This is a genomic window from Nocardiopsis alborubida (assembly GCF_012396365.1).
Lineage (GTDB): Bacteria > Actinomycetota > Actinomycetes > Streptosporangiales > Streptosporangiaceae > Nocardiopsis > Nocardiopsis alborubida.
This window is the reverse complement of the sequence record NZ_JAAXPG010000005.1, coordinates 1-229,899: the sequence shown is the minus strand read 5'-3', so window position 1 is coordinate 229,899 and position 229,899 is coordinate 1. Positions and strand designations below refer to the sequence as shown.

Genomic DNA, 229,899 nt, shown 5'->3' with positions numbered 1-229,899 from the left:
GACCTGTCCGTCGGCGTCCTCCACCACGCGGCCCACCTGGAGCGATCGGCGCCCGTCCACCTCGGTCACCACCGCGGCGCGGGTGCCGTCCCGGGAGATCTGGAACTGCACCAGCGGCCTGTCGCGCAGGCCGGACACGTCCACGCGGACCACCTCGTGGCCCTCGCGCAGCAGCCACAGGTCCGTCGGACCCGGCGACGGCGGCGGGCCGTTGAGGTTCGGGCTCTCGGTGTCGGAGTCCTCCCGCGGCTCCTCGCCGTCCTCGCCGTCCTCCCCGCGGACCTCCTCGACCACCCACAGGTCGCCGTTGACGTCCCAGGACAGCTCGGTGAAGACTCCGTCGGCCAGGACCTCCCGAACGGCGGCGCCCGGGGCGGCCTCGCTCGTGACGACCTCGCGGCCGCCCGTGGTGACCCCGGCGATGGTCTGCTCGTCCAGCGACACCGCGAACCTCTCCAGGGGGACCTCGCCGGCCCCCAGGGGGCCGGGCACCGGCTCGCCGCTGCCGAAGGTGTCGGTGTCCCAGTCCGAGGCCGACCACAGCTGGCCCTCGTGGGAGTAGTAGACGTGGACGCCGGGCGAGGTCGCGCCGGGGCTGACCTCCGACCAGTAGGTGCTGCCCGGGCGCGGCCGGTCGGCGCTCTCGCCCTCGGCCCCGGGGAAGTCCACCTCGTTGCCGTTCACCCGCAGCGTGAACTCCTGGATCTCCGGCAGCTGGCGCAGGGTCCAGGCGATCTGGGCGCCCATGCCGAACTCGTCGGCCTGGCCGGGGTCGGTCACGCTGACGACCACGCGCTCGTCCTCCACCTCCAGGGTGGGCGCGACCTCCTCGGGGAAGGAGGAGTGCACGGAGGGGTCCAGCCAGGTGCTGGGGCCTCGGATGAGCCTGAGCAGCAGGCGCTCGGTGAGTTCGTCGTTGCTGACCGGCAGGTAGACCGGGTCCGGGACCAGGGCGTTCTCGTCGGGGTTGAAGTAGTACAGGTTGAACGGGCGGTGGGTGCGCTCCACGTCGAGCTGGCTGAGGATGAGCTCGTCGGGCAGGCTCTGGATGCGCCACTCGCCCTCGGGGTCGCCGTCCTCCCTCGCCAGGACGAAGGTCTCGTCGAGCAGGCGGCCGGAGTCGCCGGAGACGTACCTGCCGTCCTCGTCGATCGTGGCCACCAGTGAGCTGCGCATCCGCACGGTGGCGGTGAGTCCGTCGCCGCTGATCTCGGTGTCGAGGTCGACGGTGTCGTGGCCGGGGAAGACCTTGACCGTCCCGTCCGGGTTCCACGACTCGTCCGTGCTCGACAGCATGAAGCTGCGGGCGGCCTCGTAGTCCTGCTCGAAGCTGCCCATGTCCTTGAGGAAGTCGCTGACCAGACCCTCCGGGGCCACGCCCTCCTGGGGTCCGGCGGGCAGCAGGCGCACGTAGCCGCCGTAGGGGTCGCCCTCGGACTCGTTGCCGTCGCTGGCCACGACCGGGCCGGTGGTGGGAACGGTCGCGCAGGCGGCCATGGACACGGCCGCCACGGCCGCGGCCATGCAGGCGCGCGCGGCGCGGCCGAACCGGTGCGGTGTCCTCACAGCTTCTCCTCGCCCTCGCGCTGCTCGGCGCGGACGGCCGCCGCGCCCTCCTCCGTGGCGTCCGCGCCGTTCCTGGCGGGAATCCTCTCGGCGCGGACGGCGCCGCTGCCGTTCTCACCCTTGTCGGCCCTGTCGGCCTTGTCGGTGAACGCGGCGTAGGTGCGGCCCAGCGCGAACTCCGGCGGCACCAGCGGCAGGGGGGAACCGCGCAGCTCGCTGCCGGAGCGGCGCGGCAGGGACAGGCGGAACTGGGAGCCCTGGCCGGGCTGGCCCCACGCCTGGAGCCAGCCGCCGTGCAGGGTGGCGTCCTCCTTGGCGATGGAGAGACCGAGTCCGGTGCCGCCGGTGGTGCGCACCCGGGCCGGGTCGGCACGCCAGAAGCGGTCGAAGCACAGGTGCTCCTCCCCCTCCTTGAGGCCCACCCCGTAGTCGCGCACGGCCACGGCGACCGCGTCGCGGTCGCACGCGGCGGTGACCACCACGTCGCGGCCCTCGCTGTGCTCGATGGCGTTGACCACCAGGTTGCGCAGGATGCGGTTGATGCGGCGGCCGTCGTACTCGGCGGTGCAGGGCTCGGTGGGCAGGCGCAGCACGACCTTGATGCCGCGCCGCTCGGCGATCTGCTCGGCGTCGCCGACGGCCTTCATGACGGCGTCGCGGATGTCGAGCGACTCGGTGCCCAGGGTGGCGGCCCCGGCGTCGTGGCGGCTGATCTCCAGCAGGTCGGAGAGCAGTTCCTCGAACCGCTCCACCTGGCTCTGCAGCAGCTCCACCGAGCGGCGCATGGTGGGGTCGAGCTCCTCGCGCTCGTCGAAGAGCACGTCCCCGGCCATCTTGATGGTGGTCAGGGGGGTGCGCAGCTCGTGGGAGACGTCGGAGACGAACTGGCGCTGGAGCTTGGACAGCTCCTCCAGCTCCTGGATCTTCTCCTGGAGGTTGCCCGCCATGTCGTTGAAGGACAGGGCCAGCCGGGCGAGGTCGTCCTCGCCGTGGACGGCCATGCGCTCGGTGAGGTCGCCCGAGGAGAGGCGTTCGGCGGACTGGGCGGCCGAGCGGACCGGGCTGACCACCTGTCGGGTGATGACGAAGGCGATCAGGCCCAGGAGGATGACCAGCAGCACGCCCACCAGGCCGACCGTGCCCTGGACGAGGTCGAGGATCTGCTGCTCGTGCTGGAGCGGGAAGATGTAGTACAGCTCGTAGGCGCGCGTGAGCTGCGCGCCGACCACCAGCGCGGGCTCCTCGCCCTGGTCGGTGGTGATGCGCGTGTACGTGTGGTACTGCTGTTCGTCCACCTCGGACTCGTGGACCTGGTTGATGAGCCGCTGCGGGACGCTGCCCTCGCCGGTGGCCCAGCCGACCTCGCCGCCCACCGAGGGCAGGATGACCACGCTGTACAGCCCGGTGTCGCCGCTGCGGCTGGTGAGCTCGTTGGCGAGGTTGTACATGAGCCGGTTGCGGTCGCCCGACTCGTTCTCCTGGAGCTCGGCCGACGCGTAGTTGAGCCCGGCGCGGTGGTCGGTGACGGCCGTGGAGATCTTGGCGTCGAGCAGACCGCCGCGCACCTGCGAGATGAGCACGTACCCCAGGCCCACCATCACCACCAGGGACAACACCAGGGTGGTGGAGATGACCCGCAGGTGCAGCGAGCGGCGCCAGTTGCTGTGGACGCCGCGCACCAGGGCGCGGGCGGCCCGCTGGGCGAGCGCGTAGGAGCGGGTGAGCCCCGCGCCGCCGTCGCGCCAGCGCCCCCCGGTCGCGGGCGGCCCGGAGGGCGGGGTCTGCGTGTCGGAGGCGGTCCCCCGCTCCTCCTCTGGTGTGGCTGCGGTCATGTGCGGCTCGGGGGGATCAGGCGGTTCCGGCCTTGTAGCCGACGCCGCGGACGGTCACGACGACCTCGGGGTGCTCCGGGTCCTTCTCGATCTTGGCGCGCAGGCGCTGCACGTGGACGTTGACCAGGCGGGTGTCGGCGGCGTGCCGGTAGCCCCAGACCTGCTCCAGCAGCACCTCGCGGGTGAAGACCTGGCGCGGCTTGCGGGCCAGGGCGACCAGGAGGTCGAACTCCAGCGGGGTCAGGCTGATCTGCTCGCCGTCGCGGCGCACGGCGTGCCCGGCGACGTCGATGGTGATGTCCCCGATCTGGAGCACCTCGGGCGCGGGCTCCTCGGTGCGGCGCAGGCGCACGCGGACGCGGGCCACGAGCTCCTTGGGCTTGAAGGGCTTGACGATGTAGTCGTCGGCACCCGACTCCAGCCCGAGGACGATGTCGATGGTGTCGCTCTTGGCGGTGAGCATCACGATGGGCACGCCGGACTCGGCGCGGATCTGACGGCAGACGTCGATCCCGTCGGCGCCGGGGAGCATCAGGTCGAGGAGGACCAGGTCGGGCTTGGTCTCGCGGAAGGCCTCCAGGGCCTTGTCCCCGTCATGCACGAACGAGGGCTCGAACCCCTCGCCACGCAGAACGATGCCCAGCATCTCGGCGAGGGCGAGGTCGTCGTCGACAACCAGTACACGTCCCTTCATCGGTGCGTCCGGCGCCGGGCGTCGGACCCGCGCGAAAGCGGGTACGGCGGCGCCTACTCCTCTCTCTGGAAACACTCAAGCGGCATAAACGTTCGGTGCGCCCGAGACGCAAGAAACTGCTTCGTCCTCCCCCACCTTGCCACCTTCGGGCGGGATCGGGAGAGTGGTCGGTGTTTTTCGGTCCGTGGGAACCGTTTCGGCCTGCGGCGCGTCGACCCTGGTGACCTGGCACGCGAACCTTCGCGACTTGGCCTGTTGGTAACAGAAAGCATACAAAAGGAATGAAGTGGGTCGGTTGCGCCCGCATACGCCCGAACATCGCGGGCAGCGGTGGAACCGGCGGGTAGGTTGGTTTCCCAGAGGCCGAAAACCGCGGAAGTGTGCTCGCGCAGCGTAACCGAACCCCATGGAGGGCGGGGCAGATGACCCAGGAGGACGACCACCGGGACACGTCGGGGAACCCCCCGGACGGACCGGACGGCGGCGGGGCTTCCGAGGCCGTTCCCCCGCCCGCGTCCGGCGGTTGGGCCGCCCCGGGCCAGGAGGGTCCGCCCTCCGCCTCCTCCACGCCCTCCGGTGGGCAGCCGGGCTCCGCGTCCGCCGGGCAGGCGCCCCCGGGACAGCCGGGCTTCGCCCCTCCCGAGCAGGCGTCCGGGTACGGGCAGCGGGGGTCCGACGGCGGTCAGGCGCCCTCGGGACAGCAGATCGGATACGGACAGTACGGTCAGCACGCCTCCGGTCAGCAGCCGGCCCAGAGCGGCGGGTACGGACAGCCGCCCGCGTACGGACAGCCGCCGGGCTACGGACAGCACGGCCAGCAGGCGCAGTGGCAGCAGTCCGGCTACGGCCAGCAGTCAGGTTACGGACAGCCCGGATACGGAGCACAGGCCGGATACGGCCACCAGCCCCCGTACGGGCAGCCGCGCGCTCCCAAACCCGGTGTGGTCGCGCTGCGGCCGATGACGCTCGGGGACATCTACAACGGGGCCTTCAGCCTAATCCGCAACAACCCCAAGACCACCGTCGGGCTCACGCTCGTCGTCATGGCGGTCGCGAGCATCATCAGCTCGGTCGGCTTCAGCGGCTACATGTCCGACTACGGGGCCTTCGTCGACCAGGTGATGTCCGACCCCGCGTCGGTCGACCCCGACGACCCGTTCCCGTTCAGCGGCTGGTCCCTCGCCGCCGCGTACGGCGGCGGCCTGCTGACCCAGGCCGGGATCATCCTCGTCACCGGCCTGCTCACGGCCGTGGTCGGCATGGCGGTCCTGGGCCGCAAGCTCGGCCCGCAGGAGGCCTGGGCCGCCGTGAGGGGCCGGATCGGGGCCGTCGTCGGACTGGCTCTGCTCCAACTGCTGATCTTCTTCGCCCTCTCCCTGGTCATCATCGTGGTGGGGTTCGTCGGCCTGTTCCTGGGCGTCTTCGTGGCCGTCTCGGGCAGTCAGGGCATCGGAATCACCATCGTCATCGCCTCGGTCGTGCTGGGCCTCGGCGGCGGCGTCGCACTGGCGGCCTGGATCTACATCCGCATCTACTTCGCCATGCCGATCGTGGTGCTCGAACGCGTCGGGGTGGGCGCGGCCCTCGCCCGCTCCTGGCGTCTCACCCAGGGCAGATGGTGGCGGACCTTCGGCATCTGGCTGCTGGCCTTCGTCCTGATGGCTTTCGTCAGCAGCATGCTGAGCACGCCCTTCGCCATCCTCTCGGCGGTCTTCATCCTCGTCGCCCCCGGCGCGGCCTGGGCCGCGGTCGCCTCGGGAGCGGTCATCTACGTGGGGAGCGTCATCGCCTCCGCGATCACCACGCCCTTCACCGTGGGCGTGAACACCCTGCTCTACGTGGACGCGCGGATGCGCAGCGAGGGCCTGGACCTGAAGCTGCACCAGGTCACTCAGGCCGGCTACGAGGCGGGCCCGGAGATCTACCTGCCGGAGCCGCGGACGTGAGGGCACCCGCCGCCGGGGAGGTGACCCGCGAGGAGGGGCAGCGGCGCGCCGTCGAGGAACTGAGCGACCCCCTGTACGGGGAGCAGGAGCCCTCCCTGTGGGACCGCTTCCTCTCCTGGCTGGAGGAGCTCCTCTCGGGTCTGGTCTCCGACGCGCCGGGCGTCCTCAGCGGCTGGACGATCCTGGGGCCGCTGCTGGTGGTCGTAGCGGTCCTGGTGGTCTGGCTGGTCTTCTGGCTGCGCCCGACCCGGAGCCGTCGCGCGGGCGCGCCCGTGCACGAGGGCACTCCGATGTCGGCGACCGACCACCGGGCCGCCGCCGACCGGCACGAGAGCGCCGGTGAGTTCGCCGCCGCCGTCACGGAGAGGCTGAGGGCCATCAGCGTGGACCTGGAGGAGCGGGCGATCATCACTCCGCGCGCGGGGCGCACCGCGACCGAGCTGGCCGCGGAGGCCTCCGCCGTGCTGACCGCGGAGGCCGAGGGGCTGAGCGAGGGCGCGCGGATCTTCAACGACGTGGCCTACGGCGACCGCCCGGCGACCGCCGACTCCGCGCGCCTCCTGCGCGAGCTGGACACGCGGCTCGGGGCCGCCCGGCCCGCCGGGAAGGTGAGCCGATGACGGCCACCATTCCCCCCGCCGCCCCCCCGCGCGGCGCCGGCCGCGCGCCGTCCGGGGAGGGCTCGCGCGCCCTGCGGGTGTGGCGCTCGGTCCGGGTCCCGGCCGCCGTGGTGGCCGCGCTCGTCACGGTCTCGGTGCTGCTGTCGCTGGGCAGCGAACAGTTCCCCACGGGCCACCTGGAGCCCGGTTCCATCGCCCCGGACGGCACGCGGGCCCTGGTGAACGTGCTGGAGGAGGACCGCGACGTGCACGTGGTGCGCTCGTCCTCCGCCGCCGAGGAGGCCGTGGCCGACGCCGGGGACGACACCGTGCTCGCGGTCTTCATGGACCACAGGCTGCTCCCCGAGGAGCTGGAGTCCCTGGCCGCGCTCGACGTGGACACCGTCCTGGTGCAGCCGTCCACGCAGTCCCTGGAGGCGTTCGCCCCCGGGGTGACGATGACCGGCCGGGAGGAGCCCGAGGGGTTCCCCACGCCGGAGACCCCCTACGCCCCCGAGTGCGGGCTGTCGGCCGCCGAGGCCGCGGGCGGGGCCTACGTCGCCGGTGAGCTGTACACGGCCGGGTCCGGCACGGACGCCGTGGGCTGCTACCCGGGCGGGAGCGGCGACGCCCTGGTCCAGGTGGGACGGGGCGGGGCCACCACGACCGTGCTGGGCACCGGCAGGCCGCTGACCAACACCGCGCTCTCCAGCGGAGGCAACGCCGCGCTGGCGATGAACCTCCTGGCCGCCGAGGACGTGGTGTGGCTGCGTCCCGACCCGCCCCAGCAGGAGGGCGGCTCCAGCCTGTGGCAGCTGCTGCCGCTGGGCCTGCGCTGGTCCCTGGTCCCGCTGGTGGCCGCGCTGGCACTGCTCGCCCTGTGGCGGGGGCGCCGGATGGGCGCCCTGGTGCCCGAGTCGCTGCCCGTGGTGGTGCGCGCCTCGGAGACCACCGAGGGGCGTGCGGGGCTGTACCGGTCGCGCAGGGCCCGGGACCGGGCCGCGGCCGCGCTGCGGTCGGGGTTCCTGGACCGGGTCGCGCCCAAGCTCGGGCTGGGCGCGGACGCCGCGCCCGACGCGGTCGTGGCGGCGGTCGCCTCGCGGACCGGTGACGACCCCGCCCACCTGCGGGCACTGCTCCACCCCGAGTCCCCCGACCCGTACGCGGGCGACGACGACATGCTGGTCAGGCTCGCCGACGAACTCGACGAGCGCGCCCGGAGGCTCCGGTGACCCTGAGCCGCGGGGACCAGCGACCGACCACTGAGGTATCGAGAGAGGTAGACGGCACGTGAGCGCCTTCACACCCGAGGCACTGCCATCAGCCGACGAGGCGCGCGCGGCCCTGGTCGCCCTGCGCCGCGAGGTGGCCAAGGCGGTCGTGGGCCAGGACGAGACGGTGACCGCGATGGTCGTGGCGCTGCTGTGCCGCGGCCACGTGCTGATGGAGGGTGTGCCCGGCGTCGCCAAGACGCTGCTGGTGCGCACCCTCGCGGCGGCGCTGTCCCTGGACCACAAGCGGGTGCAGTTCACCCCGGACCTGATGCCGGGCGACGTGACGGGCTCGCTGGTCTACGACCAGCACACCGCGAAGTTCGAGTTCATGGAGGGGCCGGTCTTCACCAACCTGCTGCTCGCGGACGAGATCAACCGGACCCCGCCCAAGACCCAGGCGTCGCTGCTGGAGGCGATGGAGGAGCGCCAGGTGACCGTGGAGGGCAGGCCGTCCGCGCTGCCCGACCCGTTCATGGTGGCCGCCACCCAGAACCCGGTGGAGTACGAGGGCACCTACCCGCTGCCCGAGGCCCAGCTGGACCGGTTCCTGCTCAAGGTGACCGTCCCGCTGCCCGAGCGGGCGGCCGAGGTGGAGATGCTGGGCCGCCACGCGGCCGGTTTCGACCCGGGCGACCTGGTCGCGGCCGGGGTGACCGCGGTGGCGGGCGCGGCGGAGCTGCGCGCGGCCCGGCTGGCCGTGGAGCGGGTGCGGGTGGCGCCCGAGGTGCTGGGCTACATCGTGGACCTGTGCCGGGCCACCCGGCAGTCGCCGTCGCTCCAGCTGGGCGCGTCCCCGCGCGGTGCCACGGCGCTGCTGCGCACCAGCCGTGCGTGGTCGTGGCTGTCGGGCCGCGACTACGTCACCCCCGACGACGTGAAGGCGCTGGCCAAGGGCACGCTGCGGCACCGGATCGCGCTGCGCCCGGAGGCCGAGCTGGAGGGGGCGACCACCGACGGAATCCTGGACGGTGTGCTCGCCTCCGTCCCGGTGCCGCGCTGATGGTGGTCACCGGCCGGGCGGTGCTGCTGGCGCTGGCGGCCACGGTCGCGGTGGCGCTGTCCGGTCTGATCGGCGCCGCGGCCGCGGCCGCGGCCCTGGGCGTGCTGGTGGTGCTGCTCGCCTTGGACGTCGTGCTGGCGGCGAGCCCCAAGGCGGTGCTGCTGTCCCGGGAGGGAGACACGTCGCTGCGCCTGGGCGACTCGGCGACGGTGTACGTGACCGTCGCCAACCCCACGCGGCGGGGGCTGCGGGGGTCGGTGCGCGACGCCTGGCCGCCGAGCGCGCACGCCGCGCCGCGCAGCCAGCCGCTGCGCGTGCCCTCCGGGGAGCGGCGCCGGGTGAGGACCGTCCTGACCCCGACGCGGCGCGGCGACGCCCGGGCCGCGGGCGTGACCGTGCGCAGCCTGGGGCCGCTGGGACTGGCGGGTAGGCAGCGGACGCTGTCCGCGCCGTGGACCGTGCGCACGCTGCCGCCCTTCCACAGCAGGCGCCACCTGCCGGGCAAGCTGTCCCGGCTGCGCGAGCTGGAGGGGCAGCACACGGCGATGGTGCGCGGGCAGGGCAGCGAGTTCGACTCCCTGCGCGACTACGTGCCCGGCGACGACGTGCGGTCGATCGACTGGCGGGCCACGGCCCGCGGCGACGGCGTGGTGGTGCGCACGTGGCGGCCCGAGAGGGACCGGCGCATCCTCATCGTGCTGGACACCGGGCGCACGTCGGCGGGTCGGGTGGGCGACACCCCGCGCCTGGACCACGCCATGGACGCGGCGCTGCTGCTGGCGGCGCTGGCGGGCAGGGCGGGCGACCGGGTGGACTTCCTGGCCTACGACCGGCGCACGCGCGCGCAGGTGCGCTCGTCGGGCAAGGGCGGCCAGCAGGTGGGCCGGATCGTGGAGGCCATGGCGCCGCTGGAGGCGGAGCTGGTGGAGTCCGACCCGGCGGGCCTGGTGGGGACCGTCCTGGGCACCCAGGGCCGGGCCCGGCGGCTGGTGGTGCTGCTGACCGACCTGAACGCGGCGTCGCTGGAGGAGGGGCTGCTGCCGAGGCTGCCCGTGCTCACCTCCCGGCACCTGCTGCTGGTCGCCGCGGTCAACGATCCGGCGGTGGAGCTGATGGCCGCCGAGCGGGGCAGCGCGGACGCGCTGTACCGGGCGGCCGCGGCCGAGCGGACGCTGGGCGAGCGGCGCCGGGTGACCGCCGAGCTGCGCCGCATGGGGGTGGAGGTGGTCGACGCCGACCCCGAGCACATCGCGCCCGCGTTGGCCGACGCCTACATCAACCTCAAGGCCCAGGGCAGGTTGTAGGACCGGGGCTTCCTGCGTCACCGTCCGGGTGCCGTCCCTCCCCGGGGCGGCGCCCGGACGTGCAGTATGGAGGGCATGACCTCTCCCCCCGGGGCCCACGGCAACGCCTCCTCCGGTGCCGTCCACGGCCAACTGCTCCAGGTACGCGACATCCACGGCGGTGTGACCCTCCAGGCGCCCGCTCCCGCTCCGCCGCCGCCCGCCGACGTGTCCCTGGACCCGCCGCGGCCGGCGACGGCCGTACGGGGACGTGAGGGGCTCCTGGAGGCCCTGGGCGGGGCGATGACGGCCGGGGCGCCGGTTCCGCACGTGCTGACCGGACCGGGCGGGTTCGGCAAGACCACGGTGGCGGCGGCGCTGGCCGAGCGCGCGCGGCGCGACGGGTGGACGGTGTTCTGGGTGCGGCCCGGGAGCGTGGCGGCGAGCATGGTCGAGGCCGCCGTGGAGGTGGGCGGCTCCCGGCAGGAGGCCGAGCAGGTGAAGGGGGCGCGGCGCCAGGCGGCCCGGTGGGTGTGGCGGCACCTGGACGCGGCGGCGCGGCCGTGGCTGCTGGTGATCGACAACGCCGACCGGCCCGAGGAGCTGGACCCGGAGAACCGGCCCGGGGACCAGCTGGGGTGGATGCGGGCGAGCCCGGGCGGGTTCGTGCTGGTGACCAGCCGGGTGGACGACCCCGCGCAGTGGGCGCCCGCGCGGGTGCACCGGATCGGGGAGCTGGAGGGGTCGGCGGCGTCCGAGGCCCTGGCCGACCACGCGGGGGCGGGCGGTGCGGCGGAGCTCGCGGGCGCGGAGGAACTGGCCCGACGGTTGGGCGGGGTGCCGCTGGCGCTGTCGCTGGCGGGGCGGATCCTGGCCACGCACCGGGTGCTGTTCCCGGACGCGCACGCGCTGCTGGCGCGGCTCGGGGAGGGCGTCGGGGCCCTGGACGAGCTGGCGGCGCCCCTCGTCACCGGTGGCGATGTCGAGCGCAGGCTGTTGTCGGGGGTGTGGGAGCTGTCCCTGCGGCTGGTGGAGGAGCGTGAGCCCAAGGCCGTGCCGCTGCTGAAGTTGCTGTCGATCTTCTGCGGGGAGGGCCGGGAGCTCCCCCTGCGTCGGCTACCCGTGTCCAGGATGAGTGGTGATCCCCTCGGTTTCCTGGACGAAGCGGAGCTGGCGCGCGCCGTGAACTCCCTCGTCGTGCAGGGCCTGGTCACGGTGGTGACAGCCCACGGAGAGACCGCGCTGCGCCTCCACCCGCTGGTTTCGGAGACGGTACGCGCCGGGTTCACCACCTCCGACCTCGCGCTGTTGGAGCAGGCGGAGGAGCTGCTCACCTGGCAACAGGATCACGACCCCTTGGTCGAGCTGACCGCCTATACCAACCTCTTGGGGTTGCGCACACAGCTCCGCGCGGTTGACCTGCCAACGTTCAACGCCAATGCTGGATCCTTCGTGCGATTGCTCATGGAGAACTCCACACAGATCAATCGCAAGCTCATCCATCTGGGGCTCACGGAGTGGGCCTACGAACAGGCCATGCAACTGTGGAGCATCGCTGAGGAGAACTACGGTCCCACGCACCAACTCACGCTCAGAGCGAGGCACCACCTCGCCGAGGCCCAGATGAACCAGGGACTCGTCGAGGAGGCTGAGATCGAGTACCGTGCTCTGTTCGAGCTCAACGGACTCCACCACGGCCCCGACCACGAGAACACCCTGGACGCGCGCTTCCAACTCGCCCTCATAGCGATCAGACGTGAGGAGTGGGGAACCGCGATGGAGGAGTTCCGTGCCGTGCTCGACGCCTGGCGCCGCGTATCCGGGCCGGAGGACGCCAGGGCCCTGGCCGCGTGGGAGAACCTGGCCTACGCCGTGATGCGCGAGGGGGACCCGGTCAGCGCCGGACAAGAGTTCCGCGAGGTCCGGTTGATCCGGGCACGCACCATGGGAGAACGACATCCCTTGACCGCCCAGGCCGACTACTACCTGGGCCGCGCCGCCTTCGAGAACGGTGACCTCAACGCCGCCCAGAGCTGGTTCGAGGCCTGCCTGAAGGTACGTGAGCAGGCGCTGGGCAAGGACCATCCCGACACCGAACGAGCCCGGGAGTGGCGGGACCGGGCCGCACGGGGTGAGCAGCCGGATCACTGACGGGCCCGCGTTTTCCACAGGCAGCGGCGCGAGCCGCCGTCGACGGCTCCCTCGGCTTACTGTGGAAACAGGGGGGTCCCACGCGACCGCCGACCTCGTGCTGCCCCGGAAACCATCCCGAGGTGGTCAGTCCGCCGCCGCACCCAGTGAACGGACCAGGACGGACCATTCCCCCCGGCTGACCGCCAGGTTCCCGGCCCGGCGCGCCGAGGAGTCACGCACCCGCACGGAGTTCCCCGTGCGTTCGAACGTCACCTCCACACAGTTGCAGCTCTCCGCTGAACTGTGGGAGCTCTTGAACCAGCGGGGCGTGTCGGGTTCCATACCCCGGATGATGCCACGGCGAAGCGCCGGGCGGGGTGGAAACCTCAGGCCACCGGGACGGCCGCGGGGGCGTTCTCCAGGTCGCCGGTCTCGCCCTCCTGGTAGGCCTTCCTGCCCACCGTGAACACGTAGACCACGAACAGCAGCTCCGCCAGCGCGCCGATGCCCAGCGCCACCGGGATCGGGATGACCCCGGCCGCGGCGTTACCGGTCACCACGCCCTCGATGAGCCCGGAGATGAGCAGCACCACCACCAGTCCCAGGGCCACCGCGATGGCGGCGCGCCCCTCCTCGCCCAGGGCCCGCATGCGGGTGCGGTCGCCGGGCGCGATGATCGTCCACCCCAGCTTGAGGCCCACTCCGCCCGCGACGAAGACGGCGGTCAGCTCCAGCATCCCGTGCGGCAGGAGCAGCCCGAAGAACACGTCGCCCTGGCCGTGGGCGAGCATGATCCCCGCGGCGACGCCCACGTTCACCGCGTTCATCAGCAGCACCGCCAGGGTCGGCAGCCCCAGGGCCACGCCGTAGATGATCGCCTGCGCCGACACCCACGCGTTGTTGGTCCACACCTGGGCGGCGAACGAGCCCCGGGGGTTCTCCATGTAGTAGTTCGCGAAATCGTGGTCGACGTACTGCGCCATGAAGTCCGGCGTGCCCAGGGCGTGCAGCACGTCGGGTTCGGACACGATCCACAGGGCGGTGACCGCCGCGATCGCGACCATGCCCGCGCTGGTGCCGATCCACCACCACCGCAGCCGGTACAGCACCGCCGGGAACACGCGGGTGAAGAACCCGCCGACGTCGCGCCACGCGGAGGCGTGCGCGCCGGTCACCGCGGAGCGGGCCCGGGCCACCAGCGCGGACAGCCTGCCCACCAGTGCCGGGTCCTGCCCGGAGGAGCGCACCACCGACAGGTGGGTGGACACGCGCTGGTAGAGCTCGACGAGTTCGTCGATCTCCTCACCGTCCAGCGAGCGGCGCCTGCGCACCAGTCGGTCCAGCCGTTCCCACTCCGGGGCGTGTGCCGCGGCGAACACGTCGATATCCACGCAAGGGACCTTATCCGTTTCGCGCGCGGTCCGGTTCGGGCGCCGGTCGCCGGGGCCCTTCCGATCCGCCCCCTCGGAGCACGCTCCCGACTCCGCTGCGAACAGCCGTCCCGCGTGCCGGGTAATGTCGGGACGACGGTTTCAGACAGCCCTGAGGGAGCGAGTGCTGGTGTCCTATCCCGGCAACGGCGACGCCCGCGCCGACGTGTACGGCGTGACACCTCTGGTCACGGGTGACGCCGTGGTCCTGGACCTGCGTCCGGCCGGTTTCGCCACCAGGGCCGCGGCCCTGGCCATCGACGCCCTGGTCCAGGTCATCGCCCTGATCGCGTTGAGCGTCCTGGTCACCTGGATCGGCAGGGACCTGGACCCCGCGATCACCGCGGCCGTGTCCCTGTCGAGCACGATCCTGATCCTGGTCGGCTACCCGGCCGTCTTCGAGACCGTCTCCCGGGGGCGCTCCCTCGGCAAGATGGCCCTGGGCCTGCGCGTCGTCGGCACCGACGGCTCCCCCGAGCGGTTCCGGCAGGCGCTGGGCCGGGCTCTGGCCGCGTTCGTGGAGATCTGGCTGACGAGTGGCGTGGTCGCGCTGGTCACGTCCATGATCAACCGCGACGGCCGCCGCGTGGGGGACTTCGTGGCCGGGACGATGGTGGTGGAGGAGCGCGGCGGCAGGCCGCGCGAGGAGGTCGTCCCGATGCCCCCGCACCTGGCGGCCTGGGCGGCGAACACCGAGTTGTCGCGGCTGTCCCCGGAGACCGCGGCGGCGGCGCGCCAGTACGTGCTCCGGTACGGGGAGCTGGCCGAGCACACCCGCCACGAGATGGGCGTCCGGCTGGCCGACACGGTGGCCGCGCAGATCAGCCCGCCCCCGCCGCCGGGGACCACCCCGCCCTACTTCCTGGCCGCCGTGCTCGCCGAGCGCCGGCGCCGCCACGAGATCGCCGCCCGCCGCTCCCAGCCCGACCACCCGCAGGGCGGCCCCCAGCAGCAGTGGCACGGCCCGTACTCCTCCCGCTGAGGCCGGGCGCCTGGAGGCAGCGGTCGCCGCGCCCGCGCTGAGCGCGAGGCGACCGGTCGGGCGCGGGTCCGCCCGTCAGGCGTGCCAGGAGCGCAGGTAGGCCTCCTGCCCCGGGGTGAGCGCGTCGATGCGCACCCCCAGCGCGGCCAGTTCGAGCCGGGCCACCTCGGTGTCGGTCTCGGCGGGCACCTCCACCACTCCCGGCTCCAGGTCGGAGGCGTTGCGGGCCAGCCAGGCCGTGGTCAGGGCCTGCACCGCGAAGGACAGGTCCATCACGGCGGCCGGGTGCCCCTCGGCGGCGCCGAGGTTGACCAGACGCCCCTCGGACAGCAGGAGCAGTCGGCGCCCGTCGGCCAGCACGTACTCGTCGGCCTGCTCGCGCACGCCCCGGTTGACCTCCACGGACCGGCCCTCCAGGGCGTTCAGGTCGATCTCCAGGTCGAAGTGGCCGGAGTTGGCGAGGATCGCGCCGTCCTTCATCAGGTCCAGGTGCTCGGCGCGGACGACGTCGCGGTTGCCGGTGACGGTGACGAACACGTCCCCGGCGGGGGCCGCCTCCTCCATGGTGGTGACGGTGTAGCCCTGCATGACCGCGTCCAGGGCCTTGACCGGGTCGACCTCGGTGACGACCACGCGGGCGCCCATGCCGCGGGCGCGCTCGGCCAGGCCCCGACCGCAGTAGCCGAATCCGGCGACCACGACCGTGCGCCCGGCGAGCAGGGCGTTGGTGGCCCGCAGGATGCCGTCGATGGTGGACTGGCCGGTGCCGTACCGGTTGTCGAACATGCGCTTGGTGGCGGTGTCGTTGACCGCCACCATCGGCAGCCGCAGTTCGCCCTCGGCGCTCATCCGGCGCAGCCGGATCACGCCGGTGGTGGTCTGCTCGCAGCCGCCCAGCACTCCGTCGAGGAGGTCGGGGCGGGCCAGGTGAGCCGTGTTGACCAGGTCGCATCCGTCGTCGAGCAGCAGGTGCGGCCGCGACTCCAGGACCGTGACCAGGTTCCGGTCATAGGAGGCCGGGTCCATTCCGGCCCAGGCGTGGACCGAAACCCCGTACTCGGTGACCAGGGCGGCGGCGGTGTCGTCCTGTGTGGACAGCGGGTTGGACGCCGCCAGCCACACGCTCGCGCCGCCCGCGCGCAGGGCCCGCAGCAGGTTGGCGGTCTCGGCGGTCACGTGCAGGCACGCGGCCACGCGCAGGCCGTCCAGGGGGCGTTCGGCGGCGAAGCGCTCGCGCACGCTGCGCAGCACCGGCATGGAGCGCTCGGCCCAGTCCACGCGGCGGACCCCGGCCCCGGAGAGGCCGAGGTCCGCCACCTGGTGGGAGGGGAGTGTCATGTGATGCCCGGCTCCTGCTTCCTTGGTCGGCTCAACCCCTGGGGGTTGCGTTCGGGCGCCCACGGGGTTCTGGAGGATCCGTAGGTGGGGCCGCGAGGAACGAGCCGTCGCACCGGAGGATCCGGAGGTTCCCGTGCCCGGGGCGCCCGAACACCGGGCGAAGCGGAGCGGAGCCCTCAGGGAGACGCTGTCTAGTAGCGGTAGTGGTCGGGCTTGTAGGGGCCCGCGACGTCCACGCCGATGTAGGCGGCCTGCTCCTTGGTGAGCTGGGTCAGCTTGACGCCGAGCGCGTCCAGGTGCAGCCGGGCGACCTTCTCGTCGAGGATCTTGGGCAGCGTGTACACGTCGGTCGGGTACTCGTCGGGCTTGGTGAACAGCTCGATCTGCGCGATGACCTGGTTGGTGAAGCTGTTGGACATCACGAAGCTGGGGTGGCCGGTGGCGTTGCCCAGGTTGAGCAGGCGGCCCTCGGAGAGCACCAGGACGGACTTGCCGTCGGAGAAGGTCCACTCGTGGACCTGCGGCTTGATCTCCTTCTTGACGACGCCGGGGACCCTGGCCAGACCGGCCATGTCGATCTCGTTGTCGAAGTGGCCGACGTTGCCGACGATCGCCTGGTGCTTCATGCGGGTGATCTGGTCGGCCATGATCACGTTGAAGTTGCCGGTGGTGGTGATGAAGATGTCACCGGTCTCCAGTACGTCCTCCAGGAGCGTGACCTGGTAGCCGTCCATGGCCGCCTGGAGGGCGTTGATCGGGTCGACCTCGGTGACGACCACACGGGCGCCCTGGCCGCGCAGGGCCTCGGCCGCGCCCTTGCCGACGTCGCCGTAACCGCACACCACGGCGACCTTGCCGCCGATGAGCACGTCGGTGGCGCGCATGATGCCGTCCGGCAGCGAGTGGCGGATGCCGTACTTGTTGTCGAACTTGCTCTTGGTGACCGAGTCGTTGACGTTGATCGCGGGGAAGGCCAGGGTGCCCTCGCGGCGCATCTCGTACAGGCGCAGGACACCGGTGGTGGTCTCCTCGGTGACGCCCTTGATGCGCTTGGCGATCTCGGTCCACTTGGTGGCGTCGCGCTCCAGGCTGGCGCTGAGCAGGCGCAGCACGACGCCCATCTCCTCGCTGTCGGCGCTCTCGGGGTCGGGGACCGCGCCCGCCTTCTCGTACTCGGCTCCCTTGTGGACGAGCATGGTGGCGTCGCCGCCGTCGTCCAGGATCATGTTGGGGCCCTCGGCGCCCGGCCAGGTCAGCGCCTGCTCCGTGCACCACCAGTACTCCTCCAGGGTCTCGCCCTTCCAGGCGAAGACCGGGACGCCCTTGGGGTCCTCGGCGGTGCCGTCGGGGCCGACGACGACCGCCGCGGCGGCGTGGTCCTGGGTGGAGAAGATGTTGCAGCTGACCCAGCGCACCTCGGCGCCCAGGGCGACCAGGGTCTCGATGAGGACCGCGGTCTGGACGGTCATGTGCAGCGAGCCCATGATGCGGGCGCCCTGGAGCGGCTTGCTGTCCCCGTACTCGGCGCGGGTGGCCATGAGGCCGGGCATCTCGTGCTCGGCGAGGCGGATCTCGTCGCGTCCGAAGGCGGCCAGGGAGAGATCGGCGACCTTGAAGTCGAAAGCCATGCGTTCCTCACTCGTGATGGTCGTGGCGCACCCGATTCTAGGGCCGCACCCCGGACGGCCGGGCGAAGTTGACATTTGACTGTCAGGTTCGCGCTCTTTGGTGGGGGACCTCGGTTAGGGTCGCGTCCATGGCCGCCCTCGACGACGCCCCGACCCCGTCCGACCTCCAGCCGCTCGGCCCCGTGCCGATCTCCGCGGCCGCCGACCGGGTGGGCACCACCGCGCGGATGCTGCGCTACCGCGAGGGCCTGGGCCTGCTGCCCCGCACCCAGGAGCAGCCCACCGGGCGCGGGCACCGGCACCGCCGGTTCACGGAGGAGGACCTGCGCACGATCGCGGTGGGCCTGGAACTGGAGCGCGAGTTCGACATCCCGCCCGCCGCGCTGGCCTTCGCCCTGCGCGTCCTGGCCGAGCCCGAGGTCCTGGCGCGGGTGCGCTCGCACGGGGAGCGGCTGGGCAGGCTCGCCGCGGCGCCCGCCCGCGCGCTGGACTTCGAGAAGCAGAAGGCGATGCGGCTGCTGCACGGCCGCCGCCCCTGACCACCCCCGGTTTACACGCCGACGCGTCCGGTAGCGGCCACAGGTCGGAGCCCGTGACAGGTTTTGGCCAACTGCCCACTGGCTACGGAAGACACGTGGATACCCTACGTTGCGGTGCGGACCTGGACCGGATTCCGGCCCTGGTACGCGAGGACCTCATGGACGTCGACCGGCTGCGGGCCATCTGGGCCCAGCACCGGCAGAGCCAGCCCCGGGAGGCGCGGGCCGCGGCGCGGCGCGAGCTGACCGGCCGCCGTGTGCGGGCGCTGGGCGGCGGACCCGCCCTGGAGGAGCTGGTGGTGTCCGCCGCGGCGGACGGGGCCTCCGGGCGGCAGTTCACCGCCGCGTTCGTCTCGGAGCTGGCCGAGCGCACCAGGAACCTGCCCGAGGACTGTCCCGCGCGCTCCCCCCGGCGCCCCGTGGACTCCGAGCAGGCGCTGCGGCTGGCGCGGGCCGCCTCGGTGCCCGCCCACCCGGTGGTGCGCGCCGCGCACACCTACGCCGAGTGCGTGGCGGTGCTGGCCGAACTGGACCCCGAACACCCCGAGGGCACGCACGCGTGGGCACTGCCGTGGCTGCTGGCGTCCCTGGTGCTGCGGCGGGCGGACTTCCCGCCGCTGCTGCCCGACCCCCTGGCGCCGCCGTGGAGCGGGCGCGACGCCGACGAGCGCCTGGCCGGGATGGTCCGCCACTTCGCGCGCCTGGTGACCGGCACCCTGCTCGGCGAACTGAGCTGGACCCCCGAGCACGTCCCCGAACCCCGCTCCCCCGTGTCGCCGCTGGCGGCGGTGACGCGCCGCCGCGTCCTGGACTACGTGCGCTCGCGCCGGGAGTCGCTGGCCATGATCCTGCGGGCGCTGGACCCCGCGGCGCGCACGTCGGTGTACTCGGGCGGGTCGGACGACTCCGAGCCCGGGACCGCCTCGGAGGTCGTGGCCCGCAACCTGCTCACCCCGGGGGCCGCGCACTGGTGGACGGCGCTGGAGCTGGCGGTGGGCGGCGCTTCCCTGTCGCTGTTCGTGGTGGTCCAGGAGGTGGGCCGCCCCCGGACGGGGGTGCTCGCGGTCACCGCGGACGCGCGTCTGACCACCGCGGAGGGTGCGCGCGACGCGCTGGGCATGTCCGGCACCGACAGCGTGACCGTGATGCCCACGGACTGCGTGGACGACCGCTGGCCCCAGGTGCGCGACCTCGTGGACGAGGCCGTGTCCCGGGCCATGAACGAGCTCACCCGGGTCTGAGCGGTCAGCCTCCGCTGACGGCGATCAGGAGCAGCACGAGCAGCAGGATCACGATGGTGATGAGCACCGCCGGGATCACCCAGCTCTGCTGGAGCACCGAGTTCTGCTCGACGGGGCGCGGCATGGGCTGCTGCGCCCCGGGGCGGGCGTAGGTCTGGTTGGGGTTCATGCCCGTGGCCATGGGGTTGCCGGCGCCGTGCAGGCCGTGGGGCATGCCGGGCGGCGGGGGCGGGTAGGCGGGGGCGCCCGGACGGGGGTTGGACGTCCCCGGGTGGCCGGGGACGCCGGGCCTGGGGTTGGAGGTGCCGGGGTGGGCGAAGCCGTGGCGGGGGTCGGAGCCCATCGGGTGCCCCGGCATGCCCGGGCGGGGGTTGGAGGTGCCGGGCTGCATGTACCCGGCGGCGGCACCCGCCTGCGGACCGCTGTGCGGCTGCTGGGGACCCGTGTGCGGCTGCTGCGGCCCGGTGTGCGGCCGGTAGGGCATCTGGGCGCCGGTGAACAGGCCGGTCTGGGCGATCTTCTCGCCCTGCTTGACGACGTCGTCGGTGGACGGAGCGGAGGCCTCGGGTCCGTCGTGGCCCAGCAGGCGCATGAGGAGCGTCTGGGCGTTGGGCCGGTTGTCCGGGTTCTTGTCCAGGCAGGACTCGACGATCGGGCGCAGGGCCTCGTCCATGTCGGTCAGGTCCGGGGGCGCGCTGACCACGCGGTGGACGACCGCCGGAACGGTGTCGGAGCCGAACGGCGCCCGCCCGGTGGAGGCGAAGGCGATGACGCAGCCCCAGGCGAAGATGTCGCACTTGTCGGTGATGCCGCGGCCCTCGATCTGCTCGGGCGCCATGTAGGAGGGCGTGCCGACGATCGAGTTGGTCATGGTGGCCGTGCCGTCGTCGATCCGGGCGATGCCGAAGTCGATGACGCGGGGGCCGTCCGGGCCCAGCAGCACGTTGCCGGGCTTGAAGTCGCGGTGGACGATACCCGCCTTGTGGATGGCGACCAGGGCGGTGGCGGTGGTGATGGCGAGCCGCTGGAGGGTGGAGCCCTTCTGGGTGGCGCCCTTGGCGATGGTCTCCTGGAGGTCCTTGCCCGGCACGAACTCGCTGACCACGTAGGGCGGGTCGCCGTCGAGCTGGGCGTCGATGATCGCGGCGGTGCAGAAGGAGGCGACCTTCTGTGCCGCCCGGACCTCCTTCTCGAACCGCTTGCGCAGGTCGCTGTCGCGCGACCACTGGTCGTTGAGGACCTTGACCGCGTACTGCTCGCCGCCGGCGTCCTCGGCGAGGTAGACGATCCCCTGGCCGCCCTTGCCCAGCCGTCCTGTCACGCTGTACTCGCCGAACGAGGAGGGGTCGCTCGGCAGTAGCGATTCGGGACCGGGCATCGGTGTCCTCCGGGAGATAGGGGTGAGAGGGCGCGCAGCACCAGGGTACGGGTTGCGGGGAACGCGGTGGTGCGTCCCGTCGTGCCCCGTTACCCCGGCGCAACCGTTATGACTGCTGGAACGCCCGGGGCGTTCCCGGTCTCACCCGATTTTTCGCGCCTCGTCGACCAGCAGGACCGGGATGCCGTCCCGGATGGGGTAGGCCAGGCCGCTCTCGTCGCAGACCAGCTCGTCGGTCTCGGGGTCGTGGCGCAGCGGGGCCTGGCTCTGCGGGCAGGCCAGGATCTCCAGCAGCCAGCCGTCGATCTTCGTGCTCATGTCCTCGTTCCTCTGCGATGGGGTGTCCCTCTGCCCCCAATGATGCCTGGTCAGGCGCGGACGATGGCCAGGACCTCGTCGCGCAGACCGGCCATGGACGCCTCGTCGGGGGCCTCGACGTTGAGCCGCAGGAGCGGCTCGGTGTTGGAGGCGCGCACGTTGAACCACGATCCGTCGGGGAGGGAGACGGTCAGGCCGTCGAGTTCGTCGACGGTGACGCCGTCCCGCCCGGCGAAGGCCTCGCGTACCGCGGCCATCCGCCCGGGGGCGTCGGCGACCTTGGAGTTGACCTCGCCGGACCCGGCGTAGCGCGAGTAGGCCTCGGCGATCCGGGAGAGGGGGCGGTCGTCGTTGCCCAGCACCCGTAGGACGTGCATCGCGGCGAGCATACCGGTGTCGGCGCGCCAGAAGTCGCGGAAGTAGTAGTGGGCGGAGTGCTCCCCTCCGAAGATCGCGCCCGTCTCGGCCATGGTCGCCTTGATGAAGGAGTGCCCGACCCGGGTGCGGACGGGCTCGCCGCCCTTCTCGCGGACGATCTCGGGGACGGCCTTGGAGGTGATGAGGTTGTGGATGACCGTGGCGCCCGGCTCGCGCTCCAGCTCCTGGGCGGCCACCAGAGCGGTGACGGCCGAGGGCGGCACGGCGTCGCCGTTCTCGTCCACGACGAAGCAGCGGTCGGCGTCGCCGTCGAAGGCCAGGCCGATGTCGGCGCCGGTCTCGCGGACCTTCGCCTGGAGGTCCACCAGGTTGTCGGGGTCCAGGGGGTTGGCCGGGTGGTTGGGGAAGGTGCCGTCCAGCTCGAAGTAGAGGGGGACGACCTCCAGCGGCAGACCCTCCAGGACGGCGGGAACGGTGTGGCCGCCCATGCCGTTGCCCGCGTCCACCGCCACTCTGAGCGGCCGGATGCCCGAGAGGTCGACCAGTTCGCGCAGGTAGTCCGCGTACCCCGCCAGCAGGTCGCGGTGCGTGACCGTCCCGGTGGGACCGTCGTGGGCGGGCTCCTTCCCGGCCAGAATCTCCTCGGCCAGGCCGCGGATCTCGTCCAGACCCGTCTCGCCGCTGATGGGCGCGGCCCCGGCCCGGCACATCTTGATGCCGTTGTACTCGGCGGGGTTGTGGCTGGCGGTGAACATGGCGCCGGGCAGGTCCAGCTGTCCCGAGCCGTAGTAGAGCAGGTCGGTGGAGCCCAGGCCGGCGAACACCACGTCCAGGCCCTGGCCGGTGACGCCGTCGGCGAAGGCTGCGGCCAGGTCGGGCGAGGACGGGCGCATGTCGTGGGCGACCACGACGGCCTCCCCGCCGACCACACGGGCGAAGGCGGCGCCGATCGCCCGGGCGATGTCGGCGTTGAAGGTGTCGGGGATCACGCCCCGCACGTCGTATGCCTTGAAGATGCTTGCGAGGTCAGCCACGTCTTCTCCGGCCAGGTCGGTCCTGCTTGGGTTCGGTCCCGCGCGGCCGGGCCGCGCGCGGTACAAAACTAGCAAGGCGCCCACGCGAACCCCCGCACCGCCGCCGGTTCGGCCCCGGGCCCCCTCTCCGCCGCGGCGGGGCCGGGCGGGTCCGTCTACCCGCCGGAGTGCCGGGGGGGCTGCTGTTCGCCGCGCCCCGGATCGGATCTGACCACGCGCAGGTGCCCCCGGCGCAGCGTCTCGGTCCCCTCGCCGATCTCGGCGGAGGGGTCCTTGCGGGCAGGCGGGCGGGCCGCCTCACGTACGGCGTCGGCGAGGGCCTCCAGGTCGTCGCTGCCCGGGCCGCCGCCCGACGTCTCGACCGGGAGCCGGACGACCTCCCAGCCGCGCGGTGCCGTCAGCCGGTCGGCGTGCACGGCGCAGAGGTCGTAGCAGTGCGGTTCCACGTAGGCGGCGAGCGGGCCGAGGACGGCCGTCGAGTCGGCGTAGACGTACGTGAGCGTGAAGACGGCAGGCTGTCGGCAAGCGGTACGGGAGCAGCGTCGAACAGGGCTCACAGCGTTCGACTGTATGCCTTTACTGAGGGACACGCCAGCATCGTTCCATGAGCTGGTCCGTTCGCGCTCGTCCGCGGCCTCCGCGCGCCGCCCTCCGGCCGCCTCCCGGGGGTCGGCGCACCGCCTCCGGCCCGTCCCCCGCCACCGTCCGGCGGCCCGCTCCTCGGGTGCGTGAGCGCTTTCGCCGCGGCAGGGACTACGCGCGGGGCCCGTGATGGCTTAGTCTCGAAGTGTGCGACGAGTGCGCCTTTCCAGTGGCCAACCAGACCGAGTGCGGCGCCGGGACCGCCGAGGCCGAGGCATCCGCGGTCCTCTCGTGCCCTCTGACCTGCCGGTTTTCCGGAGCCGAGCGCAGGCCTTCGACGATCTTGTCCTGGACGCCGTCGAACGCCTCGAACGCCTGTGGGCACGCGAGCTGGCCAATGTCGACTTCCTCGTGGAGGACGTCCCCCCGGTTCCGCCCCACGGCCCCCTGACCGAGGCGATCCCGTTCTCCCGCCTGGAGACAGATCCCTCCGGCCGGGCCCGGATCGTGGTGTACCGGCGTCCGGTGGAGATCCGGACGAAGGATCCGGAGGAGATGGCCCTCCTCGTCCACGAGACGGTCGTCGAGGAGGTCGCCAACCTGCTCGGCGTGGAACCGGAGTCGGTGGACCCCGAGGGCTGACCGCCTTCGTCCGGGGTCCGTCAACGCTGCCCAGGGGCGCTGACCCCCTCCGCGCCGTGGTCTTGTGCCTGTGGCCGGGTCCGAACACCTGACCGCACCACGGGTACAGGATCAGCGCAGGTCAAAGCCCCGTGCGTCACACCGGCGGCAGTCCCGGCCCGCGCGCCTAGTGGGCTGGCCGAAAATGTCGCCGGTGTGGCGCCGGGGACCCTCCTCCCCGGTGATCTTGCTACTGGTGCCACTGTGGACCGTCGACAGTGCCTCTGGAAGCAAGATCATCCTCGGTATGCACGCCCCGGTGAACCTTTCCGGTCACCGCGCTAGGGGACCACTCCCACCATGCTGTCGCGCACCACCGGGAGTTCGATCCGCACCGGCGCGGGAGTCACCGGCAGCACGCCCAGACCGTCTCCGCCGCCGCGCAGCACGCGGGCGACGTGGACGGGCTCGGAGCCGTCCAGGACCTCCAGGCGGACCGCGTAGCCGTCCTCGGGCCGGGTGCCCGGAGGCGCCTGCCAGCCGTCGTCCCCGCCGAACGCGGTGGTGGTCCCGGCTGCGACCTGCACGCGCACGGCGTCCCCCTGGGTCGCGTCGGCTCCGATCGGGGTGGCCATGAGCGTGGCGTCTCCCCCGACCGCGGTCAGGAGCAGCTCGCTGTCGGCGCCCTCGGGGACGTCGGGCAGGACCGCGGTGGTGTCCAGCGGGAAGCCGAGCGGCGGCACGGCGGAGGTGTAGGCGGCCTCGACCACCTCCACGTCGTCCCCCTCGCCGGTGACCGCCTCCGCGGCGACACCGGCGACCACGGGCGCGTCCGCCTCCACCACGACCGCGCCGGGCTCCCCGGCCAGGACGGTCTCCAGGCTGAGCCAGGCGGAGGCCGCCGGGGGCACGCTGAAGGTCAGCGGGTCGTCGGCGGTCCCGGTGCCCTGTCTCTCCTCGCCCTGCCCGTCTTCCTCCTCCGCCTCGTCCGCCTCACCCTCCGGGGCCGGGGTGACGGTGTGCACGCGCACCTGGACGGGCTCGTCACCCGGCGCGGCCACGTGCAGGCGCCGGCGGCCCTCGCCGCCGGGAACACCGGGGATCACGTGCTCCCGCGCGGGCGCGGCCGTGGGCGGAACCCAGTCGGCGGTACCGGAGGAGTGCTCGGCGAGCAGGGAGGCCGCCACCCGTCCCGTGCTGGTGCGCACGTGGACGCCGACGGCGCTGGTGCCACCGACCAGCTCGGTCAGGTCCAGTTCGGTCGACGCCCCGGCGGGCAGGGCGATGCCCCTGCTCTCCTCGGAGTAGGAGGGCCCGCCCTCGGTGTAGACGTCCACGCTCACCGTGGCCCGGGAGCCCTCGGGGTTGGCCAGGTGGACGGTGAGCGCGTCAAGTCGCATGCCCTCGGTGTCGTCACCGCCGGGGAGGGCGAACCAGGCCCCCACGGAGGGTTCGGGGCAGCGGACCTCGGTGGCCGATCCGTCGGAGAGGGTGGTCTGGGCGGCGTCGAGGCCCGAGGCCAGGGCCCCCTCGGCGCGGACGGCGGTGGGGGCGTCGATCCCGGAGGTGTCGGTGTTCCACACGCGGCCGGGTTCGGTCAGCTCCTCGCCGACCGTGTCGCCCCGGGTGCCGTCCGCGCTCCCCGCGTTTTCGCCGTTCCCGTCGGTTGCGCTGCCCTCACCGTTCCCGGTGCCATCGCCGCTCCCACCGTTCCCGCCGTCACTGCTGTTCTCGCCGTCACTACCGCCCTCGGTGTCACTGTCGTCCCCGTCCTCCTCAGGAGCCTCGGGAACCGACTCGGCCCACAGTTCGCCCTCGTCGTCGCGGCTCACCCTCGGAGCGAACGCGCCCACGGAACTCTCCCCCTCCTCGTGCGGGGCGGGGCACACCCGCACCGTGTGGTCGGGCCGCACGGTCCCGGGTGCGGTGACGCCCAGTTCGGCGGTGATCGGCCCGGTCGCGAACGCGACGCCGAACAGCGCGGCCAGGGCCAGCGCGACCAGCCCGAACAGAGCGAACCGGTTCTCCACGATCAGTCGCACGGCCTGGTCCTCCCGCTCGGTGCCGGACGTCCGGCGGGCCCGGTCGGCCCGGCCGTCCCGGTCTCCTCGTCTGCTGCTCCCTGGCGCGGCGCCTCCACCGGGCACACCCTCGGTCCCGGGTGCGCCATCCGCCCGCCGACGTCAGGGTTCCCCGGACGCGTCCGCCTCCCCCGGTCACCGACCACCGCGCTGCTCCCCCCTGCGCACGCCGCGGGTGCCCCGGCGACGACCCCTGCCCCGGACCGCGGGCAGGGCGCCGGTGTCCTCCCCGGGAGCCGGGGGAGCGGCCGGGCCGCCCTCCGGCGCGTCCGGTTCGGCGTCCCCGCCCGCGCGCACGCCGGAGCCCTCACCGTCGGCTCCGGAGCGGCCGGACCTGGCGCGTGAGCCCCGACGCGAGGACCCGCGCGACCTCCCCGAACGCCGCAGCCGCTCCGGCCGCCGCGGACGGGGCGTGGGCGTGGCCTCGATCAGCCGGACGTCCTCCTCGGTCCGCACACCCGGTGCGGCGAGGACCGCGACCACCGTGAGCAGGAGTCCCTGCGTGAGCAGCCAGGCCGCGCGGACGTAGTCGGTGTGCCAGACGCGCAGCTCGCCGCCCTCCACGGGCAGCGCCCAGGACTGGGTTCCGCTCCGGGTGGGGACGGGGTCCAGTTCGACGCCGTCCAGGCTGGCGCGCCAGCCGCTGTCGGCGGCCTCCGCCAGAGCGAGCCGCCGCCCCGTGCTGCCCCGCGGGACCGGGGCGCTCACCTCGTCCGAGGCCCCCCGAACCGCGAGGACCTCGGCGTCGACGCCGTCCTCGGAGACCACCCGCAGCGCGCCGGTGGGGACGGCCAGCCGCCAGAGCGCGTAGTGCTGCGACAGCGACTGGCGCTCCAGTCCCGGTGTGCCGTCCAGGGTGTCGACCATAGTGACGTCGGCGGGTCCGCTGATCTCCGGGCGCGGGTAGAGCACGTACTGGATGCCGAAGTCGGCCAGGGTGTACATCTGGCCGCCGCCCTGGCCCACGGCGAGTTCGGCCACCGCACGGTCCATCGCCTCGCGGACCCCGCTCTCGGGCACGAGCTGCTCCTCACCCAGACGCGGCTCGCGCCCGCGCACGACCAGGTAGTCCACGCCGCCCCCTCCGTCGGAGGTGACGACGAGGGTGCGCGGCCGGGCCCCCGCCCCGTCGTCGGAGTCACCGCCCCCGACCAGCACGCCGGGAACGACGGGGTCGGCGCGCGCGGTGACCGGTCCCCCCGCGCCCTCCCACATCCACACGCCCGCGGCGCAGACGGGGGTCGCCAGGGCGAGCAGTCCCACGGCGAGCGCGAAGACCCGCCGCGGCCCGCCCAGGCGCACCATGTCACCGAAGGAGCGCGCGGCGGTCGCCGCCGACAGCAGCACCGCCGTGGCGGCGAAGGTCAGGGCCACCCCGGGCCAGACCGGCGCCGGGGGGCCGCCGTAGTAGGGCTCGACGACCACCCGGCTGATCAGGATGGCCACGAGGATCCCGAACAGGGCGAGCGACCACCCCGCCGCGGCCAGCATCCGGTTGCGGAGCAGCAGCAGGGAGCACAGCGCGGCCACGGCGAACCCGGCCGTGACCCAGAACGGCGGCGTCCCGGGGCCGCCCGGCGAGAGCATGAGCAGCTCCTGCGGGGTGGCGCCCGGCGCCGACAGCTCGGGGCGGTGCAGCCCGGCCTCCAGCAGCCACAGGCTGGGGTGCAGGAGCAGTTCGAGCGTCCACGGCATCAGCAGCACGAGCGGGACGGACAGCCCCAGCGCGACGCTGACGTAGATCCGGCGGCCCAGGTGGCCGAAGGCGACGGCCACCAGCAGGCCCGTGACCAGTGACAACAGCCACACCATCGGGACGGACGCGGTGGCGACCGTCAGGACCAGGCCCACCCCCCAGGCCGCGCGGCGCGAGGGCTTGGGCGGCATCGACACCAGCCGCACCAGCAGCAGTCCCAGCACCGGCAGCAGGACGTGGACCAGGGCGGTGCCCAGGCGGCCCTGGGCTACCGCGCCGGTGGCCGCCGGCAGCAGCGCGTAGGCCGCGGCCATCCACAGGCGGGCGGGGCCGAAGCCCAGCACCTCGCGGGCGAGCAGGTAGGCGGTCAGCCCGGACAGGGGTACGCAGCCCAGCAGGACGATCGTGACGGCCAGCCAGGGCTTGCCCAGGGTGAGCGTGGACAGCAGGGCGAGCAGGCCGACATAGGGCGGGACCGGGTCGTTCACGCCGAGTCCGCTGTCGGGACTTCCGGAGAGGTAGAGGTTCCACAGGTCGCCCGCGCCACCCGCGACCGGGGGCAGGGCGCCGCCCGCGAGGAGGTCGCCCAGGAGCAGGGAGCGCTCGGCGACGAGGGCGACCGCGGTCAGGGCGAGGACCAGCAGAACCCCGGGGCGCAGGAGCACGCTGCGCACGAAGCCGGCGGTGTCGGTGGGAACCTCGTCCTCTTCCTCGGCGACGGGTGGCGCGGTGACGGCCTGGTGGCGGCCGGGGGTGTTGCGCACGGGCTCGCCGGACAGGATTCCGGTGACCACGTCGTGCACCTGGCGCATGGCCACGCCGCGCGCGAGGAAGGGCCGGATGGCGCTGTAGGTGCGGCGGCGGTCGCGGCGGCGCTGGAAGCGGGCGCGCACCAGCCGGAGCGGCCGCATGTAGACCAGGGTGATCGCGGCGGCCTCGTCCAGGGCGTTGGCGGGCTGCTTGATGAGCAGGTACCCCACCACGCGCAGCAGCGAGGCCACGGAGTTGCGCAGCAGCGCTGCCACCATCCCGCCCGGGGGCAGGTTGGCCAGCAGCACGAAGACGGCGTGGCGGCGGTCCACCCGGCGCGGATGGTTGCGGGTGGCGGAGATGGGGCGGCGGCGCCGGGCGGAGGCCTCGGCGTGGTAGGCGACCGCGTCGGTGACGAGCAGGGCGCGCAGCCCGGCACCGCCCACCCGCCAGCAGAAGTCGATGTCGTCACGGAACAGCGGCAGGGAGGGGTCGAAGCCGCCGAGGCGGTCCCACACGTCGCGGCGGACGAGCATGCCCGCGCTGGAGACCGCGAGGACCTGGCGCGTGCCGTCGTGCTGGCCGTGGTCGAACTCGCGCTGTTCCAGCCCGGTCTCGCGGCGGCCGGCGCCGTCGATGGTCACGCCCGCCTCCACCAGGAGACGGCGGTCGAACCAGTCGCGCAGCTTGGGGCCCAGGACGGCGGCGCGGGGGTCCTGGTCGGCGGCGTCCAGCAGGTGGGCGAGGGCGTCCCGGTCCGGGGTGAGGTCGTCGTGGATCAGCCAGATCCACTCGGTGGCGTCCTCGTCGAAGCCGCGTACGGCGCTGGTGGAGCGCGGCAGTTCCAGGGCGGCACGGACGGCGTCGCCGTACCCTGTGCTGGCGGGCAGGCCCACGACGGCGTCGGCGGGCAGGAACCGGGCCAGGACGTCGGCGCTGTCGTCGGCGCTGCCGGTGTCGGCGGCGACGGCCCGCTGCACGGGCCAGGACTGGTCGCGCAGCGCCTGCATCGTCTCGGGCAGCCAGCGGGCGCCGTCGTGGGACACGATGACCGCGGTGACGACGTGTCGGGCGAAATCCTGGTCAGGCACGGCTGTGGTGGGTTCTCTCCGGGAGGGGGCGCGGCCCCGATCGGGTCCGCGGGTCCGGCCGGGCCGGACCGACGGGCGCGACCGCGCTCCGGACGCGGTCCGCGCGCGGGACGTCACGGCCGGCCGCGGCCCTCATGACCTCGTCGGGGCCGGACACGGCCCGCGCGGGACATCACCCTACGCCACTCGGCACCATTACGGGCCTATTCGTCACACGCCGCTGCGGCCCGGCCATATCGGAGCATTCCCCCCACGGCGGCAACACCGAATCCGAACACACGTCCGAATGTCATTCGCCATATCGGAGCATTACCGCCTCCCGCCGCGTCACGGACGCAATCGCCGCGCCCCTGGGAAGGGGGCGGATATGAGAAACGCGCGCCCGGGCTCGTGACCCGGACGCGCGTCCCAGCACGCGGCCCTAGAGCATCTCCGCCAGGAAATCGAAATCTCCCCCGGCGGCTTTCTTCAGCCTGCGGCGCTCGCGTTCGGAGAGTCCCCCCCAGATGCCGAAGCGCTCATCGTGCTCCAGCGCGTATTCCAGGCACTCCGCACGTACCTCGCACGACTGGCAGACCTTCTTGGCTTCCCGCGTCGAGCCGCCCTTCTCGGGGAAGAACGCCTCCGGGTCGGTCTGCGCGCACAGGGCACGTTCCTGCCAGCCCAGATCCTCGTCTGAGCCGTGCGCCAGCGGGATGACCTCGCTCATGCGCACCTCCTGTTGCCCCCCATAGATGTCCCCGGCCCTTTTCGTCCCCCGGGCCGGGTGGAATCCCACCTTGAAATTACACGCGGGTCGCTTGCTGAGAGTCAAGCGCCCTGCGTGGTAATCCACTGAATATCATGCAACGAACCGCCAGCGGCAGTCCGGTGATGTCCGTTCTGCGAATTACCACGCAATTCACGACCTTCCGAGGCGGTGGGGAGCGCGGGCCTCCGGAGCCGGGTCAGCGCTTCTCCTCGCCGCCGTACCACCCCTGCTGGCCACCGGTGCCGCCCTGTCCCTGCTGGTCAGAGCCGTATCCGGCGCCCGGTCCGTACTGGCCTCCGTACGATCCCCCACCCTGTCCGGGCGTCTGGTTACCGTTGTTCTCACCGGAGTTAAAGAAAGGATCAAGATTGCTGTCGGCCGGGGTGTCCTGCGCCTGCTGTCCCTGGTCAGCGCCCTGGTACCAGCCGTACTGGATCGCGTCCTGGGCGGCCTGCTCACCGGAGGCGGGCTGCTGCTCGGTGCCCTGCGGGGCGTACTGGGACGGGTCGTAGGCGTACTCGCCAGGCTGGCCGTAGGCGGCCTGCTGCCCGGAGGCGTCGGTGCCGTACTGCTGACCGTAGGCCTGCTGCGCGCCCGTGCCGTACTGCTGCTGCGCCGGGTCGACCCCGTACTGCTGGACGGCCGGGTCGGTTCCGTACTGCTGACCGTAGGCCTGCTGCTGCGCCGGGTCCGCGCCGTACTGCTGGGCGGGGTCGGCGCCGTACTGCTGCGAGGCGTCCGCGCCGTACTGCTGGGCGGCGTCGTAGCCCTGCTGCTCGTAACCCTGCTGGACGGGCTGCTGCCCGGAGGCGTCGGTCCCGTACTGCTGACCGTAGGCCTGCTGCGCGCCCGTGCCGTACTGCTGCTGCGCCGGGTCGACCCCGTACTGCTGACCGTACGCCTGCTGCGCGCCCGTGCCGTACTGCTGCTGGGCGGTGTCCGCGCCGTACTGCTGACCGTAGGCCTGCTGCTGCGCCGGGTCCACGCCGTACTGCTGGGCGGCGCTCTGGGTCGGGTCGGCGGGCTGGCCCGGGTAGACCGGCTGGGCGAAGGACTGCTGCGCGCCGGTGGCGGGCGGGAACTGCTGCGGGTAGGCGTTCTGCTGGGGCGCCGCCCTGGGGACCAGAGTGGGGTCGTTGAAGACCTTGAGCAGCGCGAAGCCGAGGAGACCGAGCACCGCACCGGAGCCGAGCGTGGACACGAAGTCCGCGAAGGCCAGACCCATGTTGTCGACCTCGGCCCCCCAGACGAAGGCGGTGATCAGGCTGATCAGGGCGAACAGCAGCCCCACACCGCTCATGACCATGGCGATGAGCACGATCGGCTGGGCGGAGGACCGCGTACGCTCGCCGGTCAGCACCAGGGCCACCGCCGCGGCCAGCAGCACCACGACGGTGAGACCGAAGAAGCTGGGGCCCGCCGAGGTCATCGTCCCGGCGAAGGAGTTCGGGTAGCTCGATCCGGCAGCCAGGTTGATCAGGCCGGAGAGCATGAACGCGCCCACGGCCCCGATCAGGACCCAGGCCCCCGGAAGGCGCAGGCGTTCTAGCGTTTCGTTCTTCAAGAGAGGTTCCCCATCTACTGCTGCTTCGCCGTCGGGTCGATGGAAACGGCGTCGGGCTGTCACGTGTGGATCGGCCGCGTCCGGGCATGGATGTGGGGACACCGGGCGGGGCCGAAGAGTGGGATGGCGACCGCAGCCCCGGAGTTCACGGACCTCCGATACCGGAACGGTCACGCACGGATCGTGCCCACGGCGGGGCAGACGACCCATACACGCTTCCAGACTGCCAGACTTGGACGCATGCGGATAGTCGTACCGGCTGGCGGTATCGGCGGCGCGCGGTTCCTCCGCGGCCTCAGGGCCGCGCTCGGAACCGTGGCGTCGGCCACCGAAGAGCACACCACAGACAGCAGCATCACCGTCATCGGCAACACCGGTGACGACATCACCCTGTTCGGGCTGAGGATCTGTCCGGATCTGGACACGGTGATGTACACCCTCGGCGGGGGGATCAACGAGGAGCAGGGCTGGGGCCGGACCGACGAGTCCTTCACCGTCAAGGAGGAGCTCGCCGCCTACGGGATGAAGCCCACCTGGTTCGGTCTGGGCGACCGTGACACCGCCACCCACATCGTGCGGGCGCAGATGCTCGCCGCCGGGTTCCCCCTCTCGGCGGTCACCGAGGCGCTGTGCGACCGGTGGCGGCCGGGCGTGCGGCTGCTGCCGATGACCGACGACCAGGTCGAGACGCACGTGGTCGTCGACGACGGGGAGGGACGCCGGGCCATCCACTTCCAGGAGTGGTGGATCCGGCACCGCGCGGCGCTGCCCGCCGAACAGATCGTCAGCGTCGGCGCCGAGACCGCCAAGCCCGCGCCCGGCGTGCTGGAGGCGATCGCCGGGGCCGACGCCGTGATCCTGCCCCCGTCCAACCCGGTGGTCAGCGTGGGCTCCGTCCTGGGCGTCCCCGGAATCCGCGAGGCCATGGTGGACAAGACCGTGGTGGGCGTCTCCCCCATCATCGGCGGCGCGCCGGTGCGCGGCATGGCCGACGCCTGCCTGACCGCGATCGGGGTGGAGACCAGCGCGGGCGCGGTCGCCGCGCACCTGGGCGCCGACCTGCTGGACGGCTGGCTGGTGGACGAGGCCGACGCGGGCACCGAGGTGGAGGGGATCGAGGTGCGCTCGCGTCCCCTGTACATGAGCGACCCCGCCGCCACCGAGGCCATCGCGCGGGCGGCCGTGGACCTGGCCGTGGAGCTGGCACGCGGGCGGGGAGGCGGCGAGTGAGCGCCGAACTGCGCGTGCGCGGGCTCGGCGGCATCCCCGAGGTGCGGTCGGGCGACGACCTGTCGGCCCTGGTCGCCGAGGCGGTGTCCGCCTCCGGGGTCGCGCTGGCCGACGGGGACATCCTCGTGGTCACCTCCAAGGTCGTCAGCAAGGCCGAGGGCCGCGCCCGCCGCATGGACCGGGAGGAGGCGGTCGCCTCCGAGACCGTCCGGGTGGTGGCCCGCGCGGGCAGGACCGGGATCATGCAGACCCGGCAGGGACTGGTCATGGCCGCCGCGGGGGTGGACGCCTCCAACGTCGAGCCCGGCACCGTGCTGCTTCTGCCCGAGGACTCCGACGCCTCCGCCCGCGCGCTGCGCGCCGGGCTGCGCGAGCGCCTCGGCGTGAACGTCGGCGTGATCGTTTCCGACACCTTCGGGCGGCCGTGGAGGATCGGGCAGACCGACGTGGCCATCGGCGCCGCCGGGCTGTCCGCCGTGCAGGACCTGCGCGGCACCGCCGACACCCACGGCAACCTCATGGAGGCGACCGTCAACGCGGTGGCCGACGAGATCGCCGGGGCGGGCGAGCTGGTCAAGGGCAAGACGAACCGGGTCCCGGTCGCGGTGGTCAGCGGCCTGGGCGACCTGGTCACCGAGGAGGACGGCCCCGGAGCCGCGGTGCTGGTCCGCCCGGCCGACGCCGACCTGTTCCGGTACGGGTCGCGGGACGTGATCCCGGCCCGGCGGACGGTGCGCTCGTTCACCGACGCGCCGGTGGACCCGGCGGCGGTGCGCCGGGCGGTGGCCGCGGCGGTGACGGCCCCCGCGCCGCACCACACCACGCCGTGGCGCTTCGTGCTGGTGGAGTCGGCGCACACGCGCAAGCGGCTGCTGGACGCGATGCTCGCGGCGTGGGTGGCGGACCTGCGCGGCGACGGGTTCACCGAGGAGCAGATCGCCCGGCGCACGCGGCGCGGCGACGTGCTGCGCGGCGCGCCGTACCTGGTGGTGCCCTTCCTGGTGGCCGATGGCGCGCACCCCTACCCGGACGCGCGCCGGGCCGACGCCGAGCGGTCGATGTTCCTGGTGGCGATGGGCGCCGGGGTGCAGAACCTGCTGGTGGGGCTGGCCGTGGAGGGGCTGGGGTCGGCCTGGGTCTCCTCGACCATGTTCTGCGCGGACGTGGTGCGCGAGGTGCTGGAGGTGCCCGAGGAGTGGCGGCCGATGGGCGCGGTGGCCGTGGGTCACGCGGCCGAGGCGCCGGGCGAGAGGCCGCCGCGCGACCCGGAGGACTTCGTCGCCGTGCGTTAGCGGGATGGCCGGAACCGTCGCTGGTGTGAACCAGGAGACTTCCTTCGTGATGATCTTGTACCTGTAGCGAGGTTGGGCGTCCGAGACGCGCCATAAGTACAAGATCACGCCGGGCGGCGCTGGGCCGATGAACGTTTCCGGCCAACCCTGCACGCGCCGGTCGCCGTGGGCGTGTCCCCCGGTGACCGGCGCGTCAGTGCGACCGGCGGGCCCCGGCGGCGCCATGCTGGTGCCGCCGGGGGTCGGCGGGGAGGTGCGGGGTGTCCGTCGAGGAGTACGTGGTCGCCACGCTGGTGATCGTGGTGGCGGTGATCTGCGGCCGACTCGTGGCGGGGCGGCTGCGGGTGCCGGGCGCGGTCGTGCTGGTGCTGCTGGGCATGGGCCTGGGACTCGTGCCCTGGCTGCACTCGCTGTCGATCTCCCCGCAGGTCATCCTGCTGGTGTTCCTGCCCCCGCTGATCTACAACGCCGCGTTCTTCTCCTCTCCCAAGGACATGCGCGAGCTGGCGCGCCCCATCGTGGTGATGGCGGTGGGGGTGACGCTGCTGACGGCGTTCGGCCTGGCGGGGATCGTCCACCTGCTGATGCCGTCGGTGGGGTGGCCCGCGGCGATCGCCCTGGGCGCCGCCGTCGCGCCGACCGACGCCGTGGCGGCGTCGGCGATCCTCAAGCGGGTGGGCACCCCGCGCCGGGTGCTGACCCTGCTGGAGGGCGAGTCCCTCATCAACGACGGCGTGGCGCTGACCCTGTTCAGCCTGGCCGTGACCGCGATGGCGCACCCGCTCACGCCCCAGGAGGGCCTGGTCGAGCTGGTGAAGGTCGTGGCGGGCGGCCTGGTCTACGGCGCCGCGGTGGCGCTGGCGGTGTCGTGGTCGCGGACCCGCATGCGGGATCCGTCCCTCCAGCTGATGGTCGTGCTGGTCACGCCGTTCGCGGCCTACATCCCGGCGGAGATGGCGGGGTTCTCCGGGGTGCTGGCGGCGGTGGTCGCCGGTTTCTACCTGGGCACGCGCGGCGAGGGCCTGCTGCCGCCGCGGGTGCGGGTGAACGGGCAGACGATCTGGGGCGCCCTCGTGGGGCTGTTGGAGTCGATGCTGTTCGTGGTGCTGGGGTTGCAGCTGGACTCGGTGGTCACGGCGGTACGGGACCAGTTCGCCTTCCTGGACCTGGTGTGGGTGGCGCTGGCGACGACGGCCACGGCGGTCGCCCTGCGCATGGGGCTGATGCTGGTGGTGATCCCGCTGCACCGGATCCCGCCGTTCTCGAAACTGGAGGGTGCCGACCCGCGGGAGCGGTTGGTCATCGGGTGGAGCGGGATGCGCGGGGCGGTGTCGCTGGCGATCGCCCTGTCCCTGCCCGCGACGCTGGGCGGTGAGCCGTTCACCGAACGGGGCGCGCTGGTCTTCGTGGCGGGGGTCGTGGTGCTCGGGACGCTGGTGGGGCAGGGGATGACGCTGCCGCTGCTGCTGCGCAAGCTGGGCATGGCACGCGAGGGCGCGCGGCGGATGGAGTTCCTGCGGGCGGACGAGCAGATGAGCTGCGCGGCGCTGAGCAAGGTGGACGAGCTGCTGCGGGAGGGCGAGGTGGACGACCGCACCGCCGACTCGCTGCGCGCGGTGTACACGCGGCGCGTCTCGCAGGTGCGGGGGCTGATGGACGCCGGGGACGGTCGGGCGCGCGAGCGCGCGGACAGCGGCAGGGCCGTGCACGCGCAGATCACACAGGCGCGCAGGGACGCGCTGGTGTCGATGTACCGCGAGGGCGACATCGACCACGCCGTGTTCCAGGAGATGAGCCGGGACCTGGACATCCGGGACACGGGCGCGGGTCCGTACGGATCGTGAGGCCCGGAACGGGCAGGGGCGGCCCCCACGGCTCCTGAGCCCCGGATGTCCGGGGCCGGTCCGCAGGGCCGTGAGGCCGGAGAGGCTCGCTGCGGGGCCGCGCTCCGCGTGGGAACCGGGGCCTCCGGAGACCCTTCCGCGCGCCCCGTGTGAATCCGTGGGAACCAGGGCCCGCGGGACGCGAACGCCCGGGCGGGTGTGCACGGAGCGTGGCCGACGGTACGCGCGGCGGTCGCCTCTCCTGGTACTGGAGGGGTTTTTGAGGCTTAGGAAAGGTACTGAGGCCCACAGAAAAACTACAAACTTTCCTTACCGTTTTCGTTGACGCAGCCGCGGGACAACTTTAAAGTTTCCTAACAATTAGCGGCTCACAGAGCCCCTTCGTCTCCCCCGCTCGACGAAAGGAGCAACCCCCGATGCCCGAACACCGCCTCAGGAAAGCCCCCAGAGCCGCGAAGGCGGCGCTGACCGGCGCCCTCGCCCTCCTGACCGCCGGACTCCTCGCCGGTTTCAGCCAGCTCTCCCCCGCTCCCGCCGAGGTCGAGACCGTGTCCGACAGCGACTCCGCCCAGGTCCGGCAGACCGGCCAGTGGCTCACCGGGTACTGGCACAACTTCGACAACGGCTCCACCGTGATGCCGCTGTCGGAGATCCCCTCCGAGTACAACCTGGTGGCCGTCGCCTTCGCCGGCAACCACCCCACCCTCGACGGCGGGATCACGTTCAACCTGGCCAGCGGTGAGCTGGACGGCTACACCGACCAGCAGTTCCGCGACGACATCGCGGCCATCCAGGCCGAGGGCCGCAAGGTCATCATCTCCGTGGGCGGCGAGCTCGGGCACGTGGACGTCACCAACACCGCCCAGGCCCGCAACTTCGCCGACACCACGTACCAGCTGATGCAGGACTACGGCTTCGACGGGGTCGACATCGACCTGGAGCACGGCATCAACGCCCAGTACATGTCCGACGCCCTGCACGACCTGAGCGGCCGGGCCGGGGCGGACCTGATCGTCACGATGGCGCCGCAGACCATCGACTTCCAGAGCCCCGACCGGGAGTACTACAAGCTCGCGTCGAACATCTCCGACATCCTCACCATCGTCAACATGCAGTACTACAACTCCGGCTCGATGCTGGGGTGCGACGGCCAGGTGTACCACCAGGGCACCCCGGACTTCGTCGCCGCGCTGGCCTGCATCCAGCTGGAGATGGGCCTGAGCCCGGACCAGGTGGGCCTCGGGCTGCCCGCCGTGCAGTCCGCCGCCGGGGGCGGGTACATGGCGCCCGGCCAGGTCGTGCGCGCCCTGGACTGCCTGGAGGCGGGGACCAACTGCGGTTCCTTCTCCCCCGCCGCCCCGTACGGCCCCATCGGCGGCGTGATGACCTGGTCCATCAACTGGGACGCCACCAGCGGCTACGCCTTCGCCGAGACCGTCTCGGCCCGCCTGGCCGGCGGCCCCGGCGACGGCGGCGGGCCCACCGAGGAGCCGACCGACGGGCCCACCGAGCAGCCCGGCGACTGCACCGCCGCTGCCTGGACGGCCGACAGCGTCTACACCGGCGGCGACGTGGTCTCCCACGGGGGCTCGGAGTACCGCGCCCAGTGGTGGACCCAGGGCGAGGAGCCGGGCACCACCGGCGAGTGGGGCGTCTGGAGGCTCGTCGGCACCTGCTGACCCGAGGCCGCGTGGAGGGCCCCCTCCGCCACACGCGGCCCTCCGGTGGCCCGTCGCACACTCCCCTCGGCTGACGGGCCGCCGACCCCCACGAGAGGGGGGCGAAGCGCCGTCCCCCGGCGCTTCGCCCCCCTCTCTCCCCCTCTAGACCAGCGGCAGGGAGGGGCGCCGGACGCTGGGGGCCACGCCGTCGCTGGCCTCGGCCGCGCGCTGGCGCTCCTGCGACACCGGACCGTAGGTCGTGGTGCGCTGGCGGACGGGGCGGCCCGTCGGCTCGACCAGCGCGCGGATGTCGCTGATGGTCTTGAACGACCCCTGCCCCGACCCCGCCATCCGGCTGATGGTCTCCTCCATCAGGGTGCCGCCGACGTCGTTCACCCCGCCCGAGAGCAGCTGGCGGCAGGTGTCCTCGGCGAGCTTGACCCACGAGCACTGGATGTTGTCGACGTGCCCGTGCAGCAGCAGGCGGGCCAGGGCGTGCACGGCGCGGTTCTCCCGGACGGTCGGCCCGGTGCGGGCCAGCCCGGCCAGGTAGATGGGCGCGTTGGTGTGGACGAACGGCAGCAGGACGAACTCGGTGAACCCCCGGCGGCCGTTGCGCTCCACCGCCCGCTCCTGGAGGGAGCGCAGCAGCTTGATGTGCGCCACCCAGTGCCTGGGCGAGTCCACGTGCCCGTACATCATCGTGGACGTGGTGGGGATGCCCAGGTCGTGCGCGGACGTGATGACGTCGATCCACTCGGCCGCGGGCAGCTTGCCCTTGGTGAGGATCCAGCGGACCTCGTCGTCGAGGATCTCCGCGGCGGTGCCCGGCACGGAGCCGAGCCCGGCCTCGCGGGCGCGCAGCAGCCACTCGCGGACCGGCAGGTTCGTGCGCGCCGCCCCGTTGACCACCTCCATCGGGCTGAACGCGTGGACGTGCATGTCCGGGACGCGCTCGCGCACGGCGGCGGCGATGTCGAAGTAGGCGGTGCCGGGCAGGTCCGGGTGGATGCCGCCCTGCATGCACACCTCGGTCGCCCCGGCCTTCCAGGCCTCCTCGGCCCGGTCGGCGACCTGTTCCAGGGAGAGCGTGTAGGCGTCGGCGTCGGTGCGGCGCTGGGCGAACGCGCAGAAGCGGCACCCGGTGTAGCAGACGTTGGTGAAGTTGATGTTCCTGGTCACGACGTAGGTGACGTCGTCGCCGACGGTGTCCCGGCGCACCCGGTCGGCCAGGTCGGCCAGCGCCTCCAGTTCGGCCCCGTCGGCGTGCAGGAGGGCGAGCGCCTCGTCGTCGGACAGGCCCGCGGGGTCGGACTCGGCGCTGCGCAGCGCCGCCGCGATGTCGGGGTCGAACCTGCGCGGCACGGCTCCCTCGCGGTCCACGCCGGAGCGCAGCTCGTCCCAGTCCCCGTAGACGGCGTCGAAGTCGCCGCGGCGGTCGGCGGTGCGCCCCTCGGTGTCGATCCCCGTGTGCAGGTCGGTGCGGCCGGAGGAGACCAGCACCGCCTCGGGCTCCTGCCAGGGGCGGCCCACCACGGGCGCGTCCTCGCGGGCCAGGCCGGTCCCGGGGTCGGCGAGCGCGGCCACGTGCCCGGCCACGCGCGGGTCCAGCCAGGGCTCACCGGCCAGGACGTACTCGGGATAGACGGTGAGCCGCTCGCGCAGGGCGAAGCCGTGGGCGGCGGTGCGCGCGGCCAGGTCGTCGATCTGCGGCCAGGGCCGCTCCGGGTTGACGTGGTCGGGGGTGAGCGGGGAGACGCCGCCCCAGTCGTCGATGCCCGCGCGCAGCATCAGCCCGTACTCGTCCACGCCCCCGTGCTCGGCGCCGATGAGGTTGGGCGGCGCCTGCACGTGCGCCCTGGGCCCCATGACCAGGCGGGTGACGGCGATGGCGGCGGCCATCTCCTCGCGTTCGGCGTCGGGCCGGTGCATCATCGCGGTCGCGGGCTTGGCCCGGAAGTTCTGCACGATGACCTCCTGGACGCCGCCGTAACGGCGGGAGGCGCCGCGCATCGCGAAGATCGACTCGGCGCGCTCGGCGGTGTTCTCGCCGATGCCCAGGAGGATGCCGGTGGTGAAGGGGACACCGGAGCGCCCGGCGTCCTCCAGCACGCGCAGCCGTACCGCCGGATCCTTGTCGGGGCTGCCGTAGTGGGCCTGGCCCTTCTCGGTGAACAGGCGGGTGGAGGTGGTCTCCAGCATCATCCCCATGGACGGGGCGACGGGCTTGAGGCGCTGGAAGTCGGCCCAGGTGAGCACGCCCGGGTTCAGGTGCGGGAGCAGGCCGGTCTCCTCCAGCACCATGATGGCCATGGCCCGCACGTAGGACAGGGTGTCGTCGTAGCCGTGGGCGTTGAGCCACTCGGCGGCCTGCTTCCAGCGGTCCTCGGGCCGGTCGCCGAGCGTGAACAGGGCCTCCTTGCAGCCCATCGCGGCGCCCCGCCGGGCGATGTCCAGGACCTCGTCGGGCGACAGGAACGGGGCGTCGAGGCGGCCGGGCACCGTGGCGAACGTGCAGTAGTGGCAGCGGTCGCGGCACAGGCGGGTCAGGGGGACGAACACCTTGCGGCTGTAGGTGACGACTCCGGGGCGGCCCGCGGCCTCCAGTCCGGCGTCGCGCACCCTCGCGGCGTGTTCGAGGAGGACGTCCAGGTCCTCGCCCCTGGCGTGCAGGAGCACCTCGGCCTCGGCGACGTCGAGGGTCTTGCCGTCACGGGCGCGGGCCAGTGCCCTGCGCATGGCGGACGGGGTCGGGGAGGGGACGGGGGCCGGGTCGTTCGCACCACTCATAGGGCGCAACCCTACGCCCCGGTCCTCGCGCGCGTGCGGACGCACCACCGGTGGCCCCGGATGTGTGCGGGGCGCCACCGCCGCGTCCCGGCGCCGACCGGGAGCACGGGGAGGCCCTGCGGGGACTGGTCGGGCGGACCGGAACCGGGAGGGTGCGCGGGCGGCGTAGGGTCGGCACGTACGGGAGGGAGGCCACGTGCTGAGTCGGCTGCGGGGTAGCCCGTGGGTGCGGTTGGCGCTGTTCCTGGTGGTGTGCGTGTGCGCGGGGCTGGCCCTGCGCGCGAACTGGGAGCAGGCCCGGGACGCCGCGGCGGCGCTGCCCCTGTGGGTGCTGCCCGCGGCGGTGCTGACGGGCATGGCGGGGCTCACCGCGCAGATGCTCGCCTGGCGCGCGTTGCTGGCCGGGATGGGCTCCCCCCTGCCCCGCCGCACGGCGGCCCGCGTCATGTTCGTGGGACAGCTCGGCAAGTACCTGCCGGGTTCGGTCTGGGCCTTCGTGGCCCAGGTGGAGCTGGCCCGGGACTGGAACGTGCCGCGCACGCGTGGCGCGGCGGCGACCCTGCTCGCGGTGGGGGTGACGGTCGCGGCTGGTCTGGCGGTCGCGGCGGTGGCCCTGCCGCTGTCGTCGGCGGAGGCGGCCCGCCGCTGGTGGTGGGCGCTGGCGCTGGCGCCCCTGCTGCTCGCCGGGCTGCACCCGCGCGTGGTCGGCTGGGGGATCCGGCTGGCGGCCCGCCCATTCGCCCGGTTCCGCGGGGTCGCCGAGGCCGGGCCCCTGGACGTGCGCGGGAGGTCCATGGCCGCCGCCGTGGGGTGGACCCTGGTGGCGTGGGTGCCCCTGGGGCTGCACGTGTGGCTGCTGACCTGGGCGGTGGGCGGCGAGGCGCTGCGGTCGCTCGGCCCGGCTGTGGGCGCCTACGCGCTGGCATGGACGCTGGGGCTGCTGGTGGTGTTCGCCCCGGCGGGCCTGGGGGTGCGCGAGGCGGTGCTGGTGGTGGCGCTGTCACCGGTGGTGGACGCCGGGGCCGCGCTGGTGGTGGCGGTGCTGTCGCGGTTGGTGATGACCGTCGCGGACCTGGCCTGGGCGGGGTTGTCGGTGCTGCTGTCCCAGCGGGCCGCGCCGGGACCGGAGGCCGTACCCGGACCGCGCCCCTGACCCGGTTCACAGCCCCGGCGGCACGAGCGTGACCGGCCGGACACCGGCGGCACCGGAGTGACGCGCGGACACCGACTGCGCGAAAGTGATGTGCGACACACCCGAAACACCGGACAACCCGCGAACCCTCCTCCCCGCATCGGGCTACTACGGGTGTGAGACCACCCCCGACAGAATCCGAAGCGATGGGATCCCCCATGCCCCCTGCCGCCTCCCGGGCCGGTGCGCCCGACGACGCGGAGACCGACGCGGCCGTCATCCTGCGGTCGCTGGAGGAGCCGACGCGCTTCGGCGAGGTCTTCCGCCGCCACGCGCCCGCCCTGCACCGCTACGTCGCCCGGCGGCTGGGCGGCCCGGACGCCGACGACGTGGTCGCCGAGACCTTCCACATCGCCTTCCGCAAACGCCACCGCTACGACCCCGCCCACCCCGACGCCCGTCCCTGGCTCTGGCGGATCGCCGCCAACCTGGTGCGCCGCCACCACCGCACGGAGAAGCGCCACTACCGGGCCCTGGCGCGGACCGGGGTGGACCCGGTCCTGGAGAGCTTCGCCGACAGCACCGCCGCGCGCGTGGACGCCACCGCGCTCTCCGGCAGTCTGGCCGCCGCCCTGGCCCGCCTGTCCAGGGGCGACCGCGACGCCCTGCTCCTGGTCGCCTGGGGCGAGATGACCTACGAGGAGACGGCACGGGTGCTCGGCGTCCCCGTGGGCACCGTGCGCTCCCGGCTGCACCGCGCCCGCAAGCGGGTGCGCGCCGCTCTCTCCGCCGCCACGGCCGTGAAGGAGGACTTCCGGTGAACGAGCTCGACCACCTGCGCCGCATGCGGGCCGACGTCCGCGAACCCGGCGTCGAGGAACTGGCCCTGCGCACGGGCTGGCGCCCGGACGGCGGCAGGCCGCCGTCCCGCCCCCGGCCGGTCTCACTGCTGCCCCTGGCCCTGTCCGGAGCGGCCGTCCTGGCAGCCGCCGCCGTGTTCGCCCTCCTGGTCCTGGGCCCGGTCGGTGCCCCCGACCCGGACACGGTCGCGGTGGGTCCCGCGGCCGGACCCGGAGGCGGATCCGAAGCGGTGGAGGTCATGGCGCCCGTCATCGAGGCCGCCCTGTCCCAGCGGTCCGACGGGCCCGTCTGGTACGAGCGCTACACCTGGGGCGAGGCCTGGGGGGTGGGACCCGACGACGACAGGTACGGGGTCTACAGGGTCTACGAGGAGGAGAGGTGGATGAACCTGGAGCGGGGGCTCTCCACCAACGACATCGTTTCGACGGACTGGGCCCTGGTCGACGAGGACGACCGGTCGGCGTGGGAGCGCGACGGCTCCCCCGCCTTCTGGCCCTACGACTCCGAGTCCGAACGCCCGGAGATCCCCACCGCCGAGGAGGGCGGCGGCCCGGCGGACGCCGGCGCCACGTCGTACGGCTTCGGCTACGGCGCGCTGACCCCCCGGGAACTCCAGGAACTGCCCTCGGACCCCGCGCGGCTGAGGGGGGTCCTGTGGGACGAGCAGCAGCCGGAGGACGTCGACCAGGAGTTCGTGGAGGAGATGCTCATGGAGGAGGGATACCACGGTGAGTCCGAACAACGGTTCTCACTTCTCACGGACACGCTGGACCTCCCCCTCCCCCCCGAGGTCAGGGCGGGTGTGTACGAGGTCCTGGCGGACATGCCCGGCGTCCGCGCGGCCGAGGGTGTGACGGAGGACGTGTCCGGGCGGCCCGCCGTGGGCGTCGCCTTCGACCTCGGCGACGCGGAACGGGGCCGTTACGAGGAGCGCGTGCTCTTCGACCCCGGGACGGGCCTTCCCCTCTCCGTCGAACGGGTCGTGGTCGAGCCCGCGGCGGCGGAGTCCGACTGGAGCGAGCCCGGTGACGTGGTCCACTACCGCCTCTACCAGACCACCGGGTGGACGGACGAGTGGCCCGACGTGGTCGAGCACGACCCGCTGACGGAGGAGTGAGACCCGGGGAGGGCGCCGCCGCTCCGTTCCCGCCCGCCGGGACGGAGCGGCGTCCTCAGGCTCCGAGCAGCCGCTCGGTGTAGGCCCGCCAGTACGGCTCCGCCTCCACCGGGCGGACCCCGGCGCGCAGCCGCTCGGGCTCCCCCGGCGCGTAGAACTCCCCCAGCGCGCGGGCCAGGTCGGCGACGTCGCCCGGCGCGCACAGCAGGCCGTCGACCCCCTCGCGCACGTGGTCGGGGAGGGTCCCGGCACGGGTCGCCACCACCGGTACCCCGTGCTCGTGCGCCAGCCACACGTTCTGGGTGGCGGTGGCGGTGCGGTAGGGCAGCACCACCGCGTCGGCCGAGGCGAACAGCTCCGGCAGCTCGCCGGCGGGGACGTACCCGTCCCGCAGCCGGACCCGGCCGGCGATCCCCAGCCCGGCGGCCAGTTCCTCCAGCTCCGCGGTGCCGCCCCAGAACTCCCCGGCCACGGTGAGCGCCACGTCCTCGGGCGCCCCGTCGGCCAGGGCCCGCAGCAGCAGGTCCACCCCCTTGTAGGGGCGGACGATACCCAGGAAGAGCAGGTGCCGCCGCTCCCCCGGCGCCGGGGCCGCGGCGCCGCCGGTCCCGGGCAGGTGCGGGGGCATCTCGGCGACCACGGGCCTCCGCGCCCCGGGCCCCCTGAGCCCCTCCGCCAGGCGCGCCTGCCCGGGCGAGTGGGTGACCACGCCGTCCACCCGCCGCAGCAGGGCCCGCACGAGGGACACGTCCACGGCCCGCCGCTCGTGGGGCAGCACGTTGTGGCACAGCGCCACCACCCGCGCGCCCCCGGAACGCCGCACGGAGCGCACCCCGGCGAGGACGCCCAGGTAGGCGGGCACCTGCACCGGGGAGAACAGGGTGAGCACCACCAGGTCGGCGTCGCGGGCCAGGCGCCGCCCGGCCCTCCACCACCCGTCCGGCCGGTACCAGGCCAGCTCGCGGCGGGTGCCGGGGTAGGGCTCGCCCTCGGGCTCGTCGATGGTCTGCCGGCCGGGGTAGAGGGCGGCCGGGTACTGCGCCCGCCAGGACTCCACGGCCGTGGGGTGGCCGAGCGCGCGCAGCCGGTGCGCCAGCTCGGTGGTGTGCCGGGCGCCGCCGCCCTTGTAGGGGTGGGCGGGCCCGACCAGGGCCACCCGGGCCGCCGGGCTCACGCGCTCTCCCTGGAGCGCACGATGAGGTCGGCCAGCAGGGCGATCGCCGCGATGATCAACCCCGTCATGAGGATCATGACGGTGTTGTTGGGGATGTAGAGCGGGTTGCGCACCTGGTCGAAGACGAACTTGGCGGCACCGACCCCCAGCAGCACCAGGGCGGGCGGCATGAGCACCTTGAGCGGGTTGAAGTACATCACCATGCGCAGCACCTGGAGGATGTAGCGGTAGGCGTCGCCGACGAAGTGGAACTTGGACGTGCCCGCGCGCTTGGCGTACTCGATCGGCACGTACCTGACGGGGTGCTGGTTGGACAGGAAGGCCAACGTGATGGTGGTGACACAGGAGAACCCGGGCGGCAGCAGCCGCAGGTAGGGGCGGGCGATGTCGCGGCGGAACACGCGCAGGCCCGAGTTGAGGTCGGGGATGCGGGTGTTGGTGAGGCGTTCGGCGATCTTGCGGATGACCCACTTGGCGGGCACCCGCAGGGCCTTGTGGCTGCCCATCTCCTGGGTGCGCGCGCCCACGACCTGGTCGGTCTCGGGGTCCTCGTCGAGCATGCCGACCAGCTCGGGGATGCGCTCGTTGGGGTAGCTCATGTCGGCGTCGGTCCACACGACGAACTCGCCTCGGGCCCGCTGGCTGCCGACCCGGCGGACGGTGCCCGACCCGCCGTTGTGCCCGAACGCGATGACGCGCATGTGCGGGTAGAGGGGCTCCACGTCGCGCAGCCGGGCCAGGGTCGCGTCGGTGGAGGCGTCGTCCACGGCCAGCAGCTCGTAGGAGTACCCGGAGGCGTCCATGGCGCCGCAGATCCGTTTGACCTCGTCGACGACGTGGTTCTCCTCGTTGTAGCAGGGGAGCACGATGGTGACGCGGACCGGCTGGTCCTCGCCGTGCTGCCTGGGTGCGTCGTCGCTTCTGTCGCTCATGGGTTCTTCTTCAGCGGGATGGGATCGGGAGGGGCCGGACCTGGCCCTCAGCCCCCGTCGGGGAACACGGACACCCACACGCTTCCCCTGAAGGCCCAGGAACCGGTCGGCGGTTCCATGAGGGTACTCGGGTCCATCCGGGCGTTCACGTGGAAGGGGCGCTCCGGCTCGGCCTCGCCTCCGGTGAGGTCCTCCAGGACCTGCCAGTCGGAGGCGGCGAGCACGGCGTCGCGCTCGCGCTCGTGGATCTCGGAGACGACGCGGTCCACGTCCTGGGGGGTCGGCTCGTCCATGGAGGCGGTGGGCACCCCGCAGACGTTGCGCAGCAGGGGCATGTAGTTCCCGGCCATGTCGGAGTCGACCACGACCACCGAGGCGTCCTCCGACAGCGCCGCGCACAACCGGTGCGTGGCGGCGACGCTGCCGACGTCCTGTCTGTACCCCATGATCCCGGCGGCCGCCGTGCCCACGGTGGGGACGAGCAGCGCCACCGCGGCGCTGGCGGCGACCACGACCGGGAGGGCGCGGGCCACCACCGTACTCCGGCCGGAGTGGGCGGCGACGGCGCAGTAGCGGGTGAGCCAGGCCAGGAACCAGACGGCGAACAGGATGAACGCCGGGATGACCAGCGCGATCAGCCGTCTGCTGGCCCAGGGGTGGTCGGGGGTGATGGCGGGGCGCAGCAGGGTGGTGCCGACCGTCCACACCAGCAGCATGACGGGCAGCAGCCATTGGAGGTCGCGCCGCTGGAAGAGGCGGCGCAGCACGTGGGCGACGCCGACCGAGGCGAACAGGACCGTGGCCAGGCCCACGTACCAGCCCACCCAGTACAGGCTCATGTCGTAGTAGGTGCGGCTGCCCTCCAGGGGCAGGCCCTCGCGCTGCTGGACGTAGGCGACCCAGCCGTCGGTGAAGTCGCTGCCGTGCCCGTAGTCCGGCCACAGCAGGGGGCGGACGGCGAACAGCGCCATGGCGAGCAGGGCGAGCACGGCCATCGCGTCGGGCAGCCGGCGCACGCGTTCCACGTGCGGGATGCCGTGGCGCCACAGGGCGGCGGTGGCCGCGATGGTGACGGCGATGACGACGGCGCTGATGAGCAGCAGGGGGTTGAGGGAGTCGGAGAGGTACTCCAGGTAGGGCAGGGACAGCCCGTACCCGGCGTACAGTCCCAGCCCCACCCCCGCGGCCAGCCCGCCCAGCAGCGGCAGGGCCTGTCCCCGGCGGGCGAGCAGCAGCAGGCCGACGAACCCGATCACGGGCAGCAGGTCGCGGATCGCGTCGATGCGCACCACGAGCCCCAGTCCGAACGCCAGTCCCGCCACGGCGGCCAGCGTGTGCGCGGACGACCACCGGTCGGTGATCCGGGTGCGCCGCACGAGCGCGTCGTAGGCCAGGACCAGGCCGCCCAGCAGCAGGATCTGGGTGACGGGCTCGCTGTAGGTGAAGCGGCTGACCCACTGCTGGGGCAGGCACACGGCCAGGACCAGGGCGGCCAGGGGCGCCCAGCGGATCCCGACCAGGCGCGCGGTGAGCCCGGCGAAGGTGAGCACGCCCAGCGCGCCCAGGACCGGCGTCGTGACGAGCATCCCGTCGAGCCCGCCGAGCCAGTAGCCGATGGCGGCCACCAGGGGCGCACCGGCCATGAACTGCGGCCAGATGACGTCGCCGCGCTGGTAGTGGGCCAGGCTCTCGTAGCTGAGCGAGGGGTCGTCGCCCGCGATGAGCTCGCGCTGCTGCGGGATGGGCAGGAACCCGTTCTCGGCGATCCACGCCGTGTACATGGCGTAGGAGGCCGGATCGCGGCGGATGACCAGGGCCTCGGCGTGGTAGGCGATCTGCACGGCGGCGAAGGCGACCGTGATCAGCACGACGAGGACGACCGGCCACCAGGGCGCGTCCTCCTGGTCGGGCGGGTCCGGGATGAGCCGGGGCACCAGGAGGCAGGCCGCGAGCACGGCGGGCGTTCCGAGGACGGCTGCCGTCAGCGGGGTGAGGGAACCCAGGGCCAGGAGGGGGAAGGCCACCAGGAGCCAGGCCGAGACGGCGATCGCGGGGAGCGCGGTGGCACGGGCGAGGAACCGTCCGGGGAGCAAGCGCATGGGGCAACTCTGACAGCTCCCCGGTACCAACGCACACCCGCGGCGGCTCACGCGCGGACCCCGCTTGGGGGAGAGCGCGAAACGCCCTGTCCGGCGCCCGAGTCAGTCCACGCGCGGGGTCCGCGCGGACCCGGTGTGACGCCCTAGAGTGGCGGTCATGTCCGAAACTCCCGCGCAGCTGTGGCGCTCCCTGGTCTCCGACGACCCGTCCCGACCGTTCGTGACCTCCTACGACGCCTCGGGCGGCCGGGTGGAGCTGTCCCGCGCCACCTTCGACAACTGGGTGTCCAAGACCGCGAACATGCTGGTGGACGGTCTGGGTGCGCAACCGGACGACCGGGTGGTGCTCGCCCTGCCGGTGCACTGGCAGTCGCTGGTGTGGCTGCTCTCGTGCTGGTCGGTGGGGGCCGTGGCGGAGTTCGCGCGGCCCGGCGCGGACCTGCCCGAGGGCGCCCAGGTCGCCGTGGCCGACGCCGACCGCCTGGAGGCCGCCCTGGACAGCGGCGCCGAGGAGGTGGTGGGCACGTCCCTGCACCCGCTGGGGCTGCCGCTGGCCGACGTGCCGCCCATGGTCCTCGACTACTCGGTGGAGGTGCGCGGGCACGGGGACCACTTCTCGTCCTACCCCGTGGACCCGGGAGCGCCCGCGCTGCGCGGCCCCGGCGTCCGGACCGGCGCGGAGCTGGCCTCCGGCGGCCGCCGCTGGGCGGACCGGTGGGCGCTGGACGCCGAGGACCGTGTGGCGCTGTTCGCCGAACCCGACGCCCCGCTGTCCCTGCTCGGCGGGGGCGCGGAACTGCTGATGGCCCCGGTCGCGGCGGGCTCTCCGATCGTCCTGACGCCGCTGGGCTCCGCGGGCCCGGACGAGGTGCTGCGCAGGACCGGCATGGAGAAGGTCACCGTGGCGGTCCGCGGGGCCGAGGGGTCCGGCGCCACGGCTCCGCCGGACGGGGCGCCCTTCCGGACGGTGGAGCTGTCCTAGGAGGACGTGTTCGGCGGACCCCGGCCCGCTCCCCTCTCCGTGACGCCTCCGTGTCGGGCGGCGGACTGACCAGGTGTGCCAGCCCGCCGCCCGACCGCTGTCCGTCGGCAGCGGAGCGTCCGGGAACCCGGGGCAGGGGGCCCGGCGCGGCCGTTCACCCCTCGCGGTAGTAGGCGTCGAGCACGGTGCGCTCGCGTGTGCGCTCGTCGTAGGTGTAGACCTCGCGCCCGTCGACGAACACGCGCAGGGCGCGGCTCATCACGTCCAGCGGGTCGCCCGACCACACGACCACGTCGGCGTCCAGGCCCGGCCTGAGTGCGCCGACCCGGTCGGAGATGCCCATGATCTCGGCGGGGTTGACCGTGAGGGCTCGGATCGCGGAGACCGGGTCCATGCCCTCCTTGACGCACAGGGTGGCCTGGTGGACCAGGAACTCGATCGGGACGACCGGGTGGTCGGTGGTCAGGGCGACCTTGACACCCGCCCGGTCGAGGATGCCGGGGTTGGCCAGGGTCTTGTTGTTGACCTCCACCTTGGAACGGCTGGTCATGAGCGGGCCGGTGATGACGGGGATACCGCGCTCGGCGATCTCGTCGGCCAGCAGGTGGCCCTCGGTGCAGTGGTTGATGATCAGCCGGTAGCCGAACTCGTCGGACAGGCGCATCGCGGTGTGGATGTCGTCGGCCCTGTGCGTGTGCTGGCACCACGGGAGCTCGCCGTCCAGGACCCGGACCAGCACCTCCAGGGTGTTGTCCCGGTCGAACGGGGTGCCCTCCGAGGCCGCGTGCTCGCGCCTGGCCCGGTAGTCCTGGGCCTTGGTGAAGGCGTCGCGGATGACGGCGGCCACTCCCTGGCGGGTGGAGGGCAGCTTGTCCTTGTTGCCGTAGACCCGCTTGGGGTTCTCGCCCAGAGCGCTCTTGACACTGGCCGGGTGCCGGATCAGGCGGTCCTCCATGCTGCGGCCCCAGCACTTGACCGCCACGGTCTGGCCGCCGATGGGGTTGCCCGAACCGGGCTTGACGACCGAACTGGTGACGCCTCCGGACAGGGCGTCGGCGAAGCCGCGGTCGGCGGGGTTGATGGCGTCCAGCGCGCGCATGCGGGCGCCGTTGGGGTCGGTCATCTCGTTGGTGTCGTCACCGGCCCAGCCGATGCCCTCCTCGTCGATGCCGATGTGGCCGTGGGCCTCCACGAAACCGGGGAGCACCCACTTGCCGGAGGCGTCGACGACGGTGGCGCCCTCGGGGACCGTGACGTCGGCGCCGACGGCGGCGATCCGGCCGTCGGAGATGAGGACGGTGCCCCCGTCGATGGGGTCTCCGTCGACGGGGACGACGTATCCGGATGTGATCGCGATATCCATGGCGGGCAACCTAGCCCATCACGGGGCGTACCCCCAAGGCCTCCGGGGGTTTCGGCGGGCGGCCCGCTACCCCGCCGGCCAGCGGGCGGTGAGCAGTGCCGACTCCGGAGTGAGTTCCACGGTCGCGGCCTCGATGGCCTCGCGCACCGTGGTGCAGCGGCCCACCTGCTCGGGTTCGGCGGTCAGGTCCCCGCCCTCGGCCGCGAACGCGTAGACCATGCTGGGGCGGTCGGCGAACTCCATCAGCCGGAAGGCTCCGCCCAGCCCGGGGTGGTTCGGCGTCTGCTCGGGGATCACGCCCAGGGTGACGATGCCCGCCTCGACCAGGTCGGCGAGGAAGTCGCGCTGGGCGTTGAGGACGGCGGCGCCGCCCTGCGGGCGCTGGAGGGCCGACTCGTTGAGGACCACCCGCAGCACGGGCCCCTCCGTTCCGGTCATCGCGGCCCGGTGGGCCATCTCCTCCTCCACCATCTCCTCGACCTCGTCCGGGGACAGGTCCGGATGGCGCGGGCGCAGCACCGCGCGCGAGTACTCGCGGGTGCGCAGGAACGCCGGGACCGCCATGGGCTGGTGTTCCCACAGGTGGGTGGCGTGGACGCCCAGCTCGCGCTGGTCGCCGAACTCGTTGGGGAAGGCCTCCGCCTGGAGGGTGATCGCCCAGGCGTCCACGAGCTGGTGCTCGGCGCCCAGTGCGTTGTCCACCCGTTCGACCAGCGAACGGGCCGGTCGACAGTGCGCGTTCTCCACCTCGCGGAGCTTGTCGTCGGTCACCCCCACCGTCGCGGCGAGTTCGGCGCGTGAGAGCCCCCTGTCGGAGCGCGCGCGCAGTACCCTCGCGGCGAAGGGGAGCCACATCGCGGACGGCAGTGCGGTGTTCACTCCACTTCCCTCCCTCCAGCGCCCGGCGGGGCCTCGCGCCCGGCACACCGCCGGTGCCCCGCCCCGTCCTCTTCCGACCCTCTCCCGTGCCGGGGTCGTCGGTCAAGCGACCGGACGGGTACGGCGATCCGTGACAAGTCATCGGGGCGTCGCGGCGGGGCGGCCACGGTCCGCCCCGGGGCGGACCGTGGCCGCCCCATGACGGAAAGCCAACCCGCTGACGAGGGCACTTCCCCCGGCCGAGTAGCCTGTGTGCCGCCCAGCTGCGATCCTCATTCTCCGGAAGTGAACCGATGAAGCTTCTGCCCCTCCCGGCGACAGCCCTCCTGGCCTGCACCGCCCTGCTCGCCACCTCCGCCTGCGCCAACGGTGCCGCAGCCCCGGCCGACCAGGGCGGATCGGAGGGCGGCGGCACGCCGGAGGAGACCGCCTCCGAGCAGACCGGCAGCCCCGCCGAGGTGGACGTCACCGGAGTCGAGGGCGCCACGCTGCACACCAGCGAGGGCGACATCGAACTGGAGCTGTTCCCCGAGGAGGCGCCCGTCACGGTGTCCAACTTCGTGGGCCTCGCCGAGGGCGAGGGCGTGCCCAACCCGGCGACGGGCGAGGCCGCGTTCTACGACGGCACCGTGTTCCACCGGGTGATCGACGGGTTCATGATCCAGGGCGGCGACCCGCAGGGCACCGGCCAGGGCGGCCCGGGCTACACCTTCGAGGACGAGTTCGACTCCGGCCGGGAGTTCTCCGAGCCGGGCGTGCTGGCCATGGCCAACCGCGGCCCGGACACCAACGGTTCGCAGTTCTTCATCACCGTCGAGCCCACCCCGCACCTGAACGGCCTGCACACGATCTTCGGGCACGTCGCGGACGAGGCCTCCATGGAGGTGGTGAACGGCATCGCCAACGCGGAGACCGACATGAACGACCGCCCCGCCCAGGACGTGACCATCGAGTCCGTCACCGTGCACCGCGCGGAGTAGCCGCCCCGTGTCCGGGGCCGCCGCGTCCCTCAAGCGGACCGGCCGGAAACGCTGCTGGTGTGCCACAAGAGCCCTGACATGCAGTGATCTTGTACTTGTAGCGAGGTTGGGCGGTCGAGACGCGCTAGAGGTGCAAGATCACGGCGGAGGGGGCGGCCCCGGCGAACCCTCGTGGTCAGGGCGCTAGCGACGTCTGGCGCGCGCGGCCCTGGCCCGCTCCACGGCCGGTCCGATGGCCCGCGCCAGCGCCGCCACGTCCTCCCGGGTGGAGGTGCGGCCCAGCGACAGGCGCAGGCTGCTCAGCGCGGTCCCCGCGTCGGCGCCCATCTCCAGCAGCACGTGGCTGGGCTGGGCCACCCCCGCCGAGCAGGCCGAACCGGTCGAGCAGGAGATGCCCTTGGCGTCCAGGAGCATGAGCAGCGCGTCCCCCTCGCAGCCGGGGAAGGAGATGTGCGAGATCCCCGGCAGCCTGCGCGCGGGGTCGCCGTTGACGACCGCGTCGGGGACCGCGGCGCGGACCCCCTCCTCCAGTTCGTCGCGCAGGGCCGCCAGGTGCTTGGCGTGCTCCTCGCGTTCGGCGACCGCCAGGTGGACGGCCGTGGCCAGCCCGCGCAGCAGCGGCGGGGACAGGGTGCCCGAGCGGATGTCGCGCTCCTGGCCCCCGCCGTGCAGGACCGGTACCGGGGCCAGGCCGCGCGCGACCAGCAGCGCGCCCGCGCCCACCGGGCCGCCGAGCTTGTGTCCGCTGACCGTCAGCGCGCTCACCCCGCTCACGGCGAAGTCGACCGGTTCCACGCCCACGGCCTGAACGGCGTCGGTGTGGAAGGGGATGCCGTACTCGGCGGCGACGGCGGCCAGCTCCCGGACCGGCTGCACCGTGCCCACCTCGTTGTTGGCCCACATGACCGACACGAGCGCGACCGCCCCGGGCCCGGAGCCGCCCTCGATCGTCTCCCGCAGGGCCTCGGGGTCCACCCGGCCCAACGCGTCCACGGGGACCTTCTCGTGCACCGCGCCCTGGTGCTCGGCCATCCAGTGCGCGGGGTCGAGGGCGGCGTGGTGCTCGACGGCACTGGTGAGGATCCTGGGCCTGTGGGCGCCGGGTGTGTTGCGCGCCCAGTACAGGCCCTTGACGGCGATGTTGTCCGACTCGGTACCGCCCCCGGTGAAGACCACCTCGTGCGGGGTCGAGCCGAGCGCCCCGGCCAGGCGTTCGCGCGCCTCCTCCACCGTGCGGCGCGCGGAGCGCCCGTGGGCGTGCAGGGACGACGGGTTTCCGAGGGCGCCGAGCTCGGCCGCGATGTCGGCGGCGGCCTCGGGGCGCACGTCGGTCGTGGCAGCGTGATCCAGATACACCATGGCCTGACAAGGATACGTCCGCCCCGGGCCGGCCGGCCTCTCCGGGCCCGTGACGGACGCGACGCCGGGCCGGCCGCCGGAGCCTCGGCCGAAGCGGGCGCCGGGCCGGCCGCCGGACGTGCCGCCGAAACGGGCGCGCTCCCGTCCGACGGGTCGTCCACAGGCGGGAAGGCGTTCGCCTGCGGCCGCGCCGATCCCGATAACCTTGTGTCATGCCTGAGTCCGCGTCCTCGCAGCCCGTCCAGTCCGGCCAGAACCCCGACACCGCCACGTCCCCGCGCTCGGCCGGGACCCCCGGCGGGCACTGGCCCGCGCCCACGGCCGAGCGGCCGGTGCGCGCCCGGCTGTCGCTGCCGGGGTCCAAGTCGATGACCAACCGCGCGCTGGTCCTGGCCGCCCTGTCGGAGACACCGTGCCTGGTGCGCCGTCCGCTGGTCAGCCGGGACAGCGAGCTGATGGCGGGCTCCCTGCGCGCCCTGGGCACGGGGATCGCCGCGGAGGGGGAGGACATGGCGGTCACCCCCGCCCCGCTGCGCGGCCCGGCCTCCGTCGACGTCGGCAACGCGGGCACGGTGATGCGCTTCGTTCCGCCGGTGGCGGCCCTGGCCTCGGGCACCGTGGAGTTCGACGGTGACCCGCGCGCCCGTGAGCGGCCCGTGGGCGAGCTGCTGGCCGCCCTGCGCGCCCTGGGCGCCGACATCGACGACGGCGGCCGCGGCGCGCTGCCGATGGCCGTGCACGGCACCGGCGCCGTGCGCGGCGGCGAGGTGACGCTCGACGCCTCCGGCTCCTCCCAGTTCGTGTCGGCCCTCCTCCTGAGCGGCGCCCGCTTCACCGAGGGCGTGCACGTGCGCCACTCCGGGCCCCCCGTGCCCTCCCAGCCCCACCTGGACATGACCGTGGAGATGCTGCGCGCGGCCGGGGTCACCGTGTCCACCGCCGACAACTCCTGGAGGGTCGAGCCCGGACCGGTCAAGGTCTCCGACATCACCGTGGAGCCCGACCTGTCCAATGCCGCGCCCTTCCTGGCCGCCGCCCTGGTCACCGGGGGCGAGGTGACGGTCGAGGACTGGCCGGAGCACACCACCCAGCCCGGCGACGAGCTGCGCTCGCTGTTCACCCGGATGGGCGGCGAGGTCTCCCGCTCTCCCGAGGGGCTGCTCACCCTGCGCGGCACCGGCCGGATCCTGGGCATCGACGCCGACCTGCGCGACGTGGGCGAGCTCACGCCCACCGTCGCCGCCGTGGCCGCGCTCGCCGCGACCCCCTCCCGGCTGACCGGCATCGCGCACCTGCGCCGCCACGAGACCGACCGCATCGCCGCGCTGGCCGCCGAGATCAACCGGCTGGGCGGCGACGCCGAGGAGCTGCCCGACGGGCTGGTCATCAACCCGCGCCCGATGCACGGCGGGGTGTTCCACTCCTACGACGACCACCGGATGGCCACCTCGGGAGCGGTGATCGGGCTCGCGGTGCCCGGGGTGGAGGTGGAGAACATCGCCACCACGCGCAAGACCCTGCCCGACTTCCCGGGCCTGTGGGCGGAGGCCCTGGCATGAGCCGCACGCGGGGCGGGGGACGCCACCTGGACGAGGACGACATCCGCGTGCGCGCCCGGGGCGGTTCGCGCCCCCGCACCCGCAACCGGCCCAAGCACGAGAACGCCGTGGAGGGCCTGGTCACCGCCGTGGACCGGGGCCGGTACCGCTGCCTGGTCAACGGCGTTCCCGTCGTGGCGATGAAGGCCCGTGAGCTCGGCCGCGGCTCGATCGTGGTCGGCGACCGCGTCGACGTGGTCGGCGACCTGTCCGGCAGACCCGACACCCTGGCCCGTGTCGTGCGGGTCAGGGAGCGCGAGTCCGTGCTCAGACGCACGGCCGACGACACCGACCCGGTCGAGCGGGTGATCGTGGCCAACGCCGACCAGCTGGCGATCGTCTGCGCCCTGGCCGACCCCGCGCCGCAACCGCGCTTCGTGGACCGCTGCCTGGTCGCCGCCTACGACGCCGGGCTCGCCCCCCTGCTGTGCCTGACCAAGGCCGACCTGGCCGACCCGGACGAGCTGGTGCGGGTGTACGCGCCCCTGGGCGTGCCCTATGAGGTGCTCGACCCCGAGAGCGGCCTGGACGGCCTGCGCGCCCGTCTGGCCGACCGCACCACCGTGCTCGTGGGCTCCTCCGGAGTGGGCAAGTCCACCCTGGTCAACCGGCTCGTCCCCGGCACCGACCGGGCCGTGGGCCACGTCAACGCCGTCACCGGACGGGGCCGCCACACCTCCACGTCCGCCGCCGCGCTGCCCTTCGAGGGCGGCTGGCTGATCGACACCCCGGGCGTGCGCAGCTTCGGCCTGGCCCACATCGACCCCGAGGACATCGTCGAGGGCTTCGCCGACCTGGCCGGGGCCGCCGAGGACTGCCCCGCGGGGTGCTCCCACCAGCCCGACGCCCCCGGCTGCGCGATCCAGGCCGCGCTGGAGCGGGGGCAACTCGACCCGGACCGCGTGGCCTCCCTGCGCCGCCTGCTCACCAGCCGCGAGGGGGACACCGGGGACACCGACGAGAACGAGTCCTGACCGGCACCACCCCCCTGTACTCCGGAGGAACCCCCATGAAGGACGACGGCAGACGTACGAGCGCGGTGGGCGTCACGGGGGCCGCCAGCGCCCTCCTCGTGACGGCGGCGGTGCTCCTGGACATATGGATGGGGAACGGCGGGCCGGACCTGACGGTCCTCGCCTACGTGCTCCTCGGGCTCGCCGTCGTCGCGCTCGCCTGGCAGGCGGTTCTCCTCGTACGGCCCCTCCGGCGCCGGGGCTCCCCGGGAAAGCACTCCGCCGAACGGTGACGGGCGGTCCAGGGCGTCAGCTCCGGTGGGCGTCCACCGGTTCGGCGGCGCCGAGGACGTGCGCGCGGCCCCAGGCCCCGAGCGGGGCCAGGGCCTCGCTCAGGGACTCCCCCAGCGGGGTGAGCGAGTACTCGACCCGGGGCGGCACCTCGCCGAAGTCCTCCCGGTGCACGATCCCGTCCTGCTCCAGCTCGCGCAGGTGGGAGGCCAGGACCTTCTCGGTGACGCCGTCGAGCGCCCGGCGCAGCTCACCGAAGCGGCGCGGCTCCTCCTCCAGCGCCCACAGGATCAGCACCTTCCACCTGCCGCCGATGACGTCCATCGCCGCGTCGATACCGCAGTGGTACGCGCCGGGCCTCCGTGCGCCGACCATCGCCCCTCCATCCCGCCAGCACGCTTACCCCGAGGTGCGCACGCACTTCGAAGTGCGTACTTGTCGGGGCTCCGACGGGCGACGAGCCTAGTGCACATGAACGCACACGACACCGACAAGCCCCGCGTCGCCCTGCTCGGGCTCGGGGACATGGGCACCGCCCTCGCCCGCGCCTGGCTCGCCGCCGGGTACCCGCTGACCGTCTGGAACCGGACCCCGTCCCGAGCCGAGCCGTTGGCCCGGGAGGGCGCCGACGTCGCCGCGACGGCGGCCGGGGCGGTCGCCTCCGCCCGCCTGGTGGTGGCCTGCCTGCTCGACGACCACTCCGTGGGCGCGGCGCTGGCCGACGCCGACCTGGCGGACCGGGACCTGTTCAACCTCACCACCGGGACTCCGGAGCAGTCACGGGCCCGCGCGGAGTGGGCGCGCGGGCGCGGCGCCCGCTTCGTCAGCGGTGGCGTCATGGCCGTTCCGCCGATGATCGGCGTCCCCGGCTCGGGCGGGTACGTGTTCTACAGCGGTTCCGAGGAGGCCTTCGCCGAGCACGAGGCGGCCCTGTCCGCCGTGACCGGGACCGTGTTCGTCGGCGGGGACGCCGGGCTGGCCGACCTGTACGACGTGGCCCTGCTCAGCGCGATGAGCGGCATGTTCGCCGGGGTCGCGCACGCCTTCGCCCTGGTCCGCGGCGAGGACGTGCCTCTGAGGGGGTTCGGGTCCCTGCTGGCGGACTGGCTGGGCGCGATGACCCTCGGCGTCCACACCACCGCGGAGCACCTGGAGAGCGGTGACTACACCACGGGCGTCGTGTCCAACCTCGCCATGCGGGTGAGGGGCAACCGGACCCTGCTGCGCACCGCCGAGGAGCAGGGGGTGAGCACCGAACTCCTCGCACCGTACGCGGAGCTGATGGAGCGCCGCCTCGCCCGGGGCCACGGCGACGAGGACGATACGGGGGTGGTGGACCTGCTCGCCGCGCCCCGCCGCTGAACGCGGGCGGGCAGCGCCCACCGGGCGGCCGCACCGGCTTCCACCGGCTGTGGCCGCCCGGTCCGGACTGCCGGGGCGGCAGTGACCGGCAGGGCTCATCATGCCGGTGCTCCGCGGCGTGATCTTGTACTCATAGCGGGGTTCGAGAGCCGACACCGGCTACGCGCATAGGATCATCACGGCTCGAAGGCCCTGGAACCGCACCGGCGACGCCTTACGGGGTCAGACCTCCACGGTTCCGCCGCAGCGCCAGTACCGGGTGCGGTCGCGCTCCATGAACCCCTCGTCTACCAGGCCGCGGCGCAGCACCGCCACGTTGGCGCTGAACCCGCTCAGGACCGTGTTGACCTCGGCCTCGCTGTAGCGCACCCCCGGTTCGAAGGCCCGGGCGACCTGGTCGAGCAGGACCAGCCGGGCGGTGCGGCGGACCGGGATCGCGGTGATCCGCCCGTCTGCCATGCAGGCGCGCAGCACCTCCCGGCGCTCGCTCTCCGTCAGCGGACCCTCCACCACGCCGCCACCTCCTCAGCGGCCGACCGTCAGCATCCCGTGCACGACCGTCTCGACCCTGCGCGCGGCCTCGTCGGGGTCGATGGGCTGCAGCGAGTAGGACACCGTCAGGCGCAGGGCGACGTCGGCCGCGGCCTCGGCGGCGAAGCCGGCCAGCTCCGGGTAGCGCTCCCCCAGCAGGGCGGTGATGCGCTCGCCCAGGACGTCCAGCAGCGGTTCGGCGCGCGTGGTGAGCACAGGCAGGAGCCCGTGGTCCCCGGTCACCACCGCGCGCAGCAGCGGGTTGTCGCGGGCGGACAGCAGCACCAGGCGCGTGGCCCGGCTCACCGCGTGCGGCGGGTCCTCGCCCTCCTCCTCCAGGAGGCGCACCACCCGGTCGAGCAGCGCGTTGACCTCGCGTACCACGACGGCCTGGAGCAGGCCCTCCTTGCTGCCGAACACGTTGTACAGGGTCTGGCGCGACACCCGGGCGACCGCCGCGATGTCCACCATGCGCCGGTCGGACCACCCGCCCGAGACGACCTCGGCGTAGGCGGCGTCCAACAAGCGCTCCCGCGCCGAGGTGCCCTCGGCGCGCCCCTGCCGGTTCGCGGTGTCCATGTCCCCATCCTCGCATCCGCCGCCGCGGACGACACCCCTGACGCTCCCCCCGCCGGGCCGCCGTTCCCTCGGACCCCGGCGGTGGGGAACTAACACTCTGGTCACGCGCGTGCGCCCCTTTGGCCATGTTCGTGCCCGTGAGGGTAGCGTTACCGGTCATGGTGTCCTTTGACGATGATCTGCGGCTGGCCCACGTGCTCGCCGACGCTGCCGACGACATCGCGCTCAAGCGCTTCCGGGCGCTTGACCTCGTCGTCGACACCAAACCCGACCTCACCCACGTGACCGAGGCCGACCGGATGGTGGAGGAGACGCTCCGCGGCGTGCTCTCCCGCGCCCGGCCCCGCGACGCCGTGGTGGGCGAGGAGTACGGCAAGACGGGCAACAGCAACCGGGTGTGGGTCATCGATCCCATCGACGGCACCGCGAACTACGTCCGCGGTGTCCCGGTGTGGGCGACCCTGATCGCCCTGCTGGAGGGGGACCGTCCCGTGGTGGGCGTGGTCTCGGCCCCGGCGCTGTACCGCCGGTGGTGGGCCTCCCGGGGCGGCGGCGCCTGGCAGGGCCGCAGCCTGTCCAAGGCCTCGCGCTGCCACGTGTCCACGGTGTCGGAGCTGTCGGACGCCTCGCTGAGCTTCTCCTCGCTGACCGGCTGGGAGCAGCAGGGCCGCCTCGACTCCTTCCTCGGCCTGACCCGCTCGGTCTGGCGCACCCGCGCCTACGGCGACTTCTGGTCGCACGTGATGGTCGCCGAGGGCGTCGTGGACGTCTCCGCCGAGCCCGAGCTGTCGCTGTGGGACGCCGCGCCGCTGCCCGTCATCCTGGAGGAGGCGGGCGGACGGGCCACCAACCTGCGCGGCGAGGGCTTCAAGGACGGCGGCCCCCTGGTGTGCACCAACGGCGCGGTCCACGACCAGGTGCTGACCTGGCTCAACGGCGGCCCCACACCGCTGCACCGCGTCTGACCCCACCCCCGGAGCAACAGAGGGTACATCCTCAGACACCGTAGGTAGTAACGTGCGGTGGTGTGCTGACCACGACACCCCTCCGGGCCTCCCTGTGCGCGGCCGCGGTCCTACTGGCCACCGCCTGCGGCGGTGGCCACGGGCGCGGTCCCGAACAGCTGCGCGAGATGATCGCCGACACCGTGCGCTCCTCCGTCCGGGGGGAGGGCCCCGGCCTGGGCGTCCCCGACACCGCGTTCGACCCCGCCAGGTACCCGTGCGTGCCCGCCGTGGACAGCCGGGCCGCCCACCCCTGGCGCACCGAGGTGCCGCGCGTGACCGCGGACGGCCCCGTCGAACTGGGCGTCCTGGCTCCGGAGGGCGCGGGCACCGCCTCGGTGACCGTCTCCGTCACCGGGCCCCGCGGCGGCACCGCCACCACCAGGGCGGCGGTCGCGTCCGGCGAGTGGACCCGCGTGCGCTACCCCGACGACTTCGATGGTGCGCAGGGCTCCCCCTCCGCGGGGGCGCACACCGTGGTCTGGTCGGACACCGGCTCGGGGGCGCCGCTCACCTGCGACGAGTTCGAGTCGGCCTGAGACCCCGGCCCCGCCGCGCTTGCGTCCGTTCCCTCTCCAGCGCGCGGCCCGAAACGGCGGCCCGGAATTAATTCGGACTGACTGAACCGAAACCGCCTCCTTCCACGATGAGTCTGGTGAAAACCCCGCCACCCCCGCGGGTATCCCGTCGCCGCCGTCGCGGCGCCCGGATCTCACAGACATCACGGGAAGGGGCCGAATGCTGCGTTCCCTCACAGCCGGGATCGTGCTGGCCTTCGCCGGTTCACGGGCCAACGTGGCCCGGACCATCCTGTCCTGCGCGGGCATCGTCGTCGGTGTCGGCGCACTGATCCTCGTGGTCAGCGCCAGCGACTTCGGCCAGCGCTTCGCCACCGCCTACAGCGAGGCCAACGCGGGCCGCCCGGCGACCCTGGAGGTCACCGTGCACGGCCGGGTCACCGACCGCGCCGCCTTCGAGCAGGACCTGCTCCGGGCGGGCGGCCAGGACGTCTCGATCTACCACAGGCCCTCCCAGATCCCCTCGATCCGCTCCGGCGGCTCCGTCCTGCCCGACGTGGAGTTCCTCGGCGTGGACCCCACCCTGGGCGACATCCGGCGGATGAACCTGGCCGAGGGCCGCTGGTTCACCGAGGCCGACACCGAGTCGCTGGCACCGGTCATGGTCGTCAACGAGGAACTCGCGAACGCGCTGGGCGACCTCACCCGCGTCCAGGTCGGCACCGGCCGGTGGACGGACGTGCGCGTCGTCGGCGTCCTGAGGGGCTCCGCGCTGGACATGGGCTGGTACAGCGCCTACCTGCTGCGCGCCCCCGCCTCCGAGGAACTGCTCTTCGGGGCCTCCACCGGCGCGCAGGAGCGGGGGGAGGAGTCGGCCGACCCGTTCCTCATGGGCGACATGACCACCTACCAGGTGCGGATCGACCCGCGCGACCCCGCGGCGCAGGACCCGTGGGGAGAGGTCTTCGCCGACCGCCTGGCGTCGGTGTCCTGGCGCTGGGGCGTGGAGGAGCGGGACGCCGTCATGGCCTACCGCACGGACTACGCCGAGGAGGTCGGCCAGGTCATCACCTACATGTCCTGGGGCCTCACCGGCATCGCCGCCGTCACCCTCACCACCGGCCTGCTGGGCGTGCTCAACGTGGGGCTGGTCACCGTACGCGAGCGCCGCCGCGAACTGGCCACCTACCGCGCCCTGGGCGCGAGCCGGTTCACCCTGTTCGTGGCCGTGGTCATGGAGTCGGTCGTGGTGTCCCTGGTGGCCGGACTCATCGCGCTCGCCGCCTGCTGGGCCCTGCTGGCCGCGGGCGGCGCGGTGCTGGAGGGCTTCGTGTCGCTGCCCGCCGACGTCCCCCTGAACATCCCCGCGTCCGGAGTACTCGTCGGCCTGGGCAGCGCCGCCCTCGTCGGGATGCTGGCCGGGATCATCCCCGCGATGCGGGCGCTGCGCGCGTCCGTGGTCGCCGGACTCCGGGAATAGGAGAGATCACGTGAAGAAGTGGATCATCATCGGCGCGGCCCTGGTCCTCGTGGGAGGACTGACCGGCGCCGGCTACCTCCTGGTGTCCCGTCCGGGCGGCCCGGGCGCCGGAGAGGGCGCCGGCATGCAGGAGGCCGCCCTGGACGTGGGCGGGGCGCCGGTCGAGGTGGTGATGGGCGAGGTCAGCTCCGTGCTGGTCCTGGACGCCGTCGTCCGGGCCGAGCCCGGCGAGACGGTCGAGGCCCGCAACGGGGGCACGGTCTCCCACCTGTGGGTGGGCGAGGGCGCCGAGGTCGGCCAGGGCGCCCCGGTGGTCAACGTGAGGGTGCCCGCCGGGGGCGCGCCCGTCAACGGGGAGGACGGCCAGGTCCCCGACGCCCCCGCGACCGAGGAGGTCACCCTGTACGCGCCCGCCGCCGGAACGGTGTCGGGGCTGGAGGACGTCCTGGTCGGCGACGTGTTGGAGCCCGGCGCGGTGGTGGCCACGGTCGCCCCCGAGGAGTTCCGCGCCGTCGCGTCGATCCCGCCCAACGACCTCTACCGGTTCTACGAGGACCCCGAGGACATCCTGCTCCAGATCGACCAGGGGCCGCCCGCGGCCGCGTGCGGGTTCCTGTCCCTGGGCACGGCCGGGGGAGGCGCCCCCGCCCCCGAGGAGGGCGGCGGGGACGCCGAGGGCGACGGCGGTGGCGGCGGGGCCGAACTGGCCTGCCGGGTGCCCGCCGACCTGGAGGTCTTCGAGGGCGTGCTGGGCCAGCTGTCGGTCAGCACCGGCGCGGCCGCGAACGCGCTCATCGTCCCCGTGACCGCGGTGCGCGGCACCGCCGGGTCGGGCGAGGTCGTGGTGGTGGGCGATGACGGCACCGAGGAGACCCGCGAGGTGGAGCTGGGCGTCTCCGACGGGTCGTCCGTCGAGGTCACCGAGGGGCTGAGCATCGGGGAGAGGGTCCTGGACCCGATCCCGCTCGACCCCCGGTTCGACGTGCCCGGTGCCTACGGCTCCGAGGACGGGTTCGCCGAGGAGGGTGAGGGCTAGATGTCCGTCGACGCACCGGCCCCCGAGACCGCGCCGCTCCGCCCCCGCCCGGCGCCCCTGCTGGACGTGGAGGGGATGACCCGGCACTTCACGGTGTCGGGGACCCGGATCGACGTGCTGCACGACTGCACGTTCCGGGTGGGGCGGGGAGAGGTGGTGGCGATCGTCGGCCAGTCCGGCTCGGGCAAGTCCACCCTGCTCAACGTGCTGGGCCTGCTCGACCGGCCCAGCGGCGGCACGTACACGTTCGACGGCGTGGACACCACCCGCCTGGGCGAGGGGCCGAGGTCGCGCCTGCGCGGCGAGGGGATCGGCTTCGTGTTCCAGCAGTTCCACCTGCTGGAGCGGCGGACCGCCCTGGCCAACGTCGGCGTGCCGATGGTCCTCGGCGGCGTGCCCCTGCTGCGCCGCCGTGCGCGGGCCCGCGAACTGCTGGAGGCCGTGGGGCTGGGGCACCGGCTGCACTCGCAGCCGCACCAGCTCTCCGGCGGTGAGCAGCAGCGTGTGGCCCTGGCGCGGGCGCTGAGCCGGGAACCCGCCCTGATCCTCGCCGACGAGCCCACGGGCGCCCTGGACGCCGCCAGCAGCACCATGATCATGGACCAACTGCTGGAGCAGGCCCGGATCCGCGACGCCGCGGTGGCCGTGGTGACACACGACCCCGGGGTGGCCGAGCGGGCCGACCGCGTGGTCGAACTCGTGGAGGGCCGCACCCGCTGAGCGCGCGCCGCCCGGGAGACCGGGCGGCGCACCGGAGCGCGGGCACACGAAAAACGCCGGGCGCGAAATGCGCCCGGCGTTTTGCTGGTAGCGGGGACAGGATTTGAACCTGCGACCTCTGGGTTATGAGCCCAGCGAGCTACCGAACTGCTCCACCCCGCGTCGTGATCTCTATTTTAGGGGGTTTAGCCCCGGGTGGCAAATCGGTTTTCCCTGAGTTTCCCTGGAGAAAACCGGTGGAGATCCCACCCTGTGGTAGTCGGTTTCCCGACCGCCTTCGGCAATCCTACCAGCGCTTGCACCCTGGTCCGACCACCCGGACTCCCCCTGGGGGGCGTCCGCTTCCGCCCTCCTCCGAAAAGGAGGAGAAAGGAAAACCGACGGACCCGGGATTTCTCCCGGGTCCGGGTCTGGTAGCGGGGACAGGATTTGAACCTGCGACCTCTGGGTTATGAGCCCAGCGAGCTACCGAACTGCTCCACCCCGCGTCGTTGTGTCTACACAGTAGCGCGCCCTGAACAAAAACCCAAATCGGCGGATCGGGACGTGCCAGCGGACCCGTAGAGCCTTCGCGGGCGCCGGACCCAGGGTACGCGGAGCCCTCACGCGGCCCGTCCCCGCGGCGCCCGGGGGCGCGGGAGCGGAGGCCCCCGGAGACGAGCTCCCGGAACGCCTGAGGGGGCGGGGGCCCGAGGACCCCCGCCCCCTCACGGAGCGGTCACCGCCGGAAGGCGGGGCTCAGTTCTCGTCCAGCTGCTGCTGGATGTCCTCCAGCGCCTCACGCAGGCGGTCGTTGGCCTCCTCGTTGGACTGCTGGGCCTCCTCCCAGGCCTCGACTGCCTCGTTGAGGGAGTCGGTGAGTTCCTGGTCGCCTCCGCCGCCCTCGCCGCCGCCACCGGCGCCGGCCTCCTCCTCCGGGGTCGCCTCGGCGCCCTCCTCGGCGCCCTCCTCGGGGGGCGTGCCCTCTCCGTCGAAGAGGTTGCTGAGCGCGTCCGGCAGGCTGTTGCCGATGGCCACCTCGTCACCGAAGCCGACCATGACCTGCTGGAGCAGCGGGAAGGAGGCGGCTCCGCCGCCGCCCGCCTGCACGTACAGCGGCTCGACGTAGAGCAGGCCGCCGGCGAACGGCAGCGTGAGCAGGTTGCCCCGCGTCACCTCCGCGTTGGACTGCTCCAGCGGCAGCAGCACCTCGCGGACGTCGGCGTCGGCGTCGAAGGCGTTCTGCACCTGCCCGGGGCCGAGGATCACCGTGCTCCGCGGCAGCTCCAGCAGCTTGAGCTGGCCGTAGTTCTCGGAGCGCGGGTCGCTGTCCACCGCCATGAAGGCCGCCAGGTTCTCGCGACCGCGCGGCACGAACGTGCTGGTCAGCGAGAAGGTCGACTCCTCACCCGGGTACTGGATGGTCTGCCTGTAGGGCGGCTCGGGGGCCTCGGTCTCGTTGGTCGGGTCGTTGGGGACCGACCAGAAGTCCTGACCGCCGTAGTAGGCCGCGGCGTCCGTCACGTGGTACTCGCGCATGATCTGGCGCTGCACCTTGAACAGGTCGTCCGGGTAGCGCAGGTGGTCGATGAGCTCCTCGCTCATCTGGTCCCTGCTGACGACGGTCCCGGGGAAGGCGTCCATCCAGGTCTGGAGGACCGGGTCCGCCTCGTCCCACGCGTACAGGGTGACGGTGCCGTCGTAGGCGTCGACGGTGGCCTTCACCGAGTTGCGGATGTAGTTGACCTCGTTGCCCGGCAGCGCGCCCACCTGCTGGGCCGAGCCGTCGGTGAAGGTGTCGGTCACCGCCTGGGTGAAGTCGATCCGGTTGGCGTACGGGTAGCCGTCGGACGTGGTGTAGGCGTCCACGATCCACACGACCCGGCCGTCGACGACCGCCGGGTAGGGGCGGCTGTCCGTGGTCAGGTACGGGGCCACCTTCTCCACGCGCTCCACCGGGTCGCGCTCGTAGATGATGCGCGAGTCGTCGGTGATGGCGCTGTTGAGCAGGATGTTGGGTTCCTGGTACTTGATCGCGTACAGGATCCGGTCGAAGAAGCTGGCCAGCTGGACGCCGCCGTCGCCGTCGTAGCGGTTGTAGGCCTGCGAGTCGCTGCCCTCCTCGGCGCCCTCACCGCCCTCTCCGCCGCCCTGGCCCTCACCCTCGGCGGGGGCCTCCTCAGCGGTCTGCTCCGCGGCCTCCTGGTCGGCGTCGGCCGGGGCGCGGGCCTCGTCCGGGCTCGGGGTGACCTCGGCCTCGACGGCGTCCTCCGGGGTCGGGACGTCGCCCGTCTCCTCCTCGGCGTCGAGGGGGTAGTCGTACTCCTCCTCGGCCTGGACGATGGCGTACTCGGCGCCCTCGCGGCCGTAGTAGATGCGCGGCTCGTACTCGCCGACGACGTCGCTCAGCTCACCGCGCGGAGGGATGTTGTACTCGGTGAAGACCGGGCGGCCCTCGGCGTCGATCTGGGTGCCCGCGGCGGCGACCATGCCGTAGCCGTGGGTGTAGATCAGGTGCCTGTTGAGCCAGTTGTCCTGGTCGGCGGGCGGCCCGTCCAGCTCGCGGACGGCCACGATCGTGTCGATCAGGTTGCCCTCGGAGTTCGGGTAGCGGTCGACCTCCAGCACCTCGGGGAACTGGTAGAAGCCGCGGACCTGCTGCATCTGCTGGAAGGTCTGCGAGACCACCGAGGGGTCGACCAGTCGCACGGTGGTGTCCTGGGACTCCTCCACCAGGTCCTGCGCGCTGAGCTCGGTGGTGGCGTCGTAGGCCTCCACCTCGGCGTCGTCGATGCCGTAGGCCTGGCGCGTGTACTCGATGTTGCGCTCGATGTAGGGGCTCTCCAGGCGCTGCTCGTTGGGCGAGACCTGGAAGCGCTGGACGATCTCGGGGTAGGCCACGCCGACCAGCACCGCGGACAGCACCAGCAGTCCGAGGCTGGCCATGGGGACCATGATGTTCTTGAAGTAGATGTTGGCGAAGAACAGCACGGCGCAGATGACCGAGATGACCGTGAGGATGAGCAGCGCGGTCTTGACCGCGTTCACGTCGGTGTACGAGGCGCCGAAGGTGTAGCCGCGTTCGGAGAAGACCAGGCCGTAGCGGTCCAGCCAGTAGGAACCGCCGCGCAGCAGCACGAACAGGCCCAGCAGCACCGACAGGTGCACGCGGGCCGAGGGGGTGGCGCGCTGGCCGGAGTCGTTCTGGAGGCGGACCCCGCCGTACAGGTAGTGCACGATCACCGCGGCGATGAACGCCAGGATGACCGCCGCGTACAGGTAGCCGAGCAGGATGCGCAGGAACGGGTAGGTGAACGCGAAGAAGGCCACGTCCATGCCGAACTCGGGGTCGTTCACCCCGAAGTCGGTGCTGTTCACGAACTGGAGGTAGGACCGCCAGTCACCGCTGGCCGCGGCTCCGGCCAGCAGCGCGAGGGCCCCCACCGCGATCCAGAAGAACAGTTTGCGGTGCGGGTCGATGGACTGCCGGTAGCGGTCCAGGCCCTGCTGCTCCAGGCTCATCGGCCGGATGCCGGGCCGGGAGCGGTAGGCGAAGAAGATGCTGGCGCCGACGATGACGGCCATCACCAGGCCGGCGACGGCGAACAGCAGCACGCGGGTCCACAGTTCGGTCAGGAAGACCGAGGTGTAGCCGACGGAATCGAACCACTTGAAGTCGGTCCAGAAGTTCGCGGCGAGCATCAGCCCCGCGATGATGACGACCACGGTCGCCGCGACTGGCGCGAGCAACCTTGATCGGCGAGGCATACGCGCAGGTGGTGCGCCGGGCGATCGGAAGCTCACGCCTCCCCCTCGTTCTGGCTTGGTAGGTGCGTATGGGTGCGCGTGTGGCGCTCTGTTACTGAAAACTTAATCGGTGGCCGCAGGGTTCCCGAAATGGCCCTCGACAGAGTGACAAGGCTGCATCGTTGCTGTATCGGAGTCGCATCCGGAAGGCCACGTGGCGACCCTACTGTCCAAAAACAGGGGCGTCGCGCTTCCCGCATCGGTCACTATGGAAACGTGTCGAACATTCGCGAAGCCGTCATGGACCTCGAACGCCACGCAGCCGAGCAGGGCTGGGACCGGCCGCTGGGCCTCTACGCCCTGGTGCCGACCGCGGAACTGCTGCGGGCGGAGCCCGCGCTGGCCGGTCTGCTGGGCATCGACTCCCCCGCGGACCCCGGTGAGCTGACCCCCGTCGAGCAGGAGCAGCTGCCCGCCGACGTCCCGCTGGAGGAGGCGCTGGGCCGCATCCTGTGGCCGGAGGGGGTGGCCGGGTGCGCGCTGGTGATGGAGCGCCTGGTGGTCAAGGGCACGGACGAGACCCTGGCCCCGGACGAGCAGCCGGGCGCCTCCGGCCGCGAGACCGAGGAGATCCGCATGGTCGCCGGTGTGCTGCGCGACGGATCGCGGCACTGCGCGATGCGCATGCGCAGCCACGACAGCGAGTCGGAGGTGCTCAACGGGGCGGACCTCATCCCCGCGCTGACCTCAGCGCTGGCGCTGACCCTGGACCTGGACGAGGAGTCCGAACAGGGCTGACCCGCGCCAGGGCGCCCACGGGGTTGCCGGAGGCCCCGGGTGCGCGCCCGAGGAACGAGGGTACGCGCGCGGGGGTGAAGGCTCCCGTACTCCGGGCGCCCGAGCACGGGCCGAAGCGGAGCGGATGTCCCCGGGCGGGCGCCGACCCCCTACTCGCAGCGCGGCAGCTCGCCCTCGCCGGTACGGATGGTCTCCAGCGCCCCGACCGCGTCGTCGAGGGTCTCCACCCGGACCACCTCCAGTTCGCCGTAGGCGGCCGACTGGGAGACCTGGGAGCAGCTTTCGGCGGCCACGAGGAAGTACTCGGCCCCGTCGCGCTGGGCGCTGACCATCTTCTGCGGGATGCCGCTGATCCCGCCGACCCGGCCGTCGGCGGTGATGGTGCCCGACCCGGCGACGGCCGCGCCGCCGGTGAGGCTCTCCTCGCTGAGGCGGTCCATGATCCCGAGCGCGAACATCATGCCCGCGCTGGGTCCGCCGATGTCGCCGACCGTGATCTCCACGTCCACGGGGAAGTCGGTCTCGTCGGCGATGAGCACGCCGACCGCCGCGCCGCCCGAGTCGCCCTCCTCGCTGGCGACCTCCACCTCGACGGTCTCGCCGTCGCGCTCCAGGGTGAGGCCGACCGGGTCGCCGGGCTCGCGGTCGCCGACCATCTCCACGACCGCGGCGCTGCCCGCGGGGGCGTCGGGGTCGCCGCCCCGCGTGGGCACCGGCTCGCCGTCCACGGCCACGACGGCGTCGCCCGCCTCCACCACGCCGTGCGCGGGCATGCCCTCGATGGTGCCGCTGACCACGGGGACCGCCTCGTACTCCATGCCGAGCTGGGTGAGCGCGGCGGCGGTGGCGTCGGTCTGCGAGTCGTTCATCTGCACCGTCTGGCGCTCGGTGACCTCCTCGGGCGTGCGCCCCGAGGGGAAGAGCAGCTCCTCGGGCAGGACCGCCTGGGTGGGCGAGAGCCAGGCGGTGACGACGGTGAGGAAGTCGAGCCGGTGCTGGGGCCCGCCCGCGTACTGCACGGTCACCATGGACAGGGCGCCCTCGTGCTCGTAGCTCTCGGCGCCCTCGATCTCGATGACCGGCCCGCGGTCGGTCTGCCCGACCGTGTTGACGGTCAGGCCCGGCGCGGCGACCAGGTAGGGCACGGGCAGGTAGAGGCTGCCGATCCCGAGCCCGACGAGGAGGACGAGCGCGACAACGAGGGTCATGGCACGACGAAGCATGCCCCCCAGCCTATTGCCGCGCCCGGACCCGCGGGGGTCCGCCCTCCGGCCCCTCCGGCCTCCCCGGACGGTCAGGGGGCGCCCACCCACTCGCTGCGGCCGTCCTCGAAGTCCTGCTGCTTCCAGATGGGCACCTGGGCCTTGAGGTCGTCGATGAGGCGGCGGCAGGCCTCGAAGGCCTCCTGCCGGTGCTGGGCCGCGGCGGCCACGACCACCGCGATGTCGCCGATCTCCAGCTGGCCGACCCGGTGCGTCGCGGCCATCCTCACCACGGGGCGGTCCGGGACGGAGGTGTCGCTGAGGACCTTCTCCATGACGACGCGCAGCTGGGCCTCCACCGTCGGGTGGGCGGAGTAGGCCAGGCGGGCGACGTCACGGCCGTGGTCGTGGTCGCGGACGGTGCCGACGAAGACCGCGGTGCCGCCCGCGCGCGGGTCGGAGACCGCTGCGAGGACCTCGTCCACCGACAGGGGGGTGTCGCGTACTGACGCGAGAGTGATCTCTTCCACGACATGACCGTACCAACCGGACGTTCCCCCATGTGGGGAAGCGGGGTGCGCGTTCCGTCGCACGCGCGCGGGCCCCGGGTCTCACGCCCCCTTGCGCTTGCGCAGGTGGCGGATGGCCGCGGCCGTGCCGATGGCCGCCGCGGCGGCTCCGGCGGCGCCCGCGGCGGTGATGGTGACCTCCTTGCGGCCCAGGCTGCGCCCGACCAGCGCGGGCCTGCCGCTCCGGGACTCCAGCAGGGCGGCCAGGGCGGACCCGTTGTCGTGGGCGGGCTTCCACCCGGCCTCGCGCAGCACCGCGCAGTCCACCACGCACGGGTAGACGAGGAACTTCAACTCGCCCTCCGCCGCCGGGGTGATCCGTGCCTGGTGGAGGCGGCGGACGGCGCCGAAGGCCAGGTTGGCGGGCACCTCGAAGTGCTTCATCCCGGCGACGGCCTCCACCTCGTCCTGGGTGAGGGAGCCCTCGCTGGCGACGGCGACCACGCCCTCGGGCCCGTCCACCCCGTGCAGGGCGCAGAAGGCCAGGGCGCTGGCCAGGTCGTCCTCGTGGCAGAACTGCCAGTGCTGTTCGTGCCCCTTGACGGTGAGCAGGCGCGGGGCGGAGAAGTGGCGGCTGAGCAGGGTGTCGAGCCCGGGCCCCACGAGCGGGGCGGGGCGCACGACGGTGACGGTGAGGCTGGGGTGGGCCCGGCGGGCACGCTCGGCGAGGGCCTCGATCTCGGCGAAGTCGCCCATGAGCCCCTCGCTGTTGTCGGACACGCGCGCCGCGTTCTCCGCCAGGGGCACGGGGCTGTCGGGGGCGGCTCCGTAGACCATGGTGCTGGTGACCAGGATGACGCGGGGCACCCCCGAGGCCGCCGCGGCGGTCAGGACCGTCTGGGCCGCGCGGATGTTGTGCGCGCGGCGCCGCGCGGGCCGGGTCTCCAGGGAGCGGTCGTCGGCGGTGTGCACGAGCACGTCGACCCCGCCGAGCCGGGAGACCAGTCCGGGGTCGCACACGTCGGCGATGCGCCAGGTGACACCGCGCAGATCGGCGAGTTCGGCGTCGATGGCCACGACCTCGCGAAGGCGTGCGGAACTCTCTGGCGCGGCCAGGCGTTGCACGAGGAGCCGGCCCACCCCGGAGGCGGCACCGGTGACAGCGACCACCGTGCCCGCTCCCTCGGAGGGGCTGTGCTCTGGGCGAACCTGGCTGCTTTCGGTATTCACTCCGGGCGACTCCCAGCTAACGTGACAGTGGAGACCAAACCTAATCCTGCCTGAGGTCTGATTGTGAGCGACCTGCCATTCGGTTTCAGCATGCCGAACGATCCCGATGACGAGTCCGGACGCCGTTCTGGCGACTCCGGCTCGGGTGCCGGCAGCGGCGGCCCGGGCGGAGGAGGATCCGGAACGCCGGACGGCTTCCCGTTCGGCGACCCGCAGCAGATGGCCAACATGCTGCGTCAGTTCGCCGACATGATGTCGGCCCAACCCGGTCCCGGTCCCGGAGGCGACCAGAAGTCGTCGTCCGGGGTGAACTGGGACATGGCCAAGGACGTCGCGCGCCAGACGGTCGCCCAGGAGGGCGACCCGAGCGTCCCGGCGTCCGACTACGCCAGGGTCGAGGAGGCCCTGCGCCTGGCCGACCTGTGGCTCGACCAGGCTACCGACCTGCCGTCGGGCGTCCACACCGCCCAGGCCTGGAGCCGGTCGGAGTGGATCGAGCGGACGATGGACTCGTGGGTGCAGCTGTGCGACCCGCTGACCAGCAAGACCGTCCGGTCGATGGGGCAGAACCTGCCCGAGGAGATGCGGTCCGTCGCCGGTCCGCTGTTGGGCATGATCCAGCAGATGGGCAACATGATGGTCGGCCGCCAGGCGGGCCAGGCCGTGGGCGAGCTGTCCCGCGAGGTGGTCGGCACCGCCGACATCGGGCTGCCCCTGGCCGGCGAGGGCCGCGCGGCGCTGCTGCCCTCCGGCGTGGCGCGCTTCAGCGAGGGACTGGAGGTCCCCGAGGACGAGGTGCGCCTGTACCTGGCCGCCCGCGAGGCCGCCGTGCACCGGCTGTACTCGCACGTGCCGTGGCTGCGCTCGCACGTGTCCCGGCTGGTCAACGAGTACGCGGACGGGATGTCCTTCGACATCAGCGGCCTGGAGGACCGGCTCGGTGAGATCGACCTCACCAACCCCGAGGCGCTCCAGGAGGCCCTGGGCGGTGTCGGGGGCGAGGGACTGCTCCAGCCCGAGGACACCCCGCAGCAGAAGGCCGCGCTGGCCCGGCTGGAGACCACCCTGGCGCTGATCGAGGGCTGGGTGGCCACCGTGGTCTCGTCCGCGGTGTCCGGACGCCTGCCGCAGGCGGACGCCCTGGCCGAGGCGACCCGGCGGCGCCGGGCGACCGGCGGGCCCGCCGAGCACACGTTCGCCGCCCTGGTCGGCCTGGAGCTGCGCCCGCGCCGTCTGCGCGAGGCGTCCGCTCTGTGGTCCGCCCTGGAGGAGGCGCGTGGCGTGGAGGGTCGGGACGCGGTCTGGGAGCACCCGGACCTGATGCCCACCGGCGACGACCTGGACGACCCGGAGGCCTTCGTGCGCGGGGGCGGTGACGAGTTCGGCGGCGCCGACTTCGACATCTCCTCGCTGACCGGGGACGCCCCCGGCAGGAAGAGGACGGGGGACGGCGAGGACGCGTCGGCTGACGGCAGGTCCGGTGAGGACTCCTCCGACTCCGGCCGGGACGAGGACGACGGCCGGGGAGAGGGCGCGTAGGTGTCACTGCACGCGGACGCCCGGGCGGTGCTGGGCGCGTGGACCGCGCCCGACGCCCGGCAGGAGGAGCTGCGCCGCTCCTACCTCGACCACCTGGAGGCGCACGGGGACGGGATGTGGCGCTCCTGCCTGCCCGGCCACGTGACGGCCAGCACGGCGATCATCTCCGCCGACGGCTCGCGTGCGGTGCTCACCCTGCACCGGATCCACCGGATCTGGTTGCAGACCGGCGGGCACTGCGAGCCGGAGGACACCACTCTGGGGGCGGCGGCGCTGCGCGAGGCGGCCGAGGAGTCGGGCATCCGGGGGCTCACCCTGCTGCCCGAGCCCGTCGGGCTGGACCGCCACGCGGTGCCCTGCGGGGGCGGCAGCTTCCACCTGGACGTGCAGTACGCGGCGGTCGCCCCCGAGGACGCGGTGCTGGTGCGCGACCCCGACGAATCGGCCGACCTGGGCTGGTTCCCGGTGGACGACCTGCCCGAGCCCTCCGACGAGGTGTGCCGTTCCCTGGTGCGCACCGCCGCCGCGGCGGTGGCCCGCCACCTGCGCTCGTCCGCACGCCCTCTGGGTACGGACCCGGGCACGCGCTGACGCGGAACCCGGGTGCGGAGCGGCCCGGGCAAGGGCGCCGTTGAGGCGGGCACTGGTCCCGTTCCCGCGCTCCCACGGCACACGACGGCCCCACCGGAGCTCTCCGGCGGGGCCGTTCACGTCGGGTCAGCCGCAGTTGGTGGCGTAGCGCTCGGTGGCCTGGTTGCCGATGACCCCTCGCCAGTCGACACAGGAGCCGCTGGCGTACACGTACACCGGACCGGCGTAGTAGCTGTACTCGCCCGTGTCCGACTTGAAGGAGCTGGCGTCCCCCGCCCGGCGCAGACCCGCGCTCATGGGCATGGCGAAGCCTTCGCTGTCGGCGCTGCGGACGGTGACCACGCAGTTGTAGCCGTTGGAGCTGTTGTAGGTCAGGAACACGGTGCCCAGGTCGAAGCGGACCGGGGCGGAGTTGACCACCGAGTAGCCCGAGCCGCAGGCGCCGTTGTAGGCGGCGGCGCTGGCCGGGGAAGCCGTGACCACACCGGCGGCCAGAAGCGTCAGGGTCGCGGCGGCGGTCGCCAGGGTCTTCTTGAGTGTCCTCATGGGGAGTGGGTGTCCGTTTCGGTTCGGTGGGGCCCGTGGCCCGCGTGACCGCAGAAAAGTACCCCAGAACACACGGGAGCAGGAGAGCGATAAGGGCGAAAAAGGCCTTTTGCCCCTGTCCGCATCGGTATCGGCGCCTCCGTGCTCCCGCCCGCGCCCGAACGACCCGGCAGTTCCCGGGTCCCGGAGCGGGAGAGTCCGACGGGTCCGGCCACCGGCGCCCCCGACGGGCGAAGCGGGGCCGAAACGGCGTTCGGCCCCCTGCCGACCGTGGGCCCCGTCGATCGCGGGCACCTGTCGGGTCCGTGCGGCTCCGCCCCGGCGGGCCCGCTCACTCCTCGAAGGCGACCTCGGCGGCGTCGAGCTCCTCCTCGTCGTCCCCGGTGCCGAAGGGGTCGTCGGACTCGGCGCGGGAGGCGGCGCTGAAGCCCTCCAGGTAGCCGCGGGCCCGCTCGGCCTTGGGGTAGCGGCGCACCAGGTCCCAGAACTCCCGGCCGTGGTGCGGGATGAACAGGTGCGCGAGTTCGTGGATGAGGACGTAGTCCACGACCCAGGAGGGCATTCCGGCGACCCGGCGGGAGATGCGGATCGTGCGGGTCTCGGGGGTGCACGACCCCCAGCGCGAGTTCTGGTTGTCCACCCAGCGCACGCTCTCGGGGAGCTCGGTGCCGTCCAGGTAGCGGCGGGCCAGTTCCAGCGCGCGCTCGTGGAGTTCGGCGTCGCCTGGGTTGCGGCGCCCCTCGCGGGCCTCCAGTCGTTGCAGCATGCGGCCCACCCAGCGCTTTTCCTCTGCGCGGGAGAACGTCGCGGGCACGAGGACGACCGTGGTGTCCCCGTCCCTGTAGGCCGACACCGTGCGGCGGCGACGAGGACTGCGTCGTACCTCGATTTTGGTGTTCGAGAGCACGAACTTTACGGTAGCCGAGCGAGGCGCTTCAGCACAGGTGTCTCCTGTCCTGTTATGTCGCCGATCTGTCGGCTTCTCCGACTCCCGGAACGTAACCGAAAAACGCGGACCGGTAGCACATTCCGCCCTGACCAGGGCCGTTTTTCGGCTGTGTGACGGGCCACGAAGGGGTTTCCCGGAACATTCCGGTGCCCTTTCGGATACACAAAAGAGACCGGACGGTGACCCCCGGAGGGGCCCCGCCCGGTCCCGGACCGGCACCGTGGTCAGTTCGGGGCGTCGTGCGTCACGTCACGTCAACACAGACGTGACCACGCGATTTCCATGAGCGCCTGTTCGGCACGGCGCTCCTCGCGCTGGCGGGCGCGCAGCTGGCGGGCGGTGAGCCTTCTGCCCTGCTGTTCACGCGTCTCGACGTCGGTCCGCTCGACCACGCGCATGAGTTCCATCATCATCATCTGTCTTCGATCCTTCGGGTCTGTGGGGGTGGGGCTGTGGCTGGAACGGTCAGGCCGCGACCGGAGCGGGGTTCTTCCGGGGGCGGCCCCTGGGGCGCTTGCGCGCCACGACCTGCCCGGAGACGAGCAGCTGCCCGCCCCAGACCCCCCAGGGCTCGCCGCGCTCCAGGGCGTCGGCCAGGCACTGCTCCCGCACGGGGCACGCGCCGCAGACGGCCTTGGCCGCCTCGACGTCGGCGGGCGCCTCGGCGAAGAACAGGTCGGGCTCCAGGCGGCAGGGAACTTCGGTGTCGCCCAGCCAGGGCGTTTCCAGGACCGACGCAAGCATCGGTGCCCTCCAAGATCTTTGATCGTTTCGTACAACGCGGTCGGTGACTGGTCACCGGAACCGGTCCGGTGGGGGACCTGGACTTGCGATGCCGCCGCCCTCTCCCTCGTCCCTGGGGGACGGGGAGCTGGCGAAGATACAAAGAAAGCCGCGGCCCCTGTCGGGGTCCGCGGCCACGGTCGAAGCTCTCGGCCTGTCCTGCTCTAGGCCGGAATCCTCCGTGGACACTCCCCCGATGCGCCATACGGGCGCTGGGTAGCTTCTGCTGCGTGCTTCGTCTGGTGCTTGCCACGATCAAGGGCGGGCCCGGACTCGACGGACACACCACTGCCGAGGACGGTCCGCTCGACCTGGGACACCATCAGCGGGGAACGGGATCCGAGGAACCCGGTGCCGCCGTTGGTGCGGCCGTTGCCGGCACCAGCGGTGGTGGCCCCGCCGAAGACGGCGAGGACGTCCGTGTGACCGCCCAGGAGGGTGCCCTGAACAGCGGTCGGGGACAGCTGACGCGACGGCATGGCGAAGCCGGTGGCGAAGCCTGTGGTCTCCGTGATGCTGGTCATTGGATCGGGCACCTCCTTCACTGTCGGGCGACGGGATCTTGCACCCGCGCCGGGAGCGGTCATTGCGACGGAGTACACACTATGGGTTGGCGCAGAAAGAGAGCAACCTATTTTTGACCTGCGAAAACGTCCGCATCCGGTCACGGGTTCGCGGGAATGCCGCGGCGCCCGGAGGCGTTGCCCTCTGGCATCCCCCGACCTCCCGTCCGGCGCCCTCCCCAAAACGCGACGAGGCCCCGGTCACGGCGCGTGCCGTGACCGGGGCCTTTGGCCGGTGGCGTCCCCCGGCCTCTAGAACGGCTCCGGGAGGGGGTCGGACCAGCCCTCGGCGTCCACCACCCGGATCAGTCCCTCCTGCACCACCGAGCACACGAGTTCGCCCTCGCGGGTGTAGACCAGCCCGCGCGCCAGGCCGCGGGCGCCCTGGGCCGTCGGGGCCTCCTGCGCGTACAGCAGCCACTCGTCGGCGCGGAACGGCCGGTGGAACCACATCGCGTGGTCCAGGCTGGCCATGGAGATCCCCGCGAAGGAACGGCCGTGGCGCAGCAGCACGGTGTCCAGCAGGGTCATGTCCGAGGCGTAGGTCATCAGGCACACGTGGGTGAGGCGGTCGTCGGGCAGCCTGCCGTCCACCTTGAGCCACACCGGGTTGTTGGCGGTGCGCAGCCGCGGGTCGCGCTCGGCCTCGTAGGACAGCGGTCCCACCGGGCGCAGCTCGATGGGGTGCCAGCGCACGAACCCGGGCACCCGGCCGAAGGCCTCCCGCAGGCGCTCGCGGGTGCTCGGCAGTTCCTCCGGCGGCGGGACGTCGGGCATCGGGATCCGGTGGTCCAGGCCCGGCTCCTCCTTGTGGAAGGAGGCCGACAGGGTGAAGATCGGCTTGCCGTGCTGGACGGCCACCACCCGGCGGGTGGTGAAGGAGCGGCCGTCCCGGACGCGGTCCACCTCGTAGACGATGGGCACCGAGGGGTCGCCGGGGCGTATGAAGTACGCGTGCAGGGAGTGCACGTGGCGCTCGGTGGGGACGGTGCGTCCCGCCGCGACCAGCGCCTGGCCCGCGACCTGGCCGCCGAACACCCGCTGCGGACCCTCCTCGGGGCTGCTGCCCCGGAAGATGTCGTCCTCGATCCGCTCCAGGTCCAGCACGGTCAGCAGGTCGGAGAGGGACTGCCCCCGCACCTGCGCGTCGGCGCTCTCACTCATCCGCCGCTTCCTCCCCGTCGTCTTCCGCCCCGCGGTCCGCGACCTCCGCCGGGTCCGCGCCCGCCACCAGCGCCAGTACCGCCTCACCGTAGCGATCGAGCTTGACCGCGCCGACACCGGACACGGCCGCGAGCTGGGTGAGGCTGCCGGGTTCCTGCTCGGCCACGGCCTGGAGGGTGGCGTCGGTGAAGATCACGTACGCGGGCACCTTCTGCTCCTGCGCGCACGCGCGGCGCCATTCGCGCAACCGCTCCAGCAGTGCCTCGTCGTAGCTGGAGGGGCAGTCCAGGCAGCGGCCCAGCTTGCGCTCGGCCGCGTCGGTGAGGGTGGCCGAGCACACCCGGCAGCGGGTCACGCCGCCCTTGCGGCGCTCGGCGCGCCGGGATGCTGTGGACGGGGAGGCGGGGCGCAGGCCGTCGAGGAAGCGGGAGGGCTTGCGGGTCTTCCTGCCGCCGGGCGAGCGGGCCAGGGACCACGACATCGCCAGGTGCTCGCGGGCCCGCGTGACGCCCACGTAGAACAGGCGGCGCTCCTCCTCCACCTGCTCGTCGGTCTCGGCGTAGATGATCGGCATCATGCCCTCGGTGAGGCCGACCAGGAAGACGGCGTCCCACTCCAGGCCCTTGGCCGCGTGCAGGGAGGCGATGGTGACGCCCTCGAAGCCGGGCGCGTGCTCGGTGGCCATGCGCACGTCGAGCTCGTCCACGAGGTCGGCCATGGTCACCGGCGCGCCGTCGGGCCGCGGCGCGGCGGCCATGTCCTCGGCCAGCTGGGCCAGCGCCGACAGCGACTCCCAGCGCTCGCGGGCCTGGCGCCCCTCGGGCGCGGCCTCGGTCAGGCCGAGCTGCCCGAGCAGCTGGCGGACGGTGCGCACCAGCGGCTCGGCCTCCTCCCCCGCCGCCCCGTGCCGGGCGCCGCGCAGGGTGTGCACGGCCTGCTTGATCTCGGGGCGCTCGAAGAACCGGGTGGTCCCGCGCATCGTGAACGGCACGCCCTCGTCGGTCAGGGCCTGCTCGTAGGAGGCCGACTGGCCGTTGGTGCGCACCAGCACCGCGATCTCGCTGGCCGGGGTGCCGCCCTCCATCAGGACGCTGATCTTGCGGGCGACCCCGGTGGCCTCGGCGGGCTCGTCGTCGTACTCCTGGTACATGGGGTCGGGGCCGTCGGGGCGCTGGGCCTGGAGGGTCAGGTGCTGGGCGGAGGTCGTGCCGCGCGCCTGGGCGATGACGTGGTTGGCCACCCGCACGACCTGGGGGGTGGAGCGGTAGTCGCGGACCAGCTGGACCACGGTGGCGTGGGGGTAGCGGGCACCGAACCCGGTCAGGTAGCCGGGGGTGGCCCCGGCGAAGGAGTAGATGGTCTGGCTGGGGTCGCCGACCACGCACAGGTCGTCGCGGTCACCCAGCCAGGCGTCCAGGAGCAGGCGCTGGAGCGGGTTGACGTCCTGGAACTCGTCGACGACGAAGTACCGGTACTGCTCGCGCACGCGCTGGGCGATGGCCGGGTACTCGGTGATCATTCCGGCGGTGAGTTCGAGCATGGACTCGAAGTCGAGGAGGTTGTGCTCGCGGCGTATGTCCTCGTAGGCCTCGAAGACCCGGGCCACCTCGCCCGCGGGCATCGGGGGCTGGCGGCCCGCCTTGACCACGGCCTTGTCGTAGTCGGTGGGGCGCACCTGGGTGACCTTGGACCACTCGATCTCGCTGGCCAGGTCGCGCAGGCCGTTGCGGTCGGGCTGCAGGCCCACCGAGTGGGCGGCGCGTGAGACCACCGAGAGCTTGCTCTCGATGAGGGTGGGCTTCTCGCCGCCGACGACCTGGGGCCAGAAGAAGGAGAGCTGGCGCAGGGCGGCGGCGTGGAAGGTGCGGGCCTGCACGCGGGGGGCGCCCAGGGCTCGCAGCCTGCCGCGCATCTCCCCGGCGGCGCGCGCGGTGAAGGTGACCGCGAGGACCTGCTGCTCGGCGACCACCCCGCTGGAGACCGCGTACGCGATGCGGTGGGTGATGGCCCGGGTCTTGCCCGTTCCGGCACCGGCCAGGATGCACACGGGGCCGCGCAGCGCGCGCGCGGCCTGGGTCTGCTCCGGGTCCAGTCCCTCCAGGACGCGGTCGGGATCCATGGTGCTCCTGCGTAGGGTCGGGGTGGATGGGGTCCCAGTCTCTCAAGTATCGGCCGTGGCGGGGAGCGGATCGGTCCCCGCGCCCGCCGCCGGGCCGTGTGAGGCACATCAGACATTCCAGAACCAGTTGGTCCTGTGAGGCGTCCCACGTTGTGTCGCGCGGTCCCGGGAAGCGGTCCGGCCCCCTCGGTGTTGAGATGACCGGACCGATCCATCGACCGTAGACGAAAGAAGGACGTGAGCGACATGACGAGCGCGGCGACCGAACAGTTCACGATGTACACCACCCCGTGGTGCGGGTACTGCAAGCGGCTCAAGAGCCAGCTCGCCCGCGAGGGGATCACCGGTCGTGAGGTGAACATCGAGGAGCACCCGGAGGCCGCGGAACTGGTCATGAAGGCCAACGGCGGCAACCAGACGGTTCCGACGCTGGTCTTCAGTGACGGTGCGGCGATGACCAACCCGTCGCTCGCTCAGGTGAAGCAGAAGCTGGCCGAGCTGTCGTAGGACGGTACGCGGGCCGCGGGCCGCGCCCTGGGGCGCGGCCCGGGGCCCGTACCGCGGGGCCCGCCTTCGGCGGTGCACCTCCGACGGCGCTCGGGTCACGAAGGGCTCGGACGATGACGACGGGGAGTGTGGAGTTGGGGGAGGACATGAGGCCTCATGACATTGCGGTCGCCGACACGGTGGACACCGGTGTGGTCCGCCGCACCCCGGCCGGATGGCGGGTGGGCGGCGGCGAGGAGGTGCCCGACCTGGTGAGCGCGATGGTCCTGGCGGACCTGCTCACCGGCGAGTCGGGGACCCGGACCCCGCGTTCCCAGGCACCCGGCCGGGCCCCGGAGGGCGCTTCGGAGGTGGAGCGGCTGCGGCACACCATCGCGCAGCTGGAGCACGCGCTGCACTCGCGCGTGGTGGTGGAGCAGGCGATCGGGGTCCTGGCGGAGCGGCACACGATGGCGCCCCGCGAGGCCTTCGAGCGGCTGCGCTCCTCGGCGCGCTCGCGCGGCCGCAAGGTGGCCGACCTGGCGCGGGACGTGGTGGAGAGCAGCACGAGTCCTCTGACCGTGCTGCCCGACGAACTGGGTGCCTCCCCCGGTTCGCGTTAGCAGACTGGCCAGAAACGTTGCTGGTGTGAAGTAAGGGTCCCGACCTGCGGTGATCTTGTACTTATAGCGAGGTTGGACCGTCGAGACGCGCTATGGGTACAAGATCACGGCGGAGGTTCCGGTCCCGCCCCGGGCGCTTCCCCGCGCCCCGGAAACGTCCTCGCCGGCAGCGGCTCCCGGCCGCCGCGGGGCCGCTCGCGGGAGCTGGTCCGGGGTCACCAGCCGCCGGGGAGCTCGGCGCCGTACCAGTGCTCGATGAGGGTGCGGGCGATCGAGACCCGCCCGGGCAGCAGGATCTCCTCCGAGTGCACGGCCTCGGCCAGTTCGGCGCGGGTGAACCACCGGGTGACGCCGATCTCGTCGTCGGTGCGCTCGGTCTCGCCCACGGCCCGCGCGGTGTAACCCACCATCAGGCTGCGCGGGAAGGGCCAGGGCTGCGAGGACAGGTAGCGCGGGCGCTCGACCACGATCCCCGCCTCCTCGGCGACCTCGCGGACCACGGCCTGCTCCAGCGACTCCCCCGCGTCGACGAACCCGGCCAGCACCGAGAAGCGGCGGGCGTCCCAGTTGGGGTTGTTGCCGAGCAGCATCTCCTCGCGGCCGTCGCGCTCGCGGTGCACCAGCATGATCACCGCCGGGTCCATCCGGGGGTACTGCTCGGTGCCCTCCTCGTCGCACACGCGCACGTGCCCGGCCGCGGCCGGGGTGGTGCGGGAGCCGCAGCGGGGGCAGAACCCGTGGGTGGCGTTCCAGTTCGCGAGGGCGACGGCGCGGGTCATCAGCCCGGTGTCGCGGTCGCCCAGGAGCGAGCCGATCTCGCGCAGGGAGGCCGGGGCGGCATGTTCGGTGGCGGCGAGCTCCCGGCCGGAGCGGACCGCGAAGTAGGCGTCCCGCCCGTCGGTGCCGAGCAGGTAGCGCTCGCCCTCGGGCGCCTCGGCCGGGGGGACCATGACGAGTTCGGGGCTGTCCCCGGTGGTGATCAGGGCCCGGGACTGCTTGGCCATGACGGCCCGCCAGCCGTGGCTGACGGGGTCACCGCCCTCCAGCACCAGCACCCGGGTGCCCGGGGCGGCCCACGCCTCGGCCAGCCACTCCCCGTCCAGGCGCCGGTGCGCGGCGGGGTCGACGGAGAAGCGGGAGAGGGAGGGAGTCGCGTCGGCGTCCATGGGTCCTTCCGGATCGGCGGGCCGCCTGGCGGGGCCCGTGTCTACAGCGTGCATAACACCCGTCGGGGCCGCGCGCATCCTTGCGCGGCCCCGTGCGCGGCGTGGTCCCGCCGCCGCGCGGTCACGGCTCAGCCGACGCCGCCGAGTTCCTCCCACAGGTACGCGGCGCTCTCGGCGCCCTTGAGCAGCAGGGGGACCTCCACCTTCTCGTTGGGGGCGTGGATGCGGTCCTCGTCCAGGCCGACGGCGAGGAAGACCAGCGGCGCACCGAGGATGTCGGCGATGTCGGCCTCGGGACCGCTGCCGCCCTCCCGGGTGAACAGGACCTGCGTGCCGAAGGCGCGCTCCATGGCCGAGCGGGCCGCCTTCAGCGCGGTGGAGGACAGGTCGGAGGCGCAGGCGCGCACGCCCGGTCCGCCGAACTCGGTCTCGGCGCGCAGGCCCTCGGGGGTGACCGCCTCGACGTAGGCGCGGACGCGGTCCTGCACGTGCAGCGGGTCCTGGCCGGGAACCAGCCGGAAGCTGACCTTGGCGTGCGCGGAGCGCGGGACGACGGTCTTGCCGCCCGATCCGGTGTGGCCGCCCCACATGCCGTTGATCTCGGCGGTCGGACGCAGCCAGATCCGCTCCAGCGTGCTGTAGCCCCGCTCGCCCCAGGTGGCGGTGGAGGCGGCGGTGGCCAGCCACTCGCGCTCGTCGAAGGGCAGCCGGGCGATGAGGTCGCGCTCCTCCTGGCTGGCCTCGACCACCCCGTCGTGGAACCCGGGGACGGCCACCCGGCCGTCCTCGTCGTGCAGGCCCGACAGCAGGTCGCTCATGGCCTTGAGCGGGTTGGGGACGGCGCCGCCGAAGGAGCCGCTGTGCAGGTCGCGTCCGGGGCCGTACAGGCTGATCTCGACGTCGGTGACGCCGCGCATGCCCACGCACATGGACGGGGTGTCGGCCGCCCACATGGTGGTGTCGGAGATGACGGCGACGTCGCAGGCCAGGCGGTCGCGGTTGGCGCGCATCAGGTCGGCGAAGTGGACCGAGCCCGACTCCTCCTCGCCCTCCACGAGCAGCTTGAGCGTGACGGGCGGGGCGTCCGCGCCGGAGGCGGCCAGGGCGGCGCTCACGCCGAGGGCGTGGAAGAGCACCTGTCCCTTGTCGTCGGAGGCTCCGCGCGCGAACAGGGAGGTGCCGCGCTCGGTGGGCGTGAACGGGTCGGTCTCCCACTCCTGGACCGGGTCGACGGGCTGGACGTCGTGGTGTCCGTAGACGAGCACCGTGGGTGCGTCGGGGTCGGCTGCGGGCCACTCGGCGAACACGGCGGGCAGGCCGGGCGTCTGCCACACCTCGACGGTGGGGAAGCCGGTCGCGGTGAGGTGGTCGGCGAGCCACCGGGCGGAGCGGACCACGTCGGGGTGGTGCGCGGGGTCGGCGGAGATGGAGGGGATCGCCAGCCACTCCTTGAGGGAGGAGACGAACTCGTCCCGGTGTGCCTCGATGTGGGCGCGTACGTCCATGGGGCCCGTCCTTGCTCGACGTCGTTGTCGGGAACGAGCCTAGGACCTGCGCGAACCGCCCCGGCACGCGGGCCCGGGCCCTTCCCCGCCCGTTGGGTGCGCGGCCTTGGGCCGGGCCGGACGCCCGGGGGCGCCGACCGCCCGGGCGCCCGGCGCCGCGGGGGTCGGGGAACCCTTCCGGTCGCGGGACACTCGAAGGTGCAGGGGCGGGACGCGCCCGCCCGCCGACGAGAGGAATGCACGTGGACACCGTTCCCGCCACCGCGGTCGCTGAGAGGTTCGGCCGCCTCTTCGACACGCTGGACACCGACCGCGACGGGGCCATCACCTGGGACGACTACCAGCGCCTGGTCGACCGCTACACGAACGGGTACGCGCTGGACCTGAGCGACCGCCGGGCCCAGGCCGTCCGCGCCTCCTACCAGATGCTCTGGCTGGAGCTGCTCCGCCACGGGTCGCCCGCCGAGGCGCGCCTGGACCGGGACGCGTTCGTCGCGGCGATGCACGCGGCCTCCGAGGACAGGAGCCGGTTCAACATGACCGAGGGCGTGGCCGAGGCGGTCTTCGACCTCCTGGACACCGACGACGGCGGGTCGATCAGCGAGGCGGAGTACGTCAGGTACGCCGAGATCCTGGGGGTCTCCTCCTCCGACGCCCTGGACCGGTTCAAGGCGCTGGACACCGACGGCGACGGGTTCATCGGCCGCGCGGAGTTCGTCCTGTCGGCCCGGGAGTACCTCTTCGGCGAGGACTCCGCCGCCCCGGGCGGGTTCGTCTTCGGCGTGATCTGAGTCCGCCCCCCGGGACCAGCTGCCGCACCCGGGCCGGTAGTGGCCCCGGGCGGATGCCCGGGGCCCGCGACCGGCCCGGGTCAGCCGCCGGTGGCCTCGCGCCAGGCGTCGAGGTACTCGGGCAGGTTGGCGTCGATGTCGTCCCAGTCGGGCTCGAAGACCTCCACGCCCTCCATGAGCGCCTCCAGCTCCTCGGTGCCCTCGCCCTCCACGGGGACGTCGGTGCGGGCGGGGAAGCCCCCGGCGACGGGGACGACCTGCTCCTGGGCGGCCTCGGAGAGCAGGAAGTCGAGGAGGGCGCGGCCGTCGTCGGCCCGGGGCGCGCCCTCGACGAGTCCGGCGGTGTAGGGCAGGGCGAAGGTGGTCGGCTGGCCTCCCTCGGTGGCGGGGAACCAGATGCCGAGGTTGGGCATGGTACGGGCCTGGGCGAAGTTCATCTGGACGTCGCCGTTGGCGACCAGCAGCTCGGCCTTGTCCACCTTGGGGCCGAGCGCGCCGGTGGAGGAGGACGGGCCGACGTTGTTGGCCTGGAGCTCGCCGAGGTAGTCCATGGCGGGCTCCAGGCCGCCGAAGTCGTGCATGGTCTGGATGAGCACGGCCGTGCCGTCACCCGCCACGCCCGGCGTGGAGTACTGGAGGCGGCCCTCGAAACGGGGGTCGAGCAGGTCCTCCCAGGTGGCGGGCGGCTCCTCCAGCTCCTCGGTGTTGTAGGTGAGGCAGAAGTAGTTGTCGACGATCGAGGTCCACCTGCCCTCGGGGTCCTTGGCCTCGACGTGCTCGGAGCCCTGCGGCTCGTACCGCTGGAGCAGGCCCATGCCGTCGGCCTGCTGGATGAAGGGCGGCAGGGTGATGATGACGTCGGCCTGCGGATTGGCCTTCTCGCGCCCGGCGCGCTGGACGATCTCACCCGAGCCGCCCTCGACGTACTGGACGGTGACGCCGGTCTCGGCCTCGAAGTCGGCGAAGACCTGGTCGAGCCAGCCGGTGCCCTCCTCGTTGCGCAGGCCGTCGGCGGTGTAGACGGTGACGCTGTCGACGGGTTCGAAGGCGGCGCAGGAGGTCAGGGCACCGGCGAGGGCGAGCGCCGTGGCGGCGGAGGACACACGGGCGGTCATGCGGACGGCGGACATGGCGGGCCTTCCTGGGAGAAGAGGTCAGCGGTAGGCGGCGCGGGTGCGCACGCGGGAGAGCAGCAGCAGGACGGCCAGGGTGGTGGCCATCAGGACGATGGCCGAGGCGGCCCCGGAGAAGAGGGCGCCCCGGTCGGTGGCGGCGTAGATCTGGACCGGCAGCGGCATCCAGCTGGGCGGGTAGAGCATCATCGTGGCGCTCAGCTCGCCCATGGACAGGGCGAAGCAGAGCCCGGCGGCGGCGCTGAGCGAGGGCAGCAGCAGGGGCAGCCGCACCTGGAACAGCACCCGCGCCGGGCGGGCGCCGAGGGAGGCGGCCACCTGCGCGTAGGCCGGGTCGAGCCGGTCCAGGGCGGCGGAGACCGACTGGTGGGCGAAGGCCGTCACCAGCACGGTGTGCGCGATGAGCACGATGGCCTGGGTGCCGTTGAGCAGCAGGGGCGGACGGCTGAAGGCCACCAGCAGGGCCAGTCCGACGACCACCGTGGGGACGGCGACGGGCAGCATGAAGAGGGCGTCGAGGACGGCCCTGCCGCGTCGGCCCAGCGCGTGCGCGGTCAGCGCGGACCAGGTCCCGGCGACCAGGGCCAGGATGCTGGCGGTGGCGGCGGTGACCACGCTGACGCGCAGCGCCTCCGGGGTGGTGCCCCGGGACAGCCCGGCGAAGTTGTCCAGGGTGGGCCCCGAGGGCAGGACGCCGCTCCAGTTGGTGGACAGCGACGCGGTGACGATGACGCCGAGCGGGAGCAGGAACAGCGGCAGGACGAGCGCGGTGAACAGCGCCCACACGACCCAGCGGGCGGGTCGGCTATGCACGAGCACGGCGGCCTCCGGAGGGTGCGCGCAGCCGGGCGGTGGCCGCGCGGTAGACGAGGTAGAGGGAGACCGACAGGGCCGCGTTGACCGTGGCAACGACGCAGGCGGTGGTGTAGTCGGCCTCCAGGATCGCCGAGCTGTAGACGAGCATCGGCAGGGTCACCACGTCCTTGGCCCCGGTGAACAGGACGATCGCGAACTCGTTGAGGCACAGCACCAGCACGAGCGCGCCTCCGGCGGCGAGCGCGGGCAGGGCCTCGGGCAGGATGACGGCCCGCACGATCCTGAGGGGGCGAGCCCCCAGGGAGGAGGCGACCTCGATCTGCGCGGTGTCGAGCTGGGCGAACGCGGCGAGCAGCGGCCGCATGACGAACGGCGTGAAGTAGGTGATCTCGGCGAGGACCACTCCCCAGGGCGTGGCGAGGAAGCTGATCGGGCCGGTCTCGGCGCCGGTGGCCTCCGTCCACACGCCGTTGGCCACGCCCACGGTGCCGTAGAGGAACAGCAGCGCGAGCGTGATGAGGAAGGACGGGAAGGACAGGTAGGTGTCGATGAACCGGGCGGCGGCCCCGCTGCCGGGGAAGGGCACGAACGCCACGACCAGGGCGAGGAGGAAGCCCAGGACCAGGCAGCCCAGCGTGGCGGTGACCGCGATGAGCACGGTGGTGACCAGCGCCGACCGGAAGGGCTCCGAGGACAGGACGTCGGCGTGGTGGGCGGTGGTGAGTCCGCCTCCGGGCGCGGTGACCGACTCCAGCGCGACGAGGGCGAGCGGGTACAGGAACACCAGGGCGAGCAGCACGACGGGCGGCACCGCCCACACCCACACGGGGAGGGTGCGGGGCGCCCGGGCCGGGGCGGTCCCGCCCTCGGGGGGCTCGGACGCGGTGCCCGTCGGGGTCGGTGCGGTCCGGACGCTCACGGGGCCTCCCCCTCCGGCAGCAGGACGGCGTCCCTGCGGGCGAAGCCGAGCGTCACGGCCGCACCGGTCTCGGGCGGGGTCCGCATCTCCCGGAGTTCGGCGGTGACGGGGACGCCGTCGACCAGGGCGGTGATCCGGTGGGTGGAGCCGCGCCACTGGACGTCGGTGACCCGCCCCTCCAGGGTGTGCTCGCCCTCGCCGAGGGTGAGCCGGTGCGGTCGCAGGCACACCCGCAGCCCGTCGCCGTCACCGGTGCCGGGCGGCAGGTCGCCGGGGTCGGCCTCCAGAGCGGTGCCGCAGCAGTGCACCCGCCCGTCGGACAGGCGCGCGGGCAGCAGGTTGGCGCCGCCGACGAAGCGGGCGGTGAACGGCGTCCGGGGGCGCTGGTAGAGGCGCCGGGGCGTGTCGCAGTCGCGCAGCCGGGCCCGGTCCAGGACCGCCACCCGGTCGGCCAGGGTGAGCGCCTCGCTCTGGTCGTGGGTGACGTACAGGATCGTGACGTCGGGCAGGTCGCGGTGCAGGCGGGCCAGCTCGGCGAGCATGTCCGAGCGCAGCTGGGCGTCGAGCGCGGACAGCGGCTCGTCCAGCAGCAGCACGCCGGGGCGGATGGCCAGGGCGCGGGCGATGGCCACCCGCTGCTGCTGCCCGCCGGACAGCTCGCGCGGGTGGCGGCGCGTGTAGTCCCCCATCCCGGTCATCTCCAGCGCCTCGGCGACCCGCCCGGCGATCTCGCGGCGGGGCACGCCCTGCGCCCTCAGTCCGAAGGCGACGTTCTGGTCCACCCGCATGTGGGGGAAGAGGGCGTAGCTCTGCACGACCATGCCCACCCCCCGCAGGTGCGGCGGCAGGCCGGTGACGTCGCGCCCGCCGAGCAGGACGCGCCCGGAGGCGGGGCGGACGAACCCGGCTACGGCGCGCAGCGCGGTGGTCTTGCCCGAGCCGGAGGGGCCCAGCAGCGCCATGAACTCGCCGGGTTCGACGGTGAGGTCGAGGTCGTCCAGGACCACTGTCTCCCCGTAGGCGACGCTGACGCGGTCGAAGCGGATACCCACGGGGTCAGCCCTCCCTCGCGGCGAGCAGGCCAGGCAGGTCCGCCACGCCGTCCAGGACGTGGGTGGCCCCGGCCGCGCGCAGGGCGGCGTCGTCGTGGGCGCCGGTGCGGACCCCCGCGGCGACCGAGGCCCCCGCGCTCAGTCCGCTGCGGACGTCGGAGGCGGTGTCGCCGACGACGGCGACGGCGGCCACGGAGGAGACCCGCGCGCGCAGGGCGGCGGTGAGCACCATGTCGGGGTGGGGCCGCCCGCGCCCGCCCGCGTCGGCGGGGCACAGGACGAGGTCGGCGGCGTCCCCCCAGCCCAGGGCGCGCAGGATGCGTTCCTGGGTGTCGCGGGAGAAACCGGTGGCCAGGGCGGTCGTGCGGCCCTGGGACCGCAGCTCGCGCAGGGCCTCCTCGGCTCCGGGCAGCGGCGCGCAGCGGCCCTCGTCCACCAGGCGGGCGTAGGCCTGCTCGAAGGCGCGGTTGGCCTCCTGGGCGCGGTCCTCGTCGCCGCACAGGTGTCGGAAGACGGTGATCTTGGACTCGCCCATGGTGGCGCGCACGTACGCGGCGGCCTCGGTGGTGTGGTCGGGCAGGGCCGCCTCGAAGGCCGCCTCGACGAGGCCGTCGTCGGCGACGGTGGTGCCCGCCATGTCCAGGACGACGAGTTCGACGGGCGGGGCGGGGACGGTGGTGGAGTGCATGGTTACCAGCCCAGTTCGTTGGCGGTGGTCTCGGCGATGGCCGGGGAGCAGGTCATCCCGCGCCCGCCCGGGCCGGTGACCAGCCAGGCGTCGGGGCCCACGGGGGCGCGGTGGACGACCACGGAGGGGTCGGCGCACTGGGCGTAGACGCCCGCCCAGCGCTGGCGGATCGGGGGCAGCGGTCGGCCCAGGAGGCGGCCGGCGACTCCGGCGAGGTGCTCGTAGGGGTCCTCGGCGGTGTCGAAGGAGAAGGGCGCGTCGTACTCGTGGGTGTCGCCGATGGTCAGGGAGCCGTCGGCGCGCTGGACCATGAGCAGCTGCATGCGGTGGTCGCGCGCGGTGGGCGGCTGGGGCTGGGCCTCGTTGAGGGCGTCCAGCTCGGGGCCCCGGTAGGCCGGGTAGTAGCGGAAGCTGTCGCCGTCGGCGACGGACGTGGTGAGGGTCTCGCCCAGGGGTTCGGTCTGGGCCATCTGGAGGCGGACGCGGCGCACGGGCAGGTCGGGGACGAGTTCGCGGACCAGGCCGCCGAGCCAGGCGCCGGTGCACAGGACGACGGCGTCGCCGCGGTGGACCTGTCCGTGGTCGTCGCGGACGGCGCCCGGTCCGGCCAGGTCGCGGACCTCGCGCCCGGTCAGGAGGGTGTAGCGGCCGCTGCGGCCGAGTTCGGTCTGGAGGGCGGCCTGGGCGGTGCGGGGTTCGACCTGGGCGTCGCTGCGGCACCACAGGGCGCCGAGGTGGTCGCCGCGCAGGGCCGGGTTGACCTCGCGGGTCCGCTCGGGGCCGAGGAGCTCGTAGCCGCGCTCGGCCGCGTCGGATGCCGAGGCCGCCGCCTCCGCCACGGCCAGCTCGTGGTCGGTGGTGGCGACGGTGAGGGAGCCGGACGGGCGGAAGCCCAGGGCGGGGACGCGTTCGGCGATCTCCTGCCACAGGACGCGGGCGCGGCGGGCGGCCTCCAGTTCGGGGCCGGGGGCGCGTCCGCCGACCCAGACGAGGCCGAAGTTGCGGACGGAGGCGCCGCGGGCGGCCGCCTCGCGTTCGAGGTGGACGACCTCGTGACCTCGGGAGACGGCGTGCCAGGCGTGCATGGTGCCGAGGACTCCGGCACCGACGATGATCACTCTCATGGTCCGAGGTTCGTCGGTGCGGGTGGAGGCGACCGAGCGCGGCGGGGACGCCCCGGTGAACCGGGGCCAAACTTTGGACCAGACCCGTTATGATTTCGAGATAAAAAGTGTCCGGCGAGCGGTTCCTTCCTCGGTGCCCCCGGAGGTCCGCGGGACCCCGGGGGACGCGTCCCGCGTCGCGCACGCCCCCGGACCCGGGTTACCCCCGCCCGTCCCCGGCCAGGTGGACGCTGAAGCTGAACCGGTCGCCCCGGTAGAGCGAGCGCACCCGTTCGAAGGGGCCGCCCTTCTCGTCCCGGGAGACCCGGTGGATGAGCAGCATCGGCAGCGCCGGAGGGGTACCGATGAGCAGGGCCTCGCGCGGGGTGGCCAGCACGGTCTCCAGGCGCTCGTCGGCGTCGCCGAACGTGATGCCGACGCTGTCGGCGAGGTAGCCGTAGAAGGTGGAGTCCGGGTCGAAGTCGACGTCCAGGCGGGGCACGCGCGCCACCGCGATGTAGGTGGACTCCAGTCCCACCCGCTCGTCGTCGGCCAGCAGGACCCGCTCCAGGTGCCAGACCGGCTCGCCGGGGCTCAGGTGCAGCTCCTCGGCCAGCCGGGGCGGGCACGGCCAGCTGCGCAGGTCGATGAGGGAGCGCCCCGGCCGGAGCCCCTGGCGGCGCACGCCCTCGGTGTAGCTGGCCAGGGACAGGGGCTGCTCCAGCTTGGGGCCGGCCACCACCGTGCCGCGTCCCCGGCGGCTGAGCCTGCCCTCCAGCAGGAGGTCGCGCAGCGCCTGGCGGACCGTCTCGCGGGCCGCGCCGAAGCGCTCGGCCAGCTCGCGCTCGGTGGGCAGCGGCTGGCCCACCGCCAGCCCGGACACCAGCTCGGTGAGCCGTATCCGGACCGCGTAGTACTTGGGGACGCGCCCGTGCTCGGGCACGCCCGCGCGCACGGGGGCGCCGCTGTCCTGGGGGATTCCTGGGATCGACACGCGGGTCATTGTCCACCACACCGGTGAACGGACGGCGACCCGCAGCGGTGGCGGACCTCTCACCCGGGTTCGGGGACGGCGTCGATGAGCGCGGCCAGCCCCTCGGCGTCGAGCAGGTCCGCGGGGCGCACGGTCAGCCCGGCCCGCACGTAGTGGAAGGCGGCGCTCACCTCCTCCAGGCCGACCCCGGCCAGGTCGGCCCAGGCCAGCCGGTAGGCGGCCAGCTGCACGCCCACGGCGCGGCGCTCGGCGCCGTTGCCGGGCGGGCTCCCGGTCTTCCAGTCCACCACGTCGTAGCGGCCGGAGGCGGGGTCGTGGAAGACCGCGTCCATGCGCCCCCGCACGAGCCGGTCCCCGATGACCGTCTCGAAGGGCACCTCCACCTCGACGGGCACGCGCGAGCCCCACTCGCTCTCCTCGAAGCGGTTCTGGAGGTCGGCGAGGTCCTCGTCCTCCCCCGCCGTCTCGTCGGCGGCGCCGGGCAGTTCGTCCAGCAGGGCGGCGCGCTGGCCGAACCGCTGCTCCAGCCAGGCGTGGAACGCGGTGCCCCGGCGCGTGTGCGGAGCGGGCGGCCGCGGCAGCGGCCTGCGGATCTGCCGGGCCAGCGCGGAGGGGTCGCGGGCCAGCCACACCATGGACGACACCGACAGGTGTGCGGGCAGCTCGACCTGGACCGTGCCGTCCCCCGACCCCGGCCCCTCGGTGCGGCGGTGGGCGAGCAGCAGTTCGGTGTCGCGCTCCCATCCCCCGATGCGGCGGCGCAGCCCGGGCGGCGGCGCGGCCTCCTCCGCGGGGTCGGCCTCGCCCGCGAGCAGGCGGGCACGGGCGCGCTCGACCATGGCCGCGCCCTCGGCGATCTGGGATCGGCGGTCGCGCGACCGGTCCGGTTCGGCGCCCGCCTCCGTCTGGGGGTCGGCGCCGTCGTCCTCCTCCGGCGGCCACACGGCCGTGCCGTCGTCCTCCTCCTCGTACGGGTTGTCGTCGGGGTCGGGCCTGGGCTCCCAGTGCACGACCTCCCCGGCGCCGCCCTCGCAGGCCAGGCGGATCTCCTCCAGGAACGGGGAGGGCCCGCGCTCGCTCGCGGCGTCGGTCCCCCACCAGTGGCCGGTGCACAGCAGGGCGAAGGAGGCGCGGGTGACGGCGACGTAGGCCAGCCGCCGCTCCTCCAGCAGGTGGCGCTCCCGCTCGGCCTCCTTGAACGCGTCGATGCCCTTCTTGTCCACCGCGAGGAGCTCGGGCAGGTTCTGGCGGTCGCCGCGCAGCCGGTAGGGCAGCAGGTGCTCGCCCTTGATCCACATGTCGCCCTCGGACAGGCTCGTGGGGAACAGCGGAGAGTACTTGCCTCCGCTGACGCCGGGCACGACCACCACGGGCCACTGGAGTCCCTTGGAGGCGTGCACGGTCATGAGCTTGACGGTGTCGCTCCCGCCGACGCGCTCGCCGGGGGCCAGGCCGCTCTCCCGTTCCGAGGCGGCCCTGAGGTAGCTGAGGAAGCTGCCGAGGGTGGGGTCCTCGCTGCTCCCGGCGAAGCGGACCGCGTGGTCGACGAAGGCGTCCAGGTCGGCGCGGGCGGACAGGGGGTCCCGGCCGCTGCGGGCGCCCACCTCGATGTCCAGGCCGAGCATCCGCTCGGTCTCGGTGACCAGGTCGGGCAGCGGCTGCCCCACCAGCTTGCGCAGGGAGCGCAGCTCCTCGGCGAGGCGGCCCAGGCGCTCGTAGGCGGCCGCGGAGTACCTCTCGGCGGGGCCGGGGTCGTCCACCGCGTCCACCAGGCTGCCGCTCTCGGCGGTCAGGTCCAGGACCGTGCGGCGCAGGATGTCGTCCTCGGCGCTCTCACCGGGGTCGGGCGTGGTGAGGTCGCGCCGGGTCTGGCGGGCCAGCTCGGCCGCGCGGGCCCCGAGGGCGGCCAGGTCGCGCGGTCCGATCCGCCAGCGCGGCCCGGTGAGGACGCGGGCGAGCTCGTTGCCCGCGGAGGCGTCGTGGACCACGCGCAGGGTGGCGATGATGTCGCGGACCTCGGGCACCATCATGAGCCCGCCCAGGCCGACGACCTCCACCGGGATGTCCAGCGCCTCCAGGGCCTCCCTGATCGCCGGGAACTGCGAGCGCTTGCGGCACAGCACGGCGACGTCCCCGGGGCTGACGCCTCCGTCCGCGGCGCTGCCCGACTCCCCAGGCGGCCAGGGCAGCCCGTCGGGGGCGGTCGTGGCGCTGCCCGCCAGGCCGGGGGCGGCGCGCAGGTAGCCGCTGACCTGCTCGGCGATCCACTGCGCCTCCTCCCGCTGTCCGATGAACAGGCCGGTCCGTACGACGCCACGGCCGCGCCGGGCCGGACCGGGGTAGAGGACGGGCACCTCGGTGCTCTCGGCGCGCAGCGGCTCGGAGATGTGCTTGGCGACCTCCAGGACCCTCTCACCGTTGCGGAAGCTGGTGGCCAGGCGGCGCACGGAGGCGGCCCGGCCGGGGGCGGCGGGGAAGTCGTTGGGGAAGTTGGCGAGGTTGGCGGCGATGGCCCCGCGCCAGCCGTAGATGGACTGGCAGGGGTCCCCGACGGCGGTCACAGCGTGACCCTCGCCGAACAGCGCGCGCAGCAGGACGAGCTGGGCGTGGCTGGTGTCCTGGTACTCGTCCAGCAGCACCACGCGGAACCGGCCCCGCTCGATGAGGCCGACCTCCGGGTGGTTCTGGGCGATGCGCGCGGCCAGGGACACCTGGTCGCCGAAGTCCATGGCCTCGCGGACGTGCTTGGCGTGCTCGTAGCCCTCCACGAGCGGCAGGAGCTGTTCGCGGCGCAGCTGGGCGTTGAGCAGGTTGCGGGTGGGCACCGCGGGTTTGCGCGGGAGGGCCTCGACGGCCGCGCGCAGCCACCGGCCGATGCCGCGCACCTGCTCGGTGGTGGTGAGGTGGTCGGCGATCTGCCCGGACAGTTCGAGGACCCGGCGGGTGACGGTGTCGGCTCCGACCGTGATCAGGTCCATGGGGCCGTCGTACTCGCCGACGATCCGTGCGGCGATCTGCCAGGCCTGCCCCTCGCTGAGCAGCCGGGAGGTGGGCTCGACCGCCTCGCGCAGGGCGTGGTCGGCGACGATGCGCCCGGCGTAGGCGTTGTAGGTGGACACGGTGGGCTCGCCGTCGAGCAGTTCCTCGGGCAGCTGTTCGGTGGCGCGCAGCTGCTCCAGGCGTTTGCGCACGCGCTCGGCCAGCTCGGCGGTGGCCTTGCGGGTGAAGGTCAGGCCGAGGATCTGCTCGGGGCGCACGTGGCCGTTGGCCACCAGCCACACCACGCGCGAGGCCATGGTCTCGCTCTTGCCGGACCCGGCGCCCGCGATGACCACGCCGGGCTCCAGCGGGGCGGAGATGACCTCGGACTGCTCGGCGGTGGGCTCGGGCTGGCCGAGGAGGCGGGCGAGTTCCGGGGGCGAGAAGCGGGGCCGGGAAGCGGGGGCGGGGTCTGGGTCCGGGTGGGTCGGGGACGGGGACCGGCGGGGGTGGGGGTGGGTTTCAGACATGTCTGCCCTCGTCCTGAACCGGGCAGCAGGCGCGCACGGCGCACGACCTGCATCCCTTGTTGCGTGTCGCGGTGAAGCGGGACCCGCCCATGCCGGTGGCGACCTCGCGCACCAGCGTCCCGGCCCATCCGGGGTCGGGGTCCTCGCTCAGTGGTGGCTGGGGTTGCTCCCGCGCCTTCTGGATCTTCTCGCCGACCTGCACGAGCGTGGCGCCGCCCGGCTCGGTGAGGCCGAGTTTGGCGAAGGCGCCCTTGAGCACCGCCATCTGGTAGACGCCGAGCTGGGGATGGCGGGCCAGGTCGTCGGCCTTGTTCCTGCCGGTCTTGATGTCCACGACCACGGCCCGCCCCTGGTCGTCGCGTTCGAGGCGGTCCACGCGGCCGGTGATCTCGATGCCGCCCACGTCCACCCGGAACCCCTCCTCCGTGACGACGAGTTCACGGTCGTTGGCGGCTTCCCAGTCCACGAGCTTGCGGACCATCGTGTCGGCGCGGTCGCGCTGCGCCCTGGCCTGCCAGGGGCCGCCGAAGTCCAGGTCGGCCCAGATCTCGTCCATGCGCCCGCTGATCTCGTCGGGGGTGCTGCCCTGGGCGACCAGGACGGCGACCGCGTGCACGACGGTGCCCAGGGCCGAGGCGGAGTCGCCGGAGGAGGCCCCTGCGGCGCGTTCGAGGAGCCAGCGCAGCTGGCAGTTGGTGAAGCTCTCCACCTGGGAGGGCGAGACGCGGATGGTGTCCTCCTCCTCCGCCAGGGGGCGGTCGTCGGTGAAGGGGGTGAGCGCGTACCACTCCGCGGGGTCGGCGCCGCGCACGCCCTCCTCTGCCAGGCGGGCCAGGTGGGTGGCGGCGGCCTCGCGCAGCGGGCCGGGCGCCCCGGGGTCGGTGACCACCGAGCGCAGGTCGGCGACGAGCGCGGGCAGGGACAGCCAGCGCAGGCCGGTGCTGACGGGCTCGGGGTCGCCCAGGCCCATCTCGGCCAGGAAGCGCGAGGGCCGCTCGTCGGTGTCCTCCCCGCCCACCGCGGTCACCACCAGGGAGCGGCGGGCGCGGGTGAGGGCCACGTAGAACAGGCGGCGCTCCTCGTCCAGGAGTTTGGAGGCCAGGGCGGCGCCGGAGGAGTCGGCGGAGTGCACGTCGGTGTCGACGAGCTCCTCCACACCGAGCAGGGAGCCGCGCAGGCGCAGGTCGGGCCAGTCGCCCTCCTGGGCTCCGGCGACCACGACCAGGCCCCACTCCAGGCCCTTGGAGCGGTGGGCGGTGAGGATGCGCACCGCCTCGCCCTCGGGCGCGCGCTCGGCGAGGCTGTCGCCGGGGATCTCCTGGGCGGCGAGGTCCTCCAGGAACCCCGCGGGGCTGCCGGGCGGCAGTCGGTCGCAGTAGCGGGCGGCGCTCTCGAACAGGGCGACCACGGCGTCGAGGTCGCGGTCGGCGGCGGCGCCGCGGCGGCCCCCGGCCAGGCTGGCGCGCAGCAGGCGGTCGGCCAGGCCGCTGTCGCGCCACAGCTCCCACAGGACCTGTTCGGCGTCGGCTCCCCTGGCGGCCAGCTCGCGGACGGTGCGCAGCGCCTGGGCGACGCGCGTGGCGGGCGCGGCGACCTCGGGGTCGACGAGGACGAGTTCGGCCGGGTCGCGCAGGGCGTCCACGAGCAGCTGCGAGGACGGCCGGTAGGCGCCGGAGGGCGCCGTGGGTTCCTCCCCCGCGCCGGTCGCGCCGGGCTCCGCCGCGGTCCGCGCACCGGCTCCCCCGTCCGCGCGCCCCGTCCCGTCGGTGCTCCCGTCCGCGCCTTCGGCCGCGCTCCCGTCCGCCCGCCCGTCGCGGGCGCGGTCCAGGTCCAGGCGGCGCAGCGCGCGCACGAGCCTGCGCAGCCGTACCGTGTCGGCCTCTCCGAAGGGGCTGGTGAGCAGTTCGCGCGCGGCGTCGTCGTCCAGCTCGCCCGGGGCCAGGCCGTAGCGGATCAGCGCGAGCATGGGGCGCACGATGGGCTCGGCGGCCACGGGCAGGTCGTCGGCGCCGACCGCGACCGGGACCGAGGCTGCGGTCAGGGCGCGGCGCAGCACCGGCAGCTGCCGGGTGGAGGAGCGCACCAGCACGGCCATGTCCGACCACGGGACGCCGTCCACCAGGTGGGCTCGGCGCAGGGTGTCGGCGACGACCGCGGCCTCCTGTGCCGCGCTGTCGGCCAGCAGCACGCGGACCTCGCCGTCGGGCACGCCCTCGGCGGGGGTCAGGTCGCGGTGCTCGTTGACGTGGCCGCGGGCGGAGGCGACCGCGGGCAGGCGCCGGGTGAGGCCGCGGGAGGCCGAGAGCAGGGCGCGGCCGCTGCGGCGGCAGGTGCGCAGCGCGACCACGGGCGCCTCGGTGCGCCGCGCGGTCGGGAAGCGGCGCGGGAAGTCGAGGATGCCCCGCACCTCGGCGCCGCGGAAGGCGTAGATGGACTGGTCCGGGTCGCCGACCGCGACCAGGTCGCGGCCGTCCCCGGCCAGGGCGCGCAGGAGTTCCTCCTGGGCGGGGTCGGTGTCCTGGTACTCGTCGACGAACACCGCCTCGTGGGCGGCGCGCTCGCGCGCGCGGACCCCGGGGTCGGAGAGCAGGTTGGCGGCGACCCGCACGAGTTCGGCGTAGTTGAGCGTGGGCACGGGGGCGATGTCGAACCGGCCGGTGTAGCGGTCCAGGAACCCGGCCGCGGCCACCCAGTCGTCGCGGTCGCGTTCGCGGCCGAGCGCGGCCAGCTCGGCCGGGCCCATGCCGCGTTCCTGGGCGCGCATGAGGAAGTCGCGCAGCTCCTCGGCGAACCCGCGGGTCTCCAGGGCGGGGCGCAGGCGTTCGGGCCAGTCCCCCGCGCCGTCCAGGGCCTCGCCCCGCAGGAGTTCGCGGACCTCCATGAGCTGTTCGGGGCCCGAGAGCAGGCGCGGCGGCAGGTCGCCCATGCGCTGGAACTCGCGCCGGATCAGGGCGTAGGCGTAGCTGTGGAAGGTCAGGGCCAGCGGTTCGCGGGTGGTGCGGCGCAGCCGGGCCGTGATGCGCTCGCGCAGCTCCTGGGCGGCCTTGCGGCTGAAGGTGAGCACCAGCACGCGCGAGGGGTCCGCGCCCCGGTGGTCGATGCGGTCCACGACCGACTCGACGATGGTGGTGGTCTTGCCTGTCCCGGGCCCGGCGAGCACCAGCAGGGGCCCGCCCTCGTGCTCGACCACGCGCCGCTGGTTCTCGTCCAGCACCGGCGGCGGCTGCACCTGGTGGGCGCGCCGCACGAGACGGTACGGAGATGTGTTCACACCCACCAGTTCACCAGAGGGTGGCGACCATCCCGCACGTCATCCCCGCCACAGTGGACCGCTCAGGCTCCGCCCTCCCCGTCCCAGCGGGCCCTGCGCATGTCCACGCGATCGCTTCCGGGGCGCATGGGAGTGCCCTCCGCCGCGTAGCGGGACAGGGCCCGGACCTCGTTGCAGGAGGGCGGTCTGCCGTCCGCGCGCACCACGCGCCACCAGGCCACCGCGCCGCCCCAGGAGGACATGACCGAGCCGACCTGGCGGGGTCCTCCCCTGCCGACGTACTCGGCGATGTCGCCGTAGGCCATCACCCGTCCCGGCGGGATCCGCTCGACCACCGCCAGGACCTCCTCGGCGTAGTCGTCCGGCCCGCCCTCCGCGTCCTCGAACACAGGCGGCAGCCTACCGGGGACCGCCGACACGGCGAGGGGCCGCGCGGAGGCGACCCCGGGGCGCGCGCGGCGCCCGGTCAGGCGGTGACCTGGTCTCCGTGCTCGCCCCAGGCGAGCTCGGGGTCGCGCTTGCGGGCCTGGGAGGCCTTGAACAGGCCGAACGCCCCCAGCAGGGCCACGACGGCGCCGAGGATCCACGCCGTCCAGGCGGCGGCGGTGAGATCGGTGAAGCCCAGCAGCCACGGCATCACGAAGACCAGGACGCCGATCGCGAGGACGCCCGCCTCGCTCGACAGCGCCCCCGGCCGGGTGATGGAGACCACCGAGGCCATGATGACGCCCAGCCCGAGGACGAACATCGCGCCCCCGCCGAAGCCGTACATCCCGTGCCAGATCCAGCTCAGTCCCAGGGCCAGACCGGCGAGGATCGCCGCCCAGTCCGCCCATCGTCCCTTGCGTCCCATGGAGCCACCTCCCGAGGAGCGGGCCGCCGTCGGCCGACGGCCCCTGCCCGGACTCCTACCCGCCCGGCGGACTGAGCAGGCACGACGGCGGAAAGCGGGAGGCGGGACGGGGCCGGGAGCCGGGGCGCGAACGCGGCGGGGCGGTGCCGGGATCGCCTCCCGGCACCGCCCCGTCCCCCGTCGGGCCCGTCCGTCAGTACTCGGGCAGGCTCGGGTCGACCTGGTTGATCCAGGCCAGGACGCCGCCGCCCACGTGGACGGCGTCGGAGAAGCCGGCCGCGTGCACCGCGGCCAGCGCCTCGGCGGAGCGGACGCCCGACTTGCAGTGCAGGACGATGCGCCGGTCCTGCGGCAGCTGCTCCAGGGCCCTGCCGTTGAGGAACTCTCCCTTGGGGATGAGCGTGGCCCCGGGGATGCTGACGATCTCGTACTCGTTCTTCTCCCGGACGTCCACGAGGAAGATCTCCTCGGGCTTGTTGTCCAGCAGGTCCTTGAGCTCGCCCGCGGTGATCGTGGAACCGGCGGCGGCCTCGGTGGCCTCCTCCGACACGGCGCCGCAGAACGCCTCGTAGTCGATGAGCTCGGTGACCGGCTCGGTGTCGGGGTCCTTGCGGACCTTGACCTCGCGCCAGGTCATCTCCAGGGCGTCGAAGATGAGCAGGCGGCCCACCAGCGGGTCACCGATGCCGGTGATCAGCTTGATGGCCTCGTTCACCATGACCGAGCCGATGGAGGCGCACAGCACGCCCAGGACGCCGCCCTCGGCGCAGGAGGGCACCATGCCGGGCGGCGGGGGCTCGGGGTACAGGTCGCGGTACTGGGGCCCGTACTCGTTCCAGAAGACGCTGACCTGGCCGTCGAAGCGGTAGATCGAACCCCACACGTACGGCTTGTCGAGGATGACGCAGGCGTCGTTGACCAGGTACCGGGTCGCGAAGTTGTCGGTGCCGTCCAGGACCAGGTCGTAGTCGGCGAAGATCTCCAGCGCGTTGTCCGACTCCAGGCGCTCCTGGTGCAGGATGACGCGGACCCCCGGGTTCACCTCCTTGATGCTGTCCCGGGCGGACTCGGCCTTGGGGCGGCCGACGTCGCTCTGTCCGTGGATGACCTGGCGCTGGAGGTTGGACTCGTCGACGACGTCGAAGTCGATGATGCCGAGCGTGCCCACTCCCGCGGCGGCCAGGTAGAGCAGCGCCGGGGAGCCCAGGCCGCCCGCGCCGACGACCAGGACCTTGGCGTTCTTCAGGCGCTTCTGCCCGTCCATACCCACGTCGGGGATGATCAGGTGACGCGAGTAACGGCGCACCTCGTCCACGGTCAGCTCGTCAGCTGGTTCCACCAGCGGCGGCAGCGACACGGTGACTCCTCATGTCTGTTCGGGTTGCTTCGCACCGCCCGTACCGCAGGGGCCACCGGGCGAGGGGGCGGGGACGCGAAGCGTGCTTGCACTTATACCCAACCTAACGGGTGGGGTATTGCATTCCCGTCACCGGGAGGCGTGGAGCACACCCTTCGCGGGCCCGTCCCTCCCCCTCACAACCAACGCCGCGGGCGAGTTCATCCCCGCTCCGTCCCCTCGTGGTCCGCCGGGCCCCGGCCCAGGTCGGCGGCCGGCCCCGCGGGCGAGTTCGTCCCCGGGGCCGCGCGTACCGGCCCGGGCGGCGGGTAGTGGTCGGGCGTACGCACGGCGACGACGTTGGGGAGGACCCTGTGGCACAGGAGAACCGTTCCGTGGGACGACGCCCGGCCGCCGGCGGGGACCCCGCATCCGAGGTGCCCGAGGCCGACGCGGTCGAGCAGCGCGCGCCCGCCGGGGGCGACGAGGGCGGGGACGGGTGGGAGAATCCGTCCGAGGAGAGCTTCGAGCGAGCCGCCGAGGCGGACGTGGTGGAACAGGCCCGCGAGGCGGGCGTGGACGACGAGGACCGACGCTGACGGGGAAGGCCACGCCCGCCCGGGCCCGCGTCCTTTTTCCTCCGCTTCCTCCTGGCCGCCGATCGCGGCCCTGACCACCTGTTCGGCCGGTGCCGCGCCGCGCCCGTCCGGGACCCCAACCGGCTTCCCCCTGCTCACGGGGAACCTACGCCGGAGTAGGATGAGGGGGACCGCTGTGGAGCGCGCCCACTGGCCGCGGTCCGCCAGCACTAGCCACGCAGATGTCCGGTTATGGCGTGCATCTGCCATGCCGAGTTCGGAGGGTCGGTGTGACAGCTCCTTCAGACTCCCGCGCCCGGGGTACCCGCTTGCCCCGGGTCAGGCGCCGCCGCCAGCTCCTGGCAGCGGCCCAGGAGGTCTTCGTCGCTCGCGGGTACCACGCGGCGGCGATGGACGAGATCGCCGACCGCGCCGGAGTCAGCAAACCGGTCCTCTACCAGCACTTCCCGGGGAAGCTGGAGCTGTACCTGGCCCTGCTGGAGGAACACTCCGAGGTGCTGGTCGAGAAGCAGCGCGAGGCCCTGGAGAGCACGGACGACAACCGCCAGCGCGTCATCGCGAGCTTCCGCGCCTACTTCGACTTCGTCGCGGGCGACGGCGAGGCCTTCCGGCTGGTCTTCGAGTCCGACCTGCGCAACCTCCCGGCCGTACGGGAGAAGAGCGAGGAGACCTTCCAGCGCTGCGCCGAGGTCATCGGCGAGGTGATCCGCCAGGACACCAGCATCTCCGACGAGGAGGCGCACCTGCTGAGCATCGGGCTGGTCGGCATGGCCGAGACCAGCGCCCGGTACTGGCTCAACAGCCGCGGCTCCGTGCCCAAGGACGCGGCGGAGCAGCTGGTGGCCCGCCTGGCCTGGCGCGGCATCAGCGGCTGGGACCTGCAACGCGGCTCCGGGGAACAGGGCTGACGGATCCGGCGGGACCGGCCCCGCCGCCCGACGACGACCGGCCCCCGTGCGCGCACGGGGGCCTTCGCCTTCCCCGGTGACGCCCCGAAAGCGCCCCGGCAGCCGAGAAAGGGATTTCTTCCCACTGCCGGGCAAGGAATGTCCCAAAAAAAGGTAATCACCTCCGCTTGCGTGGGACAAGCGATTCAATTGCCGCCCTCCGGGTATCGCCGGAATGAGAAGTAACGCACTTCTCTTCGCCGTATCCGCCCGGTCCTTCGCTTCGAAGCCCCGGCGGAGCAAGCGATTTGGGGGTGAAGACGTTATGGACATGGGTCAGGGCCTGATGACGGCCTGGCAGGCGGTGGCGAGCTTCGTGCCGCTGCTGATCGGCTTCCTGGTGATCCTGGTCCTGGGATGGATCATCGCCTGGTTGGTGGGCAAGGCGGTCGCCAAGGGTCTGCACGGCGTCGGACTGGACCGTGCCCTGCACCGCGGAGGTGTGGGCGAGTACTTCGAGCGCAGCCGCTGGAGCGCCAGTGAGCTGTGCGGAAAGATCATCTACTACGTCGGGCTGCTGTTCGTGTTCACGCTCGCGTTCAGCGTCTTCGGACCGAACCCGATCAGCACGCTGCTCAACGACGTCATCGCCTGGATCCCGCGCGGCATCGTCGCGCTGGTGATCGTGGTGGTGGCCGCGATGATCGCCAAGGCGGTCCGCGACATCGTCTCCGGTGCGCTGGGCGGCCTCTCCTACGGCCGTTTCCTGGCCAACGCCGCTGGCGTGTTCATCCTGGCCCTCGGCGTCATCGCGGCGCTGAACCAGATGGGCGTGGCGGTGACCGTCACCGTGCCGGTGCTGATCGCGGTCCTGGCCACGGTCGGCGGCATCCTCGTCGTCGGTGTGGGCGGCGGCATGATCGAGCCGATGCGTTCGCGCTGGTCCCGCTGGTTGGACGTGGCCGAGCGCGAGACCAGCCGCATGAGCGAGGAGAGCAGTTACCGGGCCGGTCGCGAGGCGGCCCTGGGCCGTCCCTCGACCGCCGAGCGCACGGAGCCGCGCGAGGGCGCGACCTCCCAGAGCGCACGGCGCGGCGCGGGCGGCGAGCCGCCCGCGCCGTAGCCACGGGCGCGGACACGGGGCGGGGGCGGGGCCGTACGGCCCCGCCCCCGCCGTGTGCCGCCGGACGCCCCCTAGAGGAATTCCGAGTCGCGCAGTTCCAGGCGTGAGAGATGCTCGATCCGCCGGAAGGTCAGCACGACGGAGGCGATGATCGGGAGGAAGGCCAGCCAGAAAGCGACGTTCCCGGGCCCGGTGAAGACCATCGACACCAGCGCGACGACGAAGATCAGTGCGAAAAGCGCGAAGTCGACGCGGTCCTGTTGGATCAGGACGCCGACCGGTGGGCGCGCCGCCCCATGCCGACCGCTCCTCATTCGCCTTCCTTTCTCGCGGCTCTGCGGGCCGCTCCGCCAGTTACGGTGCCTGTGGGTCCGTTTTCCGGACCGACATAACACCGTCAGTCCCAGGTTGCATTCCGCAGGACCCTGGTTCTGCCACGGTGCGCCGGACCGGAATCGGCCGCTGTGGAGTCACCAGTACTTTTCAGCGTACGCCCGAAGACGGGTTTCCACCGGAGAACGGGTAGGGACGGGGGCCACGAGGAGCTCGGGTTGTGAACCACACCGGTCTGCGGACGCCACCAAACCTAGCGGACGAAACCGCGCTCCTTGGCCAGTCGGCAGATCGCGAGGACGCGCAGTGTCTCCCAGTCGTACTCGACCGCCTCGGAGTCCCAGCCCCGTTCGAGGCAGCCGTCGAGGAATCCGTGCAGGTAGGTGCCCAGGGTGCGGGCGTTGAGCTCGCTACCGGAGGAGGTGATGCCTTCGCACACCTGTGCGGCGTGCTGGTCCAGCTCAGCGCACATCCAGGGTTCGATCGGGGCACCGAGGGGGCCGATCCGGTGGAAGTCACGGGTGAGTCCGGCCAGCGGATGGCGCACGGAGGTCCCACTGGGCATGGAAGTACCTACTCGCGTGGTCAGGAGACGGAAACTTCATCGATTTTACGGCCAGTGCCCAACGAATCGTCACGAAAGTGTTGGATATTACCCGCGCTTGACCAAGATCCCACAGGGGCCGGTCAAGGACGGGCAAGGAATCCGGCCGCCGCGATCGCGTGTCAGGCGGTCAGTCCCATGGCCTTGAGGCGGTCGGAGTGGCGGTCGGTGAGGGAGGCGAACATCCGGCTGACCGCGGCGAGGTCGCCGAGCCCCGTACCGTCCGGGACGCGCCCGGGGTCCCCGGCCAGGAGCGCGGCGAGCTGGGGGCGCGAGACCGCCACGGCCTGCGCCTGGCTGAGCGCCTCGCCGACCAGGCGGCGGGCCCACAGGGACAGGCGCCCGACCAGCTTGGGGTCCTCCTCCACCGCGGCGCGCACCGTCGCGGAGACGAACTCGGCCCGCCCGGTCTCGGCCAGCACGCCCTCGACCAGGGTCCGCGTCTCCTCGTCGGCCAGCTCGGCGACCTTGCGGTAGAAGTCCCCCGCGATGCCCTCGCCGACGTAGGTCTTGACCAGGCTCTCCAGCCAGCTCTGCGGCTCGGTCCGGTCGTGCCAGGCGTCCAGCGGCCCCACGAAGGGCCCCATGGCCTCCTCGGGCACCGCTCCCAGCTCCTCCAGCCGGTCGCGGAGCGACTGGTAGTGCGCCTGCTCGGTGGCGGCCAGGGCGGCCAGCTGCCCCTTGGAGCGCAGCGACGGGGCCAGGCCCGCGTCGTCGGCGAGGCGGAAGAAGGAGCCGAGCTCCGCGTAGGCGAGCAGGCCGAGCAGGTCGATCACGCCGGGCTCGGCGGAGGGGCCGTGGGTCATGCCCGCCAGGGTATCGCCAGGCCCCCCGGGCACCGAACCGGGGACTAAACGGACCGAAGGCACGGTTGTACACGCCGGGAGCGGGTACGGTCCACGCCGTCCACAGCCCGGTGAACTGGTATGTCCACCTGGCGAGTCAGCAGCTAGACTCTGCGTGATGACCGGTGTGTGCGTCCGACGCGAACATCTCCCTCACACACGCGGGATCTCCCACGTACCGGCGCCGCGGAGGCGGCGCCCGCACAGGCGCGGGCCCCACCGACGGTGGACCGGACCGCGCGAGGAATAACGACGAACCACGGATGCTCCCCGTCCCGAGCGGGGAAGGTCCCGATCCGCGGCCGGACAGAACCCCTGCGCCGCACGGGACCTCACGGCAGCGCCACCGCACCGTTCCGCGAGAGGGACGACCGGTGAGCCGCGCCCCCCGCGGCGGCCGAGGAGCCGTCCGCGACCGCATCCCGCCGCGGCCACGCCAACGTTGCGGCCCGCCAAGATGGAGGCTTGAGCCCTGAGCAGCACAGAAGTCACGACCAAACCGAAGACGACCTTCCGCGACCTCGGTGTGAGCACCGAACTCGCGGACGCCCTGGAGGCCGAGGGGATCATCGAGCCCTTCCTCATCCAGGAGCTCGCCCTGCCGATCGCGCTGGGCGGCAGCGACATCATCGGCCAGGCCCGTACCGGCACCGGTAAGACCCTGGCCTTCGGCCTGCCCCTGCTCCAGCGGGCGCAGAAGGACCCCGGAACGTCCAAGCGGCCGCGCGCCCTGGTCGTGGTCCCCACCCGCGAGCTGGCCATCCAGGTCGCCGCGGACCTGACCACCGCCAGCAAGCGCAGCGGGACCCGCATCCTGACCGTCTACGGCGGCCGCTCCTACGAGCCGCAGGTCAACGGCCTCAAGGAGGGCACCGACGTCGTCGTCGGCACCCCGGGCCGCCTGCTGGACCTGGAGAAGCAGAAGCACCTGAGCCTGGGCGGCGTGTCCGCGGTGGTGCTGGACGAGGCCGACAAGATGCTCGACCTGGGCTTCCTGCCCGACATCGAGCGCATCCTCACCAGGATCCCGAGCGAGCGCCAGACGATGCTCTTCTCGGCCACCATGCCGAGCGAGATCGTCTCCCTGTCGCGCAAGTACCTGCACCGCCCCACGCACGTGCGCGCGAGCGACGACGACGAGATCGACGGCTCGGCCATCACGGGGCAGATCACGCAGCACGCGTTCCGCACCCACCAGATGGACAAGATCGAGATGCTCGCCCGCCTGCTCCAGGCGCAGGACCACGGCCAGAGCATGGTGTTCTGCCAGACCAAGCGGGCCTGCGACCGGGTGGCGGGCGACCTGGAGACGCGCGGGTTCGCCGTCGCGGCCGTCCACGGCGACCTGGGGCAGAGCCAGCGCGAGCGGGCCCTGCGGGCCTTCCGCAACGGCAAGATCAACATCCTGGTCGCCACCGACGTGGCCGCCCGGGGACTCGACGTGGACGACGTCACGCACGTGGTCAACTACGAGACCCCCGAGGACGAGAAGACCTACACGCACCGCATCGGCCGCACCGGCCGGGCCGGGCGCAGCGGCACCGCCGTCACCTTCGTGGACTGGCAGGAGATGCCGCGCTGGAAGCTGATCAACGGCGCCCTCAACCTGCCCTTCCACGAGCCGGAGGAGACCTACTCCACCTCGCCGCACTTCTTCGAGGCGCTGCGGATCCCGGCCGGGACCAAGGGCAGGCTGGCCGCGGACCGGCGTGACGAGCACGCGGGTCTGGAGGCCGAGGAGATCGAGGACATCGGCGACACCGGCGTGGCGCGCGGCGAGCGCGGCGGTCGGCGGGGCCGGGGCCGCGGCGAGGGCGCGCGAGCCGAGGGCGGACGCGGTGAGAGCGGACGCGACGAGGGCGGACGCGGCCGGAGCCGCGGCAGCCGTTCGCGTCGGCGCACCCGAGGCGGCCAGAGCGCGGCCGGGGCCGAGGCCGCGGCGGGCAAGGCCGAGAGCGCGCCGGTGGCCCAGGAGGCACCGCGTGAGGGCGCGGCACCCTCCGACGAGGGCGCGCGCAAGGTACGGCGCCGCCGCCGTACCCGCGGCGCGGTCCGCAGGGACCCCGAGAACACCTGACCCCTCCCCGGCGCCCGCCCGTGGCGGGCGTCGCGGCCGTGCGCCCCGCGGCCCGGTCGCGGGGCCCCGGGGCCGACGCCCGCACCGGTCCCGGCCGTCGGCCACGACCCGGGTTATGTCTGCCCGGGCTGACGATCGTCTAGGGTGACCCGACGTGAGTACACCTCAGTTCATCGACCTGCCACCGGGCGTGCGACGCGCCGATCTGACCCTGTCGTACGGTCCGGTGGCCGCCCTGCGGGCGCTGCCCACCTCCGGCGGCCCCGAACTGGCCCCCGCTGTCCTGGTGCACGGGTTCACCGGCAGCAAGGAGGACTTCATCGCCCTCCTCCAGAGCCTGGCCCAGGCCGGGCGGGAGGTGGTCGCGATCGACCTTCCCGGCACCTACGAGTCACCGGGCCCCGAATCCCTCTCCCCTCCCCCGGGCGTGCGCAGGCCGGACTACGGCCTGCCCTCCCTGGGCGCGGTGGTCGCCGAGGTCATGGACCAGGTCGGCGACGGCGGCCCCGTCCACCTGCTGGGCCACTCCTTCGGCGGGCTGGTCTCACGCGAGGCCGCGCTGGTGGAGATGGCGCCGCTGGCCTCGCTCACCCTCCTGTGCTCGGGCCCCGGCGCCCTGAGCGGTCCGGGCGCGGGCACCGCGAGCGGCCTCATCGCCGCCGTGTCCGTCAACCCCACCGCCGAGCGGCTCCGCGAGCTGTGGGAGGAGCAGTTCGACTCCGTGGCGCGGGCCCGCAGCTCCCGGTCCGAGATCCGCGACTTCCTGCGCGACCGGCTGTTGAGGAGCAGCGCCGTGGGACTGATGCACATGGCGGAGGAACTGGTGTCCGCGCCGGACCGCGTGGACGAACTGGCCCGGGTGGACGCCCCCAAGCTGGTCCTGTACGGCGAGAACGACGACGCCTGGCCGCTGGAGGAGCAGGACCGGATGGCCGAGCGGCTGGGCGCCAAGCGCCTCGTGGTGCCCGGTGCCGGACACTCCCCCAACGTGGAGGCGCCCGAGACCGTCGCGAGCGCGCTGACCGCGTTCTGGAACGAGGCGGAGTCGGTGGGCCGCCGCTGAGCGCGGTCCCCACGGCGACGGCCGCCGCCGACCCGTCAACGTGGCGGGTCGGCGGCGGCCGTGCGGGGGCTGGGTCCCGGAGGGTCTGTGCTCAGACCCAGGAGTCGAAGTTCTTGCCCTCGGCCGCCGCGGTGGTGGCGGGGCCGCGGTCGGGCAGGATGCGCGTGTCCGGGGGCAGGGACAGCAGCGCCTCGCCGATGGAGGCGAGCTGCGTGGTGTAGTCGATGTAGGTGTTGCCGACCATGCCGGGCTCGCCCTTGCGCAGGGTGTCGCCGCCGAAGACGACGCCGCGCTCGCTGAGGTAGTAGCCGACGGTGCCGGGGGAGGTACCGGGCAGGGCCAGGACGTCGATGTGCAGCTTGCCGATGTCGAGGGCGCCCTGGCCCTCCACCTCGATCTCGGGGCGGTGCTCGGCGCCGTGGTGGCGGCGCCAGGCGCGCATCTCGCGGGGGTGCAGCGCGATGGGGGCCTCGGACTCCTCGGCCACCTTGATGGCCGACTCGATGTGGGGGCTGTAGGCGTTGGTGCAGGCCACCAGGTAGACCTCGCGCTCACCGACGGCGGCCAGGATCGCCTCGGCGTCGTGGCCGGGGTCGATGACGACGACGCCCTCGTCGTCGGCGTCGATGATCCAGGTGTTGCTGACGACCGGGTACTCCTCGCCGTCGAACTCGAAGGTCCCGGCGGTGCGCACGCGGGTGATGCCCTCGCCGTCGGGGCCGGTCACCCCGGCCTCCTCGCCCTCGTCTGCGAAGACGTCGGCGTTCACCGGCTCGTCGGCCTCGTCGGCCTCGTCGGAGTCCTCGGACCCGTCCGAAGCCCCGGCCTCCTCCGTCCTCCCGTCCCCGTCGGCGGAGTCCTCGGCCTCGTCCGCGTCGTCCGCGACGCTGTCCGCGGTGGTGTCCCCGTCGGACGTGCCGTCGGCGCCCCCGTCCTTCGCCTTCTCCGCCTTCGCGGTCTCCCCGGCGTCGGCGGTGGGCTCCGCGGCGCCGTCGTCGACGGCCTCCGCCGCGGCCTCAGCGGTTCCGGCCGCGTCCTTCGCCCCGTCGTCAGCGGCCCCGTCCCCGCTGGCGGAGGCGGTCTCCTCGTGCTCCGCCGCGGCCTCCGCAGCGGAATCGGTGGCCTCCTGGCCCTCCTGCTTCTTCGACTTCCGATTCCAGAACACGGCTCAGACCTCTCGACTTCGTCCGGGTATGGGTGGTTGCGCTGCGACCATTGTCGCGCTCCCGCACAGTGGTCGGTACCGTACCGGACCCCGGGAGGACGACACGCGGTTCACCCGCGCAGAAGGGGCACCCCCGTCGCGGGCGCCACGAGCTGTTCGAACGCCTCCGGGTCGGTGGTCCTGCACCCCAGGCGGTGACCGGTGAGGCTTCCGTGGTCGTCGCTGGAGCCTGTGACCAGCACGCCCAGCTCCCCGGCCACGCCCCGCCAGTGGCGGGCCTGCCGCCGGTTGTGCGAGGGGTGGTCGGCCTCGATCGCGCCCAGGCCGGCCCCGGCCATGCGCTCCACGAGTTCGAGGGGGACCGCGCCGTTGAGGGCGCCCTCCGCCCGACCCGGGTGGGCCAGCGAGCAGACCCCGCCCGCCGCCCGGACCAGCTCCACCGCGCGGACCGGGTCGATCGCGTACCGCGAGGCGTAGGCCGGGCCGCCGGAGCCGATCCAGCGGTCGAAGGCGTCCTGCACGTCCCTGGCCGCGCCCGCCTCCACGATCGCGCGGGCCAGGTGCGGGCGGCCGATCGTGTTGGCGTCGGCGTACTCGTCGCGGCCCGCACCCGCGATCTCCAGCACCCGCTCCCAGGTGACGTCGACCTCGTGCTCGCGGAGCTTGCGGACCATCTCCTCGGCGCGGGAGGCCCGGTCGGAGCGGACCCGGCGCAGTTCACCGGTGAGCGCGGGGTCGTCGGGATCGAACAGGTAGCACACCAGGTGGACGCTGGACCCGGCGTGGGCGCAGGAGAGCTCCATCCCGGGGACCAGGGTGAACCCGGAAGGCAGGTGCTCGGCCGCCTCCCCGATTCCGCCGACCGTGTCGTGGTCGGTGAGGGCGAGCACGTCGAGACCCGCGGCGACCGCGTGCTCGACGACTTCGGCGGGGGTGTCGGTTCCGTCGGAGACCGAGCTGTGTGCGTGCAGGTCGATACGTGTCACCGGGCGATTGTACGTAGGCCGTGCTCCGGCGCGCTCCGCCGGGGCGAGGGCCTCCCGCTCAATCCGCGTCCCGCCGGGGCGCCAGAGCCCGGGTGAGGAAGGGGCTGGGTGCGCCGAAGGGCGGCTCCAGGGAGAGCCCGCCGTCGCGGATGTCGCGCAGGTCCCGCAGAGCGCTGATCTCGCACATGAGCACGCCGGTGTCGGCGGAGGCGAAGACGAGCCACAGCCACTGGGCGAGCGCCTCGCCGGTGTAGACGGCGCGGTCGGGGCCCAGGGCCAGGTTCCACAGGGCGATCTCGTGGCCGTCGAAGCGCACCTTGGCGTCGGCGGCGGAGGCGTCGAAGCCGTCGCCGGGGTCGGGGCCCTCCAGCCCGGCGAGGCGTGCGCCGAGCCCGACTCCCGGGTCCTCGGCGACGATGACCACCTCGCCGACACCGCCGACCAGGTCGGGCCCGGAGAGGGCGACGGCCGTGGCGAGGGCGCCGCTGCGGTCGTCACCGGCCTCGGCGAAGCCGGTGACCACCCAGTTGGCGGGCAGCGGCCAGGGGATCCAGACCGGGACGTGCGCCTGGGGCAGGAGTGCCTCCAGCGCGGCCGGCCCGGGGGCGCGCACCTCCTGGAGGGGCGCCACCGGCCCGTGGGCGTCGCACTGCCAGGCGCTGGTCCACAGCCCCGGAGGCTGGACCGCGCGCCCGCAACGGGGACACGTGGGCTCGGACTTCATGCTGATCACGGGTCTACCCGAGGGGAGCCACCGGAAAACGCGTCGTGGGCGGGCCGCCGAGGCGGCCCGCCCACGCACGGGGGCAGCGGTCCTACTGCTGCTGGCGCTTCTTGTTGGCCGTCATCCGGCCGCGCTCCTTCTGGTCCAGGACGACCTTGCGGATGCGCACGTGCTCGGGGGTGACCTCCACGCACTCGTCCTCGCGGCAGAACTCCAGCGCCTGCTCCAGGGACAGCTTGCGCGGCGGCACCAGGCGCACCAGCTCGTCGCCGGTGGCCGAGCGCATGTTGGTGAGCTTCTTCTCCTTGGTGATGTTCACGTCCATGTCGTCGGAGCGCGAGTTCTCGCCCACGATCATGCCCTCGTAGACCTCGGTGCCCGGCTCGACGAAGAGCGTGCCGCGCTCCTGGAGGTTGAACATCGCGAACGCGACGGCGGCGCCGGAGCGGTCGGCCACCAGGGACCCGTTGGGGCGGGTGCGCAGCTCGCCGAACCACGGCTCGAACTTCTCGAAGACGTGGTGGGCGATACCGGTGCCGCGGGTCTCGGTGAGGAACTCGGTGCGGAAGCCGATGAGGCCGCGGGAGGGCACCAGCCAGTCCATGCGCACCCAGCCGGTGCCGTGGTTGACCATGTTCTCCATGCGGCCCTTGCGGATGCTGAGCAGCTGGGTGATGGCGCCCATGTACTCCTCGGGGGCGTCCACGGTGAGGCGCTCGACGGGCTCGTGCACCTTGCCGTCCACGACCCGGGTGACCACCTGCGGCTTGCCGACGGTCAGCTCGTAGCCCTCCCGGCGCATCTGCTCGACCAGGATGGCCAGCGCCAGCTCGCCGCGGCCCTGCACCTCCCAGGTGTCGGGGCGCTCGGTGGGCAGGACCCTCAGGGAGACGTTGCCGACGAGTTCCTTGTCGAGGCGGTCCTTGACCAGGCGCGCGGTGACCTTGGCGCCCTTGACCTTGCCGACCAGCGGCGAGGTGTTGGTGCCGATGGTCATGGAGATGGCGGGCTCGTCCACCCGGATCAGCGGCAGCGGGACCGGGTTCTCCAGGTCGGCGAGGGTCTCGCCGATCATGATCTCCTCGATACCGGCGATGGCGACGATGTCGCCGGGCCCGGCCTTCTCGGCGGGCTTGCGCTCCAGGCCGTCGGTCATGAGCAGCTCGGTGAGCTTGACCTGCTGGACGGTGCCGTCGGTGCGGATCCACGCGACCTGCTGGCCCTTGCGCAGCTCGCCCTGCTGGATGCGGCACAGCGCCAGGCGGCCCAGGAACGGGGAGGCGTCCAGGTTGGTCACGTGCGCCTGGAGCGGGGCCCCGGGGATGTACTCGGGTGCCGGGATGGTGTCCAGGATGGTGCTGAACAGCGGCACGAGGTTGTCGTTGTCGGGCACCGTGCCGTTGGCGGGGCGCTCCAGGGAGGCCTTGCCGTCGCGGGCGCAGGCGTAGACGATCGGGAACTCGATCTGCGACTCGTCGGCGTCCAGGTCCATGAACAGCTCGTAGGTGTCGTCCACGACCTCGGCGATCCGGCTGTCGGGCCGGTCCACCTTGTTGATCACGAGGATGACGGGGAGCTTGGCCTGGAGGGCCTTGCGCAGCACGAAGCGGGTCTGCGGGAGGGGGCCCTCGCTGGCGTCCACGAGCAGGACCACGCCGTCGACCATCGACAGGCCGCGCTCGACCTCGCCGCCGAAGTCGGCGTGGCCGGGGGTGTCGATGATGTTGATGACCACGTCCTCGCCCTCGGGCGTGGTGTAGTGGACGGCCGTGTTCTTGGCGAGAATGGTGATGCCCTTCTCGCGCTCCAGGTCGTTGGAGTCCATCACCCGGTCGTCGACGTCCTGGTTCTCCCGGAACACACCGGACTGCCAGAGCATGGCGTCAACGAGGGTCGTCTTGCCGTGGTCCACATGGGCCACGATCGCGACGTTACGGAGGTCGCTGCGGCGTGCGGAGCCCTCGACGGGCGTAGCGCTGGACATGGGAAAGTCTCGTTCTCCTGGTACTGGGAAGAACCGCGGAGTGCCACGGCCCACCGCCAGTTTATGCGGTCATGGTGGGCTGGTGGGGAAACGTGCAGGCCGCCGCCGTCACGGCCCCGCGGATCCCGGCCGCTCCTGTCCGGCGCGCGGCGGCGCCCGGCCGCTCCCGCGCGCACGGCGGCGTCCGCTCACCCGCGGGGGTCAGGAGCGGGGGACGGCGCCCGGGGTGAGCAGGGGTTCGACGAGGTCGAGGAAGGGCACGTCGGCGGGCAGCCAGTCCGGGCCGCGCAGCTCGTCGGCGGCGAGCCAGCGCAGGGACAGGTGCTCCAGGGGGCGGGGCTCCCCCGCGACCAGTTCCGCGCGCCAGAGCCGCAGCACGGCGGGGCGCGTGTGCCTCCTGGCGGGCGCGGGGAAGGGCGCGTCCGCCCCGAGCTGGTGCAGGGGGCGGACGGCGACGCCGAGTTCCTCGCGGCACTCGCGGACCAGGGCCAGCTCCGGGCTCTCCCCCGGGTCGACCTTGCCGCCGGGGAACTCCCACCGGCCGCGCAGGGCCTCGGGGTCGGCGCGCTGTGCGGCCAGGACGCGGCCGTCACGGACGATGACGGCTCCCACCACGATCAGGGTCTGCTGTTCCACAGTGCTCCACCCTAGCCAGGGCCTGTGACCTCCGGGGCGGCGGGCGTGGGCCCCGGGCGCCGGCGCTGGGAGGCCGGAGCCCGGGGGTGCCGCCGCTCTCCGGGGGAGTGGAAAGAGCGCCGGCCTCCGGTGTGGCTGGTCGTCCGCCCGGGTCGGGACGCGGCGCCCGGAGCCGGAGGTTGGGGCAGAGCATATTTCGCCCGGTGGACGCGCGTGACGGATATCGGCGAACGTTCACCGTCTTTTCCCGTGCCGTGCGGTCAGGGGGCGTCCGCGGCCGGGGGCTCCTCCAGCGGACGACCGGCCGACCGCAGCCGGTGCGCCAGGGCCGTGTGCCTGCGCCCGGAGGAGGCGTTGCGCACCGCCTGGGCCAGGGCGCGCCGGGAGCCGACGAGGACGACCAGCTTCTTGGCCCTGGTGACGGCCGTGTAGAGCAGGTTGCGCTGGAGCATCATCCAGGCGCTGGTGGTGACGGGCACGACCACCGCGGGGTACTCGCTGCCCTGGGAGCGGTGCACGGTGATGGCGTAGGCGTGGGCGAGCTCGTCGAGCTCGGCGAAGTCGTAGGCGATCTCCTCGTCCTCGTCGGTGCGGACCAGGACCTCCTGGGCCACCTCGTCGAGCCCCGTGACCACGCCGAGCGTTCCGTTGAACACCCCGTTCTCGCCCTTGTCGTAGTTGTTGCGGACCTGGGTGACCTTGTCGCCGACACGGAAGACGCGTCCGCCGAACCGGCGTTCGGGGACGTGCTCGCCGGAGGGCGTCACGGCGCTCTGGAGGGCCGTGTTGAGGTTGGCCGCACCGGCCGGGCCGCCCTTCATGGGGGTGAGGACCTGCACGTCCCGGCGCGGGTCGAGGCCGAACCTGCGCGGGATACGGCGGGCGACCACGTCCACGGTCATCTCGGCCGCGTCCTCGGACTCCTCGCACGGGAAGAGGAAGAAGTCGGACATCCCCTGGAACTCCGGCGGCTCGCCGCCGTTGATCCGGTGGGCGTTGGTGATCACCCCGGAGTGCTGGGCCTGGCGGAAGACGTGGGTCAGGCGCACGCTCGGCACGGGGGAGTCCCCGTCCAGCAGGTCGCGCAGCACCTGGCCCGCGCCCACGGAGGGCAGCTGGTCCACGTCTCCGACGAACAGCAGGTGCGCCCCGGGCGGGACCGCCTTGACCAGCTTGTTGGCCAGGATCACGTCCAGCATGGAGGCCTCGTCCACCACCAGGAGGTCGCAGTCGAGGGGGTTGTCGCGGTCGTAGGCGGCGTCGCCTCCCGGGCGGAGTTCGAGGAGCCGGTGCACCGTACGCGCCTCGATGCCGGTCATCTCGGTGAGGCGCTTGGCGGCGCGTCCGGTGGGCGCGGCCAGCACGATCGTGGCGTGCTTGGCCATGGCCAGGGTGACGATGGAGGCGACCGTGAAGGACTTGCCGCAGCCGGGCCCGCCGGTGAGCACGCACACCTTCTCCGACAGGGCCAGCCGCACGGCCTCGCTCTGGGCCTCGGCGAGGTCGGCGCGCGTGCGCGAGCGCAGCCAGCCCAGGGCCACGTCCCAGTCCACCCCGGCGAACGCGGGCATGCGGTCCGCCGGGGCGTGGAGCAGGCCGCGCAGGCCGGAGGCGAGGCCGATCTCGGCTCGGTGCATGGGCAGCAGGTAGACGGCGCGCACGGGCTCCCCCTCGGGCCCGGGCACCGTCTCGCGGACCACGCCCTCGGTGGCCACGAGTTCGGCCACGCACTCGATCACCAGCCCGGCCTCCACCTGGAGGATCTTCACGGCCGCCGAGATGAGCTTCTCCTCGGGCAGGTAGACGTGCCCGTCGCCGGTGGACTCCGAGAGGGTGAACTGGATGCCCGCCATGACCCGCTGCGGGCTGTCGTGCGGGATGCCGACCGCGCGGGCGATGGTGTCGGCGGTCTTGAAGCCGATCCCCCACACGTCGGTGGCCAGGCGGTAGGGCTCCTTCTGCACGATCTGGATGGAGGCGTCGCCGTACTTCTTGTAGATGCGCACGGCCAGGGAGGTGGTGACCTCCACGCCCTGGAGGAAGACCATCACCTCCTTGATGGCCTTCTGCTCCTCCCAGGCGTCGGCGATGAGCCGGGTGCGCTTGGGTCCCAGGCCCGGGACCTCGATGAGCCGTTCGGGGTGCTCCTCGATGACCTCCAGCGCGTCGGTGCCGAAATGGCCGACGATCCGCTCGGCCATCTTGGGGCCGATGCCCTTGATCAGGCCGGAGCCGAGGTAGCGGCGGATGCCCTGGACCGTGGCGGGCAGGACGGTCGTGTAGTCGTCCACGTGGAACTGGCGGCCGTACTGCGGGTGTGAGCCCCAGCGGCCGCGCATGCGCAGCGCCTCGCCGGGCTGGACGCCCATGAGGGAACCCACGACGGTGAGGAGGTCGTGCGCGCCCCGGCCCGTGTCGACCTTGGCGACGGTGTACCCGTTCTCCTCGTTGGCGTAGGTGACCCGCTCCAGGACGCCCTGGACGACGGCTGGTCGGAAGGTCGCGTCGGGCACGTGGCGGTCCTCTCCTCGTTCACACCCTCTCCGGGGCCGACGGGGCCGGTCCGCCGGTCTCCGGCGCGCCGTCGCCCAGCACCGCGAGCACGCGGTCGCGGTCGGCCCGGCGCAGGCTCCCCGCCACCAGGACGTAGGAGTGTCTGAGCATCTCCAGGATCTCGTCCTCGGGCACCGTGCCGTCCAGGAGCACGGAGTTCCAGTGCTTCTTGTTCATGTGGTACCCGGGGGTGACCGCGGGGAACTGGTCACGCAGCTCCAGGGCCAGCTCCGGATCGCACTTGAGGTTGACCGTGGCGGGACCGCCCCCGTCACCTCCCCCCATGAGCAGGGCGAACATCTTCTGCCCGGCCATCTTGTAGACCAGGTAGCCGGGGCCGAAGGGCTCGGTCTCCTCGGCCTCGGGAAACCACAGGGCGGCGTCGATGAACTGTCCGGGGGTCATGGCGGAGCTCCCTTCCTCCCCCACGACAGTGCCAGAGACCGCCGACGTTCGGCAGGCCCGGCCTCGGCCTGTGGACGCCCCGCGCGGGAGCGGTTCAGTCCTGGTCGCCGGCGAGCGCGGCCACCCGCAGGGCCAGCTCCTGGGCCCGGACGGGGGAGTCGAGCACCTCGGCGCTCTGCGTGCGCTCCAGGAGGGGCCGGGTCTCCTCGTCGAGCGCTCCGGGGACACGAACTCCCCTCCGCGGACACCACGATCCGCACGGGGTCGCGCTCCCTCTCCGCGCGCTGGTGGCGGGCGCGCCCGCCGCGCACCGCGTCCAGGGCCAGGCGCAGCCTCCGGGCTCGCTCCTCCGGCAGGGAGGGGTCGAGCGTGGGCCTGCCCTCCCGTCCGGGCTCGCCGACCAGACCGGCCAGGGGCAGGAGCATGGACCGGGCCTGGACCCCGCGCTCGGTGAGGACGAGCAGCCCGCGGGCGTCGCGTTCGGCCGGGCCCTGGGCGATGAGGGGCGCGCCCTCCCCCGGCTCGCGGACGTCGGGGCACCACACGTCCCGCCGGGCGCCCAGGGGCGCGGCGAGGCGGATCGACCGGCACATGTCGGAGGTGAGGATGACGTTGTACCCGCCGGAGAGGGTGAGCTCCATCGCGTCCCTCTCGGTTCGGGCGCGTGGCCACGCGTGGGCTTTACGATATTTTTATACCGAAACCTCCTGCCGTGTAGGGGTTTTCGGCCGCGTGGAACTCCGACCGCCGCGCCCGGGACGGATAGGATCGCGTCCCCTGTGTCCCCAGTGAAGCGTGTCCCCAGTGAAGCGTGTCCCCAGTGAAACGGGAGCCCCCATGAAAGCGCGAGGTGTGCGCAGGCTCGACCCCCTGGAGCCGGACGACCCCCGCGAGATCGGCGGGCACCGGGTGCGGGGGCGGATCGGCTCCGGGGGGATGGGCACGGTCTACGCGGCCGACTCCCCGGGCGTGCACGGCTACCTGGCGGTCAAGGTCGTCCACGCCGAGCAGGCGGCGGACCGGCGCTTCCGGGAGCGCTTCGCCCACGAGGCCCGCCTCCTCGCGAGGGTGAACAGCCCGTCGGTGGCGCGGTTCGTGCGCGCGGACGTGGAGGCGCCGCGGCCGTGGATGATCACCGAGTACGTGCCGGGGCCCACCCTGCGCCATCACGTGGAGCGGTACGGCCGTCTGCGCGGGGGGATGCTCCTGGGACTGGCCGTGGGCACCGCCGAGGCTCTGCGGGCGGTCCACGCCGCCGGGGTGGTCCACCGCGACCTCAAGCCCGGCAACGTGGTGCTCTCGGGCAAGGGGCCCAAACTGCTGGACTTCGGGATCGCGCACCCGGTGGAGGACCCCGACCCCACCAAGTGGATGCGCCTGCGGCGGATGCGCCGCGCCTACCGGGACCTGCGGCTGCCCTCGCCGGAGGGGCTGGCCGACGGGCGGGTCAGCGAGCGGGTCGACCGGTTGGGCACCCCGGGGTGGATCAGCCCCGAGCAGTACCGGCGCCAGCCCACCGCGCAGGGCGCGGACGTGTTCCTGTGGGGCGCGACGGTGGCCTTCGCGGCCGCCGGGCACGACCCGTTCGGCCGGGCCGGGGCCAAGGAGATGGCCCGGCGCGTGATGTTCGAGGAGCCGGACCTGGAGTACCTGCCGCCCGGCCTGGAGCGGCTGGTGCTGGCCGCGATGTCCAAGGACCCCGGCGAGCGTCCCGACTCCGCCGGGCTGCTGCGCGCCGCCCTGGGCCTGGAGAACGTTGAGGGCGGGGTGCGCGCGTCCGGTGGCTCCGGGGAGGCGGGGGCCGTCACCGGGGCGGCGGCCGTGCGTGGGTTGCTGGAGCGGCGGTGGACGGAGGTGGCGGTGCGCCCTCCGCAGCCCCCGCGGACGGGGTTGTTCGGCCGCGGGGAGGGCTGAGGGGACCGCGGGAGCCGGAGGCGAGCGCCGGGCCGCTCGGGGCCGGCCGGGGGTGATGTGTCACACAAGGCGGGCAGCACGGGGTGGGAGGCCCCCGGGGACCCCCGGCTTCCGGGAAACCGCAAGGGCGCGGGCGCCGGTAGGGGGCTGTGGACGACCCCCGGTCAGAGGAGCCCGTAGTGGGCGCGGCCCTCGCGGGAGAGCATGTACGCCACCATCATGACCGCGAAGCCCAACGGGACGAGCGCGAGGACGTCCCCGGCCAGCACGGTCCACAGCAGGAGCGCGCCCGCAGCGCCCTGGAAGAGCACGACGCCCCAGAACACGCCGACCGTGCGGCGCCGGATCCTGCCCGCCAGGAGCGTGGACAGCAGCCCGTACACGCCCGTGACCGCCGCCATGACGACCATCATGGCGCGCATCGCCTCGGCGCTGACGGCGAGTTCCAGGCCCTCCTCGGCGGCGAGCTCGGCCTGCTGGCGCAGCGCCTCGTCCATCGCGTCGGCCGAGACGCTGAGCCCCATGAGGAAGAGGCCGGACAGGGCCAGCCCGCAGACGCCGCCCACGAACATCAGGGCGCGGACGACCGCCACCTTCCTGGGGAGGGGGGCGTCGGGGCGGAGCGCGTCGAAACCGGCCCCGGAGCCGGGCGCCCCGTACGGCGGGACGCCGCCCGCGCCCTGTGTCCCGTTGGGGTCGTACGGGTCCTGGCCAGAGGAAAACACGGACGTCCTCCGAGGGATGTCGAGACGGCTTGTCCCAACCATGGTAGGGGTCCGGAGCGCGGGAGGCGCGGCTCCGGGCGGACCGTGGAGGTCGTCCGGTCACGCAGCGCGATACAGGCAGGCCGAAAACCGGTATCGGAACCGCAGATTCTGCAAATCGTAACCGTGGGAACCATGTGCCCCCGGCCCCGGCGGCTCTAGTGTGAACCCCTTCGGGCCCGTCCCCCGACCCCGTCCGCCCCGGTGGATCCCCCGTCCCCCGCCTGCGAAGGAGCCCCGCAACGATGTCCAGACTCGTGCGCGCCTCGGCCGCGCTGGTGCTGACCGGCGCCCTGGTGGTGCCGTCCGTCCCCGCGGCCGGCGCGACCGTCCCCATGAACCCCGGGGACGGCGCCGACTTCACCCTGACGATCCTGCACGCCAACGACCCCGAGTCCCAGCTGCTGTCCGCCTCCGGGCAGGAGGACTTCGGCGGCGCCGCCCGCTTCACGACGCTGCTCGACCGGCTGCGCGAGGCCGAGGGCGGCGGCGCCGCGGCCGGGGAGGACGAGGCCGGCGAGCGCGGCGTCGTCACGGTCAACGCGGGGGACATGTACCTGCCGGGACCGGAGTTCGCCGCCTCCCGGGAGGAGGGCGCCCCCTTCTACGACGCCCTCGCCGCCGGCCACGCGGACTACGACGCGGTCTCCATGGGCAACCACGAGTTCGACTTCGGCCCGGACGTGTACGCGGACTTCCTCGAACAGCTGGGCGGGGACACCACGGTGGTCGCCGCCAACGTGGACGTGTCCGCCGAGCCGCGCCTGGCCGCCCTGGCGGACGGGGGCCGGATCGCGCCCAGCACCGTGGTGGAGGCCTCCGGCCACGAGGTCGGCGTCGTCGGCGCGCTGTACCCGCCGCTGGACACCATCACCAGTCCGCGCGACGTGGTGGTGGAGGACCTCGTCGCCCCCGTGCAGGCCGAGGTCGACCGGCTGACCGCCGAGGGCGTGGACAAGATCGTCCTCCTGTCGCACCTCCAGGGGATCGCCTACGAGGAGCGCGTGGCCCGGGAGCTGACCGGCGTCGACGTCATCGTCGCGGGCGGCGGACACGAGGTGATGGCCGGCGCCGACGACGCCCTGGTGCCCGGCGACGAGGTCACGGCGCACCCGGAGACCGGCGAGCCCCTGTCCTACCCGCTCATGGCCACCAACCCCGAGGGCGTCGAGGTTCCCATCGTCACCGCCGGGTCCAACCACAAGTACGTGGGCCGCCTGGTCGTGAACTTCGACGGCGGTGACCTGGTGTCGGTCTCCGACCGTTCGGGGCCGGTCCGGGTCTCCGGCGTCGGCGAGGACGCGGTCGAGCCCCACCCCGAGGTGGAGTCGCAGGTCACCGCCCCCGTGTCCGAGTACGTCGCGGGGCTGGCGGAGACGGAGGTGGCCACCAGCGAGGTCGACCTCAACGGCGTCCAGAACCCGGGCGTGCGCACCCAGGAGACCAACCTGGGCAACCTGGTGGCCGACGCGCTGCTGGACACCGGCGTGCGCAACGCGCAGGAGTACGGCGTGCCCGCTCCGCGGATCGGCATCCAGAACGGCGGCGGCATCCGCAACGCCTCGGTGGTCCCGGCCGGTCCGCTGACCGCGCTGGACACCTACTCGATCGCCCCGTTCGCCAACCAGGTGGCGGTGGTCCCCGACCTCCCGCGCTCGCAGGTCAAGGAGCTGCTGGAGCAGGGTGTGGCCGCGGCTCCCGCGGCCAGCGGCGCGTTCATGCAGGTCGCCGGGGTCAACTTCGCCTACGACCCGGAGCGCGCGGCGCAGGTGGTGGACGAGGAGGGCACCGTGACCACCCCCGGCGAGCGGGTCCGCAGCGCGATCCTGCACGACGGAACGGTGCTCGTCGAGGACGGCGAGGTCGTGGACGGCGACCCGATCACGATCGTGACCAACGACTTCTCCGCCCGGGGCGGCGACATGTACCCGTTCCGCGGAGCGGACTTCACCGTGGTGGGCGCGACCTACCAGGCCGCGCTGGAGGGACTGCTCACCGGAACCCTGGAGGGCCGGGTCACCGAGGCCGCCTACCCCGAGGGCGGTTCCGGCCGCATCGTGGTGGGAGAGCGGGCCACCGTCCCCGACGGTGACGGCGGCGGAACGCCCACCGACCCGCCGACCGTCGAACCCACCGGCGAGCCCACCGACCCGGACGGCGGGCCGAGCCCGGACCCGACGGACCCGCCCGCCACGGACGGCCCGGACGACGGTTCCGGCAAGCCCGGCGGGAACGCGGACGGCTCACTGCCGCGGACGGGCGGCGCGCTGCTCGGCCTGGTGGCGGCGGCCGTGGTCGCCGTCGCGGCCGGTGGGGCCGCGCTCTATCTCGGCCGCAGGCGCAGGGGGGCCGCGGGCGCGGACTTCCCGGGCTCGGGCTCCTGACAGTGGGGCCGACCCGGCCGGGTCGGCCCCGCAGCGCTGGTCCCAAAGGCGGCCGGACGGCCTGCCGACACCGCGTGTGCGGGGTCGGGCGGCCGTCCGGCCGTGGCGCTTCGCGGGCCTGCGGGCCCCGGGCTCCGCACCAGCTGTCCTCCCGGCGGTCCGGTCCCTCGACCGGCCCCCGGGCCCCGGAGCCCTCCGGGTCCGGTCAGGGGCAGCCCGCGATCTCGCGCGTGGCCTCGGCCATGTCGTCGCGCTCCTGCTGGTCCAGGCCGTTCTCCTCGAACCACACCAGCACGAAGTGGCAGGCGTCCTGGATGTCCGCCGCGGAGTTCTCCTCGCTCTCCAGCATGGCCATCGCGGCGATCATCGCGATTCCGGAGCTCTCGAAGGCGGCCACCCTCACCAGGTTGGTGTCCATCGACGAGGTGCACTGGAAGAGGGTGGCCTCCTCGGCCTCGGGATCCGAGCCGCAGACCTCGTCGGTGATGTCCTGGCGGGCGTCGATCCCGAAGTCGCGGCGCAGCTCGTCGATCAGCTCCTCCGAGCTGATGAGGTTCTCCGCCTCGGAGGTCGGTTCGTCCGTCGGCTCGGCGGAGGGCTCGTCGGTGGGCAGGGGCTCCCGGGTGGGCGCGGGGGCCTCGGTGGGAGCCTCCTGTGTCGGCTCGCCGCTGGGCTCCGCCGAGGGATCGGAGCCGCCGTCCGCGGCGACGAGGCCGGTCACCCTGCCGCCGAGAGCGAGTCCTCCACCGAGGAAGGACGCACCCGCCAGCACCGCGATCACGGCGAGCACGGCCAGCAGACCGGTGCCGTAACGGCCCGGCTGGGGCGGGCGGGGCGGCTGGGGCGGCTGCCCGTAAGGCCCCTGGGGCCCCTGCGGTCCTTGGGGTCCTTGGGGTCCTTGGGGTCCTTGGGGAATCTGCTGCCAGTGAGGACCCTGCGGCCCTGGAGGGGCAGGAACCCCCTGAGATGCCTGGAACCCATGAGGATGCGAAGGCCCCTGGGGAGCCTGGGAGGCATGCGGTCCTTGGTTACCCTGTGCTGCCTGCGAACTCGGAGCCCCCGGTGTGCCCTGCGGACTCTGGGGGTTCTGGGGGTTCGGAGGCATCGGTTGGCCCTGAGGAGCCTGTGCTCCCTGCGGGTTCTGGACCCCGTGGGGAGGCTGCCCTTCCTGGGGGGTGTACGCCCCCGGCGGTCTCCAGGGCGGTGGCGAACTGTCGGGACTCACGTACGTTCTCCTCGCTGTCGGGGCTGGTGACGGGTGCGTCGGCTCCACGCCTCGCTGTCCTGGCGCCGACTTACCAAACGTTTTGCAATGAATCGTCCCATTTTCCCCGCCACACTGTTCACCGGGGGGCACGGTCCGGATGGCACGGAGCCTGGCACGAGTTTCCCATTATCACCATGTAAGTGTAAAGAAACGTACCGAGATGGCGAATTGAACCTTTTGCCCGGTATGTGATTAGCGTATTTTCGACCAACCTTGGGACATCCGGCGCGCATAATAGGGAAATGCGCGTCCCCGGACCTACGATCGACAACATGACCTGCGTTTTGCTGGCCGAAGACGATGTCTCGATCTCCGAGCCTCTCGCGCGCGCGCTCCGGCGCGAGGGCTACACGGTGGACGTGACCGTCAACGGCGTTGAGACACTCGACCGTGCCCGTGCGGGAGACATAGACCTCATGGTCCTGGATCTCGGGCTGCCCGAAATGGACGGGCTTGAAGTGGCACGTCGGCTCCGGGCCGAGGGTCACGGAACGCCCATCCTCATCCTGACCGCCCGCGCCGACGAGGTCGACACCGTCGTCGGCCTCGACGCGGGCGCCGACGACTACGTCACCAAGCCCTTCCGGCTCGCCGAACTCCTGGCTCGCGTGCGCGCCCTGCTGCGCCGGGGCGGTGCCGAGGTGCCCGTCGTGCACGGCGTGCGCATCGACAACGACTCCCGACGGGCCTGGCTGGGCGAACGCGAGCTCCAGCTCACCACCAAGGAGTTCGACCTGCTGCGCGTGCTCGTCCGCGACGCGGGCAAGGTGGTCACCCGCGAGCAGATCATGCGCGAGGTGTGGGACACCAACTGGTGGGGTTCGACCAAGACCCTGGACATGCACATCTCCTGGCTGCGCCGCAAGCTGGGGGACGACGCCAACCAGCCGTCGTACATCACGACCGTCCGGGGTGTGGGCTTCCGGTTCGAGCGAGACTGACACGACCTTTCGAGGCGCCCCGCGCCGGTCGGTCGCCTCCGGGTCGGACGGACATGAGGTGACATGCGCAGGCGGATGGTTTTCTCCACCCTGGTGGTGACCGTCATCGCCGTCATGCTGCTCGGGCTGCCCCTGGGCGCGCTCACGTACAAGCTGGTGTACGACGAGAGCACCCGTCAGCTCCAGGGCGAGGCGGAGCTGATCGGCGCCGAGAGCGACACCATGCTGGAACTGCACGGTGGACTCGACCTGGGCGAGTTCGACCGCGACCATCCCCACCGCTTCATCCGGATCACCCCGGCGGAGGAGCCCACCTCGGTGACCGCGGGCGATCCCGCGCTCAACCCCGAGGCGCCCGACTCCCCGAGCATGCTCAAGGCGGCCGCGACCACCGGCCGGGGCACGCGCGTCGAGGTGTGGATGAGCGCCGAGAGCGTGCAGCAGAGCGTGGTCCGCGCCTGGATGGGGATCGCGTCGCTGTCCCTGCTGGCCATCGGCGTCGCCGTCGGGCTGTCGATGTTCCAGGCCCGCAGGCTGACCCTGCCCCTGCTCGACCTGGCGGCCACCGCCGAGCGCCTGGGCTCGGGCGTGACCACGCCGTGGGGCCACCGGTACGGGATACCGGAGGCCGACCGGGTGGCGGAGGTCCTGGACCGCAGCGCCGAGCGCATCGCCGGGCTGATCGCCACCGAGCGCCACTTCGCGACCGACGCCTCGCACCAGCTGCGCACGCCGCTGACCGCGCTGACGATGCGCCTGGAGGAGATCCTCGCCGAGGCGGACAACCCCGAGGCGGTCCGCGAGGAGGGCGAGGCCGCCCTGGCCCAGACCGAGCGCCTGGTGGAGACCGTGGAGAGCCTGCTGGGGCGGGCCCGCAAGAGCCAGAACCCCGAGGTGGAGGCGGTGGAGCTCGATCCCGTCCTGCACCACCTCCAGGAGGAGTGGCAACCGGTCTTCCAGTCCGCGCAGCGCAGACTGCTCGTCACCGGCGACACCGGGCTGACCGCGATGACCGTCCCCGCCGATCTGGCCCAGATCGTGGCGACGCTGGTGGAGAACGCCTACAAGCACGGCGCGGGGACGGTCACCATCCGGCGGCTGGACACCGGGCAGTCGGTGCGTATCGAGGTGAGCGACGAGGGCGAGGGCGTGCCCGAGCACCTGTCGGGCCGGATCTTCGAACGCGAGGTGAGCGGAGGGGGCGGAACGGGGCTGGGCCTGGCCCTGGCCCGGCACATCGCCGAGTCCGAGGGGGCCCGGATCGAGCTGGTGCTGACCAAGCCGACGACCTTCGCGCTGTTCCTGCCCGCGGGCGCGGGAGGCCTGTCCAAGATGACCGGGCCCGTGTAGGCGCCGAGGCCCCCGGGGGAGGGGCCCGGGCTCCGGCCGACGCCTCGGACCGGGCCCGGACCCGCGTCCCGGCTCCCGACCGCCCTCAGGCGCCCGCGGCGGCGGTGGAGTGCTCCGCCCGGGGCGCCCTGCCGCGGACCACCAGGTCGCTCCACAGCGACCGCACCCGGGACAGGCCGTAGGCGGTGGTGACCTCCTCGTGGGCGCGCGCGGCCTCGGCGGAGAAGCGTCCCTCGCTGACGGTCGCGTGGATGGCCTCGGCCATCGCCACGGCGTCGTCGTGGATCCAGTGCGGGTCGTAGATGGTGTCCGCGCCCGGCCACGGCAGCAGGGCGGGCACCCCGCCCGAGGCGGCGCACTCGGCGGGCGCCAGGTGGAAGGACTCGTCGTCGCTGGTGGAGAGCATGAAACCCACCCGCCGCAGCCAGGTGGCCACGTCCGGCCCGAAGGGGTCGAACACCACCCCGGCGGCGAGGCGCTCGTCGCGCTGGATCCGCCGGTAGACGCGCTCGAAGTAGGCGCGCTCCTCCGGCCGGTTCCAGATCCACCAGTACTCCCACGGCTGCTTGGTCTTGACCGACAGCGTGTACCGCGGGTCCATGCGCCGCAGCTCGGCGAGGACGTCCAGGCCCCGGTCCAGCCGCTTGCGCGAGGGCGCGATGCCGACCATGCCCAGGGAGTACTCGGCCCCGGGGAGCTTGGGGCGGCCCAGCTGCTCGTCGTCCACCCAGTTGGGGACCACGACCACCTTCCCGGCGGGCCACCCGGTGATCTCGCGGGTCAGGTCGGCGTAGTGGGGGCTCACGCACACCACCGCGTCGACCTTGTCGATGTCCAGCTTGCGGGGCCACTCCGCGTAGAGCTCGAAGCGGTGCAGCCGCACGATGAGCCGCTGGTCGGGGCGCTTCCACTTGGAGTAGAACAGCGCGTTGGGCCCGCACCACTCGCAGATCACCACGTCGGCCCAGGCGGCCAGCTCCCGGGAGCGGTACTGGTCGTGGGTGCTCAGCCCCTCCCACTCGTCCATGCGCACGTCGAGGCCGGGCAGCGAGTCCAGGTACTCGGCCAGACGGGTGAAGAACTTCATGTCGTGCCCGGCGATGACCACCTTGAGCGGCCGCTCGGGGTCGGCGCCCTCCGGGACGGGGGGCAGGGCGTCGGCGAGGTAGCCGCGCAGCCGCTCGGCGGCCCGCTCCAGGGTGTGGTCCGCCGCGGCGTCGCGGCAGCGCGCGGCGGCGTCCGCGTAGACAGCGCGGTCGCCGTGGGCGCGGGCCACCGCGTCGGCGACCGAGGCGACGTCGGTCCCGGCGAACAGCGGGTAGTCGGCGCCCAGCATGGCCTCGTGCATGGGCGTGCGGTTGAGCACCACCGGCAGGCCGAGCGCGCCCAGCTCCAGCACCTTGGTGGACAGCTCCAGGCTGGCGTCCATGGACGGGTCGCGCCAGGACAGCCCGAAGCCGCACTCGGCGGCCTGGCGGAGCGCCTCGGCGCGCGACATCCCGCCGCGCCAGTCCACGTTCGGGGTGCCCTCCAGGGCCCTGCGCATGTTCCTGGCCCAGTCGGCGGGTTCGGCGTGGATCTTGTCGCCGATCATCACCAGTTCGGCGTCCACCCCCCGCCTCGCCAGCTCGGCGGGCAGCTCGGTCATCTCCAGGGTGTTCCAGCGCGGCGCGAACTTGCCGGTGTAGGCCAGGCGGGCGCGGGCCTGGTCCCCGCCGTCGGCGCGCACGTCCTCGGGGACGACCACCACGGGCGGGAACAGGACCGACCGGCCGCAGGCGGCGGGCACCGTCGACTCCAGGAAGGCGCGCAGCTCCTCGGTCTGGCAGAGCAGGAACCGCGAGGCCAGCGCGATCTCGGTGAGCTCGGCGGTGGCGGTCGCGGACAGCTCCCCCACGCTGTGCGGGAAGTCGGTCAGGTAGGTCCACAGGCGGCCCGCCAGCGACTCCTCCTGCGCGGCCAGCCCGGCCAGACGGCGCCCGCGCACGACGACGAGGTCGAAGGGCTTGCGCTCGTGGTGCCTGGTCATCAGGGTGACGGCCTGCTCCGGGGTGAGCCCCCTCGGCCCCAGGTCGGGCAGCGCCTTGTCCTCGTAGGGCCGCAGCAGCCGGACCCCGGGCACCCTGGTGAGGGGCTCGGTGAGCCGGTCGGTGCGCACGGGCGCCTTCAGCAGCAGGGTCACCTCGCATCCGGCGGCGGCCAGGGCCTGCGCCATCGACTGCGCCCAGACCGCGGAACCGTCGATGATGTTGAGGTCCACGTCCCCGTACAGGAGTGCGCGCGGAGGCGGTGTGCTCACGTTCTTCCCTTCGGATGCTTTCTCGTTGCCCGTACGGCTCATCCGACGGCGCCGGTCGAGGCATCCGCCGCGTCGGACACGGGGTCCTCCGCGTCGTCGCCCGTCCCGTGGTCGGGGCCCAGGGCCAGGAGCCGGGTACCGCGGCGGTTCCACTCCGCCGGGTCCCAGCCGCGCCTCAGCAGCGTGGTGCGGACCAGTTCCGGCACGACCGCGCTGACGAAGACGTACTGACGGTCCGCGGTGTCCGGACGGTCGAAGAAACCGTGCTCGCCCGGCTCGGGGGCCGTCGCGTCGACGGTACCGACCGCGTCGGCGTCCGTGCACTCCACGGCGCACACCAGGTCGGCCAGGCGCCTGCGGCCGACCGGAGCGGTCCACAGGTGCGACCACGGCGCGGTGGCGCGCTCGGCCAGGGCGGCCCAGGGCTCCCCGGCGCGGACGCCGGGCTCGTCTCGGGTGAGTTCCTCGGGGGTGTCCGGGGCGCTGAAGCGCACCGTGCGCACGGTGACGCCCTCGGCGCGCAGCCGCTGGATCCCGGGCAGGCGGGAGGCCGCGCCGGGCACGACCACCTCGGCGGGCCTGAGAGCGGCGGCCAGCAGGTCGTCGGCGAGCCGGTCGGCGTCGGCCTCCCCCGCCGGGTCGGCCAGGACGGCCACGGAGCGGCCGCGCAGCGGCAGTTCCGGACCGGGGGTGCCGGGCGGGAAGTCCAGGCCGTCCAGGACCTCGGCGAGGCGGACCGGGGTGGCCTCGCGCAGGAAGACCTGGCGGAGCATGCCCCGCTGCTCGGCCGCGGTGGGCTCCTCGGCGCGCATGCGCGGCACCGTGACGGCCAGTCCCTCCCCCGCGGTGACCGCGCGGGTGCCGCAGGCCCAGGCGCGACGGTGCAGCCGGGCCTCCTCCGCGGTCAGGGGCGCGACGACGGCGACGTTGGCGGCGCGCAGGGCGTCGGCCAGGTCACGGGAGTCGGCCTCCACCACGCCCGCGCCCAGCTCGGCGAGGACGTCGGGGACGGGCTCCTCGCGGTGGACGCGCACGAACACCGCCTCGGGTCCGGGCGTCAGGTCGGCGGCCACGGGGTTGAACAGGTGGAGGGGGACCCCGGCGTCGCCCCGGTGGACCCTGTCGAAGCCCAGTTCGCGCAGGGCGGGCGGCGAGGGGACGTCGTCGAGCAGCACCGTGGGGATGCCTCGGGAGGCGGCGGACTCCAGCACCCAGTGCAGGGCGCGGGTGCGGTCGGCGGCCGCGGGGTCGCCCACGTGCGCCCACGGCGACCCGGGGGCCGCGGCCGAGGCCGAGACCAGGACCAGGTCCACGTCGACGCCGTCCATGACGATCTGGGCGTCGTGCGGGCGCAGGGGCACCGAGCGCACGTAGGGGTCGATCGCCTCCGCGATGGAGGGGCCGACGACCGTGGCGGCGACCAGCAGGTCCTCCCTGCCGCCGGTCAGGCCGGTGAGCAGGCGCGACTCCTGGCGCTCGGCGTCGAAGGAGCGGACCGGCTCGGCACCGCCGCGGCGGCGCTCGGTGTGCCTGGTGGTGCCGCTGCTGCGCCAGAGGCGGTAGAGGTCACGGGGAAGTTTGACCAGGGACCGGCCGGGGCGCTTCGCGGCGGCCGTGAGCGCCTTGCCCACCTGGAGCGAGGTGGAGCCCTCCAGGGCGGCGAGCCGGGTGCGCGCCTCCTGGAGCTGGGCCTCGCGCTCGGCCAGCGCCTGCCTGAGCTGTTCGGTCTGGCTCTGTTCACGCCGTTTCACGGTCTGCCACCTTGTGTTCGGTTCGGTTCGGCGAAACCACCGCGCCGTGCGTCGGGTCCGACTGCGACGTGCGGTGCACCCTGCGCGCGCCCGGCCGGGTGCGGATGCCCTTGGCCAGGCGTGTCGCGGGCCCGGCGGGGCCTCTGGGGTGCGGGACGGATGGAGGGACGTGTGCCATGGTGGATCACCTGGACCGCTGCGGGGGAATCGGGGCCGCTCTCCGGCGGGCCCCGCGTGCCTGGACCGGGACCGCGCCCCGTACGGCGCGCTCCCGTGCGCTGGCGTTCCTGGGTGCGGGAACGGGTGCGCGGTGTTCGTGTGTCATCGGGTTCACCTCGACCACTGGGTGAGCACGGAGGCGATGCGCTCCCCCGCGCGGCCGTCCCACAGGGGCGGGGTGTCGCCGATCCGCTCCGGGGTCCGCCCGTGCAGGACCTTGGTGACGGCCTGGAGGAGGTCGGCCTCCGTGACGAGCTGGTTGGTTCCGTGGGTGATGGTGACGGGGCGCTCGGTGTTGGGGCGCAGGGTCAGGCAGGGGACCCCGAGGACGGTGGTCTCCTCCTGGACGCCGCCGGAGTCGGTGACCACGGCGGCGGCACCGCGGGTGAGCGCGACGAAGTCGAGGTAGCCCAGGGGTTCGAGGAGCCGCACGCGCGGGTGGTCGCCGAGTCCGGCCCGGTCGAAGGCGGCCTTGCCGCGCGGGTGCACGGGCATGACCACGTCGGCGAGGTCGGCGATCTCGTGCAGGCGCGCGGCGAGGCGGGCGACGGTGTCGGGGTCGTCCACGTTCGCGGGCCGGTGCAGGGTGGCGGCGACGTAGCGCTCGGGCAGGTCGAGGCGCTCGCGCAGGGCGTCGGCGTCGAAGCGGTCGAGGTTGCCCAGGAGGGTGTCGATCATGGGGTTGCCGACCAGGTGGACGCGGGAGGGCGGGACGCCCTCGGCGGCCAGGTGGCCGACGGCCTCCGGGCTGGTGGCGAAGCACACGTCGCTGAGCTGGTCGGTGACCCGGCGGTTGATCTCCTCGGGCATGGTGTTGTCGAAGGAGCGCAGCCCCGCCTCCACGTGGGCGACGGGGACGTGCAGCTTGGCGGCGACCAGGGCCGCGGCCACGGTGGAGTTGACGTCGCCGTAGACGACCACCATGCCGGGCCGGCGCTCGGCGAACTCCTGCTCCAGGCCCACCATGAGCGCGGCCGTCTGGGCGGCGTGGGAGCCCGAGCCGACGCCGAGGTCGACGTCGGGGGTGGGCAGGCCCAGGTCGCGGAAGAACACGGCGGACATGCGGTCGTCGTAGTGCTGGCCGGTGTGCACGACCGCCTGGTGGGCGCCGCGTCCGCGCAGGGCGGAGACGACGGGCGCTGCCTTGACGAAGTTGGGGCGCGCGCCGACGACGTGCACGATCCCGGTGTCCTGGCTCCCCAGGGGGGCACTCGTTGCCACGGCTCTCACGCTTCCTTCTGTTGGGGTGGTGTTCCCGCCGTTACCGGCGGGACTGGTGTGGTTCGGCGGCGTTCCTTGCCCGAGCCGTCCCGTCCGTGTCGCCGTGGTGTCACCGTACGGTCACGTCCGCGTGGTTGTGTGACTGACCGTGCATGACACCCAAGCTTCCGAATCCCAGGTTCCGCGTCCGCGCACCCGCTGGCCGCGGGCGGCGACGTTCACCCTCTCGTTGGCCTGGCGACACCTGCGGGCCGAACCGGCCCGGCTGCCGCTGCTGACGCTGCGGCTGACGCCCGGTCCGCCGCGGCGCGCGGTGCGCGCCCTGGCCTCCCGGGCGGGCGGCCTGGCCCGCGCCTACGCCCTGTGGGACCAGGGCCGGCGCGCGGACGCCCGCGAGGCGGTGCTCGCCGCGGCGAGCGGTGCCTCCCCCCGCCGGGTGGGCCGCCTGGTGGCGGCCTGCCTGGCGGCAGGAGACGCGGCCACCGCCCGGGAGCTGGTCGAACAGCTTCCGGAAGGCGCTCTCCGGGAGGCCGCGGAGTACCGGACGGCCCTGGCCACGGGACGCGCTGTCGCCACGCCCCCGTCCACGTCGCCTGACCGTCACGCCATCACGTTAACCCGCGATCCACGAACGCCGCCCGACGCCACGGTGAACGCTCGGCGACCGGAGACGTCGGAGGGTGAACGGTGGCGTGTGGCAGGGGATCCGGCGTCACCCGGGGCGGGTCTGCGGGTGCTGCATCTGGTGACCAACGCGCTGCCGCACACCAACGCGGGCTACACCCAGCGCACCCACAAGATCGCGGTCGCCCAGCGCGAGGCCGGGATGGACGTGCACGTGGTCACCCGGGCGGGATACCCGCTGGTCAAGGGGGTCCCCGACCCCCGCACGCTGGTGCGGGTGGACGGCGTCCCCTACCACCGGCTGTTCCCCTGGACGGCGCCCGCCGACGCCGCGCGGGAGCTGGCCGCGGGGGTGCGGCTGGGGTCGGAGCTGGTGGAGGCGCTGCGGCCCGACGTGCTGCACGCCGCGAGCAACCACCACAACGCCCGCCTGGCCCTGGAGCTGGGCCGCAGGTTCGGCCTGCCGGTGGTGTACGAGGTGCGGGGCTTCCTGGAGGAGTCGTGGCTCTCGCGCGACCCCTCGCGCAGCGTGGACGACGCCTTCTACCGGGCCGAGCGCGCGAGCGAGACCGAGTGCATGCTGGCCGCCGACCTGGTGGTGACCCTGGGCGAGACGATGCGCGCCGACATCGAGGCGCGCGGCGTGCCGCGCGAGCGCCTGCTGGTGGTGCCCAACGCGGTGGACTCCTCCTTCCTGGCGCCGCTGCCCTCGGGCGCCGGGGTGCGGGCGGAGCTGGGGATCGGCGGCGAGGACTTCGTGGTGGGCACCACCACCAGCTGTTTCGGCTACGAGGGCCTGGACACGCTGCTGGAGGCGGTGGCCCTGATGCGCGAACGCGGGGAGGCGGCGCACGCCCTGGTGGTGGGGGACGGCCCCGAGCTGCCCGCGCTGCGCTCCCTGGCCGACTCGCTGGGCCTGGAGGGGGCCGCGCACTTCACCGGCCGGGTCCCGGCCGCGCGGGTGCGCGACCACCACGCCGCCCTGGACGTGTTCGCGGTGCCGCGGCGCGACGAGCGGGTGTGCCGTCTGGTCACCCCGCTCAAACCCGTGGAGGCCATGGCGGGCGGGCTTCCGGTGGTGGCCAGTGATCTTCCCGCGTTGCGAGAGATCGTGGAACCGGGAGTGACCGGAGAGTTAATTCCGGCGGGCGAATCGGCGACCCTAGCCGATGTGCTGACAAAACTCGCTTACAGTCATGAAAAGCGGATCTCCTACGGCAGTGCAGGTCGCAGCCTCGTCGGCGCTGACCGCACCTGGGCCGAGGCCGCATACCGCTACAACCAGGCGTATCGGGTTCAGATTCGAGAAATGACCGAACCAGGCCAGAACCCGTAAGCGTGGACAACACGTGCCTACACTCGGACGTCCAACGCACTGAGCAATGGCACTCCCCGCTATTTACGCCCGTTCACGAGATGAATGCGAGTGTGACCACGAAGTGGATGCCGCAGCCTCCAACCCAGCCCTTGTCTCCGAGCAGTCCGCCGGTGCGGTCAGCGACCTCGTCGTTCTCGGCCTCGGCTACGTCGGCCTGCCGCTGGCGGCCGAGGCCGTGTCCGCTGGCCTGAAGGTCACCGGTCTGGACGTGAGCGACCGCGTCGTCGCCGGGCTCAACAACGCCGTGTCGCACGTGGACGACCTCTCCGCCGAGGACGTCCGCGAAATGCTGGACCGCGGTTTCACCGCGACCACCGACCCGGCCTGCCTGGCCGCCACGCGCACCATCGTGATCTGCGTGCCCACGCCGCTGTCGGCCGAGGGCGGCCCCGACCTGGGCGCGGTCACGTCCGCGGCCGAGACGATCGCCGCCCAGCTGCAGCCCGGCACCCTGGTGATCCTGGAGTCGACCACCTACCCCGGCACCACCGAGGAGGTCGTCCGCCCGCTGCTGGAGAAGTCCGGCCTGGTCGCGGGCGCCGACTTCCACCTGGCCTTCTCGCCCGAGCGCATCGACCCGGGCAACCCGACCTTCGGCGTGGCCAACACGCCCAAGGTGGTCGGCGGCCTGACGCCGGAGTGCGGGGAGGCCGCGGCGGACTTCTACGGCGCCTTCGTGAACACGGTGGTGCGGGCGCGCGGCACCCGCGAGGCGGAGATGGCCAAGCTGCTGGAGAACACCTACCGCCACGTCAACATCGCCCTGGTCAACGAGATGGCCATCTTCTGCCAGGAGCTGGGCGTGGACCTGTGGGACTCCATCGCCGCGGCGGCCACCAAGCCGTTCGGCTTCCAGGCCTTCTACCCGGGCCCGGGCGTGGGCGGACACTGCATCCCCATCGACCCGAACTACCTGTCGTACAAGGTCAAGACCCTCGGCTACCCGTTCCGGTTCGTGGAGCTGGCCCAGGAGATCAACGGCCGCATGCCCTCCTACGTCATCCAGCGGGCGCAGGAGCTGCTCAACGACTCCGGCCTGGCGCTGTCGCGCTCCAAGGTGCTGCTGCTGGGCGTCACCTACAAGGCCGACATCGCCGACCAGCGCGAGTCCCCGGCCCGCCCGGTCGCGCGCAAGCTGGCCGCCAAGGGCGCCACGCTGACCTACCACGACCCGCACGTGGAGTCCTGGCAGGTCGACGGCGTGGACGTGCCCAGGTCCACCGACCTGGACCGCGCCCTGGCCGAGGCCGACCTGACCATCCTGCTCACCGACCACGCCGAGTACCGGCCCAAGCGGCTGGAGGAGTACGCGCGGCTGCTCCTGGACACCCGGGGCGTGCTGCGCCGCCCCGACCCCGAGACGGACTCCGCGGTCCCCTCGCAGGTGCGGCGCCACGTCACCCGCGAGGGCTTCCAGGTCCTGTGACCTAGCCCCGCCCGCCAGGCACGCCGATCCGGACGCACGCCCCGTCCATCGGCGTGCCTTTCGGCGTTCACCTTCCCCTGACCGAAGGTTCACCCGCTGCACCCCGTGCGGCCACCGGGCTTTCCTCGGCGCGTCTCCCCCGCTGAATACCGTGACGAAGAGCTGATACCGCCCCGGGAGGAGCGGCCCGGCCGATCCGCCCGAGAGGGCCTCAGACGGCGACACAGGTAGGTGAACTCGATGCACGCGCTCGTGGCCACGGTGGTGCACCACCCGGAGGACGCACGGATCCTGCACCGGCAGATCCGCGCCCTGCTGGACGCCGGACACACCGTGACCTATGTGGCGCCGTTCCGCGAGTGCGGGGTGACCCCGTGGTCGGAACTGCGCTCGGTGGACGTGCCGCGCGCCTCGGGGCGCGAACGGCTCGCCTCGCTGCGCGCCGCCCGCGCGGTGCTCGCCGAGCAGGCGCCCATGGCCGACCTGCTGCTCTTCCACGACCCCGAACTCCTGCTGGCCCTGCCGTCCAGGCGCCCGGTGACGGTGTGGGACGTGCACGAGGACACGGCCGCGGCCCTGCTCACCAAGGCGTGGGTGCCCCGGGCGCTGCGGCGTCCGCTGGGCACGGTGGTGCGCTCCTTCGAGCGGCACGCGGAGCGGCGGATGCGGCTGCTGCTGGCCGAGGAGGGGTACCGCTCCCGGTTCCGCCTGGAGCACCCGGTGGTGCCCAACACCACCGACGTGCCGGAGTTCCCGGCGCGCGAGCCGGGCGACGACCGGATCGTGTACCTGGGCCAGGTGTCCGAGGCGCGCGGCGCTCGCGAACTGGTGGAGCTGGGACGCATGCTGCGCCCGCACGGTGTGCGCCTGGAGGTGATCGGCGGCGCCGACGCCGGGGTGCGGCCGCTGCTGCGCGAGGCCCAGCAGGAGGACGTCCTCAACTGGTACGGGTTCGTGCCCAACGACCGGGCGCTGCGGATCTGCGCGGGCGCCATGGCGGGGCTGAGCCTGCTGCACGACACGCCCAACTACCGGCACTCGATGCCGACCAAGGTCGTGGAGTACATGGCGCACGGCCTGCCGGTGGTGACCACGCCCAACCCGATGGCCCAGAAGCTGGTGACCGGCCGCCCCGAGGGCCCGTCGGGCCTGGTGGTGCCGTTCGGGGACGTGTCGGCCGCGGCGGAGTCGGTTCTGCGGCTGCGCCGGGACGAGGAGCTGCGCCGGAACCTGGCGAGCACCGGGCACCGGATCGCGCGGGCCTCCTTCCACTGGCCGGTCCAGGCGCGCCTGTTCGTCAAGCGTCTGGAGGCGTGGGCGGACGAGGCCTCCGGCGAGCCTCTGCCCGTCGTGCCGCCCCCGCGGAGTCGCCAGCGCACTCCCGTGCGTGATTGACCCCACTTCTAACTCTCCAAGAAATATCTTCCTCGTCAACAAGTGTTGTGGTCCCTGTCGGAGCCGACTCCGCACGGCCCCCCGCCACACCACGAGCACGACGAGGAAACACATGACTGACGCCCTGGTTCTCGACAAGGCGGCCCAGGACCTGCTCTTCCGGGACGCGCGCACCGCGAACAGCTTCACCGACGAGCCGGTGACCGAGGAGCAGGTCCGCGCGATCCACGACCTGGTCAAGTACGGCCCGACCGCCATGAACAACCAGCCGCTGCGGGTCACCGTGGTGCGCTCGGCCCCGGCCCGCGAGCGCCTCGTGCCGCACATGGCGGGCAACAACGCCCCCAAGACCTCGACGGCGCCGCTCACCCTGATCCTGTCCGCGGACTCCGACTTCCACGAGCACTTCCCGAAGACCTTCCCCGTCGCGCCCGACGCCCGGGACAACTTCTCCGGGATGCCCGTCGAGGCCCGCGAGAGCATGGCCCTGCAGAACGCCTTCCTCCAGATCGGCTACCTGCTCCTGGGCGTGCGCGCCGCCGGCCTGGCGGCCGGCCCGATGACCGGCTTCGACGCCGAGGGCGTGCGCCGCGAGTTCTTCGGCGAGGACTCCACGCTGCGTCCCCTGGTGGTCATGAACATCGGCAGGCCGGGCCCGGACGCGTGGTTCGACCGCCTGCCGCGCCTGGAGTACGACGAGGCCGTCACCGAAATCTGATCCGCGCTCTGACGCGCCCGAGGGGCCGAGTACCGGAGGGGCCGGGCACCGGGGAGGTGCCCGGCCCCGACGCGTGCGGGGCCGGGCCGTTACCCGTCCGCCGACGGGGTGTCCCGCTCGGCCGCGAGGAAGACCAGCAGGCACACGTCGTCGTCGCAGTCCTGGTACTTGACCATGGCGTCCAACAGGTCGTCGGCCGCCTGGTCCGGGCCGCCCCGCCAGTACGGTGGCCCGCCGAAGCCCTCCACCAGGCGCGCGATCCCGTCGTCGATGGACTCACCGCGCCGCTCGATCAGGCCGTCGCTGTACAGCAGCAGCGCGGCGCCCGGCGGCAGTTCGACGGTGTGGTCGGTGTAGGACAGCTCCACCGGCAGGCCGAGCATCCCGCCGGACGGCAGGCGCACCGCCTCCGCCCTGCCCTCGCCGTCGCGCCACAGCGGCGGCGGGTGCCCGGCCCCCGCCATCACCACCTCGGGGTCCCCCGGCCGGAAGCGCACGATGACGGCCGTCGCGAACAGGTCCGGTTCGAGGTGGCCCAGCAGCCGGTGCAGGCGCTCCAGCAGCACGGCCGGGCTGCGCTCCTCCAGCGCGTACGCGCGCAGGGCCGTGCGCAGCTGGCCCATCATCACCGCGGCGTGGATGCCGTGTCCGGTGACGTCGCCGACCACGCCGATGAACTCGCCGTCGCCCCGCGAGAAGACGTCGTACCAGTCGCCGCCCACGTTCATCCCGCGCGTGGCGGGCAGGTAGCGGGCCGTCAGCTCCATCCCCGGGGTCTCGGGCAGCTCGGTGAGCATGGCGCGCTGGAGGGTGGCCGCCGTGTCGCGCTCGCGCTCGAAGCGGCGCGCGTTGTCCAGCGACGCCGCCACCCGCCCCGCGAGTTCGACCAGCACGACCTCGTCGTCGGCGTCCGGGGGGTCGGCGCGGCGCAGCAGCAGCACCCCGATCAGCCCCGAGCCCGTGAGCAGGGGAAGGGCCAGCTGCCCCTCCTCGGCCAGGGCGTCCGTGGGCCGGCGCCGGGCCGCGGCCAGGAGTACCGCGCCCGGCACGGCCGTCTCACGCCCGTCGGAGGCGCACAGACCGCCGTCCTCACCGGTGAGCCACACCTCGACGGCGTCCGCGTGCCCGGGGACGAGCAGATCCTGGAGGCGGGCGAAGATCTCCGACTGGTTCAGGGAGGTCATGAGCCTCGCGCTGGCCGTGGAGAGGAACGTGAGCCTGTTGCGGGCGGCCTCCGCCTGGTCCCGGGCCGAGCGCTCGGCCGCCAGGAGCCTCTGCTGCTCGTCGCTGGCCTCGGCGAGCTCGGCGTGCAGGGCGAGCACGCCCTGGTTGGTCTCCTCCAGCTCGCGCTGGTGCCACTCCAGCTCGCGTGCGCGCTCGGCCGCGACGGCGGCCGCCCTCCCCGCGCGCTCGGAGACGCGCAGCAGCTCCGCCGCCAGGAGCTCGGCGTCGGCTCCCTCCGGGGCCCCGGCCGCCGCGGCCCCCGCGTCGAGGGGCTCGGAGAGGGGCAGGTCGGACTCCCACCGGCTCTCCCCCGAGCCGTCGCGGACGGTGGCGCGCAGGGCGAGCCCGTCAGCGGACAGCTCCACCGCCAGCGCGGCCGGACCTGCGGGTCCCGCCGCGCGCAGCGCCCAGGAGGAGGCGCCGTCCAGGAACTCCAGTTCGGCCTCGTCCCCGGCGCTCGCGGCACCGAGAACGCGCGCCATGGCGGCGCGGGCCAGCGCCGCGTCGACCGCGCCGCGGACCCGCAGGTCGAGCAGCGGTTGCGTCATCGTCCTCCCCCGTCAGGGCGTACGGTGTGCGTGACCACGGCGACGCTGGTGTCGTCGCGCAGCGGGCGGGCCGCGCTGCCCGAGTCCCGGAACACCGCTCCGGCCGCGACCGCCGCGTCGTGGCCGCGCAGCCGCTCGGTGCCCTCGGGCTTCCAGCGCCCTGGCAGCCCGTCGCTGTGCAGGACGAGCATGTCGCCCGGCGACCACGCGCGCAGCGCCGGGGCCGGTGTCCGCAGGGAGAAGGCCCCCACGATCCCGGGTTGGGAGAGCAGCGTCTCCCAGCGCCCCTCCCGGTACAGGCGCGCGCCGATGTTGCCGACCCCGCAGAAGGTGAGGCGGCCCCGGGACTCGTCCACCGCGGCGATCGCGACGGCCGCGCCGCGCGTGCGGCGCAGCGCCTCGTGCAGCCCGCGCAGCAGCGCGTCGGGGGCCCCGCCCCTGCTCCCGGTCACGAAGCGCGTGGCCGCGTCGGCGGCCTCCGCGGCGGCCTCACCGTGTCCGAGCCCGTCCGCGAGCATGACCGTGCGCAGGCCTCCACCGCTCTGGAAGGCCAGGGCGTCGCCGGAGAACCTGTCGCCGCCCAGGGGCAGGTGCATCCCGCCCGTGGCCGCGCGGGCGCCGAACAGGGCGCGGTCGGCGGGCCGGGCGAACCGTGCCACCGCGACCGTCCCCCGCCCGGGGGCGCTCTGGACCTCGAAGAAGTCGGCGGCGCGCGCGCAGGCGCCGAGCCCCGCCCCCAGGGAGCCCGCCGCGGTGGAGAAGCCGTCCTCCATGGCGCGCGGGACGTCGGGGATGCCGGGACCGTGGTCCAGCGCGAGGATCTGCAGGCCCCGGGCCTCCCCCCAGGGGGCCCGGGCCTCCTCCGCCACGAAGCGGCCCCCGCCCGCGTACCTGCACATGTTGGTCGCCAGTTCGGAAGCGGTGAGGGCCGCGGCGTCCGCCGCGGCCCCGTCCAGGCCGACGCCGCGCGCGGCGCTCCGTGCGGCCCTGGCCGCGTCGGACACGCGCGTGGCGTCGGTGACCGCCAGGTCCCAGACCCTGGTCATCGGGCTCCGCGCCCGTAGGGGTCGGCCCAGGAGGTGATGGTGACCCTGGTCCCTCCCTCGGGGAGGTTCTGGATCTCGAACTCCTGCACGAGGCGTTTGGAGCCGCTCAGGCCCATGCCCAGGCCGCCCGCGGTGGAGTAGCCGTCGGTCAGGGCCGTGTCCACGTCGGGGATCCCCGGCCCGGAGTCGACGAAGGACACGCACAAGCCCTGTCCCGTCCGGCCGTGGACGACGCGGATCTCGGTGGATCCGCCCCCGCCGTGCAGGAGTGTGTTGCGGGCCAGCTCACTGGCCGCGGTCACGAGCTTGGTCTGTTGGACCAGGCCGAATCCGGTCTGCTGTGCCAGGGCGCGCACCTGTTGGCGGACCGCCGTCAGGTCAGTGTCCCTGCGGATGGGCACGCGGATCGGCTCCGCGGAGGCCTGGCTCACGTCGTGCCCCGTTCCGGCCGTTCCTTCCGCTCTATGGTGACCCCGAAGCTGGCCGCCGCCTCGGTGACCGTGCGGGCGGTGTCCATGCCCGGCAGGGTCAGGCCCAGTTCGACCAGGGTGATGGCCACCGCCGGGCGCATGCCGACCAGGACGGTCCTGGCCGCGAGGAGCCGGGAGGAGGCCGCCACTTCGGCGAGGACCCGCGCGAGGAAGGAGTCGACCATGTCGAGCGAGCTGATGTCGATGATGAGCCCGCGCGAACCGGTGTCGGCCACCGCGGCGGTCACGTTGTTCTGGAGGTCGACAGCGGCCTCGTCGGGGAGCTCGCCCTGGATGCTCACGAGCAGCAGCCCGCCGAGGTCGAGGACCGGGATGGTGGGAGGACTAGTCACGTACCTGTCCGATCAGCTCTCAGGAACCCTGCATGGACGGCGCGTTGTGCTGGCGGCGCTCCAGCGCCCACTCCAGCGCGTCGGCCAGACTGGCCCGTGTGGTGACCGGGCCCAGGTCCAGGCCGAGCTGGACGATGGTCTGGGCGATGGCGGGGCGGATGCCGGAGATCACGCACTCCGCGCCCATGAGCCGCGCCGAGGCGACGGTCTTCATGAGGTGCTGCGCCACGAGCGAGTCCACCGTCGACACGCCGGTGATGTCCAGGATGGCGATGGTGGCCTTGTGCTCGACGATGGCCTCCAGGAGGTTCTCCATCACCACCTGGCTGCGCGCGCTGTCGAGCATGCCGATGAGCGGCACGGCGACGAGGCGGTCCCAGAGCTTGACGACCGGGGTCGCCATCTCCAGGAGCTGCTGGCGCTGGCGCTGGATGATCTCCTGGTTCTCCTGGAGCATGCTCTCGACGACCATGACCCGCAGGGTGGCGAACAGCGTGGCGAGCTGGAGGCGGATCTCGCACAGATCCTCGGAGCCGGTCCCCGGGGCCTCCGCGACCAGCAGCTCCATCGCGGCCTCGCCCAGGACCCCGACCTCGCGGTCGACCTGGGCGATGGACAGGCCCGACCTCGTCCGCGAGGCGGTCATCGCGACGAGCTGCTCGCGGACGGAGTGGAAGCCCGGGGCCTCCAGGTCGTCGACGCGCCCGCTGTCGGCGACCACCGCGAGGGAGTCGACGACCGCGTGACAGGCCTCGACGGCCTCGTCCCGGGTGACGGTGAACACCGTCTGGAAGAGGGGGAGATCGGCCCACCGCTGGGCGATCTGCTCCCTGCGGCGCCGGAGGAAGGCGGACACGATCCGCGCGCCCGACCCGGAGTGGTCGGATGCTCCGTCAGTCATACATCTCCTCGTGGTCACTGCATGTCGCTGTAAGGGGGTAGGTCCTACGTTGTTGCCGCGTGGCAATTGTCTACCAGACGGGGGACGGGTGGAAATGGGACACGGTGCGCACCGGACCGTGGGCGCGGCGCCGCGCCTACGCGTGTTCGGTCCGTCCCCGCCAGTCCAGGCAGACCACCAGCGCGTCGTCGACGGACTCGTGCTCGCCCCGGTACTCGGCCAGGTGGCGCAGGACCTCCTGGGGAACGGAGGCGCTGGGCACCAGCCTGGTGGCCAGGATGGCCCGGGACAGGGCCCGGCTGCCGAAGGTCTCCTCCTCGGAGGCCCCCCGGGCGTCGAACACCCCGTCGCTGACGAACACCAGCCGGTCGCCGGGCTCGACCCTGAAGCTCTCCGCGGTGTACACGGTGTCCTCCGCCATGCCCATGGGCAGCTGTGCCTCGAAGGGCAGCTGTTCGACCCGGTCTCCGCGCAGGCGGTAGAGGAGGGGCGAGCCGGCGTCGACCGCCTGCACCTCGCCGGTGGCCAGGTCGAAGCCGAGCAGGAGGACGTCCAGGTAGCGCTCTCCCCGGTAGTGGGAGTAGACGGCCTTGTCGGCGAGGGCGACCTGGTCGGCGAGCGGGATCCCGCCGCGGCGGGCGTTGCGCAGGGCGTTGACCGCCAGGCTGGTCAGGAGCGAGGCGTCGATGCCCTCGCCCATGCCGTTGGTGATGCCCAGGATCAGCTGGTCCGGCGCGGCCGACCAGTCGAAGTTGTCACCCCGTATGGAGTAGGCCGGTTCGAGCTGGGCGCCGATGCTGTACTCGGGGCACTCGAAGCCCCGGCCCGGCAGCAGGTCCCACTGGACCTCGGCGGCCAGGGTGAGGCGGTCCCTGCGGCGCAGCGACCGGTAGACGTCGGTGTCGCGCTCGGCGACGAGGAGCTCGTGCCCGAGCACGTCGGCGACCTGCTCCAGCTGGGTGAGCACCTCGGCGGAGTAGTCGCGCGCCTTCAGCTCGACGGTGAGCACGCCCAGGCGGTCGCCGCGGGCGCTCACCGGGAGGTGGACGGTCACGGCCTCGGACCCGAAGCTGTCCTCGACGAAGGTCTCCTGCGCGCCGAAGACCCTGCCCACGACGCTGTTGAAGACGGAGTACTCCCCCGCGCACTCCCCGGGCGGATCGGGGACGTGGCAGAGTACCTTGAGTCCGTAGTCGGCGAGGAAGAGTTCGGCGGACGCCGCCGCGTAGTCCGCAGCGAGAGCCTCACGGAGGACCGCCATGAGCCCGTGCGGCTGGGCCTCACGAAGGGACCGCGCTACGGTCTCGGATATGTTCACTTGCTCGACCTGCGTTTTCTGTGCCGATTGGAGAAGTACCCCGCGCACCGGCACGGGTACGGTCGGCGGGCACGGAACAGGGCGTTCCGTTATGGTCGTAGAGATACCCGGTTTCCGACTCGCGGACGGGTACGGCTCACAGACGCGATGTGTGAGAGTGGAAAGTGAGTCCTGAATCACAGGAACCGACAGCCGAGGCAGCCCGTGCGGCATCCACCGTCACCGAACTCATGGAAGTGCTCTGGGGGCGCGGCCGTGAGGTCGCCTCCTCACCGGTCTCTCCTCCGCAGCTCAAGGTCCTCTTCATCCTGGAGGAGGAGGACGGCGTGAACCTGCGTACTGTGACCGAGCGCCTGGGTTCCACTCCTCCGTCCGTGAGCCGGCTGTGCGACCGCCTCCAGGCGGTCGGCTTCGTGACCCGGACACCGAGCCCGAGCAGCCGTCGTGAGCTGAGGCTCTGGCTGAGCGAGAGCGGCCGGTCCTTCCTGCGCGACCTGAGAGCCCGCAGGGAGGCGGAGCTCCATGAGGTCATCGCCCGCATGCCCCCGCGGAAGCGGGTGATGCTCATGGAAGGGCTCGTGTCCTTCCGCGAGGCGGCGAGCCGCGCCGAAGAACGCTCCGACCGCTCCGACCAGACGAACTTTCGCACGGCCTGAGCCACTGGTGCGGACCAGGCGGACGACCCGGCGCCACGTGTGGGTGGAACCTCGGCGTCCCCGCCCTGTCCGGGGCAGCCAGCGCCCCGGGGGCGGGCTTCCCAACCGTAAACAATGCCGACAGAGTCAACTATTGTCAAGCGGCAACAGTTTTCGGACGCCGGAACGGGACCGCGGCCGCCGGTCGGCCCGCGCACACGCGAGGGGCCGGACACCCGCGGTGTCCGGCCCCTCCGTCACGCCTTGTGCGGCCACAGTGCGCCCTGAACGATCACGATCTCCCGTAGACGGTGCGCCGCCAGGAACGGGAGGGACCCGATGCCGTTTCCCGGGGGAACTCCCGTAGCCCTCCCGAACGGTCCTTCGGGTGCCCCGCCTGGTCGGCTTCGACTCCCATCGCCGCCGGCTCCGACGCCGGCCGTTCGGTCTCCGCCGCCGCGCCGACCGGCGGCCCCTCGGCCAGGCCGGAGGGCTCGAAGCGCCAGGACCACGCGCTCACCCGTCGAGCCCCGCGTCGGCCCGGGCCGGGACACGGGAGGTCTCCGAGACCGCCTTCCGCGTGTCCGGACGGCCCTGTTCCACCACGGCCAGCAGCTCCTCGTGTCTGCGTGCCACGTCGGGGTGTCTGCGGATCTCCACGCACTGGGCCCACGAACGGCACAACAGCCACAGGGCCCCAGCGCCTGTCCCGTCTGGGCGCCGGGGCCGGCCTCCACGAGACGGCGGTCGGACTCCCTGAGCCGGGAGGGGGTGACGCGCGCCACGGCCTCGCGCAAGGCGGCCGGGTCGGGGCCGGGCGCGGAACGACCGGGTGCTCGGACGCCTGGACCGGAGGCGGCTCGGGCATGGCCGTCGCCCCGCCCCCGGATCCGGGAGCCGCTGTGGTGTCGCCGGGGACCTGCCCGTTACACCGGCGTCCCGGGCCGCCTCACGGGCGGGCCCGACCGGCTACCGGTGCCCGGGGGGGACGGCGTGCCCCGGTCCGTCGCCGGGGCCGAGCGGGGGGTCAGATGATCGGCGGGCGTCCGGCGCGGGTCATCCTCCAGGCGGTGGACCAGCTGATGGGGGTGCGCGGACCGGCCTCCTCGCGCCAGCCCTCCCGGAAACCCGCGAACCACGAGCGCAGCGCGCCGCGGTCGCGCTCGCGCAGCACGGTCAGTCCGACCCAGGTGCCGAGGTAGGCCGCGGCGAGGGGCCAGGGCAGGTTGCGGCGGGCCAGCCACACCCGGTTGCGGGCGTTGAGCCGGTAGAAGTTCTCGTGCCGGGTCGGCGCCACCGCCGGGTGGTACATCACCGCGTCGGCGTCGTACTCGATCCCGTAGCCCGCGTCCATGATCCGCCAGGCGAGGTCGGTCTCCTCGTGCGCGTAGAAGAAGTCGCCCGGCAGGCCGCCCCCGGCCTCGAAGGCGGTGCGCCGGATCGCGCACGCCCCGCCCAGGAACGTGGTCACCACGCTCGACTTGCGGGAGTCGCCCACGCGCAGGCGCGGCACGTGGCGGCGCTGGTCGGGGCCGCCGTCGGGGTCGGCGATGCGGAAGGACAGCGCGCCCAGCGACGGGTCGGCGGCGAAGCGCTCGCGCACGTGGCGGGCCAGGTCCGTGGACCGGTACCAGCCGTCGTCGTCCAGGAAGAGGACGATGTCGCCGCTGGTCGCGCGCACGCCGTGGTTGCGCCCCTCGGGGATGCCCACGTTCTCCGGCAGACGCACCCGCGTGACGCCCTCGGGCAGCTCCGGCAGGTCCGCGCCGTTGCCGACGACCACGACCTCGACGTCCGCGTCCTCCTGCTCGAACACGCTGGTGATGGCACGGCGCAGCTCGGCGGGACGGTTGCCCATCGTCAGCAGGACGCAGGACAGGGTGGGCGCGGACACCTGGGGGCGGCTCCGTTCGGCTCTGGGCGCTGGGGAGACCGTCATCTCAGGCTTCTCCGGGCTCGGCGAGGACGGAATCACGGGTGTGGCCATGGCTGCGACCGTTCAGTGGACGAAGTGTTTCTGGAAGGTTGACACATGACCAACACTCGCAGAAACAGACTAACGAAAGAATAAAGGGAAGGTGGACGGGACCGTGGACAGGGTAACCTGCACGGCCCCGTTCGTGACGTCAACGTCACCGGCGCGTTGTTCGTGTCGCTCCGACCCGTTTCGGGGCAGGGCGCCCGGACTGTCCGTGCTACTCGAGGCGGCGCGAGGCGAGCACGCTCACGAAGTGCGCGAAGCTCATCAGCACGCCCACCGCCGCGCACGCCGCCACCAGGATCCGGGTGGCCGCCAGGTCGCCGAGGAAGGCGTCCACCACGGCCGCCACCACCACGATCAGGGACAGCTCCACGGCCTGGATGAGGCGGTGCACCTTCAGCGCCGAGGCCAGGCGGCGGGCCAGGCTCAGCCCGGACGAGCGCGGGCGCATCGCCTCGTCCGAGACCTTCTCGGGCAGGCCCGCCTTGGCGCGCGCCACCACCACGTTGTCGGTCTCGGCCTTGATGAGCGCCACGCCGATCGCCGCGGCCATGCCCAGGATCACCCAGCCGCCCGCCTCCCAGCCGCCCTGGGCGCGCACGCCCAGTCCGATGAGGAGCGCGATCTCGGACACGTAGTGGCCGATCCGGTCCAGGTAGATCCCGGCCACGCTGGTGCGGCCGGTGTAGCGGGCCACCTCGCCGTCGGAGCAGTCCAGCAGCAGGTACACCTGCACGAACAGCGCCGCCACGATCGCCGACCACAGGCCGCCGAAGGCGACCACGACCCCGGCGAGCACCCCGAAGGCCATCATCAGGTAGGTGATCGGGTTCGGGGGGACGCCGAGCCTGACGAAGAACGTGGTCAGGTACGGGGACAGGTCGCGCATGTAGAGGCGGCCCGCCCAGTGCTCCTCGTTCGTTCTCTCCTTGATGCCGACGGGCTGACCGCCCGCGCGGACCTCAGCGACCGACGGCTTCGACATAGTCCTTGACGCTCCGTCCGATCTCGTCCTCGGAGAGGTTCAGGTGCTCCAGGATGGTGAACCGGCCCGGGCGGGTGTCCGGGGCGTGGACCACCGCCCGCACGAAGTCGGCCTCGTCGAGTCCGACGTCGGAGGGCACGACGGGCAGCTCGTGGCGGATCAGGCAGTCGCGGATCTCGTCCATCCGCGTCTCCGACCAGTCCATGTGCCGCACCCGCAGGAAGGACGCGTACAGCGCGCCCAGCCCGGCGAGCTCGCCGTGGTTGCTGGTGCCCGGGTGGAGCTGGGTGACCGCGTGCAGGATCTCGTGGCACGCACCGCTGGCGGGGCGGCTGGAGCCGGCCACCGACATGGCCATCCCCGAGAGCACCAGTCCCTCGGCGAGCACCGTGAGGAAGGCCTCGGACTCCACCGAGTCCGGGCGGTGCAGGACCGCCTCGGCCGCGACCCTGGCGAAGGTGACGGCCATCCCGTCCACCGGCTCGCCGTTGACCCGGCCCGCCAGCTCCCAGTCCTCGATGGCGGAGATGTTGCTGACCACGTCGCCGATGCCCGAACGCACCAGGTGCGAGGGGGCCGCCCGGACGTAGTCGACGTCGATGACCACGGCGATGGGCATGGTCACGCCGATGGAGGGCTTGCCGCCCTCGTGCTCCAGCGAGCTGACCGGCGAGGCGATGCCGTCGTGCGCCAGGTTGGTGGCCACGGCCACCATGGGGATCCCCGCCATGGTGGCGGCGAACTTGGTCACGTCGATGGTCTTGCCGCCGCCGATCCCGGCGACCGCCTCGTAGGCGCCCGAGCGGAGCCTCTTGCCCAGCTCGGTCGCCGCGTCGACGGTGCCCTCCTCGACGTGGAAGACCTCGCAGTTGGGCAGGTCCAGCTCGGAGGCGATCTGCGCCCCCTGGCCCGGGCCGACGGCCACGGCGATGCGGCCCTCGGTGGCGATCCTGCGGTCGGCGAGCAGCGTCCCGAGGGAGGCGACGGCTCCCCGGCGCACGTCGATCGCCAGCGGGGAGGGGAGCATGCGGGCTAGTAGCGGCATGCGATCTCCCTCGCCTTGGCCAGGTCGTCGTGGTTGTCGACCTCGACCCAGTCCACCTCGCCGATCGGCGCCACGGCGACCTTCTCGCCGCGGTTGACCAGCTCCTGGTAGCCGTCCTCGTAGTACAGCTGCGGGTCGCGCTCCCAGGTGGCCTTGAGGGCGTCGGCGAGGCGGGCGTCCAGGGAGCCCTCGATGAGGGTGGCGCCGATGTACTCGCCCGCGGCGGTGGCCGGGTCCATGAGCTTGGTGATCGTGCGCAGGTGGCCCTCCTCGTCGAGGGTCACCTTCATCTCCTCGTCAGCGAGGCTTTTGACGCTGTCCACCGCGAGGAGGAGTTCCGGTCCCCGTGCGGCGAGTAGCGTTTCCTCGACGCTCACGGGGTGAACCGTGTCGCCGTTGACGAGGAGGACGCCCTCGGAGAAGAACTCGCGCGCGGTCCACAGGGAGTAGGCGTTGTTCCACTCCTCGGCCTTGTCGTTGTGGCTGAGGGTGAGCTTGACGCCGTGGCGCTCCTCCAGGGCCTCCTTGCGCGCCTCGACCGCCTCCGCGCGGTAGCCGACCACGACGACGACGTCGGTCAGCCCGGCCGCCGCCAGGTTGCGCAGCGAGATGTCCATGATGGTCGTCTCACCGTCGACGGGCACCAGGGCCTTGGGCAGGGTGTCGGTGTAGGGGCGTAGACGGCGCCCCGCGCCTGCGGCGAGAACCATTCCGAGCATGAGGGCGTGTTCCTCCTTAGTCGGGGAGGGCTCTCACGCCTCCCCGTTCGTTCCGGCGGCCGGTTGGCCCCCGTCTGCGTGGCCTGGTCGGGGGATCCGCGGATCTCCCTGGCCCGTGTCGCCGTCGCCGGGGGCGGCGCTGGCGCGCACGTCGGCCACCGGTGTCGCGCTCCAGGTGCGCACGGCCTCGCGGACGAGCAGCACCGCCAGGTATCCGGCGAGTATGCCGTAGGCGGGGGCGAGCGCGTGCAGCGCTCCTCCGACCGCGATGACGAGCATGCGGCCGTCCCAGCCGAGGGCCGCGGCGCGCACCCCTTCGGGACGGGCCGAGCCGACCGCGGGACGGGCCACGTCGTCGCCGTGGTGACAGGCGACCGCCATCAAGAGTACGAACACCAGGGGACCCGGTACACCGGACGCCAGCCCCAGGACCGCCAGGTATCCGTACTCGGTGACGCGCAGGACGGGTGGCACGAGCCAGTCGAACCGTCCGTCGTGGGGATGGCCCGAGGCCAGTCCGGACAGTAGCAGGGCAGCGACCGGTGCGAACAGGGTAATGCCTGCCAGCCGTCCGTGGCCTGCCGCGAGGAGCGTTCCGACGACCAGGAGCCCGGTGAGCGCTGTGAGCAGGGGCGGCGCTCCCCCGGGGGCGATCCGGCCGAGCAGGAGCGCCATGTGACTGTCATCACGAAGAAACCGCAGGTCGGGACGGATCGGGTCATAGTGCTCCCGGTTCGGCCCCCCGTGCGCGGCGCTCTCGTTCACCGTCGGCTCCGGGCGGGATCGGCGAGTTGGGCGGTGGCCGCGACGACGCAGCCGACGACGAGGGTGACGAAGGCGACGCGCGCGTCCCAGAGCGTGGCGGTCACCGCGATGGCCAGGAAGCGCACGGGCTGGGGGAAGTCCGCGATCCGGCGCAGAGGCGGGGGGACGGGACGGTCGGCGCGGCCGTCGGTTCCGGTGTCGGCGCCACCAGCGGCGCGGCCGTCGGTCCGGTTCCCGGCGGAGGCCCCGTCCGGGGAGACGCCGTTCGGGGAGGCCCCTTCCTCGGAGCTTCCGCACAAGGGGCCCCCGTACCTGACGGCACCGTTCACCTCAGCCCCGTTCACACGGATTCCGTTCACCGCGGGCCCGTTCACGGCCGTTCCGTTCGCGGAGGCTCCGGCGGGGGCACGGGCCGGGCGCGAGCCGCCCGTTGGGCCGTCCACCACAGTGGCGCCGAACAGCCGCGCGGTCAGTCCGGGGTCGCTGGTGCGGGGCCCCTGGGGCGGGCGGGGCGCCAGACCCCCCAGGAGGCCGCCAGCGGGTCGCTGGGCGGGCGGCGGGGGTCTCCTTCGACCCGGCCCCTGCCCCGGGAGGGCCGGAGCGGACCCGGACGCCAGGAGCGACTCCCGCAGGGCCAGGGCGACCAGCGCGCCCGCGGCCCACCCCCAGGCCCCGCCGGCCCCGGCGGCCACGGCGCCCGCCGCCAGGCCGAGGTAGACCGCGTACTCGCGCAGCTGCGACAGCATCGCCACGAGCCACAGCGTGAGGGCGTCGCGCCGGTCGGCCCGCATGCGCTCGCGGACCGCGTCGCAGAACAGGACCGCGCCGAGGAAGGCCGAGCCCGCCAGACCGCCGACCGTGTCGGCCCGGGAGAACCAGACCGCCGCGCCGACGGCTCCCAGGACGCTGATCCGGGCCACCCCGGCGCGGGTGACGTGTCTGCGTTCGAGCATCCGCGCGGCCAGCCGCGCCACGGTGCCGCTGTGGGCCATGGACGTGTCCCCTCCCAGCTCTGCTGAGAGACACCGTTCCTCACTCCGTGTAACGGTTCAATCACTGACACACGCGCGGGTCGCCGTGGCGCGGCGGGGCGGCGCGGAACCCTGTCCGGACATGTGGCGACACGCGAGACGCGCACCACCGGACAGGACTCCGGTGGTGCGCGTCAGTGCGTCGGTGCGCTCGGGGGGAGGGCCGGTCGGGCCCGGACGGTTCTCAGGCGGCCTGGCCGCCGTCGCCGTCGGCTCCGCCGCCGTTGTCGGCCTCGGCGGCCTTCCTGGCCTTCTCCTCCGCGCGCTTCTTCTTGTCCGCGTCGCGCTTCTTGCGCTCGTCGATCTCGGCCTGGGTGTCGTCGTTGTAGGCGGCGAGCGCGGCGTCGATGTCGGTGTCCAGGGCGAGCCCGCCGCCCTTGACGTAGAGCCCGCGGTTGCAGAACCGGCGCAGGTCCTTCTCGTTGTGCGACACCAGGACCATCGTGCGCTGGTTGGCCAGCATGCGGTCGATGGCCTCGTAGCACTTGCGCTTGAAGGCCTTGTCGCCGACCGCGAGCACCTCGTCGACCAGCATGATCGGGTGCTCCAGCTGGGAGATCAGCGCGAAGCCGAGCCGCACCTTCATACCGCTGGAGTAGTGGCGCACCGGGGTGTCCACGAACTTGGACTTGATCTCGGCGAAGTCGACGATCTCGTCGAAGCGCTCGTCGATCTGCTTCTCGGTCATCCCGTGCAGGGAACCGACGAGGTACACGTTCTCGCGGCCGGTCAGGTTGTCGTTGAACCCGGCGCGCAGCTCCAGCAGCGGGGCCACCTTGCCGTGGACGTGCACCTCGCCCTCGTCGGGGATGAGCACCCCGGCGATCAGCTTGAGCAGGGTCGACTTGCCGGTGCCGTTCTTGCCCACGATGCCCACGCACTCGCCGCGTCCGATGTCGAACGTGACGTCGCGCAGCGGCCAGAACTCGTCGCCCTCGGCGTTGGGGTCGCGCTTGCTGCCGTGGATGAACATCTCGCGCAGGCTGCGCTTGCGTCGGCGGTTCACGGCGAACTTGACGCCGAGGTTCTTGGCCTCGATGACCGGCCCGGTGGTGGTCCCGGCGCCGTAGGTCGTGTGCGCCATCACAGCTCCTTCAGGACGGACATCTCCAGACGACGGAACGTCCAGTATCCGATGATCAGCATGAGGATCGAACCGACCACCGACGAGGTCAACGCGAGAGTGCTCGGGGTGAGTTCCTCGAACCCGGCGAACCACACGGCACGGTGCATCTCGAAGATACCCAGCAGCGGGTTGAGCTGGAAGAGTGTCCTCGCCCACTCGGGGACGCTGTCCTCGGTGAGCACCATCGCGGCCGGGAAGAGGATCGCCGAACCGTAGAACAGGATGCGGGAGGCGATGCGCACCAGGCGCTCGACGTCGCGCAGCAGCACGTTGACCGCGGACAGGAAGAGGGTGAGACCCAGCCCGAAGACGAACTGGAGCACGATGGCCAGCGGCAGCCACACCAGCACGCCCTCCCACGAGGGCCTGCCACCGAGGAAGATCACGAAGAGGATCAGCACGGGCCAGGTGAGCAGGTACTCGACCAGCTTCGTGCCGACCGTGGCGATGGGGAAGATCTCCCGCGGCACCTTCATGGTGGTGATCAGCTTGGCGTGCGTGATCATCGCCCGGGGGGCCTCGGACATGATCGCCCCGAAGGTGTTCCAGGGCAGGATCCCCGCCACCAGGAACAGCAGGAAGCCACCTTGTTCATGGGCCTCCGGCGGCATACCCCGGTCCGCTTTGAGGATGAGGCCGAAGACGACGAAGTAGACCATCGTCAGAGCCAGCGGCTCCAACATCGTCCACGCGTACCCCAGTACGGACTGCTGGTACTTGACCTTCAGGTCGCGCCGGACCAGGAGGCCGACGACCTTCCGGTGCTCCCAGACGGCCAGCGCCCTTGACGCCACCGCCACCTCCAAGGGTTGATGTCTCGTCCGGTCCACGCTGAGGCCGGACGGGCGTGCTCGTACTCGCCTGTGCGCACCGGCCGGGATACGCGGTCCACCCCGTACGGCGTACCGAAACGGGGGAGCGTGTCCGGGCGACCGGGGGATGTCACGGACCGCGCCCGGTTCAACGACCGCTTCCGGGAGGAGGTCGGCACCGGGCACGCCATACAGGCGTCCATAGGTTACCGCTGCGAACGACGGGCTGTGCCACCCCACCTGTCACCAATGCGCATTTTGTACCTTCGCCCAGGGAGGTCGGGAATGGTCCGCGGAGGGTGGAGTGCCTTGTGGGGCGGGGCGCCGCGTCGGGCGGAGGCGCCGTCGGGCTGGGGCGCCGGACCGGGTGCCGAACCCGACAGAAGTGGTGTTGTGGGTCGGGCGGGGCGGGTGGGGCGAAGGCGCGGCGGGCCGTCGGCTAGCCTCGGCCGGGAGCGCACCGGACCGCACCGGACCGCGGAGGGCGCGGGACCGCGGGCAGCAGGGTGTCGTCGGCAGCACGGTGTCGGCGGGTCCGGAGGAAACCGCGCGCGGAGCGCGTCCGTTGAGGGTGGTGGAGGGCGGCGGATGGGATCCCCGTACATCCAGGAGGCCCGAACGCGACCGGGCGCACCAGGGGCATCAGGCCGCTGTGGACGGCGGCCGTGGACGACGGAAGAGGTGGAGCCATGCGTCCGCGCGTGATCGCGGCGGTTCTGGCCGGAGGGGTGGGCGCGCGGATGGGCGCGCCCGCGCCCAAGCAGCTGCTGCCCCTGGAGGGTCGGCCCATCCTGGAGCACGCGATCGCCGCCTTCGAGACGTGCCCGGACGTCGACGAGATCGTCGTGCTCATGGTCGAGGAGTACCTGGACCGGGTCCGGGGAATCGTCGACGCGGCCGGGTTCACCAAGGTCACCGCCGTCCTCCCCGGCGGCGCGACCCGCACCGGCACCTCCCTCGCCGCCCTGGCCGCGATGGGCGGCGCCGCCGACACCGACCTGGCGCTGCTGCACGACGCCGCGCGCCCGCTCGTGAGCCCGACCACCATCAGCGCGTGCGTGGCTGCGCTGGAGGAGGCGGGCGCGGTCGGGGTGGCGGTGCCCAGCGCCGACACCGTGGTGCGGGCGGCGCCCGGCCGCTCCGGCGGCGAGGTGATCGCGCAGGTCCCCCCGCGCGCGGAGCTGCGCAGGATGCAGACCCCGCAGGGCTTCCGGCTCGGTGTGCTCCGACGCGCCTACGAGCTGGCCGCGGCCGACCCGGACCTGGTGGCCACCGACGACTGCGGCGTGGTGCTGCGGTACCTGCCGGAGGAGGAGGTGCGCATCGTGCCGGGCGAGGAGACGAACATCAAGGTGACGAACCCGGGCGACGTGGAGATCGCCGAGACGCTGCTGCGCCGCGAACGCGAGCGGGCCGCCCTGTCGGGGGCGGACGCGTGAGCAGGGTCTTCGAGGCGACCGAGGTGGTCGGGCACCGCGGCGCGGGGCGCGGCGTGGTGGACGGCGTCCGGGAGAACACGGCGGAGTCCTACGCCGCGGCGGCGCGGGCCGGGGCGCACTGGGTCGAGATCGACGTGCGCCGCACCGCCGACGACGCGCTGGTCCTCCACCACAACGCCGCCCTGGACGACGGCCGCGCGATCGTGGAGCTGACCGCTCGCGAGTGCGCCGAGGCCGGCCTGGCCGGCCTGGAGGAGGGCCTGGCCGCGATCCCGGCCGGGGTGGGCCTGGACGTGGACGTCAAGTCGGTGATGGAGGACGCGGTCGACGCGCCCTCGCGCCGGACGGTCTCGCTCCTCCTGCCGTACCTGCGCAGGGAGGCCGGACGCCGCCGGGTGTTCGTCTGCTCCTTCGACCCGGGCGTCCTGCTCGCCGTCCGCGAGGAGGTTCCGTCGGTGCCCACGGCGTGGATGCCGTTCGTGCGCAATCCACTGGACCAGGCCGTGGCGGGCGCCGCCGGGATGGGGTGCCCGGTGGTGGCGATCGACGCGCGCTCGTTCGGGCTGTCCGGCGACGCCCCCCGGCCCGGCCGCCGGTCGGTGGAGTACACCGTGGACCTGGCGCACCGGGCGGGGATCGAGGTCGTCTCCTGGTGCCCGGATCCGGTGGACGCGGCGCGGTTCGCCGAGGCTGGCATGGACGCGGTCGTGGTGGACGACGTCCCCGGGACGGTGTCCGCGCTCAAGGGCGGCGCTTCCGGCGGGCCCTGAGCCGGACCGCGCCCCGCCGACAGGATCACACCGGCGGGGCCCGGGGCCGGGCGGACGCCTCAGATCCGGCCGAGGAGTTCGGCCTTCTTGGCGGAGAACTCCTCGTCGGTGAGCAGTCCCCTGGCGTGCAGCTCGCCCAGTCGCTCGATCTGCCGGAAGATCCACTCGGTGTCGGGGAGCCCGGCCGCCTCCCCGGGAGCGGCCCCCGTCCGCGGCCCGGCCTCCGTTCCGGTTGCCGGTCGCGTACCGGGTCCGGCGTCCTCCGTGCCCGCGTCCGTGCCCGTGTCCGGGGCCGCGGGTCCCGCCGTCAGCCCCCGCAGCTGGTCCGTCGACCGCACCGCCGCGTCCAGCCACCACCGCGGGTCCCTGAGCCTGGCGGCGACGCCGCGCCCCTCCGGGCCGCCGGGCCCCGGTGCCGCCGCGGCCCACACGTGGGCGGTGATCGCCGCGGCCATGAGCAGGGTGTCGTAGCCCTGCGCGCCCTCGTCGGCGACGAGGGCGTGCAGGTCCTGCTTGGGTTTCCCGGCGTCCTTGCCGGCGTCGGCGGTGACCAGGCGCATGTAGCCCCACTCCCAGCCGTCGGAGGGCGCCCAGTCCACGCCGGTGATCTCGGAGAGGTCGTACTCACGGCGCTGCGCCCTGCGCTTGCGCCCGCCCGCCTCGCCGCCGGACCAGACCAGGCGCACGGTGGAACCGTCCAGGGTCGCGGTGCCCTCGGAGGTCTGGATGTGGAAGGGCAGGCGGGGCACCAGGAGGGCGGCCGTGTCGGGGGCGGGCGGCCCGCTCTGCCCGGCGGCGAACCGGATCTGGTCGGCCAGGTACTCGGCGACCAGTTCGCCGCTGGCCTGGCCGGTGAGCCGGAAGGGCTGGGACTTCTCCTTGAGCATCGCGCCGACCGCCGCGTAGGGGTCGGTCCGCTCGTGCAGGCGCAGCTGCAGCACCCATCCCTTCCTGCGGCCCGCGCCGGGTTGGAAGTCGACCTCGGCGATCGCGGCCACGGGGAGTTCGATCTGGCCGATCCGTTTGAGCAGGGGGTCCTTGAACCAGCCCTGGGCCTCGTACCTGATCGCGACCGTCTCACCGTCGAACCGCCACACGGCCTGGTCACCGCGCAAGTCGTCCATGAGGCCCACTTTCCGTTCCCTGTCCCTCTTCCCCCTGCTTAGCAGAAGGCCCCCTCCCGCACGAGAGAGGGCCGGGGACCGGAAACGGCCGGGGGAGGGCGCTTCAGGCCCGGGCGGCCTGCGCCGTGCGCGAGTCCGAGCCGAGTCCGGGCGGGCTGGTGATGAACCCGGCGCCCCACGACATGTGCATGGTGGCCAGCGCGAACGGGATCATCGGCAGGCTGGCGGCGGGCAGGCCGCGGCCGAGCGGCACCGAAGCGGCGGTGACCAGCGCCAGGTAGGCGGCCGGGACCAGGAACAGCGGCCAGAGGAAGAAGCCGCCGACCAGACCGACGACCACACCGGTCAGGGCGAGGGGCGGGGCCAGGTAGCGCAGGTTGATGGTGCCCTTGTGCTGGCGGGAGACCACCCTGCGCCAGCGGCCGTAGTGGAAGTACTGCTTGGCGAGCAGGCGCGCGTTGCGCCGGGGGCGGTAGGAGACCCGCATGCGCGGCTGGAACCACACCGTGCCGCCGGTGGTGCGGATGCGGTGGTTCATCTCCCAGTCCTGGGCCCGCAGGAACGCCTCGTCGTATCCGCCGACCCGCTCCAGCGCCGAACGCCGGAAGACGCCCAGGTACACGGTGTCCGCCGGGCCGCCCTCGCCTCCGGTGTGGAAGCGCGCGTTGCCCACGCCCACCTTGGAGGTCATGGCGGCGGCCACCGCCCTCTCCCAGGGGGTCGTGCCCTCGGCGGCCATGATCCCGCCGACGTTGTCGGCGCCGGTCTCGCGGAGCGTCTCCACGGCCACCCGCAGGTAGTCCGAGGGCATCATGGCGTGCCCGTCGATGCGGGCGACGATGTCGTGCGAGGAGGCCCCGATGGCGGCGTTGAGCCCGGAGGGGGTCCTCCCCGTGGGGTTGTCCACCACCTTGACGCGCGGGTCCGCGGCGGCGATCCCGTCGGCGACCTCGCGGGTGCGGTCCGAGGAGGGTCCGACCCCGAGCACGACCTCCAGTTCGCCCGGGTAGTCCTGGGCGAGGACGTGCTCCACCGCGGCGGCGAGGTGGCGCTCTTCGTTGAGTACGGGCATGACGACGGAGACAGGCGGCCAGGACACGGGCACTTCCCAGGGTCAAGACGTGTCGGGACTGCGTAGGAGCGTGTCGTACGCGCGTCAACGGTACTGCACGCCCGCGGCGGCCCCGGCCCGGCGCGAGCCCGCCGGGCCGGGGCCGCGGTGCCTCAGCCCTGGTTCCTCACGGGCCTGCCCTCGGCGTCCTTGAACGAGCCGACGATGATCATGATCAGGTCGATGAGCGTCCAGACGCCGACACCGCCGCAGGTGACGATCATCAGGATGCCGGTACCGATCTTGCCCGTGTAGAAGCGGTGGACGCCGATCGTGCCCAGGAACAGGCAGAGCAGGAGGGCCACGAGCCAGTTCCTGCTGGAGACGGCCTCGGGGTAGGGGTAGGTCACTGGAACTCCGTGCTGCGAGAGGGATGTGGTGAGGGGGGCGGTGCGCGGCGGTCGCACCCCGCGCGGACCCGCTTCCGGACACGGCGGGGCCGCGTTCGGCCGCGGACCGGGCCAGGTCATGAGCGGACCCGGCGTGACCGGGCCCGACGTGACCGGGCCAGGACATTGTCACCGCGCCGGACCGCGATTTCGGTCACGTGGTGGTACCGGATACGGATCAGGATGGCACCGTTCGCACCGAACCTCCGCGCAGTTCACGGCGTCACAACAAGGAGACGGACAGGCAAAGGGGAGGACAACACGCCGGGGGTCGACATCCCGCGCGCTTCGGCGAATCGGGTGACAACCTAGAGATAAGGACACCGTTGACCGGTTGGGACGGGGACGCCGATGAGCGATGACAGGGCGGGACGGCACGGGCCCGCGGAGGAGTTCCGCCGCCAGCGCTCCCAGCCCCTCCCGCCCGAGCGATCCCCCAGGTCAGGACGGGTGACCGTGCCCAGCGCCGCCACCCGTCGGCGCCGCACCGGCCTGCTGGTGATGAGCGCGCTGTCGGCACTGGTCCTGCTCGCCTCGGGCACCTCGTGGGCGCTCACCGGATGGATGTCGGGGGCCCTGAACCGGTTCGACGTGTTCGGCGGCCTGTCCGAGGAGGGCCGTCCCGAGCAGACCGGCGGCCTGACCTTCCTGGTGATCGGCTCCGACAACCGGGACGATATGAGCGCGGAGGCCCAGGAGGACCTGAGCGTGGGCTCCACCCCGGGCCAGCGCTCCGACAGCATGATGATGGTGCGGCTCAACCACGACCGCGACCAGCTCACCGTCGTCGGCATCCCCCGGGACCTGTGGGTGGACGTCCCCGGCCAGGGCCCCGACAAGATCAACGCCGCCTACGCCCACGGCGGCCCGCAGCTGGCCGTGCGGACCGTGGAGTCGGTGACCGACGTGCGCATCGACCACTACGTCGAGGTGGACTTCAACGGCTTCGTGGACGTGGTGGACGCCCTGGGCGGCATCGAGGTGTGCCTGCCCGAGGCGATCCACGACCCCAAGGCCCAGCTGGACATGGAGGCGGGCACGCACCGGGTGGACGGGACCGAGGCCCTGGCCTTCTCCCGCACCCGCGCCACCTCGCGCGGCGACCTGGACCGGATCGAGCGCCAGCAGCAGGTCCTGTCCGCCATGCTCGACCAGGCGATGAGCACCGAGACGCTCTCCGATCCGGCCAAACTGACCGACTTCCTGGACAGCGCCCTGTCGTCGGTGACCGTGGACCAGGGACTGGACACCAGCACCATCAACGAGCTCGCGTACCAGATGCGCGACCTGGACATGGGCGAGGTCACCTTCACGCAGGTGCCCATCGCCGACATGGAGTACTGGACGCCGCGCGGCGACGTCGCCGTGCTGTGGGACGAGCCCGCCGCCCGCGACCTGTTCGCCGCGGTCCGTGCCGACCGGCCCGTCGACGAGTCCCCCGAGGAGGAGTCGCGGGCCGGGTCCGAACTCCGGCCCGGTGACATCCGGGTCCAGGTCTTCAACGGGATCGGTACCGCCGGACTGGGCGCGCAGCTGGACGCCGACCTGGCCGCGGCCGGGTTCCAGGTGACCTCCCCCGCGCAGGACTGGAGCAGCCTCGACGTCGCCACCACCCAGGTGCGCCACGGACCGGACGACGCGGCCGCGGCCGAGTACGTGGCCGGGATGATGCCGGGCTCCCGGACGGTCGAGGACACCGCCCTGGACGATGGGCTCCAGATCGTGATCGGATTCGACTACACGGCGTTCGAGGCCCCGCAGACCGCGGACGCCACCCCGGAGGAGGAGCCCTCGGCCGGAGAGGAGTCCGGCTCGGTCTCGACCGCGCAGGAGAACGTCTGCGGGTGACGCGAGGGAAGGATTCACCGTGCTGCACCACTTGGCAGGCCTGCTCGGCGGCGTCGCCCTGGCCCCCGTGCTGTGGGTCGCCGCGGCCTGGTCGTCCGGCCTGCTCCCCCGGTTCGCCGAGGGTGAGGTGACCGTGGCGACGGTGTCGTCGGCGGTGGTGCTGGGGCTGCTGGGGGCCGTGTGCGCCTACCTGGTGGCGTCCCGGCTGTCGCCGCTGGTGGCCGGGGCCAGCGGGGCGCTGCTCACCGCGTTGAGCCTGTGGCCGGTCGCGCACCCCGGGTCCATGGAGGCGGCGCTGTCCTGGCTGAACGAGGACAGTTCCCTCTACCCCTCCGGGGCGGGCCTGGCCGTGGCGCTGCCGCTGGGGACGCTGCTGCTCTTCTCCGCCGCGATGCCCGTCCGGTGGCGTGCCGCGGGCGACGGGGCCCTGCCCTCCGACGGCCGGGTCGTGGCCCGCGCCAGCCGGGAGGAGTACCGGCGCGGAGCGGTCGGCGACACGGTCCCGGACGCGGTCCCCGACCTTCCGGCCCCGGCACGCCTCGCTGACGACCCCGACGCCGGGTCCGGCGGTGGACTGGGCGGCGACCCCGGCGGCTTCGAGGACGACCCGGACAGGACGACCACGCCCTTCCGCCGCGGTGAGAACGGCGCCGGGTGGACCCCCCTGGACAGGAGCGGGCGCGGGCCGAGATTCGGTCGCCGACGCTGAACGCGCCCCTGTGGCCGATACGCCGGACCCACCGGTAACCTGAGCGCCTGACTGTTCACGCGGCGTTCGGTCGTGCGCCACACCCCGGCGCGTAAGGTGATGCATCGCGCCCCGGGCACACCCGTAGGCTGAACAATGTCCGTTTTCTGCCCTCAAGCAGGGTGTTGACCGCCTCCAGCGGGCACAACCAGCGAAACGGGAGCGGACGAAAGCGAGGAAGGACACCACCAGTGGTCGAAGCGGACCGTATGCGCGTCTCCGTCATCGGTACCGGGTACCTGGGTGCCACCACCGCGGCCTGCCTGGCCGAGATGGGGTTCGAGGTCCTGGGACTCGACGTCGACGAGGCCAAGATCGACATGCTCCGCTCCGGCAGGGTCCCCTTCTTCGAGCCCGGGCTCGAAGAGCTGCTCACCGCGAACCTGGGGACCGGCCGCCTGCACTTCACGACCTCCTTCGCCGAGGCCGCGGAGTTCGCCGACCTGCACCTGATCTGCGTGGGCACGCCGCAGCGCGACGACTCCGGCGCGGCCGACCTGCGCTACGTCAACGCCGCGGTGGACCAGCTGGCCCCGCACCTGACCCGCCCCACCGTGGTCGTGGGCCGCTCCACCGTTCCCGTGGGCACCGCGGCGACCCTGGCCGCGCGGCTGTCCGCGCTGGCCCCCGCCGGCGAGGAGGCCGAGCTGGGGTGGAGCCCGGAGTTCCTGCGCGAGGGCTTCGGGGTGGAGGACACCCTGCACCCGAACCGGATCGTGATCGGCACCGACTCCCCCCGGGTCGAGAAGGCCGTGCGCGCCCTGTGGCAGCGCCAGATCGACGACGGCGTCCCCTTCCTGCTGACCGACCTCCAGACCGCCGAACTGGTCAAGGTGTCGGCCAACGCCTTCCTGGCCACGAAGATCTCCTTCATCAACGCCATGGCGGAGGTGTCGGAGGTGGCCGGGGCCGACGTCATCCAGCTGGCCGAGGCGCTGTCCTACGACGACCGCATCGGCGGCAAGTTCCTCGGTCCGGGCCTGGGCTTCGGTGGCGGCTGCCTGCCCAAGGACATCCGCGCGTTCATGGCGCGCGCCGACGAGCTGGGCGTGGAGCCCGCGCTGTCCTTCCTGCGCGAGGTGGACGCGATCAACCAGCGCCGCCGCGCGCGCACCATCGACATCGCCCGCCAGCTGATCGGCGGGAGCTTCGCCGGTCGCACGGTGACCGTTCTGGGCGCGGCGTTCAAACCCAACTCCGACGACATCCGCGACTCGCCCGCCCTGGACGTGGCCTCCACCATCGCCTCCCTGGGCGCCCAGGTGACGGTGTACGACCCGCAGGCCCTGGAGCGGGCGCGCGAGGCGCACCCGGAGCTGAACTACGCCGACTCCATGCTGGCGGCGGCGCGCGGCGCCGACGTGGTGCTGCTGCTCACCGAGTGGGCGGAGTTCCGCGAGGCCAACCCGGAGGAGCTGGCCGGGGTGGTGGCCCGCAAGCGCATCGTGGACGGGCGCAACGCGCTCGACCCCACGTACTGGCGCGCCTCGGGCTGGACCTACCGGGCGCTGGGCCGCCAGTAGCCCCTCCCCCCTCGCCACGCACGACGGCCGGACCCGCGCGGGTCCGGCCGTCCGCCTTTTCGGCCGGAACCCCGGTCGTGACGCAACGGCCATGATTGACTTCACTCCGTAGTTGCCCGAGTGCGCCCGGCACCGTGCCGGGCGTCCGAGGACGGACGGAGTCCCACCCGTGAAGCTTTCCGTGACGGTCGGCACCGCGCTGGCCCTGCTCCTGGCGGCCCAGCCCGCCCATGCGGCGCCCGCGCCGCCCGCGCCGTCGGCTCCCCTCGCACCGCAGGAGACAGGGTGTCCGGTGCTCGACCCGCCGCCGAGCGAGGAGGACCTGGAGCGGTACCTGTGCGGCGACCGCCGCCTCGGCCCCGCCGACCTGCCCGAGGACGGACCGGTCGGCGCGCTGCTGGAGGGGTACGAGCGGCTCGGCGGTCTCACCCCCGTCGCGTTCCTGGACCGCTGGGCCACACCCGAGGGCTGGGACTACCCCGACCACATGGGCTTCGTGGTGGAGGACGGCGAGCCGGTGACCGAGCTGCGGGTCCTGCCCGAGGGGTGGATGCTGGACCGTTTCGGGTCCCCGCGCGGCACGTTCCTGGCCCCGGCGGGGGCGCGGTACGAGGAGCGCGCCCTACCGCCGGACTCGCTGAACACATGGCCGGACGGGCCCGAGCACAACTACAACTGCTACGAGGTGACCGAGGAGTTCACCGCCCTGGTCGGACCGATCGCCCCGCACTTCGAGCAGCCCGGCGGCGGCGAGCAGGTGCTCGTCCCCGCCGAGGGGGTCGTGGAGGCACCCGAGGCGGAGTACGCCTCGGTCAGTCAGCTCATGGAGGGCGGCCACCTGGAGCAGCGCCCGGCCGGGGAGTGCGTCCTGGCCGAGGGCTTCGCCGGCTACCTCGACACCGCCCCGAGGTGAACGGGCGCCGGCGCGTACGGCGGCCCGGTCACGGTCGGGCCGGTGCGTCGTCGGCCGGGGCCGGCGCGCCGGACTCCTCACCGGTCCCGGGGGGCAGCTCGCGCAGGGCGACGGCGACCAGGAGCGCGACCGCGGCCAGGACGCCCGCGCCGATGAGGGCGGCGGTGCTGACCCCGGTCGTGTAGGCGGTGAAGGCCGCGTCGACCAGGGCTCCGGGGTCCTGCGCCCCCGGGGCGGCGGCCAGGGCGCCGGTGACGGTCTCGGCCGCGGCCCCGCCCACCGAGGGCAGCTCGTCCGCCACGGACGTGCGGTAGACGGTGGCGGCCGCGGTCCCCAGGACCGCGATGCCCAGGGCGGCGCCGAACTCGGTGCTGGTCTCGGAGATCCCCGCGGCGGCACCGGCGCGCTCGCGGGGCGCCGTGGCCAGGACCAGCGTGTTGGCCAGGGTCGCGACGACCCCGACTCCGCAGGTCAGCAGGGTGTAGCCGCCGAGGAACACCGCCAGGTGCGTGTCGGTGTCCACCAGGCCCACGACCGCGAACCCCGCCGCGCTGAGGATCAGCCCTGCCGCCATGAGCGCGCCGGGGCGGACCCGGGGCCCGGCCGCGCCGGCCAGGGTCGCCCCCAGGACGGTGCCCAGGAGCGTCGGCAGCCCCCACAGGGCCGCGTGGAGCGGGCTCAGACCGTGCACGGTCTGGAGGAAGGTGAAGGTCAGGAGCCCCATCCCCCCGGCGGCGAAGGCCACGACGGTGTTGCCGCTGACCGCGGCGGCGAACGCGGGGCGGGCGAAGAGCGAGACGTCCATCAGCGGGTGCGCGGCGCGGCGCTGCCGCAGCACGAACAGCGCCAGGAGGACCGCCCCGACCGCCAGGGCGGTGAGGGCGTGGAGGTCGGTCCCGTGCTCGGCCAGGCGTTTGACCGCGTGGACCAGGCCGAGGACGGCGGCGAGCGAGAGGACCGCGCCCGGCAGGTCGAAGCCGGGCGCCCGCGGGTCACGTGACTCGGGGACGAGCAGGGGCGCGGCGACCACCAGCACGACCATGAACGGCAGGTTGACGAGGAAGACCGAGCCCCACCAGAAGAACTCCAGGAGCAGTCCGCCGAGGATCGGCCCGGCGACCGCGCCGCCGGTGAAGGCGACGGTCCAGGCGCCGACCGCCGTGCCGCGCTGCCGGGGGTCGGTGAACATGTCGCGGACCAGGGAGAGCGTGGAGGGGGCCAGGGTCGCCCCGGCCGCGCCCAGCAGGACCCGCCCGGCGATGAACAGCTCCGCCGTGGGCGCCAGCGCCAGCAGCACGGACGCGGCGCCGAAGAGCACCCCGCCGGTGAGCAGCAGCCGCCTGCGGCCGATCCGGTCGCCCAGGCTTCCCATGGTGACGAGCAGTCCGGCCAGTACGAAGCCGTAGACGTCCATCATCCACAGCCACTGCGAGGAGGTGGGCTGGAGCGCCTCGGCGATGGCGGGCGCGGCGACGAAGAGCACCGAGATGTCCATGGACACCAGCAGCGCCGGGATGAGCAGGCAGACCAGTCCGGCCCACGTACGGGCGGTGGCACGTTGAGGGTTCATGGCCGTGATCGTACGTACGTCAAAATCGGGTGTCAATATGTACGTACGTTCAAATGCTAGGATCGCGGGCATGAGCCAACGTGAAGACCTGCTGGCGGGTGCCAGGAAGTGCCTGGTGGAGAAGGGCTACGGCAAGACCACGGCGCGCGACATCGCCGCCGCGTCCGGGGCGCACCTGGCCTCCATCGGGTACCACTTCGGGTCCAAGGACAACCTGATGAACACGGCCGTGATCGAGGCGACCGGTGAGTGGGGCGACGTCTTCGAGGCCGCCGTCAGCGCCTCGCGCGCCGAGGCCCCGCCCGACCGGCTGCGCGTCCTGCTCGACGCGCTCTTCCGGGCCCTGCCCGAGGAGCGCGACCTGCTCGTCGCCAGTGTCCAGGCCTACGCACAGGCCCAGTTCGACGACGGTGTCCGCACCGTCCTGGCCGAGGGCCTCCGGGACGCCCGCAGGGGGCTGGCCGCGCTCCTGCTCGACCTGGACCCCGGGGAGGTCGACCCCTCCGTCGAGGCCGGGCTGGGCTCCATGGCCTACAACTTCGTCACCGGCTACCTCGTCCAGTACCTCATCGACCCCGAGGCGCTGCCGACCGTGGACCAGGCGGTCGAGGGGCTGCGCGTCCTCCTGCCCGCCGAGGACTGAGCGGGCACGCGAGGGCCCCGGCACCCGCGGACGGGTACCGGGGCCGTTCGGGCGTCGGCGGGGCCCTGGAGGCGTCGGCGGGCTAGCGGCCGAAGCCGGTGGGCCTGCCCCCGCTCTCCACCTCGCGGCGCAGCCGCTCGCCCTTGGCGTGGGCCTGCTCCTTCAGCTCCTCCTGGAAGCGGGCCATCCGCTCGGCGAGCGCGGGGTCGCCGGCCGCCAGGATGCGCACCGCCAGCAGACCCGCGTTGCGGGCCGCGCCCACGGCCACGGTCGCCACCGGCACCCCGGCGGGCATCTGCACGATGGACAGCAGCGAGTCCATGCCGTCGAGGTACTTGAGCGGCACCGGGACGCCCACCACCGGCAGGGTCGTCACCGAGGCCAGCATGCCCGGCAGGTGGGCCGCCCCGCCCGCACCGGCGATGACCACCTTCAGGCCGCGACCGGCGGCCTCGGCTCCGTAGGAGATCATCTCGTGCGGCATGCGGTGCGCCGAGACCACGTCGGCCTCGAAGGGGACGTCGAACTCGCGCAGGGCCTCGGCCGCCTCCCGCATCACCGGCCAGTCGGAGTCCGAGCCCATCACGATGCCCACCACGGGGCCCCTCGCGTCCCGCCCGTTGGCGCTGTCGATCACTGTTCGTCTCCTCGCAGGTAGGCGGCGGCGTCTCGCGCGCGCGCCAGCAGGTCCCGGTAGTCCTCACCCATCACGGTGACGTGCCCGATCTTGCGGCCCGGACGCACGTCCTTGCCGTAGAAGTGCACCTTCACCTCGGGGTCCTTCGCCATCACGTGCAGGTAGCGGCGGTAGACCTCGGGGTCCTCACCGCCCAGCAGGTTGGCCATGACGGTGTAGGGCGCGTTGGTGCGCGGCGAGCCCAGCGGCAGGTTCAGCACGGCCCTCAGGTGCTGCTCGAACTGGGAGGTCCGCGCGCCCTCGATGCTCCAGTGGCCGGAGTTGTGCGGGCGCATGGCCAGCTCGTTGACGACCACGCCGTCGGCGGTCTCGAACAGCTCCACGGCCAGGACCCCGGTCACGTCCAGTGCCTGGGCGATCTCGATGGCCAGCTGCTGGGCGCGGGTGGCCTTGTCCTCGGACAGGCCCGGGGCGGGGGCGATCACCTCGTGGCAGATGCCGCCGCGCTGCACGGTCTCCACGACCGGATAGACCGCGACCTGCCCGTGCGGGGAGCGGGCGACCTGCACGGCGAGCTCGCGCGAGAAGTCCACCTTCTCCTCGACCAGGAGCGGCACCTCCTCGGCGGCGGCGCGGTCCACGACCCCGCGCGCCTCGTCGGCGCCGCCGACGACCCACACGCCCTTGCCGTCGTAGCCGCCGCGGGCGGCCTTGAGCACGACCGGCCACCCGGTCTCCCCGGCGAAGGCGGTGACGTGCTCCAGGGTGGTGACGGCCCGCCAGCGCGGCGAAGGCGCGTCCAGCTCGGCCATGCGGGTACGCATGCGCAGTTTGTCCTGGGCGAAGCGCAGCGCGTCGCGGCCCGGGCGCAGCAGGCCCCCGGCCTCCTCGACCGCGCGCAGGACGGGCTCGGGCACGTGCTCGTGGTCGAAGGTGACGACGTCGTGGGCCTTGGCGAAGGCCAGGACGTCGTCGAGGCCGCGGTCGTCGCCAAGGGAGACGTCACCGCACACCAGCGCGGCGCTGTCGGTGGGGCTGGCCGCCAGTACCGAGAAGTCGACCCCCAGGGCGATGCCCGCCTGGTGGGTCATCCGGGAGAGTTGGCCCCCTCCCACCATTCCCACGCGCGGGACGGTGCGGTTACGCTCGCTCACAGTTCCTCAACTCACATGCTGCTCGTCAACCGCGGTGACGGGACGGCCCCGCGCGGCGGGACCTGGCCGGATCGGCTCGGAACCCGCGGCCGGGGTCCTGGTGCGACCCCCGGCTAGAGTCTAGGGCGTGCGAACGCGGCGGTCCCAGGCCCCCGCCGCCCCCGGTCGGCGGCCCGGCCGAGACGGGTCCGCGCGGAGGCGGGCCCGACCATCCCGACCACAGGACCGGAGGCGCAGACCGTGCGGAACTTCCTCTCCCGCCACCCCAGGATCGCCAAGCTCGTCCGGGAGGTGGGAAAGTTCGGCTCCGTGGGTGCCGTGGCCTACGTGGTGCAGCTGGGGACGACCAACCTGCTGTGGAGCGCGGCCGGGGCGGGTCCTCTCACCGGGCAGGTGGTCGGGACGCTGTGCTCGATCGCGGTGGCGTTCGTCGGCAACCGGTTCTGGACCTTCGGCGACCGGGCCCGGACCGGCTACGGCCGCGAGACCGCGCTGTTCCTGCTGATGAACGGCGTCGGGATGCTCCTCCAGCTGGCCTGCCTGGGCTTCTCGGTGTACGTGCTGGGGTTCGACGGCCCGCTCGCGAGCAACATCGCGGGCAACGTGGTGGGGGTGGGCCTGGGCACGCTCTTCCGGTTCTTCTCCTACCGCGCGTGGGTGTTCCCCGAGCGGAGCGGCGACCCGGTCCGCGGGCACGCGGAGGCCCCCGCCGGCGAGCCGGTCGCCCGGCCCGGGGTCCGAGGCCTCTAACGCGTCGCGGCCGCGCTCCTGCGCCGCACCCCGCGGCGGCCGGCCAGCCACACCACCGCCAGCACGTACAGCCCCACCTGGATCAGGGACAGCACCAGCACCAGCGGTGTGCCCGCTCCCAGGGGCAGGCCCGAGCCGACCATGACCCCCGTGCCGATCTGCTCCATGCGGCCCTCGAACACGCACAGCGTGAACTGCACGAGGCTGTTGACCACGTGCAGGCCGATCGCCGCCTCCAGACCGCCCGTGCGCAGGGTCAGCCAGGACATCCCCAGCCCCATCACCGCGAGCGCCGCGGTGGTCCACGGGTCGCCCGGGTGCGTGGCCAGGTACAGCGCCGCGAACAGGGTTCCGCTGGCCAGGACGGCCAGGCCCGGGGAGCGCAGGACCCGCGAGACCGCGGACCCGCCGCGCCGCTCGTCGGAGCGGGCGCCGAGCGCGCCCACCAGCTGCATGAGCATGCCGCGCAGGGTCAGCTCCTCGGCCGCCGACTGCAACGGCACCAGCAGCACGATGACGGTCATCGCCGCGGCGAACACCTCGGTTCCGCCGGAGGCCCCCCGGGGCACCAGGTCGGGCCGGAGGAGTTCGGCCAGCGGCAGGAAGGCCACGACGCACAGGGCGACCGGGACGATCGCCACCGCCGTGCAGCGGACCAGCCAGCCCCAGCGCATCCGCCCCTCGACGGAGAACAGGGAACCGATCCGGCGCCACTGCACGACGCGGACCAGGAAGAGGACGATGGGGATGAACAGCGCCGACGCCAGGAGTCCGAAGGCCATCTCGGCGATCACGCTCAGGGTGACCGAGTCCGGGGCCAGCCCGCTGCCGTTGATGATCGCCACGATCGTCACCGACAGGATGATGGCCATCCACAGGAAGAAGACCAGGACCGCGAGGACGGCCAGGGTGAGCGGCGTGAACCACCAGCGGAAGCGGGACGTCCGGCCCAGCCTGTGGTAGGACTCGTCCTCGGGGAGTTCCGCGCGGGCGAAGTGGTTCCTGCGCACCGGTCTCGGCGGCGGCCAGGCCCACACGTCCGGGTCGGCGGCGGCCACGGCGTAGCCCCCGGGCGGCGTCAGCCTCCCCCCTCCGGGAGGATCCGCCCAGGTCTGCTCCTGTGTGTAGGCCCCGGCAGCCCGCCCCTCCGGCCCCTCGGGCGCGGCGGGCCAGGACGAACCAGGCGGTGGCGGCACATTTCCCATCGTGCGCCGAGACTACTATCCGGGCATGTATTGCCAGCGTTAAGGCCACGCCGTTATCGCCTGGTCACGACACGCACAGGGTGCACAGGGTGGTGCGCACGGTGCCGGACGGCTCCCTCCGCGCCCCGCCTCCCCCGCGACATCCCTCACACCCTTCCCTGCGGCCCCTCCCCCGCCCTTCCACCGGCCTCGTGGCGCACCGCCGTGGCGGAGGCCGCACGGCACCGGTCAGGGGGACACGGAATGCGCGGCGCGGCGCCCTCGTTGAAGGAGATGGCCCGCGGGAGCGATCCGGCAGGCCGCCGTCCCGTCCCGCTGACCTACGATTGAGCACATGTCCTCCACACCATCCACCGAGCAGGTGCACACAGCCCTGGCCACGGTGCAAGACCCGGAGATCCACCGCCCCATCACCGATCTCGGCATGGTCAAGAGCGTCGACATCGCCGACGACGGTACCGTGAGCGTCGGCATCTACCTCACGGTGGCCGGATGCCCGATGAAGGGCCGTATCGAGAAGGACGTGACCGCCGCGGTGACCAAGGTCGCCGGGGTCACCTCCGTGCGCGTCGAGCTCGACGTGATGAGCGACGAGCAGCGCAAGGAACTCCAGACCAAGCTGCGCGGCGGCCAGGCGGAGAAGGAGATCCCCTTCGCCAAGCCGAACTCGCTCACCCGCGTCTTCGCCGTCGCCTCCGGCAAGGGCGGTGTCGGCAAGTCCTCCGTCACCGTGAACCTGGCCGCGGCCATGGCCGCCCAGGGCCACAAGGTCGGCGTCGTGGACGCCGACATCTACGGCCACTCGGTGCCCCGCATGCTCGGCGCGTCGGACTTCCCGACCAAGGTCGAGGACATGATCCTGCCGCCCACCGCGCATGACATCAAGGTCATCTCGGTCGGCATGTTCACGCAGGGCAACCAGCCTGTGGTGTGGCGGGGACCGATGCTGCACCGCGCCCTCCAGCAGTTCCTGTCGGACGTGTTCTGGGGCGACCTGGACGTGCTGCTGATGGACCTGCCCCCGGGCACCGGTGACATCGCCATCTCCACCGCGCAGCTGCTGCCCAACGCGGAGCTGCTCGTGGTGACCACACCGCAGCAGGCCGCCGCCGAGGTCGCCGAGCGCGCGGGCGCCATCACCGCCCAGACCCACCAGCGGATCGCGGGCGTGATCGAGAACATGTCGTACTACCTGCCGCCGGACGGCGGGGAGCCGGTCCACCTGTTCGGTGAGGGCGGTGGCCGCACGGTCGCCGACGCCCTCACCCGGACGCTGGGCACGGACATCCCGCTGCTGGGCCAGGTGCCCCTGGACACCCGGCTTCGCGAGGGCGGCGACGAGGGCAAGCCCCTGGTGCTGACCACCCCCGAGGCCGAGGCCAGCAGGGTGATCACCTCGATCGCCGACACCCTGGTCGGCAAGCCCCGCGGGCTGGCCGGTATGCAGCTGGGCATCTCCCCGGCGGGCCGCTAGACAGCGTTCCTCTGGGCCCCCGCTTCGCTTCGGCCCATGTCCGGGCTCCGGACGACACCTCTTCAGGGGCCGCGGCCCCGGACGGGAACGAGGCCCCCGAGCTCCGGGCTCGGGGGCCTCGCGTGTGTCCGGGACGGCCGGTCCGCGGCGGCCAGACCGGGACTGCCGGGCCGGGTCGGTCAGTCCGACGAGCCCAGCGTGACCGTGACGGTCTCGCGCTGGCCGTCGCGGTCGTACTCGATCTCGATCTCGTCGCCCGGGCTGCGGCTGCGCAGCATGGCGAGCAGCTCCTGGCCCGAGTTCACCGGGCGCCCGTCCAGGGAGAGGATGACGTCGCCCGGCTCCAGACCCGCCTGGTCCGCCGGGCCGCCGCTCTCCACCGCGTTCCCGCCGTCGGCGATGACCGCGCCCGCGACCGGGCTGTCCAGGTCGATCTCGGCCCCGATGTCGGCGTAGCTGGTCTCGCCGTACTCGATGAGGCGGTTGACGACGCGGTCGACCTCCGCCGACGGGATCGCGAAGCCCAGGCCGATGTTGCCCGTGGGCTCCCCCATGTAGCCCATGGTGACGATCATCGAGTTGACCCCGATGACCCGGCCCTCCAGGTCCACCAGCGGGCCGCCGGAGTTGCCAGGGTTGATGGCGGCGTCGGTCTGGAGCGCGTAGAAGCGGCTGGCGTTCTCGCCCTCGCCGGAGCTGACCGGGCGGTTGACGGCGCTGATGATGCCCTGCGTCACGGTTCCGGAGAAGCCCAGGGGCGCGCCGATGGCGATCACCTCGTCCCCGACGATGACCTGCTCGGAGTCGCCGAACTGGAGCGGCTCGACGTCGATCGGGTCGTCCAGCGACAGCACCGCGAGGTCGGAGCTGGGGTCTGAACCGACCACGGAGGCGTCGGAGAGGCTGCCGTCGCTGTACTCCACGACGATGCCGTCCTCCTCCAGACCGGCGGAGACGTGGTCGTTGGTCACCACGTAGTTCCCGTCGATGACGAACCCGGAGCCGCTGCTCGGGACGCTGGGGTCGGCGCTGTGGATGAACACCACGCTCGGGCTGACCCGCTGGGCCACACCGGCGATGGTGTCGGGGTCGCGCTGGGGGGCCTCGGGCGGCGGCTCGTTCATGACCGGGCCCTCCTCCTGCGCCGCCTCGTTGCCGGAGGAGCCGCCGAGGAGGGTGCCCGCGACACCGCCGGCGCCTCCGGCGATGAGCGCGACGACGAGCATGCCCGACAGCACCATCCACATCGGGACGCCGCGCCGCGGCCGCCTGGGCGCGGGGGGCTGCGAGGCGGCGTAGGGGTCGGTCGCGTGAGGCCCTGTGACGCCGGGTGCCGGGGAGCCCGGACCGGGGGCGCCGGGCTGGTTCGCGGGAGCGGCGTGCCCCGCCTGGAACGCCGCCGCGTAGCCGCCGTGGGCGGCCGACTGGCTTGTGGGGCCGGTGTGCTGTCCGGAGGCTGAGGGAGCACCGGGATTCATGGGGTTGCCGGGAGCCGAGGGGGTACCGGGACCGGGGTAGGCCGGACCGGAGGGATTGGCGGAGCTGGTGTAGGCGGTGGGACCGGAGGGATTGCCGGGACCGGGGAAGCCTCCGGTCCCGGAATGGGAGGAGGTCTGGTCGGATCGGGGGGCGACGGGCCGCTCGCCCGGTCCGGGGTCAGGGGTGGGGTTCATGGGGTCTCCACTGCCGGGAGGCTGGATGGGGGCGGCCTGTGCGCCGGGGACCCCCTGCCCGGACCGCGGAACCGGCCCGGGGTGACGCGGGGGCACGGGGTCGCCCTCCTGGTCCGCGGAGGTGTTCGGGGAGGGTGTCAGCGGCGTTCCGGCGGCCCGGGCGGGCCACCGGGGGCGCTCCGCACGGGCTGGCCACCGGGGGCGCTCCGCGGGTGCCGCGTCCGGCCCGTTCACCGGACCGGGCGCGGCGCGCTCAGGGGGTGTTCCACCGCCCGGCGGGGTCGCCCGGCCGGGCTCTCCCCCGTGTTCCGGGCGGCCGTTTTCCTCACTCAAGACCTGCTCCGTAAGTCGCTCGGCTGTGGGACGGCACGGGACCGGCCGGGGTGCTAGAGAAACCCCAGCCGGGACAGACCGCGGTGCACCCGGGCCCAGAAACCCGAACCCGGCCCGGGCAGCGCGGTCACGGCGGACGAGGCCAGCCCCGCGGGGGCGTCCGCGAGCACCGTGTAGACGAAGCCGTTCGCCTGCCACATGCTCTGGTACTGGCCCGCGTCTCCGCCGAAGATCGTGCCGTGTTGTGGTGTGACGCCGCTTCCCCCCGTCCCGGTTCCGGCGTATCCGGTCGGGTCTGTGGGGGAATGCTTGCTGTCCAGCTTCCCACGTTGGGTGAAAACCGACACCTGGGACAGACCGTCCGAGTAGACGGCGTGCACGACGCGGTGCCCGCCGTGCTCGGTGGACCGGGCGTCGACGAGCCGCAGGTTCCAGGCCAGGCACTCCGGGAGGGGCCACTCCTTCGCGCGCAGGTCGGCGCGCTCGGTCCCGGAGAGGGTGTCGCTCCAGGGGGAGTCGCCGAACGCCTCCTCCGGCCAGTCCTCCTCCCCCAGTTCGAGCCCGGTGAGACGGAAGCCGAGCGCCTGCTCGCCGTCGGCCCCGTAGACGCTCCTGCCCAGGAGCAGGCCGGTGGCTGTGTCCACCCAGAACCGCCCGGCGACGGTGCCGTCAGCGCGTCCGGCCTCCACCAGGCGGGCCTCCCGGCCGTCCAGGCGGGCGGGGCCCGCGTCCGAGACGGCGTAGGTGTCGCCGAGCATGCTGAGCAGGCGGTCGTCCAGCGACTCCAGGGCCGAGGAGGCGTCCACCACGAGGGCGGACTCCTCGTCGCCGACGGGGGCCAGGGCGATGCCGTCGCCGGGCCTGCTCACCACGCGCACACGCAGCGCACGGCCCTCCGCCGCCTGCGCGCCTTCCGTGTTCTCCGTGCCCTCTGCGTCCTCCGGTCCGATGATCTCGCGCACGGCCGAGTAGGCGATCTCGTCCTCCGCGGCGGCGGCGCGGTGCAGCACCGACATCCCGTCGTCGTCTCCCTCGGCCGGGACCGCCGTGGGATGGGGGTGCGTGGCGGCCGTGAGCAGCAGGGCGCACAGCAGTGCCACGACGAGGATCGTGACCGGGGCGGAGTTGGCGGAGGAGGGTTCCTCCGCGCTCACCGGGTGGTTTCGGTGGGGCCATGGGGGCCTTCGACGGCGGTGGGCCGCGCGTCGACCACCGGAATGTTGCGGCTGGTCAGCGCGTGCTCGACCGCGTAGTCGGCCAGGCGGGGCTCGACCACCGGCGTCTCCTCGGTGTCGCCCCCGGCCACGAACGCGCTGCCGAGCAGGGCCGTGGCCACGGCGAAGCCCGCGACGGCGTAGCGGCCGCCGGGAAAGGTCGGGAACAGGTCCGCGAGGCGGTCGCCGCGGCGTCGACGCTCGGACCCCGCGGCGCGCTCCGGCCGGGAAGGAGCCGGGCGGCCCGTGGCGGGCGCCCCGGTGCCCGTGGCGGGCGTTGTGCCCCCCGAGAGCGGGGGCGCGGCGGCCAGGGCGCCTCCGGGGAAGCCCCCCAGGGGACGGGAGGAGCCCAGGGGCGGGCTGCTGCCGAAGCCGTTCCCGCCGGCGGAGGGTCCGGAGGGCCCCCGGTCCGAGGGCCCGTGGTCGCGGGACAGGCTGGTGAGCCGCCCCATGAAGTCCGTGTCGGGCTCGGGCTCGCCCAGGCCGTGCAGGCGGCGCTTGAGGCGGCGCATCATGTCGGCCTCGAAGCGGCACGACTCGCACTTGGCCAGGTGGATGAGGGCGCTCTCGTGGTCGACAGGGCCGAGTTCGCCGTCGATGAGCGCGGAGAGCCGCTCTCCGAGGTGGTTCATACTCACTCCGCCTCCCCGTTGATGACGTTTCCGCCGCTGCGCGCCTCGTTGTCGGCGGCCAGGGACCGCCGGTGCTCCAGGGCCCGGCGCAGCTGGGCGCGGCCCCGGTGGATCCGGCTGCGGACGGTGCCGAGCTTGACGTCGAGCGTCGCCGCGATCTCCTCGTAGGAGAGTCCCTCGATGTCGCACAGGACGACCGGGGCGCGGAACTCGGCGGGCAGCGCGTCCAGGGCGGACTGGATGTCGGCGTCGAAGTGCCGGTCGTCGTAGCGCTGCGCGGGAGAGGGCTCGCGGCCCTCCAGGCGCTCGTCGGCGTTCTCGGCCAGGCCCTCGAAGCGAATGCGGGCCCGGCGCCGGGCCATGTCGAGGAAGAGGTTGGTGGTGATGCGGTGCAGCCACCCCTCGAAGGTGCCGGGGGTGTAGTTGGCCAGTGAGCGGAAGACCCGGATGAAGACCTCCTGCGTGAGGTCCTCGGCGTCGTGCTTGTTGCCGGTCAGCCGGTAGGCGAGCCGGTACACGCGCGGGGAGTGGGTCCGCACGACCTCGTCCCAGCTCGGGGGTTCCCATGCCTCGAATTCCACGGCAGGGCCGGACTCTGGCACCGCTGCTCCCTTCATCCCGTCGATCCGCCGCCAGGTTGGCCGGGGGGAGTTTGCTTCGTGGCGGTCAACGTACGTTCATCCCGTTTCAACGCCGGAGGACGTGGATTAAGTTCCCGCCGCAACGCTCGGAGTTCGGTCCGGTTCAGGCTAGTCTTTTGCCAGGGACATGACCTGGCCGCGACCGACATTCTACGTTGGGTGACCATCCACTGGTCAGAGCCCCACCAGACACGTGAACGCCGTGGGAGGCCGTTATCGCCAGTCCGGAGGAGACCGCGGCCCGGATCACCTGGGTCCGCGCCGAGCAGTCCCGGTTCGAGCAGGACGCCATGGAGGACGAGCCGCTGGCGGACGCCTACGAGACGGGAGGCCGGTCGTCGGCCCCGCCGGTGGACGCGGCGACGGGCACGGCCCTGCGCTTCCTGGCCGCCTCCATCGGCGCCCGCTCCGTGGTGGAGATCGGCACCGGGTGCGGGGTGTCGGGGATCTGGCTGCTGCGGGGGATGACCCCGGACGGGATCCTGACCACGGTGGACACCAACGCCGCCTACCAGGACTACGCGCGCTCGGCGTACTCCCGCGCGGGTTTCGGCCCCGGCCGGGCCCGGCTGATCCGCGGGACGGCCCTGGAGGTGCTGCCGCGGCTGACCGACGGCGGGTACGATCTGGTGTTCGTGGACGCCGACACGGTGTCCTACCCCCTGTACATGGACGAGGCGCTGCGCCTGCTGCGCCGGGGCGGGATGATGGTGTTCAACGGCGCCATGGTGGCCTCCAGCGAGCCGGACGGCCCGCTGCGCGTGCCCGACCCCCGCGAGACCGCCGTACGCGAGGTGATCCGCCGTGTGCGGGAGGGGGAGGAGTTCATCCCCATGCTGATGCCGGTGGGCGAGGGGCTGCTGGCCGCCATCCGGTAGGGCGCTCTCCACGGCTCCGCCCTCCTCCGAGCCGCCCCGCGCGCCCGCCCACGGAAAGGACACGACCGACGGTGATCAGCCGCGTCGACAGCACGGACCCCGCCGCCTTCGACGCCTGGTACGCGGCCGTGCGCGCGGCCGCGCTCGCCGACCGCGACCCCGGGGTGGTCCCTCTCCCGCACCCGGACTCCCTGCGCGCGGTGCTCTCCGGACGCGGGGGCGAGCGGCGGGCCCTGGCCTACGCGGCCCACGGGGAGGACGGCGGGGTCGTGGGCGCGCTCCTGCTGGAGTTCGGCGACCGGGACAACCTGTACCTGGCCGAGGCGGACGTCAACGTGCCCGTCGGGGTGCGGCGCAGGGGCCACGGGAGCCGCCTCCTGGAACACGCGGAGCGCGTCCTGGCCGACGAGGGGCGCACGACCGTGCTGGGCGGGGTCCAGTCGCCCCCGGACCGCTCCTTCGAGGACTGGCCCGGTGCCCGCTTCGCGCTCGCGCGCGGGTTCGAAGCGGTCCACGAGGAGGACTACTACGTCCTGGAGCTCCCGTTGGCCGCGCGGGTCCGCGAGGAGGTCGGCGCCGACGTGCTCGCCCTCGGGTCCCGCTACGAGCTGCTGACCTGGACGGACAGGTGCCCCGAGGAGCTGCTGGCCGACTACGCGCGGCTGCGCACGCGGATGCAGGCCGACGTCCCGCTCGGGGAGGCGGCCTTCGAGCGCGGGCTCTGGGACCCCGCGCGCGTCCGTGACCAGGAGGACCGCCGCCGCTCCCAGCGGTACCGCACGCTCGTCTGCGCGGCCCGGGCCTCCACCGGCGGCCTGGCCGGGTACAGCGAGATCGCCCTGCCCGAGGGGGAGGGCGCCGCCTACCAGGAGGACACCCTGGTGGCGCCCGGGCACCGGGGCAACCGCCTGGGCTCGGCGCTGAAGCTGCGCAACCTGGAGGTGCTGGCCGCGGAGTTCCCCGAGCGGGTCCAGGTCCGCACCTGGAACGCCCCGGGGAACGCCCCCATGCGCGGGGTCAACCTGCGCCTGGGCTTTCGCCCGGTGGAGCGCCTCCACGAGTTCCAGCGCGTCCTGCCCGGATGAGGCCCCTCCCCCGCGGAAGCGGGGGGTTCCCGGCCCGGCTCCGTCCCCGAGCGGGTTCCGGCGAGCTGGCCGGGCCTGTCACCGGTGTGGCTCATGAGGCCCTGACCTGGGATGATCTTGTACTTGTAGCGCGTCTCGGCGCTCGAACCTCGCTACGAGTACAAGATCACGGCGGAGGGGAGGGGCGGCTAGCGCTCGGCGAGCCAGCGCAGCAGGGTGCGCGTGGCGAAGGCGGTGCCGCCCTTGCTGAGCAGGCCGCTCTCCTTGGTCGACCGGCCCGGGCCCGCGATGTCCAGGTGGGCCCAGGGCAGGCCGCCGGTGAACTCGCGCAGGAACAGCGCGGCGTCGGTGGCCCCCGCCGGGCCGAAGTCGCGGCGGGTCCCGATGTTGGCCAGGTCCGCCACGCGGGACTTGGTGGTCTCGGCGTACTCCTCGGTCAGCGGCATGCGCCACAGGGGCTCGCCGGAGGCCCGGCCAGCGGTCTCGATCTCCGCGGCGAGCGCGTCGTCGGTGCTGTACAGGGCGCCCGTGCCCGTACCGAGCGCGACCTTGGCCGCGCCGGTGAGGGTGGCCACGTCCACGAGCACGTCCGGGGCCAGCTCGGCGACCGCGTAGCCCATGGCGTCGGCCAGGACCAGGCGGCCCTCGGCGTCGGAGTTGAGCACCTCGACGGTCGTGCCGCCGTAGGTGGTGAGCACGTCGCCGATGCGGGTGGCGTCGCCGCCGAAGGCGTTCTCGGCCAGCGCCAGCAGGCCGGTCACCCGGACCGGGGCGCCCACGGCCGACAGGGCGGACAGCACCGCGAGCACGACCGCCGAGCCGCTCATGTCGGTCTTCATCAGCGACATGTTGTCGTTGGGCTTGAGCGAGAGGCCGCCGGTGTCGAAGGTGATGCCCTTGCCGACCAGCACCACGTGCGCGGCGGGGTCGTCGGGGGTGTAGGAGAGCTGGACCAGCCGCGGGGGGCGTGAGGAGCCCCGGCCGACGCCGAGGATGGCGCCGAAGCCCTCGTCCTCCAGCTCCCGCTCGTCCCAGACCCGTACCTGGAGGCCGGATTCGGCGGCGACCTCGCGGGCGCGGGCGGCCATCCACTCGGGGTCCTTGGTCAGGGACGGGGTGTTGATGAGGTCGCGGGCCAGGGCGGTGGCCGCGGCCAGCCGGGTGCCGCGCTCCAGCGCGTCGGCGAGGTCCCCGGCGCCCGGGGCCACCACCTCGATCACCGGGGCGGGGCGCCTGTCCGCCGGGGGTTCGGCGGTCTTGAGGCTGAAGGTGTAGGAGGCCAGGAGGGCGCCCTCGGCGAAGGCGGTGGCGGCGTCTCCGCCGACCCCCGGCCAGGCCAGGGCGACCCTTTCTCTTCCCCGGGCGGCCCGGGACAGGGCTGCGCCGGCCTTCCGGAGGTCGTCGGGGGAACCCGAACCGACCCCCAGAAGTGCCAGCCGTACCAGCCCCTGGTCCCGGGGCACCGGGAACTGGGCCAGCTCACCGGGTTTCCCGGCGAGCGAGTAGTGCGCGAACAGATCGGTGAGCGGAGCCGGAAGCACCTGTGTCAGGCCGCCCTCGGCGACCCCTTCGACCTCCGCGGGTCCGCCGTCTCCCGAGAGGACGGGAAGGACCAGCAGGTCCGCGGTGGATTCGGCGAGGCTCCCCGGACGGGGCTGGATCTCCGTGGCGAATGGCACAGGCCGCTCACAATCGTTCGCTGTCATGGGGGTCTACGACCTCGGGGGGCCGTCGGGCGTTCCTGCCCGGGTGGGGGAGGGAAGAACGTGGTGCCGGACCTAGCCGACGACACCCTTGAGCGCGTCCCGGAGTTCGGTCGCCTCGGCCGGCGTCAGCTCGACGACCAGGCGTCCGCCCCCCTCCAGCGGGACCCGCATGATGATGCCGCGACCCTCCTTGGTGACCTCCATCGGCCCGTCGCTGGTCCTCGGCTTCATCGCCGCCATGCCATTCCCCTTTCTAGGTGTTCCTCGCGGGTGATCCGGGGCCGACCCACAGCACCGGCGCCGATCCGCTTGGGCCGTCTCGGCTCCGGAGCCGTGGGCCGGTTCCGCGTGACTCGCGCCCGTGTGGCTTAAGGGACGTGAATCACTCTTCGACCATTATCTCGGAGGTTGGCCCCCGTGTGTGCGCCAGTGGGCGGCCGGGCCGCCTCCGGCGGTTTCCACCAGCGAGGAAACGTCGGTCAGTAAGGTTATATCGGTACTGGCCGAAACCTGGTGAGCGCACGGGGATCCGCGCGGGCCCGCACCCGGGGCGGCGGGCCGGACCCGAAAGTCCGGCGACACCTGAACAACAACTCCGACCTGGGCTTTCGTCCCCAGCGGGAACCCGTCTCCCCCGGAGTCGCGGTCGGACGGCTCCGGGACGGTACCGCCTCCCGGCGGTCGGATCAGCGCCCGGAGCGGGCGGTGATCCGGACGACCGGATCAGCTCAGAGGGCCCGTCGATGTCATCCGGGTGCCCTCGTCGGTGATCGAGGACCACTCCGCCCTCAGTCCGCCGTCCGCGACGGGCGACAGGGTCAGTTCGGCCTCGTCGACGCAGCGGTCCTCGGGGTCGGCGGTCTCGGTGTAGGCGTAGACGCGCCGGTCGTTGTCACCCGCGGACAGCACGAGCGTCCCCGAGCAGGTGAAGGTCGTCCAGGCGGTGCTGCCGCGTTCGGCGCCCTCCTCGATCCGCACCTCGGCGTGCCAGTCGGCGACGTGCTGGCCCTCGGTGTTCACCTGGACCATCTCGCCCGCCCAGGAGCCGACGAACGCCTCCGCCGGGGCCGCGGCCTCCTGCGGTGTCTCCTCGCCGTCGGCCAGCAGGGCCCACGCGGTGGCCCCTCCGCCGATCAGGAGGACGGCCAGTGCGACCGCGCCCAGAACGGTGAACTGGCGGCGGCGCCTGCCGCTGTGCCGGGTCGACCTGGGCGGCGGCCACAGGGACAGCTGTTGCACGGGAGAGGCGGCTGTCACGGAGGAAGCGGGCCCTTCGCGCCGGTCGTCGGCTCCCGACTCCAGTTCGGCTGCTGTGTCCATCCTCGCCATCCTCAACGGTGATGCACCCGCTCCGGCGGAGCGGGGGGAACGCGGATACAGCGACCGAGGATAGAGCACCGGAACCCGCAGGTTTCGCCCGATAACCGCGCGGGGAGTGTGATGCACGGCATAGGCGGAGGCGAACGCCAGGTCAGGAAGGTACCGCCGATCGTGACCCGCGCCACAGGTTTGGGTGCGAGGTCAGCGCTCGTCGCCGCGGGACGGGGAGTCGCCGGAGACGTCCGCGGCCCCGGAGCTCCGGTCGGGCTCAGGGCCTTCGGCGGACTCGGGATTCCGGGCGGACCCAGGAGCCTCTGAGGGCTCAGGGCTTCCGGAGACCTCCGAAAGCGCGGTGTTCTCCGCGTTCTCTGGCTTCTCCTCGGTCTCCTGGTTCTCCGCGCCCTCGGAGTCCTCGATGGCCTCGGTGGGCGCGGTGGTCCCAGTGGCCCCGGCGGGCGCGGAACTCCAGACGGCGGAGTCCGCCGGTCCGGCCGCGGCTCCGGGCCGGAAGGCACCGCTGCCGAAGCCCCCGAGCGCGGTGCTCCCCGCCCTGGCGGGGCCGTACGCGCTCTGCTCGGGGGCGTAGGCGTCACCGGGCAGGTGCGCCCCGGGGATCGGTCCGGTGCCCTCCGGAACGTAGGAGGGGTCCAGGCGCGACAGGCGCCACTCCAGGTCCTGGATGTGCTCCTCGCGCTCGCGCAGCGTGGCGGTGAGGCGCAGCAGGAGCTCGTCCACGGCGCGCACGTGGTAACCCCACATGGCCAGGGGCAGCATCAGGCGGCCCAGGTCGAACGCCTTGACGGGCCGGTCTTCGGGCAGGGCGAGCGGGGGGTGGTCGGCCTCGAAGCGGGCGAGCTGGCCGCCCTTGCCCAGCACGACGTAGACGACTCCCACGAGGACGGAGAGCGCGGCGGCGGCGACGAGGACCATGATGAGAACAGGCACGGACACGATCGTGCCACACGCCGCTCCCCGCCGCCCCTGCCGTGCGCCGCTCCGTCCACCGGCCGCGGGCCGTTACTGCTCCGGGCCGGGGTGCTCCTCCGACTGCTCGTGCTGGCGGGTGATGTCCAGGTGGGACTTGCGGATGATGTCGACCACCTCGTCGAGGTCGTCGGTCACCTGGACCAGCTCCATGTCGTGCGACTTGATGAGCTGGTTCTCCATGAGGCTGGAGCGGATCCAGTCCCGCATCCCGCCCCAGAACTCGGTGCCGACCAGGACGATCGGGAAGCGGGTGACCTTGTTGGTCTGCACGAGGGTGGCCGCCTCGAACAGCTCGTCCAGGGTGCCGAAGCCCCCGGGCAGGACCACGAACGCCTGGGAGTACTTCACGAACATCGTCTTGCGGACGAAGAAGTACCGGAAGGTCACCCCGATGTCGACGTAGTCGTTGAGCGTCTGCTCGAACGGCAGCTCGATGCCGAGCCCGACGGACAGCCCGCCCGCCTGCTGGGCGCCCTTGTTGACCGCCTCCATCATCCCCGGCCCGCCGCCGGTGATGGTGGCGTACCCGGCCTCCGCCAGCTTGGCGCCCATCTGGACGCCGATGTCGTAGTAGCGGTTCCCGGGCCGCAGGCGGGCCGAGCCGAACACGCTCACCGCCGAGGGCAGCTCCGAGAGCAGCCCGAAGCCCTCCACGAACTCCGACTGGATGCGCAGCACCCGCCACGGGTCGGTGTGCACCCAGTCCGTGGGGCCCCGCTGGTCGAGGAGGCGCTGGTCGGTGGTGGTGTTGGGGATGGAGTCGCCCCGGTAGGTGAGGGGCCCTGCGCGTCGCACGGTCTCTTCTTCTTCCGTCATGACGTAAAGCTATCCGCGTGGAACCGGCTCACACGTGAATCACACGTTTCACGGGGGTGGCCACAAACGGCCTTTTCGCCGCCCCGGCCGGTGTCCGGACTGGTCACGGACCCGCCGACCGGGGCGCGGCGGGGTTCAGCGGGTGCCCGACAACCAGGCGACCATGCGCTCCTCGGCCTCGTGGATCCGGGGGATCCCGGCGTACTCGTCCTTGGTGTGGGCGAGCATCGGGTCGCCGGGGCCGTAGTTGACGGCGGGCACGCCCAGCTCGGAGAAGCGGGAGACGTCGGTCCAGCCGAGCTTGGCCCGGGCGCTGCCCTCCCCCACCGCGGTGACGAACGCCGCGGCCGAGGGCTCGTCCAGCCCGGGCCGGGCGGGGGCGGCGGCGTCGACCACCTCGACCTCGAACCCGTCGAAGACCTCGCGCAGGTGCGCCTCGGCGTCGGCGACGGACAGGTCGGGGGCGAAGCGGTAGTTGACCCTGACCACGCACGCGTCGGGGATGACGTTGCCCGCGACCCCGCCCTCGATGGCCACGGCGTTGAGGCCCTCGTGGAAGCGCAGCCCCTCCACCTCGGGTTCGCGCGGGGTGTAGGCGCGCAGGACGTCCAGGACGGCTCCGGCGCCGTGGATGGCGTTCACGCCCATCCACGAGCGGGCGCTGTGGGCGCGCTTGCCCCGGGTGGTGACCTCCACCCGCATGGTGCCCTGGCAACCGCCCTCGATGACACCGTCGGTGGGCTCCATGAGGACCGCGAAGTCCCCCGCCAGCCACTCGGGGTGGTTGCGGGCCAGGCGGAGCAGGCCGTTGCGGGAGGCGTCGACCTCCTCGTTGTCGTAGAAGACGTAGGTGACGTCGTGCACGGGCTCGGTGACCAGGGCGGCCAGCCTGAGCTGGACGGCGACACCGGCCTTCATGTCCGAGGTGCCGCACCCGTAGAGGCGGTCGCCGACGACGCGGGAGGGCACGTTGTCGACGATGGGGACGGTGTCGATGTGCCCGGCGATGACGACGCGGCGGGGGCGGCCCAGGTCCGTGCGGGCGACGACGGCGTCGCCGTCGCGGTGGACGCGCAGGTGGGGCAGGGCCGACAGGGCGCCCTCGACGGCGTCGGCGAGGACCTTCTCGTCGCCGCTCTCGGATCGGATGTCCACGAGGGCTGCGGTCAGGGCCGCGGCGTCCGAGGTCAGGTCCAGCATGTGTCGCCCCGTTTCGGTGAGGTTGGGTAGCTGTTGGGCCGGGGGAGTCCGCACCCCCGCTCCGGCGTAGCCGCGCCCCCGGTCCGGGGCGGCTGCCGCCCCCCAGTCTGGGGCAGCCGGGGACCCGACCCGAACCCGCCCCGCGGACACGGCCGGGGCGCCCCCCTGTGCGGAGGTGCGCCCCGGAGGAGGTGCGAGGGGGTCAGGCGTTGACGCCGTGCTCGCGGAGCAGGTCGTTGAGCGCCAGCTTGTCGTGCTCCTGCCCCTCCTTCAGGCGCTTGAGCACGAGCAGCACCGGCATGCCGAAGTCGCCGCCGGGGAAGCTCTTGGCGCGGTTGGCGGTGACGCACACCGACCAGGCCGGGGCCTCGCCGCGCGGGAGCTCCTCGCCGGTCTCGGCGTCGAACACGCGGGTGGAGGAGGTGAGGATGGTGCCCGCGCCGAGCTTGGCGCCCTTGCGCACGCGGGCGCCCTCGACGACCATGCTGCGGGAGCCGAGGAAGGCGTCGTCCTCGATGACCACCGGGGAGGCCTGCGGCGGTTCGAGGACGCCGCCGACACCGACGCCGCCGGACAGGTGGACGTTCTCGCCGACCTGGGCGCAGGAGCCGACCGTGGCCCAGGTGTCGACCATGGTGCCGGAGCCGACGTGGGCGCCGATGTTGGTGAAGGACGGCATCAGGACGACGCCGGGGGCGAGGTAGGAGCCCCAGCGGGCGATCGCCCCGGCGACGACGCGGACGCCGTCGAAGCGGGTCTTGAGCGGCATGCGGTCGTGGTGGTAGAAGTCGCCGACGTGCGACTCCTTCATCTCCAGGACCTTGAAGCCGAGGAGGATGGAGCGCTTGGCGCGCTCGTCGACCACGACCTCGTCGGTGGAGGGGTCGACGAAGGCCACGCGGGCCTTGCCCTCGTCGATCTGGTCGATCGCGCCGATGATGGTCTCACGGGCCTCGGTGTGGCCGGGCGTGAGCTCGGCGCGGCTCTCCCAGAGTTCGTCGATCCGGTCGGGCAGCGGGCTGGAGTACGAGCTGGTCATGTGCACACACGTTAGCCGCTCGCGCCGGGTGCGGGGGCACCCCCTCCCCGAGGCGGCCGTCACCTCCGGCACGGCCCGCCCGCCGCCGTGACGGCGGCTACAATGCGGCGGTGGCGCCGCGTGCGCCCCCGCGCGGCGCCTCCTCCCGGTGCGGCGCGCCCACCTGTCGCCGACCCTTGGTTCGCCCGTGCCCAGTAAGCGCCGGAGGCTCTCCGCCTTCGTCAAGATCCTGCTCTCCCTGGTCCTCGTCTGCGGCACGCTCGTCGCCGGGGCCTACTACGTGCTGACCACGTTCGAGCCGATCGACACCACTCCCCCGCCCGAGCCCGGCTGCCGCCTGACCCTGTCCGACGGCCGGTACTCGATGGAGGGCGAGCAGGCCGCGAGCGCGGCCACCGTGGGAGGCGTGGCGTTCGGCCAGGACCTGCCCCCGGAGGCCGTGACGATCGCCTTCGCGACGGTGTGGCAGGAGTCGGCGTTCTACAACGTGGAGTACGGCGACCGGGACTCCCTGGGGCTGTTCCAGCAGCGGCCATCGCAGGAGTGGGGCGACCCGGAGCAGATCCTCGACCCGGTGTACGCCAGCAGCTCGTTCTACGAGGAGCTGGTGGAGGTGGAGGGCTGGAGGTCCATCCCGGTCTACGAGGCGGCCCAGGCGGTGCAGCGCAGCGCCGACGGCTACGCCTACGACCAGCACGAGCGCCTGTCCACGCGGATGGCCGAGGTCTTCACCGGCATGCAGGGGGCCGCGCTGACGTGCTGGTACGGCGCCGAGGGGCTGGAGGACCTGCGGTCCGGGGAGGCGGACACCGACGCCGCCCTGGAGGAGATGGAGCGGGTGTTCGGCACCGACCCGGCGGACCTGCCGCTGGAGGGGGACGAGGAGCCGCGGACCGGCGACCTGGGCTGGTCGATGGCCCTGTGGGCGGTGGCCCACGCCGAGGAGTACGGGCTGACGTCGGTGTCCTACGACGGCCAGCGGTGGCGGGCCTCGGACGGCACGGACGACGCCGAGGACTGGGCGGCGGCCGGCGGGGGCGACACCGGGGGCGGCCTGGTCCTGGAGTGACCCGGACCCCGGAATGACCCGGGCACTGGAGTGGCCCGGTGGTCCGGGACGGTTCGCGGGCCCGTTTCCGGGCCGGTTCGCTTACCGGTTCGGGAACCGGCCCCGCGCGCCGGTGGACCCGTGTGCCGGTGGTCCCGTGCTCCCGAACGGCCGGGCACGCCACACGGCACCAGGGCGTGCGGGCCCCCGATACGACAAGGGGACCACACTCCGGTACGCGGCGGCCACCGGCTCCGCCCGCCTGTGGACAACCGGCGGCGGCCCCGCCCGGACGGCGGCCCCGCCTCAGGCCAGGCGCTTGGCCGCGGCCTCGACCCGTTCGTCGGTCGCGGTGAACGCCACGCGCACGTGTCCGGCGCCCGCCCTGCCGTAGAAGTCCCCGGGGGCGACCAGCACACCGCGCTCGGCGAGGTGGGCCACCGCGCCCCAGGCGTCGTGGTCGGGGTGGCCGGCCCACAGGTACAGCCCGGCGTCGGAGTGCTCGATGCGCCAGCCCGCGCCCTCCAGGGCCTCGCGCAGCCTGGCGCGGCGGGAGCGGTAGCGCTCCTTCTGCTCGGCGGCGTGCGCGTCGTCGTCCAGGGCGGCGCTCATGGCCGCCTGGACGGGCGCGGGGACGATCATCCCGGCGTGCTTGCGCACCGCCAGCAGCTCCTCGACCAGCGCGGGGTCACCGGTGACGAAGGCCGCGCGGTACCCGGCCAGGTTGGAGCGCTTGGACAGCGAGTGCACGGCCAGCAGGTTGTCGTGGGAGCCGCCGCACACGTCCGGGTGCAGGATGGACACCGGTTCGGCGCCGTCCCAGCCCAGGTCGAGGTAGCACTCGTCGGAGGCCACGATCGCGCCTCGCTCGCGGGCCCACTCCACCACCTTGCGCAGGTGCGCGGTGCCCAGGACCCGGCCGGTCGGGTTGCTCGGCGAGTTCACCCACACCAGTCCGACGGGGGCGGGGCCGAGTGAGGTCAGGCCGTCGGAGGCCACCGGGGTGGCCCCGGCCACGCGCGCGCCGATGTCGTAGGTGGGGTAGGCCAGCTCGGGGTGGACGACCGTGTCGCCCGCGCCCAGGCCCAGGAGCGAGGGCAGCCAGGCCACGAGTTCCTTGGAGCCCACGGTGGGCAGGACCGCGCCCTCGGGGACGCGCACGCCGTGGCGGCGCTCCAGCCAGCCCGCGACGGAGGCGCGCAGCGCGGGGGTGCCCCAGGTCTGGGGGTATCCGGGCGCGTCGGCGGCGTCGGCGAGGGCCTTGCGCAGGAGGGAGGGCACCGGGTCGACGGGGGTGCCGACGGACAGGTCGACGATGCCGTCGGGGTGCTCGGCGGCCCTGCGCTTGTACGGTGCCAGCCGGTCCCACGGGAAGGTCGGGAGCCGCTTCGCCACGGGTCGCCGCTCGGCCATCGCACTTACTCCATCCAGGTCGGGTCTGTTGCCACAGGTCACACAGGGCCACACGTCACACAGGAATCGCGCCGACCCCCGTCACGGGGGTCGGCGCGACACGTCGTCCGCGCCGGGCCGCGCGAGGCCGCGCACCCTCTGCGCCATAGGGGTGCCGCGGGTGTCCTCCCCGGCCTCGGAGCACCGGGGCCCGCCCGGCGCGCCGCCGGGCTACTCGGCCTGCGGCGGCAGCTTGGCCACGAGCGGGTGGTCGCGGTCGATCTTGCCGACCTTGGAGGCGCCGCCCGGGGAGCCCAGGTCGTCGAAGAAGTCGACGTTGGCCTTGTAGAAGTCGGACCACTGCTCGGGGAGGTCGTCCTCGTAGTAGATGGCCTCCACCGGGCAGACCGGCTCACACGCACCGCAGTCAACGCACTCGTCCGGGTGGATATAGAGCATGCGGTCGCCCTCGTAGATGCAGTCCACGGGGCACTCGTCAATGCACGCCTTGTCCAGTACATCAACACAGGGCTGCGCGATGACGTAGGTCACGTCGTACTCCTTGTCTCACCCCCGCGTCCCACGGGGGAGGCGGGGATCTTCGCAGACCCCGGGCCGGGACCGACGTGCGGGCGCCCTGCCCCTGTTCCCGGGCTCTGCAAGCAATTGGCACAGATGTCGTACTCCTAGTATGACGGCGGAGAACACCCAGCGCACAATCGGGGGGCATTTCCTTGCACATGGGAGGACGTCTGGTCCACAGGATCTCTCCTGAGGACATCGGTCGGCGAGTCTCTGTACGAATACGCCTCCCCGAGGGAGGGTTCACCGATATCGTCGGTGTCGTGGAGTCCTGGGACGACGGTGTCCTCACCGTGCGCCGCCGTGACGGCTCCGCGGTGGAGGTCGCCGAGCCGACGATCGCCGCGAGCCGGGTCGTTCCCCCCGTACCCCCTCGCCGCCGTGGCGGAAACCCGCCGCGAACGCCCTGAACCCCGTGCGTTCCGGGTTCCACGAAGTGAGGCGGCGTCCGCCCGGCGGGCGTCGCGGGGCGCACATGTCGCGCCTGGACAGTGGCATTCTTCGGGCCCTGCGGGGTAGAAAACGCACAGTTCCGCAGCGGGTCCAGCCAGCCCGCCGAGGAACCGACAACGAAGCATCGCGCCCCCCGGCGGCACATCCACGCGGAACGGGCGCCGGTACGCGGGGAGGTGGTGAGCGCCCGTCATGCGCGAAGCAGTAGCGTCCGCCCTCGCCGAGCTGGCACGCCGGGACGAGCGGGCGGCCGACATGGCCCGGTCGGCCCTGGACACGCTCGCTCCGGAGCAGGAGATCGAGAGGCTCAACCAGCACGCCGTCCAGCGGTTCTGCTGGTTCGAGCTACCGGTCCGCTTCCACGACTCCGCCGAGGACCAGCTGTTCGCGGTCCGCGCCCTCGGCAACCTCTTCGCCCTCCTCCAGCTGCACCGGTACGCGCAGATCTGCTCGGCGCCGGAGACCGCGACCCTGCTCACCGTCTACAGCGGGGACCACGCAGCGGGCCTGGCGATGTACGAGCGGCTCATGTGGGAGTCGGGCGTGGAGCCGCCGGACCTGCCCGAGCTGACCTGGGGGACGGCGGTCGGCGACGCCGAGATCGTGGCCCGCGACGAGACCGCGTCGGCGCTGGAGCTGGCGATCACCCTGGGCGACGTGCGCCCCGGCAAGCGCGGGTGGCGGCCCGCCCAGGAGCGGTTCGCGCGGTCGTTCCTCACCCAGCCGGACAACCGGGGGCTGAGCCACCTGGACCGGATACGCGAGGAGCGGGTGCGGGCCTGGCTGAGCTCGTCCGCGCATCCGCACCGCCAGCGCCTGTGGCCGCTGGTGGGCCAGATCATCGCGGGCGCCGACGTGCCGCGCGGCGCCGAGGCCGCGATGGCGCCGCTCCAGCGGCTGCTGGACCTGGCCGCGGAGGGGATCGCGCTCACCCAGATCGGTTACATCTCGCCGGGCGTGGTGCGCCAGATGTGCGAGGACTTCGGCTGGCGGACCACACCCGAGCCGCCTCGCAGCGAGACCGACGCCACCCAGCTGATCGCCCTGCACCAGGCTCTGCGGGGGATGCGCGCGGTGCGCCGGTCGGGCCGCCGCCTGGTCCTGACGCGGCGCGGGCGCCAACTGCGGGAGGATCCCGAGGCGCTGTGGCAGGCGGCCACCGAGACCCTGTGCCGTACCGGGGGGCTGGACCAGGCCGCGGCGGAGACGCTGCTGGGCATGCTGCTGGCGCGTACTCCGCAGGGCAGCGGCTCACACGCGCGGCGCGGCGAGTCGGACGTGGAGGCGGCCGAGAGGGCGCTGACCGAGTCGGGGTGGGTGCCGGTGGAGCCTCCGGCACCCTCGGGCAGGCACGCCGCGTCGCACCGGCGCACCGCGGAGGCCGCCTCGGACCAGGTGCGCGCGCTGGTGATGGCGGTGAGCTGGCTGCTGGAGACCCTGGGCCTGCTCACCGACGACGACGGTGCCGGGCGCCGGGAGCTGACCGCCCCGGGGCGGGCGTTCGCGATCGCCTGCCTGCACCAGTCGGCGGTGGCTCCCCGGGCCGTGGTGTGACCGGCACACGTGCTGCGGCCGGGGTTCCGGTGCCCCCGGTGAGACCGTGGCGTGACCGGCAGGCGTGGTGCGACGGGCGGTCGCGGCGCGGCCGGGAGCCGCGTTCGGCGCCCGGGGCCCGCGTGCGGGGGAACCCCGCCTTCCGGCTGCGCCCCTCATCGGCCACCCGCTGCGCACGGGTGCCGGTCAGGGCCTAACCTGGAGCGCGAACCACCCGAGACCAGCAGGAGCACCATGCCCTCGCCCGAGCCGCCGCGCAAGGCGGAGACGACCGACGTGCCCGAGGCCGGCGGGGCAGTCGCCGACCCGTGGGAGCAGATGCCCGAGGACGCCCTCAACCGGCCGGACCTGGAGGAGGACACCGACGGCCCCGGCAGCGTCGAGGGCTCCGGTACCGGCTCCCGATCACGGGACACCGTGAGGACGAAGGCCTCAGACCCCTCGCCCGTGCGGCCGGACGCCTCCGGGGACGCCGCCTCCGAGGACGCCGCCTCCGGGGGCGGCCCCGCCGCCCCGCGCCCCGAGAGCTGGGCGGACTTCCTGCCCAGCCCGGTGTTCGTGCTGCTACTGGGCCTGGCGGGGTTCGCGGGCTGGCTGTCGTGGACCGCCGCGGAGCTGGAGTGGGTCGCCGAGGGCACCAGCGTCACCCCGCTGGTCCCGCCGGTGTTCATCCTGCTCGGCTGGATCGTCTCCCTGGCCGTCCACGAGTTCGCGCACGCGCTCGCCGCCTACCTGGCCGGTGACCGGTCCCTGCGCGGCAGCGCCTACCTGCGGCTCAACCCGTTCGCCTACCGGCAGGCCTTCGCCGGGCTGGTCCTGCCCTCGGCCTACCTGGGCCTGGGCGCCTTCGGCATGACCGGTCCGCCCACCTACGTGGACTGGGACCGCATCCCGTCCCGGGGCCGCCGCGTCCTGGTGGCGCTCGCCGGACCGCTGGCCAGCCTCCTGGTGTCCGCCGCGTTCGCGATCACCGTGTCCGTCCTGGTGCCCCCGGGCAACGACACCACCAACTGGGCGATCTCGGCGATGGCCTTCCTGTGCTTCGCGAACCTGACGGCCGCCGTGATCAACCTGCTGCCGGTTCCCGGCCTGGACGGCTTCGAGGTGCTGGCCGCCTGGCAGCGCGGCGACTGGGTCACCGCGGCCCGCGTCAACGCGCTGTTCGGCTCGGTGGCCGTGTTCGCGGTCCTGTGGTTCCCCGGCCTGAACGACCTGCTGGTGAACGCGGTGTACGGCCTGTTCGACCTGGTGCTGCCCAATCCGGTGTTCAGCGGCGTCGCCTTCTACGGCGAGCTGCTCCTCCAGTTCTGGGCCTGACCCGCGTCTCAGCGTCCACCGGCAGGTTCCGGGTCCGGTCTGACCGGAACCGTTGCTGGTGTGACGCAAGGGCCCTGACCTGGGGTGACGCTTCTTGTACTTGTAGCCGATGTCGGCGCTCGAACCTCGCTACGGGTACGAGATCACGGCGCGGGGGCGGGTTCTCGGGCCGCGGTCCTAGCCCTCTCGCCAGGGCCGCGCCCGCTCGGAGGGCCGCGTCCCCCGTCAGCCCCCGTCCGCGGACCGCGCGTCGCTCCCGGGCGCCTCGCCCCTCGGGGGACCGGGCGGCGGGACGAAGGACCAGCTGCGGATCACGGCGACCACCAGCACCAGCATCACCCCGAAGAGGTAGGCGTTGTGCATGATGTGGTTCGTGAGCACGATGTCGCCGCCGGGCATGTAGCCGACCGTCCCTATCAGCGCGGCCAGGTAACCGACCGCGAAGGCCACCGCCCCCGAGGTGCGGCGGCTGCCCCACGCGCACAGGCGGCACGCGCCGTACAGCAGCGCCAGGAAGGCCAGCAGCCCGACCGCGCTCGCGGCCCGGACCGCCGCGCCCGCGCCCCAGTAGAGGGTCAGCCAGCCCGCGCCGGTGGTGCCGAGCATGCCCACGGCGGCGCCGAGCAGCAGCAGGACCACGAAGGTCGTCCCGGTCAGCACCGGCGACAGGAACCCGGCGGAGGACTCGCCCTCGGCGGGCGCGGCGGTCTCAGGTGTGGTGGTCACAGCGACGAGGGTAGACGCTCGGTACCACCGGTCGCGGTCACAGCCCCGCGAACAGGTCGGTCTCGTACCCGCCGTGGTGGGTGCGCGGCGTCGGCCCCGCCAGCAGGGTGAAGTACTCCACGGCGTCGATCTCCTGGGCGATGCCGTTGGACAGGGCGAAGCGCTCGCCCTCCACCGTGATCTGGGTGGAGTGGGCGCGCATCGCGAGCGCCTTGGCCGCCCAGTGGTCGCTGGCGTCCACGCGGGTGGTCACCGCCGTCTCGGGGGTGCCCCGGGCGATGTCGGACACCCGGGCGGGCGGGGTGAAGGAACCGGACTCCTCGCTCAGCCGCGCGATGGACTCCTCGATGCGCGAGACCGGCTGGGCGATCGCGTAGAGCTTGCGGACCTGCCAGGGCGTGCCGGGCACGGCCCGCTCCCCGGCCCGGAGGAAGGCCCGCCGGGCGACCCTGTGCGCCTGGATGTGGTCGGGGTGGCCGTAGCCGCCGTGCTCGTCGTAGCTGACCAGCACGTGCGGGCGGACCTCGCGGATGACCTCCGCCAGGAGCGCGGCGGCCTCCTCCACGTCCGCGCCCCAGAACGCCCGGGGGTGCTCGTTGGTCGGCGCGCCCATCATCCCCGAGTCCCGGTAGCGGCCGGGTCCGCCCAGGAGGCGGTGGTCGCGGACGCCGAGGGCCAGACAGGCCTTGTCCAGCTCGCCGATCCGGTGCTCTCCGAGGGTGCCCTCGCGGTCGGAGGCCAGGTGCGCGAGGTCCTCGGGGATGACCTCGCCCTCCTCCCCCAGCGTGCAGGTCACCAGGGTCACACCGGCCCCCTCGGCCGCGTACTTGGCCAGGGTGGCTCCGGTGACGATGCTCTCGTCGTCGGGGTGCGCGTGCACCATCATCAGTCGCCTGTCAGTCACGTAGCGAACGATACCGGTCGCATCCGCACGCCACCTCCCGCATCGCACACTCCACGGAGGGGCGTCGGGCCGCCGACCGGCTCCCCGGACGGGCGCGGCATGGGACACAATCGGCCTATGAGCTTTCCTCGCCAACAGGCCCGCACGCAGCGCTTCTCGATCGGTGTCCCCCGCGCGTTCCAGATCTCGCCGGACGGACGGCGCGTCGCCTTCCTCCGGGGGCGCGACGGAGTGGACAAGGCCACCTGCCTGTGGGTGCACGACACGGAGGGGGCGGGAACGGACACGGTGGTCGCCGACCCCCGGTCCCTGGGCGCCGACGACGAGAACCTCCCGCCCGAGGAGCGGGCCCGCCGCGAGCGGCTGCGCGAGAGCGGCGGCGGGATCGTGTCGTACTCGGTGGACGAGGCGTTCACCCGCGCGGTGTTCGCCCTGTCCGGGCGGCTGTTCTACGTCGACCTGGTCGGCGACGACCCCGCTCCGCGCGAGCTGCCCGCCGCCACCCCCGTCGTGGACCCGCGCATCAGCCCGGCGGGCGACCGGGTCGCCTACGTCAGCGGCGGCGCGGTGCGCGTCCTGGACATCGCCGCCGCCGAACCGGACCACGGCGACCGCCCGGTGGTCGAACCGGACGGCCCCGACGTCACCTGGGGCCTGGCCGAGCTGGTGGCAGCCGAGGAGATGGGACGCTACCGGGGCTTCTGGTGGGCGCCGGACGGCTCCGCGCTCGCCGTCGCGCGCGTGGACGAGTCCGGGGTGAACACCTGGTACGTCTCCGACCCCGGCAGCCCCGGCCAGGAGCCGACGGCCCTGCGCTACCCGCCCGCGGGCGGCGCCAACGCCGACGTGCGCCTGGCCGTGTTCCCGGTCGGCCCGCGCGGGGGCGAGCGGCCCGAACCGGCCTGGGTGGAGTGGGACCGCGAGGCCCTGCCCTACCTGGCGACGGTCGGCTGGACGACCGGGCCGGACGGCACGCCGACCGTGGTGTTCACCGCGCAGAGCCGCGACCAGCGCACGCTGACCCTGTTCAGCGCCGACCCCGCGACCGGTCTGGTGGTGGAGTCGCGCACCGAGTCCGACGGCGTGTGGGTCGAGCTGATGCCGGGCGTGCCCGCCTTCACCGGTACGGGCGACCTGGTGTGGATCGGCCGCGAGGCCGGGGGCGAGCGCCGGGTCTACGTCGGCGACGCCCCGGTCAGCCCCGCGGACGTGTACGTGCGCGGCGTGGTGGACGTGGACGGCGACCGGATCCTGTACTCGGGATCGCCCGCGGGGAGCCCCGGCGACGTGTCGCTGTGGCTGGTCGAGCTGGGCACGGGCCTGGCCGCGCCGGTGGAGGTGCCCGGGCACGGGTGCAGCAGGTCCGCGGACTCGGGCGCGCACAGCGGCCTGCGCTCGGGACGGCTGCGCGGCGACACGCTGGTGGTGCAGCACCGGTCGATGGACTTCCCGGGCGCGCACACGGTGGTGCTGCGCGGCGCCAGCACCGAGACGCGCCGGTCCTGCTCCGAGATCGAGAGCCTGGCCGAGGCCCCGGACCTGCCGGAACCGCGTGTGGAGTTCTGGCGCGCCGGTGAGCGCCGGATCCCGAGCGCCCTGGTGCTGCCGTCCTGGTACCGGGAGGAGCTGCGCCCCCTGCCGGTGCTGATGGCGCCCTACGGCGGCCCGCACGCCCAGCGGGTGCTCAACGCGCGCGGGGCGTACCTGACCGCCCAGTGGTACGCCGAACAGGGGTTCGCGGTGCTCATCGCGGACGGCCGGGGCACACCGGGCCTCGGGGTGGAGTGGGAGCAGAGCGTCCACCTCGACCTGGCCGCGCCGGTCCTGGAGGACCAGGTGGCGGCACTGGAGGACGCGGCGGAGCGGTTCGACTGCCTGGACGTGTCGCGGGTGGGCATCCACGGCTGGTCGTTCGGCGGGTACCTGGCGGCACTGGCGGTGCTGCGCCGCCCGGACGTGTTCCACGCGGCGGTCGCGGGCGCGCCGGTCATCGACTGGGCGCTGTACGACACCCACTACACCGAGCGCTACCTGGGCACCCCCGAGGGCGAGCCGGAGGCCTACGGGCGCAGCTCGCTGCTGGCGGAGGCGGCCAAGCTGGAGCGCCCGCTGATGATGATCCACGGCCTGGCGGACGACAACGTGGCCTTCGCGCACACGCAGCGGATGTCGTCGGCGCTGATGGCGGCGGGGCGCCCGCACACGGTGCTGCCGCTGTCGGGGGTGACGCACTCGCCCTCGGACCCCACGGTCGCGGAGAACCTGATGCTGCTCCAGGTGGAGTTCCTCAAGGAGAACCTCCGGGGCGAGGGGTAGCGCCCGTCCCGCCCCGGTGCCGCGCGCGGGCCGGCGCGGCTCCGGGGCGGGACGCGACGGCGCGGCCGTCCTCGGACCCCTCCCCGGGGCCCTCGCGGACGCCCGCGCGCGGCGCGGCGGTCAGCCGGTCCCGGTCTGCGGGGCCGCCTCCTCCTGACTGGCGGCGATCTCCGACTCCTCGGGCACCTCGATCTCCACGGGTCCGTTGAACTGGAAGAAGCCGGCGACCGTGGAGTACCCGGTCACGAAGGCGCCGTTGACGCCCTCCTCCTCCGAGGACTCGTAGGTCTGGAAGTGCTGCGGGTAGCCGTCCTCGCCGATCCACAGGTCGAAGGTGAGCTCCGTCTCCTGGCCCGGGGCCAGGGCCGCCTCCCCGATGTGGGTTCCGGTGTAGTGGTGTCCCGTGCGTCCGCTCAGGTCGATGCCCTCGGTCATGTCCTCGGGGTAGTCGGTGACGGGCGGCGCCGACTCCCCCTGGTAGCTGACCTGGCTCCCCTCGCCGAGGACGGCCCGGAGGGACTCCACGGTGGACGTCCAGCCCGCCCGGGGCCCGTCCTCCAGCTCCTCCGGCCCGGGACGGTAGTACGCGCCCTCGACCACCCCGACCAGGTTGGAGTCCGTGCGGGCCAGGACGTCCTCGGGCCCCTCGCCGACCTCCAGGGTGACGAAGGTGGCCGGTCCCGCGTAGACGCTCTGGAAGTACCTGGGTTCGGGGTCCTCGGTGTAGGAGTAGCTGGTCGTGCTCCCCGTGGCCATCTCGGCTTCCCTCGTCGCGGAGTAGGCCGTGAAGCTCGACGCGCCGAGGGCCAGCTCGACGGCCTCGCCCACCACCGCCTCCGTGTTCTCGGGATCGGTCCGCACCGCGGGCCCCCCGCCGTCCGCCGCGCCCGCGCCCGAGCCCGCGTCGTCCCCGGTGACGGTGCCGCCGTCGGCGGTTCCCCCGTCGGCGGCCTCCCGGCCGTCCTCGGGGCGCACGACCAGCCAGGTGCCGACCAGCGCGGCGACCAGGACGGCCGCGGTGGCCGCGAGCAGCGGCGCCCGGCCTGACCGGCGCACCCGGCGGGGCGCGGGAGCCTCCACGCCGCGCCACTCGGTGGCGAGCAGGCCGGGGACGACCTCGGTCACCGGGTCGCCCTGGAGCGGCTGGATCCGGGTGGCGTTCCAGCCGGAGGTGAGCGCGGTGACCGCCTCGGCCGCCGGGGGCCTGCGTCCGGGGTCCTTGTCGAACGCCCGCCGCACCGGGTCCATGAGCTCGGGCGGCACCCCGTCCAGGTCCGGCTCGCCGTTGCGGACCCGGTGGGAGACCACCTCGGCGGACTCCCGGCCGAAGGGGTCGCGGCCGGTGGCGGCGAAGGCGACCAGACCCGCCCAGGCGAACATGTCGGACCGGTCGCTGGCGGCCTGCCCCTCGTACTGCTCCGGAGCCACCCACCCCGGGGTGCCGAACAGGCCGCCGGTGCGGGTGAGCGCGGTGCCCTCCACCGCGCGGGCGATCCCGAAGTCGAGCACCTTCGGGCCGCTCGGGGACAGGATGACGTTGCCGGGCTTGAGGTCGCGGTGCACCACGCCCGCCGCGTGGATCGCGGTGAGCGCCTCGGCGAGGCCGACCGCCAGGGCGAGCAGGACGCCCCCGGAGAGCGGCCCGTGCCGCCGTACGTGCTGGCGCAGGGTCAGGCCGGGCACGTACTCGGTGGCCAGCCACGGCGTCTCCGCCCGCGCGTCGGCGTCCAGGAAAGCGGGCGCGCAGGCGGCGCGCACCCGCCTGACCATCTCCACCTCGCGGGCGAACCGGGCCCGGAACTCGGGGTCGGCGGCGAAGTGGGCGTGGACGACCTTGACCGCGGCGCAGCCGCCGTCCGAGGCCAAACCCGCGTAGACGGCCCCCATGCCGCCCGCGCCGACGCGGCCGACCACGCTGTAGCCGCCGATGCGCTCGGGGTCGGCCGCGGCGGGCGGTTCCACGCCGGGGGGAAGCCGCTTCCGGTCGAAGGGAGGAGCGGTCTGTGGGGTGGGGGAGGTCAACGTGTGCCCTTCCTGGGGGTTCGGGGTCGAAGGCGGTGGGCTCGGCTCAGGAGAACGGGTCGGACTCCTGGTACACGCAGCTGTTGACGGGGACGCCGTCGACCAGGGTGGCGTCGTGCGGGGCGAGTCCCGGCGAGTCGGTGAAGCCGGGGAAGGTCTGCTCGCCGCCCAGATCCGGTGCCACGTGGCAGAAACCGCCGGGGTAGCCGGGGGCGATCCGCTGCTGCTCGTCCAGGACCTCGACGGGCATGTAGTAGAAGACGCCGCCGGTGACGGCGCCGACGATGGTCACGGTGAACTCGGCCACCGGGTTCTGCGGATCGAGTTCGGCGAGCACTCCGCGGCTGCCGGGCCGGGAGAAGTCGAGGTGCCCCTGCTCCGGAGTGATCTGCCACACCCAGGCGAAGTCGTCGCTGTGGACGGTCAGCCCGCCGAAGTCGGGGAGGTACTCGGCGGTGGCCGTGACGGTGACCGAGTTCGTGAAGCGCTCCCCCCGGGTGAGGGTCAGCCGCAGCTGGTCCAGCGCTTCCCCGTCCCCTCCCGAGGGTTGGAGCGTGCGGACCAGCCGGGCGCTGTCGCCGGGGACGGGCTCCACGGCCACGGTTCCGGTGGCGTACAGGTCCCGGTACTCGGCGGGGACGTCCTCTCCCGCGCCGCCCTGTCCCGCACCGCTGCCGTCGGCGGTGTCCGCGGTGGAGGTCCCCCCGTCGGAGGTGCCGTCACCCGTCGCCCCGGTCCCCTCCTCCCCGCCGCCGGAGAGCGAGGCCAGACCCGTCCCCGCCAGCACGGCGAGCGCGAGTGCGGCCGCGCCGACCGCCAGGGGCCGCTGGTTGCGGCGTGCCCAGGAGCGCCGGGGCGGGGCGTGGAAGCGCCAGAGGTCGGTCCGGCCGTCGTCGGGGTCGGCGGCGCCGGTCCAGGCCCGTGCCACGAGCCGGGGGAGGTCCGCGCCGGTGTCCTCACCGGAGGCGGCGCGCAGCAGCGCGGCCGTCTCCCGCAGCGCCGCGTCCGCGTCCGGCCGCCGCGCCGGGTCCTTGTCCAGGGCCCGCTCCACCAGCGCGCGCAGGGCTCCGGGAAGGCCCTCCAGGTCCGGCGGCTCCGACAGCACGCGCGGCACCATGGTGTCGGTGCCGCCCGCGCCGAACGGGTTGCGTCCGGTGGCGGCGAAGGCCACCAGCCCGCCCCAGGCGAACATGTCGGAGCGGTCGGTGGCCCCGCGTCCCGCGTACTGCTCCGGGGAGGTCCAGCCCGGCGTGCCGACCAGCCCGCCGGTCCGGGTGAGCGCGGTGCCGTCGACCGTCCGCGCGATACCGAAGTCCAGCACCCTCGGGCCGTCCGGGGACAGGATCACGTTGCCGGGCTTGAGGTCGCGGTGCACCACACCCGTACCGTGGATCGCGGCCAGGGCCTCGGCCACGCCCAGCGCGAACGCGGTGAGTGCCGCGCCGGTGAGCGGGCCCCGGGCCCGCACACGGGCGTCCAGGGTCGGCCCGGGGACGTACTCGGTGGCCAGCCAGGGAACCTCGGCACGGGTGTCGGCGCCCACGAACCCGGGCACGCAGGCCGCGCGCACCCGGCGCACCAGGGCGACCTCGCGGGCGAAGCGCTCCCGGAACTCCCCGTCGCCCGCGTAGACCCGGTGCACGCACTTGACCGCCACCCTCCGGTCGGCGTCGTCCAGCGCCGCGTAGACCACGCCCATGCCGCCCGAGCCGATCCGGCCCACCACCCGGAAGGGGCCGACGCGCCGGGGCTCGTCGGAGGCGAGGGGCCGCACACCGGTCGGCAGGGGAGGCGGCGCGGAGCCGGGGTGCATGGGCGAGGGGGCGGCGCTCATGTGGCGTGGACGACCTTCTGGATCCGGGGTTCGGGCGGGGCTGCGGGGGCGCGTTCGCCACCGGCGGTCGGCGCGATCGGCGACCACCAACCTAGGACACTCCCGCGACAGCGGGGGTTCTCCCCCTCTTCGCCCGCCCCGCTGGTTTCCCCCGCGCCCCACCGTCACGACGCACCGCCCGCCCCGCCCGGCCGCTTGCGCGGCCCGGGCATAGCCTGGCCGTATGCGTTCCTCCACCGCGCCGCGCGCCCTCGCCGCGCTGCTGGCCGACCTGGTCTGCGTGCTGGCCTTCGTCGTGATCGGCAGGACAGACCACGGATCCGGCACGGCCCTGACCGAGATCGCCTGGACCGCCTGGCCCTTCGCCGCCGGTACGGTCCTGGGCTGGGCGGTCACCCGCGCCTGGACCGCCCCCGTCCGGATCTGGCCGACGGGGCTGTTCGTGTGGGCCGTGACCGTGGTCGGGGGGATGGCGCTGCGCGTGTTCCTGGGAGAGGGCGCCCCGCTCAGCTTCGTCATCGTCACCTCGCTGTTCCTCGCCGCGACCATGCTCGGCTGGCGCGGGGTGGCGCTTCTCGTCGCGAAGAGGAGACAGCGCCGCGCCTGAGGGGGAACACTGGGGGGCGAACGCGACCTCCCTCACGAAGGAGCCCCCTGTGGCCGATCCCGTCACCCTCGCCATCGCCGCCGCCGTCGTCACCGGCGCGGTCGGCAAGATCACCGAGGCGGCGACCGAAGGCACCGTCGCCGCCTTCAAGTCCCTGCGCAAGGCGGTCTTCGCGCGCTTTCGCTCCGACCCCGAATCCCAGCAGGTCCTGGACGACGCCCTCCTGGAGCCGGAGGACCCCGAGGCGTTGGCCGCCGTAGCCGCGCACCTGGAGCGGGCGGAGGGCGAGGACCCCGCCGTGCGCGCGCTGATGCGGGAACTGCGCCGCGAGGTCGTCCAGGAGGGCGACGGGGCCGTGCACAACAGCATCCAGGGAGACGTCAGCGGCAAGGCGCGCGTGTTCCAGGGCCGCGACTTCCACGGGGACATCCACCTGTAGGAGGCCCCACCTCGGAGCGTTCGTAAGCTGGAACGGATGAACGAGCACCCCGCACCCCAGCTCCCTCCCTCCGGCGCCGTCCGCGGTCCCGCCTCCCGCGAGCCCGCGGACGGAGCCGGGGAGGACGAGGCGCGCGAGGTGGGCGTGGGCCCGTGGGAGGGCCCCTGGCCCGAGGGCGACCACTACGACCCCGAACTGCTCGCGGGCGGCGACCGCCGCAACGTCGTGGACCGCTACCGGTACTGGCGGCGCGAGGCGATCGTGGCCGACCTCGACACCGTGCGCCACCCCTTCCACGTCGCCGTGGAGAACTGGACGCACGACTTCAACATCGGCTCGGTCGTGCGCACCGCCAACGCGTTCGGGTGCGCGGCCGTGCACATCGTGGGCCGCCGCCGCTGGAACAAGCGCGGCGCGATGGTGACCGACCGCTACCAGCACGTCCACCACCACCCCGACACCGAAGCGCTGGTGGCGTGGGCCGAGGAGCGCGGTCTGGCACTGCTCGGTGTGGACAACCTGCCGGGCTCGGTGCCGCTGGAGACCTACCCGCTGCCCAGGAACGCGGTGCTGGTGTTCGGACAGGAGGGCCCGGGGCTCTCCGAGGAGGTGCGGCGGGTCTGCCGGGCGGTGCTGTCGATCTCCCAGTTCGGCTCGACCCGGTCGATCAACGCCGGGGCCGCGGCCGCGATCGCCATGCACGCCTGGGTGCGGGCCCACGTGTTCGACCAGCCGGTCCCGGCCGCCTTCTCCGCGGACGCCCCGACCCCCACCACGGCGCTGTCGTGATGGTTCCGTGATCTACCATGGTCGAAAGGCCCCTATCAGAGAGATTCCGGGATGAGTCCAACCGTCACAGCAGCCTCCCGTACCGCCACGATCGACGACGTCGCCGGTGTCGCGCGCGTTCTGGCCAGGTCAGCGCAGGAGGACCCGCTCTTCCGGTGGTTGTTCCCCGACGACGAACTGCGGATGGCCAGGACGCGCCGCTTCTTCGCCCTGACCGCGGGTTTCGGCTACGTTCCCTCGGGTGACACCAGGGTCGCCGAGACCAGGGACGAGAGCGAGGAGGCGCCGGTGGTGCGCGGCGCGGCGCTGTGGGCGCCCCCCACCGCCAACCCCGAGGGCCACCTGGTGTCGCTGCGCACCTGGCCGCACTGGGCTCCCCTGATCGGCCGCACCCGCCTGGCCGCGTTCGTGCGCGTGTTCGCCGAGTGGAAGCTGGCCGCGCCCCAGGAGCCCCACCTGTACCTGGCGGCTCTGGGCGTGGACCCGGCCGCCGCCGGCACCGGCGTCGGCGGCGGGCTGCTCACCTCGGGCCTGGACCGCGCCGACTCCGAGGGGCTGCCGGTGTTCACCCAGACGCTCAACCCCAAGACCGTCGGCTTCTACGAGCGGTTCGGGTTCCGGCTGGTACGTGAGGTGGAGAGCCCGGAGGCGGGAACCAACTACTTCCTGCTGCGCGACCCCTCCTGAGGCCCCGCGGGCCCGCTGCCCTTCCTGAGGAAACACCCCACCCGCGACGGCCGCGAGCCCTACCATGAGCGGTAATCGGAGCCTCCGGCACAAGGGAACCCCGGCCCCAGGGAAGAGGCAGCGCCCGTGACCCCCACAGCGGTACAGGCGGTCCGCACCGCGACCATGAACGACGTGCCCGCCGTGGCCCGGGTGCTGAGCCGCGCCCTCTACCACGACCCGCTCTTCCGGTGGCTCTTCCCGGACGACGGCCTGCGCATGGTGCAGAACTTCCGCGCGTGCGCGCTGCTGGCCGGGTTCGGCCACGTCCCCGGCGGCCACGCCGTCGTGGCGGAGTCCATGGAGGGCCCCGCGCGCGAACCGGTGGTGCGGGGCGCGGCCCTGTGGACCCCGCCCGGCGTCGGGCGGGAGGGCGTCGCGGTCCCGCTGCGGTCGCTGCCGCACTGGATCCGGCTGGTGGGGCTGTCCCGGCTGCCGGAGCTGGCCTGGTACTACGCCGAACTCAGGGCGTCCGTGCCGGAGGACCCGCACTGGTACCTGTGCGTGCTGGGCGCCGACCCCGCGGCGGACGGGACCGACACGGGGGCGCGGCTGCTGCGCGCGGGCCTGGCCCGGGCCGACGCGGACGGCGTTCCGGTCTACCTGGAGACGGCGGACCCGGCGGACATCGGCTACTACGAGGACTACGACTTCCGGATGGTACGGGCGGTCCACCCCCCTGCGGCCCCCCCGGCCTACTGCATGCTGCGCCCCGCCGCCTCCTGACCCCGCGGGCCCGGGGCGTCCCTGCTCCCGGCCGGGAACGGACCGGGACGGATCGGGGCCTTCTGTCCCACCGGGTCTCCTGACAGGATGGGCGCGTGGACATCCGAGGAATCTCCCACCACACCGACGGCGTACCCGAGGAGGCCGCGGCGCGCGACATGCGCGTCATCCGCGAGGACCTGCACTGCACCGCGGTGATGCTGATCGGCGCCGACACCGAACGCCAGGGGGCCGCCGCGCGCGCCGCCCTGGAGGTGGGGCTGGACGTGTGGGTGCGCCCGCAGCCGGAGAACCCGACGGCCGCCGGGCGGCTGGAGCACCTGGCCGCCACCGCCCGCATGGCGGAGGAGCTGCGCCTGGACCACCCGGGCCGGGTGACCCTCGTGGTCGGCACCGAGTTCTCGCTGACCTCCCCCGGTCTGCTTCCCGGGGCGAACGACTTCGTCCGGTTGCAGTTCGTCATCCGCCCGTGGCTGCGCCGCCCCTTCGAACGGCGGATGAACCGCAGACTCGCCGCGCTGCTCGCCGCGGCCCTGGACGTGGCCCGCGAGGACTTCGGGGGGCCGGTGACCTACGGGGCCGGGGGCTGGGAGGAGGTGGACTGGTCGGGCTTCGACCTGGCCGGGGTGAACCTGTACCGGTTCGGGACCGACGCCGACGCCTACGAGCGGCGCCTGGACGCCCTCCTGAGCGGTTCCGCCAAGCCCCTGGTGATCACCGAGTTCGGCTGCGGCGCGCACGACGGGGCCGACCTGCGGGGGGCGGGGTCCTTCCTCGCGGTGAACTGGTTCGCCGATCCGCCGCGCCTGCGCCGGGGCACCGCGCGCAACGAGGCCGTGCAGGCCGGGTACCTCGACGCGCTGCTGGGGCTGTACCGGGAGCGGGGGGTGCACGGCGCGTTCGTGTTCACGTTCGCCATGCCGGACTTCCCGCACAGCGAGAACCCCGTGTACGACCTGGACGCGGCCGGGTTCGGCGTGGTGCGGACGGCCGAGGACGATCCGTCGTCCTGGGAGCCCAAGGAGGCCTTCCACACGGTCGCCCGGCGCTACCGGGCCTGAGGGCCGCGGGTCCGGGGACGGCCGCCGTCACACCCCTGGCACGCCACGACCGCCCCGGTGGCACAGCACGACCGCCCCGGTGACACGCCGCGGATGGGCGCGGCCGCCGGACCCCGCGCGGTTAGGGTCCTGAGCCATGACCCGCAGCGATCCGCCACGGCGGGAGCGCCCCCGCGGGGCCCGGGGCCTCCTCACGCGGTGCGCGCTCACCGCCCTGGCCGCGGCCCTCGCGCTGACGGGCACGTCCTGCACCGCCCCGGCGCTGACCGAGGACGCCTACCTCGACGACGCCCGGCAGACCGCCGGGGACCTGCTGTCGGCCGTCCGCACGGGGACGCTGGTCTCGGAACTGGCCGAGGACGACCGGGCGTTCCGGCCCTACCTGGAGGTCAGCGCCAAGGACGCGGAGGACTCGGCCCGGTCCCTCACCGACACCTTCGGATCCCTCCAGCCGCCCTCTCCGAGCTGCGACAGCCTGCGGGACGAGGTGACGGACCTGTCCGACGCCGCCGTCCACGGCCTGTCCGCCCTGCGCGTCGCGCTGAAGCGGGAGGACCCCGACGGAGTGGCCGGGGCCGCCGAGGCGCTCCACGAGACCGCCGCCGCACTGGTGGAACTCCAGGAGGAGCTCCGGTGAGGATCCTCCTGTCCTTCACCCTGGGCATGCTCACCGCCGTCGGCGGGTTCCTGGACATCGGCGACCTGGTCTCCGCCTCCGTGGTCGGCTCCCGCTTCGGGATGTCCCTGGCCTGGGTGATCCCCCTCGGCGTCGTCGGGATCATGCTCTTCACCGAGATGGCGGCGCGCGTCACGGCCGTCAGCGGCCGGGCCGTCTTCGACCTGGTCCGCGAGCGGCTCGGCGCCCGCGCGGGCCTGGCCAACCTGCTGGCCTCCTACGTCATCACCCTGCTGACCATGTCGGCGCAGATCGGCGGTATCGCGCTCGCCCTCGAACTGGCCAGCAGCGTCCACTACCTGCTGTGGGTCCCGGTGGCCATGGCCCTGGTCTGGGCGGTCGTGTGGCGGATGCCGTTCGGATGGATGGAGAAGACCTACGGGCTGCTCGGTCTGGCCCTGGTCGTGTTCGCCGTCGCCCTGTGGCGGCTGAACCCCGACTGGGGCGGTCTCATGGCCAGCGCCGCGAGCCTCTCCCCTCCCCCGGACGAGGAGTGGTCGGTGTGGTCCTACTACGCCATCGCGCTGTTCGGTGCGACGATGACCCCCTACTCGGTCCTGTTCTTCTCCTCCAGCGGGGTGGAGGAGAAGTGGACCCCCCGCGACCTGGCCACCGCCCGGATCAACATCTTCTTCGGCTTCCCGGTGGGCGGTCTGCTCGCCCTGGCCATCATGGGCTGCGCGGCGGCCTGGCTCATGCCCGCCGACGTCCGCGTGGAGGACCTGGGCCAGGTCGCGCTCCCGGTGGTCGCGGCGCTGGGCAAGCTCGGGCTGGTCGTGGTCATCGTGGGCTTCTTCGCGGCCACCTTCGGCGCCGCCCTGGAGTCGGCCCTGGCGTCGGGCTACAGCGTGGCCCAGTACTTCGGCTGGCCGTGGGGCAAGACCCGGCCGCCCGTGCGGGCGGCGCTCTTCCACTCCGTCATCCTGCTGGGCCTGGTGGCGGGTGCCCTCTTCGTCCTCACGGGGATCGACCCGATCAAGGTGGTCGAGTACAGCATCGTGCTGTCGGCGGTGGCGCTGCCGCTCACCTACCTGCCGATCTTCGTGGTCGCCAACGACCGCCGCTACCTGGGCGACCGGGTGAACTCGCGGTTCACCAACATCCTCGGATCGGTCTACCTGGTCCTGCTGCTCGTGGTGTCGGTGGTCGCCATCCCCCTGATGCTCTACACGAAAGCGGGGCAGTGAGATGTCGCAGAACCAGGAACGCGGGTCTGTGTTCCGGATCGGCTTCGCCGTGCTGGACCGCCAGATCGTCGACCGCGACGGGCAACCGGTGGGCAAGACCGACGACGTCGAGTTCTCCTGGGAGGAGGGGGCCTCTCCGACCATGACGGCGCTGCTCACCGACTCCGCCGCGCTGGGCCCCAGGCTCTCGGGTCGCCTGGGAAGGCTGTGGCGCACGGCGCTGAGGAGGCTGCGGCCCTCCGAGCACGAACCCGTGCGGATCCCGGTGGGCGACGTCGAGGACTTCTCCCCCACGACCCGTCTGTCCACGCCCGCCCCCGAGGGGAGCCACGCGGCGGAGAGGTGGCTGAGCCGCAACGTCATCGGGCGGATCCCGGGGGCGGGGCGATGAGCGCCTTCCTGTTCAGCGAGCTGCTCGGCCGCCGGGTCGCGGACAGCTCCGGGCACACGGTCGGGACCGTCCAGGACGTGGTCGTGCGCCGCGACGGGGACTCCTACACCGTCCTGGGCCTGGTACTGGGCCGGGGCGCGTTCGCTGGCCGCCTCGGTTACGGGGGCTCGCTGGAGCCGCCCTCTCCATGGCACCGGGTGCTGGGCTGGATGCGCCGCCACGAGCGCTACGTGGCCTGGGAGGACGTCGAGAGCCTGGACGGGGAGTCCCTCGGGATCGGCGTGGGGTACGGGGACCTGCCCCGGCACTGGCGCGAGCACGAGGGCTGAGGCCGCCCGGGAGGACTCTCCTCTTCCGCCCGTCCTTCTGCACCAGCGAGTGATACCACTTCCAGGTACCATCAAGGCATGAACATGCATCTACGCCTGCCCGACGACATGCACACGGAGATCAGGGAGGCCGCCGAAGAGGACGGCAACAGCGTCAACACCGAGGTCGTCATCGCGCTGAAGGAGTTCCTCGCGAACCGTCAGACCGAGAGGGTCCGCCAGTACGCCCTGGAGATCGCCGAAGAGGACGCTGAGCTGCTGGCGAGGCTCGCCGAGTGACGCGTTACCTCACCAAGGCCGATGTCCGCGTGATCATCGAGGCGACCCTTCCCTCCTATGTGACGGTGAGGGACATCGGCCAGCTCCACGCGGCGCTGCTGCGCCCGCAGACCACCGCCTTCGGTGACGACGCCTATCCGGACGTGTGGCAGAAGGCCGCCGCCCTCATGCAGTCGATCCTCATCGGCCATCCCCTGTCGGACGGGAACAAGAGGCTGGCCTGGGTCAGCGCCAAGCTGTTCCTTCGCCTCAACGGCCAGAAGGTGGGCAGGCCTGACCAGAACGCCGCCTACGACCTGGTCATCGCCGTCACCACCGGCGATCCGGTGGACGTCTCCGAGATCGCCGAACAGCTCAGAAAAATCATGCCTCCCGTGGAGTGACCTCCAAAGCCGACGACGGGCCGCGCCCCCTGCTCCGACACGTCGATCACCGCGATTCCCGTACGCCCGCCTCCGGCAACCGCTACCTTCGTGCCATGGACATGCATCTGCACATGCACGACGGCCTCCACGCCCTGATCAGGGAGGCCGCGGAGGAGGACGGCGTCAGCGTCGAGGCCGCGGTCGTCACCGCCGTCGAGGACTTCGTCGCGAGCCGCCGGACGCGCGGGGTCCGGGAGCACGCCCGGGAGACGGTGGGGCAGGACGCCGAACTGCTCCACCGCCTGGCCGAGTGACCTCCGGCGGAGCGGCCCCAGGGAAAGGCGACGGGCCGCGCCCCCGGAGGAGCGCGGCCCGTGCGGTGCGACAGGGGTCGGGGGCTAGCCGACGCCCTTGCTGAGCGAGCCCAGCAGGTCGCGGTTGAGCTGCGAGATCGTGTCCAGCGGGATGCCCTTGGGGCAGACCGCGGCGCACTCACCGATGTTGGTGCAGCCGCCGAAGTCCTCCTCGTCCTGCTGGTTGATCATCTTCACCACGCGCGAGGACCGCTCGGGCTGTCCCTGCGGGAGCATGCCCAGGTGCGTGACCTTCGCGGCGGTGAACAGCATGCTGGAGGCGTTCGGGCAGGCCGCCACGCACGCGCCGCAGCCGATGCAGGTCGCGGCGTCGAACGCGCGGTCCGCGTCCGGCTTCGGGATCGGGTTGGCGTGGGCATCCGGCGCGGTACCCGTCGGGGCGCTGATGTAGCCGCCCGCCTGGATGATGCGGTCGAACGCGCCGCGGTCCACGACCAGGTCCCTGACGACCGGGAACGCCTTGGCCCGCCACGGCTCCACCGTGATGGTGTCGCCGTCGTTGAAGCTGCGCATGTGCAGCTGGCAGGTGGTGGTGCGCTCGGGCCCGTGCGCCTCACCGTCGATCACGACACCGCAGGCACCGCAGATGCCCTCACGGCAGTCGTGGTCGAAGGCGACCGGGTCCTCGTTCTCCAGCGTGAGCTTCTCGTTGAGGACGTCGAGCATCTCCAGGAACGACATGTCCGGGGAGACGTCGGTGAGCTTGTACGTGGCCAGCCGACCCTCGTCGTCCGGCCCCTTCTGACGCCATACGCGCAGGGTGATGTTCACTTGTAGCTCCGCTGCTTCATCTCGACGTACTCGTACTCCAGGTTCTCCTTGTGGAGTACGGGCTTGCTGTCATCGCCGCCGAACGCCCAGGCAGCCACGTAGGCGAACTCGTCGTCGTGGCGCAGTGCCTCGCCGTCCTCGGTCTGGCTCTCGGCACGGAAGTGGCCGCCGCAGGACTCGCGGCGGTGCAGGGCGTCGATGCACATGAGCTCGCCCAGCTCCAGGAAGTCGGCCACGCGGTTGGCCTTCTCCAGGGCCTGGTTGAACTCCTCGTTGGTGCCCAGCACCTTGACGTCGCGCCAGAACTCGGCACGCAGCGCCCGGATGAGCTCGATGGCCTTGGTCAGGCCCTCCTCGCTGCGCTCCATGCCGCAGTACTCCCACATGATGTGGCCGAGCTCCTTGTGGAAGGAGTCGACGGTGCGGGAGCCCTGGATGGAGAGCAGCTTGTCGATGCGGGAGGTGACCTGCTCCTTGGCCGCCACGGCCTCGGGGTGCGACTCGTCGAGGGCCTCGAACGGGCCCGACGACAGGTAGTCGTTGATGGTGTTGGGCAGGACGAAGTAGCCGTCCGCCAGCCCCTGCATCAGCGCGCTCGCGCCCAGGCGGTTGGCGCCGTGGTCGGAGAAGTTGGCCTCACCGGTCACGAACAGGCCCGGGATGGAGCTCTGGAGGTCGTAGTCGACCCACAGGCCGCCCATGGTGTAGTGCACGGCCGGGTAGATGCGCATCGGAACCTCGTACGGGTTCTCGCCGGTGATGCGCTGGTACATGTCGAACAGGTTGCCGTACTTGGCCTCGACGGCGTCCTGCCCCATGCGCGCGATGGCGTCGGCGAAGTCCAGGTAGACGCCCAGACCGCCGGGGCCCACGCCGCGGCCCTCGTCGCAGACGTTCTTGGCGGCGCGGGAGGCGATGTCACGCGGCACCAGGTTGCCGAACGCCGGGTAGATGCGCTCCAGGTAGTAGTCGCGCTCGTCCTCGGGGATCTGGCGCGGGTCGCGGGTGTCCCCGTGCGCCTTGGGCACCCAGATGCGGCCGTCGTTGCGCAGCGACTCGCTCATCAGGGTCAGCTTGGACTGGTAGTCGCCGCTGACCGGGATGCAGGTCGGGTGGATCTGCGTGTAGCACGGGTTGGCGAAGAGCGCGCCCTTGCGGTGCGCGCGCCAGGTCGCGGTGACGTTCGAGCCCATCGCGTTGGTCGACAGGAAGAACACGTTGCCGTAGCCGCCGGTGGCCAGCACCACGGCGTCGGCGAAGTGCGTCTCGATCTCGCCGGTGACCATGTCGCGGACGATGACGCCGCGCGCCCGGCCGTCCACGACGATGACTTCCAGCATCTCGTGGCGGGTGTTCATCTTGACGCTGCCCGCCGCGACCTGGCGCTCCAGCGCCTGGTAGGCGCCGATGAGCAGCTGCTGGCCCGTCTGGCCGCGCGCGTAGAAGGTGCGCGAGACCTGCACGCCGCCGAAGGAGCGGTTGTCGAGCAGGCCGCCGTACTCGCGGGCGAAGGGCACGCCCTGGGCGACGCACTGGTCGATGATCTCGACACTGGTCTGGGCCAGGCGGTAGACGTTCGACTCGCGGGAGCGGAAGTCGCCGCCCTTGACGGTGTCGTAGAACAGCCGGTAGATGCTGTCGCCGTCGTTGCGGTAGTTCTTGGCGGCGTTGATGCCGCCCTGGGCCGCGATGGAGTGCGCGCGGCGCGGGCTGTCCTGGTAGCAGAACGAGGTGACGTTGTAGCCCGCCTCGCCCAGGGTCGCGGCCGCGGAGGCGCCGGCCAGGCCGGTGCCCACCATGATCACCGAGAGCTTGCGCCGGTTCGCGGGGTTGACCAGCTTGGCCGAGAAGCGCCGCTTGTCCCAGCGCTCGTTGATCGGGCCCTCGGGGGCCTTCTCGTCCCGGATCGGGTCGCCGACGCGGTAGAAGTCGTTCTCAGACAATTAACCCACCAGTCCAAAGGTGACCGCCAGAGGCGGAAGCAGGAAGCCGACCGTCACGATCAGCGACAGACCCACGGCGACCGCGTTGAGCACGCCCTGACGGCTGGCCTGGTTGGCGCCGAGGGTGGCCAGGGCGCTCCAGATGCCGTGCCGCAGGTGCAGGCCCACAGCGATCACGGACAGGACGTAGAACAGGGTCACGTACCAGAACTCGGGCTGGAACCCGTTCACGAGCCGCTCGTAGGGGCTGTCGGACGCACCGCCGGGAGCGATGGTGTTCGTGGTCAGGTGCAGGATGTGGAAGACCACGAACAGCGCGACCAGGACGCCGCCGTAGCGCATGGTGTAGGAGGCGTAGCTGCGGGCCACCCTCTTCTTCACCTGGTAGCGCTGGGCGGCGGGACGCGCCTTGCGGGCGCGGGCCCACAGCGACACCGCCGCGTAGATGTGGATCAGGACGCTCGCCAGCAGGACGATGCGGAAGATCCACAGGAATCCGCTCTCGGGCAGCAGCGGGTAGCCCAGCTGCCGGAGACTGTGGGCATAGCCGTCAAAAGCCTCCTGGCCCGAGAAGATCTTGAGGTTGCCGTACATGTGCGCGATCAAATACAGCACGAGGATCGCCCCGGTGACCGCCATCGCTGCTTTGAGCGCCACCGTGGACCCGTAGGCCGTAGACCGCTTCTTGGTCAAGGTACTGTTCGCCACAGCCTGTCACTGTAAGTTCTGGTTAAGTCTGACGTCCAAGTCATCAGGATGCTTGAGTCGATAGCCGTAGGCTATGGAGCATGCAGTTCCAGCAGCTGGCCTACTTCGTCGCGGTGGCCCGCACACGCCATTTCACCCGCGCAGCAGAGCTTTCCCGCGTCGCGCAGCCCAGTTTGAGCAAACAGATCCGCAGCCTTGAGCAGGAGCTGGGTGCGCCGTTATTCAGTCGTGCCCGGGGAAACATCACACTCACACCGGCCGGCGAGGCGCTGCTTCCGCTGGCCCAGCGCATGCTCGCCGACCTGGAGACGGCCCGGCGCGAGGTCGCGGAGCTGGCCGGGGTGCGCCGCGGCCGCGTGCGGCTCGGCGCGACCCCGTCGCTGTGCGCGGGGCTGCTGGCCGACGTGCTCGCCGACTTCCACACCCGCTTCCCCGGGATCGAGCTCCAGGTGGAGGAGAGCGGCTCGCGCGACCTCATCCGCGACCTGGGGCGGGGCGAACTGGACCTGGCACTGATCATCCTGCCGCTGCACAGCAGCGACCCCGACTTCTCCACCACGCCGATCCTGCGGGAGAACCTGGTGGTGGCGAGCCCGATGTCGGGCCCCTCCCCCAACGGGCGGGCCTCGATCCGCATCACCGAGCTGCGGGGGCGCCCCCTGGTGATGTTCCGGCGCGGCTACGACGTGCGCGAGGCGACGCTGCGCGCGTGCCGGGCGTCCGGGTTCGAGCCCGAGCTGGCCGTGGAGGGCGGGGAGATGGACGCCGTGCTGCGGTTCGTGGAGGCGGGCATGGGGCTGGCGGTGGTGCCGAGCATGGTGCTGCGCAACCGGCAGAGCCTGCGCGGGACCCCGCTGGCCCGACCGCGCCTGCTGCGGACGGTGGCGCTGGCGCGGCGCCGGGACGTGGAGCCCTCGCACTCGGCGGAGGCGTTCCGCCGCCACCTCAACGGCTACCTGCTGGGAATGTCGCCGCAGGACCTGGGGCCGGACCTGGAGGTCCTGCTCTCCGGCGGGGACGAGGCGGACTGACCCGGCTCCCTCCTCCGTGATCTTGTGCTTATAGCGAGTTTGGGCGCCCAAACTCGCTATAAGCACAAGATCATCGCAGGTCAGGGCCACCCGGACAGTCCGAACCCGGCACCCGCTGGCGGACGCTCCGCGACCGCCCCGCCCCGGACGCCTCCGCCCTCCGCCCGGGTCGGCCGGAGCATTCCGATCCGGGGCGACCGCTGCCGGATTCCGGCGAACATCTCCTTTACCACACGCCACTGGATTCCCTGGAGCAGCGTGATCGCCATAAGGGATTTCTGGCCACTTTATCCGACAAAACACCCCAAATGAGCGCCTAGAAGTGGCGCATTTCACACAGCTTTCCCCGACGCCTCCCACTCTCCGGGACGTGACCGTGATCACAACGCCCTAACGTTGCGTTGCGGGCCGGTTCGCTACGGCTCCTCCCCGCAGCCGTCCGGCGCAGCGGTCGCGGCCGAAGCAGGCGGGTACCGCGCCCCGCCCGGCCGGGACCTTCCCACAGGAGGTGCAAGACAACGGTGACAGCGACCGAAAGCGCAGGCCCCGGGGGAGGCCGGGCACGCGTCCCCCAACGAACCCTGCGCACCGACAACTGGTGGCTCGGCCCCCTCCTCACCGCGCTGGGGCTGGCCGCCTTCGTCGTCTACGCGACCCTGCGGGTGCTCCAACAGGACCACTACTGGGTCCAGGAGCACCACTACCTGACCCCGTTCTACTCGCCGTGCATCGCACAGCAGTGCGCGCCCGACGCGGCCCTGTTCGGGCGCCTGCCGGTGGAGTTCCCGCCGCTCATCCCCTACGCCCTGATCAGCCTGCCGATCCTGCTGCTGTTCCGGCTGACCTGCTACTACTACCGCAAGGCCTACTACCGCTCGTTCTGGTTCTCGCCCCCGGCCTGCGCCGTGCGCGAGCCCCACGGGGCCTACACCGGCGAGACCCGGCCGCTGATGCTGGTCCAGAACGGCCACCGCTACTTCTTCTACGCCGCCCTCGTCCTCACGGTCCTCAACACGTGGGACATGCTGGTCCCCTTCTTCCACGGGACCGACGGCGGCTTCGGCATCGGGCTGGGCAACCTCATCATGCTCCTCAACGTGGTGATGCTGTGGGGCTACACGCTCAGCTGCCACTCGTGCCGGCACGTGTTCGGCGGACGGCTGCGCAGCTTCGGCAGGCACCCCGTCCGCTACTGGATGTGGGGCCGCCTCTCCACGCTCAACCACCGGCACATGTACTTCGGCTGGCTGAGCATCGCGACCCTGATCCTCACGGACGCCTACATCGCCCTGATCGCCAGCGGCACCATCAACGACCTGCGCATCCTCAACTGAGCCAAGGGGAAGGAAGGCACGACCAGATGCCCCCCACAGCAGAACCCGGGATCACCCGGTACGCCTACGACGTCGTGGTGATCGGGGCGGGCGGAGCCGGGCTGCGGGCCGCGATCGCCGCCCGCGAGCAGGGCAAGCGCACCGCGGTGATCTCCAAGTCGCTGTTCGGCAAGGCCCACACGGTGATGGCCGAGGGCGGCGCGGCGGCCGCCCTGGGCAACGCCAACCCCGACGACGAGTGGCGCGTGCACTTCCGCGACACCGTCCGCGGCGGCAAGTTCCTCAACGATCCGCGCATGGCCGAACTGCACGCCCGCGAGGCGCCCGAGCGCATCCTGGAGCTGGAGTACTGGGGCGCGCTCTTCGACCGCACCGCCGAGGGCAGGATCAGCCAGCGCAACTTCGGCGGCCACGAGTACCCGAGGCTGGCGCACGTGGGAGACCGCACCGGCCTGGAGATGATCCGCACCCTCCAGCAGCGGGTCGTCGCGCTCCAGCAGGAGGACGCCGCGGAGCTGGGCGACCCCGAGGCGCGGATCCGCGTGTTCGCCGAGACCGCGATCACCCGCCTGGTCACCGAGGAGGACGGACCCGGTGGCGGTGCCGGCGGCAGCGCTGGGACCGGTGGCAGTGCCGGTGCCACGGCCGTGGACGCGGACGCGGGCGGGGACACCGCCGGAAGGACTCCGGGGCGGATCGTCGGCGCGTTCGGCTACCGCCGGGTGGACGGCGGGTTCGTCCTGTTCGAGGCGCCCTCGGTGGTCCTGGCCACCGGCGGCATCGGCAAGGCCTTCCGCACCACCTCCAACTCCTGGGAGTACACCGGCGACGGCCACGCGCTGGCGCTGCGGGCCGGAGCGTCCCTGATCAACATGGAGTTCGTCCAGTTCCACCCCACCGGGATGGTCTGGCCGCCGTCGGTGAAGGGCATCCTCGTCACCGAGTCGGTGCGCGGCGACGGCGGCGTGCTGCGCAACTCCGAGGGCCGGCGGTTCATGTTCGACTACGTGCCGGACGTGTTCCGCTCGCAGTACGCGGAGAGCGAGGAGGAGGCCGACGGCTGGTACGACGACCCCGCCAAGCACCGCAGGCCGCCCGAGCTGCTGCCCCGCGACGAGGTGGCGCGGGCGATCAACACCGAGGTCAAGGAGGGGCGCGGCTCGCCGCACGGCGGCGTGTTCCTGGACGTGTCCACGCGCCTGCCCGCCGAGGAGATCAGGAAGCGGCTGCCGTCCATGCACCACCAGTTCAAGGAACTGGCGGACGTGGACATCACCGCCGAGCCCATGGAGGTGGGCCCGACCTGCCACTACGTGATGGGCGGGGTTCGGGTGGACGCCGACACCGCCGCCTCCGACGTGCCCGGGCTGTTCGCCGCCGGTGAGGTGGCGGGCGGCATGCACGGCTCCAACCGGCTGGGCGGCAACTCCCTGTCGGACCTGCTGGTGTTCGGGCGCAGGGCCGGGCTGGGCGCCGCGGCCTACGTGGACGGGCTCGGCGACCGGCCCTCACCGGCCGGGCTCCTGGACCGGGTCGCGGCCGAGGCCTCCTCGTACGCGCTGGACTTCCTCAAGCAGGGCGGCGGCGAGAACCCGTACACGCTGCACACCGACCTCCAGGAGACCATGAACGACCTGGTGGGCATCATCCGCAGGGGCCCGGAGATGGAGCGGGCCCTGGAGCGGCTGGCGGAGCTGGAGGAGCGGTCGCGCATGCTCAGCGCGCCGGGCGACCGGGTGTACAACCCGGGCTGGCACCTGGCGCTGGCGCTGCCCAACATGGTCCTGGTCTCGCGCGCGGTCACCGCCGCCGCCCTGGAGCGCACGGAGTCGCGCGGCGGGCACACGCGCGAGGACTTCCCCGGCATGTCGGCCGAGTGGCGGCGGGTGAACCTGGCGGTGCGGGCCGACCGCTCCGACCGGGTGTCGCTGTCGCGGCTTCCGCTCGCCGACATCCCGGCCGGGCTGCTCGCCCTCTTCGAACGCGACGAGCTGGCCAAGTACCTGACGGAGGAGGAGCTGCCCGCGGCGGGGGCGGCGGACGACGCGGCCGAGGAGGGCCAGTCATGAGCGAGCGTGTGTTCCGGGTGTGGCGGGGTTCGGGTGAAGGCGGCCTGGCCGAGTACCGGGTCGAGGTCAACGAGGGCGAGGTGGTGCTCGACGTGCTGCACCGCCTCCAGGCCACGCAGACCCCGGACCTGGCGGTGCGGTGGAACTGCAAGGCGGGCAAGTGCGGTTCGTGCTCGGTGGAGATCAACGGCCGTCCCCGGCTGTCGTGCATGACGCGGATGAGCGTGTTCGACGAGGACGAGGTGGTGACCGTGGCACCGATGCAGACCTTCCCGGTGATCCGGGACCTGGTCTGCGACGTGTCGTACAACTACCAGAAGGCGCGGGAGATCCCCTCGTTCAGCCCGGATCCGGCCAAGGCGCCGGGCGACTTCCGGATGCGTCAGGAGGACGTGGAACGCCAGCAGGAGTTCCGCAAGTGCATCGAGTGCTTCCTGTGCAACAACGTGTGCCACGTGATCCGTGACCACGAGGAGAACAAGGAGCACTTCTCGGGGCCGCGCTACCTCATGCGGGTGGCGGAGCTGGAGATGCACCCCGAGGACACCGCCGACCGCAGGCTCATCGCCCAGGAGGAGTTCGGGATGGGCTACTGCAACATCACCAAGTGCTGCACGGAGGTGTGTCCCGAGGGCATCCGCATCACTGACAACGCACTGATCCCGCTCAAGGAGCGGGTGGCGGACCGCAAGTACGACCCCCTGGTGTGGCTGGGGTCCAAGATCGGTGTGCGGCCCAAGGACACCCCGCCGGTGCCCAACGTCGGGCGGTACTCGGACACGACCTGACGCGTGGTCGTGGTCGGCCGCCGACCCGGGGTGCGCTCCCGGGTCGGCGGCCCGGATCCGGACGCGGCACGGGTCGGCGCGGACCCGGGAGAGTTCGGACGGCTCGCCGGTGTAGACGCGGTGCTCCCAGCGGACGAGCGGGCGTGGGTCCTCCTTCGTGAGGGTGGTGTTCACGCCGTCGCCCCCTGCCGCTGGTGGAGCAGGGCGCGGATGCGGGAGGTCAGTTCGTCCCACTCGCCGGGTGGGGCGGTCCTGGGTTCCGGGGGGCCGACCACAGGGCCAATCACAGGGCCGACGACGCCGAACCGGGGCGCGGGGCCGCCGAGCAGGTCACCGCCGGGGTCCTCCCGCCACTGCCGGACGATGGCGGCGGCGCGTATCCGGGCCTGCGCGAACGCGCGGCGCACCTCCTCGGTCTCGGTCTCACCGAGGTTGGAGCCGAGGCGGAGACCGGGGCCGAGGCCGCTGGGTACGGGCTTGCGGGCTGCGGGCGTGCGAGGTGCGGGAACGCGGGTCTCAGCGGCGCGGAGGCTCTCGTGGGCGGTGAAGTAGGGGCGTACGAGGGCGACCTCGTCAGCGTTGAGTTGTTCGCTGGGAGGCGTGAGACACGGTGCGGGAACGTTGGGGCGCGCGGGAGGCGCGGGGTTCTCGGGAGTCTCACGACGGGAAGCCCGGCTCCGGCTGACCTGCACGGGAGCAGCGGGCGGCGAGGGAGCGTAGCGGCGGACTCGGGTGGAGCGTCGTCGGCGACCGACGACGGTGGAGTGGCGTCCGCACGGGGAGGAGAAGAGCGCGATCAGCGGGCCGAGGGCACGGCTGATAAGCGCAGCGCTAAACTGGAGCACGCTGGCAAAATCCTTGCTGTAAAGGTGGTTAGTTGCTGGCCACGACCCCGGGCGGTGGGAAACCGTCGCGGGGTCTTTCTGCGCATGGAGTTGTGTGTTCGGGTAGAAGGGTAGGGCACACGGGGCGCGATGGCGAACTTTTCTTCGAGTCCGGCCCGGAAAACTCACCCGGTCGGACATAACACCAGTTCAGGATACTCGCCAGAAAAGGACAGGTACACTTTCTCCCCCTGTCATTTTTATGCTCTTCGCCCGAATTGGAATCATTTGCGAGTGCCCTGTCGGACATGAGGAAGGGCAGCGCCTCCCGTGGAGGCACTGCCCTTGGTCAGGTGGACCCCAGCGGACTAGCTGAAAAGGTTCACCGGCCCACCTCATTCGCCGTGATCTTGTACTTATAGCGAGTCTCGACCGTCCAACCTCGCCATAAGTACAAGATCACCGCAGGCCAGGACCCTCTTGTCACACCGGCAACGTATCCAGTTCCACGCCCCCCGGGTGCTCCCGTGCCTCGACACAGTTCGACCCGTTGGGGCTGTAACTGCTCTTGTGCCAGTAGTTCATACCAGTTCCCTGAGTGCTTCAGGTGAGTGTCTGGCAGGGAGCGCCACCGCCAGCGCGCCCGTGATCAGTGCGTGCAACCGCTCGTGCATATGGGCCGCGTGGGTGACGTTTCCGTCTGGGTTGTCGCTCGTGATCACCACTTCTCCCGAGCGCAATCGGAACGCCATCATCGGCGTGGGCGGCTCCCTCAACATCGAGCCCTCCGGAACCAGGTGCACCACCACCCGAGCCGATCAGGTCCAGTAGACGGGCGGCCTGCTCCCGCCGTATGGCCTCGTCAACCCCGGTCAGCGCCGTCACCGGGAACACCGCTGTGACCCGGAGTCCGGGCAACTGGTCGAGCCGTTCCGTGCGGAGTCTGGTGAGCCCGGCTGTCTCCTCGTCAGAAGCCAGCGGCCAGCCGGACCGGAACACCATCGCGGCGTACGACGGGCTCTGGAGGTATCCCGGGACGATGACGGGCGACACGACCTGGACGGTGCGCGCTTCCGCGTTGGTGTTCGCGACCGAGCGCGCCCGCTCCGGCAGCGCCGTGCCCGCAGTAGCCTGACGCCACGCGGCCAGCAGTTTTCCGTTCGCTTTTCAGCTCGGCGTCCAGTTTTTCCGCCATGGGCAGTTGGGGCAGTGCGTGCCCGTTCAGGCCGGTCAGAGGGCGGAGCCGTCCAGCCGGAACGGGCCTCCGCTCTCGCCGGGACGCCAGCCCCCGGCCAGCGCGCCGCGGACGGCGGCGGCCACGCGCGCCGGGGTGACCGGCTCGGGCTCCGGGCCGGTCGGGGCGCGGAGGGGGCGGTTGTCCCCCTGGGGGCGGGGGTGGCCCAGGGTGACCACGAGCGGGTTGCCGGGGGCGACGGCACCCTCGACCACGAAGGTCATCGGTCCGCCGTCGGGCTGCCTGCGCTGGGCCCGGGTGAGGCCCTTACGGGTGCGCCACCGGTAGGCGTTCCCGTCCACCGTGATCCGCCGGGTTCCCTTGCGTACCAGTGTCATCCGTTCCCGCCTCTCGTCGTCGGAGGACCCACGCTAGAGGCGCGGGCGTGCCGGGTTCCACCGGTTTTCCTCGCGGCGGCCCGCAGGGGCGCGGAACTCAGAACCCGCGTGCCGCCCAGGCGTCGAGGTTCTCGGCGGCCTCGGCGACGGTGGTGGACTCCCCGTGTCCGGGGTGGACGACCGTGTCCTCCGGCAGGACCGCGAGGTGCTCGCGGATCGAGGCGATGATCGTCGGGAAGTTCGAGAACGGCTGACCGGTGGCGCCGGGGCCGCCCGGAAAGAGGGTGTCGCCGGTGAAGACCACCCCGAGCGCGGGCGCGTACAGGCACACCCCGCCCGGCGTGTGGCCCGGGGTGTGCAGGACGTCCAGCTCCACTCCCCCCACCACCAGCGTCTCGCCGTGCAGCAGCGGGGCGTCCGGCTCCCGGTGCGGGTGCACGCGGTGCCACAGCTCGGCGTCGTCGGGGTGCAGCAGGATCGGGCAGTCGGCCAGGTCGGCCAGCGCGACGGCCGCGTTGACGTGGTCGTTGTGTCCGTGGGTGGCCACGATGGCCATGAGTTCGCGGTCGCCCAGACCGCGGGCGATCGCCTCGTGGTCGTGGGCGGCGTCGATGACGATGGCGCTGTCGTCGTCTCCGACGATCCAGACGTTGTTCTCGACGTCGAACCCGTTGCCCTCAAGGCTGAAGACACCCGAGGTGCGCAGACGCTGGACGGGGGAAGGGGCGATCAAGGACCCACCACCTGACCTCTCGCGGGCTGGTGCGACGCCTCCGAGCCTATCCCGGCGGGCTTCGGCGCACACGGTGGTCGGGCGGGGAAAAACGCGGAGCCGTCAGCCCGCGGGCTCGAAGTTGCGGCGCAGGGCGTAGGGCTGGATGAGACCGAGTCCGTGCGCGTGCCGGGCGCGCACCCGCACCACCTGGAGGCCCTCCTCGTCGGTCAGGCTCTCGGCGAGGCTCTCGTCGATGAGGACGGTGCCGGGTCTGGCGAAGGAGGTCAGGCGGCTGGAACGGTTGACTGTCGTGCCGAACACGTCGCCGTGCAGGGTCAGCACCGGTCCGGCGGCCAGGCCGACCCGGACGTCGGGCACCTCCACGTGGGTCTTGACGCCCGAGGCCAGGCGCAGCGCGATGTCGGCGGCCTCGGCCGGGGAGTCGGCGACGTAGAGGATCTCGTCGCCCAGGGTCTTGACGACCCGGCCTCCGCCGGAGGCGACGATGTCGGCGGCGGTGGCCTCGAAGCCCTCGACCACCCCGGCCAGCTCGACCTCGTCGAGTTCGCGGCTCAGGGTGGTGAAGGAGACCAGGTCGGCGAACCCGACCACCAGCGGGTAGTAGTTGGGCACGGCGTCGTTGTCGGACATCACCGCGAGGGTGCGGGCGGAGGAGGCCGCGAGCTGTCTGCGCCAGATGTGCAGCAGGAGCCGCTCCACGTCCGGCAGCAGCTCCTTGACCTGGTTCATCAGCGGGCTGACGGAGTCCTCGCCCTCCTGGTAGATGAGGGTGCTCAGTATGCTGGTCTGCCAGTCGGCCAGGCGCGCCATGGTCTGGCCCATCGCGCGGGCGAAGCGGACCACGCCCTCCTCGTCCAGGACGCCCTCCTGGACGAGGGAGTTGGCGATGCGCAGCGACTCGACGTCGCTCTCGGCGAAGGTGACCGTGTCGTCGCCCTGGTTGGGAAAGCCCAGGGCGCGCCAGATGCGCCCGGCCAGCTCGTTGTCGGCGCCGGCGAGCTCGATCGCCTGCTCCCTGGTGTAGACCGCTTCACCGCCGAGCAGGGCGGACTCGATCGCTTTCGGGTCGGGACGCGACGGCATACGTTCTCTTTCACGGGCCATCCCCGCCGGGGCGGGGAACAGTCACTTCGGCACCGGCCGACAACGCGGCACGGGGTTCCACTCCAGCTTACGCCCGCGGTTTCTCCCCTGACAGGGTGCCTGCCGACAGGCCCGCGCGGCCCGCGGTCGGCGACGGCCGCACCCGGTGATGATCGCACACGGAAAGGCCGCCGCGGGAGTGCCCGAAGTCCCCTGTGGACGGCGGCGCGGGGCCCGGGGGCGGGCGTCAGGAGCCGGGGCGCACGTGGACGACGTCGCCCGCGCTCAGGGCCCGCTCCCCGCCGGGACCGCGCACCAGCAGCTGGGCGTCGGCGTCGACGCCGGTGGCGGCGCCCTCCAGCACCCGGCCCCCGGGCAGGTGGACCCGCACGCGGCGCCCGATGGTGACGCACGCGTCCCGGTAGGCGGCGGCCAGCCCGCTGGCCTCGGCGTCTCCCCCGGCGGCGGTCCACGCCGTGTACAGCTCCTCGAACTCACCCAGGACGGCGGCGAGCAGAACGCCCCGGTCCAGGGCCGCCGAGCCCTCCCCGCGCAGGGAGACGGCGGTGTCCACGGGCAGTTCGGCGCGTTCCTGGGACACGTTGAGGCCCATCCCCACGACCACCCCGGGTTCACCGGAGGAGAAGTCGGCCTCGGAGAGGATGCCCGCGAGCTTGCCGTCGGCCGTCTCGGGCTCCGAGCGCAGGTGCGCGGGGACGATGACGTCGTTGGGCCACTTGAGCGCGGCCTTGACCCCCGTCACCCGGTGCACCGCGCCGACCGCGGCCACGCCCATGAGCGCGGGGAGCCAGCCCAGGCGGGTGACGGGCACCGCGGGGCGGACCAGGAGGGAGAAGGTGAGGGCGGCGCGCGGCGGGGTGGAGAAGCCGCGGCCGAGGCGTCCGCGCCCGGCGGTCTGGTGCTCGGTGACCAGCACGCTCCCGTGCGGGGCGCCCCGCGCGGCGCGCTCGGCCAGCTCGGTGTTGGTGGACGCGGCCTCGGGGAGCACCTCGATCCGGTGCCACGTGCCGCCCGGCCGGGCGAGGGCGGCGTCGAGGGCCGCCGCGTCGAGCGGGGGACGCGGGAAGGGGTCGTGTGCGCTGGCCATGCCCCCATTACAGCAGCGCCGCGACCCTGCCCGGAAACCCCTGTGCGGCAAAGGGCATCCCGTTAAGTTGAAACCAGCGCTTTGATGGTCGTGCGTTGCTACGTTCAGCTACTGGAGGTGACGCGACAGATGAGTATCGCGGAAACTGAGACGGCTCCCGGAACACCGTCTCACTGGGAGCTCATGTTGCGCACCTGGAAGGAGTTGGACCTGCCCGACGGGTGGCGGGCCGAGATCATCGAAGGCGGGCTCTTTCTTGTGGCACCCCCAACACGCGAACACGCCCACATCGTCTCCCTGATCCAAAGGGAGATGTATCGCGAGTTTCTGCGGGATGGAAGCGACCTCGCGGACGCGAGTCTCCATCAGACTCTTGATGTGCGCGTCCCCATGAGGACCGGCGTCTACATCCCCGACCTCGTGGTCCTGCCCTACTCGGCCATGGAGTACGACCCCGACAGCATGATGTCCGACGCCCTGCTGGTGGTCGGGGTGACGTCGAAGAGCACCGCGGACAAGGACCGCAAGCCCAAGCTCTGGGGCTACGCGCACGCAGGGATCCCCCTGTACCTGCTGGTGGACCGCTGGGACCCGCAGACCGGCGGGGGCGAGGTCACCCTCTACTCCGACCCGGAGAAGGGCAGGTACACCAGCTCCACGAAGGTCCCCTTCGGCAAGGAGATCCACCTCCCCGAGCCGTTCGACCTCACCATCGACACCAGCGCCTTCCCGGAGTAACGGGCTCAGGCACGCGCGAGGGCGCCCCGCGACCCCCTCCCGGGTGCGGGGCGCCCTCGCGCGTGCGGGCCGGTCGGCGGTCAGCCGGTGTTCTGGAGTCCGGCGGCCACGCCGTTGACCGAGAGCAGCAGCAGCCGCTCCAGGTGCTGCTGGTCCTCCTCCGACAGGGAGTCGGCCTCCTCGCCCCGCAGCGCCTCCAGCGCGCGCAGTTGCAGGTGGGAGAGCGCGTCCACGTACGGGTTGCGCAGGTCCACCGCCCGGGAGAGCACCGCCCGGTTCTCCAGCAGGCGGCTGTGCCCGGTCACCTTGAGCACCAGGTCGCGGGTGCGGTCGTACTCGGCGAGCACCCGCTCGGTCAGCTCCGGCCGCCCGCCCAGCGCCAGGTAGCGCTCGGCGATGTCGCGGTCGGTCTTGGCCAGGCTCATCTCCGCGTTGTCCAGCAGGGAGGAGAACATGGGCCACTCCCGGTAGGCGGCCTGGAGCACGCTCAGGTCCTCCACGGCGGCCAGGCCCGTACCCAGGCCGAACCAGCCCGGCAGGTTGACCCGGGTCTGGGTCCAGGCGAACACCCACGGGATGGCGCGCAGGTCGCCGAGCCCGCGTGCGGCGCCGCGCCGCGAGGGGCGCGAGCCCAGCCGCAGTTCGCCCAGCTCCTCCAGGGGGCTGACCCGGGAGAACCACACCGCGAAGTCCTCGGTGTTGATCAGCTCCAGGTAGGCCTCCTGGGCGGCGCGGGCGATGGCGTCGGCGTGGACCCGGTACTCGCGCTCGGCGGAGCGCTCGCGCTCCTGGACGGCGTCGGTGGAGGCCATCAGCACCGCGTGGCCCACCTGCTCGATGTGGCGGCGGGCGATCGCTGCCTGCCCGTAGCGGGCGAAGATGACCTCGCCCTGCTCGGTGACCTTGAACCGTCCGCCGACCGAGCCGGGCGCCTGGGCGAGCAGGGCCCGGCTGGCGGGTCCGCCTCCGCGGCCGAGCGAGCCGCCGCGGCCGTGGAACAGGGTCAGGCGCACGTCGTGCTCGCCCGCCCACGCGGCCAGGCGGGCCTGGGCGTCGTAGAGGCGCAGGGTGGCGCTGACCGGGCCGACGTCCTTGGCGGAGTCGCTGTAGCCGAGCATGACCTCGATCCTGCGGCCGGTCTCGTCCAGGCGCTTGTTGACCTGGGGCAGCTTGAGCATGCCGTCGAGCACGTGCGGCGAGGCGTCCAGGTCGGCGCCGGTCTCGAACAGCGGCACGACGTCCAGGACCGGCACGCGTCCGGCGGGCAGGGCGTGGGTGGCCAGCTCGTACACGGCCGCGATGTCCTCGGCCGAGCGGGTGAAGCTGACGACGTAGCGGCGGCAGGCCTCCACGCCGAAGCGCTCCTGGATCCAGGCGATCACCCGGATCGTGGCGAGGACCTCCTCGGTGCGCTCGGAGGGCGTGCGCCCCTCGCGCAGCTCGGCGAGCGCGGCGGCGTGCACCTCGCTGTGCTGGCGGATCTCCAGTTCGGCGAGGTGGAAGCCGAAGGTCTGCGCCTGCCATACCAGGTGCTGGAGCTCGCCGTAGGCCTGCCGGACCGCGCCCGCCTCGGCCAGGGACTCCTGCACGGTGCGCAGGTCGGCCAGGAAGGCGTCGGCGTCGGGGTAGGCCAGGTCGGCGTCGCGCTCGCGCGTGGCGCGCAGCCGGGCGGCGGCCAGCAGCAGCAGTTGGCGGTGCGGCTCGTTGGGCGAGCGCGCCCCGATCTCCGCCGTCAGCTCGGGCTGTCCCGCCTTGGCCGAGGAGAGCGCGTCGAGCAGCGCCGGGCTGGCGGGGGTGAGGTTGGAGTAGGCGGTGAGGGTGCGGGCCACCTTGGTGCAGGAGGCCTCCAGACCGCGCAGCACGTGCTCGGACTGGATGAGCACGGCCTCGCGGGTGATGTCGGAGGTGACGTAGGGGTTGCCGTCGCGGTCGCCGCCGATCCAGCTGCCGTAGCGCACGAAGGGCGTGGCGCGGGGCGGGCGCACCCCGGTGCCCTCGGGGTCGATGGCGGCGTCCAGGCTCCGGTAGACCTGCGGGATGACGGAGAAGATCGTCTCGTCGAACGCGGCGAGGGCGGTGCGCACCTCGTCGAGCGGGTTGAGCCTGGTGTAGCGCAGCTGGGAGGTGCGCCAGAGCAGGTCGATCTCCTCCAGCAGGCGGCGGTGCGCCTCGGCCGCGGCGCTGCTGCCCTCGTGGGAGCCGTGCCAGGCCTCCAGCTGGGCGCTGACGCGCAGGATGGAGGTGGACACGGCGCGGCGGCGGGCCTCGGTCGGGTGGGCGGTGACCACGGGGTGGAACTCCATGCCCGCGACCAGCTCGTTGAGGCGTTCCTCACCCCCGTCGTCCTCGCGGATGGCGCGCACGGCCGCCGCGAGGGACTCACGGGGCGGGTTGGCGGCGTCGTCGCGCTCGCGCAGGGCCCGCATCCGCTGGTGTTCCTCGGCCAGGTTGGCCAGGTGGAAGTAGACGGTGAAGGCACGGGCCACCTGCTTGGCGCGCTCCAGCGGCCAGGCGGCGACGATCGCGGTGATCTCCTCCCCCGTGACCGATCCGTCGCGGGCGCCGATGACCGCTCTCCTGAGCTTCTCGACATCGGCGAGCAGATCCTCACCGCCGCTTTCGGCGAGGACCGTTCCGAGCATCTCGCCGAGCAGTTTGACGTCATTCCTGAGCTGCTCGGGAACTTCCTGCCGTGCACTGTCGCGTTCTGCGCTTACCGCTGTCATGGTCACCGACCCTACAGAGATCGCACCCGCCACCAGGTGCGCGGGGGCACATTTCTGATGTTTTGCCCGCACGTTAACCATTGTTGCTCACAAGAAAGGAGAGCACATTTCCTCACGCGGTTTCGGCGATGCCGCGTTCCGATCCGCGGACCCCGCGCGCACGCTCCGTGCGCCTTCCTCGCCCTCCGGATCCGGGCTCCGGCGACGGGCCTGGTCGGAGCGGCACCGCAGCATACCTACCCGTCGGTAACACCGGGCTGGGTTCCCGTGTGACGATCTCTCGCGGTTAACCTGCGTAGTTATGGCCACCGAAGCCCCTGAACCACTGTCCGCGGACGAGATCGACATCCACACGACCGCGGGCAAGCTCGCCGACCTGCAACGACGCCGGTACGAGGCCGTACACGCAGGGTCTGCTAGAGCCGTCGAGAAACAGCACGCCAAAGGCAAGATGACCGCCCGCGAGCGGATCGACGCACTGCTCGATCCCGGCTCGTTCGTGGAGTTCGACGCCCTGGCCCGACACCGCTCCACCAGCTTCGGCCTGGAGCACAACCGCCCCTACGGTGACGGCGTCGTCACCGGCCACGGAACGGTCGACGGGCGACCCGTCGCCGTGTTCAGCCAGGACGTCACCGTCTTCGGCGGATCGCTGGGCGAGGTCTACGGCGAGAAGATCGTCAAGGTCCTCGACCACGCCCTCACCAACGGGTGCCCCGTCGTGGGCATCAACGAGGGCGGCGGCGCGCGCATCCAGGAGGGCGTGGTCGCGCTCGGCCTGTACGCCGAGATCTTCAAGCGCAACACCCACGCCTCGGGCGTCATCCCGCAGATCTCCCTGATCATGGGCGCCGCCGCGGGCGGCCACGTCTACTCCCCCGCCCTCACCGACTTCGTCGTGATGGTGGACGAGACCTCGCAGATGTTCATCACCGGCCCCGACGTCATCAAGACCGTCACCGGCGAGGACGTCTCCATGGAGGAGCTGGGCGGAGCCCGCACCCACAACACCAGGTCGGGTGTGGCGCACTACATGGGCGCCGACGAGCAGGACGCGATCGAGTACGTGCGGACGCTGCTCTCGCACCTGCCCGACAACAACCTGGAGGAGGCGCCGCCTCTGCCTCCCGAGGACGCCCCGGGCGACGAGGCCACCGACGCCGACCTGGCCCTGGACGCGTTCATCCCGGACTCGGCCAACCAGCCCTACGACATGCGCACGGTGGTCGAGGCCGTCCTGGACGACGGCGACTTCCTGGAGGTCCACGCCCAGTTCGCCACGAACATGGTGGTGGGCTTCGGCCGCGTGGACGGCCGGTCCGTCGGCATCGTCGCCAACCAGCCCATGAGCCTGGCGGGCTGCCTGGACATCGACGCCTCCGAGAAGGCCGCGCGCTTCGTGCGCACCTGCGACGCCTTCAACGTGCCGGTGCTGACCTTCGTGGACGTGCCCGGGTTCCTGCCCGGCACCGACCAGGAGTGGGACGGCATCATCCGCCGCGGCGCCAAGCTGCTGTACGCCTACGCCGAGGCCACGGTGCCCCTGATCACCGTCATCACGCGCAAGGCCTTCGGCGGCGCCTACGACGTCATGGGCTCCAAGCACCTGGGCGCCGACGTCAACCTGGCCTGGCCCACGGCGCAGATCGCGGTCATGGGCGCCCAGGGCGCGGTGAACATCCTGCACCGGCGCACCCTGGCCGCCGCGGACGACGTCGAGGCCGAGCGCACCCGGCTCGTCGGCGAGTACGAGGACACCCTCCTCAACCCCTACTCCGCGGCCGAGCGGGGGTACGTGGACGGGGTCATCATGCCCTCCGAGACGCGTGTCCGGATCGCCAAGTCCCTCAAGGCCCTGCGCAACAAGCGCAAGCAGCTGCCGCCCAAGAAGCACGGGAACATCCCGCTGTGAGCGCGCCGAAGAACCCGCCGCACCTGGCCGTGGTCCGCGGCGGGCCCACCGCCGAGGAGCTCGCGGCCCTGGCCGCCGTGCTCAGCGCCCGCGCCCGGGCCGCCCGTGCGGCCGAGGAGCCCGAACCCGAGCACCCGTCCGGGTGGCGGGACCGCTCGCGCCTGGTGCGCGGCGCCCCGCCGCGTCCGGGCCCCGGCGCCTGGCGGCTGAGCACGCGATGACCCCGTCGTCCCCCCACACACAGACTCTCCATGGAGCGGTCGGCGCGCTGTCCGCCCCGCGCCGAGCAGAAGGATTTCCACCGTGCGTAAAGTACTGATCGCCAACCGCGGCGAGATCGCCGTGCGCATCGCCCGCGCCTGCCGCGACGCCGGACTCGCCAGCGTCGCCGTCTACGCCGAGCCCGACCTGGACGCCCTGCACGTCAAGGTCGCCGACGAGGCCCACGCGCTGGGCGGCGCCACCCCGGCCGACTCCTACCTGGACATCGCCAAACTCCTGGCGGTGGCCCAGGCCTCCGGGGCGGACGCCGTCCACCCCGGCTACGGGTTCCTGGCCGAGAACGCCGACTTCGCCCGGGCCGTCATCGACGCCGGGCTGACCTGGATCGGCCCGCCCCCCGCGGCGATCACCGCCCTGGGCGACAAGGTCCAGGCCCGCCACATCGCCCAGAAGGTCGGCGCCCCGCTGGTGGCGGGCACCGCCGACCCCGTCGAGTCGGCCGAGGAGGTCGTCGCCTTCGCCGAGGAGCACGGCCTGCCCATCGCGATCAAGGCCGCCTTCGGCGGCGGCGGGCGCGGCCTCAAGGTCGCCCACACCCTGGACGAGGTCGCCGACGCCTACGAGTCCGCGGTGCGCGAGGCGGTCACCGCCTTCGGGCGCGGCGAGTGCTTCGTGGAGCGCTACCTGGACAGGCCCCGGCACGTGGAGACCCAGTGCCTGGCCGACACCCACGGCAACGTCGTGGTGGTCTCCACCCGCGACTGCTCGCTCCAGAGGCGCCACCAGAAGCTGGTGGAGGAGGCGCCCGCGCCGTTCCTGTCCGCGGAGCAGATGGAGCGGCTGCACACCTCCTCCAAGGCCATCCTCGCCGAGGCCGGGTACACCGGCGCGGGCACGTGCGAGTTCCTGGTGGGCGTGGACGGCACCATCTCCTTCCTGGAGGTCAACACCCGCCTCCAGGTCGAGCACCCCGTGACCGAGGAGGTCACCGGGATCGACCTGGTCCGGGAGATGTTCCGCATCGCCGACGGCGAGGAGCTGGGCTACGGCGACCCCGAGGTGCGCGGGCACTCCTTCGAGTTCCGCATCAACGCCGAGGACGCCGGACGGAACTTCATGCCCGCGCCGGGCACCATCACCGAGCTGAGCCTGCCCGGCGGCCCGGGCGTGCGCGTGGACACCGGCTGCGAGGCCGGGTTCACGGTGCCCCAGGCCTTCGACTCGATGGTCGCCAAGCTCGTGGTGACGGGCCGCACGCGCCAGGAGGCGCTCCAGCGCTCACGGCGGGCCCTGGCCGAGTTCACGGTCGGCGGCATGCCCACGGTGATCCCCTTCCACCAGGCCGTGGTGAGCGACCCGGCCTTCGCTCCGGACGACCCCGAGCAGCCGTTCGGGGTGTACACGCGCTGGATCGAGACCGAGTTCGAGAACACCATCGAGCCGTGGTCGGGCACCCCGGGCGAGCCGGTCGAGGCCGAGCGCGAGAGGGTCACCGTCGAGGTGGGCGGCAGGCGCGTGGAGGTGGTGCTGCCCGCGGGCCTGGGCGCCGCGTCCGCCGCCCCGGCCGCGGGCGGCGCACGCAGGAGGCGGGCCGCGCGCAGGGGCGGCGGGAACACCGTGGCGGTCGGCGGTGACTCGCTGGTCTCGCCGATGCAGGGCACCGTGGTCAAGCTGGTGGCCGAGGAGGGCCAGCAGGTCGCCGAGGGCGACACCGTGGTCGTCATCGAGGCCATGAAGATGGAGCAGCCGCTCAACGCGCACAAGGCCGGGACGGTGACCGGGCTGAAGATCACCGCGGGCGAGACCGTGGGCAACGGCGCGGTGGTCTGCGAGATCAAGGACGCCTAACGTCCGCACCGCACGCGGGTGAGGGGGAGGTGCCGGCCGCCGGCGCCTCCCTTCCGCATGTGGTCAGCGGTGCAGGATGTCGGTCAGGCAGTTCAAGGAAGAGCATGTGGAACAGCTTCTGGGGCCTCACCAGTACCAGACTGCCGTCGATGAGCTCGGTGTGAGGCGGAAGATCCGGGATGCGGTCGAGGTCCTCGGCGGTGAACCCGTCCTGCGGCGGCATCGGGAGCGGTACCGCACCATCGGTCTCAGGGCCCGGGCGTACTGCCACTGCTGGAACGGACATGTCACGGCCTCCGATCATCGGATCGTTCTCGTCGCCCACGGTAGCCATCACTGTCACCCTGTAACGGTGTTCTCCACAGATTGTCCCACCTGGCCCCGCCCCTGAAGTGATCCTCGACGCATCCACGCCGGGCGGAACCCGCCGCAGAGCCCGTGGAGTGGACGATGTGGCGCCAGGGACAGCAAGTTGTCGACACCCGCGTATGGAATAGATAAGGAACGAACGTTATTGTCCTTGTCTGTGACGAACATCTGGGGACTGACGCGACGGTGGCACATCGACCTGTGCCGCCGCGGCTGTCAGGCGTGTCGCTAGGTTCACGCGCGCCCTCACGGGCAGCGCGCCGCGCACCCTTCCCCGCGTCACCATCCCCTCGGTGATGCCCGCCGTTTCCCGTGCCGGAAACCCCGGCGGCGCCGACCGCTCCGCCGTACCCACCCCTCCGGCCGCCTTCACCACCACTGGAGTCCCATCCCGTGTCCGCACAGAGCACAGGCGCGCCCAAGAAGCGCAGAACCCTCCGTTTCCCGTTCGCGGCACAGGTCCTGGCGGGCCTGGTCCTCGGCGTCGTCCTGGGCGCCGTCGCCTTCCAGCTCAGCCCGCCCGACCCCGAGACCGGTGACGCCACCAACTGGCTCGCCGTCACCCTCGACACCATCGGCTCGACCTTCGTCACGCTGCTGCGGACCATCGTCCCGCCGCTGATCGTCCTCGCCGTCATCTCCTCCATCGCCAACCTGCGCAACGTCACCAACGCGGCGCGGCTGGCCTGGAAGACCCTGCTGTGGTTCGGTGGGACCGCCCTGGTCGCGGTGGGCATCGGCATCGCCCTGGGCCTGATCGTGCGGCCCGGCGTCAACAGCGGCGTGGACGCCGCCACCGCCGCCGAGCCCTCGGGCACCGGCTCCTGGATGGCGTTCATCGAGAGCATCGTCCCCGCCAACTTCCTCGGTCTGGGCGCGAGCGTGTCCTCCGCCGACGACGGCAGCTTCAGCGCCTCGCTGGACTTCAACGTCCTCCAGCTGATCGTCATCGCCATCGTCCTGGGCATCGCCGCGATCAAGGTCGGCAAGGCCGCCGAGCCCTTCATCGCCTTCACCGACTCCGCGCTCCAGATCGTGCTCAAGGCCCTGTGGTGGATCATCCGCCTGGCCCCGATCGGCACCGTGGGTCTGCTCGGCAACGCCGTGTACAGCTACGGCTGGACCACCATCGGCGCCCTGGGCAAGTTCGCGCTGACCATCTACATCGGCCTGGCGCTGGTGCTGTTCGTCGTCTACCCGGTGCTCGCACGCCTCAACGGCCTGTCCCCGGTGAAGTACTTCAGCGGCGTGTGGCCCGCGGTCCAGCTGGCCTTCGTGTCCCGCTCCTCGATGGGCACCATGCCCGTCACCCAGCGCGTGACCGAGCAGAACCTGGGCGTGCCGCGCTACTACTCCGCGTTCGCCGTGCCCTTCGGCGCCACCACCAAGATGGACGGCTGCGCCGCCATCTACCCGGCGATCTCGGCGATCTTCATCGCCCAGTTCTTCCCCGGCATCAGCCTGGGCCTCACCGACTACCTGCTGATCGTGTTCGTGTCGGTGATCGGTTCGGCCGCGACCGCCGGGACCACCGGCGCGACGGTCATGCTGACCCTGACCCTGTCCACCCTGGGCCTGCCCCTGGAGGGAGTGGGCCTGCTGCTGGCCGTCGACCCGATCCTGGACATGGGCCGCACCGCGGTCAACGTGGCCGGTCAGGCGCTGGTCCCGACCATCGTCGCCAAGCGCGAGGGCATCCTGGACGTGGCCCGCTACCACGCGCCGCGCGACGCCTCCGGCTTCGTGCCGCTGGACGAGGCGCACGACGACGTCGAGGGCGAGGTCGGCGAACCCGGTGTGCAGAAGGTTCCCGCCGGGGCCTCCGGCCAGGGCTGACACGCCTCTCCCCCGTCCCCAGCGGCCCGCCGGAGCGCTTCCGGCGGGCCGCGCCGCGTGTACGTCCGGTGAGATCCGGCACAGGGGGAACCCCGCGGGGGCACCCGTTCGTCTAGGTTGGAGAGGGAGGCGAGAGGAACGATCATGTTGCGCCGCTTGGTAACACCCACAGTGCTGACCGCCGGACTCGCGGCGGCGATGGTGAGCGCCGCAGTGGTGCCCGCCTCGGCCGATACCCAGACCCAACCGCCCGAGTCCCAGGCGATCGCCGAGGAGCTCGGGAACGACAACGTCTTCGTCGATCCGAGCATCGACGCGATCCCCGAGGCCGAGCAGGGAATCCTGGAGACGACGGCCGCCGACGCGGACGTCCCCGTCTACTACGTGATCCTGCCCACCGACAGCATCTCCTCCCAGGCCGGTCTCGACGCCCTGATGAACCCCGTCATGGACGAGGTCGGGGACGGGGTCTACGGCGTGTTCGCGGGCAGCCAGACCTTCCAGGTCATGTCCCCCAACGTCGAGGACACCGAGGCCATCCGGGAGATCGCCATGCGGGAGGGCGGCGGCAACCAGGTCGACACCCTCGTCGCCGTCCCCGACGCCGCCACCCAGGTCGAGGAGGCCGAGCAGGCCGGGGCCACCTCCGGGTTCGTGCTCCTCGGACTCCTGCTGGTGATCGTCGCCGCGGGCGGCTGGTTCGTCTACAACCAGCGGAAGAAGCGCGAGGCGGAGAAGGCCAAGCAGCTGGAGGAGATCAGGCAGATGGCCACCGAGGACGTCGTGCGCCTCGGTGAGGACGTCGCCAGGCTGGAGATCGACGTCTCCAAGGTCGACGACGCCACCCGCAACGACTACTCCCAGGCCATGGACGCCTACGACCAGGCCAAGGCCCAGCTGGACAACATCCGCGAGCCCGAGCAGGTCCGCCTGGTCACCAGCTCGCTGGAGGACGGCCGGTACTACATGACCGCCACCCGGGCCCGCCTCAACGGCGACCCGGTGCCCGAGCGGCGCGGCCCCTGCTTCTTCAACCCGCAGCACGGCCCGTCCGTGGAGGACGTGACCTGGGCCCCGCCCGGCGGCGCGCCCCGCGAGGTCACCGCCTGCGCCGACTGCGCGCACGCGGTACGCACCGGTGGTCACCCCGACGTCCGCCTGGTCGAGGTCAACGGCCAGCGCCGCCCGTACTACGACGCCGGTCCGGCCTACTCGCCCTACGCGGGCGGCTACTTCGGCACCGACATGATGATGGGCATGTTCACCGGCATGATGATGGGCTCCATGATGGGGTCGATGATGGGCATGGGTATGGGCATGGGCATGGGCGGCGGTGAGGTCGGCGCCGGGGAGGACTTCGGCGGAGGCGACTTCGGAGGCGGGGACTTCGGGGGCGGCGACTTCGGAGGCTTCGACTTCTGAGGGTTCGACACCTGAGGGTTCGACACCTGAGGGTTCGACTCCTGACCTAACCGCAGCCGACAGAACGACGAAGGGCCTCGGGCCCCGGGCGATCGCCCGGGGCCCTTCCCGTGTCCTCCACGTTTTCCACAGGTGGTGGTTGGGGGTGTCCCGGGGAGGGGCGGGGATGGTTTCCTGGAAATAGGGGGGATCCCACCCACGCGTATTTTGGTGTGCCCTCAAACACCCGCCCCCAAAGGGAGTAATGGGTTGAGGGGCAGGGAGGGGCCGCCATCAGGTCTCTCCCCTACGCTGCTCTTGACGGGGGTTGCTGGCGGCAACGAAAGCGCACCCGCTGCCGCGAAGTGAAACGGACTCCGATAAACGGTAGTCGTCCGGTGGGGGCGAGGGTCCCCGACGAAAAGCGGCACCAAAGGCAGGAGCGGCTGGCCCAGGGCGACCAACGCCCGGGGTTCGGGGACGGCTGGGCTCTGCTGCGTCGGCGCCAACGGCAGGCGGGTCCTCCCGCCTCGGATGGCGTCTTTGGCCCCTGTGGTCGGGGGTGGGCGACGGTGGCACCCCCGGCGAGGGATCATTTCTTCCGCGCCCTTTCTGGCGCCTTTCGGTTTGTCCCAATTGTGGCTTATCAATGAAGGACAAGCCTCCCGCGAGAGAAAGCCGGAAGGGCGGGCAATTCGGTGCTGTGAATTCTGGCTCAATGGCTGCTGTTGGCTTATAATAAGAGGTATGGAGATGATGCTTGCAGCGCCCGACGCGGCCCCCGGGGTTTGTTCCCCGGCGGTGGCCGCGCTGGCCGGTGCGCGCGAGATCATCGACCAGGTGTTGGATGCCGAAGTGCCGCCGGGGGCGGACGAGGCCGCCGCCGAGGAAGTCGCCGCCCTGTGGGACCAGGTGGAGAAGATCCGCTACCAGGCGCTGGCGCGGATGGCGCGTTTGTACGCGCGCGGTGAGGTGGCCCGCTACAGCGGTTACGCCACTCTGGACAAGTGGCTGGTGCACCACGGCAAGATGCCCACCGCCCAGGCCAAGGATTTGGCCCGTCTGGCCCAGCACGTGCACGAGGAGACCCTGCCCGCCACCGCCGAGGCGGTGGAAGAGGGCGTGGTGGCCTTGGGTGAGGCGGTGGCGATCGCCAAGGTAACCGACAAAGCCGTCCAGACCCGCGATGCCCAGCATTTCCCCGACGAGCAGGGCTACCGAGGCGGGTTTGAGTCCGCTCTGGTGGCGGCCAAGGCAGAGCGTCCCGCGTTGTCGGTCAACCAGCTCCAGTCGGTGGCCCGCCAGGTCGCTTACCGTTTGGACCCCCACCGCCTGGACCGTGACCACGAGGCCGCCCACGCCGGGCGTGGTCTGGCTGTGCATGACACGTTCCAGGGCAGCTACCAACTCCAGGCCTGGGGTGGGGCCGGGGACGCGTTGATCGTGCGTGCGGCCATCGACACCTTCACCACCCCACCCGGGCAAGAGGACACCCGTAGCCGGTCTCAGCGTGAGCACGACGCGCTCATCGCGGCGCTACGTTTTGCCACCACCCACACCGGGTGTGACAACATCCCTGCTCCGTTGGCGCAGATCCGCATCCTGGTGCCCGTGCAGACCTACCTGGACGCCGAAAGCCAGGAGAGGCCCGCTTTGGACGAGCGCGGCCGGGTGGTTCCGGCCGGTGTGGTGCACGAACTCGCCGCCGACGCGGAGGTGGTACGGATGCTCACCGCACCCCCCACCGGACACGTGCTGGACGTGGGCCACAGTCGCCGGTTGGCCTCCGCCCGACAGCGCACGGCAGCCTTCCACGGGCACGCCACGTGCGCGCATCCGGGCGGGTGCGAGGTGCCGATCACCTGGTGCCAGGCCGACCACATCACCTCCTTCTCCCGGGGAGGACG

General features: G+C 73.0%; 202 protein-coding genes, 2 tRNA genes and 2 pseudogenes (1 of these 206 only partly in view). 88 read left to right on the top strand and 118 right to left on the bottom strand.

What is annotated here, in order from left to right; translation table 11 throughout:
- The 3 genes in view from HGB44_RS07495 to mtrA are tightly spaced (at most 16 nt apart) and all read right to left on the bottom strand, a layout consistent with a single transcriptional unit that may run on beyond the window.
- Window positions 1–1,566, bottom strand: partial view of an LpqB family beta-propeller domain-containing protein gene (locus HGB44_RS07495; protein ID WP_082768340.1) — the 5' portion only. It extends 309 nt beyond the left edge of the window; the window shows 1,566 of its 1,875 coding nt (coding positions 1–1,566); it begins with the start codon at window positions 1,564–1,566; its stop codon lies off the left edge, out of view.
- Window positions 1,563–3,398 (bottom strand): MtrAB system histidine kinase MtrB, encoded by a 1,836-nt coding sequence (gene mtrB / locus HGB44_RS07490; RefSeq protein WP_061080391.1) that lies wholly within the window; start codon window positions 3,396–3,398, stop codon window positions 1,563–1,565. Before mtrB ends, HGB44_RS07495 begins: the two co-directional genes overlap by 4 nt.
- A gap of 16 nt (window positions 3,399–3,414) precedes the next feature.
- Window positions 3,415–4,092 (bottom strand): MtrAB system response regulator MtrA, encoded by a 678-nt coding sequence (mtrA, locus tag HGB44_RS07485; RefSeq protein WP_013154750.1) that lies wholly within the window; start codon window positions 4,090–4,092, stop codon window positions 3,415–3,417.
- 422 nt (window positions 4,093–4,514) lie between these two features.
- Here mtrA and HGB44_RS32680 point away from each other — a divergent pair, with 422 nt between their 5' ends.
- The 6 genes from HGB44_RS32680 (at window position 4,515) to HGB44_RS07455 (ending at window position 12,345) form a co-directional block, all read left to right on the top strand.
- Window positions 4,515–6,038 (top strand): glycerophosphoryl diester phosphodiesterase membrane domain-containing protein, encoded by a 1,524-nt coding sequence (locus HGB44_RS32680; protein ID WP_061080392.1) that lies wholly within the window; start codon window positions 4,515–4,517, stop codon window positions 6,036–6,038.
- Window positions 6,035–6,658: a DUF4129 domain-containing protein gene (locus HGB44_RS07475; protein ID WP_061080393.1), complete on the top strand. Its 624-nt coding sequence runs from the start codon at window positions 6,035–6,037 to the stop codon at window positions 6,656–6,658. The genes HGB44_RS32680 and HGB44_RS07475 overlap by 4 nt, the downstream gene beginning before the upstream one ends.
- Window positions 6,655–7,869, top strand: coding sequence for a DUF4350 domain-containing protein (locus tag HGB44_RS07470; protein ID WP_061080394.1), 1,215 nt, complete (start codon window positions 6,655–6,657; stop codon window positions 7,867–7,869). The genes HGB44_RS07475 and HGB44_RS07470 overlap by 4 nt, the downstream gene beginning before the upstream one ends.
- A gap of 58 nt (window positions 7,870–7,927) precedes the next feature.
- A complete protein-coding gene (locus tag HGB44_RS07465; protein WP_061080395.1) occupies window positions 7,928–8,911 on the top strand; it encodes an AAA family ATPase in 984 nt (327 codons plus the stop codon).
- Window positions 8,911–10,215: a DUF58 domain-containing protein gene (locus HGB44_RS07460; RefSeq protein ID WP_061080396.1), complete on the top strand. Its 1,305-nt coding sequence runs from the start codon at window positions 8,911–8,913 to the stop codon at window positions 10,213–10,215. Before HGB44_RS07465 ends, HGB44_RS07460 begins: the two co-directional genes overlap by 1 nt.
- Window positions 10,216–10,281: 66 nt before the next feature.
- Complete coding sequence (locus HGB44_RS07455) at window positions 10,282–12,345, top strand: tetratricopeptide repeat protein (RefSeq protein ID WP_061080397.1); 2,064 nt, start codon at window positions 10,282–10,284, stop codon at window positions 12,343–12,345.
- Between the two features lie 126 nt (window positions 12,346–12,471).
- Here HGB44_RS07455 and HGB44_RS07450 read toward each other — a convergent pair whose 3' ends face one another.
- Both HGB44_RS07450 and HGB44_RS07445 read right to left on the bottom strand, forming a co-directional pair.
- Window positions 12,472–12,669, bottom strand: coding sequence for a DUF397 domain-containing protein (locus HGB44_RS07450; protein WP_082768341.1), 198 nt, complete (start codon window positions 12,667–12,669; stop codon window positions 12,472–12,474).
- Between the two features lie 44 nt (window positions 12,670–12,713).
- Window positions 12,714–13,718, bottom strand: coding sequence for a stage II sporulation protein M (locus HGB44_RS07445; RefSeq protein ID WP_061080398.1), 1,005 nt, complete (start codon window positions 13,716–13,718; stop codon window positions 12,714–12,716).
- A gap of 163 nt (window positions 13,719–13,881) precedes the next feature.
- Between HGB44_RS07445 and HGB44_RS07440 the strand changes: the two genes are divergently transcribed.
- Window positions 13,882–14,739, top strand: coding sequence for an RDD family protein (locus tag HGB44_RS07440; RefSeq protein WP_061080399.1), 858 nt, complete (start codon window positions 13,882–13,884; stop codon window positions 14,737–14,739).
- A gap of 75 nt (window positions 14,740–14,814) precedes the next feature.
- On the opposite strand, the gene ahcY (HGB44_RS07435) is transcribed toward HGB44_RS07440, so the two are convergent.
- Window positions 14,815–16,077, bottom strand: a complete 1,263-nt coding sequence (gene ahcY, locus HGB44_RS07435; RefSeq protein WP_061080400.1) for an adenosylhomocysteinase — start codon at window positions 16,075–16,077, stop codon at window positions 14,815–14,817.
- 191 nt (window positions 16,078–16,268) lie between these two features.
- Window positions 16,269–17,705: an adenosylhomocysteinase gene (gene ahcY / locus HGB44_RS07430; protein ID WP_061080401.1), complete on the bottom strand. Its 1,437-nt coding sequence runs from the start codon at window positions 17,703–17,705 to the stop codon at window positions 16,269–16,271.
- 128 nt (window positions 17,706–17,833) lie between these two features.
- Between ahcY (HGB44_RS07430) and HGB44_RS07425 the strand changes: the two genes are divergently transcribed.
- Entirely contained in the window at window positions 17,834–18,244 is a 411-nt protein-coding gene (locus tag HGB44_RS07425) for a MerR family transcriptional regulator (protein WP_061080402.1), read from the top strand.
- 95 nt (window positions 18,245–18,339) lie between these two features.
- Complete coding sequence (locus tag HGB44_RS07420; protein ID WP_061080403.1) at window positions 18,340–19,485, top strand: hypothetical protein; 1,146 nt, start codon at window positions 18,340–18,342, stop codon at window positions 19,483–19,485.
- 4 nt (window positions 19,486–19,489) lie between these two features.
- Here the strand turns inward: HGB44_RS07420 and HGB44_RS07415 are convergent, their stop codons facing one another.
- The 4 genes from HGB44_RS07415 to HGB44_RS07400 all read right to left on the bottom strand — a co-directional run bounded on the left by HGB44_RS07415 (window position 19,490) and on the right by HGB44_RS07400 (window position 23,150).
- On the bottom strand, window positions 19,490–20,863 hold the full coding sequence (locus HGB44_RS07415) for a protein kinase domain-containing protein (RefSeq protein ID WP_061080404.1): 1,374 nt from the start codon (window positions 20,861–20,863) through the stop codon (window positions 19,490–19,492).
- Window positions 20,864–21,004: 141 nt separating this feature from the next.
- Window positions 21,005–21,181, bottom strand: a complete 177-nt coding sequence (locus HGB44_RS07410; RefSeq protein WP_013154764.1) for a Trm112 family protein — start codon at window positions 21,179–21,181, stop codon at window positions 21,005–21,007.
- A gap of 50 nt (window positions 21,182–21,231) precedes the next feature.
- A complete protein-coding gene (locus HGB44_RS07405; protein ID WP_061080405.1) occupies window positions 21,232–22,593 on the bottom strand; it encodes a phosphomannomutase/phosphoglucomutase in 1,362 nt (453 codons plus the stop codon).
- A 155-nt stretch (window positions 22,594–22,748) separates the two neighbouring features.
- The gene (locus HGB44_RS07400) at window positions 22,749–23,150 is read right to left on the bottom strand and encodes a DUF3499 domain-containing protein (protein WP_061080406.1); all 402 of its coding nucleotides are present in this window, start codon (window positions 23,148–23,150) and stop codon (window positions 22,749–22,751) included.
- Window positions 23,151–23,421: 271 nt separating this feature from the next.
- Here HGB44_RS07400 and HGB44_RS07395 point away from each other — a divergent pair, with 271 nt between their 5' ends.
- On the top strand, window positions 23,422–23,817 hold the full coding sequence (locus tag HGB44_RS07395; protein ID WP_026114679.1) for a metallopeptidase family protein: 396 nt from the start codon (window positions 23,422–23,424) through the stop codon (window positions 23,815–23,817).
- 320 nt (window positions 23,818–24,137) lie between these two features.
- On the opposite strand, the gene HGB44_RS07390 is transcribed toward HGB44_RS07395, so the two are convergent.
- The 4 genes from HGB44_RS07390 to HGB44_RS07375 all read right to left on the bottom strand — a co-directional run bounded on the left by HGB44_RS07390 (window position 24,138) and on the right by HGB44_RS07375 (window position 31,729).
- Entirely contained in the window at window positions 24,138–25,838 is a 1,701-nt protein-coding gene (locus tag HGB44_RS07390; RefSeq protein ID WP_061080407.1) for a DUF5719 family protein, read from the bottom strand.
- Window positions 25,839–26,012: 174 nt separating this feature from the next.
- A complete protein-coding gene (locus HGB44_RS07385; protein WP_061080408.1) occupies window positions 26,013–29,414 on the bottom strand; it encodes a glycosyltransferase family 2 protein in 3,402 nt (1,133 codons plus the stop codon).
- Window positions 29,415–29,835: 421 nt separating this feature from the next.
- The gene (locus HGB44_RS07380; protein WP_013154770.1) at window positions 29,836–30,123 is read right to left on the bottom strand and encodes a WhiB family transcriptional regulator; all 288 of its coding nucleotides are present in this window, start codon (window positions 30,121–30,123) and stop codon (window positions 29,836–29,838) included.
- A 238-nt stretch (window positions 30,124–30,361) separates the two neighbouring features.
- Complete coding sequence (locus HGB44_RS07375; protein WP_061080409.1) at window positions 30,362–31,729, bottom strand: hypothetical protein; 1,368 nt, start codon at window positions 31,727–31,729, stop codon at window positions 30,362–30,364.
- A gap of 240 nt (window positions 31,730–31,969) precedes the next feature.
- Here HGB44_RS07375 and cofD point away from each other — a divergent pair, with 240 nt between their 5' ends.
- The 4 genes from cofD (at window position 31,970) to HGB44_RS07355 (ending at window position 37,774) form a co-directional block, all read left to right on the top strand.
- Window positions 31,970–32,959 carry a 2-phospho-L-lactate transferase gene (cofD, locus tag HGB44_RS07370; RefSeq protein WP_061080410.1) on the top strand — a complete coding sequence of 330 codons (990 nt, stop codon included), beginning with the start codon at window positions 31,970–31,972 and terminating at the stop codon, window positions 32,957–32,959.
- Window positions 32,956–34,251 (top strand): coenzyme F420-0:L-glutamate ligase, encoded by a 1,296-nt coding sequence (locus tag HGB44_RS07365; RefSeq protein WP_061080411.1) that lies wholly within the window; start codon window positions 32,956–32,958, stop codon window positions 34,249–34,251. Before cofD ends, HGB44_RS07365 begins: the two co-directional genes overlap by 4 nt.
- A 260-nt stretch (window positions 34,252–34,511) precedes the next feature.
- Window positions 34,512–36,095 (top strand): Na+/H+ antiporter, encoded by a 1,584-nt coding sequence (locus HGB44_RS07360; protein WP_061080412.1) that lies wholly within the window; start codon window positions 34,512–34,514, stop codon window positions 36,093–36,095.
- A 416-nt stretch (window positions 36,096–36,511) separates the two neighbouring features.
- On the top strand, window positions 36,512–37,774 hold the full coding sequence (locus tag HGB44_RS07355; RefSeq protein WP_061080413.1) for a glycosyl hydrolase family 18 protein: 1,263 nt from the start codon (window positions 36,512–36,514) through the stop codon (window positions 37,772–37,774).
- A 144-nt stretch (window positions 37,775–37,918) separates the two neighbouring features.
- Here HGB44_RS07355 and HGB44_RS07350 read toward each other — a convergent pair whose 3' ends face one another.
- Window positions 37,919–40,546: a bifunctional FO biosynthesis protein CofGH gene (locus HGB44_RS07350; protein WP_082768343.1), complete on the bottom strand. Its 2,628-nt coding sequence runs from the start codon at window positions 40,544–40,546 to the stop codon at window positions 37,919–37,921.
- 196 nt (window positions 40,547–40,742) lie between these two features.
- Between HGB44_RS07350 and HGB44_RS07345 the strand changes: the two genes are divergently transcribed.
- The 3 genes from HGB44_RS07345 to HGB44_RS07335 all read left to right on the top strand — a co-directional run bounded on the left by HGB44_RS07345 (window position 40,743) and on the right by HGB44_RS07335 (window position 43,656).
- Window positions 40,743–41,699: a lysylphosphatidylglycerol synthase transmembrane domain-containing protein gene (locus tag HGB44_RS07345; protein WP_061080415.1), complete on the top strand. Its 957-nt coding sequence runs from the start codon at window positions 40,743–40,745 to the stop codon at window positions 41,697–41,699.
- A gap of 197 nt (window positions 41,700–41,896) precedes the next feature.
- Window positions 41,897–42,499 carry an RNA polymerase sigma factor gene (locus tag HGB44_RS07340; protein WP_061080422.1) on the top strand — a complete coding sequence of 201 codons (603 nt, stop codon included), beginning with the start codon at window positions 41,897–41,899 and terminating at the stop codon, window positions 42,497–42,499.
- Window positions 42,496–43,656: a CU044_5270 family protein gene (locus tag HGB44_RS07335; protein ID WP_061080416.1), complete on the top strand. Its 1,161-nt coding sequence runs from the start codon at window positions 42,496–42,498 to the stop codon at window positions 43,654–43,656. The genes HGB44_RS07340 and HGB44_RS07335 overlap by 4 nt, the downstream gene beginning before the upstream one ends.
- A 55-nt stretch (window positions 43,657–43,711) precedes the next feature.
- Here the strand turns inward: HGB44_RS07335 and HGB44_RS07330 are convergent, their stop codons facing one another.
- Genes HGB44_RS07330 through HGB44_RS07320 form a run of 3 tightly spaced genes read right to left on the bottom strand, consistent with a single transcriptional unit; the run spans window position 43,712 to window position 47,861 of the window.
- Window positions 43,712–44,830, bottom strand: a complete 1,119-nt coding sequence (locus HGB44_RS07330; protein WP_061080417.1) for a glycosyltransferase family 4 protein — start codon at window positions 44,828–44,830, stop codon at window positions 43,712–43,714.
- Entirely contained in the window at window positions 44,827–45,762 is a 936-nt protein-coding gene (locus tag HGB44_RS07325) for a glycosyltransferase family 2 protein (protein WP_061080418.1), read from the bottom strand. The genes HGB44_RS07330 and HGB44_RS07325 overlap by 4 nt, the downstream gene beginning before the upstream one ends.
- A gap of 47 nt (window positions 45,763–45,809) precedes the next feature.
- Window positions 45,810–47,861 carry a hypothetical protein gene (locus HGB44_RS07320; RefSeq protein ID WP_061080419.1) on the bottom strand — a complete coding sequence of 684 codons (2,052 nt, stop codon included), beginning with the start codon at window positions 47,859–47,861 and terminating at the stop codon, window positions 45,810–45,812.
- Window positions 47,862–48,018: 157 nt separating this feature from the next.
- On the opposite strand from HGB44_RS07320, the gene HGB44_RS07315 reads away from it, so the two are divergent.
- Window positions 48,019–48,843 (top strand): TIGR03089 family protein, encoded by an 825-nt coding sequence (locus HGB44_RS07315; RefSeq protein ID WP_061080423.1) that lies wholly within the window; start codon window positions 48,019–48,021, stop codon window positions 48,841–48,843.
- A 154-nt stretch (window positions 48,844–48,997) separates the two neighbouring features.
- On the opposite strand, the gene HGB44_RS07310 is transcribed toward HGB44_RS07315, so the two are convergent.
- Window positions 48,998–50,206 (bottom strand): amidohydrolase, encoded by a 1,209-nt coding sequence (locus HGB44_RS07310; RefSeq protein WP_061080424.1) that lies wholly within the window; start codon window positions 50,204–50,206, stop codon window positions 48,998–49,000.
- Window positions 50,207–50,272: 66 nt separating this feature from the next.
- On the bottom strand, window positions 50,273–51,085 hold the full coding sequence (locus HGB44_RS07305) for a helix-turn-helix domain-containing protein (protein WP_061080420.1): 813 nt from the start codon (window positions 51,083–51,085) through the stop codon (window positions 50,273–50,275).
- A 293-nt stretch (window positions 51,086–51,378) separates the two neighbouring features.
- Here HGB44_RS07305 and HGB44_RS07300 point away from each other — a divergent pair, with 293 nt between their 5' ends.
- On the top strand, window positions 51,379–52,065 hold the full coding sequence (locus HGB44_RS07300) for a peptidylprolyl isomerase (RefSeq protein WP_061083745.1): 687 nt from the start codon (window positions 51,379–51,381) through the stop codon (window positions 52,063–52,065).
- A gap of 183 nt (window positions 52,066–52,248) precedes the next feature.
- Here HGB44_RS07300 and HGB44_RS07295 read toward each other — a convergent pair whose 3' ends face one another.
- Entirely contained in the window at window positions 52,249–53,424 is a 1,176-nt protein-coding gene (locus HGB44_RS07295) for a cysteine desulfurase family protein (protein WP_061083744.1), read from the bottom strand.
- A 212-nt stretch (window positions 53,425–53,636) separates the two neighbouring features.
- Here HGB44_RS07295 and aroA point away from each other — a divergent pair, with 212 nt between their 5' ends.
- Genes aroA through HGB44_RS07280 form a run of 3 tightly spaced genes read left to right on the top strand, consistent with a single transcriptional unit; the run spans window position 53,637 to window position 56,268 of the window.
- Entirely contained in the window at window positions 53,637–54,983 is a 1,347-nt protein-coding gene (gene aroA / locus HGB44_RS07290) for a 3-phosphoshikimate 1-carboxyvinyltransferase (protein ID WP_061083743.1), read from the top strand.
- Window positions 54,980–55,996, top strand: coding sequence for a ribosome small subunit-dependent GTPase A (gene rsgA, locus HGB44_RS07285; RefSeq protein ID WP_061083742.1), 1,017 nt, complete (start codon window positions 54,980–54,982; stop codon window positions 55,994–55,996). Before aroA ends, rsgA begins: the two co-directional genes overlap by 4 nt.
- A 35-nt stretch (window positions 55,997–56,031) precedes the next feature.
- Window positions 56,032–56,268, top strand: coding sequence for a hypothetical protein (locus tag HGB44_RS07280; RefSeq protein ID WP_168443977.1), 237 nt, complete (start codon window positions 56,032–56,034; stop codon window positions 56,266–56,268).
- Between the two features lie 16 nt (window positions 56,269–56,284).
- Here the strand turns inward: HGB44_RS07280 and HGB44_RS07275 are convergent, their stop codons facing one another.
- Window positions 56,285–56,641 (bottom strand): winged helix-turn-helix transcriptional regulator, encoded by a 357-nt coding sequence (locus HGB44_RS07275; protein WP_061081949.1) that lies wholly within the window; start codon window positions 56,639–56,641, stop codon window positions 56,285–56,287.
- Between the two features lie 96 nt (window positions 56,642–56,737).
- Here HGB44_RS07275 and HGB44_RS07270 point away from each other — a divergent pair, with 96 nt between their 5' ends.
- On the top strand, window positions 56,738–57,628 hold the full coding sequence (locus HGB44_RS07270) for an NAD(P)-dependent oxidoreductase (protein WP_061081950.1): 891 nt from the start codon (window positions 56,738–56,740) through the stop codon (window positions 57,626–57,628).
- 222 nt (window positions 57,629–57,850) lie between these two features.
- On the opposite strand, the gene HGB44_RS07265 is transcribed toward HGB44_RS07270, so the two are convergent.
- Together HGB44_RS07265 and HGB44_RS07260 are read right to left on the bottom strand one after the other, a co-directional pair.
- A complete protein-coding gene (locus tag HGB44_RS07265) occupies window positions 57,851–58,141 on the bottom strand; it encodes a DUF2087 domain-containing protein (protein WP_061081951.1) in 291 nt (96 codons plus the stop codon).
- Window positions 58,142–58,153: 12 nt separating this feature from the next.
- Window positions 58,154–58,738: a TetR/AcrR family transcriptional regulator gene (locus tag HGB44_RS07260; protein WP_061081952.1), complete on the bottom strand. Its 585-nt coding sequence runs from the start codon at window positions 58,736–58,738 to the stop codon at window positions 58,154–58,156.
- Window positions 58,739–58,896: 158 nt separating this feature from the next.
- On the opposite strand from HGB44_RS07260, the gene hisN reads away from it, so the two are divergent.
- The 5 genes from hisN to HGB44_RS07235 all read left to right on the top strand — a co-directional run bounded on the left by hisN (window position 58,897) and on the right by HGB44_RS07235 (window position 63,496).
- Window positions 58,897–59,703 (top strand): histidinol-phosphatase, encoded by an 807-nt coding sequence (gene hisN, locus HGB44_RS07255; protein WP_061081953.1) that lies wholly within the window; start codon window positions 58,897–58,899, stop codon window positions 59,701–59,703.
- A 62-nt stretch (window positions 59,704–59,765) separates the two neighbouring features.
- Window positions 59,766–60,281: a hypothetical protein gene (locus HGB44_RS07250; protein WP_061081954.1), complete on the top strand. Its 516-nt coding sequence runs from the start codon at window positions 59,766–59,768 to the stop codon at window positions 60,279–60,281.
- A 199-nt stretch (window positions 60,282–60,480) separates the two neighbouring features.
- Entirely contained in the window at window positions 60,481–61,740 is a 1,260-nt protein-coding gene (locus HGB44_RS07245; protein WP_061081955.1) for an ABC transporter permease, read from the top strand.
- Window positions 61,741–61,750: 10 nt separating this feature from the next.
- Window positions 61,751–62,776 (top strand): efflux RND transporter periplasmic adaptor subunit, encoded by a 1,026-nt coding sequence (locus tag HGB44_RS07240; protein WP_061081956.1) that lies wholly within the window; start codon window positions 61,751–61,753, stop codon window positions 62,774–62,776.
- A complete protein-coding gene (locus HGB44_RS07235; protein ID WP_061081957.1) occupies window positions 62,777–63,496 on the top strand; it encodes an ABC transporter ATP-binding protein in 720 nt (239 codons plus the stop codon).
- An 85-nt stretch (window positions 63,497–63,581) separates the two neighbouring features.
- On the opposite strand, the gene HGB44_RS07230 is transcribed toward HGB44_RS07235, so the two are convergent.
- The 3 genes from HGB44_RS07230 to HGB44_RS07220 form a co-directional block, all read right to left on the bottom strand.
- A tRNA-Met gene (locus HGB44_RS07230) sits at window positions 63,582–63,658 on the bottom strand.
- Window positions 63,659–63,907: 249 nt separating this feature from the next.
- Window positions 63,908–63,984, bottom strand: a tRNA-Met gene (locus tag HGB44_RS07225).
- A 250-nt stretch (window positions 63,985–64,234) separates the two neighbouring features.
- Window positions 64,235–67,243 carry a UPF0182 family membrane protein gene (locus HGB44_RS07220; protein ID WP_210751253.1) on the bottom strand — a complete coding sequence of 1,003 codons (3,009 nt, stop codon included), beginning with the start codon at window positions 67,241–67,243 and terminating at the stop codon, window positions 64,235–64,237.
- A gap of 255 nt (window positions 67,244–67,498) precedes the next feature.
- Between HGB44_RS07220 and HGB44_RS07215 the strand changes: the two genes are divergently transcribed.
- Complete coding sequence (locus tag HGB44_RS07215) at window positions 67,499–68,020, top strand: PPA1309 family protein (protein ID WP_269458480.1); 522 nt, start codon at window positions 67,499–67,501, stop codon at window positions 68,018–68,020.
- 149 nt (window positions 68,021–68,169) lie between these two features.
- On the opposite strand, the gene HGB44_RS07210 is transcribed toward HGB44_RS07215, so the two are convergent.
- The 3 genes from HGB44_RS07210 to HGB44_RS07200 all read right to left on the bottom strand — a co-directional run bounded on the left by HGB44_RS07210 (window position 68,170) and on the right by HGB44_RS07200 (window position 70,901).
- Window positions 68,170–69,228 (bottom strand): YlbL family protein, encoded by a 1,059-nt coding sequence (locus tag HGB44_RS07210; RefSeq protein ID WP_061081960.1) that lies wholly within the window; start codon window positions 69,226–69,228, stop codon window positions 68,170–68,172.
- Between the two features lie 86 nt (window positions 69,229–69,314).
- Window positions 69,315–69,752, bottom strand: coding sequence for a molybdenum cofactor biosynthesis protein MoaE (locus tag HGB44_RS07205; RefSeq protein ID WP_061081961.1), 438 nt, complete (start codon window positions 69,750–69,752; stop codon window positions 69,315–69,317).
- Window positions 69,753–69,833: 81 nt separating this feature from the next.
- Window positions 69,834–70,901: an NAD-dependent epimerase/dehydratase family protein gene (locus tag HGB44_RS07200; RefSeq protein WP_061081962.1), complete on the bottom strand. Its 1,068-nt coding sequence runs from the start codon at window positions 70,899–70,901 to the stop codon at window positions 69,834–69,836.
- Between the two features lie 123 nt (window positions 70,902–71,024).
- Between HGB44_RS07200 and HGB44_RS07195 the strand changes: the two genes are divergently transcribed.
- Window positions 71,025–72,500 carry a zinc-dependent metalloprotease gene (locus HGB44_RS07195; protein WP_061081963.1) on the top strand — a complete coding sequence of 492 codons (1,476 nt, stop codon included), beginning with the start codon at window positions 71,025–71,027 and terminating at the stop codon, window positions 72,498–72,500.
- Window positions 72,501–73,091, top strand: a complete 591-nt coding sequence (locus tag HGB44_RS07190; RefSeq protein ID WP_061081964.1) for an NUDIX domain-containing protein — start codon at window positions 72,501–72,503, stop codon at window positions 73,089–73,091. It begins immediately after the preceding gene.
- Between the two features lie 126 nt (window positions 73,092–73,217).
- Here HGB44_RS07190 and HGB44_RS07185 read toward each other — a convergent pair whose 3' ends face one another.
- From HGB44_RS07185 to HGB44_RS07155, 7 genes are all read right to left on the bottom strand, one after another.
- Window positions 73,218–73,637, bottom strand: coding sequence for a hypothetical protein (locus HGB44_RS07185; protein ID WP_061081965.1), 420 nt, complete (start codon window positions 73,635–73,637; stop codon window positions 73,218–73,220).
- Between the two features lie 331 nt (window positions 73,638–73,968).
- Window positions 73,969–74,544, bottom strand: a complete 576-nt coding sequence (locus HGB44_RS07180; RefSeq protein WP_061081966.1) for a M48 metallopeptidase family protein — start codon at window positions 74,542–74,544, stop codon at window positions 73,969–73,971.
- 296 nt (window positions 74,545–74,840) lie between these two features.
- Window positions 74,841–75,002, bottom strand: coding sequence for a hypothetical protein (locus tag HGB44_RS07175; RefSeq protein ID WP_013154808.1), 162 nt, complete (start codon window positions 75,000–75,002; stop codon window positions 74,841–74,843).
- A 49-nt stretch (window positions 75,003–75,051) separates the two neighbouring features.
- Window positions 75,052–75,330 (bottom strand): WhiB family transcriptional regulator, encoded by a 279-nt coding sequence (locus HGB44_RS07170; RefSeq protein WP_013154809.1) that lies wholly within the window; start codon window positions 75,328–75,330, stop codon window positions 75,052–75,054.
- A gap of 203 nt (window positions 75,331–75,533) precedes the next feature.
- A complete protein-coding gene (locus tag HGB44_RS07165) occupies window positions 75,534–75,893 on the bottom strand; it encodes a hypothetical protein (protein WP_061081967.1) in 360 nt (119 codons plus the stop codon).
- 291 nt (window positions 75,894–76,184) lie between these two features.
- Window positions 76,185–77,096 carry an acyl-CoA thioesterase II gene (tesB, locus tag HGB44_RS07160; protein ID WP_061081968.1) on the bottom strand — a complete coding sequence of 304 codons (912 nt, stop codon included), beginning with the start codon at window positions 77,094–77,096 and terminating at the stop codon, window positions 76,185–76,187.
- Window positions 77,089–79,215: an ATP-dependent DNA helicase UvrD2 gene (locus HGB44_RS07155; protein WP_061081969.1), complete on the bottom strand. Its 2,127-nt coding sequence runs from the start codon at window positions 79,213–79,215 to the stop codon at window positions 77,089–77,091. Before HGB44_RS07155 ends, tesB begins: the two co-directional genes overlap by 8 nt.
- Window positions 79,216–79,461: 246 nt before the next feature.
- Here HGB44_RS07155 and HGB44_RS07150 point away from each other — a divergent pair, with 246 nt between their 5' ends.
- Both HGB44_RS07150 and HGB44_RS07145 read left to right on the top strand, forming a co-directional pair.
- Complete coding sequence (locus HGB44_RS07150) at window positions 79,462–79,722, top strand: mycoredoxin (protein WP_017564218.1); 261 nt, start codon at window positions 79,462–79,464, stop codon at window positions 79,720–79,722.
- 146 nt (window positions 79,723–79,868) lie between these two features.
- Window positions 79,869–80,324, top strand: coding sequence for an ANTAR domain-containing protein (locus HGB44_RS07145; RefSeq protein ID WP_210751252.1), 456 nt, complete (start codon window positions 79,869–79,871; stop codon window positions 80,322–80,324).
- A 215-nt stretch (window positions 80,325–80,539) separates the two neighbouring features.
- On the opposite strand, the gene nudC is transcribed toward HGB44_RS07145, so the two are convergent.
- The gene (gene nudC / locus HGB44_RS07140; RefSeq protein WP_061081971.1) at window positions 80,540–81,490 is read right to left on the bottom strand and encodes an NAD(+) diphosphatase; all 951 of its coding nucleotides are present in this window, start codon (window positions 81,488–81,490) and stop codon (window positions 80,540–80,542) included.
- Window positions 81,491–81,618: 128 nt separating this feature from the next.
- Window positions 81,619–82,995, bottom strand: a complete 1,377-nt coding sequence (locus tag HGB44_RS07135; RefSeq protein WP_061081972.1) for a dipeptidase — start codon at window positions 82,993–82,995, stop codon at window positions 81,619–81,621.
- A gap of 236 nt (window positions 82,996–83,231) precedes the next feature.
- Here HGB44_RS07135 and HGB44_RS07130 point away from each other — a divergent pair, with 236 nt between their 5' ends.
- Entirely contained in the window at window positions 83,232–83,786 is a 555-nt protein-coding gene (locus tag HGB44_RS07130; protein WP_061081973.1) for an EF-hand domain-containing protein, read from the top strand.
- Window positions 83,787–83,866: 80 nt separating this feature from the next.
- On the opposite strand, the gene HGB44_RS07125 is transcribed toward HGB44_RS07130, so the two are convergent.
- From HGB44_RS07125 to moeZ, 12 genes are all read right to left on the bottom strand, one after another.
- Window positions 83,867–84,916 carry a 2-aminoethylphosphonate ABC transporter substrate-binding protein gene (locus tag HGB44_RS07125; protein WP_082768491.1) on the bottom strand — a complete coding sequence of 350 codons (1,050 nt, stop codon included), beginning with the start codon at window positions 84,914–84,916 and terminating at the stop codon, window positions 83,867–83,869.
- 24 nt (window positions 84,917–84,940) lie between these two features.
- Window positions 84,941–85,738, bottom strand: a complete 798-nt coding sequence (locus HGB44_RS07120; protein WP_061081974.1) for an ABC transporter permease — start codon at window positions 85,736–85,738, stop codon at window positions 84,941–84,943.
- Window positions 85,725–86,654 (bottom strand): 2-aminoethylphosphonate ABC transporter permease subunit, encoded by a 930-nt coding sequence (locus tag HGB44_RS07115; protein WP_061081975.1) that lies wholly within the window; start codon window positions 86,652–86,654, stop codon window positions 85,725–85,727. Before HGB44_RS07115 ends, HGB44_RS07120 begins: the two co-directional genes overlap by 14 nt.
- Window positions 86,651–87,706, bottom strand: coding sequence for an ABC transporter ATP-binding protein (locus HGB44_RS07110; RefSeq protein WP_061081976.1), 1,056 nt, complete (start codon window positions 87,704–87,706; stop codon window positions 86,651–86,653). Before HGB44_RS07110 ends, HGB44_RS07115 begins: the two co-directional genes overlap by 4 nt.
- 4 nt (window positions 87,707–87,710) lie before the next feature.
- Window positions 87,711–88,394, bottom strand: coding sequence for a phosphonatase-like hydrolase (locus HGB44_RS07105; RefSeq protein WP_061081977.1), 684 nt, complete (start codon window positions 88,392–88,394; stop codon window positions 87,711–87,713).
- Window positions 88,395–88,396: 2 nt separating this feature from the next.
- Window positions 88,397–89,512 (bottom strand): TIGR03364 family FAD-dependent oxidoreductase, encoded by a 1,116-nt coding sequence (locus HGB44_RS07100; RefSeq protein ID WP_061081978.1) that lies wholly within the window; start codon window positions 89,510–89,512, stop codon window positions 88,397–88,399.
- A 205-nt stretch (window positions 89,513–89,717) separates the two neighbouring features.
- Entirely contained in the window at window positions 89,718–90,500 is a 783-nt protein-coding gene (locus HGB44_RS07095) for a GntR family transcriptional regulator (RefSeq protein WP_061081979.1), read from the bottom strand.
- Between the two features lie 50 nt (window positions 90,501–90,550).
- On the bottom strand, window positions 90,551–94,000 hold the full coding sequence (locus HGB44_RS07090) for an ATP-dependent helicase (protein ID WP_061081980.1): 3,450 nt from the start codon (window positions 93,998–94,000) through the stop codon (window positions 90,551–90,553).
- Window positions 93,993–97,247 carry an ATP-dependent helicase gene (locus tag HGB44_RS07085; RefSeq protein WP_231972535.1) on the bottom strand — a complete coding sequence of 1,085 codons (3,255 nt, stop codon included), beginning with the start codon at window positions 97,245–97,247 and terminating at the stop codon, window positions 93,993–93,995. Before HGB44_RS07085 ends, HGB44_RS07090 begins: the two co-directional genes overlap by 8 nt.
- Before the next feature lie 86 nt (window positions 97,248–97,333).
- A complete protein-coding gene (locus HGB44_RS07080; protein WP_061081982.1) occupies window positions 97,334–97,660 on the bottom strand; it encodes an MGMT family protein in 327 nt (108 codons plus the stop codon).
- 77 nt (window positions 97,661–97,737) lie between these two features.
- Window positions 97,738–98,124: an SPW repeat protein gene (locus tag HGB44_RS07075; protein ID WP_061081983.1), complete on the bottom strand. Its 387-nt coding sequence runs from the start codon at window positions 98,122–98,124 to the stop codon at window positions 97,738–97,740.
- Window positions 98,125–98,317: 193 nt separating this feature from the next.
- A complete protein-coding gene (gene moeZ / locus HGB44_RS07070; protein WP_061081984.1) occupies window positions 98,318–99,481 on the bottom strand; it encodes an adenylyltransferase/sulfurtransferase MoeZ in 1,164 nt (387 codons plus the stop codon).
- Between the two features lie 374 nt (window positions 99,482–99,855).
- Between moeZ and HGB44_RS07065 the strand changes: the two genes are divergently transcribed.
- The 3 genes from HGB44_RS07065 to HGB44_RS07055 all read left to right on the top strand — a co-directional run bounded on the left by HGB44_RS07065 (window position 99,856) and on the right by HGB44_RS07055 (window position 102,069).
- On the top strand, window positions 99,856–100,059 hold the full coding sequence (locus tag HGB44_RS07065) for a hypothetical protein (RefSeq protein WP_231972534.1): 204 nt from the start codon (window positions 99,856–99,858) through the stop codon (window positions 100,057–100,059).
- A gap of 269 nt (window positions 100,060–100,328) precedes the next feature.
- On the top strand, window positions 100,329–100,967 hold the full coding sequence (locus HGB44_RS07060; RefSeq protein ID WP_061081986.1) for a TetR/AcrR family transcriptional regulator: 639 nt from the start codon (window positions 100,329–100,331) through the stop codon (window positions 100,965–100,967).
- A gap of 304 nt (window positions 100,968–101,271) precedes the next feature.
- Window positions 101,272–102,069 (top strand): mechanosensitive ion channel family protein, encoded by a 798-nt coding sequence (locus HGB44_RS07055; RefSeq protein ID WP_061081987.1) that lies wholly within the window; start codon window positions 101,272–101,274, stop codon window positions 102,067–102,069.
- 71 nt (window positions 102,070–102,140) lie between these two features.
- On the opposite strand, the gene HGB44_RS07050 is transcribed toward HGB44_RS07055, so the two are convergent.
- The 3 genes from HGB44_RS07050 to HGB44_RS07040 form a co-directional block, all read right to left on the bottom strand.
- Complete coding sequence (locus tag HGB44_RS07050) at window positions 102,141–102,383, bottom strand: hypothetical protein (protein ID WP_017564197.1); 243 nt, start codon at window positions 102,381–102,383, stop codon at window positions 102,141–102,143.
- A 272-nt stretch (window positions 102,384–102,655) separates the two neighbouring features.
- Window positions 102,656–102,967, bottom strand: a complete 312-nt coding sequence (locus HGB44_RS07045) for a DUF6401 family natural product biosynthesis protein (RefSeq protein WP_061082741.1) — start codon at window positions 102,965–102,967, stop codon at window positions 102,656–102,658.
- A 161-nt stretch (window positions 102,968–103,128) separates the two neighbouring features.
- Window positions 103,129–103,812 (bottom strand): ferritin-like fold-containing protein, encoded by a 684-nt coding sequence (locus HGB44_RS07040; RefSeq protein ID WP_061082742.1) that lies wholly within the window; start codon window positions 103,810–103,812, stop codon window positions 103,129–103,131.
- Window positions 103,813–104,377: 565 nt separating this feature from the next.
- Here HGB44_RS07040 and HGB44_RS07035 point away from each other — a divergent pair.
- Window positions 104,378–105,928 (top strand): DEAD/DEAH box helicase, encoded by a 1,551-nt coding sequence (locus tag HGB44_RS07035; protein ID WP_061082743.1) that lies wholly within the window; start codon window positions 104,378–104,380, stop codon window positions 105,926–105,928.
- 190 nt (window positions 105,929–106,118) lie between these two features.
- On the top strand, window positions 106,119–106,991 hold the full coding sequence (locus HGB44_RS07030) for an alpha/beta fold hydrolase (protein ID WP_061082744.1): 873 nt from the start codon (window positions 106,119–106,121) through the stop codon (window positions 106,989–106,991).
- A gap of 91 nt (window positions 106,992–107,082) precedes the next feature.
- On the opposite strand, the gene HGB44_RS07025 is transcribed toward HGB44_RS07030, so the two are convergent.
- The 8 genes from HGB44_RS07025 to HGB44_RS06990 all read right to left on the bottom strand — a co-directional run bounded on the left by HGB44_RS07025 (window position 107,083) and on the right by HGB44_RS06990 (window position 116,085).
- Window positions 107,083–108,156, bottom strand: a complete 1,074-nt coding sequence (locus tag HGB44_RS07025) for an MBL fold metallo-hydrolase (RefSeq protein ID WP_061082745.1) — start codon at window positions 108,154–108,156, stop codon at window positions 107,083–107,085.
- Window positions 108,157–108,266: 110 nt separating this feature from the next.
- On the bottom strand, window positions 108,267–109,142 hold the full coding sequence (locus HGB44_RS07020) for a PHP domain-containing protein (protein WP_061082746.1): 876 nt from the start codon (window positions 109,140–109,142) through the stop codon (window positions 108,267–108,269).
- 58 nt (window positions 109,143–109,200) lie between these two features.
- A complete protein-coding gene (locus HGB44_RS07015; RefSeq protein ID WP_061082764.1) occupies window positions 109,201–109,866 on the bottom strand; it encodes a DUF6758 family protein in 666 nt (221 codons plus the stop codon).
- 91 nt (window positions 109,867–109,957) lie between these two features.
- Window positions 109,958–111,850: a translational GTPase TypA gene (gene typA / locus HGB44_RS07010; protein WP_061082747.1), complete on the bottom strand. Its 1,893-nt coding sequence runs from the start codon at window positions 111,848–111,850 to the stop codon at window positions 109,958–109,960.
- 201 nt (window positions 111,851–112,051) lie between these two features.
- Window positions 112,052–112,486 carry a (deoxy)nucleoside triphosphate pyrophosphohydrolase gene (locus HGB44_RS07005; protein ID WP_061082748.1) on the bottom strand — a complete coding sequence of 145 codons (435 nt, stop codon included), beginning with the start codon at window positions 112,484–112,486 and terminating at the stop codon, window positions 112,052–112,054.
- A 260-nt stretch (window positions 112,487–112,746) separates the two neighbouring features.
- Entirely contained in the window at window positions 112,747–114,999 is a 2,253-nt protein-coding gene (gene recD2, locus HGB44_RS07000) for an SF1B family DNA helicase RecD2 (protein WP_061082749.1), read from the bottom strand.
- A 19-nt stretch (window positions 115,000–115,018) separates the two neighbouring features.
- Window positions 115,019–115,444, bottom strand: a complete 426-nt coding sequence (locus HGB44_RS06995) for an MmcQ/YjbR family DNA-binding protein (protein WP_061082750.1) — start codon at window positions 115,442–115,444, stop codon at window positions 115,019–115,021.
- The gene (locus HGB44_RS06990; protein ID WP_231972599.1) at window positions 115,441–116,085 is read right to left on the bottom strand and encodes a hypothetical protein; all 645 of its coding nucleotides are present in this window, start codon (window positions 116,083–116,085) and stop codon (window positions 115,441–115,443) included. Before HGB44_RS06990 ends, HGB44_RS06995 begins: the two co-directional genes overlap by 4 nt.
- A gap of 196 nt (window positions 116,086–116,281) precedes the next feature.
- On the opposite strand from HGB44_RS06990, the gene HGB44_RS06985 reads away from it, so the two are divergent.
- On the top strand, window positions 116,282–117,358 hold the full coding sequence (locus HGB44_RS06985; protein ID WP_061082751.1) for a serine/threonine-protein kinase: 1,077 nt from the start codon (window positions 116,282–116,284) through the stop codon (window positions 117,356–117,358).
- Window positions 117,359–117,522: 164 nt separating this feature from the next.
- Here the strand turns inward: HGB44_RS06985 and HGB44_RS06980 are convergent, their stop codons facing one another.
- Entirely contained in the window at window positions 117,523–118,083 is a 561-nt protein-coding gene (locus HGB44_RS06980) for a hypothetical protein (protein ID WP_061082752.1), read from the bottom strand.
- 284 nt (window positions 118,084–118,367) lie between these two features.
- On the opposite strand from HGB44_RS06980, the gene HGB44_RS06975 reads away from it, so the two are divergent.
- A complete protein-coding gene (locus HGB44_RS06975; RefSeq protein WP_061082753.1) occupies window positions 118,368–120,506 on the top strand; it encodes a 5'-nucleotidase C-terminal domain-containing protein in 2,139 nt (712 codons plus the stop codon).
- 205 nt (window positions 120,507–120,711) lie between these two features.
- Here the strand turns inward: HGB44_RS06975 and HGB44_RS06970 are convergent, their stop codons facing one another.
- Entirely contained in the window at window positions 120,712–121,296 is a 585-nt protein-coding gene (locus tag HGB44_RS06970; RefSeq protein ID WP_061082754.1) for a PT domain-containing protein, read from the bottom strand.
- 749 nt (window positions 121,297–122,045) lie between these two features.
- Between HGB44_RS06970 and HGB44_RS06965 the strand changes: the two genes are divergently transcribed.
- Window positions 122,046–122,714, top strand: coding sequence for a response regulator transcription factor (locus HGB44_RS06965; protein ID WP_013154850.1), 669 nt, complete (start codon window positions 122,046–122,048; stop codon window positions 122,712–122,714).
- Between the two features lie 63 nt (window positions 122,715–122,777).
- Window positions 122,778–124,064 carry a sensor histidine kinase gene (locus HGB44_RS06960; RefSeq protein ID WP_061082755.1) on the top strand — a complete coding sequence of 429 codons (1,287 nt, stop codon included), beginning with the start codon at window positions 122,778–122,780 and terminating at the stop codon, window positions 124,062–124,064.
- 85 nt (window positions 124,065–124,149) lie between these two features.
- Here HGB44_RS06960 and HGB44_RS06955 read toward each other — a convergent pair whose 3' ends face one another.
- The 3 genes from HGB44_RS06955 to wecB all read right to left on the bottom strand — a co-directional run bounded on the left by HGB44_RS06955 (window position 124,150) and on the right by wecB (window position 129,554).
- A complete protein-coding gene (locus HGB44_RS06955) occupies window positions 124,150–126,363 on the bottom strand; it encodes a glycosyltransferase (RefSeq protein WP_231972600.1) in 2,214 nt (737 codons plus the stop codon).
- A 38-nt stretch (window positions 126,364–126,401) separates the two neighbouring features.
- Window positions 126,402–128,114, bottom strand: a complete 1,713-nt coding sequence (locus tag HGB44_RS06950) for a hypothetical protein (RefSeq protein ID WP_061082756.1) — start codon at window positions 128,112–128,114, stop codon at window positions 126,402–126,404.
- Window positions 128,115–128,444: 330 nt separating this feature from the next.
- Window positions 128,445–129,554, bottom strand: coding sequence for a non-hydrolyzing UDP-N-acetylglucosamine 2-epimerase (gene wecB, locus HGB44_RS06945; protein WP_061082757.1), 1,110 nt, complete (start codon window positions 129,552–129,554; stop codon window positions 128,445–128,447).
- A 229-nt stretch (window positions 129,555–129,783) separates the two neighbouring features.
- On the opposite strand from wecB, the gene HGB44_RS06940 reads away from it, so the two are divergent.
- The 4 genes from HGB44_RS06940 (at window position 129,784) to HGB44_RS06925 (ending at window position 135,095) form a co-directional block, all read left to right on the top strand.
- Window positions 129,784–131,514, top strand: a complete 1,731-nt coding sequence (locus HGB44_RS06940) for a glycosyltransferase family 4 protein (protein ID WP_082768567.1) — start codon at window positions 129,784–129,786, stop codon at window positions 131,512–131,514.
- A 103-nt stretch (window positions 131,515–131,617) separates the two neighbouring features.
- Window positions 131,618–132,982 carry a nucleotide sugar dehydrogenase gene (locus HGB44_RS06935; RefSeq protein ID WP_061082759.1) on the top strand — a complete coding sequence of 455 codons (1,365 nt, stop codon included), beginning with the start codon at window positions 131,618–131,620 and terminating at the stop codon, window positions 132,980–132,982.
- Window positions 132,983–133,222: 240 nt separating this feature from the next.
- Window positions 133,223–134,377 carry a glycosyltransferase gene (locus HGB44_RS06930; protein WP_061082760.1) on the top strand — a complete coding sequence of 385 codons (1,155 nt, stop codon included), beginning with the start codon at window positions 133,223–133,225 and terminating at the stop codon, window positions 134,375–134,377.
- Window positions 134,378–134,489: 112 nt separating this feature from the next.
- Window positions 134,490–135,095 carry a malonic semialdehyde reductase gene (locus tag HGB44_RS06925; RefSeq protein ID WP_061082761.1) on the top strand — a complete coding sequence of 202 codons (606 nt, stop codon included), beginning with the start codon at window positions 134,490–134,492 and terminating at the stop codon, window positions 135,093–135,095.
- Between the two features lie 89 nt (window positions 135,096–135,184).
- Here the strand turns inward: HGB44_RS06925 and HGB44_RS06920 are convergent, their stop codons facing one another.
- From HGB44_RS06920 to HGB44_RS06895, 6 genes are all read right to left on the bottom strand, one after another.
- On the bottom strand, window positions 135,185–136,867 hold the full coding sequence (locus tag HGB44_RS06920) for a PP2C family protein-serine/threonine phosphatase (protein ID WP_061082762.1): 1,683 nt from the start codon (window positions 136,865–136,867) through the stop codon (window positions 135,185–135,187).
- On the bottom strand, window positions 136,864–137,913 hold the full coding sequence (locus tag HGB44_RS06915; RefSeq protein ID WP_061082763.1) for a SpoIIE family protein phosphatase: 1,050 nt from the start codon (window positions 137,911–137,913) through the stop codon (window positions 136,864–136,866). The genes HGB44_RS06920 and HGB44_RS06915 overlap by 4 nt, the downstream gene beginning before the upstream one ends.
- Window positions 137,910–138,344 (bottom strand): anti-sigma regulatory factor, encoded by a 435-nt coding sequence (locus HGB44_RS06910; RefSeq protein ID WP_168443976.1) that lies wholly within the window; start codon window positions 138,342–138,344, stop codon window positions 137,910–137,912. Before HGB44_RS06910 ends, HGB44_RS06915 begins: the two co-directional genes overlap by 4 nt.
- A complete protein-coding gene (locus tag HGB44_RS06905) occupies window positions 138,341–138,736 on the bottom strand; it encodes an STAS domain-containing protein (protein ID WP_061082202.1) in 396 nt (131 codons plus the stop codon). Before HGB44_RS06905 ends, HGB44_RS06910 begins: the two co-directional genes overlap by 4 nt.
- Before the next feature lie 19 nt (window positions 138,737–138,755).
- Complete coding sequence (locus HGB44_RS06900) at window positions 138,756–139,637, bottom strand: STAS domain-containing protein (protein ID WP_061082201.1); 882 nt, start codon at window positions 139,635–139,637, stop codon at window positions 138,756–138,758.
- A 136-nt stretch (window positions 139,638–139,773) separates the two neighbouring features.
- Window positions 139,774–140,898, bottom strand: coding sequence for a PP2C family protein-serine/threonine phosphatase (locus HGB44_RS06895; protein ID WP_061082200.1), 1,125 nt, complete (start codon window positions 140,896–140,898; stop codon window positions 139,774–139,776).
- Between the two features lie 287 nt (window positions 140,899–141,185).
- Here HGB44_RS06895 and HGB44_RS06890 point away from each other — a divergent pair, with 287 nt between their 5' ends.
- The gene (locus tag HGB44_RS06890; RefSeq protein WP_061082199.1) at window positions 141,186–141,611 is read left to right on the top strand and encodes a MarR family transcriptional regulator; all 426 of its coding nucleotides are present in this window, start codon (window positions 141,186–141,188) and stop codon (window positions 141,609–141,611) included.
- Between the two features lie 1,006 nt (window positions 141,612–142,617).
- Here HGB44_RS06890 and HGB44_RS06885 read toward each other — a convergent pair.
- From HGB44_RS06885 to HGB44_RS06850, 8 genes are all read right to left on the bottom strand, one after another.
- Window positions 142,618–143,529 carry a glycosyltransferase family 2 protein gene (locus tag HGB44_RS06885; RefSeq protein WP_061082198.1) on the bottom strand — a complete coding sequence of 304 codons (912 nt, stop codon included), beginning with the start codon at window positions 143,527–143,529 and terminating at the stop codon, window positions 142,618–142,620.
- A 256-nt stretch (window positions 143,530–143,785) separates the two neighbouring features.
- A complete protein-coding gene (locus HGB44_RS06880) occupies window positions 143,786–144,556 on the bottom strand; it encodes a CDP-alcohol phosphatidyltransferase family protein (RefSeq protein ID WP_061082197.1) in 771 nt (256 codons plus the stop codon).
- The gene (locus tag HGB44_RS06875) at window positions 144,534–145,583 is read right to left on the bottom strand and encodes an iron-containing alcohol dehydrogenase family protein (protein WP_061082196.1); all 1,050 of its coding nucleotides are present in this window, start codon (window positions 145,581–145,583) and stop codon (window positions 144,534–144,536) included. The genes HGB44_RS06880 and HGB44_RS06875 overlap by 23 nt, the downstream gene beginning before the upstream one ends.
- Window positions 145,584–145,588: 5 nt before the next feature.
- Entirely contained in the window at window positions 145,589–146,320 is a 732-nt protein-coding gene (locus tag HGB44_RS06870) for a phosphocholine cytidylyltransferase family protein (protein ID WP_013154871.1), read from the bottom strand.
- Window positions 146,321–146,353: 33 nt separating this feature from the next.
- Window positions 146,354–146,995 (bottom strand): DUF5941 domain-containing protein, encoded by a 642-nt coding sequence (locus HGB44_RS06865; RefSeq protein WP_231972548.1) that lies wholly within the window; start codon window positions 146,993–146,995, stop codon window positions 146,354–146,356.
- A gap of 86 nt (window positions 146,996–147,081) precedes the next feature.
- Window positions 147,082–148,077 carry a hypothetical protein gene (locus tag HGB44_RS06860; protein ID WP_061082194.1) on the bottom strand — a complete coding sequence of 332 codons (996 nt, stop codon included), beginning with the start codon at window positions 148,075–148,077 and terminating at the stop codon, window positions 147,082–147,084.
- Between the two features lie 223 nt (window positions 148,078–148,300).
- A complete protein-coding gene (locus HGB44_RS06855) occupies window positions 148,301–149,200 on the bottom strand; it encodes an ABC transporter ATP-binding protein (RefSeq protein WP_061082193.1) in 900 nt (299 codons plus the stop codon).
- Window positions 149,200–150,048, bottom strand: coding sequence for an ABC transporter permease (locus HGB44_RS06850; RefSeq protein ID WP_061082192.1), 849 nt, complete (start codon window positions 150,046–150,048; stop codon window positions 149,200–149,202). Before HGB44_RS06850 ends, HGB44_RS06855 begins: the two co-directional genes overlap by 1 nt.
- 695 nt (window positions 150,049–150,743) lie before the next feature.
- On the opposite strand from HGB44_RS06850, the gene HGB44_RS06845 reads away from it, so the two are divergent.
- Together HGB44_RS06845 and HGB44_RS06840 are read left to right on the top strand one after the other, a co-directional pair.
- The gene (locus tag HGB44_RS06845) at window positions 150,744–151,493 is read left to right on the top strand and encodes an IspD/TarI family cytidylyltransferase (RefSeq protein ID WP_061082191.1); all 750 of its coding nucleotides are present in this window, start codon (window positions 150,744–150,746) and stop codon (window positions 151,491–151,493) included.
- On the top strand, window positions 151,490–152,263 hold the full coding sequence (locus HGB44_RS06840) for a glycerophosphodiester phosphodiesterase (protein WP_061082190.1): 774 nt from the start codon (window positions 151,490–151,492) through the stop codon (window positions 152,261–152,263). The genes HGB44_RS06845 and HGB44_RS06840 overlap by 4 nt, the downstream gene beginning before the upstream one ends.
- Before the next feature lie 59 nt (window positions 152,264–152,322).
- Here HGB44_RS06840 and HGB44_RS06835 read toward each other — a convergent pair whose 3' ends face one another.
- From HGB44_RS06835 to HGB44_RS32395, 3 genes are all read right to left on the bottom strand, one after another.
- Window positions 152,323–153,387: a DUF4429 domain-containing protein gene (locus HGB44_RS06835; RefSeq protein WP_061082189.1), complete on the bottom strand. Its 1,065-nt coding sequence runs from the start codon at window positions 153,385–153,387 to the stop codon at window positions 152,323–152,325.
- Between the two features lie 103 nt (window positions 153,388–153,490).
- Window positions 153,491–154,486: a glycosyltransferase family 2 protein gene (locus HGB44_RS06830; RefSeq protein ID WP_082768507.1), complete on the bottom strand. Its 996-nt coding sequence runs from the start codon at window positions 154,484–154,486 to the stop codon at window positions 153,491–153,493.
- Window positions 154,487–154,611: 125 nt separating this feature from the next.
- On the bottom strand, window positions 154,612–154,848 hold the full coding sequence (locus tag HGB44_RS32395) for a TM2 domain-containing protein (protein WP_061082188.1): 237 nt from the start codon (window positions 154,846–154,848) through the stop codon (window positions 154,612–154,614).
- Between the two features lie 390 nt (window positions 154,849–155,238).
- Between HGB44_RS32395 and HGB44_RS06820 the strand changes: the two genes are divergently transcribed.
- The 4 genes from HGB44_RS06820 (at window position 155,239) to HGB44_RS06805 (ending at window position 159,919) form a co-directional block, all read left to right on the top strand.
- Entirely contained in the window at window positions 155,239–156,735 is a 1,497-nt protein-coding gene (locus tag HGB44_RS06820; protein WP_061082187.1) for an LCP family protein, read from the top strand.
- Window positions 156,736–156,754: 19 nt separating this feature from the next.
- Window positions 156,755–157,444 carry a hypothetical protein gene (locus HGB44_RS06815; protein ID WP_061082186.1) on the top strand — a complete coding sequence of 230 codons (690 nt, stop codon included), beginning with the start codon at window positions 156,755–156,757 and terminating at the stop codon, window positions 157,442–157,444.
- A 230-nt stretch (window positions 157,445–157,674) separates the two neighbouring features.
- On the top strand, window positions 157,675–159,006 hold the full coding sequence (locus tag HGB44_RS06810) for a UDP-glucose dehydrogenase family protein (RefSeq protein WP_061082185.1): 1,332 nt from the start codon (window positions 157,675–157,677) through the stop codon (window positions 159,004–159,006).
- 169 nt (window positions 159,007–159,175) lie between these two features.
- Window positions 159,176–159,919, top strand: coding sequence for a TNT domain-containing protein (locus HGB44_RS06805; protein WP_061082184.1), 744 nt, complete (start codon window positions 159,176–159,178; stop codon window positions 159,917–159,919).
- 28 nt (window positions 159,920–159,947) lie between these two features.
- On the opposite strand, the gene HGB44_RS06800 is transcribed toward HGB44_RS06805, so the two are convergent.
- On the bottom strand, window positions 159,948–161,489 hold the full coding sequence (locus HGB44_RS06800) for an MFS transporter (protein ID WP_061082183.1): 1,542 nt from the start codon (window positions 161,487–161,489) through the stop codon (window positions 159,948–159,950).
- Window positions 161,490–161,559: 70 nt separating this feature from the next.
- Here HGB44_RS06800 and HGB44_RS06795 point away from each other — a divergent pair, with 70 nt between their 5' ends.
- Window positions 161,560–162,132, top strand: coding sequence for a TetR/AcrR family transcriptional regulator (locus HGB44_RS06795; protein WP_061082182.1), 573 nt, complete (start codon window positions 161,560–161,562; stop codon window positions 162,130–162,132).
- A gap of 82 nt (window positions 162,133–162,214) precedes the next feature.
- Here the strand turns inward: HGB44_RS06795 and purE are convergent, their stop codons facing one another.
- Window positions 162,215–162,769, bottom strand: coding sequence for a 5-(carboxyamino)imidazole ribonucleotide mutase (purE, locus tag HGB44_RS06790; protein WP_231972547.1), 555 nt, complete (start codon window positions 162,767–162,769; stop codon window positions 162,215–162,217).
- A complete protein-coding gene (locus HGB44_RS06785) occupies window positions 162,766–163,923 on the bottom strand; it encodes a 5-(carboxyamino)imidazole ribonucleotide synthase (RefSeq protein WP_082768506.1) in 1,158 nt (385 codons plus the stop codon). Before HGB44_RS06785 ends, purE begins: the two co-directional genes overlap by 4 nt.
- A 240-nt stretch (window positions 163,924–164,163) precedes the next feature.
- On the opposite strand from HGB44_RS06785, the gene HGB44_RS06780 reads away from it, so the two are divergent.
- The gene (locus tag HGB44_RS06780) at window positions 164,164–164,673 is read left to right on the top strand and encodes a GtrA family protein (RefSeq protein WP_061082181.1); all 510 of its coding nucleotides are present in this window, start codon (window positions 164,164–164,166) and stop codon (window positions 164,671–164,673) included.
- Here the strand turns inward: HGB44_RS06780 and HGB44_RS06775 are convergent.
- The gene (locus tag HGB44_RS06775; protein ID WP_231972550.1) at window positions 164,670–165,731 is read right to left on the bottom strand and encodes a CPBP family intramembrane glutamic endopeptidase; all 1,062 of its coding nucleotides are present in this window, start codon (window positions 165,729–165,731) and stop codon (window positions 164,670–164,672) included. The genes HGB44_RS06780 and HGB44_RS06775 overlap by 4 nt on opposite strands.
- 481 nt (window positions 165,732–166,212) lie before the next feature.
- On the opposite strand from HGB44_RS06775, the gene HGB44_RS06770 reads away from it, so the two are divergent.
- Window positions 166,213–167,352 carry an Mrp/NBP35 family ATP-binding protein gene (locus tag HGB44_RS06770; RefSeq protein WP_061082180.1) on the top strand — a complete coding sequence of 380 codons (1,140 nt, stop codon included), beginning with the start codon at window positions 166,213–166,215 and terminating at the stop codon, window positions 167,350–167,352.
- A 179-nt stretch (window positions 167,353–167,531) separates the two neighbouring features.
- On the opposite strand, the gene HGB44_RS06765 is transcribed toward HGB44_RS06770, so the two are convergent.
- The 4 genes from HGB44_RS06765 to sigE form a co-directional block, all read right to left on the bottom strand.
- Window positions 167,532–168,830, bottom strand: coding sequence for a S1C family serine protease (locus HGB44_RS06765; RefSeq protein ID WP_210751271.1), 1,299 nt, complete (start codon window positions 168,828–168,830; stop codon window positions 167,532–167,534).
- A gap of 581 nt (window positions 168,831–169,411) precedes the next feature.
- A complete protein-coding gene (locus HGB44_RS06760; RefSeq protein WP_061082179.1) occupies window positions 169,412–170,512 on the bottom strand; it encodes a LolA-like protein in 1,101 nt (366 codons plus the stop codon).
- Complete coding sequence (locus HGB44_RS06755) at window positions 170,509–171,204, bottom strand: anti-sigma factor family protein (RefSeq protein WP_061082178.1); 696 nt, start codon at window positions 171,202–171,204, stop codon at window positions 170,509–170,511. Before HGB44_RS06755 ends, HGB44_RS06760 begins: the two co-directional genes overlap by 4 nt.
- A 2-nt stretch (window positions 171,205–171,206) precedes the next feature.
- On the bottom strand, window positions 171,207–171,821 hold the full coding sequence (sigE, locus tag HGB44_RS06750; RefSeq protein WP_165435966.1) for an RNA polymerase sigma factor SigE: 615 nt from the start codon (window positions 171,819–171,821) through the stop codon (window positions 171,207–171,209).
- Window positions 171,822–172,135: 314 nt separating this feature from the next.
- Between sigE and HGB44_RS06745 the strand changes: the two genes are divergently transcribed.
- Together HGB44_RS06745 and HGB44_RS06740 are read left to right on the top strand one after the other, a co-directional pair.
- Window positions 172,136–172,723, top strand: a complete 588-nt coding sequence (locus HGB44_RS06745; RefSeq protein WP_061082177.1) for an O-methyltransferase — start codon at window positions 172,136–172,138, stop codon at window positions 172,721–172,723.
- Window positions 172,724–172,794: 71 nt separating this feature from the next.
- Window positions 172,795–173,808 (top strand): GNAT family N-acetyltransferase, encoded by a 1,014-nt coding sequence (locus HGB44_RS06740; RefSeq protein ID WP_061082176.1) that lies wholly within the window; start codon window positions 172,795–172,797, stop codon window positions 173,806–173,808.
- A 188-nt stretch (window positions 173,809–173,996) separates the two neighbouring features.
- Here HGB44_RS06740 and HGB44_RS06735 read toward each other — a convergent pair whose 3' ends face one another.
- The 7 genes from HGB44_RS06735 to HGB44_RS06705 all read right to left on the bottom strand — a co-directional run bounded on the left by HGB44_RS06735 (window position 173,997) and on the right by HGB44_RS06705 (window position 180,876).
- Entirely contained in the window at window positions 173,997–175,487 is a 1,491-nt protein-coding gene (locus tag HGB44_RS06735) for a leucyl aminopeptidase (RefSeq protein ID WP_061082175.1), read from the bottom strand.
- Window positions 175,488–175,586: 99 nt separating this feature from the next.
- Window positions 175,587–175,754: a DUF3117 domain-containing protein gene (locus HGB44_RS06730; protein ID WP_013154899.1), complete on the bottom strand. Its 168-nt coding sequence runs from the start codon at window positions 175,752–175,754 to the stop codon at window positions 175,587–175,589.
- Window positions 175,755–176,237: 483 nt separating this feature from the next.
- Complete coding sequence (locus HGB44_RS06725; RefSeq protein ID WP_061082174.1) at window positions 176,238–176,834, bottom strand: hypothetical protein; 597 nt, start codon at window positions 176,832–176,834, stop codon at window positions 176,238–176,240.
- Between the two features lie 201 nt (window positions 176,835–177,035).
- On the bottom strand, window positions 177,036–177,779 hold the full coding sequence (locus HGB44_RS32820; protein ID WP_394327820.1) for a hypothetical protein: 744 nt from the start codon (window positions 177,777–177,779) through the stop codon (window positions 177,036–177,038).
- A gap of 72 nt (window positions 177,780–177,851) precedes the next feature.
- Entirely contained in the window at window positions 177,852–178,637 is a 786-nt protein-coding gene (locus HGB44_RS06715) for an LOG family protein (protein ID WP_082768505.1), read from the bottom strand.
- Window positions 178,638–178,772: 135 nt separating this feature from the next.
- A complete protein-coding gene (dapE, locus tag HGB44_RS06710; RefSeq protein ID WP_061082172.1) occupies window positions 178,773–179,837 on the bottom strand; it encodes a succinyl-diaminopimelate desuccinylase in 1,065 nt (354 codons plus the stop codon).
- A 202-nt stretch (window positions 179,838–180,039) separates the two neighbouring features.
- Window positions 180,040–180,876 (bottom strand): 2,3,4,5-tetrahydropyridine-2,6-dicarboxylate N-succinyltransferase, encoded by an 837-nt coding sequence (locus HGB44_RS06705; RefSeq protein WP_061082171.1) that lies wholly within the window; start codon window positions 180,874–180,876, stop codon window positions 180,040–180,042.
- A 187-nt stretch (window positions 180,877–181,063) separates the two neighbouring features.
- On the opposite strand from HGB44_RS06705, the gene HGB44_RS06700 reads away from it, so the two are divergent.
- A complete protein-coding gene (locus HGB44_RS06700) occupies window positions 181,064–181,945 on the top strand; it encodes a hypothetical protein (protein ID WP_061082170.1) in 882 nt (293 codons plus the stop codon).
- Window positions 181,946–182,230: 285 nt separating this feature from the next.
- On the opposite strand, the gene dapC is transcribed toward HGB44_RS06700, so the two are convergent.
- On the bottom strand, window positions 182,231–183,337 hold the full coding sequence (gene dapC / locus HGB44_RS06695; RefSeq protein ID WP_061082169.1) for a succinyldiaminopimelate transaminase: 1,107 nt from the start codon (window positions 183,335–183,337) through the stop codon (window positions 182,231–182,233).
- 210 nt (window positions 183,338–183,547) lie between these two features.
- Window positions 183,548–183,868 (bottom strand): ferredoxin, encoded by a 321-nt coding sequence (fdxA, locus tag HGB44_RS06690; protein ID WP_013154907.1) that lies wholly within the window; start codon window positions 183,866–183,868, stop codon window positions 183,548–183,550.
- Between the two features lie 182 nt (window positions 183,869–184,050).
- On the opposite strand from fdxA, the gene HGB44_RS31830 reads away from it, so the two are divergent.
- The 3 genes from HGB44_RS31830 to HGB44_RS06675 all read left to right on the top strand — a co-directional run bounded on the left by HGB44_RS31830 (window position 184,051) and on the right by HGB44_RS06675 (window position 187,222).
- Window positions 184,051–184,308, top strand: a complete 258-nt coding sequence (locus tag HGB44_RS31830; RefSeq protein ID WP_082768508.1) for a putative acetyltransferase — start codon at window positions 184,051–184,053, stop codon at window positions 184,306–184,308.
- Window positions 184,309–184,543: 235 nt separating this feature from the next.
- A complete protein-coding gene (locus HGB44_RS06680; protein WP_061082207.1) occupies window positions 184,544–185,905 on the top strand; it encodes a hypothetical protein in 1,362 nt (453 codons plus the stop codon).
- 234 nt (window positions 185,906–186,139) lie between these two features.
- Window positions 186,140–187,222: a site-2 protease family protein gene (locus HGB44_RS06675; protein WP_061082208.1), complete on the top strand. Its 1,083-nt coding sequence runs from the start codon at window positions 186,140–186,142 to the stop codon at window positions 187,220–187,222.
- Between the two features lie 225 nt (window positions 187,223–187,447).
- Here HGB44_RS06675 and HGB44_RS06670 read toward each other — a convergent pair whose 3' ends face one another.
- Window positions 187,448–187,948: a hypothetical protein gene (locus HGB44_RS06670; RefSeq protein ID WP_061082209.1), complete on the bottom strand. Its 501-nt coding sequence runs from the start codon at window positions 187,946–187,948 to the stop codon at window positions 187,448–187,450.
- Window positions 187,949–187,985: 37 nt separating this feature from the next.
- Window positions 187,986–188,852, bottom strand: a complete 867-nt coding sequence (gene mshB / locus HGB44_RS06665; protein ID WP_231972551.1) for an N-acetyl-1-D-myo-inositol-2-amino-2-deoxy-alpha-D-glucopyranoside deacetylase — start codon at window positions 188,850–188,852, stop codon at window positions 187,986–187,988.
- A gap of 117 nt (window positions 188,853–188,969) precedes the next feature.
- Between mshB and HGB44_RS06660 the strand changes: the two genes are divergently transcribed.
- The gene (locus HGB44_RS06660; protein WP_061082211.1) at window positions 188,970–191,168 is read left to right on the top strand and encodes a S9 family peptidase; all 2,199 of its coding nucleotides are present in this window, start codon (window positions 188,970–188,972) and stop codon (window positions 191,166–191,168) included.
- Between the two features lie 120 nt (window positions 191,169–191,288).
- Here the strand turns inward: HGB44_RS06660 and HGB44_RS06655 are convergent, their stop codons facing one another.
- Both HGB44_RS06655 and HGB44_RS06650 read right to left on the bottom strand, forming a co-directional pair.
- Window positions 191,289–193,190, bottom strand: a complete 1,902-nt coding sequence (locus tag HGB44_RS06655) for a serine/threonine-protein kinase (RefSeq protein ID WP_061082212.1) — start codon at window positions 193,188–193,190, stop codon at window positions 191,289–191,291.
- A gap of 46 nt (window positions 193,191–193,236) precedes the next feature.
- Window positions 193,237–195,024, bottom strand: coding sequence for a serine/threonine-protein kinase (locus HGB44_RS06650; protein WP_231972552.1), 1,788 nt, complete (start codon window positions 195,022–195,024; stop codon window positions 193,237–193,239).
- Window positions 195,025–195,247: 223 nt separating this feature from the next.
- On the opposite strand from HGB44_RS06650, the gene HGB44_RS06645 reads away from it, so the two are divergent.
- From HGB44_RS06645 to HGB44_RS06585, 13 genes are all read left to right on the top strand, one after another.
- On the top strand, window positions 195,248–195,631 hold the full coding sequence (locus HGB44_RS06645; protein ID WP_061082213.1) for a DUF3054 domain-containing protein: 384 nt from the start codon (window positions 195,248–195,250) through the stop codon (window positions 195,629–195,631).
- Window positions 195,632–195,680: 49 nt separating this feature from the next.
- Window positions 195,681–196,070 (top strand): hypothetical protein, encoded by a 390-nt coding sequence (locus tag HGB44_RS06640; RefSeq protein ID WP_061082214.1) that lies wholly within the window; start codon window positions 195,681–195,683, stop codon window positions 196,068–196,070.
- A gap of 36 nt (window positions 196,071–196,106) precedes the next feature.
- Window positions 196,107–196,859, top strand: coding sequence for a TrmH family RNA methyltransferase (locus HGB44_RS06635; protein WP_061082215.1), 753 nt, complete (start codon window positions 196,107–196,109; stop codon window positions 196,857–196,859).
- A gap of 51 nt (window positions 196,860–196,910) precedes the next feature.
- A complete protein-coding gene (locus HGB44_RS06630) occupies window positions 196,911–197,546 on the top strand; it encodes a GNAT family N-acetyltransferase (protein WP_061082216.1) in 636 nt (211 codons plus the stop codon).
- Between the two features lie 126 nt (window positions 197,547–197,672).
- Entirely contained in the window at window positions 197,673–198,311 is a 639-nt protein-coding gene (locus HGB44_RS06625) for an N-acetyltransferase (protein WP_061082217.1), read from the top strand.
- 95 nt (window positions 198,312–198,406) lie between these two features.
- Entirely contained in the window at window positions 198,407–199,372 is a 966-nt protein-coding gene (locus HGB44_RS06620) for a hypothetical protein (protein WP_061082218.1), read from the top strand.
- Window positions 199,373–199,508: 136 nt separating this feature from the next.
- Window positions 199,509–200,009, top strand: a complete 501-nt coding sequence (locus HGB44_RS06615) for a hypothetical protein (protein WP_061082219.1) — start codon at window positions 199,509–199,511, stop codon at window positions 200,007–200,009.
- On the top strand, window positions 200,006–201,235 hold the full coding sequence (locus HGB44_RS06610; RefSeq protein WP_061082220.1) for an NRAMP family divalent metal transporter: 1,230 nt from the start codon (window positions 200,006–200,008) through the stop codon (window positions 201,233–201,235). The genes HGB44_RS06615 and HGB44_RS06610 overlap by 4 nt, the downstream gene beginning before the upstream one ends.
- A gap of 1 nt (window position 201,236) precedes the next feature.
- Entirely contained in the window at window positions 201,237–201,626 is a 390-nt protein-coding gene (locus HGB44_RS06605) for a hypothetical protein (protein WP_061082221.1), read from the top strand.
- Window positions 201,623–201,955: a PRC-barrel domain-containing protein gene (locus HGB44_RS06600; RefSeq protein ID WP_061082222.1), complete on the top strand. Its 333-nt coding sequence runs from the start codon at window positions 201,623–201,625 to the stop codon at window positions 201,953–201,955. Before HGB44_RS06605 ends, HGB44_RS06600 begins: the two co-directional genes overlap by 4 nt.
- Window positions 201,956–202,033: 78 nt before the next feature.
- A complete protein-coding gene (locus HGB44_RS06595; RefSeq protein ID WP_061082223.1) occupies window positions 202,034–202,234 on the top strand; it encodes an Arc family DNA-binding protein in 201 nt (66 codons plus the stop codon).
- Window positions 202,231–202,617 carry a type II toxin-antitoxin system death-on-curing family toxin gene (locus tag HGB44_RS06590; RefSeq protein ID WP_061082224.1) on the top strand — a complete coding sequence of 129 codons (387 nt, stop codon included), beginning with the start codon at window positions 202,231–202,233 and terminating at the stop codon, window positions 202,615–202,617. The genes HGB44_RS06595 and HGB44_RS06590 overlap by 4 nt, the downstream gene beginning before the upstream one ends.
- A 95-nt stretch (window positions 202,618–202,712) precedes the next feature.
- Complete coding sequence (locus HGB44_RS06585; RefSeq protein ID WP_061082244.1) at window positions 202,713–202,913, top strand: hypothetical protein; 201 nt, start codon at window positions 202,713–202,715, stop codon at window positions 202,911–202,913.
- 84 nt (window positions 202,914–202,997) lie between these two features.
- Here the strand turns inward: HGB44_RS06585 and HGB44_RS06580 are convergent, their stop codons facing one another.
- The 3 genes from HGB44_RS06580 to HGB44_RS06570 are packed head-to-tail and all read right to left on the bottom strand — an operon-like array spanning window position 202,998 to window position 206,344.
- Entirely contained in the window at window positions 202,998–203,744 is a 747-nt protein-coding gene (locus tag HGB44_RS06580) for a succinate dehydrogenase/fumarate reductase iron-sulfur subunit (protein WP_017564106.1), read from the bottom strand.
- Entirely contained in the window at window positions 203,741–205,687 is a 1,947-nt protein-coding gene (locus HGB44_RS06575; RefSeq protein WP_061082225.1) for a fumarate reductase/succinate dehydrogenase flavoprotein subunit, read from the bottom strand. Before HGB44_RS06575 ends, HGB44_RS06580 begins: the two co-directional genes overlap by 4 nt.
- Window positions 205,688–206,344, bottom strand: a complete 657-nt coding sequence (locus tag HGB44_RS06570; protein ID WP_082768509.1) for a succinate dehydrogenase cytochrome b subunit — start codon at window positions 206,342–206,344, stop codon at window positions 205,688–205,690.
- 131 nt (window positions 206,345–206,475) lie between these two features.
- On the opposite strand from HGB44_RS06570, the gene HGB44_RS06565 reads away from it, so the two are divergent.
- The 4 genes from HGB44_RS06565 to HGB44_RS06550 all read left to right on the top strand — a co-directional run bounded on the left by HGB44_RS06565 (window position 206,476) and on the right by HGB44_RS06550 (window position 211,617).
- Window positions 206,476–207,426: a LysR family transcriptional regulator gene (locus HGB44_RS06565; protein WP_061082227.1), complete on the top strand. Its 951-nt coding sequence runs from the start codon at window positions 206,476–206,478 to the stop codon at window positions 207,424–207,426.
- 521 nt (window positions 207,427–207,947) lie between these two features.
- Entirely contained in the window at window positions 207,948–208,760 is an 813-nt protein-coding gene (locus HGB44_RS06560; RefSeq protein WP_061082229.1) for a hypothetical protein, read from the top strand.
- Window positions 208,761–208,786: 26 nt separating this feature from the next.
- The gene (locus HGB44_RS06555; protein ID WP_061082230.1) at window positions 208,787–210,829 is read left to right on the top strand and encodes a fumarate reductase/succinate dehydrogenase flavoprotein subunit; all 2,043 of its coding nucleotides are present in this window, start codon (window positions 208,787–208,789) and stop codon (window positions 210,827–210,829) included.
- Complete coding sequence (locus HGB44_RS06550) at window positions 210,826–211,617, top strand: succinate dehydrogenase/fumarate reductase iron-sulfur subunit (RefSeq protein ID WP_061082231.1); 792 nt, start codon at window positions 210,826–210,828, stop codon at window positions 211,615–211,617. The genes HGB44_RS06555 and HGB44_RS06550 overlap by 4 nt, the downstream gene beginning before the upstream one ends.
- A 170-nt stretch (window positions 211,618–211,787) precedes the next feature.
- Here HGB44_RS06550 and HGB44_RS06545 read toward each other — a convergent pair whose 3' ends face one another.
- The 7 genes and pseudogenes from HGB44_RS06545 to HGB44_RS06520 form a co-directional block, all read right to left on the bottom strand.
- Entirely contained in the window at window positions 211,788–212,462 is a 675-nt protein-coding gene (locus HGB44_RS06545; protein WP_061082232.1) for a hypothetical protein, read from the bottom strand.
- 462 nt (window positions 212,463–212,924) lie between these two features.
- Window positions 212,925–213,026, bottom strand: a complete 102-nt coding sequence (locus HGB44_RS06540; RefSeq protein WP_082768510.1) for a DUF397 domain-containing protein — start codon at window positions 213,024–213,026, stop codon at window positions 212,925–212,927.
- 288 nt (window positions 213,027–213,314) lie between these two features.
- Window positions 213,315–213,494, bottom strand: a pseudogene (locus HGB44_RS32675) (Scr1 family TA system antitoxin-like transcriptional regulator); the annotation flags it as partial.
- 177 nt (window positions 213,495–213,671) lie between these two features.
- Window positions 213,672–214,013: a hypothetical protein gene (locus tag HGB44_RS06535; RefSeq protein ID WP_061082233.1), complete on the bottom strand. Its 342-nt coding sequence runs from the start codon at window positions 214,011–214,013 to the stop codon at window positions 213,672–213,674.
- A 97-nt stretch (window positions 214,014–214,110) separates the two neighbouring features.
- A complete protein-coding gene (locus HGB44_RS06530) occupies window positions 214,111–214,746 on the bottom strand; it encodes an MBL fold metallo-hydrolase (protein WP_061082234.1) in 636 nt (211 codons plus the stop codon).
- 102 nt (window positions 214,747–214,848) lie between these two features.
- Entirely contained in the window at window positions 214,849–215,832 is a 984-nt protein-coding gene (locus HGB44_RS06525) for an adenylate/guanylate cyclase domain-containing protein (protein ID WP_061082235.1), read from the bottom strand.
- 247 nt (window positions 215,833–216,079) lie between these two features.
- A complete protein-coding gene (locus tag HGB44_RS06520) occupies window positions 216,080–216,940 on the bottom strand; it encodes a biotin--[acetyl-CoA-carboxylase] ligase (protein ID WP_061082236.1) in 861 nt (286 codons plus the stop codon).
- Between the two features lie 84 nt (window positions 216,941–217,024).
- Here HGB44_RS06520 and HGB44_RS06515 point away from each other — a divergent pair, with 84 nt between their 5' ends.
- Window positions 217,025–217,678 carry a Uma2 family endonuclease gene (locus HGB44_RS06515; protein WP_325096941.1) on the top strand — a complete coding sequence of 218 codons (654 nt, stop codon included), beginning with the start codon at window positions 217,025–217,027 and terminating at the stop codon, window positions 217,676–217,678.
- Between the two features lie 80 nt (window positions 217,679–217,758).
- On the opposite strand, the gene HGB44_RS06510 is transcribed toward HGB44_RS06515, so the two are convergent.
- On the bottom strand, window positions 217,759–220,404 hold the full coding sequence (locus HGB44_RS06510) for a phosphoenolpyruvate carboxylase (protein WP_267909066.1): 2,646 nt from the start codon (window positions 220,402–220,404) through the stop codon (window positions 217,759–217,761).
- Window positions 220,405–220,705: 301 nt separating this feature from the next.
- On the opposite strand from HGB44_RS06510, the gene HGB44_RS06505 reads away from it, so the two are divergent.
- From HGB44_RS06505 to HGB44_RS06495, 3 genes are all read left to right on the top strand, one after another.
- A complete protein-coding gene (locus tag HGB44_RS06505; RefSeq protein WP_061082238.1) occupies window positions 220,706–222,316 on the top strand; it encodes an acyl-CoA carboxylase subunit beta in 1,611 nt (536 codons plus the stop codon).
- Window positions 222,313–222,537: an acyl-CoA carboxylase epsilon subunit gene (locus HGB44_RS06500; protein WP_061082239.1), complete on the top strand. Its 225-nt coding sequence runs from the start codon at window positions 222,313–222,315 to the stop codon at window positions 222,535–222,537. The genes HGB44_RS06505 and HGB44_RS06500 overlap by 4 nt, the downstream gene beginning before the upstream one ends.
- A gap of 82 nt (window positions 222,538–222,619) precedes the next feature.
- On the top strand, window positions 222,620–224,386 hold the full coding sequence (locus tag HGB44_RS06495; RefSeq protein ID WP_061082240.1) for an acetyl/propionyl/methylcrotonyl-CoA carboxylase subunit alpha: 1,767 nt from the start codon (window positions 222,620–222,622) through the stop codon (window positions 224,384–224,386).
- A 79-nt stretch (window positions 224,387–224,465) separates the two neighbouring features.
- Here the strand turns inward: HGB44_RS06495 and HGB44_RS06490 are convergent.
- Window positions 224,466–224,672, bottom strand: a pseudogene (locus HGB44_RS06490) (Uma2 family endonuclease); the annotation flags it as partial.
- Window positions 224,673–225,148: 476 nt separating this feature from the next.
- Between HGB44_RS06490 and HGB44_RS06485 the strand changes: the two are divergent.
- From HGB44_RS06485 to HGB44_RS06475, 3 genes are all read left to right on the top strand, one after another.
- Window positions 225,149–226,591 carry a dicarboxylate/amino acid:cation symporter gene (locus HGB44_RS06485; protein ID WP_061082241.1) on the top strand — a complete coding sequence of 481 codons (1,443 nt, stop codon included), beginning with the start codon at window positions 225,149–225,151 and terminating at the stop codon, window positions 226,589–226,591.
- Between the two features lie 171 nt (window positions 226,592–226,762).
- Entirely contained in the window at window positions 226,763–228,013 is a 1,251-nt protein-coding gene (locus tag HGB44_RS06480; protein ID WP_061082242.1) for a hypothetical protein, read from the top strand.
- A 735-nt stretch (window positions 228,014–228,748) separates the two neighbouring features.
- Window positions 228,749–229,899 (top strand): DUF222 domain-containing protein (locus HGB44_RS06475; RefSeq protein WP_168443980.1); only part of this gene is annotated, 1,151 nt, incomplete at its 3' end.

Coding starts and splice junctions, on each gene's coding strand:
- dapC (WP_061082169.1), bottom strand. CDS start 183,337: ATGGCCGAGCGGCGACCCGTGGCGAAGCGGCTCCCGACCTTCCCGTGG.
- mtrB (WP_061080391.1), bottom strand. CDS start 3,398: ATGACCGCAGCCACACCAGAGGAGGAGCGGGGGACCGCCTCCGACACG.
- HGB44_RS06630 (WP_061082216.1), top strand. CDS start 196,911: ATGAGTCCAACCGTCACAGCAGCCTCCCGTACCGCCACGATCGACGAC.
- HGB44_RS06770 (WP_061082180.1), top strand. CDS start 166,213: ATGTCCTCCACACCATCCACCGAGCAGGTGCACACAGCCCTGGCCACG.
- rsgA (WP_061083742.1), top strand. CDS start 54,980: ATGAGCCGCACGCGGGGCGGGGGACGCCACCTGGACGAGGACGACATC.
- HGB44_RS06885 (WP_061082198.1), bottom strand. CDS start 143,529: ATGACGGTCTCCCCAGCGCCCAGAGCCGAACGGAGCCGCCCCCAGGTG.
- HGB44_RS07245 (WP_061081955.1), top strand. CDS start 60,481: ATGCTGCGTTCCCTCACAGCCGGGATCGTGCTGGCCTTCGCCGGTTCA.
- cofD (WP_061080410.1), top strand. CDS start 31,970: ATGCGGATAGTCGTACCGGCTGGCGGTATCGGCGGCGCGCGGTTCCTC.
- HGB44_RS06960 (WP_061082755.1), top strand. CDS start 122,778: ATGCGCAGGCGGATGGTTTTCTCCACCCTGGTGGTGACCGTCATCGCC.
- HGB44_RS06675 (WP_061082208.1), top strand. CDS start 186,140: ATGCCCTCGCCCGAGCCGCCGCGCAAGGCGGAGACGACCGACGTGCCC.
- HGB44_RS07185 (WP_061081965.1), bottom strand. CDS start 73,637: ATGAGGACACTCAAGAAGACCCTGGCGACCGCCGCCGCGACCCTGACG.
- HGB44_RS07410 (WP_013154764.1), bottom strand. CDS start 21,181: ATGAGCACGAAGATCGACGGCTGGCTGCTGGAGATCCTGGCCTGCCCG.
- HGB44_RS06510 (WP_267909066.1), bottom strand. CDS start 220,404: ATGACAGCGGTAAGCGCAGAACGCGACAGTGCACGGCAGGAAGTTCCC.
- HGB44_RS06915 (WP_061082763.1), bottom strand. CDS start 137,913: ATGACCAGGGTCTGGGACCTGGCGGTCACCGACGCCACGCGCGTGTCC.
- ahcY (WP_061080401.1), bottom strand. CDS start 17,705: ATGGCTTTCGACTTCAAGGTCGCCGATCTCTCCCTGGCCGCCTTCGGA.
- HGB44_RS07340 (WP_061080422.1), top strand. CDS start 41,897: ATGCCCCCTGCCGCCTCCCGGGCCGGTGCGCCCGACGACGCGGAGACC.
- HGB44_RS06875 (WP_061082196.1), bottom strand. CDS start 145,583: ATGCTCCCCTCCCCGCTGGCGATCGACGTGCGCCGGGGAGCCGTCGCC.
- HGB44_RS06660 (WP_061082211.1), top strand. CDS start 188,970: ATGAGCTTTCCTCGCCAACAGGCCCGCACGCAGCGCTTCTCGATCGGT.
- HGB44_RS07270 (WP_061081950.1), top strand. CDS start 56,738: ATGAACGCACACGACACCGACAAGCCCCGCGTCGCCCTGCTCGGGCTC.
- HGB44_RS07040 (WP_061082742.1), bottom strand. CDS start 103,812: ATGACCCACGGCCCCTCCGCCGAGCCCGGCGTGATCGACCTGCTCGGC.
- HGB44_RS06925 (WP_061082761.1), top strand. CDS start 134,490: ATGACTGACGCCCTGGTTCTCGACAAGGCGGCCCAGGACCTGCTCTTC.
- HGB44_RS06870 (WP_013154871.1), bottom strand. CDS start 146,320: ATGCTCGGAATGGTTCTCGCCGCAGGCGCGGGGCGCCGTCTACGCCCC.
- HGB44_RS06550 (WP_061082231.1), top strand. CDS start 210,826: ATGAGCGAGCGTGTGTTCCGGGTGTGGCGGGGTTCGGGTGAAGGCGGC.
- HGB44_RS07090 (WP_061081980.1), bottom strand. CDS start 94,000: ATGTCTGAAACCCACCCCCACCCCCGCCGGTCCCCGTCCCCGACCCAC.
- HGB44_RS07310 (WP_061080424.1), bottom strand. CDS start 50,206: ATGGATATCGCGATCACATCCGGATACGTCGTCCCCGTCGACGGAGAC.
- HGB44_RS06755 (WP_061082178.1), bottom strand. CDS start 171,204: ATGAACCACCTCGGAGAGCGGCTCTCCGCGCTCATCGACGGCGAACTC.
- HGB44_RS06555 (WP_061082230.1), top strand. CDS start 208,787: ATGCCCCCCACAGCAGAACCCGGGATCACCCGGTACGCCTACGACGTC.
- HGB44_RS07125 (WP_082768491.1), bottom strand. CDS start 84,916: ATGTCCGCCGTCCGCATGACCGCCCGTGTGTCCTCCGCCGCCACGGCG.
- HGB44_RS07095 (WP_061081979.1), bottom strand. CDS start 90,500: ATGACCCGCGTGTCGATCCCAGGAATCCCCCAGGACAGCGGCGCCCCC.
- HGB44_RS06800 (WP_061082183.1), bottom strand. CDS start 161,489: ATGAACCCTCAACGTGCCACCGCCCGTACGTGGGCCGGACTGGTCTGC.
- HGB44_RS06795 (WP_061082182.1), top strand. CDS start 161,560: ATGAGCCAACGTGAAGACCTGCTGGCGGGTGCCAGGAAGTGCCTGGTG.
- HGB44_RS06565 (WP_061082227.1), top strand. CDS start 206,476: ATGCAGTTCCAGCAGCTGGCCTACTTCGTCGCGGTGGCCCGCACACGC.
- HGB44_RS06920 (WP_061082762.1), bottom strand. CDS start 136,867: ATGACGCAACCGCTGCTCGACCTGCGGGTCCGCGGCGCGGTCGACGCG.
- HGB44_RS06650 (WP_231972552.1), bottom strand. CDS start 195,024: ATGAGCGCCGCCCCCTCGCCCATGCACCCCGGCTCCGCGCCGCCTCCC.
- HGB44_RS06645 (WP_061082213.1), top strand. CDS start 195,248: ATGCGTTCCTCCACCGCGCCGCGCGCCCTCGCCGCGCTGCTGGCCGAC.
- HGB44_RS07105 (WP_061081977.1), bottom strand. CDS start 88,394: ATGCACTCCACCACCGTCCCCGCCCCGCCCGTCGAACTCGTCGTCCTG.
- HGB44_RS06725 (WP_061082174.1), bottom strand. CDS start 176,834: ATGGACACAGCAGCCGAACTGGAGTCGGGAGCCGACGACCGGCGCGAA.
- HGB44_RS07165 (WP_061081967.1), bottom strand. CDS start 75,893: ATGACCAGCATCACGGAGACCACAGGCTTCGCCACCGGCTTCGCCATG.
- tesB (WP_061081968.1), bottom strand. CDS start 77,096: ATGAGTGAGAGCGCCGACGCGCAGGTGCGGGGGCAGTCCCTCTCCGAC.
- dapE (WP_061082172.1), bottom strand. CDS start 179,837: ATGCTGGACCTGACCTCGGACGCCGCGGCCCTGACCGCAGCCCTCGTG.
- HGB44_RS07015 (WP_061082764.1), bottom strand. CDS start 109,866: ATGAAGTCCGAGCCCACGTGTCCCCGTTGCGGGCGCGCGGTCCAGCCT.
- HGB44_RS06820 (WP_061082187.1), top strand. CDS start 155,239: ATGAGCGATGACAGGGCGGGACGGCACGGGCCCGCGGAGGAGTTCCGC.
- aroA (WP_061083743.1), top strand. CDS start 53,637: ATGCCTGAGTCCGCGTCCTCGCAGCCCGTCCAGTCCGGCCAGAACCCC.
- HGB44_RS07130 (WP_061081973.1), top strand. CDS start 83,232: ATGCACGTGGACACCGTTCCCGCCACCGCGGTCGCTGAGAGGTTCGGC.
- HGB44_RS06745 (WP_061082177.1), top strand. CDS start 172,136: ATGGAGGACGAGCCGCTGGCGGACGCCTACGAGACGGGAGGCCGGTCG.
- HGB44_RS06860 (WP_061082194.1), bottom strand. CDS start 148,077: ATGGCCCACAGCGGCACCGTGGCGCGGCTGGCCGCGCGGATGCTCGAA.
- HGB44_RS06505 (WP_061082238.1), top strand. CDS start 220,706: ATGGCCACCGAAGCCCCTGAACCACTGTCCGCGGACGAGATCGACATC.
- hisN (WP_061081953.1), top strand. CDS start 58,897: ATGGTGTCCTTTGACGATGATCTGCGGCTGGCCCACGTGCTCGCCGAC.
- sigE (WP_165435966.1), bottom strand. CDS start 171,821: ATGAAGGGAGCAGCGGTGCCAGAGTCCGGCCCTGCCGTGGAATTCGAG.
- HGB44_RS06715 (WP_082768505.1), bottom strand. CDS start 178,637: ATGACGGAAGAAGAAGAGACCGTGCGACGCGCAGGGCCCCTCACCTAC.
- HGB44_RS06880 (WP_061082197.1), bottom strand. CDS start 144,556: ATGTCGAAGCCGTCGGTCGCTGAGGTCCGCGCGGGCGGTCAGCCCGTC.
- HGB44_RS06835 (WP_061082189.1), bottom strand. CDS start 153,387: ATGGACGACTTGCGCGGTGACCAGGCCGTGTGGCGGTTCGACGGTGAG.
- HGB44_RS06525 (WP_061082235.1), bottom strand. CDS start 215,832: ATGCCGTCGCGTCCCGACCCGAAAGCGATCGAGTCCGCCCTGCTCGGC.
- HGB44_RS07055 (WP_061081987.1), top strand. CDS start 101,272: ATGGACATGGGTCAGGGCCTGATGACGGCCTGGCAGGCGGTGGCGAGC.
- HGB44_RS07425 (WP_061080402.1), top strand. CDS start 17,834: ATGGCCGCCCTCGACGACGCCCCGACCCCGTCCGACCTCCAGCCGCTC.
- HGB44_RS06900 (WP_061082201.1), bottom strand. CDS start 139,637: ATGACTGACGGAGCATCCGACCACTCCGGGTCGGGCGCGCGGATCGTG.
- HGB44_RS07325 (WP_061080418.1), bottom strand. CDS start 45,762: ATGAGCGACAGAAGCGACGACGCACCCAGGCAGCACGGCGAGGACCAG.
- HGB44_RS07175 (WP_013154808.1), bottom strand. CDS start 75,002: ATGATGATGATGGAACTCATGCGCGTGGTCGAGCGGACCGACGTCGAG.
- HGB44_RS06990 (WP_231972599.1), bottom strand. CDS start 116,085: ATGGAGCTCACCCTCTCCGGCGGGTACAACGTCATCCTCACCTCCGAC.
- HGB44_RS07050 (WP_017564197.1), bottom strand. CDS start 102,383: ATGAGGAGCGGTCGGCATGGGGCGGCGCGCCCACCGGTCGGCGTCCTG.
- HGB44_RS06985 (WP_061082751.1), top strand. CDS start 116,282: ATGAAAGCGCGAGGTGTGCGCAGGCTCGACCCCCTGGAGCCGGACGAC.
- HGB44_RS07415 (WP_061080404.1), bottom strand. CDS start 20,863: ATGCCCGGTCCCGAATCGCTACTGCCGAGCGACCCCTCCTCGTTCGGC.
- HGB44_RS07455 (WP_061080397.1), top strand. CDS start 10,282: ATGGAGGGCATGACCTCTCCCCCCGGGGCCCACGGCAACGCCTCCTCC.
- HGB44_RS07135 (WP_061081972.1), bottom strand. CDS start 82,995: ATGGACGTACGCGCCCACATCGAGGCACACCGGGACGAGTTCGTCTCC.
- HGB44_RS06540 (WP_082768510.1), bottom strand. CDS start 213,026: ATGAACTACTGGCACAAGAGCAGTTACAGCCCCAACGGGTCGAACTGT.
- HGB44_RS06585 (WP_061082244.1), top strand. CDS start 202,713: ATGGACATGCATCTGCACATGCACGACGGCCTCCACGCCCTGATCAGG.
- HGB44_RS07275 (WP_061081949.1), bottom strand. CDS start 56,641: ATGGTCGGCGCACGGAGGCCCGGCGCGTACCACTGCGGTATCGACGCG.
- nudC (WP_061081971.1), bottom strand. CDS start 81,490: ATGGACGCCGACGCGACTCCCTCCCTCTCCCGCTTCTCCGTCGACCCC.
- HGB44_RS06595 (WP_061082223.1), top strand. CDS start 202,034: ATGAACATGCATCTACGCCTGCCCGACGACATGCACACGGAGATCAGG.
- HGB44_RS07235 (WP_061081957.1), top strand. CDS start 62,777: ATGTCCGTCGACGCACCGGCCCCCGAGACCGCGCCGCTCCGCCCCCGC.
- HGB44_RS07220 (WP_210751253.1), bottom strand. CDS start 67,243: ATGCCTCGCCGATCAAGGTTGCTCGCGCCAGTCGCGGCGACCGTGGTC.
- HGB44_RS07260 (WP_061081952.1), bottom strand. CDS start 58,738: ATGGACACCGCGAACCGGCAGGGGCGCGCCGAGGGCACCTCGGCGCGG.
- HGB44_RS06765 (WP_210751271.1), bottom strand. CDS start 168,830: ATGAATCCCGGTGCTCCCTCAGCCTCCGGACAGCACACCGGCCCCACA.
- HGB44_RS06615 (WP_061082219.1), top strand. CDS start 199,509: ATGACCCGCAGCGATCCGCCACGGCGGGAGCGCCCCCGCGGGGCCCGG.
- HGB44_RS07355 (WP_061080413.1), top strand. CDS start 36,512: ATGCCCGAACACCGCCTCAGGAAAGCCCCCAGAGCCGCGAAGGCGGCG.
- HGB44_RS06930 (WP_061082760.1), top strand. CDS start 133,223: ATGCACGCGCTCGTGGCCACGGTGGTGCACCACCCGGAGGACGCACGG.
- HGB44_RS06635 (WP_061082215.1), top strand. CDS start 196,107: ATGAACGAGCACCCCGCACCCCAGCTCCCTCCCTCCGGCGCCGTCCGC.
- HGB44_RS06895 (WP_061082200.1), bottom strand. CDS start 140,898: ATGGCGGTCCTCCGTGAGGCTCTCGCTGCGGACTACGCGGCGGCGTCC.
- HGB44_RS07210 (WP_061081960.1), bottom strand. CDS start 69,228: ATGACCCTCGTTGTCGCGCTCGTCCTCCTCGTCGGGCTCGGGATCGGC.
- ahcY (WP_061080400.1), bottom strand. CDS start 16,077: ATGACACTCCCCTCCCACCAGGTGGCGGACCTCGGCCTCTCCGGGGCC.
- typA (WP_061082747.1), bottom strand. CDS start 111,850: ATGTCCAGCGCTACGCCCGTCGAGGGCTCCGCACGCCGCAGCGACCTC.
- HGB44_RS07450 (WP_082768341.1), bottom strand. CDS start 12,669: ATGGAACCCGACACGCCCCGCTGGTTCAAGAGCTCCCACAGTTCAGCG.
- HGB44_RS07145 (WP_210751252.1), top strand. CDS start 79,869: ATGAGGCCTCATGACATTGCGGTCGCCGACACGGTGGACACCGGTGTG.
- HGB44_RS06845 (WP_061082191.1), top strand. CDS start 150,744: ATGCGTCCGCGCGTGATCGCGGCGGTTCTGGCCGGAGGGGTGGGCGCG.
- HGB44_RS06600 (WP_061082222.1), top strand. CDS start 201,623: ATGAGCGCCTTCCTGTTCAGCGAGCTGCTCGGCCGCCGGGTCGCGGAC.
- HGB44_RS07320 (WP_061080419.1), bottom strand. CDS start 47,861: ATGCGCTTGCTCCCCGGACGGTTCCTCGCCCGTGCCACCGCGCTCCCC.
- HGB44_RS06865 (WP_231972548.1), bottom strand. CDS start 146,995: ATGGCGCTCCTGCTCGGCCGGATCGCCCCCGGGGGAGCGCCGCCCCTG.
- HGB44_RS06975 (WP_061082753.1), top strand. CDS start 118,368: ATGTCCAGACTCGTGCGCGCCTCGGCCGCGCTGGTGCTGACCGGCGCC.
- HGB44_RS07315 (WP_061080423.1), top strand. CDS start 48,019: ATGTCCGAAACTCCCGCGCAGCTGTGGCGCTCCCTGGTCTCCGACGAC.
- HGB44_RS06705 (WP_061082171.1), bottom strand. CDS start 180,876: ATGACCAGCTCGTACTCCAGCCCGCTGCCCGACCGGATCGACGAACTC.
- HGB44_RS07170 (WP_013154809.1), bottom strand. CDS start 75,330: ATGCTTGCGTCGGTCCTGGAAACGCCCTGGCTGGGCGACACCGAAGTT.
- HGB44_RS32680 (WP_061080392.1), top strand. CDS start 4,515: ATGACCCAGGAGGACGACCACCGGGACACGTCGGGGAACCCCCCGGAC.
- HGB44_RS07280 (WP_168443977.1), top strand. CDS start 56,032: ATGAAGGACGACGGCAGACGTACGAGCGCGGTGGGCGTCACGGGGGCC.
- HGB44_RS06855 (WP_061082193.1), bottom strand. CDS start 149,200: ATGGCGCACACGACCTACGGCGCCGGGACCACCACCGGGCCGGTCATC.
- HGB44_RS06515 (WP_325096941.1), top strand. CDS start 217,025: ATGGTCGTGCGTTGCTACGTTCAGCTACTGGAGGTGACGCGACAGATG.
- HGB44_RS06605 (WP_061082221.1), top strand. CDS start 201,237: ATGTCGCAGAACCAGGAACGCGGGTCTGTGTTCCGGATCGGCTTCGCC.
- HGB44_RS07380 (WP_013154770.1), bottom strand. CDS start 30,123: ATGAGCGAGGTCATCCCGCTGGCGCACGGCTCAGACGAGGATCTGGGC.
- HGB44_RS07300 (WP_061083745.1), top strand. CDS start 51,379: ATGAAGCTTCTGCCCCTCCCGGCGACAGCCCTCCTGGCCTGCACCGCC.
- HGB44_RS06520 (WP_061082236.1), bottom strand. CDS start 216,940: ATGGCCAGCGCACACGACCCCTTCCCGCGTCCCCCGCTCGACGCGGCG.
- HGB44_RS06995 (WP_061082750.1), bottom strand. CDS start 115,444: ATGACCCCCGGACAGTTCATCGACGCCGCCCTGTGGTTTCCCGAGGCC.
- HGB44_RS06965 (WP_013154850.1), top strand. CDS start 122,046: ATGACCTGCGTTTTGCTGGCCGAAGACGATGTCTCGATCTCCGAGCCT.
- HGB44_RS07295 (WP_061083744.1), bottom strand. CDS start 53,424: ATGGTGTATCTGGATCACGCTGCCACGACCGACGTGCGCCCCGAGGCC.
- HGB44_RS07045 (WP_061082741.1), bottom strand. CDS start 102,967: ATGCCCAGTGGGACCTCCGTGCGCCATCCGCTGGCCGGACTCACCCGT.
- HGB44_RS07470 (WP_061080394.1), top strand. CDS start 6,655: ATGACGGCCACCATTCCCCCCGCCGCCCCCCCGCGCGGCGCCGGCCGC.
- HGB44_RS06890 (WP_061082199.1), top strand. CDS start 141,186: ATGGAAGTGCTCTGGGGGCGCGGCCGTGAGGTCGCCTCCTCACCGGTC.
- HGB44_RS06535 (WP_061082233.1), bottom strand. CDS start 214,013: ATGACACTGGTACGCAAGGGAACCCGGCGGATCACGGTGGACGGGAAC.
- HGB44_RS07155 (WP_061081969.1), bottom strand. CDS start 79,215: ATGGATCCCGACCGCGTCCTGGAGGGACTGGACCCGGAGCAGACCCAG.
- HGB44_RS07350 (WP_082768343.1), bottom strand. CDS start 40,546: ATGAGTGGTGCGAACGACCCGGCCCCCGTCCCCTCCCCGACCCCGTCC.
- HGB44_RS07075 (WP_061081983.1), bottom strand. CDS start 98,124: ATGGGACGCAAGGGACGATGGGCGGACTGGGCGGCGATCCTCGCCGGT.
- HGB44_RS07460 (WP_061080396.1), top strand. CDS start 8,911: ATGGTGGTCACCGGCCGGGCGGTGCTGCTGGCGCTGGCGGCCACGGTC.
- HGB44_RS06680 (WP_061082207.1), top strand. CDS start 184,544: ATGCGCGAAGCAGTAGCGTCCGCCCTCGCCGAGCTGGCACGCCGGGAC.
- HGB44_RS07150 (WP_017564218.1), top strand. CDS start 79,462: ATGACGAGCGCGGCGACCGAACAGTTCACGATGTACACCACCCCGTGG.
- mtrA (WP_013154750.1), bottom strand. CDS start 4,092: ATGAAGGGACGTGTACTGGTTGTCGACGACGACCTCGCCCTCGCCGAG.
- HGB44_RS06730 (WP_013154899.1), bottom strand. CDS start 175,754: ATGGCGGCGATGAAGCCGAGGACCAGCGACGGGCCGATGGAGGTCACC.